This is a genomic window from Amycolatopsis sp. NPDC104863, from assembly GCF_055582965.1.
The window spans coordinates 69,602-300,287 of sequence record NZ_JBVJOW010000007.1 but is presented as its reverse complement, the minus strand read 5'-3'; the positions used below and the strand labels follow the sequence as shown (position 1 = coordinate 300,287).

The 230,686-nt window shown below is 71.6% G+C and carries 171 protein-coding genes and 6 pseudogenes (1 of these 177 only partly in view); 88 read left to right on the top strand and 89 right to left on the bottom strand.

Features of this window, described 5'->3' with window-relative positions:
* The 7 genes and pseudogenes from ACZ63J_RS34765 to ACZ63J_RS34735 all read right to left on the bottom strand — a co-directional run.
* Nucleotides 1-2,970: the start of a type I polyketide synthase gene (locus ACZ63J_RS34765; RefSeq protein WP_465398964.1), read on the bottom strand. 3,204 nt of this gene lie to the left of the window's left edge; only the first 2,970 of its 6,174 coding nucleotides appear in the window; it begins with the start codon at nt 2,968-2,970; the stop codon falls past the left edge of the window.
* Nucleotides 2,970-13,436: an SDR family NAD(P)-dependent oxidoreductase gene (locus tag ACZ63J_RS34760; protein WP_465398963.1), complete on the bottom strand. Its 10,467-nt coding sequence runs from the start codon at nt 13,434-13,436 to the stop codon at nt 2,970-2,972. The genes ACZ63J_RS34765 and ACZ63J_RS34760 overlap by 1 nt, the downstream gene beginning before the upstream one ends.
* A 9-nt stretch (nt 13,437-13,445) precedes the next feature.
* Nucleotides 13,446-18,821 carry a type I polyketide synthase gene (locus ACZ63J_RS34755; RefSeq protein ID WP_465399188.1) on the bottom strand — a complete coding sequence of 1,792 codons (5,376 nt, stop codon included), beginning with the start codon at nt 18,819-18,821 and terminating at the stop codon, nt 13,446-13,448.
* A 71-nt stretch (nt 18,822-18,892) separates the two neighbouring features.
* Nucleotides 18,893-24,361 (bottom strand): annotated as a pseudogene (locus tag ACZ63J_RS34750) (type I polyketide synthase); the annotation flags it as partial.
* Nucleotides 24,362-24,530: 169 nt separating this feature from the next.
* Complete coding sequence (locus tag ACZ63J_RS34745; RefSeq protein ID WP_465398962.1) at nt 24,531-29,195, bottom strand: type I polyketide synthase; 4,665 nt, start codon at nt 29,193-29,195, stop codon at nt 24,531-24,533.
* 3 nt (nt 29,196-29,198) lie between these two features.
* Nucleotides 29,199-35,291 (bottom strand): SDR family NAD(P)-dependent oxidoreductase, encoded by a 6,093-nt coding sequence (locus tag ACZ63J_RS34740; RefSeq protein WP_465439758.1) that lies wholly within the window; start codon nt 35,289-35,291, stop codon nt 29,199-29,201.
* Nucleotides 35,288-46,660, bottom strand: a complete 11,373-nt coding sequence (locus ACZ63J_RS34735) for an SDR family NAD(P)-dependent oxidoreductase (protein WP_465399186.1) — start codon at nt 46,658-46,660, stop codon at nt 35,288-35,290. Before ACZ63J_RS34735 ends, ACZ63J_RS34740 begins: the two co-directional genes overlap by 4 nt.
* Before the next feature lie 261 nt (nt 46,661-46,921).
* Here ACZ63J_RS34735 and ACZ63J_RS34730 point away from each other — a divergent pair, with 261 nt between their 5' ends.
* Together ACZ63J_RS34730 and ACZ63J_RS34725 are read left to right on the top strand one after the other, a co-directional pair.
* Nucleotides 46,922-48,334 carry a class I adenylate-forming enzyme family protein gene (locus tag ACZ63J_RS34730; RefSeq protein WP_465398961.1) on the top strand — a complete coding sequence of 471 codons (1,413 nt, stop codon included), beginning with the start codon at nt 46,922-46,924 and terminating at the stop codon, nt 48,332-48,334.
* On the top strand, nt 48,331-49,239 hold the full coding sequence (locus ACZ63J_RS34725; protein ID WP_465398960.1) for an ACP S-malonyltransferase: 909 nt from the start codon (nt 48,331-48,333) through the stop codon (nt 49,237-49,239). Before ACZ63J_RS34730 ends, ACZ63J_RS34725 begins: the two co-directional genes overlap by 4 nt.
* A 28-nt stretch (nt 49,240-49,267) precedes the next feature.
* Here the strand turns inward: ACZ63J_RS34725 and ACZ63J_RS34720 are convergent, their stop codons facing one another.
* A complete protein-coding gene (locus ACZ63J_RS34720) occupies nt 49,268-49,963 on the bottom strand; it encodes a response regulator (RefSeq protein WP_465311544.1) in 696 nt (231 codons plus the stop codon).
* The gene (locus ACZ63J_RS34715) at nt 49,956-51,116 is read right to left on the bottom strand and encodes a sensor histidine kinase (RefSeq protein ID WP_465398959.1); all 1,161 of its coding nucleotides are present in this window, start codon (nt 51,114-51,116) and stop codon (nt 49,956-49,958) included. Before ACZ63J_RS34715 ends, ACZ63J_RS34720 begins: the two co-directional genes overlap by 8 nt.
* 95 nt (nt 51,117-51,211) lie before the next feature.
* Between ACZ63J_RS34715 and ACZ63J_RS34710 the strand changes: the two genes are divergently transcribed.
* From ACZ63J_RS34710 to ACZ63J_RS34695, 4 genes are read left to right on the top strand one after another with little or no spacing between them, the layout of a single operon-like run.
* The gene (locus ACZ63J_RS34710) at nt 51,212-51,976 is read left to right on the top strand and encodes a carbon-nitrogen hydrolase family protein (RefSeq protein WP_465398958.1); all 765 of its coding nucleotides are present in this window, start codon (nt 51,212-51,214) and stop codon (nt 51,974-51,976) included.
* 6 nt (nt 51,977-51,982) lie between these two features.
* Nucleotides 51,983-52,927 (top strand): LLM class flavin-dependent oxidoreductase, encoded by a 945-nt coding sequence (locus tag ACZ63J_RS34705; RefSeq protein ID WP_465398957.1) that lies wholly within the window; start codon nt 51,983-51,985, stop codon nt 52,925-52,927.
* Nucleotides 52,928-52,958: 31 nt separating this feature from the next.
* A complete protein-coding gene (locus ACZ63J_RS34700) occupies nt 52,959-53,801 on the top strand; it encodes a sigma-70 family RNA polymerase sigma factor (protein WP_465398956.1) in 843 nt (280 codons plus the stop codon).
* Between the two features lie 13 nt (nt 53,802-53,814).
* Nucleotides 53,815-54,483, top strand: coding sequence for a hypothetical protein (locus ACZ63J_RS34695; protein ID WP_465398955.1), 669 nt, complete (start codon nt 53,815-53,817; stop codon nt 54,481-54,483).
* A 42-nt stretch (nt 54,484-54,525) separates the two neighbouring features.
* Here the strand turns inward: ACZ63J_RS34695 and ACZ63J_RS34690 are convergent, their stop codons facing one another.
* The 3 genes from ACZ63J_RS34690 to ACZ63J_RS34680 form a co-directional block, all read right to left on the bottom strand.
* Entirely contained in the window at nt 54,526-55,131 is a 606-nt protein-coding gene (locus ACZ63J_RS34690) for a polysaccharide deacetylase family protein (RefSeq protein WP_465439756.1), read from the bottom strand.
* A gap of 57 nt (nt 55,132-55,188) precedes the next feature.
* A complete protein-coding gene (locus tag ACZ63J_RS34685; RefSeq protein WP_465338403.1) occupies nt 55,189-55,839 on the bottom strand; it encodes a glycoside hydrolase family 11 protein in 651 nt (216 codons plus the stop codon).
* A gap of 107 nt (nt 55,840-55,946) precedes the next feature.
* The gene (locus tag ACZ63J_RS34680) at nt 55,947-56,705 is read right to left on the bottom strand and encodes a hypothetical protein (protein WP_465398953.1); all 759 of its coding nucleotides are present in this window, start codon (nt 56,703-56,705) and stop codon (nt 55,947-55,949) included.
* 138 nt (nt 56,706-56,843) lie between these two features.
* Here ACZ63J_RS34680 and ACZ63J_RS34675 point away from each other — a divergent pair, with 138 nt between their 5' ends.
* The gene (locus ACZ63J_RS34675; RefSeq protein WP_465398952.1) at nt 56,844-57,710 is read left to right on the top strand and encodes a Scr1 family TA system antitoxin-like transcriptional regulator; all 867 of its coding nucleotides are present in this window, start codon (nt 56,844-56,846) and stop codon (nt 57,708-57,710) included.
* Nucleotides 57,710-57,940, top strand: coding sequence for a DUF397 domain-containing protein (locus tag ACZ63J_RS34670; protein ID WP_465398951.1), 231 nt, complete (start codon nt 57,710-57,712; stop codon nt 57,938-57,940). The genes ACZ63J_RS34675 and ACZ63J_RS34670 overlap by 1 nt, the downstream gene beginning before the upstream one ends.
* A gap of 47 nt (nt 57,941-57,987) precedes the next feature.
* Here the strand turns inward: ACZ63J_RS34670 and ACZ63J_RS34665 are convergent, their stop codons facing one another.
* The gene (locus tag ACZ63J_RS34665; protein ID WP_465398950.1) at nt 57,988-58,530 is read right to left on the bottom strand and encodes a hypothetical protein; all 543 of its coding nucleotides are present in this window, start codon (nt 58,528-58,530) and stop codon (nt 57,988-57,990) included.
* Nucleotides 58,531-58,889: 359 nt separating this feature from the next.
* Between ACZ63J_RS34665 and ACZ63J_RS34660 the strand changes: the two genes are divergently transcribed.
* The 4 genes from ACZ63J_RS34660 to ACZ63J_RS34645 are packed head-to-tail and all read left to right on the top strand — an operon-like array spanning nt 58,890 to nt 62,405.
* Nucleotides 58,890-61,739 carry an AfsR/SARP family transcriptional regulator gene (locus ACZ63J_RS34660; RefSeq protein ID WP_465398949.1) on the top strand — a complete coding sequence of 950 codons (2,850 nt, stop codon included), beginning with the start codon at nt 58,890-58,892 and terminating at the stop codon, nt 61,737-61,739.
* Between the two features lie 33 nt (nt 61,740-61,772).
* Entirely contained in the window at nt 61,773-62,120 is a 348-nt protein-coding gene (locus ACZ63J_RS34655) for a DUF7662 domain-containing protein (protein ID WP_465398948.1), read from the top strand.
* Nucleotides 62,029-62,268 (top strand): GIY-YIG nuclease family protein, encoded by a 240-nt coding sequence (locus ACZ63J_RS34650; protein WP_465399197.1) that lies wholly within the window; start codon nt 62,029-62,031, stop codon nt 62,266-62,268. Before ACZ63J_RS34655 ends, ACZ63J_RS34650 begins: the two co-directional genes overlap by 92 nt.
* The gene (locus ACZ63J_RS34645) at nt 62,241-62,405 is read left to right on the top strand and encodes a hypothetical protein (RefSeq protein ID WP_465439754.1); all 165 of its coding nucleotides are present in this window, start codon (nt 62,241-62,243) and stop codon (nt 62,403-62,405) included. The genes ACZ63J_RS34650 and ACZ63J_RS34645 overlap by 28 nt, the downstream gene beginning before the upstream one ends.
* Nucleotides 62,406-62,493: 88 nt before the next feature.
* Here the strand turns inward: ACZ63J_RS34645 and ACZ63J_RS34640 are convergent, their stop codons facing one another.
* Nucleotides 62,494-65,028: an FtsX-like permease family protein gene (locus ACZ63J_RS34640; RefSeq protein WP_465398946.1), complete on the bottom strand. Its 2,535-nt coding sequence runs from the start codon at nt 65,026-65,028 to the stop codon at nt 62,494-62,496.
* Entirely contained in the window at nt 65,022-65,756 is a 735-nt protein-coding gene (locus ACZ63J_RS34635) for an ABC transporter ATP-binding protein (RefSeq protein WP_465338410.1), read from the bottom strand. Before ACZ63J_RS34635 ends, ACZ63J_RS34640 begins: the two co-directional genes overlap by 7 nt.
* A gap of 125 nt (nt 65,757-65,881) precedes the next feature.
* Here ACZ63J_RS34635 and ACZ63J_RS34630 point away from each other — a divergent pair, with 125 nt between their 5' ends.
* The 3 genes from ACZ63J_RS34630 to ACZ63J_RS34620 all read left to right on the top strand — a co-directional run bounded on the left by ACZ63J_RS34630 (nt 65,882) and on the right by ACZ63J_RS34620 (nt 67,988).
* The gene (locus tag ACZ63J_RS34630; protein ID WP_465398945.1) at nt 65,882-67,081 is read left to right on the top strand and encodes a sensor histidine kinase; all 1,200 of its coding nucleotides are present in this window, start codon (nt 65,882-65,884) and stop codon (nt 67,079-67,081) included.
* On the top strand, nt 67,069-67,722 hold the full coding sequence (locus tag ACZ63J_RS34625) for a response regulator (RefSeq protein WP_465398944.1): 654 nt from the start codon (nt 67,069-67,071) through the stop codon (nt 67,720-67,722). The genes ACZ63J_RS34630 and ACZ63J_RS34625 overlap by 13 nt, the downstream gene beginning before the upstream one ends.
* 71 nt (nt 67,723-67,793) lie before the next feature.
* Nucleotides 67,794-67,988: a hypothetical protein gene (locus ACZ63J_RS34620; RefSeq protein WP_465398943.1), complete on the top strand. Its 195-nt coding sequence runs from the start codon at nt 67,794-67,796 to the stop codon at nt 67,986-67,988.
* Here ACZ63J_RS34620 and ACZ63J_RS34615 read toward each other — a convergent pair.
* The 9 genes from ACZ63J_RS34615 to ACZ63J_RS34575 all read right to left on the bottom strand — a co-directional run bounded on the left by ACZ63J_RS34615 (nt 67,964) and on the right by ACZ63J_RS34575 (nt 76,756).
* Complete coding sequence (locus ACZ63J_RS34615) at nt 67,964-69,058, bottom strand: Cmx/CmrA family chloramphenicol efflux MFS transporter (RefSeq protein WP_465398942.1); 1,095 nt, start codon at nt 69,056-69,058, stop codon at nt 67,964-67,966. The genes ACZ63J_RS34620 and ACZ63J_RS34615 overlap by 25 nt on opposite strands.
* Nucleotides 69,059-69,213: 155 nt before the next feature.
* Nucleotides 69,214-70,155, bottom strand: coding sequence for a GlxA family transcriptional regulator (locus tag ACZ63J_RS34610; protein WP_465398941.1), 942 nt, complete (start codon nt 70,153-70,155; stop codon nt 69,214-69,216).
* 21 nt (nt 70,156-70,176) lie between these two features.
* Nucleotides 70,177-70,743: a TetR/AcrR family transcriptional regulator gene (locus tag ACZ63J_RS34605; RefSeq protein ID WP_465311567.1), complete on the bottom strand. Its 567-nt coding sequence runs from the start codon at nt 70,741-70,743 to the stop codon at nt 70,177-70,179.
* Between the two features lie 60 nt (nt 70,744-70,803).
* Nucleotides 70,804-72,117: an ABC transporter substrate-binding protein gene (locus ACZ63J_RS34600; protein WP_465398940.1), complete on the bottom strand. Its 1,314-nt coding sequence runs from the start codon at nt 72,115-72,117 to the stop codon at nt 70,804-70,806.
* Nucleotides 72,104-73,174: a branched-chain amino acid ABC transporter permease gene (locus tag ACZ63J_RS34595; protein ID WP_465398939.1), complete on the bottom strand. Its 1,071-nt coding sequence runs from the start codon at nt 73,172-73,174 to the stop codon at nt 72,104-72,106. The genes ACZ63J_RS34600 and ACZ63J_RS34595 overlap by 14 nt, the downstream gene beginning before the upstream one ends.
* The gene (locus tag ACZ63J_RS34590) at nt 73,171-74,022 is read right to left on the bottom strand and encodes a branched-chain amino acid ABC transporter permease (RefSeq protein ID WP_465338417.1); all 852 of its coding nucleotides are present in this window, start codon (nt 74,020-74,022) and stop codon (nt 73,171-73,173) included. Before ACZ63J_RS34590 ends, ACZ63J_RS34595 begins: the two co-directional genes overlap by 4 nt.
* 28 nt (nt 74,023-74,050) lie before the next feature.
* Nucleotides 74,051-74,758: an ABC transporter ATP-binding protein gene (locus tag ACZ63J_RS34585; RefSeq protein WP_465398938.1), complete on the bottom strand. Its 708-nt coding sequence runs from the start codon at nt 74,756-74,758 to the stop codon at nt 74,051-74,053.
* Nucleotides 74,751-75,560, bottom strand: a complete 810-nt coding sequence (locus tag ACZ63J_RS34580) for an ABC transporter ATP-binding protein (RefSeq protein WP_465311572.1) — start codon at nt 75,558-75,560, stop codon at nt 74,751-74,753. Before ACZ63J_RS34580 ends, ACZ63J_RS34585 begins: the two co-directional genes overlap by 8 nt.
* Nucleotides 75,561-75,775: 215 nt before the next feature.
* Entirely contained in the window at nt 75,776-76,756 is a 981-nt protein-coding gene (locus ACZ63J_RS34575; RefSeq protein WP_465398937.1) for an ABC transporter substrate-binding protein, read from the bottom strand.
* Between the two features lie 389 nt (nt 76,757-77,145).
* On the opposite strand from ACZ63J_RS34575, the gene ACZ63J_RS34570 reads away from it, so the two are divergent.
* Nucleotides 77,146-78,057, top strand: coding sequence for a Kelch repeat-containing protein (locus ACZ63J_RS34570; RefSeq protein ID WP_465398936.1), 912 nt, complete (start codon nt 77,146-77,148; stop codon nt 78,055-78,057).
* 34 nt (nt 78,058-78,091) lie between these two features.
* Here the strand turns inward: ACZ63J_RS34570 and ACZ63J_RS34565 are convergent, their stop codons facing one another.
* From ACZ63J_RS34565 to ACZ63J_RS34550, 4 genes are all read right to left on the bottom strand, one after another.
* Entirely contained in the window at nt 78,092-78,361 is a 270-nt protein-coding gene (locus ACZ63J_RS34565; protein WP_395934066.1) for a hypothetical protein, read from the bottom strand.
* 12 nt (nt 78,362-78,373) lie between these two features.
* Nucleotides 78,374-78,715 carry a hypothetical protein gene (locus ACZ63J_RS34560; RefSeq protein ID WP_465398935.1) on the bottom strand — a complete coding sequence of 114 codons (342 nt, stop codon included), beginning with the start codon at nt 78,713-78,715 and terminating at the stop codon, nt 78,374-78,376.
* A gap of 124 nt (nt 78,716-78,839) precedes the next feature.
* On the bottom strand, nt 78,840-80,090 hold the full coding sequence (locus ACZ63J_RS34555; protein ID WP_465398934.1) for an MFS transporter: 1,251 nt from the start codon (nt 80,088-80,090) through the stop codon (nt 78,840-78,842).
* 19 nt (nt 80,091-80,109) lie between these two features.
* Nucleotides 80,110-81,078, bottom strand: a complete 969-nt coding sequence (locus tag ACZ63J_RS34550; protein WP_465398933.1) for a methyltransferase — start codon at nt 81,076-81,078, stop codon at nt 80,110-80,112.
* A 158-nt stretch (nt 81,079-81,236) separates the two neighbouring features.
* On the opposite strand from ACZ63J_RS34550, the gene ACZ63J_RS34545 reads away from it, so the two are divergent.
* Nucleotides 81,237-81,434 (top strand): hypothetical protein, encoded by a 198-nt coding sequence (locus ACZ63J_RS34545; RefSeq protein ID WP_465311578.1) that lies wholly within the window; start codon nt 81,237-81,239, stop codon nt 81,432-81,434.
* Here ACZ63J_RS34545 and ACZ63J_RS34540 read toward each other — a convergent pair.
* The gene (locus ACZ63J_RS34540) at nt 81,368-81,997 is read right to left on the bottom strand and encodes a thioesterase II family protein (protein ID WP_465398932.1); all 630 of its coding nucleotides are present in this window, start codon (nt 81,995-81,997) and stop codon (nt 81,368-81,370) included. The two genes, ACZ63J_RS34545 and ACZ63J_RS34540, sit on opposite strands and share 67 nt — an antisense overlap.
* Before the next feature lie 86 nt (nt 81,998-82,083).
* Here ACZ63J_RS34540 and ACZ63J_RS34535 point away from each other — a divergent pair, with 86 nt between their 5' ends.
* Both ACZ63J_RS34535 and ACZ63J_RS34530 read left to right on the top strand, forming a co-directional pair.
* Nucleotides 82,084-85,164 carry an AfsR/SARP family transcriptional regulator gene (locus ACZ63J_RS34535; RefSeq protein WP_465398931.1) on the top strand — a complete coding sequence of 1,027 codons (3,081 nt, stop codon included), beginning with the start codon at nt 82,084-82,086 and terminating at the stop codon, nt 85,162-85,164.
* 654 nt (nt 85,165-85,818) lie between these two features.
* Nucleotides 85,819-86,586, top strand: a complete 768-nt coding sequence (locus ACZ63J_RS34530) for a GntR family transcriptional regulator (RefSeq protein WP_465311581.1) — start codon at nt 85,819-85,821, stop codon at nt 86,584-86,586.
* On the opposite strand, the gene ACZ63J_RS34525 is transcribed toward ACZ63J_RS34530, so the two are convergent.
* The 4 genes from ACZ63J_RS34525 to ACZ63J_RS34510 are packed head-to-tail and all read right to left on the bottom strand — an operon-like array spanning nt 86,558 to nt 90,377.
* Nucleotides 86,558-87,883: a hypothetical protein gene (locus ACZ63J_RS34525; RefSeq protein ID WP_465311582.1), complete on the bottom strand. Its 1,326-nt coding sequence runs from the start codon at nt 87,881-87,883 to the stop codon at nt 86,558-86,560. The two genes, ACZ63J_RS34530 and ACZ63J_RS34525, sit on opposite strands and share 29 nt — an antisense overlap.
* On the bottom strand, nt 87,880-88,269 hold the full coding sequence (locus ACZ63J_RS34520) for a PTS sugar transporter subunit IIA (RefSeq protein WP_465338427.1): 390 nt from the start codon (nt 88,267-88,269) through the stop codon (nt 87,880-87,882). The genes ACZ63J_RS34525 and ACZ63J_RS34520 overlap by 4 nt, the downstream gene beginning before the upstream one ends.
* Before the next feature lie 11 nt (nt 88,270-88,280).
* Entirely contained in the window at nt 88,281-89,894 is a 1,614-nt protein-coding gene (locus tag ACZ63J_RS34515) for a PTS system mannose/fructose/sorbose family transporter subunit IID (protein WP_465398930.1), read from the bottom strand.
* Between the two features lie 6 nt (nt 89,895-89,900).
* Nucleotides 89,901-90,377: a PTS sugar transporter subunit IIB gene (locus ACZ63J_RS34510; RefSeq protein ID WP_465398929.1), complete on the bottom strand. Its 477-nt coding sequence runs from the start codon at nt 90,375-90,377 to the stop codon at nt 89,901-89,903.
* A 409-nt stretch (nt 90,378-90,786) separates the two neighbouring features.
* Here ACZ63J_RS34510 and ACZ63J_RS34505 point away from each other — a divergent pair, with 409 nt between their 5' ends.
* Together ACZ63J_RS34505 and ACZ63J_RS34500 are read left to right on the top strand one after the other, a co-directional pair.
* Nucleotides 90,787-92,046, top strand: coding sequence for a ricin-type beta-trefoil lectin domain protein (locus tag ACZ63J_RS34505; RefSeq protein ID WP_465398928.1), 1,260 nt, complete (start codon nt 90,787-90,789; stop codon nt 92,044-92,046).
* 72 nt (nt 92,047-92,118) lie between these two features.
* Complete coding sequence (locus tag ACZ63J_RS34500) at nt 92,119-93,063, top strand: MBL fold metallo-hydrolase (RefSeq protein ID WP_465398927.1); 945 nt, start codon at nt 92,119-92,121, stop codon at nt 93,061-93,063.
* Here the strand turns inward: ACZ63J_RS34500 and ACZ63J_RS34495 are convergent.
* Nucleotides 93,060-93,557: a MarR family winged helix-turn-helix transcriptional regulator gene (locus ACZ63J_RS34495; RefSeq protein WP_465398926.1), complete on the bottom strand. Its 498-nt coding sequence runs from the start codon at nt 93,555-93,557 to the stop codon at nt 93,060-93,062. The genes ACZ63J_RS34500 and ACZ63J_RS34495 overlap by 4 nt on opposite strands.
* A gap of 75 nt (nt 93,558-93,632) precedes the next feature.
* Here ACZ63J_RS34495 and ACZ63J_RS34490 point away from each other — a divergent pair, with 75 nt between their 5' ends.
* From ACZ63J_RS34490 to ACZ63J_RS34475, 4 genes and pseudogenes are all read left to right on the top strand, one after another.
* Entirely contained in the window at nt 93,633-94,541 is a 909-nt protein-coding gene (locus ACZ63J_RS34490) for an EamA family transporter (RefSeq protein ID WP_465398925.1), read from the top strand.
* 37 nt (nt 94,542-94,578) lie between these two features.
* Nucleotides 94,579-95,766, top strand: coding sequence for a glycoside hydrolase family 64 protein (locus ACZ63J_RS34485; RefSeq protein WP_465398924.1), 1,188 nt, complete (start codon nt 94,579-94,581; stop codon nt 95,764-95,766).
* Between the two features lie 111 nt (nt 95,767-95,877).
* Nucleotides 95,878-96,501, top strand: coding sequence for a hypothetical protein (locus ACZ63J_RS34480; RefSeq protein ID WP_465398923.1), 624 nt, complete (start codon nt 95,878-95,880; stop codon nt 96,499-96,501).
* Between the two features lie 42 nt (nt 96,502-96,543).
* Nucleotides 96,544-97,071, top strand: a pseudogene (locus tag ACZ63J_RS34475) (transposase family protein); the annotation flags it as partial.
* Nucleotides 97,072-97,073: 2 nt separating this feature from the next.
* On the opposite strand, the gene ACZ63J_RS34470 reads toward ACZ63J_RS34475, so the two are convergent.
* Nucleotides 97,074-97,253 carry a hypothetical protein gene (locus tag ACZ63J_RS34470; RefSeq protein ID WP_465311593.1) on the bottom strand — a complete coding sequence of 60 codons (180 nt, stop codon included), beginning with the start codon at nt 97,251-97,253 and terminating at the stop codon, nt 97,074-97,076.
* Between the two features lie 206 nt (nt 97,254-97,459).
* Between ACZ63J_RS34470 and ACZ63J_RS34465 the strand changes: the two genes are divergently transcribed.
* The 3 genes from ACZ63J_RS34465 to ACZ63J_RS34455 are packed head-to-tail and all read left to right on the top strand — an operon-like array spanning nt 97,460 to nt 99,307.
* Nucleotides 97,460-98,020, top strand: coding sequence for an RNA polymerase sigma factor (locus tag ACZ63J_RS34465; RefSeq protein ID WP_465398922.1), 561 nt, complete (start codon nt 97,460-97,462; stop codon nt 98,018-98,020).
* Complete coding sequence (locus ACZ63J_RS34460; protein WP_465398921.1) at nt 98,017-98,460, top strand: hypothetical protein; 444 nt, start codon at nt 98,017-98,019, stop codon at nt 98,458-98,460. Before ACZ63J_RS34465 ends, ACZ63J_RS34460 begins: the two co-directional genes overlap by 4 nt.
* A 40-nt stretch (nt 98,461-98,500) precedes the next feature.
* Nucleotides 98,501-99,307: an esterase/lipase family protein gene (locus ACZ63J_RS34455; RefSeq protein WP_465398920.1), complete on the top strand. Its 807-nt coding sequence runs from the start codon at nt 98,501-98,503 to the stop codon at nt 99,305-99,307.
* On the opposite strand, the gene ACZ63J_RS34450 is transcribed toward ACZ63J_RS34455, so the two are convergent.
* The 3 genes from ACZ63J_RS34450 to ACZ63J_RS34440 are packed head-to-tail and all read right to left on the bottom strand — an operon-like array spanning nt 99,297 to nt 102,171.
* Entirely contained in the window at nt 99,297-100,139 is an 843-nt protein-coding gene (locus tag ACZ63J_RS34450) for an ABC transporter permease (RefSeq protein ID WP_465398919.1), read from the bottom strand. The two genes, ACZ63J_RS34455 and ACZ63J_RS34450, sit on opposite strands and share 11 nt — an antisense overlap.
* On the bottom strand, nt 100,136-101,047 hold the full coding sequence (locus ACZ63J_RS34445; RefSeq protein ID WP_465338438.1) for an ABC transporter ATP-binding protein: 912 nt from the start codon (nt 101,045-101,047) through the stop codon (nt 100,136-100,138). The genes ACZ63J_RS34450 and ACZ63J_RS34445 overlap by 4 nt, the downstream gene beginning before the upstream one ends.
* A complete protein-coding gene (locus ACZ63J_RS34440; protein ID WP_465398918.1) occupies nt 101,044-102,171 on the bottom strand; it encodes a hypothetical protein in 1,128 nt (375 codons plus the stop codon). Before ACZ63J_RS34440 ends, ACZ63J_RS34445 begins: the two co-directional genes overlap by 4 nt.
* A gap of 390 nt (nt 102,172-102,561) precedes the next feature.
* On the opposite strand from ACZ63J_RS34440, the gene ACZ63J_RS34435 reads away from it, so the two are divergent.
* A complete protein-coding gene (locus ACZ63J_RS34435) occupies nt 102,562-103,206 on the top strand; it encodes a rhomboid family intramembrane serine protease (protein ID WP_465398917.1) in 645 nt (214 codons plus the stop codon).
* Here ACZ63J_RS34435 and ACZ63J_RS34430 read toward each other — a convergent pair.
* Entirely contained in the window at nt 103,199-103,699 is a 501-nt protein-coding gene (locus ACZ63J_RS34430; RefSeq protein WP_465398916.1) for a YceI family protein, read from the bottom strand. The genes ACZ63J_RS34435 and ACZ63J_RS34430 overlap by 8 nt on opposite strands.
* Nucleotides 103,696-104,295, bottom strand: coding sequence for a hypothetical protein (locus ACZ63J_RS34425; RefSeq protein WP_465398915.1), 600 nt, complete (start codon nt 104,293-104,295; stop codon nt 103,696-103,698). The genes ACZ63J_RS34430 and ACZ63J_RS34425 overlap by 4 nt, the downstream gene beginning before the upstream one ends.
* Before the next feature lie 98 nt (nt 104,296-104,393).
* Between ACZ63J_RS34425 and ACZ63J_RS34420 the strand changes: the two genes are divergently transcribed.
* Nucleotides 104,394-107,144 carry an ATP-binding protein gene (locus ACZ63J_RS34420; protein ID WP_465398914.1) on the top strand — a complete coding sequence of 917 codons (2,751 nt, stop codon included), beginning with the start codon at nt 104,394-104,396 and terminating at the stop codon, nt 107,142-107,144.
* Here ACZ63J_RS34420 and ACZ63J_RS34415 read toward each other — a convergent pair.
* Nucleotides 107,131-107,910 carry an alpha/beta fold hydrolase gene (locus tag ACZ63J_RS34415; RefSeq protein ID WP_465398913.1) on the bottom strand — a complete coding sequence of 260 codons (780 nt, stop codon included), beginning with the start codon at nt 107,908-107,910 and terminating at the stop codon, nt 107,131-107,133. The two genes, ACZ63J_RS34420 and ACZ63J_RS34415, sit on opposite strands and share 14 nt — an antisense overlap.
* Before the next feature lie 94 nt (nt 107,911-108,004).
* Here ACZ63J_RS34415 and ACZ63J_RS34410 point away from each other — a divergent pair, with 94 nt between their 5' ends.
* On the top strand, nt 108,005-108,766 hold the full coding sequence (locus ACZ63J_RS34410; RefSeq protein ID WP_465398912.1) for a trypsin-like serine peptidase: 762 nt from the start codon (nt 108,005-108,007) through the stop codon (nt 108,764-108,766).
* 63 nt (nt 108,767-108,829) lie between these two features.
* On the opposite strand, the gene ACZ63J_RS34405 is transcribed toward ACZ63J_RS34410, so the two are convergent.
* The gene (locus ACZ63J_RS34405; RefSeq protein ID WP_465398911.1) at nt 108,830-109,654 is read right to left on the bottom strand and encodes a hypothetical protein; all 825 of its coding nucleotides are present in this window, start codon (nt 109,652-109,654) and stop codon (nt 108,830-108,832) included.
* 176 nt (nt 109,655-109,830) lie between these two features.
* Nucleotides 109,831-110,460 carry a TetR/AcrR family transcriptional regulator gene (locus tag ACZ63J_RS34400; protein ID WP_465398910.1) on the bottom strand — a complete coding sequence of 210 codons (630 nt, stop codon included), beginning with the start codon at nt 110,458-110,460 and terminating at the stop codon, nt 109,831-109,833.
* Nucleotides 110,461-110,544: 84 nt separating this feature from the next.
* On the opposite strand from ACZ63J_RS34400, the gene ACZ63J_RS34395 reads away from it, so the two are divergent.
* The 3 genes from ACZ63J_RS34395 to ACZ63J_RS34385 all read left to right on the top strand — a co-directional run bounded on the left by ACZ63J_RS34395 (nt 110,545) and on the right by ACZ63J_RS34385 (nt 115,733).
* Nucleotides 110,545-112,248 (top strand): TIGR03086 family metal-binding protein, encoded by a 1,704-nt coding sequence (locus ACZ63J_RS34395; RefSeq protein WP_465398909.1) that lies wholly within the window; start codon nt 110,545-110,547, stop codon nt 112,246-112,248.
* 1,255 nt (nt 112,249-113,503) lie between these two features.
* Nucleotides 113,504-114,697 carry a Glu/Leu/Phe/Val family dehydrogenase gene (locus ACZ63J_RS34390; RefSeq protein WP_465398908.1) on the top strand — a complete coding sequence of 398 codons (1,194 nt, stop codon included), beginning with the start codon at nt 113,504-113,506 and terminating at the stop codon, nt 114,695-114,697.
* Between the two features lie 7 nt (nt 114,698-114,704).
* Nucleotides 114,705-115,733, top strand: a complete 1,029-nt coding sequence (locus tag ACZ63J_RS34385) for an LLM class flavin-dependent oxidoreductase (RefSeq protein ID WP_465398907.1) — start codon at nt 114,705-114,707, stop codon at nt 115,731-115,733.
* Here the strand turns inward: ACZ63J_RS34385 and kstD are convergent.
* On the bottom strand, nt 115,730-117,451 hold the full coding sequence (kstD, locus tag ACZ63J_RS34380; protein ID WP_465398906.1) for a 3-oxosteroid 1-dehydrogenase: 1,722 nt from the start codon (nt 117,449-117,451) through the stop codon (nt 115,730-115,732). The two genes, ACZ63J_RS34385 and kstD, sit on opposite strands and share 4 nt — an antisense overlap.
* Nucleotides 117,452-117,630: 179 nt before the next feature.
* Here kstD and ACZ63J_RS34375 point away from each other — a divergent pair, with 179 nt between their 5' ends.
* Entirely contained in the window at nt 117,631-118,332 is a 702-nt protein-coding gene (locus ACZ63J_RS34375) for an SDR family oxidoreductase (protein ID WP_465399185.1), read from the top strand.
* 10 nt (nt 118,333-118,342) lie between these two features.
* Nucleotides 118,343-119,068 carry a nucleotidyltransferase domain-containing protein gene (locus tag ACZ63J_RS34370; protein ID WP_465398905.1) on the top strand — a complete coding sequence of 242 codons (726 nt, stop codon included), beginning with the start codon at nt 118,343-118,345 and terminating at the stop codon, nt 119,066-119,068.
* Here ACZ63J_RS34370 and ACZ63J_RS34365 read toward each other — a convergent pair.
* Both ACZ63J_RS34365 and ACZ63J_RS34360 read right to left on the bottom strand, forming a co-directional pair.
* A complete protein-coding gene (locus ACZ63J_RS34365; RefSeq protein ID WP_465398904.1) occupies nt 119,065-120,342 on the bottom strand; it encodes a 6-phospho-beta-glucosidase in 1,278 nt (425 codons plus the stop codon). The two genes, ACZ63J_RS34370 and ACZ63J_RS34365, sit on opposite strands and share 4 nt — an antisense overlap.
* Nucleotides 120,339-121,088: a DeoR/GlpR family DNA-binding transcription regulator gene (locus tag ACZ63J_RS34360; protein ID WP_465338454.1), complete on the bottom strand. Its 750-nt coding sequence runs from the start codon at nt 121,086-121,088 to the stop codon at nt 120,339-120,341. Before ACZ63J_RS34360 ends, ACZ63J_RS34365 begins: the two co-directional genes overlap by 4 nt.
* A 117-nt stretch (nt 121,089-121,205) precedes the next feature.
* On the opposite strand from ACZ63J_RS34360, the gene ACZ63J_RS34355 reads away from it, so the two are divergent.
* From ACZ63J_RS34355 to ACZ63J_RS34335, 5 genes are all read left to right on the top strand, one after another.
* On the top strand, nt 121,206-122,234 hold the full coding sequence (locus ACZ63J_RS34355) for a carbohydrate kinase family protein (protein ID WP_465398903.1): 1,029 nt from the start codon (nt 121,206-121,208) through the stop codon (nt 122,232-122,234).
* Entirely contained in the window at nt 122,234-122,944 is a 711-nt protein-coding gene (locus ACZ63J_RS34350) for a heavy metal-binding domain-containing protein (RefSeq protein ID WP_465398902.1), read from the top strand. Before ACZ63J_RS34355 ends, ACZ63J_RS34350 begins: the two co-directional genes overlap by 1 nt.
* A 601-nt stretch (nt 122,945-123,545) precedes the next feature.
* A complete protein-coding gene (locus tag ACZ63J_RS34345) occupies nt 123,546-124,343 on the top strand; it encodes a heavy metal-binding domain-containing protein (protein WP_465398901.1) in 798 nt (265 codons plus the stop codon).
* Between the two features lie 9 nt (nt 124,344-124,352).
* Nucleotides 124,353-125,171, top strand: coding sequence for a heavy metal-binding domain-containing protein (locus ACZ63J_RS34340; RefSeq protein WP_364520978.1), 819 nt, complete (start codon nt 124,353-124,355; stop codon nt 125,169-125,171).
* Complete coding sequence (locus tag ACZ63J_RS34335) at nt 125,171-125,572, top strand: hypothetical protein (protein WP_465439750.1); 402 nt, start codon at nt 125,171-125,173, stop codon at nt 125,570-125,572. The genes ACZ63J_RS34340 and ACZ63J_RS34335 overlap by 1 nt, the downstream gene beginning before the upstream one ends.
* Before the next feature lie 137 nt (nt 125,573-125,709).
* Here the strand turns inward: ACZ63J_RS34335 and ACZ63J_RS34330 are convergent.
* Together ACZ63J_RS34330 and ACZ63J_RS34325 are read right to left on the bottom strand one after the other, a co-directional pair.
* A pseudogene (locus ACZ63J_RS34330) lies at nt 125,710-127,797 on the bottom strand (PQQ-dependent sugar dehydrogenase).
* A gap of 299 nt (nt 127,798-128,096) precedes the next feature.
* Nucleotides 128,097-128,951, bottom strand: coding sequence for an alpha/beta fold hydrolase (locus tag ACZ63J_RS34325; RefSeq protein WP_465398899.1), 855 nt, complete (start codon nt 128,949-128,951; stop codon nt 128,097-128,099).
* Between the two features lie 101 nt (nt 128,952-129,052).
* Between ACZ63J_RS34325 and ACZ63J_RS34320 the strand changes: the two genes are divergently transcribed.
* Nucleotides 129,053-129,628: a CGNR zinc finger domain-containing protein gene (locus ACZ63J_RS34320; protein WP_465398898.1), complete on the top strand. Its 576-nt coding sequence runs from the start codon at nt 129,053-129,055 to the stop codon at nt 129,626-129,628.
* Nucleotides 129,629-129,853: 225 nt separating this feature from the next.
* Here ACZ63J_RS34320 and ACZ63J_RS34315 read toward each other — a convergent pair whose 3' ends face one another.
* Nucleotides 129,854-130,681, bottom strand: a complete 828-nt coding sequence (locus tag ACZ63J_RS34315; RefSeq protein ID WP_465398897.1) for an oxidoreductase — start codon at nt 130,679-130,681, stop codon at nt 129,854-129,856.
* A 120-nt stretch (nt 130,682-130,801) separates the two neighbouring features.
* On the opposite strand from ACZ63J_RS34315, the gene ACZ63J_RS34310 reads away from it, so the two are divergent.
* Both ACZ63J_RS34310 and ACZ63J_RS34305 read left to right on the top strand, forming a co-directional pair.
* A complete protein-coding gene (locus tag ACZ63J_RS34310) occupies nt 130,802-131,362 on the top strand; it encodes a TetR/AcrR family transcriptional regulator (RefSeq protein WP_465311620.1) in 561 nt (186 codons plus the stop codon).
* A gap of 71 nt (nt 131,363-131,433) precedes the next feature.
* The gene (locus ACZ63J_RS34305) at nt 131,434-131,841 is read left to right on the top strand and encodes a VOC family protein (protein WP_465398896.1); all 408 of its coding nucleotides are present in this window, start codon (nt 131,434-131,436) and stop codon (nt 131,839-131,841) included.
* On the opposite strand, the pseudogene ACZ63J_RS34300 reads toward ACZ63J_RS34305, so the two are convergent.
* From ACZ63J_RS34300 to ACZ63J_RS34290, 3 genes and pseudogenes are all read right to left on the bottom strand, one after another.
* Nucleotides 131,838-132,594: pseudogene (locus ACZ63J_RS34300) on the bottom strand (SDR family NAD(P)-dependent oxidoreductase). The gene ACZ63J_RS34305 and the pseudogene ACZ63J_RS34300 overlap by 4 nt on opposite strands.
* 289 nt (nt 132,595-132,883) lie before the next feature.
* Nucleotides 132,884-133,519: a GTP cyclohydrolase II gene (locus ACZ63J_RS34295; protein ID WP_465398895.1), complete on the bottom strand. Its 636-nt coding sequence runs from the start codon at nt 133,517-133,519 to the stop codon at nt 132,884-132,886.
* Entirely contained in the window at nt 133,519-134,988 is a 1,470-nt protein-coding gene (locus tag ACZ63J_RS34290; protein ID WP_465398894.1) for a PfkB family carbohydrate kinase, read from the bottom strand. The genes ACZ63J_RS34295 and ACZ63J_RS34290 overlap by 1 nt, the downstream gene beginning before the upstream one ends.
* A gap of 365 nt (nt 134,989-135,353) precedes the next feature.
* On the opposite strand from ACZ63J_RS34290, the gene ACZ63J_RS34285 reads away from it, so the two are divergent.
* Entirely contained in the window at nt 135,354-136,514 is a 1,161-nt protein-coding gene (locus tag ACZ63J_RS34285; RefSeq protein ID WP_465398893.1) for an OmpA family protein, read from the top strand.
* 18 nt (nt 136,515-136,532) lie between these two features.
* Nucleotides 136,533-137,357 (top strand): hypothetical protein, encoded by an 825-nt coding sequence (locus tag ACZ63J_RS34280; RefSeq protein ID WP_465311626.1) that lies wholly within the window; start codon nt 136,533-136,535, stop codon nt 137,355-137,357.
* Nucleotides 137,358-137,418: 61 nt separating this feature from the next.
* Here ACZ63J_RS34280 and ACZ63J_RS34275 read toward each other — a convergent pair whose 3' ends face one another.
* The 3 genes from ACZ63J_RS34275 to ACZ63J_RS34265 all read right to left on the bottom strand — a co-directional run bounded on the left by ACZ63J_RS34275 (nt 137,419) and on the right by ACZ63J_RS34265 (nt 140,283).
* Nucleotides 137,419-138,249, bottom strand: a complete 831-nt coding sequence (locus ACZ63J_RS34275) for an SCO6745 family protein (RefSeq protein WP_465398892.1) — start codon at nt 138,247-138,249, stop codon at nt 137,419-137,421.
* Nucleotides 138,246-139,454 carry a cytochrome P450 gene (locus ACZ63J_RS34270; RefSeq protein ID WP_465398891.1) on the bottom strand — a complete coding sequence of 403 codons (1,209 nt, stop codon included), beginning with the start codon at nt 139,452-139,454 and terminating at the stop codon, nt 138,246-138,248. The genes ACZ63J_RS34275 and ACZ63J_RS34270 overlap by 4 nt, the downstream gene beginning before the upstream one ends.
* Before the next feature lie 97 nt (nt 139,455-139,551).
* Nucleotides 139,552-140,283 carry an SDR family oxidoreductase gene (locus tag ACZ63J_RS34265; RefSeq protein ID WP_465398890.1) on the bottom strand — a complete coding sequence of 244 codons (732 nt, stop codon included), beginning with the start codon at nt 140,281-140,283 and terminating at the stop codon, nt 139,552-139,554.
* 171 nt (nt 140,284-140,454) lie between these two features.
* Here ACZ63J_RS34265 and ACZ63J_RS34260 point away from each other — a divergent pair, with 171 nt between their 5' ends.
* Nucleotides 140,455-142,032, top strand: coding sequence for a discoidin domain-containing protein (locus ACZ63J_RS34260; RefSeq protein WP_465398889.1), 1,578 nt, complete (start codon nt 140,455-140,457; stop codon nt 142,030-142,032).
* A gap of 75 nt (nt 142,033-142,107) precedes the next feature.
* Nucleotides 142,108-142,731 carry an SAM-dependent methyltransferase gene (locus ACZ63J_RS34255; protein ID WP_465398888.1) on the top strand — a complete coding sequence of 208 codons (624 nt, stop codon included), beginning with the start codon at nt 142,108-142,110 and terminating at the stop codon, nt 142,729-142,731.
* Between the two features lie 66 nt (nt 142,732-142,797).
* Here ACZ63J_RS34255 and ACZ63J_RS34250 read toward each other — a convergent pair whose 3' ends face one another.
* Nucleotides 142,798-143,814, bottom strand: coding sequence for a S1 family peptidase (locus tag ACZ63J_RS34250; protein ID WP_465398887.1), 1,017 nt, complete (start codon nt 143,812-143,814; stop codon nt 142,798-142,800).
* 162 nt (nt 143,815-143,976) lie between these two features.
* On the bottom strand, nt 143,977-144,273 hold the full coding sequence (locus tag ACZ63J_RS34245) for a GNAT family N-acetyltransferase (protein ID WP_465338475.1): 297 nt from the start codon (nt 144,271-144,273) through the stop codon (nt 143,977-143,979).
* Between the two features lie 203 nt (nt 144,274-144,476).
* On the opposite strand from ACZ63J_RS34245, the gene ACZ63J_RS34240 reads away from it, so the two are divergent.
* The 7 genes and pseudogenes from ACZ63J_RS34240 (at nt 144,477) to ACZ63J_RS34210 (ending at nt 151,548) form a co-directional block, all read left to right on the top strand.
* Nucleotides 144,477-146,645, top strand: a complete 2,169-nt coding sequence (locus ACZ63J_RS34240) for a terpene synthase family protein (RefSeq protein ID WP_465399184.1) — start codon at nt 144,477-144,479, stop codon at nt 146,643-146,645.
* 242 nt (nt 146,646-146,887) lie between these two features.
* Complete coding sequence (locus ACZ63J_RS34235) at nt 146,888-147,679, top strand: MBL fold metallo-hydrolase (RefSeq protein ID WP_465398886.1); 792 nt, start codon at nt 146,888-146,890, stop codon at nt 147,677-147,679.
* Nucleotides 147,676-148,269 (top strand): DedA family protein, encoded by a 594-nt coding sequence (locus ACZ63J_RS34230; protein ID WP_465398885.1) that lies wholly within the window; start codon nt 147,676-147,678, stop codon nt 148,267-148,269. Before ACZ63J_RS34235 ends, ACZ63J_RS34230 begins: the two co-directional genes overlap by 4 nt.
* On the top strand, nt 148,266-150,380 hold the full coding sequence (locus ACZ63J_RS34225; protein ID WP_465439749.1) for a phage holin family protein: 2,115 nt from the start codon (nt 148,266-148,268) through the stop codon (nt 150,378-150,380). The genes ACZ63J_RS34230 and ACZ63J_RS34225 overlap by 4 nt, the downstream gene beginning before the upstream one ends.
* Complete coding sequence (locus tag ACZ63J_RS34220; protein WP_465311637.1) at nt 150,377-150,607, top strand: glutaredoxin domain-containing protein; 231 nt, start codon at nt 150,377-150,379, stop codon at nt 150,605-150,607. Before ACZ63J_RS34225 ends, ACZ63J_RS34220 begins: the two co-directional genes overlap by 4 nt.
* Nucleotides 150,604-150,807 (top strand): annotated as a pseudogene (locus tag ACZ63J_RS34215) (putative acetyltransferase); the annotation flags it as partial. The gene ACZ63J_RS34220 and the pseudogene ACZ63J_RS34215, both read left to right, overlap by 4 nt.
* Nucleotides 150,781-151,548 (top strand): SAM-dependent methyltransferase, encoded by a 768-nt coding sequence (locus ACZ63J_RS34210; protein ID WP_465439768.1) that lies wholly within the window; start codon nt 150,781-150,783, stop codon nt 151,546-151,548. The pseudogene ACZ63J_RS34215 and the gene ACZ63J_RS34210, both read left to right, overlap by 27 nt.
* Here the strand turns inward: ACZ63J_RS34210 and ACZ63J_RS34205 are convergent.
* The gene (locus ACZ63J_RS34205; protein WP_465338480.1) at nt 151,526-152,314 is read right to left on the bottom strand and encodes a TetR/AcrR family transcriptional regulator C-terminal domain-containing protein; all 789 of its coding nucleotides are present in this window, start codon (nt 152,312-152,314) and stop codon (nt 151,526-151,528) included. The genes ACZ63J_RS34210 and ACZ63J_RS34205 overlap by 23 nt on opposite strands.
* Nucleotides 152,315-152,390: 76 nt before the next feature.
* Here ACZ63J_RS34205 and ACZ63J_RS34200 point away from each other — a divergent pair, with 76 nt between their 5' ends.
* The 6 genes from ACZ63J_RS34200 to ACZ63J_RS34175 all read left to right on the top strand — a co-directional run bounded on the left by ACZ63J_RS34200 (nt 152,391) and on the right by ACZ63J_RS34175 (nt 164,808).
* A complete protein-coding gene (locus ACZ63J_RS34200) occupies nt 152,391-154,664 on the top strand; it encodes an ATP-binding cassette domain-containing protein (RefSeq protein ID WP_465439747.1) in 2,274 nt (757 codons plus the stop codon).
* Nucleotides 154,661-155,458, top strand: coding sequence for a siderophore-interacting protein (locus ACZ63J_RS34195; RefSeq protein ID WP_465439745.1), 798 nt, complete (start codon nt 154,661-154,663; stop codon nt 155,456-155,458). The genes ACZ63J_RS34200 and ACZ63J_RS34195 overlap by 4 nt, the downstream gene beginning before the upstream one ends.
* Nucleotides 155,459-155,576: 118 nt before the next feature.
* Complete coding sequence (locus ACZ63J_RS34190; RefSeq protein ID WP_465439743.1) at nt 155,577-158,759, top strand: hypothetical protein; 3,183 nt, start codon at nt 155,577-155,579, stop codon at nt 158,757-158,759.
* A gap of 10 nt (nt 158,760-158,769) precedes the next feature.
* Nucleotides 158,770-162,651: a hypothetical protein gene (locus tag ACZ63J_RS34185; RefSeq protein ID WP_465439741.1), complete on the top strand. Its 3,882-nt coding sequence runs from the start codon at nt 158,770-158,772 to the stop codon at nt 162,649-162,651.
* 22 nt (nt 162,652-162,673) lie between these two features.
* Entirely contained in the window at nt 162,674-163,912 is a 1,239-nt protein-coding gene (locus ACZ63J_RS34180; protein ID WP_465398879.1) for a hypothetical protein, read from the top strand.
* Nucleotides 163,913-163,932: 20 nt separating this feature from the next.
* Nucleotides 163,933-164,808: a phosphotransferase family protein gene (locus ACZ63J_RS34175; RefSeq protein ID WP_465398878.1), complete on the top strand. Its 876-nt coding sequence runs from the start codon at nt 163,933-163,935 to the stop codon at nt 164,806-164,808.
* 4 nt (nt 164,809-164,812) lie between these two features.
* Here ACZ63J_RS34175 and ACZ63J_RS34170 read toward each other — a convergent pair whose 3' ends face one another.
* From ACZ63J_RS34170 to ACZ63J_RS34160, 3 genes are all read right to left on the bottom strand, one after another.
* Nucleotides 164,813-165,976, bottom strand: a complete 1,164-nt coding sequence (locus tag ACZ63J_RS34170) for a cytochrome P450 (RefSeq protein ID WP_465399182.1) — start codon at nt 165,974-165,976, stop codon at nt 164,813-164,815.
* Nucleotides 165,977-166,075: 99 nt separating this feature from the next.
* Nucleotides 166,076-166,639, bottom strand: a complete 564-nt coding sequence (locus ACZ63J_RS34165; RefSeq protein WP_465338592.1) for a TetR/AcrR family transcriptional regulator — start codon at nt 166,637-166,639, stop codon at nt 166,076-166,078.
* Nucleotides 166,640-166,766: 127 nt separating this feature from the next.
* A complete protein-coding gene (locus ACZ63J_RS34160; RefSeq protein ID WP_465398877.1) occupies nt 166,767-167,471 on the bottom strand; it encodes an SDR family oxidoreductase in 705 nt (234 codons plus the stop codon).
* A gap of 102 nt (nt 167,472-167,573) precedes the next feature.
* Here ACZ63J_RS34160 and ACZ63J_RS34155 point away from each other — a divergent pair, with 102 nt between their 5' ends.
* Both ACZ63J_RS34155 and ACZ63J_RS34150 read left to right on the top strand, forming a co-directional pair.
* Nucleotides 167,574-168,065, top strand: coding sequence for a winged helix-turn-helix transcriptional regulator (locus ACZ63J_RS34155; RefSeq protein ID WP_465338487.1), 492 nt, complete (start codon nt 167,574-167,576; stop codon nt 168,063-168,065).
* A 175-nt stretch (nt 168,066-168,240) separates the two neighbouring features.
* Complete coding sequence (locus ACZ63J_RS34150) at nt 168,241-168,795, top strand: snapalysin family zinc-dependent metalloprotease (RefSeq protein ID WP_465398876.1); 555 nt, start codon at nt 168,241-168,243, stop codon at nt 168,793-168,795.
* 226 nt (nt 168,796-169,021) lie between these two features.
* On the opposite strand, the gene ACZ63J_RS34145 is transcribed toward ACZ63J_RS34150, so the two are convergent.
* Genes ACZ63J_RS34145 through ACZ63J_RS34115 form a run of 7 tightly spaced genes read right to left on the bottom strand, consistent with a single transcriptional unit; the run spans nt 169,022 to nt 178,165 of the window.
* Nucleotides 169,022-169,693, bottom strand: a complete 672-nt coding sequence (locus tag ACZ63J_RS34145; RefSeq protein ID WP_465398875.1) for a GntR family transcriptional regulator — start codon at nt 169,691-169,693, stop codon at nt 169,022-169,024.
* Between the two features lie 28 nt (nt 169,694-169,721).
* Nucleotides 169,722-171,077, bottom strand: a complete 1,356-nt coding sequence (locus tag ACZ63J_RS34140) for an ABC transporter substrate-binding protein (RefSeq protein ID WP_465398874.1) — start codon at nt 171,075-171,077, stop codon at nt 169,722-169,724.
* 1 nt (nt 171,078) lies between these two features.
* Nucleotides 171,079-172,038, bottom strand: coding sequence for an acetylxylan esterase (locus ACZ63J_RS34135; protein ID WP_465398873.1), 960 nt, complete (start codon nt 172,036-172,038; stop codon nt 171,079-171,081).
* A complete protein-coding gene (locus ACZ63J_RS34130) occupies nt 172,038-174,326 on the bottom strand; it encodes a glycosyl hydrolase family 95 catalytic domain-containing protein (protein ID WP_465398872.1) in 2,289 nt (762 codons plus the stop codon). The genes ACZ63J_RS34135 and ACZ63J_RS34130 overlap by 1 nt, the downstream gene beginning before the upstream one ends.
* The gene (locus tag ACZ63J_RS34125; RefSeq protein WP_465311652.1) at nt 174,326-175,207 is read right to left on the bottom strand and encodes a carbohydrate ABC transporter permease; all 882 of its coding nucleotides are present in this window, start codon (nt 175,205-175,207) and stop codon (nt 174,326-174,328) included. Before ACZ63J_RS34125 ends, ACZ63J_RS34130 begins: the two co-directional genes overlap by 1 nt.
* 8 nt (nt 175,208-175,215) lie before the next feature.
* The gene (locus ACZ63J_RS34120) at nt 175,216-176,154 is read right to left on the bottom strand and encodes a carbohydrate ABC transporter permease (RefSeq protein ID WP_465439738.1); all 939 of its coding nucleotides are present in this window, start codon (nt 176,152-176,154) and stop codon (nt 175,216-175,218) included.
* A gap of 19 nt (nt 176,155-176,173) precedes the next feature.
* Nucleotides 176,174-178,165 carry an alpha-galactosidase D gene (locus ACZ63J_RS34115; protein ID WP_465398870.1) on the bottom strand — a complete coding sequence of 664 codons (1,992 nt, stop codon included), beginning with the start codon at nt 178,163-178,165 and terminating at the stop codon, nt 176,174-176,176.
* A 179-nt stretch (nt 178,166-178,344) separates the two neighbouring features.
* Here ACZ63J_RS34115 and ACZ63J_RS34110 point away from each other — a divergent pair, with 179 nt between their 5' ends.
* The gene (locus ACZ63J_RS34110; RefSeq protein WP_465398869.1) at nt 178,345-179,496 is read left to right on the top strand and encodes an AAA family ATPase; all 1,152 of its coding nucleotides are present in this window, start codon (nt 178,345-178,347) and stop codon (nt 179,494-179,496) included.
* Nucleotides 179,497-179,657: 161 nt separating this feature from the next.
* On the opposite strand, the gene ACZ63J_RS34105 is transcribed toward ACZ63J_RS34110, so the two are convergent.
* Nucleotides 179,658-180,659, bottom strand: a complete 1,002-nt coding sequence (locus ACZ63J_RS34105) for a LacI family DNA-binding transcriptional regulator (protein ID WP_465398868.1) — start codon at nt 180,657-180,659, stop codon at nt 179,658-179,660.
* Nucleotides 180,660-180,813: 154 nt separating this feature from the next.
* Between ACZ63J_RS34105 and ACZ63J_RS34100 the strand changes: the two genes are divergently transcribed.
* The 8 genes from ACZ63J_RS34100 to ACZ63J_RS34065 all read left to right on the top strand — a co-directional run bounded on the left by ACZ63J_RS34100 (nt 180,814) and on the right by ACZ63J_RS34065 (nt 191,557).
* Entirely contained in the window at nt 180,814-181,890 is a 1,077-nt protein-coding gene (locus tag ACZ63J_RS34100) for an ABC transporter substrate-binding protein (RefSeq protein ID WP_465398867.1), read from the top strand.
* Nucleotides 181,890-183,446, top strand: coding sequence for a sugar ABC transporter ATP-binding protein (locus tag ACZ63J_RS34095; protein WP_465398866.1), 1,557 nt, complete (start codon nt 181,890-181,892; stop codon nt 183,444-183,446). Before ACZ63J_RS34100 ends, ACZ63J_RS34095 begins: the two co-directional genes overlap by 1 nt.
* Entirely contained in the window at nt 183,439-184,401 is a 963-nt protein-coding gene (locus ACZ63J_RS34090) for an ABC transporter permease (protein WP_465398865.1), read from the top strand. The genes ACZ63J_RS34095 and ACZ63J_RS34090 overlap by 8 nt, the downstream gene beginning before the upstream one ends.
* On the top strand, nt 184,398-185,372 hold the full coding sequence (locus ACZ63J_RS34085; protein WP_465338502.1) for an ABC transporter permease: 975 nt from the start codon (nt 184,398-184,400) through the stop codon (nt 185,370-185,372). Before ACZ63J_RS34090 ends, ACZ63J_RS34085 begins: the two co-directional genes overlap by 4 nt.
* 28 nt (nt 185,373-185,400) lie before the next feature.
* Nucleotides 185,401-187,896: a LamG-like jellyroll fold domain-containing protein gene (locus tag ACZ63J_RS34080; RefSeq protein ID WP_465398864.1), complete on the top strand. Its 2,496-nt coding sequence runs from the start codon at nt 185,401-185,403 to the stop codon at nt 187,894-187,896.
* A gap of 90 nt (nt 187,897-187,986) precedes the next feature.
* Entirely contained in the window at nt 187,987-190,374 is a 2,388-nt protein-coding gene (locus tag ACZ63J_RS34075; RefSeq protein WP_465398863.1) for a DNRLRE domain-containing protein, read from the top strand.
* A 112-nt stretch (nt 190,375-190,486) separates the two neighbouring features.
* Complete coding sequence (locus ACZ63J_RS34070) at nt 190,487-190,882, top strand: carboxymuconolactone decarboxylase family protein (RefSeq protein WP_465338505.1); 396 nt, start codon at nt 190,487-190,489, stop codon at nt 190,880-190,882.
* Nucleotides 190,883-190,891: 9 nt separating this feature from the next.
* The gene (locus tag ACZ63J_RS34065) at nt 190,892-191,557 is read left to right on the top strand and encodes a Rossmann-fold NAD(P)-binding domain-containing protein (RefSeq protein WP_465398862.1); all 666 of its coding nucleotides are present in this window, start codon (nt 190,892-190,894) and stop codon (nt 191,555-191,557) included.
* Here ACZ63J_RS34065 and ACZ63J_RS34060 read toward each other — a convergent pair.
* The 3 genes from ACZ63J_RS34060 to ACZ63J_RS34050 all read right to left on the bottom strand — a co-directional run bounded on the left by ACZ63J_RS34060 (nt 191,517) and on the right by ACZ63J_RS34050 (nt 194,081).
* A complete protein-coding gene (locus ACZ63J_RS34060; RefSeq protein ID WP_465398861.1) occupies nt 191,517-192,158 on the bottom strand; it encodes a TetR/AcrR family transcriptional regulator in 642 nt (213 codons plus the stop codon). The genes ACZ63J_RS34065 and ACZ63J_RS34060 overlap by 41 nt on opposite strands.
* A 121-nt stretch (nt 192,159-192,279) precedes the next feature.
* Nucleotides 192,280-192,702, bottom strand: a complete 423-nt coding sequence (locus ACZ63J_RS34055) for a PGPGW domain-containing protein (RefSeq protein ID WP_465398860.1) — start codon at nt 192,700-192,702, stop codon at nt 192,280-192,282.
* Nucleotides 192,669-194,081, bottom strand: a complete 1,413-nt coding sequence (locus ACZ63J_RS34050; protein WP_465398859.1) for a serine hydrolase domain-containing protein — start codon at nt 194,079-194,081, stop codon at nt 192,669-192,671. The genes ACZ63J_RS34055 and ACZ63J_RS34050 overlap by 34 nt, the downstream gene beginning before the upstream one ends.
* A gap of 143 nt (nt 194,082-194,224) precedes the next feature.
* Here ACZ63J_RS34050 and ACZ63J_RS34045 point away from each other — a divergent pair, with 143 nt between their 5' ends.
* From ACZ63J_RS34045 to ACZ63J_RS34035, 3 genes are read left to right on the top strand one after another with little or no spacing between them, the layout of a single operon-like run.
* Nucleotides 194,225-194,560 carry an ArsR/SmtB family transcription factor gene (locus tag ACZ63J_RS34045; protein ID WP_465398858.1) on the top strand — a complete coding sequence of 112 codons (336 nt, stop codon included), beginning with the start codon at nt 194,225-194,227 and terminating at the stop codon, nt 194,558-194,560.
* Complete coding sequence (locus tag ACZ63J_RS34040) at nt 194,557-195,012, top strand: SRPBCC family protein (RefSeq protein ID WP_465398857.1); 456 nt, start codon at nt 194,557-194,559, stop codon at nt 195,010-195,012. The genes ACZ63J_RS34045 and ACZ63J_RS34040 overlap by 4 nt, the downstream gene beginning before the upstream one ends.
* On the top strand, nt 195,009-195,608 hold the full coding sequence (locus ACZ63J_RS34035) for a dihydrofolate reductase family protein (protein ID WP_465398856.1): 600 nt from the start codon (nt 195,009-195,011) through the stop codon (nt 195,606-195,608). Before ACZ63J_RS34040 ends, ACZ63J_RS34035 begins: the two co-directional genes overlap by 4 nt.
* On the opposite strand, the gene ACZ63J_RS34030 is transcribed toward ACZ63J_RS34035, so the two are convergent.
* Entirely contained in the window at nt 195,596-196,192 is a 597-nt protein-coding gene (locus ACZ63J_RS34030) for an FMN reductase (RefSeq protein WP_465398855.1), read from the bottom strand. The genes ACZ63J_RS34035 and ACZ63J_RS34030 overlap by 13 nt on opposite strands.
* A complete protein-coding gene (locus ACZ63J_RS34025; protein ID WP_465398854.1) occupies nt 196,189-197,277 on the bottom strand; it encodes an LLM class flavin-dependent oxidoreductase in 1,089 nt (362 codons plus the stop codon). Before ACZ63J_RS34025 ends, ACZ63J_RS34030 begins: the two co-directional genes overlap by 4 nt.
* Nucleotides 197,278-197,383: 106 nt before the next feature.
* On the opposite strand from ACZ63J_RS34025, the gene ACZ63J_RS34020 reads away from it, so the two are divergent.
* From ACZ63J_RS34020 to ACZ63J_RS33975, 10 genes are all read left to right on the top strand, one after another.
* Nucleotides 197,384-198,739, top strand: a complete 1,356-nt coding sequence (locus tag ACZ63J_RS34020; RefSeq protein ID WP_465398853.1) for a phospholipase D-like domain-containing protein — start codon at nt 197,384-197,386, stop codon at nt 198,737-198,739.
* A 133-nt stretch (nt 198,740-198,872) separates the two neighbouring features.
* Nucleotides 198,873-200,924, top strand: a complete 2,052-nt coding sequence (locus ACZ63J_RS34015) for a DNA gyrase/topoisomerase IV subunit B (protein ID WP_465398852.1) — start codon at nt 198,873-198,875, stop codon at nt 200,922-200,924.
* Nucleotides 200,925-200,952: 28 nt separating this feature from the next.
* On the top strand, nt 200,953-203,436 hold the full coding sequence (locus tag ACZ63J_RS34010; RefSeq protein ID WP_465338517.1) for a DNA gyrase/topoisomerase IV subunit A: 2,484 nt from the start codon (nt 200,953-200,955) through the stop codon (nt 203,434-203,436).
* Between the two features lie 477 nt (nt 203,437-203,913).
* The gene (locus tag ACZ63J_RS34005) at nt 203,914-208,239 is read left to right on the top strand and encodes a hypothetical protein (RefSeq protein WP_465439736.1); all 4,326 of its coding nucleotides are present in this window, start codon (nt 203,914-203,916) and stop codon (nt 208,237-208,239) included.
* Between the two features lie 96 nt (nt 208,240-208,335).
* The gene (locus ACZ63J_RS34000; RefSeq protein WP_465398850.1) at nt 208,336-209,031 is read left to right on the top strand and encodes a Crp/Fnr family transcriptional regulator; all 696 of its coding nucleotides are present in this window, start codon (nt 208,336-208,338) and stop codon (nt 209,029-209,031) included.
* 70 nt (nt 209,032-209,101) lie between these two features.
* Entirely contained in the window at nt 209,102-209,797 is a 696-nt protein-coding gene (locus ACZ63J_RS33995) for a Crp/Fnr family transcriptional regulator (protein ID WP_465398849.1), read from the top strand.
* Between the two features lie 169 nt (nt 209,798-209,966).
* Nucleotides 209,967-211,445 carry a hypothetical protein gene (locus ACZ63J_RS33990; RefSeq protein WP_465398848.1) on the top strand — a complete coding sequence of 493 codons (1,479 nt, stop codon included), beginning with the start codon at nt 209,967-209,969 and terminating at the stop codon, nt 211,443-211,445.
* 23 nt (nt 211,446-211,468) lie between these two features.
* The gene (locus ACZ63J_RS33985) at nt 211,469-213,391 is read left to right on the top strand and encodes a hypothetical protein (protein ID WP_465398847.1); all 1,923 of its coding nucleotides are present in this window, start codon (nt 211,469-211,471) and stop codon (nt 213,389-213,391) included.
* Nucleotides 213,392-213,482: 91 nt separating this feature from the next.
* Nucleotides 213,483-213,641 (top strand): hypothetical protein, encoded by a 159-nt coding sequence (locus tag ACZ63J_RS33980; RefSeq protein ID WP_465398846.1) that lies wholly within the window; start codon nt 213,483-213,485, stop codon nt 213,639-213,641.
* Nucleotides 213,638-214,885 carry a CHAT domain-containing protein gene (locus ACZ63J_RS33975; protein ID WP_465398845.1) on the top strand — a complete coding sequence of 416 codons (1,248 nt, stop codon included), beginning with the start codon at nt 213,638-213,640 and terminating at the stop codon, nt 214,883-214,885. Before ACZ63J_RS33980 ends, ACZ63J_RS33975 begins: the two co-directional genes overlap by 4 nt.
* A gap of 5 nt (nt 214,886-214,890) precedes the next feature.
* On the opposite strand, the gene ACZ63J_RS33970 is transcribed toward ACZ63J_RS33975, so the two are convergent.
* The 7 genes from ACZ63J_RS33970 to ACZ63J_RS33940 all read right to left on the bottom strand — a co-directional run bounded on the left by ACZ63J_RS33970 (nt 214,891) and on the right by ACZ63J_RS33940 (nt 221,501).
* Complete coding sequence (locus tag ACZ63J_RS33970) at nt 214,891-216,009, bottom strand: hypothetical protein (protein WP_465398844.1); 1,119 nt, start codon at nt 216,007-216,009, stop codon at nt 214,891-214,893.
* 20 nt (nt 216,010-216,029) lie between these two features.
* Nucleotides 216,030-216,722, bottom strand: a complete 693-nt coding sequence (locus ACZ63J_RS33965; RefSeq protein ID WP_465398843.1) for an SMODS-associated NUDIX domain-containing protein — start codon at nt 216,720-216,722, stop codon at nt 216,030-216,032.
* A gap of 112 nt (nt 216,723-216,834) precedes the next feature.
* Complete coding sequence (locus tag ACZ63J_RS33960; protein ID WP_465398842.1) at nt 216,835-217,671, bottom strand: SDR family oxidoreductase; 837 nt, start codon at nt 217,669-217,671, stop codon at nt 216,835-216,837.
* Nucleotides 217,671-218,501 carry a MaoC/PaaZ C-terminal domain-containing protein gene (locus ACZ63J_RS33955; RefSeq protein ID WP_465398841.1) on the bottom strand — a complete coding sequence of 277 codons (831 nt, stop codon included), beginning with the start codon at nt 218,499-218,501 and terminating at the stop codon, nt 217,671-217,673. The genes ACZ63J_RS33960 and ACZ63J_RS33955 overlap by 1 nt, the downstream gene beginning before the upstream one ends.
* Complete coding sequence (locus ACZ63J_RS33950) at nt 218,498-218,929, bottom strand: type II toxin-antitoxin system Rv0910 family toxin (protein ID WP_465311679.1); 432 nt, start codon at nt 218,927-218,929, stop codon at nt 218,498-218,500. Before ACZ63J_RS33950 ends, ACZ63J_RS33955 begins: the two co-directional genes overlap by 4 nt.
* Nucleotides 218,930-218,937: 8 nt before the next feature.
* Nucleotides 218,938-220,122, bottom strand: coding sequence for a lipid-transfer protein (locus ACZ63J_RS33945; RefSeq protein ID WP_465398840.1), 1,185 nt, complete (start codon nt 220,120-220,122; stop codon nt 218,938-218,940).
* Nucleotides 220,123-220,193: 71 nt separating this feature from the next.
* Complete coding sequence (locus ACZ63J_RS33940) at nt 220,194-221,501, bottom strand: family 1 glycosylhydrolase (protein WP_465398839.1); 1,308 nt, start codon at nt 221,499-221,501, stop codon at nt 220,194-220,196.
* Between the two features lie 131 nt (nt 221,502-221,632).
* On the opposite strand from ACZ63J_RS33940, the gene ACZ63J_RS33935 reads away from it, so the two are divergent.
* Nucleotides 221,633-222,880: a PepSY-associated TM helix domain-containing protein gene (locus tag ACZ63J_RS33935; RefSeq protein ID WP_465398838.1), complete on the top strand. Its 1,248-nt coding sequence runs from the start codon at nt 221,633-221,635 to the stop codon at nt 222,878-222,880.
* Nucleotides 222,877-223,218, top strand: coding sequence for a hypothetical protein (locus ACZ63J_RS33930; RefSeq protein ID WP_465338523.1), 342 nt, complete (start codon nt 222,877-222,879; stop codon nt 223,216-223,218). Before ACZ63J_RS33935 ends, ACZ63J_RS33930 begins: the two co-directional genes overlap by 4 nt.
* On the opposite strand, the gene ACZ63J_RS33925 is transcribed toward ACZ63J_RS33930, so the two are convergent.
* Together ACZ63J_RS33925 and ACZ63J_RS33920 are read right to left on the bottom strand one after the other, a co-directional pair.
* Entirely contained in the window at nt 223,215-224,504 is a 1,290-nt protein-coding gene (locus ACZ63J_RS33925; protein WP_465398837.1) for a ThuA domain-containing protein, read from the bottom strand. The genes ACZ63J_RS33930 and ACZ63J_RS33925 overlap by 4 nt on opposite strands.
* A 32-nt stretch (nt 224,505-224,536) precedes the next feature.
* Nucleotides 224,537-226,363, bottom strand: a complete 1,827-nt coding sequence (locus tag ACZ63J_RS33920) for a glycoside hydrolase family 3 protein (RefSeq protein ID WP_465398836.1) — start codon at nt 226,361-226,363, stop codon at nt 224,537-224,539.
* 154 nt (nt 226,364-226,517) lie between these two features.
* On the opposite strand from ACZ63J_RS33920, the gene ACZ63J_RS33915 reads away from it, so the two are divergent.
* Complete coding sequence (locus tag ACZ63J_RS33915) at nt 226,518-227,009, top strand: DinB family protein (protein ID WP_465398835.1); 492 nt, start codon at nt 226,518-226,520, stop codon at nt 227,007-227,009.
* Here ACZ63J_RS33915 and ACZ63J_RS33910 read toward each other — a convergent pair.
* The 6 genes and pseudogenes from ACZ63J_RS33910 to ACZ63J_RS33885 all read right to left on the bottom strand — a co-directional run.
* Nucleotides 227,006-227,509, bottom strand: coding sequence for a YbaB/EbfC family nucleoid-associated protein (locus tag ACZ63J_RS33910; protein WP_465398834.1), 504 nt, complete (start codon nt 227,507-227,509; stop codon nt 227,006-227,008). The genes ACZ63J_RS33915 and ACZ63J_RS33910 overlap by 4 nt on opposite strands.
* A gap of 5 nt (nt 227,510-227,514) precedes the next feature.
* Nucleotides 227,515-227,889 carry a YbaB/EbfC family DNA-binding protein gene (locus tag ACZ63J_RS33905; protein WP_465311689.1) on the bottom strand — a complete coding sequence of 125 codons (375 nt, stop codon included), beginning with the start codon at nt 227,887-227,889 and terminating at the stop codon, nt 227,515-227,517.
* Between the two features lie 9 nt (nt 227,890-227,898).
* A complete protein-coding gene (locus ACZ63J_RS33900; protein ID WP_465398833.1) occupies nt 227,899-229,029 on the bottom strand; it encodes a C40 family peptidase in 1,131 nt (376 codons plus the stop codon).
* On the bottom strand, nt 229,026-229,373 hold the full coding sequence (locus ACZ63J_RS33895; protein WP_465398832.1) for a hypothetical protein: 348 nt from the start codon (nt 229,371-229,373) through the stop codon (nt 229,026-229,028). The genes ACZ63J_RS33900 and ACZ63J_RS33895 overlap by 4 nt, the downstream gene beginning before the upstream one ends.
* Before the next feature lie 110 nt (nt 229,374-229,483).
* The gene (locus tag ACZ63J_RS33890; RefSeq protein WP_465398831.1) at nt 229,484-230,227 is read right to left on the bottom strand and encodes a DsbA family protein; all 744 of its coding nucleotides are present in this window, start codon (nt 230,225-230,227) and stop codon (nt 229,484-229,486) included.
* Nucleotides 230,228-230,299: 72 nt separating this feature from the next.
* Nucleotides 230,300-230,662 (bottom strand): annotated as a pseudogene (locus ACZ63J_RS33885) (MauE/DoxX family redox-associated membrane protein); the annotation flags it as partial.
* Nucleotides 230,663-230,686: the final 24 nt, after the last annotated feature.

The window sequence follows — 230,686 nt, the reverse complement described above, 5'->3', positions numbered from 1 at the left end:
AGAAGACAGCGGCAGCGGTGCCGCCAGAGTGAGGTCGGCCAGCGTCCCGTAGCCCCACTCGGCGCCGGCGGACACAGCCATCTCGACAAACGCCGTGCCCGGCAGGAGCACCGCGTCCATCGCCGCGTGGTCCGCGAGCCACGGGTGCGTCGCCAGGGAGACGCGGCCCGTGTACCGCACCGCGTCCGACTCCGGGAGCGGCACCGCCGCGCCCAGCAGCGGGTGGCCCGTCGCCGTGAGGCCGGCCACCGAGACGTCGCCCGACGCCGTGCGGAGCGTGTCCAGCCAGTAGCGCTGTCGCTGGAAACGGTACGTCGGGAGGTCGGTGAAGCCGCCGCCGATCACGCCCGCCCAGTCCACCACCGCGCCGTGCACGTGCGCTTCGGCAAGCGCGGCGAAGAACCGCGGCAGGCCGCCGTCGGAGCGGCGCAACGAGCCGACCACTGCCGCGTCCGTGCCTTCCAGCGTTTGGCGGGTCGGCAGCACGATCACCGGGTGCGGGCTGCACTCGACGAACACCGTGTGCCGGTCTTCGGCCAGCGCCGCGACCGCCGGTTGGTACAGCACAGGCTGGCGCAGGTTCCGGTACCAGTACTCCGCGTCGAAGCCCGCGGTGTCCTGCACCGAACCGGTCACCGTCGAGTACATCGGGATCGTCGACCGGCGGGGCTTGATCCCCGCCAGGTCGTGCAGCAGGTCGTCACGCAGGGCGTCGACCTGCGCGGAGTGGGCCGCGGTGTCCAGGCCCGGCACCCGCTTCGCCCAGACGCCGTCGGTCTCGCACGCCGCGAGGAACTCCGTCAGCGCCTCGGGCTCGCCGGAGACGCCGCAGGAGGACGCGCTGTTGACCGTCGCGACCGACAGCCGGTCGCCCCACGGCGAAAGGCGCGGCGTGAGCTGCTCCTGGCTGAGCGCCACCGTCGCCATCGCGCCGTGGCCGGACAGCCGCGCCGAGACCTTGCTGCGCGCCGCGACGATCAGCGCCGCGTCGTCGAGGTCCAGGCCGCCGGCGACGTACGCGGCGGCGACCTCGCCCTGCGAGTGCCCGACGACCGCCGCCGGCTGGACGCCGTGGGCGCGCCACAGCTCCGCCAGCGACACCATCACCGTGAACAGCACCGGCTGGATCACGTCGATGCGGTTCAGCTCGGGCGCGCCGGGTTCTTCGCGCAGCACCGCCAGCACGGACCAGTCGAGGTGCGCGTCGAACGCCTTCGCGCACTCCTCGGCCGCGTCGGCGAACGCGGGCGCCGTCTCGAGCAGCGCACGAGCCATCGCGGGCCACTGCGAACCCTGGCCCGGGAAGACGAACGCCACCTTGCCCGGCGACCGGGTCACCCCGGTGACGACCAGGTCGCTCGGCCGGTCCTCGGCCAGCGCGTCCAGGCCGGCGAGGACGTCCGAGCCGACCACGGCCGCGCGGTGGGCGAGCGCGGCGCGGCCGGAAGCGAGAGTGCGCGCGACGTCGGTCCGGTTGAACCCCGACGCGAGAGAGTCACGCAGAGCGGCGGCCTGGTCCCGCAGCGCGGAAGCCGTCTTGCCCGACAGGACCAGCGGGAACGCGCCTTCCGGCGACTCCACGACAAAAGGCTCGGCCTGCTCCAGGATGACGTGCGCGTTCGTGCCGCTGATCCCGAACGACGACACGGCCGCGCGCCGCGGGCGGCCGGTCTCCGGCCACGGCACGTTCTCCGGCACCAGCTCGACCGCGCCCGAGCTCCAGTCCACATGGGACGACGGGTTCGCGGAGTGCAGCGTCCGCGGCACCACACCGGCCCGCAGCGCCTGCACCATCTTGATGATCCCGCCGACACCGGCCGCGGCCTGGGAGTGCCCGATGTTCGACTTCAGCGAGCCGAGCAGCAGTGGCCGGTCGGCCGCGCGGTCCCGGCCGTAGGTGGCGAACAGCGCCTGCGCCTCGATCGGGTCGCCGAGCGACGTCCCGGTGCCGTGCGCCTCCACCGCGTCGACGTCCGAAGTGGACAGTCCGGCGGCGGCGAGAGCCTCCCGGATCACCCGCTGCTGCGAGGGGCCGTTCGGCGCGGTCAGCCCGTTGGACGCGCCGTCGGAGTTCACCGCCGAGCCGCGGACCACGGCGAGCACCGGGTGCCCGAGCCGCCGCGCTTCGGAAAGCCGTTCCAGCACCAGCATTCCGGCGCCTTCGGCCATGCCGAACCCGTCGGCCTCCTCGGCGAACGCGCGGCACCGGCCGTCGCGGGACAGGGCCTTCTGCTGGCTGAAGCTGATGAACGCGTCCGGCTGGGCGACGACGGTGGCGCCGCCGGCCAGCGCCAGCGAGCACTCGCCGTTGCGCAGCGCCTGCGCGGCGAGGTGCAGCGTGACCAGCGACGACGAGCACGCCGTGTCGACGCTGACCGAAGGCCCTTCGAGGCCGAAGGTGTAGGAGATGCGGCCCGACGCGATGCTGGTCGAGTTTCCGAGCGCCGCGTGGGCTTCGGTCTCCGCTGGGATCTCCGTGGCGCCGCTGGCGTAGCTGCTGTTCATCAGCCCGACGAACACCCCGACCTTGGCGCGCCGCAGCGACAGCGGGTTGATGCCGCCGTGCTCCAGCGCTTCCCACGACGTCTCGAGCAGCAGCCGCTGCTGCGGGTCCATGCCCAGCGCTTCGTGCGGCGAGATGCCGAACAGCCCCGCGTCGAACTCCGCAGCGCCGTCGAGGAAACCGCCGTGCCGCGTGTACGACGCGTCGGCGCCGTCCGGGTCGTAGAGGCTCTCGAGGTCCCAGCCGCGGTCGGCGGGGAACTCCCCCACCGCGTCGACGCCGTCGGAAACCAGCCGCCACAACGCTTCCGGCGAGTCGACGCCGCCGGGGAACCGGCAGGCCATCCCGACGATCACCACCGGGTCGGCGGCCTCCTCCTCGGCCTTGGCCAGCCGCTGCCGGGTCTGGTGCAGCTCGGTGGTCACCTGCTTGAGGAAGTGCCGGAGCTTGTCCTCGGTCGTGGTCATCAGGAGATCCCCAGTTCCTTGCCGATGAACTCGAACATTTCGTCGTCGCTGGCCGCGGAGATCCGGTCGGCGACGTCGTCACCGGGCCGCTCCTCGTCCCAGGCGCCGAGCAGCACCGCCAGCCGGTCGCGGACCTGCTCGCGCACGTCGCCCTCGACCCCGGTGAGCGTGGCCTCCAGCCGGTCGAGCTCGGCGAGCACCGGCGGCGCCGCGGGCTCGGCCGGGGCCAGCTCGCCGTCGAGGTACTCGACCAGCGCGTTCGCCGTCGGGTAGTCGAAGACGAGCGTCGCGGGCAGCCGGATGCCGGTTGCCGCGCCGAGGCGGTTGCGCAGGTCCACCGCGGTCAGCGAGTCGAAGCCGAGCTCGGTGAACGCCCGGGCCGGGTCGACCGGCGTGCCGGCCGTGAAGCCGAGCACCTTGCCGACCTCGGTGAGCACCAGGTCACGCAGGACCTGCTCACGCTCGGCGCCGGTCATCGGCGTGAGCCGCTGCCGCAGCGCGTCCGCGGAAGCCGCCGACGCCGCCGCGGCCGTCCGCAGGGACGTCGTCGCGCGGACGACCCCGCGCAGCAGCAGCGGGACCTCGGCGGACCGGGCGCGCAGCCCGGCGAGGTCGAGCTTGGCCGGCACGAGCACCGCCGCGCCGTGGGCGCGGGCCGTGTCGAACAGCGCGAGCCCTTCCGACGCGCTCAGCCCGGCGCCCAGCCGCGCCCGGTCGGCCGCGCTGAGGTCCTCGGTGAGCACACTCGTGTCCGCCCAGAGGCCCCACGCCAGCGAGCAGGCCGGCAGCCCCTGCGCGACGCGGTACTGCGCGAGCGCGTCGAGGTAGGTGTTGGCCGCCGCGTAGTTCGCCTGGCCGGGCGCGCCGAAGACCCCGCCGGCCGAGGAAAACAGGACGAACTCGGCCAGGTCGGCGTCCTTCGTCAGCTCGTGCAGGTTCCAGGCCGCGGCGGCCTTCGGGCGCAGGACACGCTCGAGCTGCTCGTGGGTCAGGTTGGTGACGACGGCGTCGTCGAGCACCCCGGCGGTGTGGATCACCGCGGTCAGCGGGTGGTCGCCGGGCACCCCGTCCAGCACCGCCGACAGCGCGTCGCGGTCGGCCGTGTCGCACGCGGCCAGCGTCACCGACGCCCCGAGCGCGGTCAGCTCGGCGCGCAGCTCCTCCGCGCCCGGCGCGGTGGCCCCGGACCGGGAGGTGAGCAGCAGGTGCCGGGCGCCCGAAGCCACCAGGTGCCGGGCGACGAGCGAGCCGAGGACGCCGGTGCCGCCGGTGACCAGCACGGTGCCGTCGGGATCGAACGTCCGCGGCGCCGCGACCGCTTCCGGCGTCCGCGTCAGGCGCGGAGCCAGCGCGGAACCCTTGCGCAGCAGCAGTTCCGGCTCGCTGCTGCGGATCGCCGCGGGCAGCGCCGCCAGCGACTCCGCGCTGCCGTCCAGGTCGACCAGCGCGAACCGGTCGCCGTGCTCGGACAGCGCGGACCGCGTCAGGCCCCAGATCCCCGCGGTTGTGAGGTCGGTGACGTCCGGGCCGGCGGCCAGGGCGGTCAGCAGCACCAGCCGCTCCTCGCGGTCGTCGGCGAGCCAGCTCTGCAGGAGGTCCAGAGCCGCGCCGACGGACTGCGGCGCGGCCAGGACGACCTCGGCGGAATCGCCGGCCGAGGGGAAGACCGTGCCGGCACCGTGGTGGTCCACCCCGAGCAGGGCGACCCCCTCGGCGGCCGCGGCGGGCAGGCCGACCGGCGTCCAGTCCAGACCGAACAGCGTGTCGTTCGCGGTGACGGCGGACGCGCCGAGCTGCCGTGTGTCCACCTCCGCGGACTCGACGGCCTCGATCGCGGCGACCGGCGCCCCGGCCGGGTCGGCGAGGTGCACCGCGACGATGTTCTTCGCCGCGGGGGAAAGCCGGGCGCGCAGCGTGGTCGCGCCGGTCGCGTGCAGGCTCACCCCGCCCCACGAGAACGGCAGCCGGATCACGTCCGGGTCCTCGCTCGGGGTGACGAACTCGCCGAGCGACATCGCGTGCAGCACGGCGTCCAGCAGGGCAGGGTGCACGCCGAAGCCCGTGGCACCTTCGCTGACCGGCTCAGGCAGCTCGACCTCGGCGTAGACGTCGTCGCCGTCGCGCCAGGCGGCCCGCAGGCCCTGGAACGCCGGGCCGTAGGTGAACCCGCTCCCGGCGAGCTCCTCGTAGAGGCCGTCGAGGTCGATCTCCTCGGCGCCCACCGGCGGCCACGCCGTGAGCGCGAAGTCCGCCGCGGGAGCCGACTCGGTGAGCAGGCCGGTGGCGTGCCGGAGCCACGGGCCCTGGCTGTCCTCGTCGGCGCCGCGGGAGTGGATGTCGAGCTCGCCACCCGCGCCGACGGTCACCTGCAGCTGGACCGCGCCCCGCGCGGGCAGCATCAGCGGGCTCTGCAGCGTCAGCTCGGCGACGTGCGGGCGGCCGGTGCGCGAACCCGCGTGCAGCGCGAGGTCGAGCAGGGCCGTGCCCGGCAGCAGCGGGTCGCCGTTGACCGCGTGGTCGGCCAGCCACGGGTGGCTGCCGAGCGACAGCTGCCCGGTGAACAGGTGGGTGCCGCTCTCGGGCAGGTCGGTGACGCCGGTCAGGATCGGGTGGCCGCTGCGGTTGAGCCCGGCGGTGTGGCCGGTGCCCTGGCCCGGCGCCGGCGTCAGCCAGTAGCGGCGACGCTGGAAGGCGTAGGTGGGCAACGGGATCTGCCGCGCGCCGCTGCGGGTGAAGAACGCCGACCAGTCGACGGAGCCGTGGTGGGCGTGCAGCTCGGCCGCCGAGGTGAGGAACCGGCGCTGACCGCCGTCGCGGTGCAGGGTGCCCAGCACCGGGACCGGACGCCCGGCGGTGGCCGCCGCGTCTTCCAGCGGGCCGCCGAGCACCGGGTGCGGGCTGACCTCCACCAGGTGCGTGAAGCCCTGGGCCAGCGCGGCGAGCACCGTGGTGTGGAACTGGACCGGGTTGAGGGTGTTCTCGAACCAGTAGTCCCCGGTCAGCAGCGCGGTGTCGATCGCCTCGCCGCGGGTCGACGAGAAGAACGGGAGGTCGGTGCCCGCCGGGCGGACCGGCCGCAGTGCCTCGGTGATCTCGGCTTCGCACTGCCCGACGCTCGGGTGGTGCGACGCGAACCCGACGTTGACCCGGCGGTAGCGGACGCCGTCCCGCTCGCAGGCCGCGCCGAAGCCGTCCAGCGCCTCGGTGTCCCCGGCGACGATGACCTGGGACGGGCCGTTGACCACGGCGACCGTCAGGCCCCACGGCTCGATCGCCGCCGCGGCCTGCTCCGGCGTCAACAGCACCGAAGCCATTCCGCCGACACCTTCCAGCGAAAGCAACGCCTTGGCACGGAGGGCGACAACCCGGGCGCCGTCCTGCAGGGACAGCGCGCCCGACACGGTGGCCGCGGCGATCTCCCCCTGCGAGTGGCCGACCACCCCGGCCGGGACCACGCCGTAGGAGCGCCACAGCTCGGCCAGGGAGACCATCACGGCCCACAGCGCCGGCTGCACGACGTCCATCCGCTCGAGCGCGGCCTCGTCGGCGAGCACGTCGAACAGCGACCAGTCGACGAACTCGCCCAGCGCCTGGTCGCACTCCCGCAGCCGGGCGGCGAAAACCGGTTCGTGCTCGGCGAGGTCGAGTCCCATGTGGACCCACTGCGCACCCTGGCCCGGGAAGACCATGAGCACCCGGTCCGACCCCGAACCGCTGCCGACGACGACGTTCTCGTCCTCGCCCGCGGCCAGCCCGGCCAGCCCGGCGAGGAGCTCGTCGCGGTCCGCGGCGACCACCGCGCCCCGATGGGTGAACGCCGTGCGGCCGGCCACCAGGGAGTGGCCGAGGTCCGCCAGGGCCAGATCCGGGTCGGCCAGGAGCTGGTCGTGCAGCCGGGAAGCCTGCCCCCGCAGGGCTTCCGGCGTCTTGCCGGAGAGCAGCACGGGCACGACCGGCGCGTCCCCGGCCGCGGTGACGGCGGCTTCCGGAGCCTGCTCCAGGACGACGTGCGCGTTGGTGCCGCTGATCCCGAACGACGACACGGCGGCCCGGCGCGGCGCGCCGGTCTCGGGCCACGACTGGGACTCCTGCAGCAGCCGCACACCACCGCCGTCCCACTCGATCTTCTCCGACGGCGTCCCGGCGTGCAGCGTCTTCGGCAGGACGCCGGTGCGCAGCGCCTGCACCATCTTGATCACACCGCCGATGCCGGCCGCGCCCTGGGCGTGGCCGATGTTCGACTTCAGCGAGCCCAGCCACAGCGGCCGGTCCTCGGCGCGGCCGGCGCCGTAGGTGGCCTGCAGTGCCTGGACCTCGATCGGGTCGCCCAGCGGGGTGCCGGTGCCGTGCGCCTCGACGGTGTCGACGTCCGAAGTGGACAGTCCGGCGTTGGCCAGCGCCTGGCGGATCACCCGCTGCTGGGAGGGCCCGTTGGGCGCGGAGAGCCCGTTCGACGCGCCGTCCTGGTTGACCGCCGAGCCGCGCAGGACCGCGAGCACCGGGTGCCCGTGCCGCCGCGCCTCGGAAAGCCGTTCGAGCACCACCACGCCGACGCCTTCCGCGGCGCCGAACCCGTCGGCGTCTTCGGAGAAGGCCTTGCAGCGGCCGTCGGCGGCGAGCGCGCGCTGCCGGCTGAAGAACACAAACGCGTCCGGGGTCGGTGTGACGTGCACCCCGGCGGCCAGCGCGAGCGAGCACTCCCCCGAGCTCAGGGCCTGAGCGGCGAGGTGCAGCGCGACCAGCGAGGACGAACACGCCGTGTCGATGCTCATCGACGGGCCTTCGAGACCGAACGTGTAGGAGACGCGCCCGGACACGACACTCCCCGCCGCGCCCGTGCTCAAGTGGCCTTCGACCTCGTCCGGGATGTCGCCGATGCCGGTGCCGTAGGTGGCGCCCATGACCCCGGCGAACACGCCCGTCTGGCTGCCGCGCAGGGACCGCGGGTTGATGCCCGCGCGCTCGATGGCCTCCCACGACGTCTCCAGCAGCAGGCGCTGCTGCGGGTCGGTGGCCAGTGCCTCACGCGGGGAGATGCCGAAGAACTCGGCGTCGAAGTCCCCGGCGTCGTACAGGAAGCCGCCGCGCGTGGTGTAGAGCTTGCCCGAGCGGTCCGGGTCCGGGTCGTAGAGGCCGTCGAGGTCCCAGCCGCGGTCGGCCGGGAAGTCGCCGATCGCGTCGGCGCCGGTGCTGACCAGGTCCCACAGCCCCTCGGGCGAGCTGACCCCGCCGGGGAACCGGCAGGCCATCGAGACGACGGCGATCGGGTCGTCGGCGGCCGCCTTCGTGCCGGTCACCGCGGTCACGGCGGCGTCGGCGCCGAGCAGCTCGGCCGCGAGGTGCGCGGCCAGGACCTTCGGGTTCGGGTAGTCGAAGATCAGCGTCGCCGGCAGCCGCAGGCCGGTCGCGGCGGCGAGCTGGTTGCGCAGCTCGACCGCGGTGAGCGAGTCGAAGCCGAGCTCGCTGAACGCGCTGTGCTCCTCGACGTCGGCGGCCGAGTCGTGGCCGAGCACGGCGGCGACCTGGCCGCGGACCAGCTCGGACAGCTCCTCGACCGAGGTGAACCCGCCGGTCGCGGCCTGGGGAACGGCCTGAGCGGCGCGACGACGCGGCGTGCGCACCAGGCCGCGCAGCAGCGGCGGCAGGTCGGGCACCGCGGCCAGCGCGGCGCGGTCCAGGCGGATCGGCACCAGCAGCGCGCGGTCGGTGGCGCAGGTCAGGTCGAACAGCCGCAGGCCCTCGGTGACACTCAGCTCGGTGACGCCGGAGCGCTGGAGCCGCTCGCGGTCGGCGTCGGTCAGCTCGGTGGTCATGCCGGCCGCGGTGTGCTCCCAGGAGCCCCAGGCCAGCGAGTGCGCGGCCTGGCCGTTCGCGCGGCGGTGCTGCGCGAGGGCGTCGAGGAAGGTGTTGGCCGCGGCGTAGTTGGCCTGGCCGGGGCTGCCGAGCACACCCGACGCCGAAGAGAACAGCACGAACTGCTCGAGGTCCGCCGTCAGCTCGTGCAGGTGCGTGGCGGCGTCGACCTTGGCGGCCAGGACCCGGTGGAGCTGCTCGGGAGTCAGGCTGTCGACGAGGCCGTCTTCGAGCACCCCGGCCGTGTGGACAACACCGGTGACGGCGAAACGGCTCAGGACGTCCGCCAAGGCGGCGCGGTCGGTGACGTCGGCGGCGACGATGTCGGCACCCAGCTCGTCCCGCAGCTCCGCCGCGCCGGGAGCGTCGAGGCCACGGCGGGACAGCAGGACGAGACGAGCGCCGGACGCGGCCACGTGCCGGGCCACGGCCGAGCCGAGCCCGCCGGTGCCGCCGGTGATCAGGACCGTGCTGTCCGGAGAGAACACCGGCGCGTCCACAGTGGACAGATGCGCGGTGGTCAGGCGCGGGGCGAGCACGCGGTCACCGCGCAGGGCCAGCTGCGGTTCGCCCGCGGCCAGCGCCGCGAACACCGGGTCCGCCGCGACGGGCCCGTCGGTGTCCAGCAGCACGAACCGGCCCGGGTGCTCCGACTGCGCGGACCGCACCAGGCCCCAGACCGGGGCATGCGCGAGGTCGGGCACGTCCTCGTCGCCGGTCGCGACCGCGCCGCGGGTGACCAGGACGAGCGTCACGGCTTCGAGCCGGGCGTCCGCCAGCCACGCCCGCACCAGGGTCAGCGCCTGCTCGGCCGCGGTGTGCGTGTCGGCCGCGAGGTCACCGGAACCGTGCTGGCACAGCGCGGCGAACACGACCTCCGGCAGCTCCTGCGCGGCGGCCACGGCCGAGACGTCGAGGTAGCGCACGGCCGCGGGCAGGCCGATCTGGTCGGCGCCGAGAACCCCGATCCGCTCCGGCTTCGGCGCCTCGGCGGGGTCGAGGACGGTCCAGTCGACCTGGTACACCGACTCCGCACGGGCCTGGGGCCGTTCCGCGGCACGCGTCCGCAGGGACTCCGCGGTCAGCACCGGCGTGCCGGCGCCGTCGAAGACCTCGACGGCCACTGTGCCGTCTCCGCGGACCAGGCGCACGCGCAGTTCGGTGGCGCCGACGGCGTGCAGGGCGACGGTCTGCCAGGCGAACGGCAGCTCCGGCGCGGCACCGTCTTCGGCGAAGAGCGCGATGCCGTGCAGGGCGGCGTCGAGCAGCGCCGGGTGCAGGCCGAAGGCCGCGGCCTCGTCGTGGTGGTCCTCGGGCAGGGTGGCCTCGGTGAAGATCTCGTCACCGCGGCGCCACGCGGCGCGCACGGTGCTGAACGCGGGCCCGTAGTCGAGCCCGGCCCCGGCGAGCCCGGTGTACAGCTCGGAGACGTCGACGGCGGTGGCGTCCTTCGGCGGCCACACCAGGGTTTCCGGCTGGGCCGGGACGCCGGTGGCGAGCAGGCCGGTGGCGTGCAGCTGCCACGGCTCGTCGTCGTCCGCGCGCTCGTCGCGGGAGTGCACGGTCAGCTCGCGGCGGCCCTGGTCGTCGGCCGGGCCGGCGAACACCTGCAGCCGCACCGCGCCGTCGGCCGGGATCACCAGCGGCGCGGCGAGGGTCAGCTCGGCGAGCTGGTCCGCGCCGACGTGGGCGCCGGTGTGCAGCGCGATGTCGACGTACGCCGTCGCCGGGAGCAGGACGCTGCCCAGCACCACGTGCTCGGCGAGCCAGGGTGACGTCGCCGTCGAGAGGCGGCCGGTGAACAGGAAGCCGTCCCCGCCCGCTAGCCCGGTGGCCGCGCCGAGCAGCGGGTGCCCGGCGGCGCCGAGCCCGGCGGTCGCGACGTTGCCGCTCGTGTCCGTCGCGTCCAGCCAGAAACGCTTGTGCTGGAAGGCATACGTCGGCAGCGCGGCCGTGTCCCGGGCCGGGAGCCAGGCACTCAGGTCGGGCTTGACCGCGGTGCGCGCGTACAAAGTGGACAGTGCGGCGAGCACACTGCGTTCCTCGGGCTTGCCGGGGTGCAGCAGCGCCGCGGCGGCGTGGTCGCCGGCGCCGAGGGTGTGCCCGGCGAGCGTCGTGAGGGTCGTGTCGGGACCGACCTCGAGGTACCCGGTGACCCCGTGCGCGGCCAGCGTCTCGACCGCGGGCCCGAACCGGACGGCCTCGCGGATGTGCCGCGCCCAGTACTCCGGGTCGGCCAGCTGCCCGGCCGTGGCGAGCTGCCCGGTGACGTCGGAGACGATCGGGACGCGCGGCTCGTGGAAGGTCAGCGTGGCCGCGTACTCGCGGAACGCGGGCAGGATCGCCTCGGTGTGCGGCGAGTGGAAGGCGTGGCTGACCTTGAGTGCCTTGGCCTTGCGCCCGCGGGCCTTCCACTCCTCGACGATCGTGGTGACGGCGTCGCGGTCTCCGGAGATCACGAGCGAGTCCGGGCTGTTGATCGCGGCGACGGAGACACCTTCGGGCAGCTGTCCGAGCTCCTCCGGCGTCGCCGCGAGCGTTGCCATCGCGCCGGTGGCGGGGAGGGTCTGCATGAGCTGGGCACGCTTGACGACCAGCCCGGCCGCGTCGGCCAGTGAGAGCACTCCGGCGACGTGCGCGGCGGTCAGCTCGCCGATCGAGTGGCCGACCAGGAAGTCCGGGCGGACGCCGAACGACTCCAGGAGCCGGTAGAGCGCGACCTCGATCGCGAACAGCGCGGGCTGGGTGTGCTCGGTCTGGTACAGCAGCTCGGCTTCCGGGGTGTCCGGCTCGGCGAACACCAGGGACTTGACCGGGATCCGGGCGTGGTCGTCCAGCGCCGCGCAGGTCTCGTCGAAGGCCTTCGTGAAGACGTCGAACGTGCCGTACAGCTCGCGGCCCATGCCCGGGCGCTGCGAACCCTGGCCGGAGAAAAGGACGGCCAGGGCGCCGTCCGTGCCGGTCCCGGTGACGACGTCCGGCGACTGGGCGCCCTCGGCGATCGCGGCCAGCGCGTCGAGCGGCAGCGAACCGGCCTCGGCCAGCACCACCGCGCGGTGTTCGAGCCGGGCGCGGCCGGTGAACAGCGTCGCGGCGGCCGCGGCCGGGTCGGTGTCCGAGCCCAGGTGGTCGGCGAGCTGACGGGCCTGGGCGCGCAGGGCGTCGGCGGTCTTGCCGGAGAGCACCCACGGCGTGTGGGGGTGTGTCTGCGCCGCACGTTCGACGGGTTCCGTGGCGGGCGGCTCCTCGATGATGACGTGCGCGTTCGTCCCGCTGATGCCGAAGGACGAGATCCCGGCGCGCCGCGGCTTCTCCCCGCGTGGCCACTCGCGCGCCTCGGTGAGCAGCTCGACGGCGCCCGCCGTCCAGTCCACTTTGGACGACGGCGCGTCGACGTGCAGGGTGGCCGGCAGGACGTCGTGACGCATCGCGAGGACCATCTTGATGATCCCGCCGACCCCGGCCGCGGCCTGGGTGTGCCCGAGGTTCGACTTGAGTGAGCCGAGGTACAGCGGCTCCTCGCGGTCCCGGCCGTAGGTGGCGAGCAGCGCCTGCGCCTCGATCGGGTCGCCGAGCGAGGTGCCGGTGCCGTGGCCCTCGACGGTGTCGACGTCCGCAGTGGACAGTCCGGCGCTGGCCAGCGCCTGCCGGATGACCCGCTGCTGCGACGGGCCGTTCGGGGCGGTGAGGCCGCTGCTCGCGCCGTCCTGGTTGACCGCGGAGCCGCGGATGACCGCGAGCACCGGGTGGCCGTTGCGCTGCGCGTCGGACAGCTTCTCCACCAGCAGCATCCCGGCGCCTTCGGACAGGCCGGTGCCGTCGGCGGCGTCCGCGAACGCCTTGCAACGGCCGTCCTTGGCGAGCGCGCGCTGGCGGCTGAACTGGATGTACGGCTCGGGGATGGCCATCATCGCGACGCCGCCGGCGAGAGCCAGCGAGCACTCGCCGTTGCGCAGGGCCTGGACGGCCAGGTGCAGCGTCACCAGCGACGACGAGCACGCCGTGTCCGCGGTCAGCGCCGGGCCCTCCAGCCCGAAGGTGTAGGAGACGCGCCCGGCGGCGACCGCGCCGGAGTTGCCGTTGCCGAGGAAGTTCTCCAGCTCCTCGGACAGCCGGCCGAGCCGCGTGTGGTAGTCGTGGTACATCATCCCGGCGAACACGCCGGTCCGGCTGCCGCGCAACGACGTCGGGTCGATCCCGGCGCGCTCGAGGGCCTCCCACGACGTCTCCAGCAGCAGCCGCTGCTGCGGGTCCATTGCCAGGGCCTCGCGCGGCGAGATGCCGAACAGCGCGGGGTCGAAGTCGGCGACGTCGTCGAGGAACCCGCCGGTCTTGAGGTAGCTCGTGCCCGGCCGGGTCATCGTCGGGTCGTGGAGCTCGGCGAGGTCCCAGCCGCGGTCGGCGGGGAACTCGCCGACCGCGTCGACGCCGTCCGCGACGATCCGCCAGAGCTGCTCGGGCGTGCGCACCCCGCCGGGGAAGCGGCAGGCCATCCCGACGATCGCGATCGGCTCGCGGCTCGCCTCCTCGACCTCGCGCAGGCGGCGCCGGGTTTCGCGCAGGTCCGCCGTGGCGCGCTTGAGGTATTCGAGGTACTTGTCTTCGTTCGCCACCGCGAGCTCCTAGCTTTCCAGCTCGTTGTCGAGCAGGTCGAAAAGTTCTTCCGCGGTCGCCGAGTCCAGCTCGCTCCCGCCGTCGCCGGAGACGCGGGCGACACATTCGGCGGCGAGCGCCCGCAGCCGGGCGGCCGCCCGCTGGGCTTCCTCGGCGTCGACCGCCGTCAGCAGGCCTTCGAGGCCGGCCAACGCGGTCCGCAGCGCTCCGCCGGCCTCGGCCTCGGCGCTGGGCAGCTCGGTGTCGAGGAACTTCGCCAGCGCGGCCGGGTTCGGGTAGTCGAAGATCAGCGTCGCCGGCAGCCGCAGCCCGGTGGCCGCGTCGAGCTGGTTGCGCAGCTCGACCGCGGTGAGCGAGTCGAAGCCGAGGTCGAGGAACCCGCGCTCGGCGCCGATGTCCGCCGGCCCGCTGTGCCCGAGCGCGAGCGCGGCCTGCGTGCGGACGAGGTCCAGCAGCGCCTTCGAACGCTCTTCGCCGGACAGCCCGGCGAGCCGCTGGGTGACCGGCTGCGGCTGGGCCACGGTGGTCTTCCGCGGCGCCCGGACCAGGCCGCGCAGCAGAGCGGGGACGCCGTCACCGGCCTTCGCCCGCAGGGTCGGCAGGTCGAGCCGCATCGGGACGAGCAGCGGGTGTGCACTGTGGACACTGGAGTCCAGCAGCGCCAGGCCGTCGTCGACCGACAGCGGGAGGACGCCGCTGCGGGTGATGCGGCCGCGGCCGTCGTCGTCGAGGGTGCCGGTCATGCCGCCACCGGTGTGCTCCCAGGAGCCCCAGGCCAGCGAGTGGGCGGGCTTGCCGGTCGCGCGGCGGTGCTGGGCCAAGGCGTCGACGTAGGCGTTGGCGGCCGCGTAGTTGGCCTGGCCGGGGCTGCCGAGGACACCGGAAGCCGAGGAGAAGAGGACAAACGCGTCGACGTCGCCGACGAGGTCGTGCAGGTTCTCGACCGCGTCGACCTTGGCCGCGAGGACCCGGTGGAGCTGCTCGGGTGACAGGTTGGTGACCAGGCCGTCGTCGAGGACGCCGGCGGTGTGCACAACGGCGGTGAACTTCGTGTTCTTGACGAGGTTCTCGACGGCGGCGCGGTCGGCGACGTCGCAGGCCACGACCTCGGCGCCGAGCTCGGTCAGCTCGGCCGCGCCCGGGGCGTCCGGACCCCGGCGTGACGCGACGACCAGGCGATCGGACTTCGCGACGAGGTGACGGACGACGAGCGAGCCGAGGCCGCCCGTGCCGCCGGTGACCAGGACCGTGCCGGTCAGACCGTCCACATCGGACGGCTCTGCGGTGGCCTTCGCGAGCCGCGGGGCCAGGAGCCGGGACGCGCGGATCGCGAGCTGCGGCTCGTCCGTGGCGAGTTCGGCGGCGGAGCCGTCGGTGTCCACCAGGACGAACCGGCCCGGGTTCTCGGACTGGGCGGCGCGGACCAGGCCCCAGACCGTCGAGTGGGCCCGGTCCGGGACGTCTTCGCCGGGGGCTGTGCTCACCGCGCCGGTGGTGACGAAGACGAGCTGCGCGTCGGCGAGCCGGGGGTCGGCGAGCCAGTTCTGGACGAGGTGGAGGGCCTGCTCGGCCGCCTGGTGCGCCGCGGCGGCGTTGGCGCCGTCGACCGGGAGAGAGGTGAAGACCATGCTGGGGGCGGGAAGGCCGTCCAGCTCGGCCTGCAGGGCGGCGAGGTCGGCGAACGAGCCGAGGTCGGCGAAGGCGCAGGCCGGGTCGTCGTCGGCGGTGGCCAGGGCGACGCGGCCGCGAGGGGCGGGCGCACTCGGGACCGGGAGCCAGTCGACGGTGAAGAGCGCGTCCTTCTCGGAGCGGGCGCCGGCGAGGAGTTCGGGCGACAGCGGCCGCGAGACGAGCGACTCGGCTTTGGCGACGGGGTTGCCGTCGCTGTCGGCGACCTCGACGGTGAGGCCGCGGGTGCCGGTGGCGCCCAGCCGGACACGGAGGGCGTCGGCGCCGGCGAGGTGCAGGCGGACGCCGGTCCAGGAGAAGGGCAGGCCCGCGTCGGCGGCGTCGGCGAGCAGCCCGGGAATGCCGACGGCGGGGTGCAGGGCGGAGTCGAGCAGGGCGGGGTGCAGGCCGAAGCGGGGGGCGTCGGCGCGGACGTGCTCGGGGAGAGCGACCTCGGCGAAGATCTCGGTGCGGTCGCCTTCGGTGCGGCGCCAGGCTTGGCGGAGGCCGCGGAAGGCGGGGCCGTAGGTGAGGCCGCTGTCGGCGATGCGGTCGTAGATCCCGTCGAGCGCGACGGGTTCGGCGCCGGGGGGCGGCCATTCGGTGAGGGCTGCGGCGGGCTCGCTCGCGGCGGTGGCGGGAAGATTGCTCGCCGCCGAGGCCGATCCGATCGCAGCGGTCCCGGAAGCGGGCTCGCTCGCGTCCAGGCCGCGCTCGGCCGACTCGCCCACCTCCGCGCCGAGGAACCCGCTGGCGTGCGCGGTCCACTCGTCCTCACCGTCAGCCGGGCGGGAGTCCAGCCTCAACGCGCGGCGGCCGTCCTCCTCCGCCGGACCCACGTGCAACCGAACCGCGACCGCGCCCTGCTCCGGGATCACCAGCGGCGCTGCCAGCGTCAACTCCGACAGCTCCGCTCCGCCACCCGTGTGCAGCGCCATGTCGATGTACGCCGTTGCCGGGAGGATCACCGTGCCCAGGACCACGTGGTCCGCCAGCCACGGGTGGCTGTGCAGCGACAGCCGTCCCGTGGCCACCGAAGCGCCGTCGGGCAGGGTCAGGGTTGCGCTCAGCAGCGGGTGCGCTCCCACGCCCTGGCCGAACGCGCTCGCGTCGCCGGCCGTCTCACCCGGCGTGAGCCAGAAGTGCTTGTGCTCGAACGGATACGTCGGCAGCTCCACCAGCCGCGCGCCGGGGAAGAACGAGTCCCAGTCCAGCCGGGTGCCGGTCACGTGCAGGCGCGCCAGCGCCGACAGCACCGCGCGCGGCTCGTCGAGGTTCTTGCGCAGCAGCGGAACCGCGCCCTCGACCAGCGACGACAGCGCGCCGTCGGGGCCCAGCTCCAGGAACGTCCGGACACCGGCCTCGCGCAGCGCAGCAACCCCGTCGGCGAACCGGACGGCTTCACGGACGTGCCGCACCCAGTACTCCGGCTCGGTGAGGTCGGCGTCGCCGCCGGTCAGGGTGGAGACGACCGGGATCGTCGGCCGGGCGAAGGCGAGCCCGGACACCACCGCGCGGAACTCGGCCAGCATCGGGTCCATGAGCGGCGAGTGGAACGCGTGCGACACCGGCAGCCGCTTGGTCTTGCGGGCCTTCTCCACGAACCGCGCGGCGATCGCCGCCACCGCGTCCTCGGCGCCGGACACCACCACGGCTTCCGGTCCGTTGACCGCGGCGATCGACACGCCGCCGGTGAGCAGTGGGACCACCTCGGCCTCGGTGGCCTGCAGCGCGATCATCGCGCCACCCTCGGGAAGCGCCTCCATCAGCCGCCCGCGGGCGGTGACCAGCCGGGCCGCGTCGGCCAGGGACAGCACCCCGGCGACGTGGGCCGCGGCGATCTCGCCGATCGAGTGCCCGGCGACGAAGTCCGGCCGGACCCCCCGCGACTCGGCCAGCCGGAACAGCGCGACCTCGATCGCGAACAACGCCGGCTGGGTGTTCCCGGTCCGGTTGAGCGCGGCGGCGTCCTCCCCCCAGACGACGTCACGCAGGCCGGGGTCGAGCTCGGCGAGGACCGCGTCGAACGCCGTCGCGAAGACCTCCGAAGACGCGTACAGCTCACGCCCCATGCCGAGCCGCTGGGCGCCCTGGCCCGAGAAGAGGAAGGCCAGCTTGCCGTCCACAGTGGACCCGGTGACGACGTTCGCGTCCGGCTCCCCGGCGGCGAGCGCGGCCAGCGCGTTCTCGGGATCGGCCAGCACCACGGCGCGGTGCTCGTGCCCGGCCCGGCTGCGCGCCAGCGTGAACCCGACGTCGCCGGGCCGTGCACTCCGCAGCGCCGAAAGCACCTGTCCGGCCTGGGCCCGCAGAGCTTCCGGGGACCGGGCGGACAGCGGCAGCGGACCCGGGACGTCGGCCGAGGTGGCCTCCGCCGCGGGCGCCTGCTCGAGGATGACGTGCGCGTTGGTGCCGCTGATGCCGAACGACGACACCGCCGCGCGCCGCGGGCGGCCGGCTTCCGGCCAGGGCCGGGCCTCGGTGAGCAGCGAGACGGCGCCGGAAGCCCACTCGACGTGCGGGGTCGGCTCGTCGGCGTGCAGGGTGGCCGGCAGCAGGTCGTTGCGCAGGGCCAGGACCATCTTGATCACCCCGGCGACCCCGGCCGCGGCCTGGGTGTGGCCGACGTTCGACTTCACCGAACCCAGGTGCAGCGGCCGGTCGGTGTCGCGGCCCCGGCCGTAGGTGGCCAGGAGCGCGTCGGCCTCGATCGGGTCGCCGAGCGACGTGCCGGTGCCGTGCGCCTCCACCGCGTCGACGTCCGAAGTGGACAGTCCGGCGGCTTCGAGGGCCTGCCGGATCACGCGCTGCTGGGACGGGCCGTTGGGGGCGGTGAGGCCGTTGGACGCGCCGTCGGAGTTGACCGCGGAGCCGCGGACGACCGCGAGCACGGGGTGGCCGAGCCGCTGGGCGTCGGAAAGCCGTTCCACCAGCAGCATCCCGGCGCCCTCGGCGATGCCGAAGCCGTCGGCGGCCGCGGAGAACGGCTTGCAGCGGCCGTCGCGGGACAGCCCGCCCTGCTTGCTGAACTCGGCGAACAGGTCGGTGGTGCAGACGACGGTCGCGCCGCCGGCCAGCGCCAGCGAGCACTCGCCGGAGCGCAGCGCCTGGGCGGCGAGGTGCAGGGTGACCAGCGAAGACGAGCACGCGGTGTCGACGGTGACGGACGGGCCTTCGAGCCCGAGTGTGTAGGAGATCCGGCCGGAGACGACGCTGGCCGCCGAGCCGGTGGACAGGTAACCCTCGCCCTCGGGAGCCTGCAGCAGCACGTTTCCGTAGTCCTGGCCGTTGGTGCCCGCGAAGACGCCGACCCGCTCACCGCGCAGGGACGCCGGGTCGATCCCGGCCCGCTCGATGGCCTCCCACGACGTCTCCAGCAGCACACGCTGCTGCGGGTCCATCGTCAGCGCTTCCTTCGGGGAGACGCCGAAGAAGTCCGCGTCGAAGTCGCCGGCCGCGTCGAGGAACGCGCCGGTGCGGACGTAGCTGGTGCCCGGGCGGCTCAGCTCCGGGTCGTAGAGGCGGTCCATGTCCCAGCCGCGGTCGGCGGGCACTTCGGCGACGGTGTCGACACCTCCGGCCAGCAGGTCCCAGAACCGCTCCGGGGTGTCCGCGCCGCCGGGGAAGCGGCAGCCGAGGCCGACGATCGCGATCGGCTCGGTCGCGCGCCGCTCGGCGTCGGCGAGCCGCGCCTGGGCGTCGTCCAGGTCGGCCACCGCGCGCTTGAGGTAGCGGCGGAGCTTGTCCTCGTTGTCCATGCGTTGCACCTCGTTCGAAGCGGGGGCGGTCAGGCCGTGCCGAAGCGGTCGCCCAGCAGGTCGAGCAGGTCGTCGTCGGTGGCCGCGGCGGTCAGCGACACCGCGGTCGCGCCGCGCGCCTGGTCCCACAGCGGGCGCAGCGCCTGCACCCGGTGGGTGATCCGGGCGAGCGCGGTCTCGTCGGGGACGAGCGCGGCCAGCGAATCGGGGGTGAGCGCGGTGAGCGCGGCCTCCAGCCGGTCCAGCTCGGCGAGCAGCGGCACGGCGGTCTCGACGGCCGGTTCCCCCAGCTCACCGGTCAGGAGCCGGGCCACGGCCAGGGGGTTCGGGTAGTCGAAGACCAGCGCCGCCGGCAGCGGCAGCCCGGTCGCGGCGGTGAGCCGGTTGCGCAGCTCCAGCGCGGTCAGCGAGTCGATGCCCAGCGCGCCGAACGCGCGTTCGGCGCCGACCTCGGCGGCCCCGGCGTGCCCGAGCACGGACGCGGCCGTCGTGCGGACCAGCTCCAGCAGCCGCTTCTCGCGGTCCTCTGTGGACAGTGCGGCCAGCTCGGCGCGGAAGCGGGACGCGTCCACGGTCCGGGGCTCGCCGTTCGCCCGTGCCGGGGCCGGCACCAGCCCGGACAGGATCGCCGGGAGCGCGCCCGCCTTGGCGTCGGCCCGCAGCCGGGCCCGGTCGAACGGCACCGGGACCAGCGCGGTCTCGCCGGACGCGCACGCGGCGTCGAACAGCGCGGCGCCGTGCTCGGCGGTCATCGGGACGAGCCCGCCGCCCTCCAGGCGCTGCAGCTGCGCGTCACCGAGCGCGCCGGCCATGCCGCTGCGCTCCTCCCACAGGCCCCACGCCAGCGCCGTCGCCGGGAGGCCGCGAGCGACCCGGTGCGCGGCGAAGGCGTCGAGGAACAGGTTGGCCGCGGCGTACGGACCCTGGCCCGCGCCGCCGAAGGTCCCGGCGAACGACGAGAACAGGACAAAACTGTCGAGGTCGAGCCCGGCGGTCAGCTCGTGGAGGTTGAGTGCCATGTCGACCTTCGGCGCGAACACCCGCTCGACCTGGCCGGGGGTGAGGTCCGGGATCAGCCCGTCGTCGAACACCCCGGCGGAGTGGACGACGGCCGTCAGCGGGTACTCGCCGGGGATGGTGGCGAGCGCCGCCGACAGCGCGTCCCGGTCGGCGCCGTCACAGGCGCAGACCTGCGCCTCGGCGCCCAGTTCGGCCAGTTCGGCCACCAGCGCGTCGGCGCCGGGGGTCTCCAGGCCACGGCGGCCGAGCAGCAGCAGCCGCCGGACGCCGTGCGTGGTGACCAGGTGCTTGGCGATCAGCGAGCCGACGCCCTTGAGGCCACCGGTGACGAGCACCGTGCCGCGGTCCCACTTCGGAGCTTCCCCCTGCTGCTGCGGCGAAAGCCGGGTCAGCCGCGGCACCGAGGCGTGGCCCTCGCGGAGCGCGAACTGGTTCTCGCCGCCCAGCAGCGTTTCGATCAGCACGGCCGTGGACTCGGGGCTGCCGTCGGTGTCCACCAGCACGAACCGCTCGGGGTTCTCGGCCTGCGCGGACCGCAGCAGCCCCCAGACCGGGACGTGCGTGAGGTCGACGTCCTCCTGCTCGCCGATCCGGACGGCGCCGGAGGTCACGACGACGAGGCGCGTGTGCCGCAGGTTCGGCTCGGCGAGCCAGTCCTGCACGGTCTTGAGCATCGTCGTGGTCGCGGTGCGCGCCTGCTCGGCCAGCAGCGCCGACGTCGCCGCGCGCTGCGGCGGCAGCGACAGGAAGACGTATTCGGGGACGGGGCCGGCGGCCAGCGCGGCGAGGTCGGCATGACGCTCGCCCTGCGCGCCCGCGGCTTCGAGGGCGGCGGTGACCTTGAGCTCGTCGTCCCCCAGCAGCGCGAACGTCCCGGACGTCGTGGGCGTGACCGCCGGGTGCTCGACCCAGTCGACCCGCAGCGGCGGCTCGACCGGCGCGGAGCCGTCCCCGACCGGGCGCATGACCAGCGAGCGCACGGCGGCGACCTCGGCGCCGGTTTCGTCGCCGACCAGCACCGACAGCGCGTCCGGTCCGGCGGCGCGGACGCGGGCGCGCAGCGTCGTCCCGGCCGGGCGGCGCAGGCGCACGCCGCTCCAGCTGAACGGGCCGCGCCCCTGCCCGGGGTCACCGAGCACGCCGAACCACGCGCCCTGCAACGCGCCGTCGAGCAACGCGGGGTGCAGCACGTACGAACCGGCCTCGCGGTGCAGGTCCGGCGGCAGGGCCAGCTCCGTGAAGACGTCGTCGCCGCGGCGCCAGGCCGCGCCGACACACTGGAAGGCCGGGCCCGCGTGGACCCCGACGTCCGCCATGGTCTCGTAGAAGTCTTCGAGGGAAAGGGTTTCCGCGTTCTGCGGCGGCCAGACCGCGAGCTCGCCGGAGTCCTCCTCGGCCCCGGCCGGGGCGAGCTGGCCGGTCGCGTGGACCACCCACTCCTCCTCGTCCTCGGTGCGGGACGCGAGGGTGAACGCGCGGGCGTCGCGCTCGTCGGGGGCGTTGACGGTGACCTGGACGACCACCGCGCCGTCACCCGGGACGACCAGCGGCGCGTGATGGGTCAGCTCGTCCACCCGCGGGCAGCCGAGGCGGCTTCCGGTGTGCACGGCCATCTCCAGCATCGCGGAGCCGGCCAGCACCACGGTGTCGCCGAGGGCGTGGTCGGCGAGCCACGGCTGGGCGGCGAGCGAAAGCCGGCCCGAGAGGTAGGTCGCGCCGGTGTCGGCGGCGTGCAGGACCGCGCCGAGCAGGCCGTGCTCGGCCGGGCGCAGGCCGACGGTGGCGACGTCCTGGCTGCCCTGGCGCGGCTCCAGCCAGTAACGCTGGTGCTGGAAGGCGTAGGTGGGCAGGGAAACCCGGCGCGCTCCGGCGAAGACCGGCGTCCAGTCGACGTGGCCGTGGTGCAGGTGCAGCTCGGCCAGTGCGGTCCGGAACCGCTTCTGCCCGGTGTCGCGGCGCAGGGTCGACAGCACCGGCCGGCCGTCGGCGGCCTCGTCGAGCGGCGCGCCCAGCACCGGGTGCGGGCTGACCTCGAGGACGTGCGTGAAGCCGTCCTTGAGCGCTTCGACGACCGTCGGGAAGAACTTGACCTGGCTGCGGAGGTTCTCCAGCCAGTAGTCCCCGGTCAGCGTCGTCGTGGTGATCTTCGCGCCGGAAACCGTGGAGTAGAAGGGGATCGTGGTGACGGTCGGCGCGACCGGCTCCAGGTCTTCGAGGATGACGTCGGCCAGCTGCCCCACCTGCGGGTGGTGCGAGGCGTACGACACGCCGATGCGGCGGTAGTGGGCACCCTCGTTCTCGCAGACGACGGCCAGTTCGTCGAGCGCGGTGACGTCGCCGGACACGATGACCTGCGCCGGGCCGTTCACCGCCGCGACGGCCAGCTTGTCGCCCCACGGCTCGATCAGCTCGGCCGCGCGTTCGGCGGACACGAGGATCGACGACATCCCGCCTAGACCCTCTAACGCCCGCAATGCCCTCGCGCGAAGGGCAACCACCCTAGCGCCATCACCAAGGGATAACGCACCTGAAACAGTCGCCGCGGCGATCTCACCCTGGGAGTGACCCACCACCCCGGCAGGCTCGACACCGTACGAACGCCACAGGGCCGCGAGCGACACCATGACCGCCCACAACAGCGGCTGGACGACGTCGACCTGACCCAGCGCGGACTCGTCGGCGAGCTTGTCGAACAACGACCAGTCGACGAACTCCGACAACGCCGCGTCACACTCCCGCAGCCGCGCGGCGAACACCGGTTCCAGGACGGCGAGCTCGAGTCCCATGTGGACCCACTGCGAGCCCTGGCCGGGGAAGACCATCAGCACCCGGCTCGGCCCACCCGAGCCCGAACCGGTCAGCGGCAGGTCCGCCAGCCCGGCCAGCAGCTCGTCACGGTCGCTCGCGACCACGGCGCCGCGGTGTGCGAACTCCGTGCGGCTGAGCAGGGAGAACCCGAGGTCGGCGAGGGCCAGCTCCGGGTGCTCCAGCACGTGCGCACGCAGCCGGGCGGCCTGGTCCCGCACCGCCTCCGGGGTGCGGCCGGACAGCGCGACCGGGACCGCGCCGGCCGGTACCCCGGCACGCTCCCCGACCTCCGCTTCCGGCGCCTGCTCCAGGATGACGTGCGCGTTGGTGCCGCTGATCCCGAACGACGAGACGCCCGCGCGGCGAGGCGCGTCCGACTCCCACGGACGGGCTTCCTGCAGCAGCTCGACCCCGCTGCCGTCCCAGGCGATCCGGGACGACGGCGTCGAGGCGTGCAGCGTCTTGGGCAGCACGCCCGCGCGCAGTGCCTGCACCATCTTGATCACACCGCCGACACCCGCGGCCGCGGCGGAGTGCCCGATGTTGGACTTCAGCGACCCCAGCCACAGCGGACGGCCGGCGGCGCGGTCCTTGCCGTACACGGCGATCAGCGCGTCGGCCTCGATCGGGTCGCCCAGCGAGGTGCCGGTGCCGTGCGCCTCGACCACGTCGACGTCGGCGGCGGACAGCCGCGCGTCCTGCAGCGCGGCGAGGATCACGCGCTGCTGCGACGGGCCGTTCGGGGCGCTCAGGCCGCTGCTCGCGCCGTCCTGGTTGGTCGCGGAGCCGCGGACGACCGCGAGCACCTCGTGGCCGTTGCGGCGGGCCTCGGAAAGCCGCTCCAGGACCACAACGCCGACCCCTTCGGACGCGCCGAAGCCGTCGGCGCCGTCGCCGAACGCCTTGCAGCGGCCGTCCGGGGCCAGCGCGCGCTGCTGGCTGATCTCGATCTGGCCCTGCGGGGTGGACATGATGGTGACGCCGCCCGCGAGCGCGAGGGTGCACTCGCCGCTGCGCAGCGCGCGGGCCGCGAGGTGCAGGGAGACGAGCGAGGACGAGCAGGCGGTGTCGACGGTGACCGCGGGCCCTTCCAGGCCGAACGTGTAGGCGACCCGGCCGGAGATGACGCTGGCCGCGCTGCCGGTGAACAGGTACCCCTCGTACTCTTCGGACACCCCGCGGGCGGCGGCGGTGTAGTCGTCGGACCAGCCGCCGATGAACACCCCGGTCCGGCTGCCGCGCAGCGAGCGCGGGTTGATGCCGGCGTGCTCGATGGCCTCCCAGGACACTTCCAGGAGCTGCCGCTGCTGCGGGTCCATGACGACGGCTTCGCGCGGCGAGATGCCGAAGAACTCGGCGTCGAACTGGTCGGCGCCACGCAGGTAACCGCCGGAGCGGACGTAGGTCTTGCCGGGCTTGGCGGGCTCGGGGTCGAAGATCGCTTCGTGGTCCCAGCCGCGGTCCTCGGGGAAGCCGCCGATGGCGTCGGCCTCGTCGGTGACGAGCCGCCAGAGCGCGTCCGGGCCGTCGACCCCGCCGGGGTAGCGGCAGCCCATGCCGACCACGGCGATCGGATCGTGGTCCTCGAGCTCACGCACGCGCTGACGGGTCTGCTGCAGATCAGCGGTGACCAGGCGGAGGTATTCGCGGAGCTTCTCGACATCAGCCATTTCAGCTTCGACCTCATTCGGCGCAGGCGGGCGGTTCGACGACCGCGAATTCCAATTTCCACGCTATGGACCGGCCCTCGCGCCGACAACCCCTACCTCTCCCCTAGACACCCCTGCGCCCCCGCCGAGCTGGGGAAGCTCGCCGGGGGCGCAGGAGGGGCGGTACGGGTCAGGCAGTCAGTCCGTTGTCGATGAACTCGAACAATTCTTCGTCGGTTCCGAAATCGAAAGAATCGCCGGAAGAACCGGATTCCCCGTCGATCCAGCCGGCCAGGAACGACTGCAGGCCGACCTTCAGCTGCGCCCGTGTGATGCCGTCGGGCGCCGTCTCGGCGAAGGCGCGGCCGAGCTTGTCCAGCTCGGCGAGCACCGAAGCCGCCGTCGTGGTGTCTTCCGGGACGAGCCGGCCGGCGAGGTACCGGGCCAGGACGGCCGGGGTCGGGTAGTCGAACGTGAGCGCCGTCGGCAGCTGGAGGCCGGTGAGCGTGTTCAGCCGGTTCCGTGTTTCGACCGCGGTGAGCGAGTCGAACCCCAGCTCGGTGAACCCGCGGCCGGGGTCGATCGCGGCGGGCGACGCGTGCCCGAGCACCGCGGCGGCCTGGGCGCGCACCAGGTCCAGCAGGACGGCCTCGCGGTCCGCCGGAGCGGTGTCGGCCAGCCGCTGCCGCAGGGCCGCTCCCGCGTCCGCCGTGGCGACGGCCGCGGCGGGCGCCGAGACCGGCACGACCGCCTCGGGCAGCTGGTCGAGCAGGGCCCGGGGCCCGTGCCGCTCGACCAGGCGCGGCCAGTCGACGTCGGCGACCCCGACGGCGACGTCCTGGTGGTCCAGGGCGAGGCCGAGGGCGGTGACCCCGGCGGCCGCGGCCATCGGCGAGACGCCCTCCTTGCCGAGGCGCTCGGCGATCGTCTCGTCCGCGGCGAGGCCGGTGCCGCCCCACGCGCCCCAGGCCACCGACGTCGCCGGGAGCCCGGCCGCGCGGCGCTGTTCGGCGAGCGCGTCCAGGTAGGCGTTGGCGGCGGCGTAGTTGGCCTGGCCCGCGTTGCCGATGACGCTGGCGAACGACGAGAACAGCACAAACGCGTCGAGGTCGTGGGTCAGTTCGTGCAGGTTCCGGGCCGCGTCGACCTTGGGCCGCAGCACGGTGGTGAAGCGGTCCGGGGTGAGCGAGTCGAGCGCGCCGTCGTCGAGGACACCGGCCGCGTGGAACACGGCGCTGAGGGGCCCGACGCCGTCCATGAGCCTGCTGAGCGCGTCCCGGTCGGCGGTGTCGCACGCCGCGACGGTGACGCCGGTGCCGCACGCCCGCAGCTCCTCCGCCAACTCGGCGGCGCCTTCAGCGGCTTCCCCGCGACGGCTGGTGAGGACGACGTGCTCGGCGCCGTTCGCGGCGAGCCAGCGGGCGACGTGCGCGCCGAGTGCCCCGGTGCCGCCGGTGACCAGCACGGTTCCGCGCGGCCGGTACGTCTCCCCGGCGGCCCCGCCGACCGGGCTGCGCACCAGGCGGCGGCCGAACAGCTCGCCGTCCCGCACCGCGACCTCGGTCTCGGTGCCGGAAAGCGCGGCGACCAGCAGGGTCTCGTCCGCGCCGGCGGGCAGGTCCACCAGGCCGCCCCAGCGCTGCGGGGCCTCGATGCCGGCCACTCGGCCGAAGCCCCAGAGCTGGGCCTGCACCGGGTCGACGGCGCCGGGCTCGCGGGTCGGCGAGACCGCGCCGCGGGTGACGCACCACAGGCGTGCCGCCGATTCGACGTCGCCCATGGCCTGGGTCAGGTGCAGGGTCCCGACGAGGTCGAGCAGCGAAAGGACCCCGGTGAACGGCTCGCCGGTGAGCAGCTCCGCGAACGCCGCGCGGTCCGTGCCGGCCTCGACACCGACGTGGACCACCTCGGCGCCACGGTCGTCGAGCCGCGGTGCTTCGACGCCGGGCGGGGTCAGGACCAGCCAGCGGCCGGTGAGCCGGGCCGCGGCGGGCCGGGACAGCGGGGTCCAGGCGACCCGGTAGCGGAGGGCGTCCTGGCTCGCCCGCTCCTCGCGGCGGCGCTGCCAGCCGGACAGCGCCGGGAGCACAGTGCCGAGCGAGTCGCTTTCGACGCCGAGGGTCTTCGCGACCTCGTCGACGTCTTCCTCGCGGACGGCGGTCCAGAACGCGGCCTCGGCGGCGTCCGTGGATCCCTTCGTTTGGGGCGCGTCGAGCCAGAACCGTTCGTGCTGAAAAGCGTAGGTGGGCAAGCAAACCTGGTGAGCGCCCTCGAACAGCGGCGTCCAGTCGACCCGGCCGTGGCGGACGTGCAGCTCGGCCAGCGCCGTCCGGAACCGCGGCTGGCCGCCGTCGCGGCGCAGGGTCGAGAGCACCGGGAGACCTTGCGCCGCTTCTTCGAGGGGCGCGCCGAGGACGGGGTGCGGGCTGACCTCCAGGACGTGCGTGAAGCCGTGCTTGAGAGCCTCGACGACGGTCGGGAAGAACTTCACCTGGCTCTTCAGGTTCTCCAGCCAGTACTCGCCGGTGAGGGTCGCCGTGTCGGCCTGCGCACCGGAAACCGTGGAGTAGAACGGAATCTCGGTGCTCACCGGCGACACCGGCGCCAGGTCGCGCAGGATCACGTCGGCGAGCTGCCCGACCTGCGGATGGTGCGAAGCGTAGGAAACGTCGATGCGCCGATAGCTCTCGCACCGCTGCGCCAGCTCGTCCAAAGCGGACACCTCACCCGAGACGACCACCTGCGCCGGACCGTTCACGGCCGCCACCGCCAGCCGCTCGTCGATCAGCTCAGCGGCCTCTTCCGCGGACACTCGCAGCGACGCCATCCCGCCTAGACCCTCTAACGCCCGCAACGCCCTCGCACGAAGAGAAACCACCCTAGCGCCATCACCAAGGGATAACGCACCTGAGACGGTCGCCGCGGCGATCTCACCCTGCGAGTGCCCGACCACCCCGGCGGGCTCAACACCGTAGTGGCGCCACAGAGCGGCGAGCGACACCATCACCGCCCACAACAGCGGCTGCACGACGTCGACCTGGCTCGTCTCTTCCGCCAGCTTGTCGAACAGGGACCAGTCCACGAACTCCGCCAACGCGGCGTCGCATTCACGCAGACGCTCGGCGAAAACCGGCTCGCGCTCAGCGAGGTCCAGGCCCATCCGGACCCACTGCGAACCCTGACCCGGGAACACCATCAGCACCCGGCTCGGCCCGCCGGACCCCGAACCGGTCAGCGAGAGGTCCGTCAGCCCGGCGAGCAGCTCGTCCCGGTCGGCGGCGACCACGGCACCGCGGTGGGCGAAGTTCGCCCGGCCCGTGGCCAGCGAAAACCCGAGGTCTCCCAAGGACAACGCCGGGTGCGCCAGCACGTGCTCACGCAGGCGCGCGGCCTGGTCCCGCAACGCGTCCGGCGTGCGGCCGGACAGCAGCACCGGCACCGCGCCCGGCACCTCGGACCGCTCGACCTCGACCGCGGGCGCCTGTTCCAGGATCACGTGGGCGTTCGTCCCGCTGATCCCGAACGACGAAACACCGGCCCGGCGAGAAGTGTCCGAGGCCCACGGACGAGCCTCCTGCAGCAGCTCGACACCACCGCCGTCCCACTCGATCTTGGACGACGGCGTCGACGCGTGCAGCGTCCGCGGCATAACACCCGCCCGCAGCGCCTGCACCATCTTGATGACCCCGCCCACCCCGGCGGCGGCCTGGGCGTGCCCGATGTTCGACTTCAGCGAACCCAGCCACAGTGGACGGTCAGCCGGCCGGTCGACGCCGTAAACCGCTTGCAGCGCCTGGACTTCGATCGGGTCGCCGAGCGCGGTGCCGGTGCCGTGCGCCTCGACGAGGTCGACGTCGGCGGCGCCGAGCCGTGCGTTCCGCAGGGCCGCCTGGATCACGCGCTGCTGCGACGGGCCGTTCGGGGCCGTCAGGCCGTTGGACGCGCCGTCCTGGTTCACCGCCGAGCCGCGGACCACGGCGAGGACCTGGTGGCCGTTGCGGACGGCGTCGGAAAGCCGTTCCAGCAGCAGGAACCCGATGCCCTCGGCCGCGCCGAAGCCGTTCGCGTCGTCCGAGAAGGCCTTGCAGCGGCCGTCCGGGGCCAACGCCCGCTGACGGCTGAGGCTCGTGAACGTCGCCGGGGTGCACATGACCGTGACGCCGCCGGCCAGCGCCAGCGAGCAGTCCTGGTTCCGCAGCGACCGCACCGCGAGGTCGATCGCGACCAGCGATGACGAGCACGCCGTGTCGACCGCCATCGTCGGCCCTTCCAGGCCGAGGGTGTAGGCGATGCGGCCGGTGGCGGTGCTGGCCATGTTGCCGTTGTCGAGGTAGCCCTCGAGGTCGGCGGGCACGGTGTCCAGCCGCGTCGAATAGTCACTCTGCAGCACCCCGGCGAAGACGCCGGTCAGGCTGCCCTTCAGGGAGTCCGGGTTGATGCCGGCGTCCTCGAGGGTCTCCCAGGCGACCTCCAGCAGCTGCCGCTGCTGCGGGTCCATGGCCAGAGCCTCACGCGGCGAGATCCCGAAGAACTCCGCGTCGAAGTCGTTCGAGTCCCGCAGGAACCCGCCGGAGCGCACGTAGGTCTTCCCGGCCGCGTCGGGGTCCGCGTCGAACAGCTTGTCCGTGTCCCAGCCGCGGTCCGCGGGGAACTCGCCGATCACGTCGGCGCCCTCGGTGACCACGCGCCACAGGTCCTCGGCCGACGTGACGCCGCCGGGGAAGCGGCAGCCCGTGCCGACGATCGCGATCGGCTCGTGCGCCGCGTCCTCGACCTCCACCAGGCGACGGCGGCTGCGCCGCAGCTCGGTGGTCATCCACTTCAGTTCCTTGAGGAGCTTCTCGTCGTTCGGCATGGGTCAGGACCTTCCGAATTCCTTGGCGATGATGTCGAGCAGTTCGTCGGCCGAGGCGTCGTCGACGTCGTCCCCGGTCTCCTCGGTGCTGCCGGCCCAGCGGTCGAGCAGCGCCCGCAGCCGCGTGGTGATCTCCTCGCGGTCCTCGTCGGCGGCGCCGCCCAGCGCGGCTTCGAGCGCGTCGAGCCGGGCCAGCACCGGCGAACCGCCCGTGGCCTGGTCCGGCGCCAGCTCGGTGTGCAGCAGCCGGGCGACGTGCCGCGGGGTCGGGTGGTCGTAGATCACCGTCGCGGGCAGCCGCACGCCGGTCCGCGTGTTCAGCCGGTTCCGCAGCTCGACCGCGGTGAGCGAGTCGAACCCCTGGGTCTTGAACGGCTGGTCGAGGTCGGCCGCGTGCTCCTCGGCGTGCCCCAGCACGTGGTTGACCTGCGCCGCCACGATCGTCTCCAGCAGGTGCAGCTGCTGCTCCGCGGTGAGCGCGGCCAGCTGCCCTTCCAGACCGGTCGTCGTCACGGCGGTGTGCGCGCTGGACCGCGCCGCCTTGGTCAGCGCGCGGAACAGCGGCTCCGGCTGTGCGCCGACGGTCAGCGCGATCGGCACGTAGTGCGGGTGTGTCGAGGTCATCGCCGCGTCCAGCAGGCCGAGCGCGTGCTCGGCCGACAGCGGGCGCATGCCGTCGGCGGCCATCCTCGATCGCTCGGCGTCGGAGAGGTGCCCGGTCATGCCGGACGCGTTGTCCCACAACCCCCAAGACAGCGACAGCCCCGGCAGGCCCTCCTCACGGCGTCGGCGCGCCAGCTCGTCGAGGAAGGTGTTGGCGGCCGCGTAGTTGGCCTGTCCGGCGTCACCCAGCACGCCGGCCGCGGAGGAGAACAGCACGAAGTGCGACAGCCCGAGGTCCCGCGTCGCCTCGTGCAGGTGGGTGCCCGCGACCACCTTGGGGCGCAGCACCTTCGTCACCTGCTCGGGCGTGAGGTTGACCGACAGGGCGTCGTCGAGGACACCCGCCGTGTGGAACACCGCGCCCAGCCGCGGGTACCGGGCGACCAGCGTGTCGACGGCGGCCCGCTCGGCGACGTCGCACGCGACGATGTCGACGGACTCGGCGCCCAGTTCCCGCAGTTCGTCTTCGAGTCCCGCGGCGGCTTCGGGGCCGCGACGCGAGGTGAGGACCAGGTGCTGCACGCCGTGCCGCGTGACGAGGTGCCGGGCCAGCAGCGCGCCGAGGGTGCCGGTGCCGCCGGTGACCAGCACCGGACGGGCCGGGTCGAGCGGCTCGGGCAGGGTCAGCGCGACCTTGCCGACGTGCCGGGCCGCCTGCACGAACCGCAGCGCCTGCCGCGCCTGCTGCATCGGCCACGTCTGCACCGGCAACGGCGTGAGCACTCCGGCGCTGAACAGCGTGTGCAGCTCGGTGAGGATCTCCCGCAGCCGGTCCGGTCCGGCCTCGATGAGGTCGAACGCCCGGTAGGACACGCCTTCGTGCTCCGCGGCGACGGTTTCCGGGTCGCGGACGTCGGTCTTGCCCATGTCGACGAAGCGGCCGCCGGACCGCAAAAGCCGCAGCGACGCGTCGGTGTGTTCGTGCGCAAGGGAGTTCAGGACGACGTCGAGGCCGCCGGCCACCTCGCGGAAGTCGGCTTCGAAGTCGAGGGCCCGCGAACTGGCGATCCGGTCGAGCGGGACGTCGAGGGCACGCAGGGTGTCCCACTTCGCAGGAGACGCCGTGGTGAACACCTCCGCGCCCCAGTGTCGGGCCAGCTGCAGCGCGGCCATGCCGACGCCGCCGGTCGCGGTGTGGATCAGCACCTGCTCCCCCGCCGTCAGCTTGGCGAGGTCGGCGAGGGCGTAGAACGCCGTGAGGAACACGACCGGCGTCGCGCCGGCCTGCTCGAACGTCCAGCCGTCGGGGACGGGGACGACCAGCCGCGCGTCGGTGACGGCGAGGGCGCCGAAGGTGGCGCACTCGGTGAACATGCCCATGACGGCGTCGCCGACGCTGACCGCCTCGACACCGGGGCCGACCTCGACCACCACACCGGCGGCCTCGCTGCCCAGCACCGCGTCCGGGTCCGGGTACATGCCCAGGCCCACCAGGACGTCCCGGAAGTTGACGCCCGCCGCGCGCACCCGGACCCGGACGTGCCCGGGCTCGAGCGGCGCGGTGCCGACGTCGTAGGGCACCGGTTCGGCGTTGTTGCCGATCCGCCAGCCGCCGTCGGGAAGAGTGAGCTCGGCGCCGACACGGCCGAGGCGGGGCACCCGCGTTGTCCCGTCGAAGACCCCGGCGACGGGCTCGTCGGCGGTGAGAACGGCTTCGTCCACTTCGGACCCGTCGGTGACCAGCAGCGAGACCCGGCCGGGGAACTCGGCGGCGACCGTGCGGACCAGGCCCGGCAGGCCCGCGTTTTCGAGCGTGTCGGCGCCTTCGACGACCAGGCGCGACTCGCCCGGCTCGGCCAGCCACTCCTGGATGCGCCGCAACGTCGTCTCGATGACCTCGCTCGCGGTCAGCCCACTGGGAACCGGCCACCGCACGATCTCGGCGGACGCCGAGGCCGGCGCGGGAGTCCAGTCCTGCCAGTCGACGCGGTACATCGTGTCGCGCAGCCGCACCGCGGGGCCGGCCGCCTGGGCGGGCCGGGAGATCAGCTCGTCGACCTGGGCGACCGGGGCGCCGGTGGGGTCGGCGGCGGTGATGGTGACGCCGTCTTCGCCGGTCGGGGCCACGCGCACCCGCAGCGCGCGGGCGCCGGTGGCGAACACCGAGAACCCGCGCCAGGAGAACGGCAGCCGGGTGGTGCCGTCGCCGTCCAGCTCGGCGACCTGGACGGCCGCGTCGAGCAGCGCCGGGTGCACGACGAACCGGTCGGCGGCCTCGCCGTCGGGCAGGACGACGTCGGCGAACAGCTCGTCGCCGCGCCGCCACGCCCGCTGCAGGCCCTGGAACACCGGCCCGTAGCGGAGCCCGGTTTCGGCCAGCGTGGGGTAGAACGCCGTCACGTCGACCGGTTGTGCGTCTCGCGGCGGCCACTCGGTGAGGCCGGTGTCGGCGGCCGCGGTGCCCTTGACCAGGGTGCCTTCCGCGTTCTGGACCCATTCGTCGTCGGTCCGGGAGTGGAGGGCGAAGGCGCAGCGGCCGGTCTCGTCCGGCTCGTGGACGGTGACCTGCACCTCCGCGGGCAGCACGAGCGGCGCGTGGTGGGTCAGCTCCTCGACGTGCGGGCAGCCCAGCTGGTCCCCGGCGTGGACCGCCATCTCCAGCATCGCCGCGCCCGGCAGGAGCACGCTGTCACCGACGACGTGGTCGGCCAGCCACGGCTGCGCGGCCGCCGAAAGCCGTCCGGTCAGGTAGACCGCGCCGGAGTCGGCGGCGTGCAGGACCGCGCCGAGCAGGCCGTGCCCGGCTGGGCGCAGGCCGACGGCCGTCACGTCCTGAGCGGCTTCGCCTTCCAGCCAGTACCGCTCGTGCTGGAACGCGTAGGTGGGCAGCGGAACCCGGGCGGCGCCGTCGAACACCCGCGCCCAGTCGACGTCACCGCCGTGGACGTGCAGCTCGGCGAGTGCGGTCCGGAAGCGCGTCTGCCCGCCCTCGCGGCGCAGGGTCGACAGCACCGGGATCCCTTGGGCCGCTTCCTCCAGCGGGCCGCCGAGCACCGGGTGCGGGCTGACCTCCAGGACGTGCGTGAAGCCCTGCTTCAGCGCCGCCACCACGGTCGGGAAGAACTTGACCTGGCTCTTCAGGTTCTCCAGCCAGTACTCGCCGGTGAGGGTCGCCGTGTCGGCCTCTTCACCGGACACCGTCGAGAAGAACGGGATCTCGGTGCTCTCCGGCGACACCGGCTTGAGATCTGCCAGGATCACCTCGGCGAGCTGCCCGACCTGCGGATGGTGCGAGGCATAAGAAACGTCGATGCGGCGGTAGCTCTCGCACCGCTGCGCCAGCTCGTCCAAAGCGGACACCTCGCCGGAGACGACCACCTGCGCCGGGCCATTCACCGCCGCCACCGCGAGCCGGTCGTCGATCAGCTCCGCGGCCTCCTCGGCAGACACTCGCAGCGACGCCATCCCGCCTAGACCCTCTAACGCCCGCAATGCCTTCGCGCGAAGAGCAACCACCCTAGCGCCATCACCAAGCGATAACGCACCTGAGACGGTCGCCGCGGCGATCTCACCCTGCGAATGGCCCACCACCCCGGCGGGCTCGACGCCATAGGACCGCCAGAGTGCGGCGAGCGACACCATGACCGCCCACAACAGCGGCTGCACCACGTCGACCTGACTGGTCTCCTCGGCCAGCTTGTCGAACACCGACCAGTCCACGAACTCCGACAACGCCGCGTCACACTCCCGCAGGCGCTCGGCAAAAACCGGCTCGCGCGACGCCAGCTCCAGTCCCATGTGGACCCACTGCGAACCCTGCCCCGGGAACACCATCAGCACCCGGCTCGGCCCGCCGGAGCCGGAGCCGGTCAGCGAGAGGTCGGCCAACCCGGACAGCAGCTCGTCGCGGTCTGCGGCGATCACCGCGCCGCGGTGGGCGAACCTGCTGCGGCCGGCCAGGGAGAACCCGAGGTCCCCCAGCGCCACCTCCGGGTGGGCCAGGACGTGCTCACGCAGCCGCGAAGCCTGGTCCCGCAACGCCTCCGGCGTCTTGGCGTGCACCAGGAACGGCAGCGGACCCGGCACCTCGGCCGAGGTGACCTCGGCCGGGGGAGCCTGCTCCAGGATCACGTGCGCGTTCGTCCCGCTGATCCCGAACGACGACACTCCGGCGCGCCGGGGACCGTCGGACTCCCACGGGCGGGCCTCCTGCAGCAGCTCGACACCACCGCCGTCCCACTCGATCTTGGACGACGGCGTCGACGCGTGCAGCGTCCGGGGCATGACCCCGGCCCGCAGCGCCTGCACCATCTTGATCACGCCACCCACGCCCGCGGCGGCCTGGGAGTGGCCGATGTTCGACTTCAGCGACCCGAGCCACAGTGGACGGTCGGCCGCACGCTCGGCACCGTAGGTCGCTTGCAGCGCCTGGACTTCAATGGGGTCACCCAGGGCGGTGCCCGTGCCGTGCGCCTCCACGAGGTCGACGTCGGCGGGCGACAGCCGCGCGTCCTCGAGCGCCGCCGTGATGACACGCTGCTGCGAAGGGCCGTTCGGGGCGGAGAGGCCGTTGGACGCGCCGTCCTGGTTCACCGCCGACCCGCGGACCACCGCGAGGATCTCCCGGCCGTTGCGGACGGCGTCGGAAAGCCGTTCCAGCAAGAGGAAACCGGCGCCTTCGGCCACCCCGAAGCCGTCGGCGGCCTCGGCGAACGCCTTGCTGCGGCCGTCGGGCGCGACCGCGCGCTGACGGCTGAAGTTCACGAACGAGCTTTCGCTCGCCATGACCGTGGCGCCGCCGGCCAGGGCGAGCGTGCAGTCGCGGTTGCGCAGGGCGCGGACGGCGAGGTTCAGCGCGACCAGCGACGACGAGCACGCCGTGTCGACCGACACCGCGGGCCCTTCGAGGCCGAGGGTGTAGGAGATCCGGCCGGACGCGACACTGCTCAGGTTCCCGTTGTCCACATAACTTTCCAGCTCACCCGGCACCGACGGCAGCCGGTCGGCGTAGGAGCTGTGGATCACACCGACGTACACGCCGGTGGGGCTGCCCTTGAGCGCGACCGGGTCGAGCCCGGCGTCCTCGAGGGTCTCCCAGGCGACCTCCAGGAGCTGCCGCTGCTGCGGGTCCATGGCCAGGGCCTCCCGCGGGGAGATCCCGAAGAACCCCGCGTCGAACCCGTTGGAGCCGTGGAGGAAACCGCCGGTCTTGACGTACGACTTCCCGGCCGCCTCGGGGTCCGGGTCGTACAGCGCGTCCGCGTCCCAGCCGCGGTCGGCGGGGAACTCGCCGATGACGTCCGCGCCGTCGGCGACCAGGCGCCAGAGGTCCGCCGCGGACCCGACGCCACCCGGGAACCGGCAGCCCATCCCGACGATCGCCACCGGCTCGTGCGCGGCGGAGCGGAGCTGCTGGTTCTGCCGGCGCAGCCGTTCGGCCTCCTTGACCGACGCCCGGAGTGCGGCGACGACCTTCTCCTGAGGTGCAGTCATGAGTTCTCGGATCCCTCCATCGCCAACGCGATGAGTGCGTCGGTGTCCATGTCGTCCACGTTCGCCGTTGTGGTGGTGAAACCGCCGTCCGGCTCCTCGGCCAAGCTGAGCAGCGCGTCGAAGAGCCCGATCTCCCGGATCCGGGACACCGGCACGGTGGCGAGGATCTCCTGCAGCCGCCGCTTGTCCTCGTCGTCGGCCGACAGCGGCTCCTGCTCCGGCGCGAGCGTCCGGTGCAGCAGCTGCGTGATGTGCCGCGGGGTCGGGTGGTCGTAGATCAGCGTCGCCGGCAGGTGCGCCCCGGTCTGGGTGGTGAGCCGGTTGCGCAGCTCGACCGCCGTCAGCGAGTCGAAGCCCTGCACGGTGAACGGCTGGTCCGGGTCGACCGGGTGCTCCTCGGCGTGCCCGAGCACGAGGTTGACCTGCGCGGCCACCAGCTTGTCCAGCAGCCGCAGCTGCTGTTCGGGGTTGAGCACCGCCAGCCGGTCGGCGAGCCCGTCGACCGCGACGGCGGTGCCCGCGCGGGCCTGGGCCCGTTTCGGCTGCACCAGCGCCCGGAAGATCGGCTCGCTCTGCGTCCCGACGCTCAGCGAGATCGGGACGTAGTGCGGGTGTGTCGACGTCATCGCGACGTCCAGGAGCCCCAGCGCGTGGTCGGCCGAAAGCGCCCGCATGCCGTTCGCGCCCATCCGGTCGTGGTGGACCCCGTTGAGGTGCCCGGTCATCCCGGACTCGTCCGCCCACAGGCCCCACGACAGCGACAGCGCCGGCAGGCCGAGCGCCCGGCGTTCCGCGGCCAGCTCGTCGAGGTAGGTGTTGGCCGCCGCGTAGTTGGCCTGCCCGGCGTCTCCGAGGACACCGGCGGCCGAGGAGAACAGCACGAAGTGCGACAACCCCATGTCCAGGGTCAGCTCGTGCAGATACGTCGCCGCCTGGACCTTCGGCGCCAGCACCCGGCGGACCTGCTCGGGCCCGAGGTTCACCGACAGGCCGTCGTCGAGCACCCCGGCCGTGTGGAACACCGCCCCGACCGGACCGGTCTGCTCGAACAGCCCGGCCAGCGACTCGCGGTCGGCGACGTCGCAGGCGACCACGGCGACCGACTCCGCGCCGGCCTCCAGAAGCTCGTCACGCAGGTTCGCGGCGCCGACCGCGCCGAGGCCCCGGCGTGAGGTGAGCACCAGCTCCCGCACGCCGTACTCGGTGACGAGGTGCCGGGCCAGCAGTCCGCCCAGGGTGCCGGTGCCGCCGGTGACCAGCACCGGGCGGTCCGGGTCGAGCTCCTCCGGCAGGGTCAGCACGACCTTGCCGATCTGGCGCGCCTCGCGCACGAACCGCAGCGCGCGCCGGGCCTGCTGCATCGGCCACGCCTTGACCGGCAGCGGCAGCAGCACCCGCGCGGTGAACAGCTCGTGCAACGCGGTGAGGATGTCGTGGATCCGGTCGGGCCCGGCCTCGATCAGGTCGAACGCCCGGTACCGGACACCCCGGTGCTCCTTCGCGACGACGTCCGGGTCGCGGACGTCGGTCTTGCCCATGTCGACGAACCGGCCGCCGCGCGGCAGCAGCCGCAGCGACGCGTCGGTCTGCTCGTTGGCCAGCGAATTCAGCACGACGTCCATGCCCGCGCCGCGGGTGGCCGCGAGGAACTCCGCCTCGAAGTCCGCGGTCCGCGAGTTGGCCATCCGCTCCCGCGGGACGCCGAGGGTCCGCAGCACCGGCCACTTGCTCGGGTGGGCGGTGGTGAACACCTCCGCGCCCCAGTACTGGGCCAGCTGCAACGCCGCCATGCCGACGCCGCCGGTCGCGGTGTGGATCAGGATCCGCTTGCCGGTCGCGAGCTTGCCGAGGTCGTGGAGCGCGTAGAACGCGGTCAGGAACACGACCGGGGCCGCGCCCGCCTGCTCGAACGACCAGCCTTCGGGCACCGGGACGACCATCCGGGCGTCGGTCACCGCGTGCGAGCCGAAGCCGGAGCACTCGGTGAACAGGCCCATCACGGCGTCGCCGGGTTCGACCGAGCGCACGTCCTCGCCGACTTCCAGCACCAGGCCGGCGGCCTCGCTGCCCATCATCGCGCCCGCGTCGGGGTACATGCCCAGGCTGATCAGCACGTCCCGGAAGTTGACCCCGGCGGCGCGCACCGCGACGCGGACCTCGTTCGGCCCGAGCTCGGCCGTGGCCGCGTCGGACGGCACCAGGCCGACACCGTCGAGCGTGCCGCGCCCGTCGGAGGCGACGGACCAGGCTTCGCCGTCCGGGATGGCCAGCTCCGAGATCGTCCGCTCGAGGCGCGGCACGCGGACGACGCCGTCACGCACGCCCACCACGTTCTCGTCGGTGGCCAGCACCGCCATCAGCGCCGAAACGTCGACCGTGCCCTTGCCCCGGACGTCCAGCAGCACCAGGCGGTCCGGGAACTCCGTGGTCATCGACCGGATCAGGCCGCCGATGCCGGCGACGGCCAGGCCGCCCCAGCACACCACGACCAGCCGGGTGCGCTCCGACTGCGGCAGCGCGAGCCACCGCTTCAGGCGCATCAGGACCGCTTCGACCAGCCGGCCCGCGGTGTCGGCGAGCGCCGGGCCGTCGTCGAGGTCGACGGGACGGCGAAGCAGCGACGCGGTGTCCCACAGCACCAGGTCCGGGGTCTCGCGCGTGACGGCGACCTCGTCCCAGCCGCGGTAGAGCACGGGCTCACACCCGGCCTCGGCGAACCAGGACCGCAGGCCGCTCGTGTCGTCGAGCACCCCGAAAGTCGGCTTGTCGACAACCGTCGTCGACCCGCTTTCGGCCGTCCACTCCGGCCAGTCGAGCTGGAACAGGCTGTCGCGGATGTTGACGAACTGCGACAGCGCCTGCGGCGGCAGGGCCCGGGAGACCAGCGCGCGGACGTCGAGCACCGGGGCGCCCGCGCCGTCGAACGCGCTGATGGTGACCGTGTCGTCCGCGCCGCCGGTGATGCGGACACGCAGCCGCCGGGCGCCGCTCGCGTGCACGGTGACGCCCTGCCAGGAGAACGGGATCGCGGTGTCGTCAGCGGGGTTCGCCAGGCTGATGACGTGCAGCGCGGCGTCGAGCAACGCCGGGTGGAGCAGGAAACCGCCCTCCTCAAGGCTTTCCGCGAGGCTGACTTCGGCGTACAGCGCGTCGCCGTCGCGCCACGCGGCTTCCAGGCCCTGGAACAGCGTCCCGTAGGCGTATCCCTGGCCGGCGAGGACGTGATACGCGTTCTCGGTCTCGATCCGCTTCGCGCCTTCCGGCGGCCAGGTGGCCGAGGCCTGCGGCCGTTCCGGCGTCTCGCGGCACAGCAGGCCGGACGCGTGCAGCTCCCATTCGCCGTCCTCCTCGGGACGCGAGTGCAGGGTCAGGCCGCAACGCCCGTCGTCGTCGGGAGCGGTCACCATCAGCTGGACGACGACGGATCCCGTGCGCGGCAACAGGAGCGGCGCGTGGTGGGTGAGCTCCTCCAGGTGCGGGCAGCCGATCTGGTCCCCGGCGTGCACGGCCATGTCGACCATCGCCGCGCCGGGCAGCAGCGGCGTGTCGCCGAGCGCGTGGTCGGCCAGCCACGGCTGGGCGGCCAGCGACAGCCGTCCGCTGAGGTAGACCGTGCCGTCGCCGGCGGCGTGCATGACCGCGCCGAGCAGCCCGTGCCCGGCCGGGCTCAGCCCGACCGTGCCGACGTCCTGGGCGCCCTGACGAGCCTCCAGCCAGTAACGCTCGTGCTGGAAGGCGTACGTCGGCAGCGGCACCCGCCGCGCGCCGGCGTCGAGGTACAGCGCGGTCCAGTCGAGACTGCCCTGGCCGACGGTGAACTCGGCCACCGACGTCAGGAACCGGCTCGGCCCGCCGTCACCACGGCGCAGCGTCGAGAGCACCGGAATGCCCTGCGCCGCTTCCTCCAGGGGCGCGCCGAGCACCGGGTGCGGGCTGATCTCCAGGACGTGCGTGAAGCCGTTCTTGAGCGCTTCGACGACGGTCGGGAAGAACCGGACCTGGCTCTTCAGGTTCTCCAGCCAGTACTCGCCGGTCAGCGCCGTGGTGTCGATCGCTTCACCGGAAACCGTGGAGTAGAAGGGGATCTCGGTCGTCGTCGGGGTCACGGGGGCGAGGTCGCCGAGGATGACGTCGGCGAGCTGCCCGACCTGCGGGTGGTGCGACGCGTACGACACGCCGATCCGGCGGTAGTGCGCGCCTTCCTTCTCACAGCGCGTCGCGAGTTCGTCGAGCGCGGTGACGTCACCGGACACGATCACCTGCGCCGGGCCGTTCACCGCGGCGACGGCGAGCTTCTCGCCCCACGGCTTGATCAGCTCGGCGGCGCGTTCGGCGGACACGAGGATCGACGACATTCCGCCGATGCCTTCCAGGGCCCGCAGTGCGCGGGCCCGAAGGGCGACCACCCGTGCGCCGTCTTGGAGAGAGAGCGCGCCCGACACCGTCGCCGCGGCGATCTCACCCTGGGAATGCCCGACCACCCCGGCAGGCTCGACACCGTAGGACCGCCAGAGCGCCGCGAGTGAAACCATCATCGCCCACAACAGCGGCTGAACGACGTCGACCTGACCCAGCGAGGACTCGTCCGCGAGCTTGTCGAACAACGACCAGTCGACGAACTCCGACAGGGCCGCGTCACATTCGCGGAGGCGTTCGGCGAACACCGGCTCGTGCTCCGCCAGCTCCAGTCCCATGTGGACCCACTGGGAACCCTGGCCCGGGAACACCATCAGCACCCGCGCGTCGGCCGAGCCGGAACCGGTCACCGCGGACTCCGCACCGGCGGCCAGGTCCGCAAGGCCGTTCAGCAGTCCCTCGCGGTCCGCGGCGACCACCGCGCCGCGGTGTGCGAACCCGGTCCGGCCGGTGGCCAGCGAGTAGCCGATGTCGGCGACGGAGAACTCCGGGTGCGCCAGGACGTGCTCCCGCAGCCGGGAAGCCTGGTCCCGCACCGCTTCCGGCGTCTTCGCGTGCACGACGACCGGCAGCGGACCTGCCACCTCGCCGTCGCGCTCGGCGACGTCGGACGCCGGTGCCTCCTCGAGGATGATGTGGGCGTTGGTCCCGCTGATCCCGAACGACGACACGCCCGCGCGACGCGGCTGGTCCGACGTCCAGGGGCGCGAGTCCTGCAGCAGCTCAACACCGCCGCCGTCCCACTCGATCTTCGACGACGGCGTTTCCGCGTGGAGGGTGCGCGGCATCGTCTTGGCCCGCAGCGCCTGCACGACCTTGATGACCCCGCCGACCCCGGCGGCGGCCTGGGCGTGCCCGAGGTTCGACTTCAGCGAGCCCAGCCACAGCGGCCGGTCCTCGGCGCGCCCGGCGCCGTAGGTCGCCTGCAGCGCCTGGACCTCGATCGGGTCGCCCAGCGCGGTGCCGGTGCCGTGCGCCTCGACGAGGTCGACGTCCGCGGCACCGAGCCCGGCGTCCGCCAGCGCGGCGGTGATGACCCGCTGCTGGGACGGGCCGTTCGGCGCGGTCATGCCGTTGGACGCGCCGTCCTGGTTCACCGCGGAACCCCGCATCACGGCGAGGATCGGGTGCCCGTTGCGCTGGGCGTCGGAAAGCCGTTCCAGCACCAGCATGCCGACACCCTCGGCCCAGCCGGTGCCGTCGGCGTCGTCCGAGAAGGCGCGGCAGCGGCCGTCCGGGGCGAGGCCGCGCTGCCGGCTGAAGTCGACGAAGACCTCGGGTGTCGAGAGCACGGTCACGCCCCCGGCGAGGGCCATCGTGCACTCCCCGCGCCGCAGCGCCTGGGCGGCGAGGTGCAGCGAGACCAGCGAAGACGAGCACGCGGTGTCGACCGACATCGCGGGCCCTTCGAGGCCGAGTGTGTAGGCGATGCGGCCGGTGAGCACACTGGCGGCGCTGCCGTTGCCGAGAAAACCTTCCAGCTCCTCGGGCACTTCGCGCAGCCGCGCCGCGTGGTCGTGGTACATGATCCCGGCGAAGACGCCGGTGCGGCTGCCCTTGAGGCTGCCCGGGTCGATGCCCGCGTTTTCGAGGGCCTCCCAGGCGACCTCCATCAGCTGGCGCTGCTGCGGGTCCATGGCGAGGGCCTCGCGCGGCGAGATGCCGAAGAACCCGGCGTCGAACTCCAGCGCGTGCGGGAGGAAGGCGCCGTTGCGCACGTACATCTTGCCGGGCGCGGCCGGGTCCGGGTCGTAGAGCGCGTCGAGGTCCCAGCCGCGGTCGTCGGGGAAGTCGCCGATCGCGTCGGCGCCGTCCGAGACGAGCCGCCACAGGCCGTCCGCGTCGGTGACCCCGCCCGGGTACCGGCAGCCGATGCCGACGATCGCGACCGGCTCGTCCACGACCTTCGCCGACACCGGCGCGGCCACCGCGCGGGTCCCTTCGGCGAGGTGGGCGGCCAGCGCGGCGGGGGTCGGGTAGTCGAAGATCAGCGTCGCGGGCAGCCGGCGGCCGAGCGCCGTGCCGAGGCGGTTGCGCAGCTCGACGGCGGTCAGCGAGTCGAACCCGAGCTCGGTGAAGGCCTGGTCGACCTCGACGGCGTCCGGCGCGGAGTGCCCCAGCACCGCGGCGACGTGCTCCCGCACCAGGCCGGAGAGGTCCGCGGCCGGCGCCGCGGCGACCGGCGCGAGCTTCGGCGCGGGCCGGACGAGCCCGCGCAGCAGCGGGACGACGTCGTCCTTCGCCCGGAGGGCCGGGTAGTCCAGGATCACCGGCGCCACCACGGGTTCCGCCGTCGCGAGGGCCGCGTCGAGCATCATCAGCGCGCGGTCCGTGGGCAGCGGGGCGATGCCCGAACGGCGCAGGCGCGCGTGGTCGGCTTCGCCGAGCTTCGCGGTCAGGCCGCTGGCTTCTTCCCAGAGGCCCCACTGCAGGGACAGCGCGGGCAGCCCGGCCGCGTGGCGGTGCTGGGCGAGCGCGTCCAGGAAGGTGTTGGCAGCAGCGTAGTTCGCCTGGCCCGCGCCGCCGAACAGGGCGGCGGAGGAGGAGAACAGCACAAACGCGTCGAGCGGCCGGTCGAGGGTCAGCTCGTGGAGGTGGACGGCGGCGTCGACCTTCGGGGTGAGCACCTTCGCCACCCGCTCGGCGGTGAGCGAACCGAGCACGCCGTCGTCGAGCACACCCGCGGCGTGGATCACGGCGGTGAGCCGCGGGATGCCGTCGAGGACGGCGGCGAGGGCGTCACGGTCGGCGGCGTCGCAGGCGACCACGGTGACGTCGGCGTCGAGGCCGGTCAGGTCAGCTTGGCCCGAGCGGGAAAGCAGGACCAGGCGCCGGACGCCGTGGCGGCGCACGAGGTGCCGGGCGACCAGGCCGCCGAGCACGCCGGTGCCGCCGGTGATGAGCACGGTGCCCTCGGGGTCGAGGGTGACCGTGTCCATTGTGGACGCCGCGCCGAGGCGGGGGACCAAGGCGACGCCGTCACGCAGGGCGAGTTCGGTCTCCCCCGCAGCCACGGCGGCCGCGACGGCGGCGGGCAACGCGGTCCGGCTCGCGGTGGTGCCGTCGGTGTCGACGAGCACGATCCGGCCGGCCTCCTCGTCCTGCGCCGACCGCACGAGACCCGGGACGGTCGCCTGCGCGAGCCCGGGCACGGCGTCCCCGCCCGCGACGGCGAGCGCGCCGGTGGTCTGCACGACCAGGCGGGCGGCCGCGGTGGTGCCTAGCCAGGTGGTGAGCAGGGTCAGGACGTCGGCGGTGGTGGCGTGGGCGGCCGCGGCGCCCGTGCCGGTCGAGGTGACCGGGGCGAGCACGAAGTCCGGGAGCTCGGACAGCAGCAGCGCGGGCAGGTCCGGGTGCGCGGGCTCGCCGAGCACCGCCCAGGTGCCGGTGGCCGCTTCGGCCGTCAACGGGACCCAGTGGGTGGTGAACAGCGAGTCGGCCACCGCGGAGGCCGGACGCAGGGTCAGCGCCTCGACGGTCGCGATCGGCGTGCCTTCGAGGTCGGCGATGGTCAGCGCGACGGTGTCGTCGCCGGTCCGGGTCAGCCGGACGCGGGCGCGGGTGGCGCCGGTCGCGTGGACGGTGACGCCGCTCCACGAGAACGGCAGCCAGGCGCGGCCGTCACCACCGAAGGCGCCTTCGAACAGCTCGAGGGCGTGCAGGGCCGCGTCCGACAGCGCCGGGTGCAGCGCGAAGCCGCCCGGAACCCCTTCGGGCAGCACAACTTCGGCGACGACGTCGTCTCCGGCGAGCCAGGCGGCGGCCAGGCCGCGGAAGGCGGGGCCGTAACCGAGCCCGGTCTCGGCGAGCCTCGGGTAGACGTCGCCGATGTCGACGGCTCCGGCTTCGGGCCGGGGGACGTTGTCCTTCGCCGTGACCGGCGCGACGGCGAGCGCGCCGGAAGCGTGGTGCGTCCAAGGGCCCTCGTGTCGCGAGTGGACGGTGAAGGGCCGGGCGCCCTGGGCGTCCGGCTCGCCGACGGTGACCTGGACGTCGACCCCGGCGTCGTCCGGCAGGACGAGGGGCGCGTGCAGGGTCAGCTCCGCCACGGTGCGGCAGCCCGCATGGGTGCCGGCCTGGACGGCCAGCTCGAGGAACGCGGTGCCGGGCAGGACGACGGCGCCGTGGACGCGGTGGTCGCCGAGCCAGGGGTGGGTGTTCAGGGCGAGCCGGCCGGTGAGCGTCACCTCGTCCTTGGCGGCGTGGGTGAGCACGGTCTCGACCAGCCCGGTGTCGCGGCGGGTGGCGTCGAGCCAGAAGCGTTCACGCTGGAAGGCGTACCCCGGCAGCCGCACGTGCCGGACGTCGCGGTCCTGGTAGAAGGCGCGCCAGTCGACGTCCGCGCCGTGGGCGGAGAGCGTGGCGAGTGCGTCGGCGGGGTCCGTGGTCCCGCCGAGTTCGAGCACGGCGCGCACGCCGTGCCGGTCCAGCCAGCCGGCTTCCGGCTGGACCGGCTCCGCGAGCCGCGTCCAGTGCCCGGCGGTGGCGAGTTCGGTCGCCTCCACCGGGTCACCGGTCACGACGTCGAGCACCGGCCTTCGCTGGGGATCGAAGGTCAGTGCTCGAACGAGCCTCCGCAGCTCGTCTTCTCCGGCGCCGCGGGCCAGGGTCCCGGCCAGCGCGCAGGCGTCCGCAAGCGAAAGCACCCCGGCGCCGTGCGCCGCGGCGACCTCGCCGATCCCGAGCCCGGCGACGAGGTCACCGGGCAGGCCCCAGGACTCGAACAGCCGGTAGCGCGCGACGTCCACGGCGAAGGCCGCGGAGGTGGCGTACTCGGGCCGCGCGAGCTCGGGCGCCGCGGACAGCAGCGCGCCGAGCAGGGGGGTGTCGAGGTGCAGGTTCAGGTGGCCGCAGGCGTCGGCGAGGGCCTCGGCGAACACGGGGTAGGTGCGGCAGAGGTCCCGGACGTCGGGCGGCAGTTCGCCCTTCAGCAGGACGGCGAGGCCACCTTCGGTGGTCTTGCCGCGGACCAGGCCGGGGGTGTCTTCGCCGCTGATGAGGGCTTCGAGCTGGGCGCGCGCTTCGGCCGAGGTGGCGGCGACGAGGACGGCGCGGTGCTTGAAGGCGGCGCGGGTGGTGCCGAGCGCCGCGCCGAGGTCGGCTAGGGGGTGGCGGTCGAGGTGGTCGAGGAGGGCTTCGGCTTGGCCGCGCAGGGCTGCGGGGGTTTTGGCGGAGATCGGAAGGAGGAAGGGCCCGGCGGGCTGGTCGGCATGCTCGCCTGGGACACCGGTCGAAGTTGCCTGCGCGGCCGACTCACCCCGCGCACCCGCGGGCTCGCCCGCCTGCGCAGCCGCCTCTCCCGCCGCGCGGTCCGCCGGCGCGGCCGAGATCGCCCCCGCCAGCTCGTCCGGCGCCGCCTCCAAGATCACATGGGCGTTCGTCCCGCTCATCCCGAACGACGACACCCCCGCCCGCCGGGGACGGCCCGTCTCCGGCCACGCGCGCTCGCCCGTCAGCAGCGAAACCCCGCCACCCGCCCAGTTCACGTGCGGCGTCGGCTCCTCGACGTGCAGCGTCCGGGGCAACGTCCCCGCCCGCATCGCCAGCACCATCTTGACCACCCCGGCCAGCCCGGCCGCCGCCTGGGTGTGGCCGATGTTGGACTTCACCGAACCCAGCCACAGCGGCCGCTCCGCCGGGCGACCTGCGCCGTAAACCGCCTGCAGGGCCTGGGCCTCGATCGGGTCGCCGAGCAGCGTCGCCGTGCCGTGGGCCTCGACCGCGTCGACCTCCGCCGCCGGCAGGCCCGCGTCGGCCAGGGCCTGCTCGATCACCTTCTGCTGGGCCGGGCCGCTGGGGGCCGTCAACCCATTGCTCGCGCCGTCCTGGTTGACCGCGGTGCCGCTCACCACCGCCAGCACGCGGTTGCCCTGCGCACGCGCCTCCGACAACGGCTGCAACACCACCGTCGCGACACCCTCGGCCCAGCCCGTGCCACCCGCGTCGGCGGCGAAGGCGCGGCACCGGCCGTCCTCCGACAGGGCTCGCTGACGGCTGAACGACAGGAACCCGCCCGGGCTCGACAGCACCGCCACCCCCGACGCCAGCGCCAGCCCGCACTCGCCCCGCCGCAGCGCCTGCACGGCGAGGTGCAGCGCCACCAGCGAAGACGAGCACGCCGTGTCCACCGTGATCGCGGGCCCTTCCAGGCCGAGCGTGTACGCGACCCGGCCGGACGCGACACTCCCCGCGGTGCCGATGTCGAGATACCCCTCGGCGCCGTCGGCGTCCTCGAGGCGGGGGCCGTAGTCCTGCGCCTCGGCGCCGACGTACACGCCGGTGCGGCTGCCGCGCAGCCGCTGGGGGTTGATGCCCGCGTCTTCGAGCGCGTGCCAGCTGGTCTCCAGCAGCAGCCGCTGCTGCGGGTCCATCGCGACGGCTTCCCGCGGGTTGATGCCGAAGAACGCCGCGTCGAAGTCGGCGGCGTCGTGCAGAAACCCGCCTCGACGCGTGTACGTCGTGCCGGGGCGGTCCGGGTCGGCGTCGTAAAGCGCGTCGAGGTCCCAGCCGCGGTCGGTCGGGAAGGAAGACGTCGCGTCGCCGCCGTCGGACAGCAGGCACCAGAACTCCTCGGGCGTGCGCACACCCCCGGGGAACCGGCAGCTCATGCCGACGATCGCGATCGGCTCGCCCTCCCACGACGGCAGCTCGGTCACCGGCGCCGGGCCCGAGCCCAGCAGCCGGTCCCGCAGGTACTCGGCGAGCCGGGCCGGCGTCGGGTGGTCGAAGGCGAGCGTCACCGGCAGGGCCAGCCCGGTCGCCTCGACGAGCCGCGCGTGCAGCGCGACCGCCGCGACCGAGTCCAGGCCGAGCTCCAGGAAGGAGCGGTGCTCGTCCGCGCCGCCGTCCGGCCAGTCCGCCAGCACCGCGGCCAGGTGCTCCCGGACGAATTCACCGAGGACACGGGAACGGTCGTAGGCGGAAAGGTCTCCGAGGTCCCGGATGGGGTTCACCATTTTTCCCTCGTTCTCCAGCGATCGTTTTCCCGACGGGAATTGGCGGGAATTCCCGCACCCTCTCGGGAGGCTACCGAGGCCGGCGGGCCGTCCCCACCCCTAAGCGCCCCTAGCTTCCGCCGGTCCGATGAGAGGCTGGACCTGCTGATGAGGCCCTCCGCCCACCCCTATCCGGGGTTAGGGGTGGCAGGCGCCGACCGGCCATTCCTATATTCGGACCATCTTGGCGCCTTCCCATTCCACCGAAAGGACGGGCCGATGCCGGCGAAACTCTTTGCCGCGGACTCGGTGCAGACCCTCGACGAGTTCGAGCTGCGCGCACTGGGCGTGGCCGACGCGCTGGGCGCGCGGGGACTGCTGCCCGGGCACCGCGTGATGCTCAAGGCCGGCAACTCCGCCGGGTACGTCACCACGCTGTTCGCGCTGATGCACCTCGGCGCGTCGATCGTGCTGGTCGACCCGCAGGAGAAACCGCAGCAGACCCAGGAGATCCTCGACCGCGCGGACGTCCGGCTGTCCATCGTGGACGACGACGCCCCGCTGCCGGACGGGCAGAATCCCGTTTACCTCTACGAGCTCCTCGCCGACGCCGTGCCGGCGCAACCCGGCGAACGGCTGTCCTTCGAGCGCTGGTGCGAGCAACCGGACAGCATCATCATGTGGTCGTCCGGCTCCACCGGCTCGCCGAAGGGCATCGTCAAGAACGGCGCCCGGTTCCTCAAGAACATGCAGCGCAACGCCGACCAGGTCGGGCACCGGCCGGACGACGTCCTGCTGCCGCTGCTGCCGTTTTCGCACCAGTACGGCATCTCGATGGTGATGATCGCGTGGCTGACACGCTGTTCGCTGGTGATCGCCCCCTACCGCCGGCTCGACCGCGCGCTGCGGATGGCGGGCCAGTGCGGCGCGACCGTCGTGGACGCCGCCCCGACCACCTACCAGAGCATGCTGAACATCGTGCGCAAGCGCCCCGAGGCCCGGGCCGCGCTGGCGAAGGTCCGGATGTTCTGCAGCGGCGCCGCGCCGCTGGACTCCCCCGTCGTCGCCGAGTACGAAGCCGAGTTCGGGATGACCCTGCTGGACAGCTACGGCAGCACCGAGCTGGGCAACCTCGCCTTCGCGACGCTGGACAACCCGGTCGGCACCGGCCAGGTGATGGCCGGCATCGGTGTCAAGGTCGTCGACGACGACGGCCGCGAGGTCGCCGCCGGGGAGATCGGCGAGGTGGTCATCGACTGCCCGGACATGCTGACGTCGCTGCTCGGCGCCGACGGGACGATCACCCCGGTCGAGCAGGGCTGGTACCCCACCGGCGACTTCGGGCACCTCGACGAGCACCGGAACCTGTTCATCGCCGGCCGCAAGGCGGCCGTGCACCGCATGGGCTACACGCTGCACCCGGAGATCATCGAGCGGAAGGTCGCCGCGCACGGCTGCAGCACCCGCATCATCTCGCTGCCCGACGAGCGCAAGGGCGCGCAGCTCGTGTTCTTCGTCGCCGACCCGGACCAGCGCGAAAGCGGTTACTGGCGCGACCGGATCGCCGAGGTGCTGCCCGCCTACGAGCAGCCGAACCGCGTGGTCGTCGTCGACCAGTTCCCGGTCAACCGCAACGGGAAGCCGGACAAGAAGCGGATGGAAGAGCTCGCCGAGGCCGGTGCGGGGGCATGAGCGGCACCGCACTCGTCTTCCCCGGCATGGCGCCGAGCAGGTTCGCGGAGCTGACCAAGTTCCTGGTGATCAACGCCGACGCCCGCCGCCGGGTCGCGGAGGCCGACGAAGTCGTCGGATACTCCATTTTGGACGCCTACGCCGAAGCGGACGACGACTACTCCCCCGCGGCACAGCTGGCGTTCCTGGTCAGCTGCGTCGCCCTCGCGGACTCGCTCGCCTTCCGGCCTGACGTCGTCACCGGTGTGAGCTTCGGGCAAAAAGCAGCCGCGGTCCACTCCGGCGCGCTGTCCTTCGCCGACGCGGTGCGCCTGACCGCGATCCAGGCGGACTGCGAGGCGGAGTATTTCGCTTCCCAGCACCAAGACGTCGTCACGCACACCGTGATGCGCGTTCCCGACGAGGGCTGGCGGACAGTGCTCGGCGAGCTGTCGTGGCACGAGGTCTCGGGAGTCGTCGACGATGGTTTCCACATGGTCTCGCTGCGCGAAGGCGAGCTCGACGAGTTCATCCGCCGGATCGGCGCGGTGGGCGGCTATTCGCTGTACACGATGCGGCCCCCGGTGCACGCGCCCGCGTTCGGCGAGCTGCGCCGCCGGGCCGCCGCGGCCGCGTTCGACGGCTGCCCGCTGCGCGACCCGGAGATCCCGCTGGTGACCGACCAGGACGGCGCCGTCGTCCGCACGGCCGCCGAGGTGCGCACGATGCTGCTGGCCACCTTCGACCGGCCGATCGACTGGCCGTCGGTCACCGCGTCGCTGCACCGGCTCGACGTCACCGAGCTGCACTTCTGCGGCACCGACAACCTCTTCAGCCGGGTGCCCCGCACCAAGGCGTTCAAGGTCGTGGCGCACAACCCGAAGCTGGCGCTGAAGCCCCGCCGGGAAGCCGTTCCCGCCGGCTGAGCACCCGGTCGCGGTGGCTCCCCCGACGTCACCGCGCCCGGGGTTCCCGCTCCAGCCCGTGCTGCACGGCGTACCGCACCGCCTCGACGCGGTTGCGGACGCCGATCTTCGCAAACGCGTTGTTGATGTGCGTTTTCACCGTCGCCTCGCCGATGAACAGCTCGGCGGCGATCTTCCCGTTGCTCAGCCCCGCGGCGATCAGGCCGAGCACCTCGGCCTCGCGCGCGGTGAGCCCGTCGGGCAGGCCTTCCTTGTGCGGCACGGCTTTCGGCGCGCCCTGGCCGCCGGAGTCGAACAGCGCGCTGACCACCTGGCGCGAGACGTCCGCGCCGAACGTCAGCTGACCCGCGACGACGGACCGCAGCGCGGACCCGATCTCCCCGCGACCGGCTTCCTTCGTCAGGTACCCGCGCGCGCCCGCGGCGAGCGCGCCGGCGATCGACTCGTCGTCCGAATAGGTCGTCAGCACCACCACGGCGACGTCCGGGTGCTCCTGGGTGATGCGCTTGGTCGCCTCGACCCCGCTCAGCACCGGCATGTTCAGGTCCATCAGCACGACGTCGAGCCGCTCGAGCCGGCCGACCAGGTCGAGCGCCTCCGCGCCGTTCGCCGCCGAGCCGACCACCTCGACGTCGTCGAGCAGGCTCATCAGCGCGACCAGGCCTTCCCGCACGACCTGCTGGTCGTCGACCACGATCACCTTGATCGTCTGCGGCTCACCCATGATCCCCTCCGTTGTGCGCGGGTTCCGGAACTTCCGCGACCACCTGCCACGCCCCCGGTTCGGCCCCGGCGCTGAGCCGGCCGCCCACCTGGGCGAGCCGTTCCCGCATCCCGGTCACGCCAAAACCCTTCCCCGCACGCGGTTCGCCGGACAGCGGGTTGCGGACGGTGAGGCGGATCGACCCCGGTTCGCACCCCAGCACGACGGTCACCGGCGCGCCGGGCGCGTGTTTCGCGGCGTTCGTCAGCGCTTCCCGGGCCGTCGCCACGAGGCAGGCTACCACCGCGAAAGCGGGCGCCCGGAGGTCGCCTTCGGTGCGAAAGGACACTTCGGCCGCGTTCATCTTGCTGTGCCGCTGCGCGAGATCCGCCAGCGCCCGGTCGAGCGGCGGGACGTCGGCACGCAGCGCGGCGACGGCGTTGCGCGCCTCGGCGAGGCCGTCCACGGCCAGCCGCCGCGAGACCAGGATCCGTTCCAGCGCCTGGCCGTCCTCGTTTTTCTCCATCAGCGCCTCGGCGAGCTCGAGCTGCACGACAAGCGCGCCAAGGGAATTCGCGAGCACGTCGTGGATCTCGCGGGCGATCCGGGTGCGCTCGTCCAGCGCCGCGGCGCGCGCCTGCTCGGCCTGCGCGCGGGTCGTCTGCTCCAGCAGCGCCTGGGTCTGGGCCAGGTGGAGCCGGTACTGCCGGCGGTTGAGCCCGAACAGCAGGATGATCACCAGGCCGAGCGGGTTGCCGAGCGTCTCGCCGGCCCCGACGTCGGCGAGCAGGCCGCCCAGCACGCACAACGCGATGTCGGCGCACCCGGTCGCGACGATCACCCGGACGCGCAGGGTGGTCAGCGCGGCGAACCGGCCGAGCATCACCACGCCGATGACCAGCGCGGAGGTGTCCGAAGCCAGGCTGATCACCGGCGCCACGACGGTGGCTCCCGCGGCGAGCAGCGCCGCGGCCGTCCGCGGCAGCCGGTCGTGGGCGAGCACGAACCCCACCCAGCACGCGGCGGCCGCGCCGTAGGCCGCCCACACGAACGACTGGGTCTCCCCGGTGGTCAGCAGCGTCGCCAGGATCACGACGGATCCCAGCAGCTGCACCACCAGCCAGCCCGGCGCCACGTTCTCGGGGAACCTGAGGCCGCGGAGCACCTTGTCCATGACCAGCAGTCTGCCGCATCACCGGCCGCCGGGCCCCCCGTGGTGGGGCAGAGTAGGGGTTGCCGGTTTTTCGGCGCCGCGCTTACCCTTGGGCGGTGAAGATCGCCTGCTGGGAGGCCGTGGCGGACGGCGTCTCACCCTCCCGGCTGCGTGCCGCCGCCGAGCGGGCCGCGGCGGCCGGTGCGGCGGTGCTCGTCACGCCCGAACTGTCGGGCACCGGGTACCTGACCGACGCGCGGCGCCTGCGTTCCCTCGCCGAACCGCTCGGCGGGCCGTACTGCGCGGCGGTCTCCGCGATCGCCGCCGAAACCGGGATCGCGATCGTGCACGGCTGGCCCGAAGCCGACGGCGACCGCGTGTACAACACCGCCCGGCTCGTGGGGCGTGCCGGTGAGACCGTGCTGAGCTACCGCAAGAGCCACCTCTACGGCCCGGTCGAGCGCGCCGCGTTCGACCCCGGTGACGACGGTGTGGTGCAGGCCGAGTTCGAGGGCCTCACGCTGGGCGTGCTGATCTGCTACGACGTCGAATTCCCCGAAGCCGTGCGCGCGCACGCGCTGGCCGGGACGCAGCTGCTGCTCGTGCCGACCGCGCTGATGGAGCCGTGCGAGTTCGTCGCGACCGGGCTCGTGCCCGCCCGCGCGTTCGAAAACCAGCTGTTCATCGCCTACGCCAACTGGACCGGCCGCGGGCAGGGCCTCACCTACTGCGGGCTCAGCCGGGTCGTCGGCCCGGACGGGCGGGTGCTCAGCGGTGACGGCGAGCTGCGCGTCGCCGAAATCGACCTCTCCGAGATCCCGAAGGCCCGCGAGCTCAGCCCCTACCTGGCCGACCGCCGGCCGGACCTGTTCGCCGGATAGTCCACTGTGGACGTCCGGCTGTCCATTCTGGACACTTCGCCGATCGTGGCCGGTTCGAGCGCCCGCGAAGCCCTCGCGAACACCGTCGACCTCGCCGTGCTGGCCGACGAGCTCGGCTACCACCGCTACTGGGTGCCGGAACACCACGGGATGCGCGGGGTGGCGAGCTGCGCGCCCGCCGTCGTCGCCGGCCGGCTCGCGGCCGCGACGCGCCGCATCCGGATCGGCGCCGGCGGCGTGCTGCTGCCGAACCACCCGCCGATCGTGGTGGCGGAGCAGTTCGGCACGCTGACGGCGTTCCACCCCGGCCGGATCGACCTCGGCCTCGGCCGGGCGCCCGGTGGTTCCCCGGCCGCGGTGGACCTCGTCCGCGGCGGCCGCGCCACCCCGGGCTTCCGCGCGCAGGTCGAGGAGCTGCTCGGGTACTTCGACCGGCCGGGCCCGGCGGTCCCGGCGGCCGGGAACGCCCCGGACGTCTGGCTGCTGGGCACGTCCGCGGCCAGCGCGCGGCTCGCCGGGCAGCTCGGGCTGGCGTACGCCTACGCCCACCACCTCAACCCGGACGACGCGGCCGAGGCGACGGAGACGTACCGCTTGGCGTTCCGGCCGGCTCGCATTCCGGCGCCGGTGACGCTGGTCAGCGTGTCCGTGATCGCGGCCGAGACCGACGCTCGCGCCGAACGGCTCGCCCGGCCGACCCGGGTGAAGGTCCTTCGGCGGCTTCGCGGTGAGCGCATCCTGTTGCCGAGTCCCGAGGAAGCCGCAGCCCACGAGCCCGCCGACCTCGCGAACCGGCTCTTCGCCGGCTCGCCGTCGACGGTGCTGGACCAGCTGCGGGCCGTCGTCGCCGAAACGGGCGCCGACGAGCTGATGGTGACCACCCCGGTGCACGGCCACCCCGACCGGCGGCGGTCGTACGAGCTCCTCGCGCGTCACATCGGGACCGCCTGATTCGTCAGGCTGGTGACGGAGAAGAGGAACCGTGGACGACTTCCTGGCCGAGAAGTTCGAGGGGCACCGGGCCCACCTGCGCGCGGTGGCCTACCGGATGCTGGGATCGGCGGCCGAGGCGGACGACGCCGTCCAGGAGACCTGGCTGCGGCTCGCCCGCACCGACACCACCGCGGTGGCGAACCTGGGCGGCTGGCTGACCACCGTGACCGGCCGGATCTGCCTGGACGTGCTGCGCTCCCGCCGGACGCGCCGCGAGGAGCCCCTCGAGACGCACGTGCCGGACCCGGACGTCACGGCCGACCCGGCGGACCTCGCCGTGCTCGCCGATTCGGTGGGCCTGGCGCTGCTCGTCGTGCTGGAGACGCTGAAGCCGGCCGAGCGGCTGGCGTTCGTCCTGCACGACATGTTCGGCGTGCCGTTCGAGGAGATCGCGGCGATCGCCGGGCGCACGCCGTCGGCCACCACCCAGCTGGCCAGCCGCGCTCGCCGCCGGGTGCGCGGGGCCGCCCGGCCGGACGGCGATCTCTCCGCGCAACGCGAGGTCGTCGACGCGTTCCTGGCCGCGTCGCAGGCCGGTGACTTCGAGGCGCTGGTCGCGGTGCTCGACCCGGACGTGGTGCTGCGCGCCGACGCGGGCACGGCGTCGAAGCTGGTCCGCGGCGCGCGGACGGTGGCCGCCCAGGCCCTGCTGTTCGCGAGCGGGAGTGGCACGCTCCCGCGGCCCGTGGTCGTCAACGGCCAGGCCGGGCTGCTCGCGGTCGCGGACGGGCGGCCGGTGGCGGTGTTCGGCCCGACGGTCCGCGGCGGCCGAATCGTGGAGATCAACATCGTGGCCGACCCGGCCCGGATCGCGGCGCTCGGCCTGACCTGAGCAGAATGACCGCGTGCTGAGCCCCGAAAGAGTGAAGACCCACTGGTGGCGCGCAGCTCTCGTGGTGGCGGCGGTGGTCGTGGCGGCGTTCTCGCCGAGCGTCGTCGGCGGCCTGTTCGGCGTGGTGCCGATCCTGGTGTGGTGCGGGCTCGCACCGTCGCGGCGGACGGGCATCGTCGCCGGGCTGGTCCTGCTCGCGCTGCTGGCGTGGTTCGTGGTGCCGCGCGCGCTGAACCTCGCCGGGCCGTGGCCGGCCGGACGCGAGATCTTCTGGCTCCACCCGATCCTGGCGGCGGTGGTCTGCGCGATCGGCGCGCGGCGCGGCGGCGCCCGGCTGGCGCTGCTGGTGGGCGCCGGGTTCTTCCTGACGGGTGCCGCCTGGGTCGTCGGCCTGGAGGCGGCGGCCGGGGACGAAGGTGTCCTGCCCGCGCCCGCGCAGCTGCGGATCCAGGAGGACTACAGCTGCGGTTCCGGCGGCTGCTGGCGGGTCCTGACGGCGACCGGCGAGCGCGCCCCGGACGTCATGCGCGAACACCTCGCGGCCGTGAACTTCACCCCGCCGGCCGACCCGGAGCGCACCGAAATCTGCCGGACGAACGGGCTCGTGGTCAGCCACGAGGTCTGCGCCCGGCTGACCACCCTGGCGCCGGACGCCGTCCGCGTGGAGTGGTACGTGAGCTGAGCCGTGGCGCGGCGGCCGGACCCCGCCGCGCCCCGGCCCCGCTCACCCCGGGGCGACCGCCCGCCCGGTCTGCGGCGAGATCATGCCCGCGCACAGCCCGCGGCTCGCCAGGACCTGCGCGATCCGCGGGATGGCCGCCCGGGTGTTGGCGGGCCACTCGTGCATCAGGATGACCTGGCCGTTGGTGAGCCGGGCGTTGGCCTGGACGATGGCGTCCACGCTCGCGCCGTTCCAGTCCTGCGAATCGATGTCCCAAATGACCTGTCGGAGGCCGTATTTTGCTTCCACGGCCTGCAGTGTCCCGTTGGTTTCCCCGTAGGGCGGGCGGAACAGCTTGGGCGTGCCACCGCCCGCGGCCGCGATCGCCTGCTGCGTCCGGGAGATCTCGGAGTCCATTTGGGACTGGCTCTGCTGGGTGAGGTGCGGGTGGGTGTAACTGTGGTTGTCGACCCACATCCCGGCGCTCACCTGCGCCCGCACCTGAGCCGGGTACGCGGCGGCGTACTGGCCCTCGTTGAACATGGTGGCCCGCAACCCGTTCTGGCGCAATGCGTTGAGCAACGCGGATGTGTTCGCAGTGGACGGTCCGTCATCGAAGGTGAGACCGACGTAGCCGTTGCAAGCCGCAGCGTGCGCTTCGGTGCCCATGACGCTCCCTGTGACGGCGAGGGCGGTGACCAGCGCCGTGATCCATGGCCGCACGGGTCAGCCCACCGTCAGGTTCGAGTTGCCGCTGCTCTGGTACCCCTCGGTCGCGAGGATCATGTAGTAGGAGAAGTTCCCCAGCCGCATGCCGTACCGCGCCCAGGCGTCGAAGTGGTTGCCGGTGGTGATGGTGCCCCCGGTCTTCTTCTGCTGCCGCACGGACCAGTACTGGTTGAAGGTCCGGGTCCCCTCGACGGACGGCGCGTTGTAGCGCGTCGTCTGGTAGACGTCGTAGGTGCCGCCGTCACTGGTGACGGTGCCCTTGTAGGTGCCGGTGGGCCGGTAGGTGCCCCAGTTGTCGACGACGTAGTACTCGACGAGCGGGTTGGACGTCCAGCCGTAGAGCGCGAGATAGCCGTTGCCGGAGGGGTTGAAGCTGCCGGAGTAGTTGACGTTCCGCCGACTCCCGTTGCTCCATCCCTTGCCGGCGACGAAGTTCCCGGTGTTGCTCCAGTTCATCCGGTAGTTGCCCCCGGAGCCGAGCGTCATGGCGGTGGAGCCACCACCATCGGTCCAGAACGAGTAGTAGTAACCGTTGTTGTTCCCGGTCTGGTTGGTGGTGACGACGGTATCGGCCCGGGCAACCCCGGGCACCAAGGCGGCGGCCAGCGCCAGGGCGGCGCACACCTTGAACCGGTTCCTGGTGAGCATGCTTCCTCCTCGTCGAGGCTGCGGAATGGCGAAAGCATGCGATCGCGGGAGTGGGGTGGGCAATAACCTTCGGAAAGTTTCGGGAGTACGGAAGGGTTTCCCGATGATCAGGCCCGGTGCCGTCGCCGGGTCCGGACCAGCGTCCGCGCGCGGCCGGCCGGTCGCGCGGCGAGCAGCCGGATCCAAGCGGGAGCGCGTCCACCCATGACCTCGGCCGGGCGATATTCGCCGGCACTGCTCCCCTCACTTTGCCGGACGACTTCTTCGAAGAACCAGGAAGAAGCGATCACGGCGAGGACCGCGTCGGTGTCCGCCAGCGCTTGCTTGAGTTCGGGTGCGTCCACCAGTCGATGCGCGTGAAGGATCGACGAACCGGTGACTCCGTGCTCGTCGTAAGTCACCTCGCCGGCGTGCAACGCCAGCCGCAGCCGGATGTGCTCCTCGGGTGGGTGCATCGCATTGTGGGCTGCCAGCTCGTCGGCGAGCGCGCCCGGGAGCAAATCGGCGAAGGGAGTCTTGGGGACGCCCGCCGGTTCGAGCACGAGCACCCCGTCGCCGAGGTCCGAATACCGGCAGGCACTCCACGGGATGCCGGAGGTGGCGAAAGCCCGTTCGAGGCCCTGATACAGACCGCGGCGGACACGGAGCTTGTTGGGCGTGGTCCGGCTGTGACGCCCGAATCCCGCCACGTCCACGACAACGATCGTGCAGTGCGCCGTGTTGAGCTCCACGCGCCCGCGCCAATCGACCTCCCCGGCGAGCCGCTGCGGCGGGATGACTCCGAACGCCCCCGGTGCAACCTCGGCCGGCGAGCGGACCCGGCCGCGGGTCCGGCCGGCCGGTCGTTCCAACTGAGGTTTTTCCATGGGCCGAAATATCCGTTCGAGTGAAACTTCCGGCTCGACAGGAGGTGACCCCACCAGGTTAGATGAACCGAGTGACCTCTACGTACGTGTACCCACACATCGTTTGGTTACCGTAACCACGTCCGGAGGCTGACCAAGATGACCGCGCCGCAGTCACCTGTGGTCGCGTCCTGGGAACTCGCACTCCGGCTCAAGAAGCAACGCGAGCGGTTGGGCATCGAGGTCAAGGCGATCACCGAGGCGCTCGGGTTCACCCGCAACTACTGGTCCGCCGTCGAGAACGAGCGCAAGATCCTCTCCCCGGAAGCACTCGCGCGGGTCGCCGAGCTCTTCGAGTTCGACGACGAAGAGAAGGCCGAGCTACTGGCCTTGCGCACCACTGCCAAGCAACGCGGTTGGTGGTCGAACTACTCGGCTTTGTTCGACGCCGACGTCCAGCGCCTGTTCGGTCTGGAACAGGGCGCCAGGGCCATCCGCGACTACGAAAGCTTGCTCATCCCGGGCCTGCTCCAGACCGCCGACTACATCCGCGCGATCATGACTCCCGCGGTCACGCTGCCGCAGGTCGAAGTCGACCAGCGCGTCGACGCCCGGCTGCGGCGGCAGGCGAGACTCGCGGACCCGGACGATCCGTTCACGCTGACCGCCATCCTCAGCGAAGCGGCTCTGCGGCAGCAGATCGGCGGCCGGGACGTGCTCCGGGGGCAGCTCGTGCACCTGGCCGAGCTGATCGAGCGCCACCCGGCGAAGCTCGACGTCCGCGTCATCCCGTTCACGGCCACCGCCTGCGGGCTCTTCGGCGCGGCGACGGTCCACCTCCTGGAGTTCGGCAACCCGCGGCTCCCCACCCTGGCGTGGCAGGAAACCGTGACCGCCTGGGGCGTCATCGACGACCCGGTGCAGGTCCGGAACATCACCACGACGTATTACGAGGACGCATTCCGGCGCGCACTTCCTCGAGATCAGAGCCTGCACATGGTCCGTGATTACATCGAGGAAACCTGATGAAACAAAGCTCGACCGAAGTGTTCCCGTCCTCGCCCGCACCCCGTCGCGACGGATGGTTCAAGAGCAGCTATTCCAACGCCGGTGGCAGCTGTGTCGAAACCCTGCTGACTTCCGGCGCCGCTCTCGTGCGCGACAGCAAGGATCGTCGCGCCGAACAGCCTGTCATCGAGTTTTCGCCCGCCGCTTGGACAACCTTCCTGCACATCGTGACGCCGGAAGATCTTTAGTGTCAGACCAGTGAGCGGCTGAGGGCGTGCACGTGCAGGGCGCGCCTTCACCCCAAAGCACACTCCTCGAGCCCCGGCTCCCCGGACTCGTCCGATCCGACGACCCGGATCCACGCGCGCGTGGTGGTTTCCTTCTCCTGAACGGACACCGGCCGATAGCGGCCGGGACGGCTCAACGGGCTGTGCCGGATGATCTCTTCGTGGAACCAGGCCGAAGCGATCACCGCGAGATCATCTTCCGAACAGGCCAGGATTTCCTTCAGCACCAACGAATTGAGCAGCCGGAAGGTGTGCACGATCGCGGAACCGGTCGTGCCGTACGTGTCATAGCTGACTTCGCCGGCGTGCAGCGCCAGCCGAAGGCGAATCCGCTCGGGCGGCCGGTGCGAGCGGTTGTGGCCGGCCAGCGATTCCGTGAGCGCACCCGGGACCAGTTCACTGAACACCGCTTTCGGGTAGGCCGCGGGAGCCAGGACGAGGATCCCGTAACCGAGGTCCACGCGATAGCAGTGGTCCCAGGCCACTCCGCTTTCGGCCAACGCCTCCTCGAAGGCGCGGTACAACCCCGCGCGCAGCACCAGCCGGTGCATGTTGGTCCGGTCGAACGCCGAGTACCTCTCCATTCCCACTGCGAGAATCGTGTGGTGCACCGGATCCGCGTGGCGCTCCGCCGGACGCCCGTCGACGGGATCGGGTGCCAGCAACTGCAGCAACCGCCACAGAAAGCCGGAACCGGCACTCGTTTCGCTCGGGTAGCGCTCCCGTTCTGTCCACGGCATCGGGCCACCTCCAGCCGGGCCGGTCCTCCGGGACGAGCGTGACCGCGGCTGGTTGACACTTCGGTTGCCGGTTGCTGGACAAATTCTTGACAGCCGCTTGACCTGCGCCGAAACCGCGCCGCCGGCGAGTTACGGTGCCAGCGGGGAGCGGGGGTGGACGAGGAAACCTGATGGAGTTCCGGATCCTGGGGCCCGTCGAGCTCCGGCTCGGTGACCGGAAGGCGACGCTCGGGCGGGCGAAGGAGCGATCGCTGCTCGGTGTCCTCATGCTCCACCACGGCAAGGTCGTCCACGTCCGCACCGTCATCGAGGCGCTCTGGGACGACAACCCGCCCGAGCACGCCCGGAAGGACCTCCAGGCCTACGTCAGCCGGCTGCGCGCGTCGCTGCGGGACTCCGGGGTTTCCGCGCGGATCGTCACCCGGCGCGCCGGGTACGAGTTCCTGCCCGAGGACGAAGAGCTCGACTACGCGCGGTTCAAGTCCCTGGTCCGCGACAGCGGCACCGCGCGGCGGGCGGGCCGGCTCGACGACGCCGCGGCCGCCCTCCGGGAAGCCATGGACCTCTGGCGCGGGCCCGCCGTCGAGGATCTCGGCACCGTTTGGATGGAGCAGAAGCGCGAGGACCTCGACCTCTACGACCGCGTCGCCGGGTACCAGGCCCTGTGCGCCGTCGAGCTCGAACGCGGCAACCACCGTGAGGTGCTGCAGATCCTCGACGTCGCCATGGTCGAGCACGAGTTCGACACCCAGTACATCGCCCAGCGGCTCGCCGCGCTCGACGGGCTCGGGCACTACGAAGAGTTCGACGCCTACTGGAAGCAGGTTTACGACCGCTCCGCCCGCTCGTTCGGCACCGGGCCCGCGCGGGAGCTGCAGGAGCTGCACCGGCGGCTGCTGCAGTCGCGGGACCTGCTCGCGCCGGCCGACGAGCACCGCACGCAGGCCGCCCTTCGCGCGTTGCCGCCCGCGCAGCTGCCCTCGACGGTCAGCGAGTTCGTCGACCGCTCCGCCGACCTCGTGCGCCTCGACGACCTGTTCCTCCGCTCCCGGGTCGGCGGCTCGCCGTCGACGCTCATCGTCGCCGTCACCGGGCCGGCCGGGGTCGGCAAGACGGAGCTGGGGCTGCACTGGGCGCACCACGTCCGGGAGCAGTTCCCCCACGGCCAGCTGCACGCGGACCTCGCCGGGTACGGCAGCGGCGCGCCCCGCGACCCCGCCGACGTGCTGGCGGAGTTCCTCGACGCGCTGGGCGTCTCCGCGACGGCGTTGCCCGCGAGCCTGAGCGCCCGGACCGCGCTGCTGCGCACCCTCCTCGACGACCGCCGGATGCTGTTCTTCCTCGACAACGCCCGGGATTCCGGGCAGGTCGTGCCGTTGCTGCCGGGCAGCGCGCAGTGCGTCGTCGTGGTCACCAGCCGGTACCGGCTCAGCGACCTCGTCACCGGCCACGGCGCGTACCGGCTGGACGTCGGCCGTTTCGGCGCGGCCGAGACCGAGCAGCTGCTCGGCGGCCTGCTCCGCGACTCCGTGGCCGAGCTCCCCGATCCGGCGACGGCCGTCGCGCTCACCGGCGGCACCCCGCAGGCCATCCGCACACTCGCCGAACTCCTTGCGGGCGGCGAAGAACTGCCCGGCCCGGCCGAGCTGCTGCTGGCCGGTGAGCTGGCGTCGGGCACGATCCTGACGTCGCTGATGTGGTCGTACCACGCGCTCCGCCCGGCGGCCGCCCGCCTGTTCCGGTCGCTGGCGCTCCACGGCTCGCCCGGCCTCACGCTGCCCGCGGTGTGCGCGCTCGACGGCACCGACGAGGAGACGACCCGCGGCGCGCTCGCCGGGCTCGGCGCGCTGTACCTGGTCGGCCGGCGCGACGGCCGGTTCGTGCTGGACGACCTCACGCGCGCGGCCGGGGCGCGGCTCGCGCTCGCCCACGATCCTCCCGACGTCCGCCGGGAGGCCGAAGAGCGGCTGCTCGACTGGTACATCGCGCGGGTGTCGGACGCCGCCGAGGTGCTGGCGCCGGCCTTGCGCCGCACCGCCGAGCTGCCCCAGGCGGGGCGGCTGCCAGATTTTGCTGCTGCCCAAGCGTTTCTGGAGGACGAGGCCTCGAGCCTGCGGGCCGCGATCCGCCGTGGGGCGTCGTCGTCCCGGGCGGTGACCTTGCTTCGGTTGATGCGGCCGCACCTCGGTCCCGAATGGCGCGAGACTGCCGAAGCCGTCTTGCTCGCGGCCCGGGCGGCCGGGGACCTCGACGCGGAAGGGCAGGCCTGGACGGCGTTGGCGCGGATCCACGACGACCCCGTCAAGATCGAGGAGGCGCTGCGGCTGGCGGACACGATCTTCGGCAACACCGGCAACCATCGCGACCGGTCGGAAGTGCTCCTGCTGCTCGCCCGGCACGCGGAAGACCCGGCCCACGCCGAGTCGTGCCTGCGCGAGGCGCTGGCGATCCAGGCCAGCTTGAACGAGCCGTCACAGTCCGCGGCGGCGCACGGGGCGCTCGGCACGCACCTGCGTCTGCGCGGCCGCCGTCGTCTGGAGGAGGCTGCGGAACACCTGGGCCAGGCGAAGATGCTTTACGAGGAGCTGGGCGACCACCGGCGGCACGCGGCCATGGCGCTGGAGCTCGGTCTGCTGAGCCGCCAGTCGGGCCGGACGGGCGAGGCGATCGGGTTCCTCACCGAAGCCGTCACCCTGCACGACCGGCACCCGGCCGACCACCACCAGACGCTGACGGCGCTGGTCGAGCTGAGCGAGGCCGGGTGTGACGCCGGTGAGCACACGGAGGTCCTGCTGAACGCGCGCAAGGCGCTGGGGATCTCCCGGTCGCCGACCGACCACAGGTGGGTGGTCCGCGCTTTGGTGGCATTGGTGCGTTCCCTGGCGGCGACGGGACGGCAGGCGGAGGCGTGGAACGAGTCCCGCCAGACGATCGCCCTGGTCACGGAGCCTGACGACCCGGTCCACGACCACGTCCGCGAGCAGTTCACCCGGCTCGGCCTGTGGCCGGCGGTCAGGTGAAACAGCGGGATCCGCGCTGGCGACTACCGGTCCGTGGGCAAGTACGAGCCTTTGCGGCACCACCTGGCGGCGACGAGCGGGACGGTGGTGGAGCTGACGTTCGCCGAGATTGCCACGCTGGTAGGCGGCCTCCCACCCTCGGCGTACGAATGGCCCGCCTGGTGGAGCAACGGCGGCCATGTCCAAGCCGAAGCCTGGACGAAGGCGGATTGGCGCGTCGACCGCGTGAGCCTGGATCGACAGCGAGTGCGCTTCACCCGCGGGGAAGCTCGACAGCACCGGAGGGCTCGTGTTCCCGCTGCTGCCACACACGCCCGGCGTCTACCGGATCACCCTGTCCGGCTCGCCGGACCAGGAGCAGCCGATGGTCTACGTCGGTGAGTCCGAGAACCTGGGCCGCCGCACCGGGCACTACCGGCGGCCCGGCCCGGCACAGCCGACGAACCAGCGGATCCACGACCTGCTGAAGAAACACACCTGCACGACGGCGGAACCGCCACCATGGCCGTCGCGACGGTGGCCACGATAGTCGCCGATGGGGCGTCGCGAGAGCTGTCGTTCCGCCGCAAGACCGCCCGGGTCTTGGCCGAGCACGCCGCCCTGGCTCTGGTGTACCTCGACGGTGACGCGCTTGCCCTCAACCGTGACAAGAACATCGAGCCCTGAGCCCGGTTTCATCGGGATTTCATCACCCCCGCCTACCGTCCCCCTGGGGAGATCCGGGCGCCGGCCGAGGGGGACGGCGCCCGGTTCCTCACTCCCTCAGGCCGATCGCCTCCACCGGCCGGGCCCGCAACGCCACCGACGTCGACAGCCCGATCGCCGCCATCCCCAGCAGCACCGCTCCACCGATGATTCCCCCGTAGACGGACCACGGCCCCGACGGCAACGGGCTCCCCCGCAGCCCCACGTTCAGCAAACCCAGCGGCACCAACGCCACCAGCGTCCCCGCGACCACCGCGATCCCCACCGTCGCCACCGCCTCCAGGCGCATCATGCGGGTCACCTGGCGGCGGGTTGTGCCCACCAGCCGCAGCAGCGCGAACTCGCGGCTCCGCTGCGCCGTCGTCAGGACCAGCGTGTTGGCCACCGAAATCGCCAGGTACCCGACGATCACGCCCACCGCCACCAGGTTCAGATAGAACTGGGCCTCACTGCCGTCCGACGCCGTCGCCACCACCGCGGGCGCGAGCGTCAACCCCGGGTACAGCACCGAACGCACGGCCGTGGAAACCGTCGCCGGGTCCGCGTCCAAAGCTCGGCGGACCAGCACCGAGTCGTCCGGGCGGCCGCCGATGTGCTGGCGCGCCAGGGAAACCGGCAGCACGAAGTCGCCGAATGCCATGTCGTGCGTGTACGTCGCCACCAGGCGCAGCTTCGCCGGGACGCCGTCGCCGAAGTAGAAGTCGACCTCGTCGCCGATCTTCTTGTCCAGCCAGTCCGCTTCCGAACGGCTCAGCGCCACCGTCTCGCCGGTCAGGTCCGTCAGCCGGCCCGCGTCGACGCCCAGGTCGAGCGTGCCCCGGACCTGGTCGCCCGCCAGGCCCTGCGCCGGCTTCCGCTGGACGTCGAGGTCGTCGCCCATCGGGGTCGCCGTGATCACCGACGTCCGCACCACCGGCGTCGCCGCCGCCACGCCCGGCACGCGGGCCACCAGCGACGCCACCTCCGGGGAGACGCCGGCCGGGCCGCCGATCACGTAGTCGGCCGTCGTCGACCGCGCCGACTGCTCCGCCGCGGCCGCCGTGCTGGACGTCTGGCTGTAGAACGTCGCCAGTGCGAACGCCACCGCCAGCATCAGCGGGGTCACCGCCGCCGCGACGCGCCGCGTGTTCGCCTGCGTGTTCGCGCCCGCCAGGTAGCCGCTGATCCGCCAGACCCGCGCGAGCACCGGCGCCAGCACCCGCACCACCAGCCCGGTCACCTGCGGCCCCACCACCGCGAGCCCGATCACGACCACCAGCGTCGCCATCGTCGAGATCGCGGTCGCCACCTGGCCGTGCACGAACAGCGGCACCAGCGCGCCACCGAACCCGGCCAGCACCAGGCCCCAGCCGGTGGCCAGCCGGACACTGCCGAGCGCACGCCGTTCCACCGACGCCTCCCCGAGCGCTTCCACCGGCCGGATCGACGACGGCCGCCGCGAGGCCGCCCACGCGGCCAGCCGGGCCGCGCCCAGACCGAGCAGCAGCGCCGCGACCAGCGGCAGCGGGCTGATCGCCAGCCCGAAGTCCGCCGGGATGACGCCGATCGCGGCGAACGCGTCGCGCAGCCCGGACGCCACCGCCAGCCCCAGCGCGCTGCCGAGCACCCCGGCGGCCAGCGCCACCAACGTCGTCTCGATGCCGATGAGCTTGCGGATCTGCTTCGGCGTCGCCGCGACCGCGCGCAGCAGCGCGAACTCCCGCCGCCGCTGGTTGATCGTCAGCGCCAGCGTGCTCGCGACCACAAAAACCGCCACCAGCAAGGCAAAACCGCCGAACGAGCCGGCGATCGCCAGCAGCATCGTCCGCGTCTGGCCGACGTCGAGGAACTCGACGCTGCTGCGCTCGACCCCGGTGCCGACCTCGACGTGGTCCACGGCCGCGCGCACCCGCTCGGCCAGCGCGTCCGGCGCCACCCCGGGGTCGGCCAGCACGCCGATCGCGTGCGCCTGGCCCGGCCGCCCGGCCAGGTCCGCGGCGCGCTCCGGGGTGAAGAACAGCGCCGACTGCCGCGAAAGGCTGTCGACCACGCCGCTCACCTGGAACACCACCGGCGCCGACCGGGTCGTGATCCGCACCTGCCCGTCGACACCGACCCCGGCCTGGCTCGCCACCGCGGCGTCCAGCACGACTTCGTCCGGCGTCGCGGGCGCCCGGCCCGCGCTCAGCCGGAACGGCGCCAGCACGGCCGCGTCCCAGTTGTGGCCCAGCGACAACGGCCGGCCGAGCACCTGCCCGTCGGCGGTGACGACGTGCGCGGGAAAGCTCTGCTCCGCCACCGCGGCGCGGACGCCGGGAACTGAGGCGATCCGGCCGGCCAGCGCCGCCGGGACCGGCGGTTCTTCCGCCACCTGCTCGGCGGACAGCGCGTCGGCGCCGGGTGGCTGCACGCTCCGCTCACCGCCGACGACGACCGCCGCGCCGGCGTACCGCTCGGTGGGGACGCCGGCGCGCAGGCCGGACTCCATGAGGATCCCGCAGGCGGCCACCAGCGCGGTGCCGCACAGGATCGCGATGAACGCGCCGGCGAAACCGCCGAGCCGGGTCCGGATCGTCTGCCAGGCGAGGGTCAGCACGGTCACCACTCCCCGAGGTGCGTCATGCGCTCCGCCACCCGCTCGGGCGTGGGGTGCGCGAGGTGCCCGGCCAGCCGGCCGTCGGCCAGGAACAGCACCCCGTGCGCCGCCGAGGCCGCGACCGGGTCGTGGGTCACCATCAGCACGGTCTGCCCCATTCCCTCGACGACGTCGCGGAGCAGGTCCAGCACCTGCCGCGCGGTGCGGGTGTCGAGGGCGCCGGTCGGCTCGTCGGCGAGCACGACGTCGGGGCGGGTGACGAGCGCCCGCGCGATCGCGACGCGCTGCTGCTGCCCGCCGGACAGCTCCGCCGGGCGGTGTTCGAGCCGCTTCGCGATCCCGACGCCCTCGACGATCTCCCGCAGCCACCGCGGGTCCGGCTTGGTGCCGGCCAGCCGCATCGGCAGGGTGATGTTCTGCAGCACGTTCAGCGACGGCAGCAGGTTGTAGGCCTGGAAGACGAACCCGATCCGGGTGCGCCGCAGCCGCGTCAGCTCGCCTTCCTTCAGCCGGCCGATTTCGGTGCCGCCGAGCAGCACCCGCCCCGACGTCGGCCGGTCCAGGCCGGCCGCGCAGTGCAGGAAGGTGCTCTTGCCGGAGCCGGAAGGCCCCATCACGGCGGTGAACGTCCCCCGCGCGACACCCGCCGACACGCCGTCGAGCGCGGTCACGGCGCCGTCGCCGGAGCCGTACACCTTCCGCACCTCGGCCAGCTCCAGCGCATACGCTGTGGTCATCTTGGTCCCCTTCGTTGTGCCTGAAGGGAAAACTAGGTTCGCGGCGGCCGCCGATCGATCCCGTGGGGAGGTGGATCGGGGGTAGCGCCAGCACCACCACGGTGGTGGGGTGGGACACTCCCGTCGTGACGACCCGGCTGCGCGAGTGCTGGTCGGCGGCCCGGTTCCTCCTGGCCGGCGCCGGCACCTCGCTGCTGTCGGTCTTCGCCCTCGCCGGGCTGTTCGCGGTGCTGCTGCTGTGCCCGTTCGGCGTCGGGATCCCGTCGCTGGCCCCGGCGATCCGGCTGGCGCGCCGGCCCGTCGGGATCGACCGCCGCCGCGCCGCGCGCCGGCTCGGCGAGCCCGTTCCCGAGCCCTACCGGGACGGCTCCCCGCTGAAGGACCCGGCGACCCGTCGCGACGCCGCGTGGCTCGCGATCCACGCGGCGACCGGGATGTTGCTCGGCGCCTTGGCGATCGGGCTGCCGCTGGGTGCGGTTCAGCAGGTCGTCACGGCGTTCGTGTGGCCGGCGGTGCCGGGCGGGATCGAGGGGTCGGTCGGGATCGTCGTGAACTCCTGGCCGCGGGCCGGGCTGACGCTGCTGATCGGCGCCGCCTACGCCGCGTTGACGTTGCTGCTGCCGCGGCTCGCGCGCTGGCAGGCCCGCACCGCGCGGCGGCTGCTCGCTCCCGCGCCCGGAGTCGTCCTGGCCGACCGCGTCGCCGAACTGACGGCGACGCGCGCGGCCGCGCTGGAGGCGCACGGCGCCGAGCTGCGCCGCATCGAGCGTGACCTGCACGACGGCACCCAGGCGCGGATCGCGGCGGTCGTGCTGCAGCTGGGCATCGCGGGGCAGCTCTACGACCGCGACCCGGCGACGGTGCGCGACCTGCTGGTCAAGGCGCAGGACACCGCGACCGACGCGCTCGCCGAGCTGCGCACGGTCGTCCGCAGCATCCACCCGCCGCTGCTGACCGAGCGTGGCCTGGCCGGCGCGGTCCGCGCGCTCGGTGAACGCTCTCCGGTGCCGGTCGTGGTGGACGTCGAGTACGAAGCCGGCCGCCCGGCCGCGGTCGAGGCCGCCGCGTACTTCGTCGTGGCCGAGACGCTGGCCAACGTCACCAAGCACGCCGACGCGTCCCGGGTGGACATCACGCTCGGCGGCACCGCCGGTGTCCTGCGGCTGGTGGTCCGCGACGACGGCCGCGGCGGCGCCGACGAGTCCCGCGGCAGCGGCCTGGCCGGGATCCGGCGGCGCGCCGAGGCCTTCGACGGAACCCTCACCCTGACCAGCCCACCCGGTGGGCCGACCGTGCTGGAAGTGGAGCTGCCATGCGGGTCGTGATCGCCGAAGACGACGCTTTGCTGCGCGAAGGCCTGTCGCTGCTGCTGAAGACGGCGGGCATCGAGGTGCCCGCGGCGTTCGACAACGCGGAGGACTTCCTCGCCTACCTCGAAACCGACCGCCCGGACGCCGTCGTGATGGACGTCCGCATGCCGCCGACGCACACGGACGAGGGCCTGCGCGCGGCCGTGCGGGCCCGCGAGATCCACCCGGCGCTGCCGGTGCTGGTGCTCTCCGCCCACGTCGAGACGAGCTACGCGGTCGAGCTCCTCGCGGACGGCGTCGGCGGGGTCGGGTACCTGCTGAAGGAGCGGGTCGGCAAGGTCGAGCGGTTCCTCGACGCCCTCGAGCGGGTCGCGAAGGGCGGCACGGCGATGGACCCCGAGGTGATCGGCCGGCTGATGGCCCGCCGCCGCGCGGCCGACCCGCTGGCGGCGTTGACCACGCGCGAGCGCGAAGTGCTGGCGCTGATGGCCGAGGGCTACAACAACGGCACGATCGCCGAGCTGCTCGTGGTGAGTGACGGCGCGGTGCTCAAGCACATCCGGAACATCTTCGCGAAGCTCGGACTGCCGTCCGACGAGGGCGGGCACCGCCGGGTGCTGGCGGTGCTCGCCTACCTCGGCCGCGACGCGGGGTAGCGCTGGCACCACCCCCGATCCGGGTGCGCGCGGCATCGTTTCGCCCGCGGCGCGCTCCTAACGTTTCCGCCATGACCAACACCAACGCCCCCGCCCGGACCGCGACGCCCGTCCTCCTCTGGCTGGTTCTCCTTGTCAGCGCCGCCGTCAACGCCGGCGGCCCCCTCGTCGGCCTCGACTTCACGATCCGGATGATCGCCGGCGGCGTGGTGCTCGCCGCCGGCGCCGGACTGGTCACCTACTACGTCCGGCGCCGGAAGGCCTGAACCGCCAACGCCGGCACCACCAGCGCGGCCGCGGTCCAGATCGGCGCGGCGCGGCCCGCACCGAGGACCGCGCCCGCCAGCAGCGGCCCCGCCGTAGCACCGATGTTCAACGCCGCGGTCGCGTAGGACCCGCCCATCGTCGGGGCGCCGGTGGCCAGGTGCAGGATCCGGGTGATCACCGTGCCGCCGACCAGGAACGACAACGCTCCCTGCGTGAGCGCGAGGCCGACCAGTGCCGCGGGCACCTCCGCGGTGAGGGCCAAGACGACCCACCCCGCGAGAAGCAGCCCACCGCCGAGCGTGATGACCCGCGAAGGCCACCGGTCGGCGAGCCGGCCCGCCGCCGTGACACCGGCGAAGCACCCGACGCCGAACGCGGCCAGCACCACCGGCACCGGCGCGACCCCGGCGGCCACCGGCGCCAGGTAGGTGAAAACGCCGAACGTCGCCGCGTTGACCAGCGCGCCCAGCAGGAGCACCCCGGCCAGCGGACGGAGTTCGGCGAGCTCGGCACGCAGGTCCACCGGCACGGTGGCCGCCGGCGTGTCAGCGATCCGCCAGACACCGGCGAAGGCCGGCAGGCACAGCGCGGCGACCACCCAGAACGCCGCCCGCCAGCCGAGCAGCGCGCCGCCGGGGACCCCGGCCACACACGCCACCGTGGTGCCGCCGAGCAGGACGGCGAGCGCGCGGCCCTGCCGGTCCGGCGGCACGAGCCCGGCCGCGGCGGTCAGCGCGACGGCGAGGAAGCCCGCGTTGGCGACGGCGGCGACCAGCCGCGTCACGAGCAGGACGCCGAACGACGACGTCACCCCGCCGACGACGTGCATCACGACGAAGACGGCCAAGAAGCCGAGCAGGGCGGTCCGCCGCGGCCACGCCCGCGCGAGCGCGGCCATCAGCGGCGCGCCGGCGACCATGCCGACGGCGAAGGCGGACGTCAGGTAGCCCGCCTGCGCGAGCGAGACGCCGAGGCTGTCGGCGATGCCGGGCACCAGCCCGGCGAGCATGAATTCGGACGTGCCCGTGGCGAACACGGCGAGGGCGAGGAAGTACACGGAAAAAGGCACAGCGAGACTCCAGGGAACACGAGATCGGCAGCCGACTTCGTGGTCACCCGGGAAGCCCGGGAAAGCGGGAGTTACCGGGCCGCCGGAGTGACCGGCAGCCCCGCCCTGGACGCTTCGGGGCTCGACATGGTCCCGAGCCTACGGCACCGGACTTCTCACAGGCCGCGGAAGCTCGCCCGGTAGGCCTGCGGGCTGGTGCCGACCACCCGCTTGAACCGCTCCCGGAACGCCGTCGGCGAGCCGAACCCGACGTCGCCCGCGATGCGGTCCACCGGGTCGCCCGTCGCCTCCAGCAGGTGCTGCGCGCGCCGGACCCGGGCCCGCAGCAGCCATTGCAGTGGCGTTGTCCCGGTCTGCTCCCGGAAGCGGCGGTTCAGCGTGCGGGCGCTCATCCCCGCGTGCCCCGCGATGCCGGACAGCGTCAGCTCGGCCGCGCAGTTCTCCTCGAGCCACCGCAGCACCGGCTCCAGCTCGGAGCCGCGCGGGGTCGGCGGGGGATCGTGGACGATGAACTGGGCCTGGCCGCCCTCGCGCTCCAACGGCATCACCGACAGCCGGGCCGCCGCGGCCGCCACCGCGGAGCCGTGGTCACGGCGGATCAGGTGCAGGCACAGGTCCAGGCCGGCGGCCGCGCCCGCCGAGCTCAGGAACTGGCCTTCGTCGACGTAGAGCACGTCCGGGTCGACCGTCACCGCCGGGTGGCGGCGGGCCAGCTCGGCCGCCGCGGCCCAGTGGGTGGTCGCGCGGCGGCCGTCGAGCAGGCCGGTCTCGGCCAGGACGAACGCGCCCGAGCAGATCGACGCGATGCGGGTGCCCCGGGCCGCGGCCGCCCGCAACGCGGCCAGGACGTCCGGGGGCACCGGCGGCGGGTCCTCGGCGCGGCCGGGCAGGATGATCGTGTCGGCGTCCTCGAGCCCGCCGAGGTCCCACGGCGGGCGCAGCGTGAACGCGCCCGCGTCGAGCTCACGCCCGGTGCCGCAGATCCGGACCTCGTAGGCCGGCGAGCCGCCCAGGAGCGTCCGCGAGAAGACTTCGATGGGCGTCGCCAGGTCGAACGGGACGACCGTGTCCAGCGCGAGGACGGCCACGATGTGCATGCCCCCACGATAGATCGTCCACTATGGACGGAGACTGCGCAGCATCAGGTTCGCGAAGTGCTCACCCACCTGCTCTCCCGACAGCTCCCCCTCGGCGTGGTACCACATGCCGAGCCGGTGGATCGCGCCGTAGTGGTAGTTGATCACCAGGTCGGCCGGGACGTCGGCGCGGAAGACGCCGGTCCGCTGCCCTTCCTCCACCAGGCCGCGCACGCGCTCGTGGTAGGTGCGCCGCTCCGCCCGCACCTGGACCTGCTTGGACTTCTCCAGCAGCGGGAACGAGAGGAAGAACACGGTCGCCGCGTCGAGGTCGGCGATGCTCGTCACGACGACGTCGGCGATGATCGCGTGCAGCCGTTCCGGCAGCGGCAGGTCCGACTCGGCGATCGTCGTCATCCGGCGCGTCTGCATCCGCAGCATCGCCGTGTAGATCTCGAAGAGCAGGTCGTCCTTCGACTCGAAGTAGTGGTAGAGCCCGCCCTTGGTGACACCGGCCTCTTCGACGATCTCACGGACCGTGGTCGCCTCGAACCCCTTCTCCGCGAACAGGCGCACCGCCGCCCGCACGACCTTGTCCCGCACGTTCATGAGACCACCCTAGGTGAGCGGACGGGCCGGTCCGCACGGCGCCACGGACCGGCCCGCATATCACTTACCCAGCAGATTCACCTGGTCCGGGGTGGCGCGTTCACCGGTGTACGGCGTGATGGCCCCGGTGCCCCGGTCGGTGACCGACGGTGGCTGGATCACCGTCGTCGTGGTGTCCGGGTTGATCTTGAACACGTACGCGCCGGTGTAGCCGGAGTGCGAGTCCTTCGAGAACCCGAACGGCGTCAGGCCCGGCCCCTTGAGGGCGCCCGAGCTCATGGCGTCGACGATCTTCTGGCGGGTCGGGTCCGGCCCGGCGGCCTTCAGCGCCTGGCCGAACGTGTACGCCTGCACCATCCCGTAGAACAGTGTGTTGGTGAGCGGCTCCTTCGGGATGTACTTGTCGTGGATGCCCTTGAAGTAGGCGACCCACGGGTCGGACGTCTGCGCGACGTCGGGCAGGTAGCCGGTGCCGATCAGGCCGTTGAGCAGCTGCGCGCTCGACACGCTGGCCCCGCCGCGCTTGGCGAAGTCCTGCAGCAGCCCGGACAGCGTCGCCGGGTCCGCGCCGATGCTGCTGACCACGAACTGCGGTTTGTACCCGATCTTCGCCGCGGCCAGGATCGACAGCGCGGTGAAAGCCGGGATGCACTCGCACACCACGACCTCGGCGCCCGCGGCCTTGAGCGCGGACAGCTGCGGCGTCACGTCGGTGTTCGCGCTGTCGTAGCCCTGCCGCGCGACGGTCTGGTCCTTGACGAACTGGTCGAGCCCGGCCTGGGTGTCGCGGCCGACGTCGTCGTTCTGCGTGAAGTAGCCGATCTTCTTGCCCGCGAAGTTGTCCTTGATGTACTTGCCCTGGATCTTGCCTTCACGCGTGTAGTCCACCTGGTACCCGAAGGTCATCGGCGCCTTCTGCGGGTTGTCCCACGCGAGCGCGCCCGAAGACACCAGCAGGTCCGGCACGCCTTCGGTGTTCAGGTAGTCGACGACCTTCGAGTGCGTCGGCGTGCCCAGGCCGCCGACGATCGCGAACACCTTGTCCTGCAGGACGAGCTTCTTGACGACCTCGACGGTCTTGGTCGGGTTGTAGCCGTCGTCCTCGACCTTGTAGTCGATCTTGCGGCCGTTGATCCCGCCGGCGTCGTTGATCGACTGGTACACCGCGCGGGCGCCGACGGAGATCTTGCTGTACCCGGGCGCGGCCGGGCCGGTGAGCGGCTGGTGGGTGCCGATGACGACGGAGTCCTTCGTGACACCGACGGCCGAGTCGGCGGCCTGCTGGCCACCGCCGTCGCTCTCCCCCGCACCGCCGCACGCGCTGAGCGCGAGCGCCAGCACCGCGATTCCCGCGACGGTTCTAGTGGTTCTCATGGTTCTCCTTCTTTTCGGCGGGTCGACGGAGAAGTCCGCGCAGCCGGTGGAAACCGCCCTGGATGCCGCGGGGGAAGGCGAGCACGACGACGATGAGGATCACGCCGTAGACCGCGAGCGGGAGGTTGTTGGCCACGTCGGTGTTCAGGTGCAGGGCGTCGGCGAGGTCCTCGGACCAGGCCTGGAAGTACACGAGCGCGACCGCGCCCCACAGCGCGCCCCACAGGGACCCGAGCCCGCCCAGCACCACGGCCGCCAGCAGGCTCAGCGACAACGCGGGTGTGAACGAGCCGGGGGCGGCCGTGCCGAGCAGGAACGCCTGCAGGCCACCGGCCAGGCCACCGCAGACCGCGCTGATGAGGAACGCGAGGATCTTCGTGCGGCCGACGGCGATCCCGCCCAGCGACGCGGCGACCTCGTCGTCCCGCACGGCGCGGAAGTCGCGGCCGAGCCGCCCGCGGACGATGTTCAGCACCAGCACCAGCGCGATGAGCACGCTGAGCCAGACGACCCAGGTCTGCCAGCGCAGCTCGGGAACGGCCACCCCGGACGGTCTGCTGTGGACGGTGAAGCTCAGTCCGTTGCTGCCGCCCAGGAAGTCCTGGAACCGGCGGGTCAGCGCGGGCAGCCCGACGGCCAGCGCGAGCGTCGCCCCGGCGAGGTACGGCCCGCGCAGCCGGGCCGCGGCGGCCCCGGCCAGCAGCCCGGCGAGCCCGCCGGCCGCCGAGGCCAGCAGCAGGTCGGCCCACAGCGGGAACGACGGCACCCGCCGCACCAGCAGCGCGACCGTGTAGGCGCCGATGAACATGAAAGCGCCGTGGCCGAGGGAAACCTGGCCGGTGAGACCGGTGAGCAGCGTCAGCCCGGCCACCGCGATCAGGTAGTAGCCGATCGTCGCGATCCGGAGGTTGGTGAACTCGTCGGTGACCAGGGTCAGCACCACGACGACGGCGAACGCGGCCAGCGCGTACAGGACGTGGACGACGAACGGCGGCAGCGCCCGCTTCTTCGTCACCGTCTTCACCGGGGTTTCCGGAAGACTCGTGCGCACCGTCATACCCGCCTCACCTTCGCGCGGCCGAACAACCCGCTCGGCCGCACGATCAGCACGACGACGAGGATCGCCAGCGCGGCGATCGTCACCATCTCCGGTCCCAGGTAGCCGGACACGTAGGACAGTCCGATCCCGAGCACGAACCCGCCGACGATGGTGCCCAGCGGGTTGTCGAGCCCGCCGAGCACGGCCGCGGTGAGGGCGTAGACGAACACGCCGTCCAGCACGTTCGGGAAGAGGAACGGCGGGGTGGCCAGCAGCCCGGCCAGCGACCCGACGGCCGCGGCCAGCCCCCAGCCGACGGTGAGCATCAGCCCGACGCGCACCCCGAGCGTGCGCGCCACGTCCGGGGCGAACGCGGCGGCGCGCATCCGCAGGCCCAGCGGCGTGTACTTGAACACCACCAGCACGAGCGCGGCGATGGCGAGCACGATCAGCACGACGAACAGGTCGTTGGCGGAGAACCGGCCGACGAAGTCGAACGCGTACGGGAAGGCCAGCGGCTCGTTCGACCAGATCATGCCCGCGATCGCTTGCAGGACAAGGAGCAGCCCCAGGGTGACGATGATCGAGCTCAGCTCCGAGCGGTGCCGCAGCGGCCGGATCAGCAGCCGTTCGGTGGCGACGCCCAGCAGCGTCCCGGCGACGATCGCGACGGCGAAGCCGAGCCAGTAGCTGCCGGTCGCCTTCGTCACCGAGTACGCGAGGTACGTCGAGATCAGGGCGAGGGCGGGCTGCGCGAAGTTCACCACCCTCGTGGCCCGGTAGATGATGACCAGCGCGAGCCCCAGCGCCGCGTACACCGCGCCGGCGGAGATCCCGCCGAGGGTCAGGTCGAAGAAGTCCTGCATACCGGGCCCGTCACCTCCAAGTAGACGTTCAGAAACCGAGGTAGGCGTGGCGGAGGCCGTCGTCGGCCAGCAGCTCCGCCGCGGTGTCGACGGCCACGACGCTGCCGAGCGCGAGGACGTACCCGTTGTCCGCGATGGACAGCGCACTGTGCGCGTTCTGCTCGACGAGCACCACGGTGAGCCCGGTCGAGGTCCGCAGGTCCCGCAGGATCGCCATGATCCGGGCGGTGATCAGCGGTGCGAGGCCGAGCGACGGCTCGTCGAGCAGCAGCAGCTCGGGCCGGCTCATCAGGGCGCGGCCGATGGCCAGCATCTGCCGCTCACCGCCGGACAGCGTCGACGCGGGTTTCGCCGAACGTTCTTCCAGGGGCGGGAAAAGCTCGTACACCTCGCGTTTGGCGGCCGCGCGGTCGGCGCGGTCACGCCGCCACAGCGCACCCAGCCGGAGGTTCTCCTCGACGGTCAGCTCGGTGATCACCCCGCCGCCCTCGGGCACGTGCGCGACCCCGCCGCGGGCGATGCGGTCCGGCGCGCGGCCGGTCAGTTCCGTGCCGTCCCAGGTGATCCGGCCGCCGCGGGCCGGCTGCAGGCCGCTGATCGTGCGCAGCAGCGTCGTCTTGCCCGCGCCGTTCGCACCGAGCACCGCGGTGATCCCGCCGCGCTCGACCTTCAGCTCGACGCCGTCGAGCGCGCGGACGGCGCCGTAGGCCACGGAAAGCTCGCTGATCTCAAGCACCGGGCGCCTCCTCGGCGGGGTCACCGAGGTAGGCCTCGGCCACGCGGGGGTCGGCCTGGATCTCGGCCGGCGTGCCCTCGGCGATCACCTCGCCGAAGTTGAGCACCACCACGCGGTCGCAGACCTGCATGACCAGGTCCATGTGGTGTTCGACGAGCACGACCGCCATGTGCCGGCGCAGCGAGAGGATCAGCGTCGCGAGCTCGACGAGCTCCGCGGCCGAGAGCCCGCTCGCGGGTTCGTCGAGCAGCAGCAGGTCGGGCTCGGCCACCAGCGCGCGGGCGAGGGCGACGCGTTTGCGCACCCCGTAAGGCAGAACCCCGGGCAGCCGGTCGGCGAGGTCGGCGATCCCCAGCTCACCGAGCGTCTCCCGGGCGCGGGCCGCCAGGTCGCCTTCGTCGCGCGCCGAGCGGCCCGCGCCGACGAGCGCCGGGAGCAGGCCGGTCCGGGCGTGCCGGCCCGCGCCGGCCATCACGTTCTCGAGCACGGTCAGCCCGGCGAAGAGGCCGAGCCCTTGCAGCGTCCGGACGATGCCGAGCCCGGCGAGGTGCTCGGGACGGTGCCGGACCAGCGGCTCCCCGCGCCACAGCACCCGGCCGGACTGCGGCCGGACGAAGCCGCAGACGACGTTGAACAGCGTGGTCTTGCCGGCGCCGTTGGGCCCGATGACCCCGACGACCGTGCCGGCGTCGACGCTCAGCCGGACGTCGTGCAGCGCGGTGAGGCCGCCGAAGCGCACGGTGAGGCCGTCGACCACGAGCAGGTCCTCGCCGGGCAGTGCCTCGCCAAGCCGTGTCGTCATCGACGCTCCTGTCTCACCAGGTGGACCAGCCCGTACCGCGCGGTCGGTATGAAGAGGGTGGGGCGCGACGCCGGTCGTGTCAAGGTGCGACGGGATCTTGGCGGGCGGTCCGAAAATTTCGGGAAGCGAGCCCGCCGGGGGAAGTCCTTACGCCACAAACGGCGAAGGGCGGGTGCGCCGGTTCGCGCACCCGCCCTTCGCCGTCCGGCTCCCGGTCAGCCCGTGCCGGCCTGCGGCGCGAGCATCGAGGAGGCGTCGAGCTTCGTCTGGACGACACCCAGCTGCTGCAACAGGTCCGGCACCCGCTGGATGCGGCGGGCGTCCAGGGTGGACCCGAAGGCCGGCATCACCATCAGGCTCGCGATGTCCTGGTCCACCTTGGCGTTGCGGACGACGAGCGGCTCGATCCGGGCCCGGTCCACCGCGGCGCGCGTGGCGTTGAGCATCGCGCGCTGGAACGCGCGCATCGTCTTCGGGTTGTCCTGGACCCACTTGGCCGTGGCGCCGAAGCCGGTGAGCGGGAAGCCCTCCGTGCTGCCGCTGGCGGCGTCGATGACCGGGAAGGCGCCGGCCGTCTTGGCGGACTGCGTGAGGAACGGTTCCGGCTGGTAGGCGGCGTCGACCCGGCCCTGCGCCAGCGCGGACCCCATCTCCGGCAGCGGCATCGGGACCCACTGCACCTTGGTGGTGTCGACCCCGTGGTCGCGCATCACGGACCGGGTCAGCACGTCGGAGGCCGCGTTCTTGGAGCTGATGGCGATCCGCTTGCCGCCCAGGTCGTTCACGGTCTTCACCGGCGAGTTCGGCACGGTGACGATCTCGTTGCTACGCGGGCTGGCCGACGTCGCGTCGGCGATCAGCCGGAGGTCCGCGGTGCCGCTGCTCTTGGCCAGGAAGAACAGGGTGTAGGTGGACAGCGCGAGGTCGTCCTGGCCGCCGGCCATCCGGTTCAGCGCGTCCTGGCCGCTGGCGCCCAGGTCGGTCTGGACGTCGAGCCCCTCGGCCTTGAAGTAGCCCCCTTCCTGGGCCAGCCACAGGCTGGCGAGGTCCACCGAGGCGAAGATGGCGACCTTGATCGACGGCTTTTCGACGGCGCCGCCGCTGCCCGATCCGCTTCGCTGGCTGCACCCGGCGGCCAGCAGGGTGAGCACGAGTGCGAGCACGGCGAGCCGTCGTGTCGTGGCGCGTGGGGGCATGCCACTCCTTGCAAAAGAATCTTGAGAGCACGGAATCCGGCTCGACGAGCCATGATTCGCCGGACTGTAGATGACGATTTCCGGGTCCGCAATTACGTTGCCGAGAAATGCGCAAGCCCTCGTTCGGGGGAAAGAGTGACGGACGGAAAGCAGGTAAGCACACACAGGACCGTGCTCACCAAGGGAAAGAAACCCACGAGAAACCGGCACACAGCGTGATCGTCAGCCGCCATCCGGCCGAACCCACTACGGCGGATGAGCGCAGCGGCGTGCCACCGGTACCAAGCGATCACAAAACCGATCGCTCGCACCGCGGCGAATTGTGAAAAGTGGATCAGCCGTAACGAACGCGGGCGGACCGGAGACTCTGGCGCAAAAAGGGTGGGAAGATGACCGAATCCTGGAAGTACCGGCCGCCGATGCTCGCGCGGCGGTCCGGCCACGAAGCCGCGACCGCCGGGGGCGGCATCTTCGTCTTCGGCGGCGCCGAGGGGGCCGGGGACTTCGGCTCGGTGGAGACCCGCCGGGTGGCGGGCGACGGGGAATGGCGCTTCGTGAGTCCGATGCCGACGGCGCGGGCGGGCCTCGCGGTGGGTGTCGCCGGCGGACTGGTCCACACCGCGGGCGGCCGCACCGCCGACGACCGGGCCACGGACGTCGTGGAGGTCTACGACCCGGCGGGCGACCAGTGGGCCGCGGGCCCGCCGCTGCCCGGCCCGCTGGATTCGGCCGCGGGCGCCGGGTTCGCCGGGAAGGTCTACGTGGCAGGCGGTTTTGCCGAAGACGCCACAGACGCGGTCCTCGTGCTCGACCCGCAAGATCCGCGCCCGCACTGGGTTCCGGTGGCCCCGATGCGCACACCGCGGGCCGCCTTCCGGCTGGTCGCCGCCGGAGAACACCTCTACGCGCTCGGCGGCCTGCCCGGCCGGCGGCAGGACGCGCTCGACTCCGTGGAGCGGTACGACCCGGCGTCGGACACGTGGGAAACCGTGCCGCCGATGCACAAACGGCGCGGTCTCCCGGGCGCGGCCGTGCTGACCGGGGACGGCCGGACCCGGATCGTGGTGGCCGGCGGTGGTCCCGTGCCGGGCCGGGACGCGGCCACCGGGGACCGGACGACGGAGGTCTACGACCTGGCCACACAGGAGTGGCGGCTGCTGAGCGGGCTCCTGCCGCAGGGCCGGCCTTCGCTCGTCTGCGCGCCGCGGTCGGCGAACCGGGTGCTCGCGATCGGCGGCGGCGCGGGGCTCTTCGGCCGGCTGATCACCGTGCCCGACGTGCTTTCGCTGAAGATCCCGTGAGGGGCCGCCGCCCGGCGGCGACGGCCCCCGCCGGTCAGCAGAACCAGCCGGCCTGGATCCAGCCGCGCTGGTTCACGTGCCCCATCGCGTACCCCTCGGCCCAGTCGCCGCTGGGCGAGTACCGCGACAGCTCGAAGTGGTCACCGCGGTAGAGGGTGCCGATGATGACGCCGGCGGGCTGCGTCCGGACGTAGAGGTCCTGGGCGCAGATTTCGTGCACGGTGCCCGCCGAAGCGGCCGGGGCGAAAGTGATCGCTGCGGCGGCCGCGAGGGCCGCGGCCGCCGTGATGCGTGCGGTGGTCATGGGAGCTCCTGGTCAGTTGAGGGAGAAGCAGCTGCGGAGCAGGAAGCCCCACTTGCTCGTGCCGTGCCAGAAGACGTCGGCCGAGTTCTGGTCCGAGGTGATGTAGCGGACGCCGATGTAGTTGCCCTGCACGAGCGTCGCGATCGGGTCGGAGTGGCCCTGGCCGGGGGTGTAGTTGCCGAAGAGCGTGGCGCTGGCGCAGGTGATGTGCGCGGCGCGCGTCGGCACCCACGGGTCGTTGACGGTGCCACTTCCACTTTGGACGGTCGCTTCGGCGGGCGCGACCGCGAGGCCGCCCGCCGCGACGGCCAGCAGGGCCACCGCGCACGCGCGTTTCACCGTGGTGAACAACATTTTGGTCCTTTCCGGACGGCTGTTGTGCCGTACGGAAAAGAACTACCGAGTCCGCCGTTCGGGCGGAAGCCCACAGGATGACCGGGCGTGCACACTTCGGGTCTGCCCGTGCACCCGCCCCCGCTCAGGTGATCTTCCCCGCGGCTTCGGACGGCGTGACGAACCGGCGCAGCCCCGGCGTTCCCGCGCCGACCAGCACCACCGCCACCACGCACAGCAGACCCCCGCTGACGAGCGCGAACCCGCCCGACGTCACCCCCGCCACCAGCCCGCCCCGCAGGTTGCCGACGTCCGGGCCCGCCTGGCCCACGATCTGCTCCGCCGCCGCAACCCGCCCCAGCAGCGCGTCCGGGGTGTTGAGCTGCACCAGCGCGCCGCGCGAAACGACCGACACGGTGTCTGCCGCTCCCGCCAGCACCAGGCACGCCAGACCCAGCCACGGATCCGGCGCCAAGCCGAACCCCGTCAGCGAAACGCCCCACAGGATCGACCCGGCCAGCATCACCCAGCCGGGCCGCGGCAGCCGCGTGAACGTCCCCGAGAACACCGACGCCGCCACCCCGCCGACCGCGATCGCCGACAGGAACAGGCCCAGCGTGCGCGGGTCACCCGCGAAGCGTTCCTGGTTGACCAGCGGGAACAGGCTGATCGGCATCGACAGCACCGTCGCGGCGAGGTCCGTCAGCAGCGCGCCGCGGACGACCGGGGTCCGGACCAGGAACGCCAACCCGTCGAGCACCCCGCGCACGCCGGGCCGCGACGGCTCGCCGTCGGGGCGCATCGGCGGGAGGCCCAGGACGCCGTAGAACGCCATGCCGAACGTCAGCGCGTCCACGAGGTAACACCCGCCGACACCGAACCGGCCGAGCACCAGGCCACCGAGGGCCGGCCCGAGCAGCATCGCGCCCTGGAACGCGATCCGGTTCAGCGCCAGCCCGGCGGGCAGCTGCGCCGGCGGCAGCAGCCGCGGGACGAACGTGCGCGCGACCGGGCCGCCACCCGCGACAAAACACGACTGCGCGGCCACCAGCCCCAGCACGGCCAGCACCGGGACGTCGCCCAGAAACCCCTGCACCACCAGGAAAACCGCGCAGACCGCCTGGCCCGTCGTGGTGACGAGGGCGAACTTCCGCCGGTCGACGCGGTCCACCAGCGACCCGGCGAACAGCCCGAACACCACCACCGGCGCCGCCTGCGCGAGCCCGACCGCGCCGGTCCAGACCGGGCTGCGGGTCTGCTCCCAGACCTGGAACATCACCGCGACCAGCGTCATCTGGGCGCCGAAGCCGGAGAAGACCCGGCCCAGCCAGAGCCGCCGGAACGCCGGCGACGTCCGCAACGGTGTCAGGTCGACAAGAGCGCGGGTCAGGGCCACGGCAAAACTATAACAGCGCTTATATAATTCTGAATTCCAGCAGGCAGCGGTCGGCTGCCAGATCCACGACCGCGTCGAGCGCCAGCCCGTGCGCCGCGGCCAGCGCGCGGAACTCCTCGACCCCGCGCTCGCGGCCGCCGAAGATCACCAGCATCGCCAGGTCCGACCCGGTGTCCGCCCGCCGGCCCCCGACCGGCTCGACGACCAGGACCCGCCCGCCCGGCGCCGCGGCTTCGACGCAGCGGGCCAGGATCCGGTGGGCGTGCTCGTCGTCCCAGTCGTGCAGGATGTCGCTCAGCAGGTAGGCGTCCGCCCCCGGCGGCAGCGGGTCGAAGAAGCTGCCCGCGACGACCTCGGCCCGGTCGCCGAACGCTTCGAGGGTGCGCGCGGCCCCGGCCGCGGCCGGTCCGAGGTCGACCAGCGTGCCCCGCGTCCCCGGGCAGGCGGTGAGAATCGCGGCCAGCAGCTCCCCGGTGCCGCCGCCGACGTCGACGAGCGTGGGGAACCGCGCCCAGTCGTGCCCGGCGACGATGCCCGGCACCTGGTCGCGGAACCGCAGCTCCATCTGCCGGTCGAACGACTCGCGCAGCGGCGGGTGCGCGGCGAGGTCGGCCCAGAAGTCCTGCCCGTACCGGCGCGCGTAACCGCCTTCGCCGGTGGTGACGCTGTGCAGGAGCTCGACGAACGCCAGCTCGGCGCGCCCGCCCGCGGTGTCCAGGCGCAGGAGGAGGTTCGTGAAGCCGTCACCGCAGAGCTCGGCGCCGTACTCGGTGGTGCGGTAACCGCCGGAGGTGTGCTCGAAGAAGCCCAGGGTCGTGAGGTGCCCCAGCAGCAGCCCGAGCGGAACCGGCGCGGCACCGAGCTCGGCCGCGAGGTCGTCGGCGGTGGCGCTCGTGCCGCGCAGCCGATCCGGCAGGCCCAGCGTCACCGCCACCCGGATCGCCATGGGTGTCGCCAGTGAGGCCAGCCGAAGGATGTCGTTCCCCATGGGCCGATCATGGCAGCGGCGCGGACCCGTTGTCCCGCGAGAAAAGCCGGGCTCCACAAGGGACAGTGCGTGACCACGCGGGCACCAGCAGCAAGGGGAAGCACTTTGGAAGCCGGTTCGGGCAAAGTCGGTGGTAACCGAACGCAAGAGGAGAGCTCATGAGAGCCGGTGCAATCCAGGCCGTCATCGGCACGGCCCTGCTGGGGATCGTCGTCTTCGCCCCCGCCGCGGCGGCGGCCGGGGGTCCGCCCACCGACCCCTCGCCGGTGGGCGGAGTCGGGAGCGGCCCCTACATCGGCGACGTGCCCAAGCCGGCCCCGCCCGGCGCCGGCACGGCGAGCGCCGAGATCAGGTAGGCCGCGCGCAGGACCGCGTCGCGCAACAGGGCGGCGCTGTCCTGCGCCCGGGCCGGGGTGAGCACGAACCCCGCGCTGGTGTGCTCACCCCAGCCGGCCATCACGTGCGGCTCGCCGAACCCGCGGATCGGGCACGGCAGCGGCGGCGCCACCGGCAGGTGCGCGTCGCTCGCCTGCAGGCTGACGTCGGCGCGCTCCGCCCGGGCCGGCACCGCCCGTGCCGCCCGGGCCGGTGGCGCCTGGTGCGCCACGACGAGTGCCCGCGAGACCCCCAGCCCCGCGGAAACCCGTCGTTGCGCCAGCCGGTAGGCGACCAGCGCGCCGAGCCCGGCGCCGAACAGCACGTGCGGCCGGGCGAGCACCCCCGCCAGCTCCCCCACCAGTGACTCGACCAGCAGCCACATGTCCCGGTACGGGTGCTCGTCCCGCCGTTCCCCCCGGCCGGGCAGCTCGACGACGTGCACCGCGATCCGCGGATCGCGCCACGCGCGATAGCGGCCGGCCGCCTCGCCGACGTCCGGGAAGCAGACGAACAGCGTGCGATCCGGGTCAGCGGTCTCCACCGGCGGCCTCCAATTCCTCCCAGCCCGGCATTAGGGTCGACCATGGCACTTCCGTTCCGCTTCGGTCCGCCTTCTGGGGGCAACACGTGCGCTACCGCCTGCTCGGGCCGGTCACGGTCCTCGACGACGCGGGCGAGGTCCGGCCGGGCGGCCAGAAACAGACATCCGTGCTGGCCGCGCTGCTGCTGAACCCGAACCGCGTGGTCGCCGAAGACCGCCTGATCGACCTCACCTGGGGCGAAAACGCGCCGCCGAGCGTGCGCGGCCGGCTCCAGGTGCACATCTCGGAACTGCGGAAGCTGCTCGGCCGCGACGTCATCCTCCGGCGCGCGCCGGGTTATGTGATCGAGGTCGCGCCCGGTGAGCGGGACCTCGACGTGTTCGACGACGAGGTCGCCAAGGCCCGGGCGACGTCCGGCCCGGAAGCCGTCACGCACCTGCGGGCCGCGCTCGCGCTGTGGGACGGCACCCCGCTCGGCGGGGTGAGCGAGGCGCTGGCCGACCAGCAGGGCCCGGCGCTGGCCGAGCGCCGGCTCGTCGTGCTGGAAGAGCTGTACGAACAGGAGCTCGTCTCGGGACGGCACAGCGAGGTCGTCGGGGAGCTGCGCCAGCTCGTCGAGGAACACCCGTTCCGCGAACGGCTGCGGGCCGCGTTGATGCTCGCGCTGCACCGCTGCGGCCGCACCCCGGAAGCCCTCGAGACGTACGCGCGGGCACACGAACTGCTGGTCGACGAGCTGGGCATCGAGCCCGGCCAGGCGCTGAAGGACCTGCAGCTGCGGCTCCTGCGGGGTGAGGGCGAGCCGGCGCCGGCCGCGGTCCCGGTCGCGCCGCGGCCCGCCGAGCTGCCGCTGGACGTCCGCGGGTTCGCCGGCCGGGCGCCGGAGCTGGCCGCGCTCGACGAACCGGGCGACGTCTGGGTGATCACCGGGACCGCGGGTGTCGGCAAGACCGCGCTGGCCGTGCACTGGGCGCACACCGCGCGGGCCCGCTACCCGGACGGCCAGCTGTACGTGAACCTGCGCGGCTTCGACGCCGACGACGAGCCGCTCACGCCCGCCGCGGCGCTCGCGCAGCTGCTGCGCACCCTCGGCGTCGACCTGCGGGACGTGCCGCCGGGGCTCGACGACCAGAGCAAGCTCTACCGGTCGCTGCTGGCGGACCGGCAGGCGCTGGTGGTGCTGGACAACGCGCGGGACGCCGCGCAGGTGCTGCCGCTGCTGCCGTCGTCGGGGCGGGTGCTGGTGACCAGCCGCCACCGGCTCGACGAGCTCGTCGCCCGCACCGGCGCGCGGTCGCTGGGCCTGGCCCAGCTGCGGGAAGCCGACTCACGGGCGTTGCTGAGCGCGCTGCTCGGCGAGCGGGCCGTCGCCGAGCCGGAAGCCGCGGCCGAGCTGGCCCGGCTCTGCGGCCACCACCCGCTCGCGCTGCGGATCGCCGCGGCGAACACCGGCGGCGCCAGCATCGGCGAGCTGGTCGAGGAGCTGCGCGGCGACCCGCTGGCCCGGCTCGGCTTCGACGGCGCCGAGGAAAGCGCCGTCGCCAAGGCGTTTTCCCTGTCCTACCAGGCACTTCCGGCCGGGCTGCGGCAGGCGTTCCGGCTCCTGGCGCTGGTGCCGGGTGCCGACTTCACGGCGGTCGCGGCGGCGGCCCTGCTGGACGTGCCGGCCGGGGAAGCGAGCCGCCGGCTGCGCGGGCTGGCCGCGGCGAACCTGCTCGAGGCGCACGCGCCCCGCCGGTTCCGCTTCCACGACTTGGCCCGGCGGTACGCCGAGCAGTGCATTCGCGCCGACGAAGACGAGCCGTCGCGCGAGCAGGCGTGGGAGCGGCTGTTCACCGGTTACTGCGCGGCCGCGGACGCCGCCGTCGCACTGCTCGGCGCGCGGATCGTGTCGCTGCCCCGCGAAGACGCGCCGGCCGCGCCGAGCCCGATCGCCTTCGCCGACGCCGCCGAAGCCGTGGCGTGGCTCGACGTCGAGGTCCCGAACCTGTCGGCGGCCCTGCGGCAGGCGGCGACCCGCGGGCCGTACCCCGGCGCGTGGTACCTCGCGGACGCGTTGCGGCGGTTCTTCCACGACCACGGCCGCCGGGCGGAGTGGCTGGAGCTGGCGCCGATCGTGCTGCGGGCGGCGCAGGACCACGGCGCCCAGCCGGCCGAGGCGCTCGTGCACCTGTCGATCGGCGGCGCGTACTTCCGCGAAGGGCATCACGAGGCGGGCATCCGGCACTCGGAGAAGGCGGTGCTGGCCAGCCGGGCGTGCGGCTGGCGCGAGTGCGAGGCGACGGCGGTCGCGAACCTGGGCTCGATGCTGGAGTGGACCGGCCGGCTGTCGGAGGCGGTCGAGCACAGCCGTCGTGCGATCCAGCTGTTCCGCGAGCTGGGCAAGCGGTCGGGTGAGGCGTTGGCGCTGAATTCGCTGAGCTGCCACTACCGGCAGCTGGGCCGGCTGGAGCAGGCCGAAGACTGCCTGGTCGAGGCGGTCGCACTGGCCCGCAAGGAGGACCTGGCGTTCTGGGCGGCGGCGAACCTCGCCGACCTCGGCTGGGTCCTGCTGGCGACGGGCCGCCCGGCAGAGGCGGACGAGGTCCTGGAGGAAGCGCTGCGAGCGTTCCGCGAGGTCGGCTCGAGCTTCGGCGAGGCAACGGCGCTCACGGCAATCAGCGCGCTGCAGCTGTCCCGCGGCGACGCCGAAACGGCGGCTCGGACGGCAACGGCGGCCCTGGAGTGCGTCCGCCGCGACGGAGACCGCCAGGTGGAGACGGCAGCGTTGATCGCCCTCGGCCGAGCAACAGAGGGCGGCGACCTGACGACGGCGGAGCGCGTCCTGCGCGAGGCGAGCGAGCTGACGGCGGAGTCGGGTCTGCGGGGGCAGCAGGCCGAGGCGTCGGCGACTTTGGCGCGGGTGCTGGCGGCGGGCGGCCGGGTGAGTGAGGCGGGCGAGCACGCACGAGCGGCGTTGGACGCGGCTCGGGCGGGCGGGTTCCGCGTGGTGGAGGCGGACGCGCTGCTCGGATTGGCCGCGGTGGAGGCGGCGGCCGGACGTTCGATGCTGGCGGATGGGACGGCTCGGGAGGCTCGGGCGTTGTATCGGGCGGTCGGGCATGTGACGGGCGAGGCGCTGGCGGATGGGTTCTTGCGTGAGTTGGGTGGCCGGGCGACAGGCTGAGCGTTCCTGCGCGAGCTGGGTGGCCGGGCCACCGGCTGAGCATTCCCGCGCGAGCCGGGCGACCAAGCCACCAGCTGAACATTCCCGCGCGAGCTGGGCGACCGGCCACTGGCCGAGCATCCCCACGCGAGCCGAGCGACCAAGCCACCAGCCGAGCAACCCCACGCGAGCCGAGCGACCAAGCCACCAGCCGAGCAACCCCACGCGAGCCGAGCAACCCCACGCGAGCCGAGCGACCAAGCCACCAGCCGAGCAACCCCACGCGAGCCGAGCGACCAAGCCACCAGCCGAGCAACCCCGCGCAAGCCGGGCCGCCAAGCCACCAGCCGAGCATCCCTGGGCCGCCGGACCACCGGCCGAGCGGCCTCAGCGGACCCACCCGAGCGCCCGCGAGCCGGGCCGCCGAGGCACCGGCTGAACAGCTTCCCCAGAGCCGCCCGCTTCCGCCTACCCCACGGGCCGTACCCCACCCCGCGCACCAAAGCTGAGCCGCGCACCCCCGGCTGCGAGCCGCAGCCCCCGCCGAGCAGCGGGAAGCGCTGGAACTCACCAACCGCTCTTCGGGGGAGTCGAAGCCCCGACCGGGTGCCCGGCAGGCGGCCCAGCGCGCTCGCCCGCCGCGCCCGCGCCGGGCCCGCACGGGATAATGACCACATGCCCCGTCCCAAACACGTCCCCGCGAGCGATCTCCGGCTCCCGGACGCGCTGCAGCCGGGGCGGCCGAAGGGTGACCAGCTCCGCGAAATCCTCGAAAGCGTCGCCACCGAGGCCGGGCCCGGGCGGCTGATGCCGTCCGAACGGTTCCTCGCCGAGCACTTCCAGGTCGCCCGGGGCACCGTGCGGCAGGAGATCAACCGCCTGGTCGCCGACGGTGTCCTCTACCGCCAGCACGGCACCGCCACCTTCACCGCGCAACGGCAGGCCGCGCACATCGACATGCTGACCTCCTTCACCGAAGACATGAAGGCCCGCGGCGTCGTCCCCAAGACCAAGGTCCTGCACGCCGAGGTCGAAAGCGCCGGCCCCCGGATCGCCGGGCGGCTGAACGTTCCGCCCGGCGCGAAGGTCTTCCGGCTGGAGCGGCTTCGCTACGTCGAAGACGAGCCGTTCGCGGTCGAGCGCACCAACCTGTCCGTCGACCGGTTCCCGGACATCGAGCTCTTCGACTGGGAGACGCAGTCGCTGCACCGCACCCTCGAGGAACGCTGGGGCGTGCACGCCGAATGGAACGACACGGCCATCTCCGCGGTCCTCCCCAACACCCACGACGCCGCCCTGCTCGGCATCGAAGCCAGCCAGCCGTGCCTCATCATCGAAGGCACGCTGCACGACCAGAGCGGCGGTGTCATCGAGGCGGGCCGGTCGCTGTACCGGGCCGACCGCTACACCGTCTTCACGCAGGCTCGGCGGAGCACCAGCTGAGGTGGTGCGCCCGGAGCAGCTTCAGGCAGTGCTCCACCAGCACCTCGGCGGCGTCCGGGCCGAACAGCGTCACGTACGACTCGTAGATCCCGTCGCGGTGCCCCTCCGCGTCGGGCAGGTACCCCAGATACCCGTCGGTGTAGCCGATCACGCGGGTGTGGTGGAACGGGCTGCCCCGCCGGATGCGCAGCCCCAGCGACGCGAACAGCTCGAACGGCGTGTGCAGCCAGGCGATCTCCCCCAGCGACACCACGCTGACCGGGACCTCCGCGCAGCCGGTGGGCCGGTCGCTCGCCGCCATCGCGGCGAGCATCGCGCAGCCCTCGTACCGCGTCTGCGCGATCCGCACGGCCGGGTGGTCCTCGCCGTGGCCGGCGAGCTCGCGCTGCCACTCCCGTTCGGCCGCCTCCCGCAGCTCCAGGCTGTCCTCGATGGACGGCACGTCACGGTAGGGCAGGAACAGCGACGACCGCGACAGCCGGACCGGGCCGGTGGCCGCGGGCGCCGGGACCGCCGCGGCGAGCGTCCGGGAGATCGACGTCGCGAGGTGGCCGCCGAGCGTACGGACCTCGTCGTGGCCACGGCCGCGCCGCACGAAGCGTGAGCTCGCGTCGCCCGCCGCGCCCTGCAGGAACGCCGCGACCGGCCGCCCGATCAGCGCGGCCAGCTCGCGGCGGGTCGCGCCCGGCCAGTCCGCCGACCAGCTGAGGTTGTCGGGGCCGAGCACCGTCGGGTGGCTCGCGTAGTCGAAGAGCAGCGCGGCCGGCGTGTCGTCCTCGCGGCGCAGTTCGAGCACGCCGAACGACGTGTCGTGCGGCCCGTCCGGCCGGTAGCGATTGCCGCCGACGGCTTCGGTCTCGCCCGCGTGCCAGCACGCCCGCACCCGGCCGCGCCCGGCGCGCAGCCGCAGCGCGGCCCCGGTGACCTGCTCCGCCATCCGGCCGACCAGCCCGGCGTCCCGCCGTCCGGGCAGCCCCGGGTGCAACGGGCCGGTCCAGCCTTCGGGCCCGGAGTGGGTGTGCGACGCGCAGACGAGCACCCGCGCCGGGTCGATGCCCACCGCGGCCGCGACGGCGTCGGCGAGGGTGCGGGTGAGGCCGGCGTCGGCCGCGAGCGCGTCCAGGGCCAGCCACAGCACACCCGGGTCGTCCTCGGTCGAGAGCCAGATCAGCGACGCCTCGAGCTCGTCGTGCGTGCCCGTCGCGACGCCGTCCCTGGCCAGGTACCCGCCGAGCGGGTGCCCGGGTCCCGGGGTGATCCGGACGTCCTGCGCGGACAGCAGCAGCGCGCCGGTCACCAGGTCGATTCCAGGACGTCGACCACGCCGTCGCGGCCGGCGGCGCGGGCCACCCCGGCGAGCTCGGTGACGTCGCCGGTGGTGTGCAGCAGGACTTCCAGCAGCATCGGCAGGTTGAGCCCGGACACGAGCTCGAAGCCGGGCCGCGTGGCGGCGAGCGCGCGGACGGCGTTGAACGGCGAGCCGCCGTGCAGGTCGGCGAGCACGAGCACGGCGGGCGCGTCGCCGGCCAGCTCGTGCACGCGGACGCCGAACTCCTCCGGGCTGTCGTGCGGGCGCAGCTCGCAGACCTTCAGCCGCGACTGCGGGCCGAGGATCATTTCGGCGGCCTCGCCGACTCCGGAAGGCAGGCTTCCGTGCCCGGCGAGGATGATCGGGACGGTCATGACGGTCTCCCTCAACTCTTCGCCGGGGCCGGCGCGAACCAGCCGAGCCACCCCAGAACCACCCCGGCGACGACAACGATGGCGATGACCCAGACCGGCCGCAGCCGGGCCTTCGCGGTGAGCAGGTACACCCCGGCGGTGACCAGCACCGGCAGCAGGAACGGGACCAGCTCGTCGAGCCGGTCCTGGATCGCCACGGCCTGGGTCACCGGCTGCCCCTGGACCGTGGTGGTCTGCCGGTAGGTCAGCGTGGTGACGACCTTGACGATCGACGGGACGAACCCGCCGAGCACGACGAACCCGAGCACGGTCGCCCCCTGCGCGACCCGCGCGAGCGCGCCCGCGGCGAGGTGCCCGGCCAGCCGTTTCCCCTCGCGGTAGGCGAACCCGAACTGCCAGCGCCGCACCAGCGCGTAGGGCACGAGCACCATCACGGCGGCGAACGCCGGGCCGAGCCAGTTGCCCTGCAGCGCCCACGACGCGCCCATGGTGAAGACGATGCTGTTGTACAGCGCGAAGACGACGGTGTCGCCGATGCCGGCCATCGGCCCCATCAGCGCGACCTTCGTGCTGGCGGCCGACTTCGGCGTGCCCGCCTCCTCCAGCGCGACGGTCGAGCCGAGGATCAGCGGGCCGCCGACCAGCACGGAGGTGTTGAAGAACTGCATGTGCCGCTGCAGACCGGCGACGTAGTCGGCCTTCTCCGGGTAGAGCCGGCGCAGCGCCGGTTCCATCGCGTACGCGAACCCGAGCGCCTGCATCCGTTCGTAGTTCCAGGAGATCTGGCTCGCCCAGAAGTACCGGCGGTACACCCGTTTCAGGTCCTGCCTGGTCAGCCGGGGGTCCATGCTGGACTCTTCGGCGGAGTCGGGGACGGTGATGGCCGGCTCGTCACGCTTGAGCGTCACGAACAGCATCGCGACGGCGACGCCGATCAGCGCGATCCCCAGCACCGGCAGGTGCAGGTAGGCGAACCCGACGAACCCGATCAGCAGCAGGTACCAGTAGCGCGAGAGCTCCATCATGCCGAGCAGCAGCGCGAAGCCGACGGCCGGGAGCAGCGACCCGGCGAGCGTCATGCCCTGCACGAACCCGGCGGGGATGCTCGCGGTGATGTCCTTCACCAGCCCGCCGGACGCGGCGAGCGCGGCCAGGAACGTCGGGATCGCGCGCACCGCGGCCCACGGCACGAGGCTGACCCAGTGGATCATCGCCAGGCCGCGCGCGTTGCCGTCGGCGGCGTAGGAGTCGGCCCGGTGCACCAGCGCGGTGGTGACCATCTTGCCGACCGGGTCGAGCGCGGAGAGCAGGATCGCGGCCGGCAGCCCGACCCCGATGCCCACCGCGACCTGCGCGGACACGTCCCCGGCGGCGCCCGCGGCCAGCGCGGTGCCGACGATCGCCCCGGTCTGGTAGTCCGGGATCGTCGCGCCGCCGTAGGTGTAGACGCCGAGCGCGGCCAGCTCCAGCGTCGCGCCGATCAGCAGGCCGAGCAGCGGGTGCCCGGTGATCAGCCCGGCCACCGAGCCGGCGATGAGCGGGCGCTGGGCGTAGATGAGGAACGGGCCGAGCCCGTCGTAGGTGCAGTAGATCGCCCAGATGGTCAGGGCCAGCGCGACGAGCATGCGGGGCTAGAGCCCTTTCCGGTCGAGCAGCGGGACGAACTCGGCCGGCTTGTCCTGCGGCATCAGCTGCGTGACCAGCGGGACGCCGGTCGCGGCCAGCTTGCGGTAGGCGTCGGCTTCGTCGGCGGTGACGGCGATCGAGCGGGTGACCATCGTGTAGGCGGAACCCGGCCGCGGCGCGACGTTGCCGACGTTGACGACCTCGGGCCGCAGCCCGCCCTCGACGAGGCGGAAGGCGTCTCCGGGGTCCTTCACGATGATCATGACACCGGTCTCGGCGGGCGCGGTGAGCGTGTCGGCGACGGTGAAGACGTCGGTGGGCAGCCCGCGCGCGGCCTGCGGGAGCAGCATCCGCTGCAGGTCGTCGGCGGCGACGTCGTCGTTGCAGACGACCAGCCGCCGGATGCCGAGCCGCCGGGTCCACGCGACGGTGACCTGCCCGTGGATCAGCCGGTTGTCGATCCGGACGTGTGCCCCCGCCATGTTTCTCCTCCCGGACGGCAGGAGACATCCTTGGTCAGCCCCAGTAGCCGTGTCAACACTGGCTGTGACCGGTCTCTCGCCGACGGCTTCGCGCGGCCGACGGAAGGACCCCTCAGACCTTCCGTCGGCCCGCGAGCGCGAAGCCCCCCTCTGGTACCCCGGACCCTCCCATAAAGGTATATACCAGTATGGACCGTCGTGATCGACTGTCAAGACCTGTACCGCTCAGCGGGCCGGAAAGATCACCGGCCGGTCGGCCGACCGAAATACGGCGAACGCCCTCCGTGAGCGATTCACTCCAGGCTGTCCGTTCTTGTCAGTGACAGCCGCCAAACCCGCTCCTATCATTCCCAGTGGTCTAGACCGCACTTCTCGCCCCCTGCCGTACCGGGAAAGGCGGAACTCCCCCATGACCACCGGATCCTGGCGCCTCGCCGCGCTCAGCACCGCCCTCGTGTTCGCCACCGCGCTGGTCCCGTCGGCCGCCGCCGCGGGTGACGGCACCGAGCAGCTCCCCGACCACCTCCGGACGCGGACCGCGGCCGCCGCCCCGCTGTCCACCGTCTGCGACGGCGACGGCACCAGCGGAAAGCGCGTCCAGGCGCTGTACGTCCGCGGAACCGGCCAGGCCGACCGCTACGGCCAGTTCGTCGCCCAGTTCCAGACGTTCGCGAGCCAGATCGACGACGCGTTCGTCGAAGCCGCGAGCCGGCTCGGCGGCGGTGTGCGGCACGTCCGGTACGTCACCGACGCCGGCTGCCGCGCGACGGTGAACAACGTGACCATCGCCCAGGGCGACATGGCGACCGTCGACACGATCACCAACGCCATCAAGGCGCAAGGCTACAACCGCGCCGACCGCAAGTACGTCGTCTGGTACGACAAGGACGGCTGCGGGCTCGCTTTCGGCAACGGCGGCAACGACAGCCCCGGTTCGGGCAACCCGTACAACGCCGGCCCGCACTACGCGACCGTCGGCACCGGCTGCTGGTCGTGGCAGGCGACCGGGCACGAGCTGCTGCACACCCTCGGCGCCGTCCAGGGCAGCGCCCCGCACTCGAGCGCCTTCGGCCACTGCTGGGACGACGAAGACATCATGTGCTACGACGACGGCGGCCTGCCGAACCCGCCGGGCGGCCTGGTGAAGGTCTGCCCCGGCGCGCCCGAGAACCAGCTTGACTGCCTCGGCGACGACTACTTCAACACCAACCCCACGCCGGGCAGCTACCTCGCGACCCACTGGAACGTCGCGACGAGCGCGTACCTGATCGCGAGCGGCACGCCCTACCCGGCCGGCCCGATCACCGGGCTCGGCGGCAAGTGTGTCGACGTCAGCGCGTCGAACACCGGCAACGGCACCGCGATCCAGCTGTGGACCTGCAACAGCACCGGCGCGCAGCGGTGGACGAAGCAGAACGGGACGCTGCGGGCGCTCGGCAAGTGCCTGGACGTCTCGAACAGCGGCACCGCCGACGGCACCCTCGTCCAGCTGTGGGACTGCAACACCACGGGCGCGCAGACATGGCAGGCACGGGCCGACGGCACGCTGCTGAACCCGCAGTCGGGCAAGTGCCTCGACGCGACCGGAAACGCCTCGGCCGACGGCACCCGCCTGCAGATCTGGACCTGCGCGGCCACCGCGAACCAGCGGTGGGCGACGCCCGCCTGACCAATTCGGAAATTCCCCGCAACCTGGCCGGGTCACCGTCGTTAACGCATCGTCGCATGAGGGAGGGAAGGCATGTCGGCCGTCACAGCGAACATCGTCCCGCTCCGGCACGCCCGGCCGGGCGTGGTGGCGTACGTGAAGAGCCCGGCCGACTGGTTCGTCGCGAACAGCGGCTGGGTCCAGGGCAGCGACGGCGTCGTGCTCGTCGACACCTGCGGGACCGAGCAGGCGACGCTGGAGCTGCTGCGCGACGTCCGCAAGTACGCGGGTGAGCAGGAGCTCACGGTCGTCATCACGCACGCGCACGGCGAGCGCCACAACGGGCTCGGCGTCGCGCTGCGCGAAGGCGGGACGGCGCTGGCCGCGCCGGGCAGCGTCGAGGCCGTGAAGGCCGGACCGCAGACGTACGGCAACGTCTTCACCTACACGCGGTGGGGCGTGCTCGAGCCGCCGGAGCCGGACGCGGTCCGCCCGGTGCCCGGCTGGCGGCGCCTCGACCTCGGCGGCGCGGCGGCGGATGTGGTGGCGGTACCCGGCGTCGCGCACACGGCGGGTGACCTGGTGGTGCACGAGCCGCGGTCGGGCACGCTGTTCACCGGCGACCTGGTGTTCGTCGGCAGCACGCCGATGGCGGTGCACGGCTCGGTCCCGGGCTGGCTCGAAGCGCTCGACTGGCTCCAGGACACGTTCCGCCCCCGCACGGTGGTCCCCGGCCACGGCCCGGTGGCGACGCCGGGTCACACGGCGGTGCACGGCATGCGCGTCTACCTCGAGTGGCTCCTGGAGGTGACGGGCCGCCAGTCCGACTTCACGAAGCTGGCGCAGCAGGCGGCCCTGCGCTGGCCGACGTGGCGCAACCCGGAGCGTCACATCGGCAACCTGATGCGCGCGTACGCCGACCAGCACCACCGCAAGCTGGACGTCGACCTGGCGATCGACGCGGTCCTGGCCGCGGCGGGCGGCCGGATCGACCTCGACTACCTGCTGGACGGCGAACCGGTGCGGCGGATTTCCTAGGAACCCGCGCCACCCACGCTTTCCAGCAGCTTCCGCAGAGTCCCGGCCAGCTCCTCGCGCTCCTCGGCACCGAGCGTCGCCAGGATCCGGTGCTCGGTCTCGACGTGGTCCGGCAGGGCCCGGTCGATCAGCTCGCCGCCCGCCTCCGTCAGCCGGACGCGGACCCCGCGGCCGTCCGTTTCGTTCGGCGTGCGCTCGACCAGGCCGCGGGCCTCCATCTTGTCGAGGCGCTGGGTGATCGCCCCCGACGTCACCATCGCCGAACGCATCAGCTCCGTCGGGGTCAGGCGGTACGGCGGGCCGCTGCGGCGCAGGGTCGCGAGGACGTCGAAGGTCGCGCGGTCCAGGCCGTGGCGGGCGAACGTCCGGCGCAGCTCGGTGTCGACCAGCGCGGCCAGGCGGGACAGCCGGCCGATCACCGCCATCGGGGAGACGTCGAGGTCGGGGCGCTCGGCCTGCCACTGCTCCAGGACGCGGTCCACGTGGTCGGGCATCGGCCCAGCGTAACCGAAACCTTAGCGGTAAGTGAGCAGTGGCCATTTACCTTAGCGCTGAGGTAATCTGTCTTAGTGCTCAACAAACTGCTCACCGCCCTCGCCCCGGCGATCTGGGGCACCACCTACCTCGTCACGACCGAGCTCCTGCCGCCCGACCGCCCGCTGCTCGCCGCGGTCGTCCGCGCCCTGCCCGCCGGGCTGCTGCTCGTCGCACTCACCCGGCGCCTGCCGAAGGGCGACTGGTGGTGGCGTTCGCTCGTGCTCGGCACGCTGAACATCGGCGCCTTCCTCGCGCTGCTGTTCGTCGCCGCGTACCGGCTGCCCGGCGGTGTCGCCGCCACGCTCGGCGCGTTGCAGCCGCTGCTCGTCGCGGGCCTGTCCACCGGCCTGCTCGGCGAACGCCTGACGCGGCGCGTCGTCCTCGCCGGCGTCGCGGGGGTGGCCGGGGTCAGCCTCCTGGTCCTGCAGGCGGACGCGCGGCTAGACGCGCTCGGGGTCGCCGCCGCGGCCGGCGGCGCGGTCGTGATGGCCACCGGTGTGGTGCTCAGCAAGCGCTGGACGTCGCCCGCGCCGCTGCTGGCGACCACCGGCTGGCAGCTCGTCGCGGGCGGGTTGGTGCTCGTGCCGGTCGCGCTGGCCGTCGAAGGGCCGCCGCCCGCCGTCCTCACCGGCGCGAACCTGGCGGGCTACGGCTACCTCGCGCTGATCGGCGCCGCGCTCTCGTACACGTTGTGGTTCCGCGGGATTCGCACGCTGTCCGCGACGCAGGTGACGTTCCTCGGGCTGCTGAGCCCGGTCGTCGCGACGCTGCTCGGCAGGCTCGTGCTCGGCCAGCGGCTGACGGCGTGGCAGCTGCTGGGCGCCGCGGTCGTGCTCACCGCCGTCGTCTTCGGGCAGCGCCGGGCGTTGGGCCGGACGGGGGCTGATAAGTATCAGCCTTTGACAACCGCTCACCGGGGCACCGACTCTGAAATGGTCTGAACAACTTGCGATCATCGGCCTCGACGAGGAGGCGCCCGTGCGCACGAGAACTCCCTTCCGGCGGCGGCTGGGGGTGCTGGCCGCGGCGGTCGCCGTCACCGCCGGCCTCACGACCGCCGTCGCCGACGCGGTCCCTGCCACGATCCCCTTGAAGATCACCAACAACTCCGGCCGCGGCGACCAGGTCTACCTCTACGACCTCGGCACCAACCTGGCCACGGGCCGGCAGGGCTGGGCCGACGCCAACGGCACGTTCCACGCGTGGCCCGGTGGCTCGGTGCCGCCGGTCCCCGCACCGGACGCGTCGATCCCCGGCCCGGCCAACGGCCAGTCGATCACCATCCGGATCCCCAAGTTCTCCGGCCGGATCTACTTCTCCTACGGGCAGAAGCTCGTGTTCAAGCTCGCCACCGGCGGCCTGGTGCAGCCGGCGGTCCAGAACCCGTCCGACCCGAACGTGAACATCCTCTTCAACTGGTCGGAGTACACGCTCAACGACGGCGGCCTCTGGCTCAACAGCACGCAGGTCGACATGTTCTCGGCGCCGTACGCGGTCGGCGTGCAGCCGGTGGGCGGCACGACGAAGTCCACCGGGCACCTGAAAGCGGGCGGGTACAACGGTTTCCTGAACTCCCTGCGCGGCCAGCCGGGCGGCTGGGCCAACCTGATCCGCACCCGGTCCGACGGCACGGTCCTGCGCGCGCTCGCCCCGAGCCACGGCATCGAAGCCGGCGCGCTGCCCTCGAACGTGTTGCAGGACTACATAAACCGCGTCTGGACTAAGTACAGCTCGTCGACGCTGACGGTGACACCGGTGGCCGACCAGCCGAGCGTGAAGTACTTCGGGCGGGTCTCGGGCAACGTCATGAACTTCACGAACACCTCCGGCGGCTTTGTGACGGCGTTCCAGAAACCCGACTCCGACAGCGTTTTCGGCTGTTACAAGAACCTCGACGCCCCGAACGACGTCCGCGGCCAGATCTCACGCACGCTCTGCGCGGGTTTCAACCGCTCGACGCTGCTGACGAACGCCAACCAGCCCGACAGCAGTTCGGCGGGGTTCTACCTGGACAGCGTCACGAACCAGTACGCGCGCAAGATCCACGCGCAGATGGCGGACGGCAAGGCGTACGCGTTCGCCTTCGACGACGTGGGTCACTACGAATCGCTGGTCAACGACGGGAACCCGGGGACGGCTTATCTGACGTTGGATCCGTTCAACTAGGGAGCCGGGAAGCGAACCGGCCCCGGGACCGCACGCCGGTCCCGGGGCCGGTTGCTTTGGTGGAGCGGGATATCCTGCCCTCCTTCGCCCCTGCGAGCCCGGAGCTTTTCTGTGGAGTGGTTAAAAGTCGTCCTCGACTTCATCGCCTCGCTCGCGTGGCCGGTCACGCTCGTCGTTTTCCTGCTCGTGTTCCGCCCGTCGATCCGCGCTCTGCTGGCGCGTCTCACCCGGGCCGAGGTCGCGGGCCAGAAGTTCGACTTCGGCGCTGAGCTCAAGGCTGCCGAAAGCAGCGCGGAAGCCGCGATCGACGCCACTCGCAACGGCAAGACGCCGAGCCCGCCCGCCGACGAGCGCGAAGAAGAACCGGCGGACGAAGAAGAATCCGAGCCGAAGGCGCACGTTGCCGGCTCGCTGCTCGTCGGGGCGCAGCCCACCGGGCTGGTCATGCAGTCCTGGATCAGGATCGAAGCGGCGCTCGACGGCCTGTACCGGAAGGTGTTCGGCGCCGACCGCGCGGCCAAACCGGCGACCGTCCAGCGCAAGGTGACCGAGCTGGCCGACCACCTGCCGGCCGACGCGGTCGACAGCATCCAGCGCATGCGCCGGATGCGCAACGAGGTCGCGCACGGAAACGCCCAGGTCGACCTGGGCGGCGCCATCGCCTACGCCGAAAACGCCACCGCCGTCGTGGATCTGATCGACTACGTCACCCGCTCGACGCCGGCCTGGATGTGATGTCCGGGGACGTTGTCCCGAGGTGAGGTGACCCGGAACCACATCACCCGCCGGAGGCCTTCGTGTCCCACCCTCACCCCACGCACCCGACTGCGACTCGCTCGCCTGATCGTCGAACAGGGCTGGACCTGCACCCAAGCGCCGAAGATGTTCACGGTCGCCACCAAAACCGCCCGCAAATGGGCCGATCAACCGGCTCACCCGCATCGACCAGGCGACCGGCGAACCGCTGCGCCGCTACGAACACGACCATCCCGGCTCGCTGATCCACGTCGATGTCACCAAGTACGGCAACATTCCCGACGGCGGCGGGCACCGCTTCGTCGGCCGGCAGCAAGGCGAGCAACAAACGCGCCACCGCGGGCCTGCCCCGCGGCGCCGACCGCAAGCCCCGCACCGACACCGCGTTCGTCCACACCGTCATCGACGACCATTCCCGCGTTGCCTACGCCGAAATCCACACCGACGAAACCGCCGCCACCTCGGTACTCCGCCAGGCGGTGGCCTGGTTCGCCACCCGCGAAACGCACCCGGCCCTACCGGCCACAAGCCAACGGCAAGATCGAACGCACCTAGAGCTTCACTCTGTCCGGCACCACCGGGGTGTCCCCCAGCCACGCGCACCCCGGTTCCCCGGCGTACACCGGCACCGGCACCGCCGTGCCGGTCTTCACGATGACCGCCGGTTGGCCGCAGGCGGCCACCTCCCACACCAGCAACGGCACGACGAGCGCAGTAATCCGCATCCGCATGATCGGCTCACCCCGTTTTTGAGTTCTCCACACTCCCAACCGGGCACACGGCAACCGTCGCGAGCCGGTTCAGGGCGAACGGGTGTATTTCCCGGCCGTCTCGGGGATCGGTGAAAAGGGGGGAAAAACGGCGAAGGAGTCCCCCGATGGCGTACAGGTCCGAAGGGCCGCTCTTGGTTAGGCTGAGCGGGTCAAGCGGAGGTGAAGTGGACACCACGACGCTGTTCGAAAAGGCCGCCGGCGGGGATCAGGCGGCTTGGGACGCCCTTGTCGACCAGTACGCGAGCCTGCTCTGGTCGATCGCCCGCGGCCACCGGCTTTCCGACGCCGACGCCGCCGACGTCGTCCAGACGACCTGGCTGAAGCTGGTCGAGAACTTCGGCCGGATCAAGGAGCCCGACCGGCTGGCCGGGTGGCTGGCCACCACCGCCCGGCACGAGTGCCTCCGCCAGATCCGCCGGGCCGACCGGGAACGCCCGGTCGACGACGAAACCTGGCAGTCCGAGCCCGCGCCGGGCCCGGGTGTCGACGCCGCGCTGCTGCTCGACGAGCGCGACGCGACGCTCTGGCGAGCGCTGGCGACGTTGTCCGAGCAGTGCCGTCGGCTGCTGCGGGTGCTCATGGCCACTCCCCCGCCTTCGTACGCGGAGGTGTCCGCCGCCCTGGACATGCCCGTCGGGAGCATCGGCCCGACGCGGCAGCGTTGCCTGGGCCGGCTGCGGGAGCGGGCCGGCCACGCCGGGCTCGGGACGGAGGCCGGCGCGTGAACGACGACGAGCTGCTCGACCGGCTGCGCACGGCCGCCGCCCAGGCCGACCCGGTGCCGGACCTCGTGCTGCGCCAGGCCCGCGCGGCGCTCGGCACCCGCGACCTCGACGCCGAGCTCGCCGGCCTCGCGTTCGACTCCGACCTGGCCGAGGCGGGCGCGGTCCGGGCGGACGGCGACGACGTCCGGCTGCTGTCGTTCGAGTCACCGCGGGTGTCGCTGGAGCTGCAGGTGGAGTACGCCGACGGCCGGGTGGTGCTGCGCGGGCTGGTGACCGGCGCGGTCGGCGCCGCGGTGATCGAGGCGCCGGGCGAACGGCACGAGCAGCCGATCGACGAGGACGGCTGGTTCACCGCGACCGGCCTGCCCCGCGGCGCGACGCGGGTCCGGGTCACCGCGCCGGACGGCACCACGGTGACCACGGGCTGGGCCGGGCTCTGAGCACACGGCGGCCGAGCGCCGCCGCCGTCATCATGGAGCTGTGCGGATCACGGCCTGGTGGCGCGGTATCAGTCCACGGCGGCGCCTCCTGATGGGCGGGGTCGCCGTCGCGGCCGTGGTCGTGGTGGCCGCGACCGCCGTCGCGACCTCCAGCGGCAGCGCGGCGCCCCGCAGCGGCACCCCGGACCAGGGCCGGCCGGGCCCGGTGCTGCTCGTCCCCGGGTACGGCGGCGGGCAGGGCGCGCTCAACGCCCTCGCCGAGCGGATCCGGCAGTCCACCGGCCGCACCGCCGAGGTGCTCACCCTGGCCGGCGACGGCACCGGTGACCTGGTCGAACAGGCCGCCGTCCTCGCCGACGCCGTCGAGCGGGCGTACGCGGGCGGAGCGCCGTCGGTCGACGTCGTCGGCTACTCCGCGGGTGGCGTCGTGGCGCGGCTGTGGGTCAGCCGGGACGGCGGTGACCACCAGGCCCGCCGGGTCGTCACGCTCGGCGCGCCGCTGCACGGCACCGGCCTGGCCGCCGCGGGCGGCGCGCTCGTCCCCGGCGCGTGCCCGACCGCCTGCGTCCAGCTGGCCCCGGGCAGCGCGCTGCTGCGGGAGCTCGACCGCGAGCCGATCCCGTCGACGCTGCCGTGGCTGTCGGTCTGGACCGAGCAGGACGAGACGGTCACCCCGCCGGAGTCGGCGCGGCTCGACGGCGCCGTCAACGTCTCGCTGCAGCAGATCTGCCCCGGCAACCAGGCCGCGCACGGCGACCTGCCGACCGATCCCGCCGTCACCGAGCTCGTGCTGCAGGCCCTCGGCACCAGCCCGCTCGAAGCTCCGTCGGACTGCGTCAGCTCGTGACGTCCTTCGTCGCGAAGTTCGCCCACGCCGCCCCGAAGAACACCACGATGTAACCGGCCTGCAGCAGCAGCCCGTGGTCGATGTTGCGCCACAGCACGGGATCCCGGAAGAAGTCGATCCACGAGAGCCAGTAGTGCGTCGGCAGGTAGGGCTTCACGGACGCGGCCGCGTCCAGCGTCTCCAGCACCGAGCTCGTGATCAGCACGGCCAGCCCGCCCAGCGCGGCACCGAGTGCCGAGTCGGACACCGTGGACAGGAACACCGTGATCGCCGCGAACCCGAGCATCGACACCACGATGTAGGTCACCGCGCCGAGCAGCCGCAGGCCGAGCGCGGACGAGTTGAGCGACTGGCCCGACAGCGACGTCACCCCGGTCGGCTGGCCGCCCGGCCCGGCGACCCCCGGGGTCCCGCCGGTGCCGAACAGGATCACGCCGAGCACCAGCGACGTCAGCACGACGATCACGATCGCCGCGGTCACGTACACCGCCAGCGCCACCATCTTCGCGCCCAGCAACCGGGTCCGGCCGACCGGCCGCACCAGCAGGTAGCGCAGGGTCCCGGTGGACGCCTCGCCGGCGATCGAGTCGCCCGCCGCCACGGCGACCGCGATCGGCAGGAACAGCGGCAGCACCAGCGCGAGCGCCGCGGCCGGGTACAGCGCGCCGTCGTTCACCACCGCCGAGAGGAACGCCCCGCCCTGCCCCGGCGGCGGCGCGAAGTCGGCCGTCGCCAGGAAGACCCCGACGATCGCCGGCAGCAGGCACAGCAGCAGCACGCTGAACCACACCCGCGGCCGCAGCACCAGCTTCCGCAGCTCGACGCCGATCACCCGGCCGCTCCGAACCGGTCCGAGCCCGGACCTGTCACGTCGAGGACGACCTGTTCGAGCGTCCGCTGTTCGGCGTGGATCGACGTCACGCGCACCCCCGCTTCGACGAGTAGCGCGTTGAGCGCCGCCGGGTCGCCGTGCCGGATCACCAGGCGGTCGCCGTCGCGGGACTCGAGCTGCCCGTCGAGGACCGCCGCGGCCGCCGCCGGGTCCGGCGTGCCGACCAGCACCCGGCCGGTGGCCGCCCGCAGCGTCGCGAGGTCCTCCTCCAGCACGAGCCGGCCGCGGTCGACCACGCCGACGCGGGTGCACAGCTGCTCCACCTCGGCCAGCAGGTGGCTGGAGAGGAACACGGTCGTGCCGCCCGCGTTCAGCTCGACGAGCAGCTCCCGGATCTCCTTGATGCCCTGCGGGTCGAGGCCGTTGGTCGGCTCGTCCAGGATCAGCAGCCGCGGCCGCCGCAGCAGCGCGCCGGCGAGCCCGAGCCGCTGCCGCATGCCGAGCGAGTACGCCTTCACCGGCCGCTGGTCGACCCCGCCGAGGCCGACCTGCTCCAGCACCCCTTCGATCCGCTGCCGCCGGGTCCGCCGGGCGCCGCCGCGCCCGGCGGCGTCGAGCAGCGTCAGGTTGCGCCGCCCGGACAGGTGCGGGTACGCGGCCGGGCCCTCGACGAGCGCGCCGACCTGCGGCAGCACCTCGGCGACCCGCTTCGGCACCGGTTTCCCGAGCACCTCGATCTCGCCGCTGGTGGCGTAGACGAGCCCGAGCAGCATCCGGACCAGCGTCGTCTTGCCGGAGCCGTTGGGGCCGAGGAAGCCGTAGCGGTCGCCTTCGCGGACCTCCAGGTCGACCGCGTCGACGGCGACGGTCGCGCCGTACCGCTTGGTCAAGCCGCGCGTGACGATCATCGGCCGCTCCGGCGCAGCCGGGACAGCTCGTCCGCGGCCGACCGCAGCACGTCCGCCGTCACCGACCCGGCCAGCAGGTACGACCGGCGCGAAACAGTCGAGCGGACGATCGCGAGCGACAGCGGGGTGATCGACAGCTGCACCACGGTCCCGCCGGGCAGCCTGACCTGCGTGCCACCGGCCTTCCCGGCGGCGTCGGCCGCCGCGATCGCCACGTTGCGCGGCACGGCGACCACCACGAAGGACGCCAGCCCGGCGCCGTAGAGCGCGGCGCCGACGATCCCGCCGAAGTCCGACGACGCGACGGACCGGCCGAGCAGCGTCCCGGGCAGGGGAACCTGGCTGAACGCGCCGAGCGTGTCCGAGATGTCCGGGGCGCTCGCCACGGTGAACCCGGAGCCGAGCACGGGCCGCGGCGCCTCGACGACCGGTGTTGTCTGCTCGAGCTGCTGGAACTCGCTGACCAGGATCGGCGCGTGCTGCCCGCGGGCGGTCACCTCGACCCGCACCGGCAGCCCGGTCACCGGGTCGGCCCAGACGTCCACCTGCCCGATCGTCGTGTCCGGGTCGGCGGGGGTGAGCCGCAGCCCGGACGCGGCGACGCCGGCGACGTTCCGCCCGGGCAGTGTGCTCACCGGGTCGTCCTTCGCCGCCTGGAAGATCCGCAGCGCGAGCGCGGGCGGCAGCAGGTCGGCGGCCCGCGGGAGCCGGACGGTCGGGTCGCCGATCAGCCTGGTCAGGGTGTTGTCCCCGTAGTCCCAGGTGTACTCGCCGTCGGGCAGCCGGTAGACGTCGTGCTCCCCGGCGGTGCCGAGGATGTCGACGCGGTAGCGGTCCGGGCCGGCGTACCAGGCGCGCATCGGCGTCCGGCCGGAGAACAGCGCGGTGACCGGGGCGAGGTTCGGCAGCTCCGGCAGGGCCAGCGACCCGGCGCTTTCGGCGTAACCCTGGTAAGGCTGCCCGCCAGAGGTCAGCACGAGAGCCCGCAGCCGCCCCGGGTCGACGGCGCCCCCGGCAGGGGAAAGCGCGGCAACGACGGACGGCACGGAAACCAGCACGGCGGCCACCACGGCGACGACCGCCCACCGGCGCCGCTTTTCGTGCCGCACCACCGAGGGCGTCATCCGGCATCACCTCTGCGTCCTTTGTACGCCATGGCACCGGCCCCGGCGCTACGGTCGAAGGGTGACGGCGCCCGTTCACGCTGTGGTCCGGAGCTGGTCCCGCTCCGGTCACCCCGCTTAGCCCGGCGGGTTCTTCGGCGCGGCGGCTCCGGCGAATCCCGGCGCCACCACCGGACGACTACGCCCGCTACCGGGCGGACCGCGCCCGGATCCACCCGCACCACGCTGACCCCCGCGCGAGGGAAACCTGACCCGGCTGGGGTTCGCCGCGCGCACCCCGCTCGATCAGCCCGGCCGGGCCGATCGCCAGGTCACGGCTCGGTCCGGAACGCCACGGACCATGCCAACCCCCGGTTATCCTCACCGCAGCCGAAGAGGGAGAGGCGTGCGGTGACCGAAGAGCCCCGTAACCAAGCCGAGGAAATGATCGCCGAGGCCAAGAAAGCCCTCTGGGTGATGGTGGGCCTGCTGGCGGTGCTGTGGGCGGTCCAGATCGTCAACGCCCTCGACGGGTACGACCTCAGCGGCCAGTTCGGCATCGAGGCGCGCGACCCGGCGTCGCTGCCGGAGATCTTCAGCGCGCCCTTCCTGCACCTCGGCTGGGACCACCTCGAAGCCAACTCCGGCCCGCTGTTCGTCTTCGGCTTCCTCGCGGCCTACCGCGGCGTGAAGAAGTGGCTGGGCGTGAGCCTGCTGATCGTCGTCGCGAGCGGGCTGGGCGTCTGGTTCGTCTCACCGTCGACCTCGGTCACCGTCGGGGCGAGCGGTCTGGTGTTCGGCTACTTCGGCTACATCATCGTGCGCGGGCTGTTCGACCGGCACCCGATCGACATCGTGATCGGGCTGGTGATGGCGTTGTGCTTCGCCTACCAGTTCTCGTCGCTGCTGCCGGGCGACGAGCGGGTCAGCTGGCAGGGCCACATGTTCGGCTTCGTGGGCGGCATCGTCGGCGGCTGGGTCTTCCGCGACCGGCGGCCGAAGGCGGTCGCCGCCCCCGACGCGGCGACCACCCTGCTGCCCAAGGACCTCACCTAGGCGGTTCGAGCTCCGCGTCGACGACCACGCGGACGTAACGGCCGATGACCAGACGCGGCACGCGCATGCCGAGCGGCGCGCGGTCCAGCGTCCCCGTGGCGCGGAAGCCGTCGCCGGCCGGTTCGACGGTCAGCGTCAGCGGGCAGGACGTCCCGCGCAGCGTCAGCTCGCCGTCGACCGCCCAGCCGGTGTCCGTGCGCCGGACACCGGTGGACGCGAACGTCATCGCCGGACGCGCACCGCTGTCGAGGAGGTTCGGCTTCCGCAGGTCGGCGTCGCGACGCGGGTTGCCGGTGTCGAGCGCGCCGAGGTCGAGCTCGGCCTGGACCGCGGTCACTTGGCCGCCGGTCACCTCGACGGTCCCGGTGCGGACCGGGATGGCGCCGCCCACGCGGTTGAAGCCGAAGTTGCGGACCTCGAACGCCGCCGTCGTCCGTCCATTTCGGACGGTCCAGGTCCCGGCGCGGAGCGCGGCCGCGGTGTGCGGGCTCATCGCGCACCCGCCGGGGCCGGCAGGGCCGCGTGCAGCACACGGTGCAGGTCGACGCGGTCCGGGCCCGGCAGCAGCGCGGGGTCCTCACCCGGCAGCAGCTCGGTGGTCGAGATCGCCCGCTGCGTCGCCTCGATCGCTTCGATCGACGCCGCGAAGCCGACGACGACCAGCGCCCGGTCCTCGCCGATCAGGACGTAGGTCGCCCCGACCCCGTCGAGATCGCGGACGGCGGGCCAGATCCGCTCGCGGCCGGCGCGCAGCTCGGCGGCCGACTGGTCGGCGCTGCGCGGGCCGCCGAACCAGGTGATCTGGGCGACCGCGGCCGCGTCGGACACCGTGTGGACGTCGGCGACCCGGTAGACGCCGGTGTCGAGCCAGGTGGTCCCGGCGGGCCGCCGGGCCGCGGCTTCGGCGGCCGCGGCGGCATCGGGCCAGAAGGCCACGACGGCGCCGGACAGCCCGCCGACCTGGGTGAGGGTGCAGGCGCCGAGCGCGCCCTGGGCGAGGTCCGCGCCCGGATCGGTGCCCAGGGGCCCGAGCGGGACCCGGAACTGGTGGACGGTGGCGTGCATGACGTGCCCCTTTCCGCTGGTCATCGTGTGTGAGGACCACCTTCGGCGGCAACGGCGCCACCGGCATCAGTGCCAGTACGGAGAACGGCACTGAAACCAGACCCGCAAGGGATACTGCTCGAATGACGCGCAGCGAGCCGTTCGTCGGGCGGGCCGGTGCCGCGGCCGACCTGCGCGCGTGGCTCGCGGCGGCGGCCGGGGGCGCCGGTGCCCTCGTGCTCGTCGGCGGCCCGGCCGGGATCGGCAAGACCCGCCTGGTCGAGACGGTCACCGGCGCCACCGCCGTCTGGGGCCGCTGCGTCGACGACCCCGGCGCGCCGCCGCTGTGGCCGTGGCGGCGGGTGCTGCGGGCGCTGCCGGAAGCCGGCGCCGAGGTCTCCCGCGCCCTCGCCGAGCTGGACGAGCACCGCGGCGCCGACCTGGTCGCGGCCCGGTTCCGGTTCGTCGCGCTGGCCGCCGACGCCCTGGTCGCCGCGGCCGAGCCGGCCGGCCTGGTCGTCGTCCTCGAAGACGTCCACTGGGCCGACGACGCTTCCCTGCGGCTGCTGCGGCACCTCGCGGGCGAGATCCGCCGGTCGCGGCTCGCCGTCGTCGCGACCCACCGGGACACCGAGTCTGCCGGCGCGCTCTTCGAAGCGCTGCCGGACCTGCTGGGCCGGCCGGGCACGGAAACCCTGCGCCTGGGCCCGCTCACCGAACCCGACGTCCGCGCATACCTCGCCGAGGTCGGCCGGACCGGCGTCGACGTCCAAGACGCGCTGCGACGCTCCGGCGGCAACCCGCTCTACCTCAAGGCGGTCGCGCGGTCGTCGGCGACCGGCGGCGGGGAAGCCGAGCTGCGGCACCTCGTCCGCACCACGGTCTCCGGGCTCGACACGAACGCGCGTGAGCTGCTCGCCATCGCCTCGGTCGTCGGTGAGGAGGTCGACGCGCACGTCGTCGCCGAGGTCGCCGCGCAGCCGGTGGCCGACGTCGTCACCGCACTCGACCGCGCCGTGCGCGCCGGGGTGCTGCTGCCCGCCGTCGCCGGGTCACGGCGGTTCGCCCACGCCGTCGTGCGCGACGGCATCTACGCCGACCTCGACCAGGGGGTCCGCGAAGACCTGCACGCCCGGACGGCGACGGCGCTGGAGCAGCGCCCCGATCCGGCGCTCGCCGGGGTGGTGGCGGGGCACTGGCTGCGGTCCGCGCCGACCCGGGACACACTCACCCGCGCGGCGGACCGGGCCGAAGCCGCGGCGCGGGACGCCACCCGGTCGCTGGCCTTCACCGAAGCCGCCCGGTTCCTCGCGCTCGCCCTCGACTGCCGACGCCGGCTCGGCGGTGACCCGGCCGCCCTGCTCGTCGAGCTCGCGACCGCGGAGTACCGGGCGGGCCGGTTCGCGCGGAGCCTCGAGCACGCGCGCGAAGCCGCCGAACTGACGTCGGACCCGGCGCTGGTCGTCGCGGCGGCGCTGGTCGTGCGGGACACCGCCGCGCCCGACCTGCTGGCCGGAATGGCCGAGCTGACGGCGGCCGCGCTGACCGCGGCCGGCCCGGACGCGGACCCGGCGGTGCGGGCGAAGCTGCTCGCCCAGGCCGCCGCGGTCGCCGCCGACCACGGCAAGACCGGCGAGGCGGTCAAGACCGCCGACGAAGCACTGGCCCTCGCCGAGCTGTCCGGGGACGAGGAGGCGCGGATCGACGCGGTCCGCGCCCGGCTGAAGATCCGTCCGATGGAGCTGCCGCTGGCCGACCGGCTGCGGCTCGGCGCGCTCGCCGTGTCCCTCGGCGGCACCGGGCGGCCGCTGGTGGCGTTGTGGGGCCACAAGTGGCGCGTGGACGCGGCGTTCGAGGTCGGCACGATCCCGGTCGTGGACGACGAGCTCCGCGCGATCTCCGCGCTCGCGGCGTCAACACGGCTGCCGCTCGTCCGCTGGCACGAGCTACGCCTTCGCGCGTCGGTCGGCGCCTACCGCGGCGAGTTCGCCGACGCGCGCGAGCTGAACCGGCTCGCCGGGGCGCTCGCGGCGGCGGAGCTGGCCGAAGACCGCTCCACTATGGGAATGTCCTTCGCCTTCGCGCTCCAGCTGGCGCTGCTCGTCGGTGACCCGGCCGAGCTGCCCGAGGGGTACGAAGAGCTGCTGGCGATCGCGCCGCCGTTGCCGATCACGATCGTTTCGCGCCCGCTCTGCGCGCTGGTCGCCGGCCGGCGCGACGAGGCTCGGGCGGGGTACGACACCCTGCGGCCGCGGCTGCGCGACCCCGACTTCATCGGGCACTCACCGGGAATCGGGCCGAACCTGCTGCCACTGTTGGAGGAGTTCCGGGACCTCGAGACGGCCGAGTGGCTCGCGAAGCAGCTGGCCGGCGAACCGCCGTTCGGCTCGGGCGGCGCGGGCACCTTCTGCGGCGACTGCTCCAGCAGCTCGGCCGCCCGGCTCGCCGCGCTCCTCGGCCGGCACGACGAGGCCGTGACGCTGTTCGAGGAGGCGATCGTGCTGGACGCGCGCCTCGGCGCCCGCCCGTACGTCGTCCACAACCGCGTCCGGCTGGCGGCGTCGCTGACGGCGCTGGGTGAGCCGGCGCGCGCGGAAACCCTGGCCCGGCAGGCCGCCGACGAGGCCCGGCGGCTCGGCATGCCCGGCTGGCTGCGCGACGCGACGGCGTTGCACGAGGGCGCCCGGAACGCGGCCGACCCGCTGACCGGGCGGGAGCGCGAGGTCGCGGTGCTGGTGGCCGCCGCGCTGAGCAACCGGCAGATCGCCCGCCGGCTGGTGCTTTCCGAGCGGACGGTCGAAAGCCACGTCCGCAGTGTGCTGGCCAAGCTGGGGCTGGCGAACCGGACGGAGGTCGCGGCCTGGGCGCACCGCCGCGGCCTCACGCCGGACTGAAGTCCAGCACGGCCCGCACGAACTGGTCCGGGTCGGAGTCCATCGCCTGGTGCGCCTGGCCGTGCAGCGGCACGACGCCGGCGCCGGGGATGCGCTCGGCCACCGCTTCGGCGGCGAGCCGCAGGTACTCCGGGCTTTCCGTGCCGGCGAGCAGCCGGACCGGGATCGTGATCCCGGCCAGCCGGTCGTCGAACACCATCGCCTCGACCACGGCCAGCTCACGCGGGATCGTCGGCGCCGCGGCGACCCGGGACGGCCAGACCGGGGTCGCCCGCATCGCCTCGACGTCCGCCGCGGAGAGCCGCAGCGCCTCCCGCAGGAAGATCTCCAGGATCTCTTCGGGACCGGCGGCCGCCGCCATGCGCTCACGCGCGTCCGGCCCGACCACGAACTCCCCCGGCTTCGGCCGCGGCGGCTCGTAGGCCAGCAGCCGGCCGACCGCACCGGTGAGCTGGACGGCTTCCAGCGCGCAGAGGGCGCCGTAGGAGTGCGCGAGCAGGTAGACGTCTCCCCCGGCGGCCTCGGCGACGGCGGCGATGTCCTGCCCCTCGCGCCGGATGTCGTAGGCGCCGGCCTCGTCACGGCTGAGGCCCCGGCCGCGGCGGTCGACGAGGTGCAGCCGGAACCGCCGGGCCAGCTGCTCGCGGACCGCCGTCCAGCGGTGGTGGTCGGCGCCGGTGCCGTGGACGAGCACCATCGGCGGGCCGGATCCCGCCGTCTCGAACCCGACAACCGTCCCGTCCGGCGACCTGACCGTGCTCGACATGCGTCGAACCTAGCGCCCGCACAGCCGCTGTGAGGTCTCTGTGGATCCGGCTCCACACGCTGCCGGGACGCCGCTGTTGTGGTGCTCTGGAGGGGTGGCGATCAAGTACTGGCGGCCCGCGCTCGCGGCCGCGACGGGCGTGCTGGTGGTGACGGCCGGCCTCGTCCTGGGCACGAACACCACGGCCGACGACGCCTACGCCGCCGGCGCCCCCGCTCCGGCCACTCCGGCCACTCCGGTCACTTCGCCTGCGCCGGCCACGGTTGCGAAAACCGCCACCCCGGTCGGCGCGTTGTTCGCGAACGGGAGCCATTTCTGCACGGCGAGCGTCGTCCATTCCGGAACCGGTGATCTGGTGTTGACCGCGGCCCACTGCGTCAAGGACGGGATGGCTTTCGCGCCCGGATATCACGACGGCGTCGCGCCTTATGGAATGTGGACGGTCACCGACGTCGCCGTCGCTCCCGGATGGACGGCTTCGGCCGATCCCGACCTGGATTTTGCGTTCCTCACCGTTCAGCAGCCCGGAAACCCGGCTTCGGTGGAAAGCCTCACCGGCGCGAACGTGCTCGGCACCGGCCGCGGGTTCACGCACCGCATCACCCTGACGGGCTACCCCGACACCACCGACAAACCGGTGGTCTGCCAAGGGGACACCACGCAGTCCGACACGTTCCAGCAACGCGTCGCCTGCCCCGGGTTCCCCGACGGCACCAGCGGCGGCCCGTGGGTGACCGACGGCGCGGTCGTCGGGGTCATCGGCGGTTACGAACTCGGCGGCGACACCCCGGACGTCTCCTACAGCGCCTACTTCGACGACGACATCGCGAAGCTGTACACGTCCGTCAACGGCTGAAAACGCGAACCGGGCCCGCGTCCCTGGCGGAGGACACGAGCCCGGTTCACCTCTCGCGAACCCTCAGCAGGACACGATGAGCCCGGTGAACGCCGAGCACTTCTTCGAAGCGCTGTCGTTGGCACTGGTGGGATCCGCCGGCGTGCTGGCCGTCCGCTGCACCGAAGTGACGTACGAGCCCATGGCGAGCAGGCCGCCGTTGAGGGAGAACTTGGCCGTGGCCGAAGCCCCGCTCGCCAGCGAAGCGACGTCGCAGTTCAGCGTCCGGGTGCTGCCCACGCGGGTGCAGCCGGTCGCGCTGCCGAACGACAGACCCGACGGATACGTTGCCACGACACGGATCCCGCCGGCCGCGGACGGGCCGTTGTTCGTCACGGTGAGCGTGTAGTCGAACCGCGCGTTCAGCCCGCCGTGCCCGACGGCGCCGAGGGCGACCTTGACGTCGGCGGCCGTGGTCGACTGGCCGATGGTGATCACCGGGCCGTCGGTGCTCGTGAAGGCGTAGTTGTCACCGACGAACTGGTGGCGCAGCGTGAACTGGCCCGGCGCCGCGGTTTCCTTGACCCGCAAGGTGAACGTGGCCGTCCTGGTCCCGCCCGGCTCGACGTTGCCGACCGGCGCGCGGTAGCTGCCGTCGTAGGTGTAGCAGTCCGCCGTCGTGTCGACGCACTCCACCAGGTCGGCGAGGTCGGTGAGCGGGGTCGGTCTCGCGGAGATCGCCGCTTTCCCGCCTTCGACCGCGTAATCGAGTTCGTTGTAAAGGGTTTCGGTGACCGTGAAGGTCTGGCCGGGCAGCACCGTGGTGGCGCTGACCTCGACCGAACTGGGAGGCGGGGCCGCCTCCGCGGCGGGCGCCACCGCGAGGAAAGCCGTGGCCATCGCGGCCACCGAGGACAGGATCGTGGTCCGTCGCCAGCTTCGTTGCATAGTCGTGATCTCGCTGTTCCGTCCGGGGAATGGCGCTCTGACAGATGTTCCGTTTGTCTCGTTGCACAGCCGACGTTGATCAGTCGTCGCGCTCCCGGAATTCGTTACCGCCATCCGGCGGTGCCGCGGAACCGCCGTCAGGACGGACGCCAGCGGCCGTTCATCTCACCCGGGCGCGGCGGCGGACCCGGCAGTTCTTCACCTTTTCCCGCGGCCAGGCCTTCGAGGAGCAGGGCGAGGTAGCGGCGCCGCAGCTGCGCGGTGCGCTCCGGGTCGTCGACGCGGATCGCCGCGCAGCACTCGAGGATCATGCCGAGGTCTTCGGTGACGGCGTCCGCGCGCAGCCGGCCGGATTCCCGCGCCCGCTCGAAGAGGCGCGCGGACAGCTCGCCGGCGTGGCGGGCGTCGTCGCCCATCTCGGCCGTCGGGGTGAACGTGCCGGCGAGGTGGACGGTCAGGGAGTGCACGTCGGCGTCGACGACCCGGCGGAGGAAACCGGTCAGCGCCGTCCAGCCGTCCGGCTCCTCGGCGGCGCCCTCGGCTTCGGCGATGTACTTGCGGAGCCCGTCGTGGCAGAGCCGGCAGAGCAGGAACTCCTTGCTCGGGTACCGGCGGTAGAGCGCGCTGATCCCGACGCCCGCGCGCTCGGCGACGTGCGAGATCGGGGCCTTCGGGTCGACGAGGAAGACCTCGCGGGCGGCGTCGAGGATGACGACGTCGTTGCGGGCGGCCTGGCCGCGGCGGCCGGGCAGGGCTGTCTCGGGCATGGTCGGAGATTACCACTGGAACGGATCGTTCCGCTCTGCTACAGTTCGGAACGAAGCATTCCGTTCCAGCCTGAGGAGCTCATCATGACGGTCCCCGCCCTCCGCCCGTTCCGCGCCGAGGTCCCCCAGGCCGCTCTCGACGACCTGCGCGGCCGCCTCGAGCGCGCCCTCTGGCCGGACGACCTGCCCGCCGCGTACGGCGTGACGAACGAGCGGGTCCGCGCGCTGGCCGAGTACTGGCTGGAGAAGTTCGACTGGCGGGCCTTCGAGGCGCGGCTGAACGCGTACCCGCAGTTCGTCACGGAGATCGACGGCGAGACCATCCACTTCCTGCACGTCCGCTCGTCGCGGCCGGACGCGACGCCGCTGGTGCTGACGCACGGCTGGCCGGGGTCGGTGGCGGAGTACCTCGACGTGATCGGCCCGCTGACCGAGCCGGAGTCGGCCGAGGCGCCGGCGTTCCACCTGGTCGTCCCGTCGCTGCCGGGCTTCGGGTTCTCGGGCCCGACGAAGTCGGCGGGCTGGGACAAGTACCGCACGGCGGCGGCGTGGGCCGAGCTGATGAGCCGGCTGGGGTACGAGTCGTACGGCGCGGTCGGCAACGACGCGGGGTCGATGATCTCGCCCGAGCTCGGCCGGATCGCGCCGGAGAAGGTCGTCGGGGTGCACGTCACGCAGCTGTTCTCGTTCCCGTCGGGCGACCCGGCCGAGATGGCGGACCTGAGCGAGGCCGACCAGGCGGCGCTCGCGCACCTGCAGTGGTTCTACGAGAACATGTTCTCGTTCAACCAGCTGCACAGCCAGCAGCCGCACACGCTGGCGTTCGCACTGGCCGACTCGCCGCTGGGCCTGCTGGCCTGGAACGCGCAGCTGTTCGGCGAGCACCTGGACGCGGACTTCGTCCTGGCGAACGTGGCGCTGTACTGGCTGACGGGCACGGCAGGCTCGTCGATCCGCTTCTACTACGAGGACGCGCACACGGCGACCCACCCGGCGGAGCCGACCACGGTCCCGACGGCCCTGGCGATGTTCAAGGGCGACTTCCAGTCGATCCGCCGGTTCGCCGACCGCGACCACACGAACATCGTCAGCTGGAACGCGTACGAAGCCGGAGCGGGCTCGGCCGGCCCCCGCGACGCGGCGGGCCACTACGCGGCGCACGAGGCCCCGGAGATCCTGGTGGCGGACATCCGAGGGTTCTTCGCAAGCCTGAGCGCGCCGGCGTGGCCGCTGCTGGCGTCGGCCCACGCGGCCCTGCGCACGGCGGTGGCGGGAGTCCAGGACTGGACGGTGCCAACCCCGTGCGACGCGTGGAACGTGACCCAGGTCCTCCAGCACGCGGCAGGCGACCAGCTGGGCTACGCGGCATTCATCACGGGCTCGGGCGGCCCCGACTTCGACCCGTTCTCCCCGTCGGGCGCCCTCGAGGTCTCGGCATCGGCGTTCCTGGAGCCGACTTTGACGGCGTCGGCAGCGGCCTTCGCAACGGTGTCACGGTCGGCAACGGAGGTCCCGACCCCGCTGCCCCAGGGAGCCCTCCCGGCCGAGGTGGCGGTAGGAGCGGCGGCGTTGGACGCGGCGGTCCACGCCTGGGACATCGCGGTGGCGACGGGCCAGGTTTCCCCGCTGACGGAGGAGATGGCGGCGGAGCTGTTGCCGGTGGCAAGGGAGCTGGCCGAGCCACTGCGCGGCTTCGCCTACGCGGCGGCGTTGGAGGGCCCGGCTGAGGACAGCGCGGTCTCGACGCTGCTGCGGTACTTGGGCCGCAACCCCCTTTGGACGGCTTGAGGTCTGGTGTTTCGCTGGGGTCTTCCCCGTGGGTTCGTACCACCGGGCCCCCCGGGGGTTTCCCGCTGGGGTTCTCTCCCGTGGGTTCGTACCACCGGGCCCCGGGGTTCCCCGCGGGGGTTCTCTCCCGTGGGTTCGTACCACCGGGCCCCGGGGTTCCCCGCGGGGGTTCTTCCCCGTGGGTTCGTACCACCGGGCCCGCTCCCACCGGGTTCCTCGCCGGGGTTTCTCTCCGGGGCTCGCTCCGCCAGGCTGCTCTACCGGGCAAGCCCACGCGGGGCTCCCCGCCCGGGCGCGCCCTCCGGGTTACGGCACCAGGCCTGCCCCGGCGGGGAGGCCCGGTGGAGCAAGCCCCCGCGGGCTCTCTTTGCCAGGTTCTCCGCCGGGCTTGCTTCACCCGGATCTCGCCCCCGGGATTTCTCCACTGGGACTTCTCCTCCGGATTCGTTCTACTGGGCCCGCCGACTCCGGGCCTGCACCATCCGGGTTGCCCACCGGGCCCTCCCCCGTCGGGCTTGCCCCACCGGGACCTCCCACCTCGGAGTTGCCCCGCCGGGCTCGCCCCACCGGATCGCCCCACCGAGACCTCCCGCCCCGGAGTTGCCCCGCCGGGCTCGCCCCACCGGGACCTCCCACCCCGGGCTTGCCCACCGGGGCTGCCCAGCCCGGGCCACCCCGTCGGGATCTCTCCGCCGAGGTTCCTCCCGTCGACCCCTCCACCGGGGGTTCTCTCCGCCGGGCTTGCTCCACCGGGCCTCACCGCCGGCCCGGGACCTCTCCGGCGAAGTTCCTCCGCCAGGGTTCCTCCCCGGGGTTGTCCGCCGATAGTGCTTCACCGGCCCTCTTCCCCCTCGGGCTTCTCCGCAGCGGTCTCTCCGCCCAAGTCTTTCCACCGGGCCCTCCCGCCGCTGGGGATGCCCACCGGGGGGTTGCCCGCCCGGGTCTGCCCATCGGGGATCCCCACCGGGGGTTGCCTCACCCACGCTTGCCCATCGGGATCTCTCCGCCGGATCTCACCGCCCGATCCCTCCGCCATAGCACCGACACTCGACCCACCGGCCCTGCGCAAGTCCACACTCACCGCGGCAACACTCCACCGCCCTCGCGCAACCTCCGCCAGGCCCCCCGCCCCGCATAATCCACTGTGGACAACCCAGCCCCGAGCACAACCCCTACCCCAGACCGACGACCTAGGTACGGTGTCCCGCATGACACGAAAGGCGGCCCCTCACCAACCAACCGCCCAGGAGCAGCGATGACCGAACCAGCCTTCCTCGAGATCGCCTGGACCGACCCGGTCACCGCCTGCCGCGGTTACCTCGTGATCGACCGCCTGGTCCGCGGGGTCGCCAGCGGCGGCCTCCGGATGCGCCGCGGCTGCACGCTCTTCGAAGTCCGCGGCCTCGCCCGCGGCATGACCCTCAAAGAAGCCCTCAACTACGACCCCCACGGCCGCTACATCCCCCTCGGCGGCGCCAAGGGCGGCATCGACTTCGACCCCTACGACGACCGCGCCCGGGATGTGGTCGCGCGGTTCCTTCATGCCATGCGGCCGCTGATCGAGCGGTACTGGACCATGGGCGAAGACCTCGGCCTGCGCCAGGACGTCATCGACGGCATCATCACCGAAATCGGCCTGCTCAGCTCCGTCCAGGCCGTCTACCCGCTGCTCGAAGACCGCGAAGAAGCGACCGGACGGCTCGCCGACGCCTTCCGGATCGAGGTCGGCGGCCTGGGGCTCGACGAGCTGGTCGGCGGCCTCGGCGTCGCGCAAGCCACCCTCACCGGCCTCGAACAACTCGGCCTGAGCAACGAGAACCGGGTTGTCGTCCAGGGCTTCGGCTCGATGGGCGGGGCCACCGCCCGGTTCCTCGCCGAGGCCGGGCTGAAGGTCGTCGGGGTCTCGGACGTCCGCGGTGTCGTCACCAACCCCGCCGGCCTGGACGTCGAGAACCTGCTCCGGCACCGCGACCGCTTCGGCGGCATCGACCGCGACAACCTCAAGCCCGGTGACGAGCTGCTCCCGCCGGAAGCCTGGCTCGACGTCGAGGCCGAGGTGCTCGTGCCGGCCGCCATCTCCTACTGCGTCGACGCCGACAACCAGGCCAAGATCGGCGCGAAGCTCATCGTCGAGGCCGCGAACCTGCCCGTCACCGCGGAGGCCGAGGAGCTGCTCGACGCCCGGGGCATCCGGGTGGTGCCGGACTTCGTCGCCAACTCGGCGACCAACTCCTGGTGGTGGTGGACGCTCTTCGGGGACGTCGGGGCGGACGCCGACGAGGCCTTCACCAAGGTCCGGACCCGGATGAAAGACCTGGTCAGCGGCATGTTCGACCACGCCACCCGCGACAACGTCAGCCTCCGGACCGCTGCCCTGAGGCTCTCGGAGCAGAACCTCGAAGCCATCCAGGACCGGTACGGGGAACGAACCGGCGACCGAGATAGTTGAACGCTCTATGAAACTCGGCATCTACAGCTTCGGCGACCGCGCTCCGGACCCGCGCACCGGCGAGCAACCCAGCGTCGCCACGACCCTGTCCAACACCCTCGAACGCATCAAGCTCGCCGACGAGCTCGGCCTGTCCTTCTACGGCCTCGGCGAGCACCACCTCGACCAGTACGCGATCTCCAACCCGGGCACGGTGCTGGCCGCCGCCGCGAGCCTGACCAGCCAGATCACGCTCAGCTCCGCCGTCACCGTGCTGAGCACCGAGGACCCCGTCCGCGTCTACCAGCAGTTCACCACGCTCGACCAGCTCAGCCACGGCCGCGCCGAGCTGCTCGCCGGGCGCGGCTCGTTCACCGAGTCGTTCCCGCTCTTCGGCAACGACCTCGGCGACTACGACGAGCTGTTCGAAGAGAAGCTCGCCCTGCTGCTGCGCATCGACCGCGAAGACCCGCTGACCTGGTCCGGCAAGTTCCGGCCGCCGCTGGAGAACGCGCGGATCCTGCCCCGGCCCTACCACCGCCGGCTGCGCATCTCGATCGGCACCGGCGGCAACCCCGAGTCGTCGATCCGCGCCGGGCTGCTGGGCCTGCCGGTGGTGTACGCCGTGATCGGCGGACGTCCCGAGCGCTTCGCCCCGCTGGTCGACCTCTACCGCCAGGCGGGCGAAGCCGGCGAGCACACCAAGGAAGACCTCCACGTCACCATGGGCGCTATCGGGTTCCTCGCCGACAACTCCCAGGACGCGAAGGAGAAGTTCTACCCGTACTGGCTCGAAACGATGAAGTACGGCGCGAAGGCCCGCGGCTGGGCCGTCCCGACCCGCGCGGAGTACGACCAGTACACCCACGGCGCGCAGGCGCTGTTCGTCGGCAGCCCGCAGGAGATCGCCGACCGGCTGATCACCGTCGGCAAGCTCACCGGCGCCGACCGGTACGCGCTGCAGATGGACTGGTCCGGCGTGCCGCACAAGGACGTCATGCGGGCCATCGAGCTGCTCGGCACCGAGGTGCTGCCACTGGTGGAAAAGGAGTTCTAGACGTCGTTCGCGGCGATGTAGCCGAACGTCATCGCCGGCCCGATGGTCGAGCCGGCGCCGGCGTAGCTGTGGCCCATCACCGCCGCGCTCGCGTTGCCGGCCGCGTACAGGCCGGGGATCACCGAACCGTCCGGGCGCAGCACGCGCGCCCGGGCGTCCGTGCGCATGCCGCCCTTCGTGCCGAGGTCGCCGGGGACGATCTTGAACGCGTAGAACGGCGGTGCCCACAGCGGCGCCAGGCAGGAGTTGGGCAGCACCAACGGGTCCGTGTAGTAGTGGTCGTACGCACTCGCGCCGCGCAGGTAGTCGCGGTCGGTTCCGGTCCAGGCGAAGCCGTTGAACCGGTCCACAGTGGACTTCAGCGCGGCCGCCGGCACGCCGATCTTCGTGCCCAGTTCCTGGATGCTCGACGCCTTGAAGACGGCGCCGGCCGCGTACCAGGCGTCCGGGAACGGCAGCAGCGGCAGGATGTCGCGGAACAGGTACTTGTTCCGGTAGTTCTGGTCGACGACCAGCCACGCCGGGATGTCGTTCCTGTCGTACATCGTGTGCACGACGTCGCTGTAGGGCGCGGCTTCGTTGACGAACCGCTGCCCGGCCTGGTTCACGATCAGGCCGCCGGGCAGAGTGCGCTCGGCGAGGCAGAAGTACGGGTCACCCGGGGTCGGGATCGCCGGGCCCCACCAGGCGTCGTCCATCAGGTCGAGCGCCGCGCCCGCACGCTGGCCGGCCCGGTGGCCGTCACCGGTGTTCTCCTTGGCCCCGACCGTCCAGTCGGTGCCGATCGGCTGCCGCTGGTACTGCGCGCGCATCGCGACGTTGTGCTCGAAACCGCCCGAGCCGACGATCACCCCGCGCCGGGCGCGCACGAGCCCCTGCGGCACCAGAACCCCGATCACCGCGCCGTTTTCGACGTTCAGGTCGAGCAACGGCGTGCTCAGCCACACCGGCACGTTCGACCGTTGCAGCCCGGCCCGCAGCCCCGCGGCCAGCGCCTGGCCCATGGTGAGCGGCTTCTGCCCGGCGAGCGCCGCAGCCGTGCCGCGCGCGAGACAGGTGGCGGCGACCGCGGCGCCCTTGGCGTTCACCGCGGCCAGGTTCAGCCACTTGTAGTCGGCGCTGAAGACGACGAGCCCGGGCGGCGTCGCGAGGTAGGCCGGGTTGAGGTTCGCCAGCTCGGCGCCGAGCAGGTTCCCGTCGAACTGGTCGGGCTCGATGGACCGCCCGTTCGGCAGGCCGCCCGGCAGCTCCGGGTAGTAGTCGCTGTAGCCCTCCATCCAGCGGAAGCGCAGCGGGCTGTTCGCCATCACGGACGCGATCATCGCGGGACCGTTGCGCAGGAAGGCTTCCTGGCGCGCGGCGGGGACGTCCGGGCCGACGACGGCGGCGAGGTACTGCGCGGCCTTCGCCGGGGTGTCCGGCACCCCGGCGGCGAGCAGCACCGGGTTGTTCGGGATCCAGATGCCGGCGCCGGAGCGGGCCGCGGAGCCGCCGAAGGTGGGCGCCTTCTCGACCACGACGACGCTCAGCCCACGGGTGGCCGCCGTCAGCGCCGCGGTCATCCCGGCCGCGCCCGAGCCGACGACCACGACGTCGTACTCGCCCAGCAGCGGCGCGGCGCCCGCGGACGGCGCCGTCGCGAGCCCGGACGTCACGGCGATGCCCACGCCCGCCGCGGTGCCGCGCAGGACCTGGCGGCGGGTCAGATCGGTTCCCATGGCGGACATCGTGTCGGCACCCCGGCAAAACTGGAACCTGTTCTACCCGCTTGGAGCAGCTCGGTAGGCCACTGGTCCGAACCCGTGACGCCGTTCGCCACGCAAGTTGACGGTTCCCTCATCTGCTGGATAACTTGAGCTCAGTCTCAAGTTCTCTCGAGGAGGTTCTCTTGTCCCCTGTGATCGCCGTCCTGGGCGTCGGGCCCGGGCTGGGCCTGTCGATCGCCCGCCGGTTCGGCCGCGAAGGCTTCACGGTGGCGCTGGTGTCGCGGTCCGGCTCGCGGCACCCGGCGTACCGCGAGTCGCTGTCCGGGATCACCACGCACACGTACGCGGCCGACGTCACCGACAAAACCCAGCTGGACGCGGTCCTCGACCGCATCAGGACGGACGCGGGCGAGCTCGACACCGTCTACTTCGGACCGGCCGACATGGCGGTCGGCGCGGCCATGGCGCCCCTGCCCGAAGCCGGCGTCGAGAACCTGCGGGTGCCGTTCGAGTCGATCGTGCTGCCCGCGGCGCAGCTCACCCAGGCCGTGCTGCCCCGGATGCTGGCACGCGGCGGCGGGTCGCTCCTGTTCGCCGGCGGCCTCAGCGGCAAGTACCCGATGCCGCTGCTCGGCAGCTTCGCCCCGGCCTCGGCGGCGCTGCGCATGTATGTCCTGACGCTCAACGAGGCCCTGCGCGAGACCGGCGTCTACGCGGGCGCGCTGACCATCGGCGGGCTCATCGAAGGCGGGGACATCCACCGGATGTTCCTCGAGCAGGACCAGGGTTTTGTCCCCGGCACCCTCGACCCCGACACGATCGCCGAGCGGGCCTGGACCCTCCACGTCGAACGCGACGAAGCCGAGGCCGAATTCGTCGGGGTCACCGCCTAACCTGGGGATCATGTTCACCCCGGGGGATCGTCACCTGCTCCGCGAAGCCCTCGTCGAGGCGGCCCGGTCCGACGAGCGGGTCACCGGCGCCGCGCTCACCGGCTCGGCCGCGCTCGACGCCGAGGACGAGTGGTCCGACATCGACCTCGCGTTCGCGGTCACCGGCGAGCCCGAGCCGGTGCTCGCGGACTTCACCACGCGGATGTACCGCGAACACGAGGCCGTGCACCACATGGACGTCGTGTTCGAGCGGACGGTGTTCCGCGTTTTCCTGCTGGCGAACACGATGCAGGTCGACCTGGCGTTCTGGCCGGAAGCGGACTTCGGCGCGACCACGCCGAAGTTCCGGCTGCTGTTCGGCACGGCGCGGGACCGCCCGCAGTCGCCACCGGCGGACCCGCGGCGGCTGGTCGACCTGGCCTGGCTGCACGCGTTGCACGCGCGGTCGAGCATCGAACGCGGCCGTGGCTGGCAGGCCGAGTACATGATCGGCCGGGTCCGGGAGCACACGCTGGCGCTGGCGTGCGTCCGCCACGGCCTGCCCGCGGTCGAGGGCCGCGGCCTCGACCGGCTCCCGGCCGAGGTCACCCGGCCGTTCGAGGCGACCCTCGTCCGCGGGCTCGACGATCTCCGCGGTCCCTTCCGGGCGGTCACGGAGCTCTTCATCGGCGAGATCGAACTGCTCGACGCCGACCTGGCTCGTCGCTTGGCGCCGCTGCTACGCGAACTTTCCTAAGCCAGGTAAGCGAGTTCCGGGTGCGCGGCGGCGTAGGCGGCCAGCAGCCGCCGCGCCACCGGAACCGAGCCGACCAGCGGATGCAGGGCGAACGCCCGCAGCGCCGCGTCGCGCGAACCCGTGGTCGCCGCTTCGATCGTCGCCCGCTCGACGGCCTTGACCGCGGTCACCAGGCCCAGCGCATGGTCGGACAGGGGCGCGGCGGCGAGCGGCCGGGCGCCGTTCGAGCCGACGACGCACGGGACCTCGACCACGGCGTCCGATGGCAGGCCCGGGAGTGCGGATCCGTTGCGGACGTTGAGGATCAGCGTGGTGCGTTCGCCGCGCGCGAGGGCGCGCATCAGCGCCAGCGCGACCTTTTCGTAGCCGCCGCCCTCGAGATCGTCTCGCTCTCCTTCGCGTGTCTCGGCCATGTACGTCGCTTCGCGCTCCAAGCGCGTGCGCTCCCACGACGTCAACGAAGGTTCGGCGTAGAACCCGCGTTGCTGCTCCAGCAACTGGGCGCCGCGCGACTCCGCGCCGCCTTCGCGGGCGAAGTAGTAATAGTGCAGGTATTCGTTGGGGAAGGCGCCGAGCACACGCAGCCAGTCCGCGCCGAAGAGCTTGCCCTCCTCGAACGACTCGCACGCGGCCGCGTCGGCGAGCAGCCGGGGCAGGACGTCCTCCCCGGCGAGCCGGACCGCGCGCAGCCAGCCCAGGTGGTTGAGGCCCGCGTAGTCGAACTCCGCGGTCGCCGGGTCGACGCCGAGGGCGCGGGCGACCCGGCGGCACAGCCCGACCGGCGAGTCGCAGATGCCGATCACGCGGCCGCCGAGCTCCGCGGCCATCGCTTCGGTGACCATCCCGGCGGGGTTGGTGAAGTTGATGACCCACGCGCGGGGCGCGAGCTCCCGGATCGTCCGCGCGAGGGCGAGCGCGACCGGGACCGTCCGCAGCCCGTAGGCGATGCCGCCAGCGCCGACGGTTTCCTGGCCCAGCACGCCTTCCGCGTGCGCGATCCGCTCGTCCAGCCGCCGGCCGTGCAGCCCGCCGACCCGGACGGCCGAGAAGACGAAGTCCACATCGGACAGTGCTTCCGCGAGGTCGGTGGTCGTGCGCACGCGCGGCGCGTTCGCCGCTCCGGCCGCCTGCTCGGCGAGCACCCGCTCGATCGCGGCGAGCCGTCCGGCGTCGACGTCGTGCAGGACCAGCTCGGTGACGTCACCCCCGGCCAGCAGCGCGCCGTGCACCAGCGGCACGCGGAACCCGCCGCCGCCGAGGATCGTGAGCCTCACCGCAGCACCTCGACGCCGGCCTCGCCCAGCGCCGCGCACGTCGGCCCGTCGGCTCCGGCGCTGGTGACGACCACGTCGAGCGCGTCCGGCCCGCAGACCTTGGCCAGGCCGGTGCCGGGGAACTTGCCCGCGTCGGCGAGCAGCACGACCCGGTCGGCGGCGGCGACCATCGCGCGTTTCACCGGCACTTCGACCACCGTCGAGTCCATCACCTGTCCGTCGTTGCGGACACCGCTGGCGCCGAGGAAAACCGTGTCGGCGTGCACCTGGCGCAGCGCGTCCTCGGTCAGGAATCCCACCATCGAGTGATAACTGCGCCGCACGACACCGCCGAGCAGGACGAGCTGGACGTCGTCGGCGTCCTTCAGCTCTTCGTAGACGGCGAGGCTGCTGGTGATCACGGTGAGCGCGCGGTCGCGCAGGTGCCGCGCCAGCCGGTGCGCGGTGGTGCCGATGTCGAGGAGCACGGTCTCGCCGTCCCCGACCAGGCTCGCCGCGCGCCGGGCGACGGCGTCCTTCTCCTCGGCGCGCTCGGCGGCCACGCGGGCGAACGGCTCGTCGTCCTCGGCCGCCGCCATCGCCCCGCCGTAGACGCGGGTCAGGCGGCCTTCGCGGTCGAGCTGCACCAGGTCGCGCCGCACGGTGGCCGGGCTGACCCCGAGCCGCTCCGCGAGCGCGCCGACGGGCACCGGCCCGTCCGCGCGGAGGGCCCGCAGGATCAGCTCGTGGCGACGCTGGGGCAGCATCCGGCGACCATAGCAGTCAAACTCGCTCACCTCACGGGCAACTTTGAGCGGGTCTTGCGCATTTTGCGCATCTGAAGCACGCTCGTGCGCACCCATGCGCGATTCGTGGAGGCGCCCGTGACCGCTGAGCCCGCACCCGAGATCGACGTCTTCCTGTCCGGTCTGCTGTTCTTCGACCTGGTGTTCACCGGGCTCGAACAACCGCCGGCGCCGGGCACGGAGGTGTGGACGGGCGGCATGGGCTCGGGGCCGGGCGGCATCGCGAACTTCGCGGTGGCGCTGAGCCGGCTCGGCCTGCGGACGTCACTGGCGGCCGCGTTCGGCACCGACGTCTACGGGCGTTATTGCTGGGACGTGCTGGCCCGGCAGGAGCGCATCGACCTTTCGCGGTCGCGGCAGTTCCCGGAGTGGCACTCCCCCGTGACGGTGTCGCTCGCCTACGCCGGCGACCGCGCGATGGTCACCCACGGCCACCCGCCGCCCGTGCCCGTCGCGGAGCTGGCCGGGTCCCCGCCGACGAGCCGGGCGACGGTCGCGCACATCGGGCTCGACACCGCCGAGTGGGTCCACGCGGCGCACCAGAACGGCAGCCTGGTGTTCGCCGACGTCGGCTGGGACCCGTCGGAGGCCTGGTCACCGGCGCTGCTGGAGCAGCTGGCGTGCTGCCACGCGTTCCTGCCGAACGACGTCGAGGCGATGCGCTACACCCGCACCGACACGCCCGAAGCGGCGTTGGCGGCCCTGGCCGACCTGGTCCCGATCGCGGTGATCACCCGCGGCGGCGACGGCGTCCTGGCGGTGGACGGCATCACCGGCGAGACGGCGGCCGTTCCGGCCCTCCCGGTGGAGGTCCTCGACGCGACGGGCGCGGGCGACGTCTTCGGCGCGGGGTTCGTCGCGGCCACCCTGACGGGCTGGCCCCTGGCCGAGCGCCTGCGGTTCGCATGCCTCACGGCCAGCCTGTCGGTCCAGCACTTCGGCGGCGCGCTGGCCGCACCCGGCTGGCACGAGATAGCGGAGTGGCACGCACGCAACCGCCGTCCGGACTACGAGTTCCTCGACGACGTCCTCCCAGCGGAGACCATCGCGGCGATCACCCGCCGAGGCCCGGTGACGCTGGGTTTCGGCGAGGACAACTGGCACTGATGCGAGCCCACCGCTACACGGCATCCGGCCTCCGCACCTCCCTGCTGACGGTCCCCGGCGCGGTGGGCGCGGAAGCGGTCGGGCTCCGGCCGATCGGCGAGGTGATGGGCTGCGTCGTAACCCGCTCGGAGGACCTGACGTCAAGCATGCGCACCGGCTACGCGACGGCGTTGGACCGTCTTCGCGCGGAGGCCCGGTCCCTCGGCGCGGACGGCGTCCTGGCGATCAGCTGCACGGCAACCCACCCACGCCAGACGATCCAGGAGTTCGTGGCCCTCGGCACCGCGGTCCGTGCCAGCCGTGGAATGCGTCCGGAAGAGCCGTTCACGACGGGGTTGTCGGGTCCGGAGGTGGCGAAGCTCCTGCTGTCGGGCTGGGTCCCGGTGAGGTTGGCGATAGGCATCCACGGCGGCGAGGTGTACGACATCGCGATGACGGACCGCCCGGGTCGGGAGGCAGCGGCCCCGACGGAGCTGGTGACGAGGGTGAGAGCGGCGGCCCGCGAGGAGTTCGCGGCGGCGGTTCGGGTGTCTGGCGCGGATGGCGGGTTGGTGTCGTCGACAACGTTGCGAGCATGGGCTCTGGGCCGGACGGGAGCGGCGGCAGTGGCGGGTGTGTTCGGCACGGCGATCGCCCGGTGCGGCGATGGTCGGGCGGGGGTTTGGGCGGTGGTGCCGGTGGATGGCGGGCTGCCGGGCGGACGGGGTTGACGGGGAGCGCTGCTGGGCCACGCGATCGCCCCGCCGCCTGCTGACCTTGGCTGCCGCCGCCGCTCAGCCGGGCGGCCGCCTGGCCACTGGGTGCTCGCAGCCGCTGGCATTCGCCGCCGGTCGGGGCGATCGCCTGGTCGCGGCGTCCGGATACCGCTCGGCCGGTCGCTGCCGGTGAGATGGTCGCCCGGGCCCCGCCGCCGGGTGCCTGTTGCCCCTCGGCCGCCGATCAGCCGGGGCAGCCGTCGGACCATCACCAGATGCTCGCTCCTGCGTGGCCGCTTGCTGCCCAGCCAGCGCGATCGCTGGCCGCGTGGCGCCGAAAGTTCACCGCCGCACCGCCGCACCGCCGCACCGCCGCACCGCCGCACCGCCGCACCGCCGCACCGCCGCACCGCCGCACCGCCGCACCGCCGCACCGCCGCACCGAACGCTAGCTGCCGCCGACCGTCCGGCCGGCGAGCCGGTCGGCGAGCCGGTCGGTCGACACTCCTCACCGAGGGGACCTTCCGGACATACCCCGTCGATCACCCCTCACCCACCTCTTCCCCGCGCGGATCCGTGCCACGATGGGAGGTGAGCCCGGCGAAGGAGGTCCGAAGTGCCCGACTGGGACGGTCGTGGCCTGCCGCCCGTGGCGCGGGCGCGGGTCGAACGCTTTGCCTCCTCCGGGCTGAAGACCTCGCTGCTCACCGTGCCCGGCGCCGTCGGGGCCGAGGTTGCCGGCTTCACCGCCGTCGGCGAGGTCATGGGCTGTGTTGTGCAGCAGATCGGCTGGGCCGGCCCGGGCGTCTGGGCCGCCGAACAGGTCAAGCTGCTCTCGGGCATGCTGCGCCAGGGCTACAAGACCGCGCTCGACCGGCTCGTCCAGGAGGCGACCGCGCTCGGCGCCGACGGTGTGCTCGGGATCGGGTTCACCATCACCTCGCTCGACGACGTCATGCAGGAGTTCGTCGCCCTCGGCACCGCCGTCCGCGCCGAAACGAAACAACGGCCGCGGCGGGTGTTCACCACCGGTCTGGCGGGCCAGGACGTCGGCAAGCTGATGCAGGCGGGCTGGGTCCCGGTGAGCGTCGCGATCGGGGTCGCCGGCCGCGCGACGGTCGACTACAACATGCCGAACCAGACCGTCGCGTGGGCCGGGAACATCGAGGTCGACGCGCCCACGAAGGTCGTCACCGAAGCGCGTGCCGCCGCGCGTGCCGAGTTCGGCCGCGCGATCCGCGACTGCGGCGCCGACGGCGGCATCGTCTCCACCATGACCCTGCAGTCCTGGCCGGTCCAGCAGGTCGCCGTCGCCGGCGTCGCCACCGTGACCGGCACCGCGATCGCCCAGTTCCACACCGGCGCCGCCGCGCCGACCGCCGCGCTCAAGATCCTGCCGTTGAACCGTTCCTGAGGAGGCTTCGTGACCACCGCGGATCCCGCCGCGCAACACATCCCCGAGGATGCGATGCGCCGGCTCGCCGAGATGCGACCTGGTCAGAAGACCAGCCTGTTCACCTCGGACCTGAGCGTCAACGAGTTCCTCCTCGTGCGCGAAGCCGGGTTCCGGCCGCTGGGGCTCGTGCTCGGCTCGAGCATCTACCACGTCGGGTTCCAGATGGGACGGTGGAGCAAGAACCAGGAGCTCGACCGGCTTTCCCAGGCCATGTACCACGCCCGCGAGCTCGCGATGTCGCGGATGGAGGCGGAGGCGGACGTCCTCGGCGCGGACGGCATCGTCGCGGTCCGGCTCGAGATCGAGTTCAAGGAGTTCGGCAGCGACCTCGCCGAGTTCATCGCGGTCGGCACGGCGGTCAAGGCCGACGAACCGGGCGAATGGCGCAACAACACGGGGAAGCCGTTCACCTCCGACCTGTCCGGCCAGGACTTCTGGACGCTCGTGCAGGCGGGCTACGCGCCGCTCGGCATGGTGATGGGGACGTGCGTCTACCACATCGCGCACCAGCGGTTCCGGCAGATGATGGGGAACATCGGCCAGAACGTCGAGATCCCGCAGTACACCGAGGCGTTGTACGACGCGCGCGAGCTGGCGATGTCGCGCATGCAGACCGAGGCCGAGCAGCTCGAGGCGGAGGGCATCGTCGGGGTGCAGCTGCTGTCCCTGCCCCACCGGTGGGGCGGCCACACGACGGAGTTCTTCGCGATCGGCACCGCGGTGAAGCCGTTGCGCGCCGACCACCACATCGCCAAACCGCAGCTCGTCCTGCCCCTCACCGACTGATGGGCGCCGAGCTGGAGTTCCACCTGCTGGTGGCGGCGCTGCGTTCGGACCGCGCGGACGTCGAGTCGTACCACCGCGTCCTGTCCGAGACCCTGGGCGACGCGCTCCCGCCGGGAATGGTCGAGGTTTCCCGCCGCCGCACGTTCGCCGACCGCGTCGCGGGCCGCGCCGGGCAGGCGGTTTCGGTGCAGGTCACCACGCCGGACCGGGTGCTGGTGCTGAGCGCGGGCAAGCACGGCGGGGTCGACGCGGAGATCCGCCAGGTCGTGCGGGGCGTGGTGATCAGCCGCAAGGAAGCCGCGATCGACGACTGGCTCGAGGCGCTGGCCCAGGAACTGACGACGCTGGCGTCGAAGGACGCGAAAGCACGGGATGCGCTGTCGCGGCTGCTGGGTGACTGAGAAACCGTTGGCACTCAAGGGAAGTACATCGGGGGCCTGAACGCGCGCCCCCGATGTACAGCCTAGCTTGAGGGTACGACAAAACGGTGGTGCCGGAGCCGGCCGGGACGCGTGGCCGGCCGGCTCCTCGGTGGGACTTACCCGACCGACACCCGCAGGATCTTGTTGTGGCTGTTGTGCGGGGTGCTGTCCTTGTCACCGTCCACACTGGTCGCCAGCCACATCTGGCCGTCCGGGGCCGGCTCCACCGTGCGGAGCCTGCCGTACGTTCCGTTGAAGAACGTCTGGAAGTTCGTCAGCGAGCTGCCGCTGATCACCGCGCGGTAGAGCCGTGTGCCGCGCTGGCAGGCGACGTACAGCGCGTCGCGGATGATCGTGATGCCGCTGCACGAACCTTGCGCCACCGGGTAGGTCTTCTTCGGCGCGATGAACCCGGCGGTGCCGCACGACCCCGAAGTCCCTTCGCACGACGGCCAGCCGTAGTTGCCGCCCTTCGTGATCAGGTTCGTCTCGTCCATGACGCTGTTGCCGAACTCCTGCTCCCACAACCGGCCCTGGGAGTCGAACGCCAGCCCCTGCACGTTGCGGTGCCCGTAGCTCCACACCGCGTTGTGGAACGGGTTGTCCGCCGGGATCGTGCCGTCCGGGTTGGTCCGCAGCACCTTTCCGTTGAGACTGCTGGTGTTCGACGCGTTGTCGCCGTTCTGCGCGTCACCCGTGCCGGCGAACAGGTACCGGCCGTCCGGGCTGAAGCGCAGCCGCCCGCCGTTGTGGAACTTGTTGCGCGCGATGCCCGTCACGAGGATCTGCTCGGTGCTCGTGGACAGCGAATCGGCGGCGGGGTCGTATTTGATCCGGACGATCCGGTTGTCGTTCGGCGAGGTGTGCATGATGTAGAGCCAGTGGTCGGAGGCGAACGACGCCGGGTTGATCTCCAGGCCGGTCAGGCCGCCTTCGCCGTCGGTGCTCTGGACGTTCGGCACGGTCCCGATCGTCTTCTTCGCGCCGGTCTTCGGGTTCAGGTGGACGATCGAGTGCGCGTCACGCTGGTTGTAGAGGATCGTGCCGTCCGGCAGGGTGACCAGACCCCACACGACGTCGTCATCGGTCCCGACCTGCGTCGCGCCGCACACACCCTGCGACGGCGAACAGGTCGACCCGGGTGTTGTGGTGACGTCCAGGACCGGCGTGCTGGGCTCGCTCAGGTTGCCGTTCCCGTCGAAGGCCCGCACCTGCAGGTGGTAGGCGATGTTCGGGGTCAGCCCGCCGAGCGTGGTGCTCGCCGTGTCGGAGGTGCCGATCTAAGTGGCGGCCCCGCCGACGACGTTGAAGATCCGGTAGCCGGTGACCCCGACCTCGTCGGTCGAAGCGGTCCACGCGAGCCCGATCGACGTGCTGTTGACCGCGGTCGTGTGCACGTTCCCCGGCACGGACGGCGGTGTGTGGTCATCCGACGGCGGTGTCTTCACGGCGAGCGTGCCGCTGGCTTGCGACACGTTCCCGGCCGCGTCACGCGCGTTGACGTAGAAGCCGTAGTTGCCGTTCGGGCTGAGGTTGCCGCAGGACGCGGTGAGCGCGCCGGTGGTGCTGGCGCAGAGCTGCCCGTCCCGATAGACGTCGTAGCCCGCAACACCGTCGTTGTCGGTCGCCGCGGTCCACGTGATGGTCGCGCTGGTGGGCGTGACCCCGACGAGCGTCGGCGTGCCGGGCGGTGACGGCGGCTCGACGTCGCCGGTCGAACCGTAAACGCCGAACTCCTGTAGCGAGTAGCCCTTCGACGCGTCGGTGCGGCAGCGTTTTGTGCCGTACACCCGCACGTAGCGGCCGGTGCCGTCGAGCGAGGTCAGGTCCTCGACGCCCCCCTTTCCGGTGGTGGTCGCGTAGATCCGCGTCCACGTGACGTGGTCGGCGGACGTGTCGATTTCGTAGGCGGTTGCGCAGGAGGCGTCCCACTGCAGCCGGACCCGGCTGACGTGCGCGGTCACGCCGAGGTCGACGTAGATCCACTGCGGATCCACACCGGCCGCGCTTGCCCAGCGGGTCGCCGAGTCGCCGTCGACGGCGTCCGGCGCCGGACAGCACCCGCCCGCCGACGACGCCGTCACCGGCTTTCCCTGCGACAGCAAGGGATCCGCGGCTTGCGCCGGCCCCGCCACACTGATCGTCCCGACGACGAGCGCGGCCACCGCGGCCACGATCGTCCCCACCCGAATCCGTCCGGTCATCCCGTCCTCCACACAGCCGGCGCGGAGGATCGACCAGTGCGAGGCCTCCGCGGAACACAGTCGTGCCGCCACGGCCCCGGTCTGCTGCTCGCGCGCCCGGGCCCGTCGGCGAACGACCCGTCGGCGCAGGCAGAGGCGGATGCCTGACGACGACGGCGGGGTTCTCCGGGACCGGGACCGACCTGGGCAGGGCGATCTCGTCAGAACCCTACGAGCGGAACGTCCGGCCGGTCAACCGGCGCCGGACCGGCGTCCCGCTCATCGGGTAGCGCCGTGAAACCGTTGAGGGAGAACGAATTTCAGTTCGGCACCACCCGCCCCAGGAAGCCCCGGATGTACCCGGCGATGGTGTCCAGGTGCGTCTCCAGCGCGAAGTGGCCCGCGTCGAGCAGGTGGATCTCGGCGTCGGGCAGATCACGGGCGTACGCGCGGGCGCCGTCGGCGATGAAGATCTCGTCGTTGCCGCCCCAGACCGCCAGCAGCGGGACCTGGCTGGTCCGGAAGTACTCGTGGAACTTCGGGTAGAGGCCGATGTTGTGGTGATAGTCGGCGAGCAGCGCCATCTGGATCTCCGCGCCGCCGGGCCGGTCGAGCAGGGCCTGGTCGTGGATCCAGACGTCCGGGCTGACCAGCTCCGGGTCGGGCGAGCCGTCCAGGTACTGCGCCTTCGTCGCCTCGAGGGTGACCATGGCGCGCAGGTCCTCCTCGGTGAGCGTGCCGGCCGCGAGCCGTTGCGGGAGCCCGGCGCCCAGGCCCTCGACGTAGGCGTTGCCGTTCTGCGTGACGATCGCGGTGACCCGGTCCGGGTTCCCGGCCGCGACGCGCAGCCCGACCGGGGAGCCGAAGTCCTGGATGTAGAGCGCGAAGCGGTCGAGGCCGAGCTGGTCGAGCAGGCCCGTCGTGAGCTCGGCGAGCGCGTCGAAGGTGTAGGTGAACTCGTCGGCCGACGGCGCGTCGGACGCACCCGAGCCCAGGTAGTCGGGCGCGACGACGTGGTAGCGGTCGGCCAGCGCCGGGATGAGGTGCCGGTACATGTGCGAGCTGGTCGGGAAGCCGTGGAGCAGCACGATCGTGGGCGCGCCGGCGGGCCCGGCCTCCCGGTAGAACAGCCGGTGCCCGGCGACGGTGGCGTAGCGGTGATGCACGGTGACCATCGGTTTCTCCTCGCGTCTCATGGATACTTTTTATTTATCCATGAGACGAGGTAGGCTGTCAACGGGTCAGGGAAACTGGACACTGGACTCGGGAGGCGAACGTGGTCACTGCAGCACCCGGCGAGGAGCGCTCGCCGGCCCTGGCGCTGGTCAACACCCGGCGGCTCAACGCCGGCGAGGAGGTCGACGACCTCGCCGAGCCCCGCGAGGCCACCGCGTGGTTGCGCCGGCACGAACTCCCGGCGGCTTCCGTCGGCGCCGACGACCTGAGGCGCTTGACCGGCCTCCGCGCCGCGGTCCGCGAACTGCTGGCGGCCCTGGCCGAGGACCGCTCACCGGACGCCGGCGCCCTCGAGACGGTGAATGCGGCAGCCCGCGCCGACCGGGCCGCACCCCAGCTCGCCTGGCCGGCCGGTCCCAGCCTCGAGTGGCACAGCGCCCACCCCGGCAGCGCCGACGAGGCCCTGGCCGCCCTCGCCCGCGACGCGATCAACGTGGTCAGCGGTGACCTCGGCCGGCTGGCGCGCCCATGCGAAGCCCACGGCTGCGTGCGGTTCTTCTTCCGCGAGCACGCCCGCCGCCGCTGGTGCTCGACGACCTGCGGCGACCGGGTCCGCGCGGCCCGACACCAGCGGTTGGTGGTCGAGCAGCGGGAGTCCTCCCCGGAGCGCTCCTGACCCGGCCGCGCTCGCTACGCCGAAGCTGCCAACGCAGCTCCTTCAACGACAGCGCGAGGACAGTTCTCTGCGCCCAGGCCGCTCACACGGCTCGCTTCGACAACACCACGAGGCAATTCACTAAACCCGGGCCGCCCGCACGACTTCCTTCGACAACACCACGAGCCCAGTTCCATTCCGCCCAGGCCACCCACACGGATCCTTCGGCAACACCGCGAGCGCAGATCACTCCGTTGTGAACACCGCCGAGCGGCTCACCTCCGCCCATTCGGCCACTTCGGCGCCGCGAGCACGTTCCGACCGTTGCACGGCTTCGACCGCGTCCGCGCCGAGCAGCAGCCTCAGCGGAGGTTTGTCGAGGCGGACCAGGTCGGTGAGGATGTGGGCCGCCTTGGCTGGGTCGCCGGCCTGCTTGCCGTCGCTCGCGTCGCGCAGGCGGTGCATCTCCCCCACCGATGCGTCGTACTCCGGGCGGACCGTCGCGCGTTCCATCGAGGCGCCCTGCCAGTCCGTGCGGAACGCTCCAGGCTCGACGATCGTGACCTTGACGCCGAACGGTTTCACCTCCGCGTTGAGCACCTCGGAGAAGCCCTCCACGGCGAACTTGGCGGCCTGATAAGCGCCCAGCCCGGGTGATCCGCCGACCCGGCCGCCGACCGACGAGAACTGCAGGAAGTGCCCCGAGCCCTGCTCGCGGAACACCGGCAGGGCCGCCCGGGTGACGTTGACAACGCCGAAGAAGTTCGCCTCGACCTGCGCCCGGAAGTCGTCTTCCGCCATGTCTTCGATCGGCGCGCTGTTCGCGTACCCGGCGTTGTTGACCACCACGTCGAGCCCGCCGAACTCCCGCACCGCGAACGCGACCGCCTCGCGCGCGGCCGCGGGGTCCGTGACGTCCAGTGCGAATGCGCGGACCGCCTCCCCGTACTCGGCCACGAGATCCTTCAGCTGCTCCGGGCGGCGCGCGGTCGCGACCACGCGGTCACCGGTCTCCAGCGCGACCCTGGCCAGCTCGCGCCCGAACCCGCGAGAGCTGCCTGTGATCAGCCACATCCTGCCCATGATGCCCCTCTCCTCACTCTCCGGCCGGCCACAACCAACCGGTTGGTTAGCTCCAGGAAACACCGCACGGCCACGTTTGTCAACTAACCAGTCAGTTGATACGGTGGTGACATGAGAGACGCGGCCGAGACCAAGAGGCGATTGCTGGCCGCCGCCACCGAGGAGTTCGCGGAACGGGGCATCGCGGGCGCCCGCGTAGACCGGATCGCGGCCGCCGCGGAGTGCAACAAGGCGATGATCTACACCTACTTCGGCAGCAAGGACAAGCTGTTCGACGCGGTGTTCGGCGAGTCGGTCGCGCGGTTCGTCATCGACGTCCCGCTCGACGCCGGCGACCTGCCGGAGTACGCCGGCAAGCTCTTCGACCGGTACGAAGAGCGCCCGGACGCGCTGCGGCTGGCGGTGTGGCACCGGCTGGAGCGGCCCGAAGGCAAGTGGGTCACGGAAATCGTGCTGGCCAACGAGATCCGGCTGGACGACCTGAAACGAGCACAGGACGACGGGAGGTTGACCAAGCACTACACACCCATGGAGCTGCTGGTGCTGATCCAGTCGGTCTCGACGGCGTGGACAACGACCAATTCGGAGCTCGGCGTCCGCACGGCGATCCCCCGCGACCAGCGGCGGGCGCTGGTGGTGGACGCAGTCAGGAGGCTGATCGCGGAGCAGTGACGAGCGGTGCACGAAGGCTGCGAGCACGGGTAGCGTGTGATCCGCCAAGCAGGCCGGCGGAAGGACACCCGATGGACTGGACGCTCGAAGTGGTCGTGGTGCCGGTGTCCGATGTGGACCGCGCGAAGGCCTTCTACGCCGACCGCCTCGGGTTCGCCGTCGACCACGACACGAAGATCGACGAGAGCACGCGGCTCGTGCAGCTGACCCCACCGGGGTCGGGCTGCTCGGTGGTGATCGGCAAGGGAGCCGTGCCGGACATGCCGCCGGGTTCGCTCAAGGGACTCCAGCTGGTGGTCAACAACCTGCCGAAGGCCCACGCGACGCTCACCGAGCGCGGCGTCGAGGTCAGCGGAATCCAGGTCTACGGCATGGGCGCCTGGGACGGCGAAGCAGACCTGAACAACGTGGGTTTTGTGCACTTCGCCGACCCCGACGGCAACGCGTGGACGATCCAGCAGATCACGGCCCGCGTCTAGTCGACGAGAGCCCCGCAGCTGACGTTGACGGTCGACGCCGTCATCGAGCGCGCCCGATCCGAGGCGACGAAGGCGGCAACCGCGCCGACGTCGGCCCAGCGTCGCCGCGCGGCTCAGCATCGTCTGGCCGGTGATGCTGTCCTCGACCACCTGACGACCCTCGAAGTCCGCGGGCAGGGTTTCGGGAATGCCGCCGGTCCGCAGCGTCACGGTCCGCACTCCCCGCGGCCCCAGCTCGGCGGCGATCTGCCGGCGCATCGCCTCGAGCGCGTGGAAGGCGATCTGCAGCCCGCCGACGGAGAACTCGCGCACGGGGTCACCCGCGCCGCCGAAGAACAGGACCACGCCCGACTTCTGCTTCACCATGTGCCTCGCGGCGGCGCGGGCGGTCAGGAAGTTCGTCCGCACCGCGGTGACCACAGGCTGCTCGTAGTCGGCGAGCGTCATGTCGAGCAACGGCGTGCCCTGCACGTCCCCGTGGGTGATGAGGTTGAAGGAGACATCGATGCCCCCTCGGCCGGCAACGGCGTCGGCGTGCTCGTCGACGGCCCGTTCGTCCAGCGCGTCGACCTCGGCGGTCTCGGCCCGCCCGCCGGCCGCCCTGATCCGCTCGGCGACCTCGTCGAGCCGGCCGAGCGTCCGCCCGGCGAGGAAGACGGTCGCGCCTTCCTCGGCGAAAGCGCAGGCCACGGCGCTGCCGATCCGCCCTCCGCCGCCGTAGACGATCGCGTTCTTGCCCGCGAGCAAGGTCATGAGTACCTCCGATGTCCGGGTGCGTTCGTCCCTGCGTCGAACGGGCGACGCCGAAATCGACACGGCGGGGTCGTCTCGTCCGACCACGGATCAGGGGCACACCCACGCCTTTGTGGCCCAGGCGCAGCAGAGGCTGCGGTTGAAAGAGTTGATTCCGCCGGGGAAGGAATCCCGCCCGTCCGCGATGACGAGGACGTGGTGGTGTCCAGCCGGAAGTCGAACCCGCGCCGCGAGCAGCACCAGCGGTTCCTCGGAGCCGGCCCGAGGTTGTCGGGCCGGCAACGATCGGCTAAGCGCTCACGCGGCCCGCTGGCCGAACCCCGTTGTGTTCCGGCGCAACCAGCGGTGGCGCCGCGATCGCCCAGCCCGCCCGCTCCTTGGCCGAGATGTAGTCCCGTGCCTTCTCCCCGGGGTCGGGCATCGTCAGCAGCTGCTGGTCGACCTTGATGTCCGCGGCCAGCAGGGCGGCCACCTTGGCCGGGTTGTTCGTCAGCAGCTTGACTTCTCGCAGTCCCAGCTGGCTCAGCAACGCGGCTGCGTCGTCGTAGTGCCGGCTGTCCGGCTTCAACCCCAGCGCCTTATAACTCGCGAAGGTGTCGAGGTGCTTCTCCTGGGAAATCCGGTGCCCCCTGGCTTTGGCCAGCAGGCCGGCGCCGCGGCCCTCCTGGTCCAGGTAGACGAGCACGCCGGAGCCGTGGTTCCGGATGATGCGGCGTGATTCCCGCAGCTGCCAAAGACAGTCGCAGTTCGTCGATTCGAAGATCTCGCCGTAAACGCAACGGGAATGGACCCGGACCGGGCAGCCGTCGACCGGATCGCCGTACACCGCCGCGCACGGCGGATTCATGCGGTCCACCCCGTCATCGAGGACGACGGCCCTGAACGCCCCGTCGGCGCCCACCAGTTCGTGTTCCACTGCTGCCATCACGGGTTCTCCAGCTTTTGGTCGGTCTCGAGAGTGCGCTCGACCTCGTCGAGACCCGGCATGGACTCGACGATCTCGTCCAGTGACGGATTGGTCGCCATCGCCGCGATCGCCCAGCGCAGGGCTTCTTCGCGGCTTCGGCCGGCACCCTCTTGAATGAGTTTTTGGACGAGCGCCGCGGAAAAAGCTTCACGGACGCCCGGTGCGTCGTCGAGCGGGACCGGCGGGCCCTCGATGTCTTGGGAGATCGCGCTCGAGCGGATCCTACAACCGAAACTTTCGACAACACAGACCGCGCCCACCCCGAGGGAAAGCAGGGACCGGGCCAGGTCGTCGACGGTGCGCGGACTGTCCGGATCGGACAGCAGCCTGCGCAGCTCGCCTTCGCGGCCGACGAGGTAGTCCACCCCGCGCAGGAGCCGGTAGAGCTGCTGCGGCGCCTCACGGGGTGGCGAGGCCTGCAGCAGCACCAAGGGCTTCTTCGGTTGCGCGGTAGCGGCCGAGAGCGCCCACTTGATCGTTTCCATCGGCGGCTCGAGGGTCACCAGCACGGCGTCCGCCTCGGCCATCGCTTCCCGCACGCGAGGCGTGCGAAGGTCCTCTCTGGACAGCGAGACCTCGAGCTCGTTCATCCAGCCGAGGTACCGCGTCTCGCCGGTCGGGCCGACGAGCACCAGGGCCCGCGGGCTTGCCGCTCCCGGCGTCCCTTTCACCAGATCGGTCGACAAGGACTCCTTGCGCATGAACTGCAGGAGGTCGCCGGCCTGGGAGTCACCGCCGATGGCGGCCACCAGCCGCGCGTCCAGCCCGAGACGACGCCCCGCGACGGCCAGGTTCAGCCCCTTGCCCCCCGGGTGCACGTCGAAGGACTGGGCCTGGATCGCTTCGCTGACGTCGGGCCATTGGTCGGCGACGACGACGTGGTCGGTCGACGCGCCGCCCACCACCACCACGGTCCCCACCGTCTCCCCGGCGGGTTCGGCCTCGACGGGTTCCGCGTCCCGCACGCAGCGTTCGGCCAGCACGCCCAGCGCCCGGGTTTCGATCGAGCCGCGCAGGCTCCGGACCGTCGGCGCCGGGTAGTCGCTCGTGACGCCGAGCAGCGCGTGCAAGGCGTCCCAGCCCTCGGCCAGCGCGCGGCGGCGCTCCCCCAGGTCCTCCGCGTACAGCCGGCCGACCTCCGCGCCCGGGCTCACGCGTGCGCGGAGAACGCCGAGGGCCAGTGCGGCGTCCGCGATCAGCAGGTCGTTCGGGTCGAGGCCGGCGACGACCGTGGTCACGACGTCCACGATCGCTTCGCCTTCGGACACCCCGGTGTCGCCGATGTGGCGCCGGACAGCGGGCAGCTCGGCGAGCAGGCGGACGTCGACCTCGGTGGTCTCGAGGCGCTCCACGGTCAGCCCGCTGCGCGTCCTCAGCTTGAGGAAGACGTTCCGGACACCTTCGACGTTGGCGTCGTACCTCGCCATCGCCTCAGCCTACCTCTCTCCGTCACTTGCCCTTCTTCGCCTGCCACTTGCTCCGAAGATTCCTCCCGCCTACCGGCAAGTTACTCCGTTCGGCCCGTTTGACCCCGGCATTCGGGGAGGCCGTGTCGGACGATGGGCCGTGCGCATGCCTTGAACAGGGAGAACCGTGCAGGTGACATCGTTCTGTCAATTGACATCGTTACTGGGCAAATGTCACGCTGAAGGTGCTCATGGACCCCTGGGAGGTCGTCATGCAGCCTCGGAACACCAGGTCGGCACGGGGAGTCCGACCTTCGAAGCCCCAGCTGGGCTTGAACAACTCGACGTCCGGCAGCCGGCGTGCCACTCGGGTGTCATTTGCCGGGATGATCATTTTCAGTGCCGTCGTCAGCGGGTGCGCGCTGCCGGCGCGGGCCGTGACCCCCAGCGGGGGCGACCGGGTCGTCGTGGTCGTCAGCGGGACGGCGAACGAGCCTCGGCCGGCCGTCACCGATGCCGTCCTCACCGTGCTCCGCGACGCCGCGAACAGCGGGAACGTCTCCCAGCAGGGCTCGGGCAAGAGCAGCGTCGTGCTGGTGTCGGCCGCGGACGGCGGGGACCGGCGGTCGGTCGTGCTCACGCCGCGGCGGGCCGACGGCTCGCTGGAACACGGGCTCTCCCGGCCGTCGTTGATCGAGCGGAACGTCGCCAGTGCCGTCGACGCCATCGGCGCCACCTCCGCCGGCAAGAGCGGGCTCGACCTGCTCGCCGGCGTCACCGACGCCGTCCGCGGGCTGCCCGCCGGGACGCTCGTGGTCGACAGCAGCGGGCTCAGCACCGGGGGCGCGTTCGACCTGCGCCAGGTCGGCTGGACGGCCGACCCCGCCGCCGTCGCCGCGCAGCTGGCCGCCGCCGGGCAGGTGCCGCGGCTGACCGGCTGGCGGGTGCTCTTCGCCGGGCTCGGTTCGGTGGCCGGCGTGCAGCCGCCGCTGCCCGCGCCGGCTCGCGACCGGCTGGCCGCGTACTGGCAGGCGATCTGCCGGGCGGCCGGGGCCGCGTCGTGCGACGTCGACCACAGCCGGGTCCCGGCCGAGCCGTCGCGGGCGACCGTGGCGACGCCGGTCGTGCCGGTGCCCGGGGTGACGTCGGTGACCGGCCCGCGGGGCGAGGTCACCACCACGGTTTCGGACGCCGCGCTCGGCTTCGCCGGGGACTCCGCGGTGCTGTCCGAATCGGCCCGCGACCTCCTCCGGTCGCTCGCGGGCAGCATCACGGCCGGTCGCGGCAACGCGCCGGTCACCGTCCGCGGCTTCGCGGCCGATCCACCGGGGTCGACCGACGCGGGGCGGCGGGAACTGGCGGAACAGCGAGCGCGTGCCGTCGCCGGCGCGCTCACCGGGGCCGGGGTGACCCAGCGGGTCGACGCCACCGGCACCGGGACGCAGCCCGGGGTCACCGCGATGACCGGCGGGCGGTTCGACGAAGCGGCGGCGGCCCGGATGAGGCGGGTGGAGATCACGTACCAGGGCCCCGGCCCGAGCTCGTAGCCAGACCAGGAGGCAGTCATGACCAGCATCGACGAAACACGAAACCTCCCCCTGCCGCAGCCGCGGCGCCGCGCGGAGACCCCGGCGGGCGACCTGCTGCAGGCCCGGATCCAGGAGCTGACCTACCGCGCCGCCCGCGCGATGGACGGCCACGTCGTCGGCCCGCACGGCCAGAACCTGACCGTCGGCGAGGCGGAGGCCCGCGCCGACCTGATCGACCGGCTCATCGGGCTCGAGCAGATGCGCGGGAGCCTGCGCCACCGGCGCGTCGGCCGGGTGACCCGGGTGCTGACGCTGCTCACGGTGACCGTCGTCGACCTGCCGATCATGCTGTGGCTGGCCAGTTCGGTGTTCAACGTCGACTGGAGCGACCCGCTCGGGCTGCCGCTGGCGATCAGCATCGTCATCTCGGTGCTGGCGACGGGTGGCGCGGCGACGGCGTTGCACCACCTCGGCCACAACCAGCGCCAGCACAAGAACGCCAAGCGGCAGCTGGACTGGCCGAAGCTGTCGGTCGGCTCGAAGCTGAGCCTGGTCACGGTCGGGCTCCTGGTCGGGCTGATGGGCGTGGTGATGTTCGTGCGCGTCTACACCGAGGGTGTGCTGTCGGGGATGAACGACCTGGCCGTGCTGATGGCGGTGCTGGTCGCGCTGGTCATGGTCGTTTCGGCGACGCTGGTGTTCTGGACGGCGTTCCGCGACGGCTCGCTCGAGCAGGACGACCTGCGCCACTACAGCGACTGCGTACGGCCCTTCCTCGCGGCGAGACGCGAGTACGAGGACCAGGCGCACGAGCTGAGCTGCCAGTACGACCTGCTGCGCCGACGCGGCGGGGACGAGTGACCTCGGGGGAACCCGGGGACCCGGGCCGGCGGGCTGGGGCTGCCCGCCGGCCCGGGTGACGTCACGGGCGCGGGACGCCCATCGGGTTCGGCACCGGGACCAAACCCGAGTCGATCACCGTCCGGCTCAGCGGGACCGCCAGCTCCAGCGTCCGCGCCAAATCTTCACCCAGCTCCTCGACCGGCGCCGCCGCCAGCCGGTCCGTGTCCTCCTCTACGCGGTGGCGCAACGCCGTTCCCGACGAAGTCAGAAGTCCCTCGGTGTCCAAAAGTCCACGGCCGTGCAACCCCGAGACCGCCGCATCCCACGCAGCATCCGACCAACCCCGGTGCGGCTGGACGTCCGCTCGGGTGATCACTCCGTCGCCGATGTGGGTGAGCGTTGTCTCCAGGCCCGTCAGGCCCGCGTGGACCGCCGAGAGGACATGGCCGTCGCCGCGGTGCTCGCGCAGGATCGTTGCCGCCAGCCAGATGCGGCCCAGGGCGCTTGACGGCTTCGGGACCGACGCCCACGCTGCCGCCAGCGGGCGGCCGTCGAAGCTGCAGGCCGAAACCGCTCGCTCGAGCAGGCCGGCCAGCTCCTCGTGGTCCGGTCCCACGGCCCGGCTCAGCGCGGCTTCCACCGCGTCGAGCCGGGACCGGAGAACCTGCTCCGGCGCGGCGAACGACCACGCGTCCGGCAGGGCGCGGGCCACCATCGCCGGGGCGAAGCCGAACAGCACTGACGTCGCCGGCGCCGGGCCGATCGGGCCCAGCGGGGCCAGACGGCCCGCGAAGTACCCCATCCAGTACCCGCGCAGGCCCGCTTCCTTCGCCGCTGCCGCCGTTTCGGGTGCGAAGTAGACCGCCGCGTGCAGCGGCTCCACCGCCGCCCAGAGCTCTCGCGCTGTCACGAACCCCAGGCTACCGGCAGCTCTCGCACCCCGTAGACCAGCGTGTTGTGCTTGTACGCCAACGACTCCCGCGGCACCGCCAGCCGCAGGTCCGGCACCCGGCGGAACAGCCGTGTCAACGCCTCCTGCAGCTCGACGCGGGCCAGCTGCTGGCCGATGCACTGGTGCGCGCCGAACCCGAACGCCACGTGCGTGCGCGGCGATTCGCGGTGGAAGTCGAGCTTGTCCGCTCCCGGGAACAGCTCCTCGTCCCGGTTCGCCGAGCTGAGCGCCGCGACCAGCCACTCCCCCGCCTTGACCGAGCGCGAACCCACCTGGACGTCGGAAGTCGCGTAGCGCAGCACGCCGAACTGGACCACCGACAGGTACCGCAGCAGCTCCTCGACCGCCCGCTCCGGCGCCGCCAGCACGACGTCGCGCTGCGACGGGTGTTCCAGCAGCACCAGCGTGCTCAACGCGATCATGTTGGCCGTCGTCTCGTGGCCGGCCACCAGGAGGCTGAGGCCGAGCACCACCAGCTCCTCCATCGTGAGCGGGTCGCCGGACGCCTCACCGCGTGAGATCAGCCGGCTGAACAGGTCGTCCTGCGGGTTCCGCTGCTTCTCGGTGAACAGCTCCGCCAGGAAGCCGGAAAGCTCGTCGTAGGCCTGTTTCCCCTCCTCGGGCGTGGCGTCGGTGCTGACGAGGAACCCGCTCTGCCGCTGGAACCGCGAGCGGTCCGCGTACGGGACGCCGAGCAGCTCGCAGATCACCAGCGACGGGATCGGCAACGCGAAGTCCCGCACGAGATCGGCTTCGCCCGGCCGGGCGAGCATCGTGTCCAGGTGGCTCTCCACCAGCTCCTGGACGTACTCGCGCATCGCCTCCACGCGCCGCACGGTGAACTCCGCGATCACCATCTTGCGGATGCGCGAGTGCTCCTTGCCGTCGAGCTGGATGATCGAGCCCGGGCTGACCTCCTCGTCGAGGTCGGCGTTCGGGTTCACGTGCACCGAAGACGCGCCGCGCGAGCTCATCGTGCGGTCGGCGAGCACCGCGCGGACGTCGCTGTAGCGCGTCACCAGCCAGGCGTCCATGCCGGCCGGGCAGCGCACCTGCGACGTCGGCGCGGCTTCCCGCAGCGCGGCGTAGTTCTCGGGCGGGTCGAACGGGCATCCGGCCGGTCGCGTCGTCGGGAGGGCCGGGGTTTCGGATGTCGCCGTCACGGCGGATCACACCTCTCTGCCGGTGGTCTGGACACTTCCACCATGGAGAGAACCGGGGCCGTCGTGGGACGTTCGACCCACTTCCGACCCGGATGGCCTAGCGGGCGCCGTACGCTCCGCCGTTCACGTGCACGACCTGACCGGTGATGTGCCCGGCGCCCGGCGATGCCAGGAACTGCACGGTTTCCGCGACTTCTTCCGGTTGCCCGGCGCGCTTGTCGAACGCGACGGCGACCCGCGCGTCGACCCACTCCTGGGTGACCGTGCCGTGGAAGAACTCCGTGTCGAGGGTGACGCCGGGCGCCACGACGTTGGCGCTGCCCCCGGCCGGGCCGAGCTGCCGCGCGAGGTCGGTGTTCCACGCCTCGATCGCCGCTTTTGCCGCGCCGTAAGAGCCTGAGCCCTGCTTCGCCGCGATGGAACCGAGAGTCACAACCCGCACGTTGTCCGCGAAACGCGGCTTCAGGGCAGTAGTCACGAGAACGGCGGAGACGACGTTGGCTTCGAAGTTCGCGCGCCACGCGTCCGCCAGCCCGGCGAGGTCGCCCGGCGCCGGGGCTTCCCGGACCCGGTCGGTGTTGCCGCCGGCGTTGTTGACCAGCACGTCCACCCGCGCGGGCAGCTCCGCCAGCGCCGCCCGCACCGCCGCCGGGTCGCTCGCGTCGAAGGCCACCGCCCGCGCGCCGATCTTCTCCGCCGCGGCTTCGAGCACGTCCTTGCGCCGCCCGGTGACGGTCACCCGCTCGCCCGCCGCCGCGAACCGGGCGGCGATCGCCAGCCCGATGCCGGTGCCGCCCCCGGTGACCACGATTTCCCGCTGTTCGCTCATGACGCCATCTTCGCCGAGGAAAGCGCTCCCCCGCACGGGTTTCCCGGCGACCGGAACACCAGCCGGGTTAGTTAGGAAACTTTACGAACAAGTCTTGACGGCGAGCCCCCGCGCGGCGAACCTGGACGCACGCCGCGTCCACCGTCCGCCCCACCCCCTCCCGGAGGCAGCATGACCCGGCGCGCGCTCGTGCTCGTCGTGACCCTGTTCCTCGCCTTGGCCACCGCCGGTGCGCCCGCGGCGAACGCGGCCACCACGCAGCCGACCTTCCTCACCTTCTACGGCTGGTGGGACAACACTCCGCCCGGCGGGGACATCGCCTACCCGCAGATCCACGACACCGCGGGCGGCAAGGGCAGCTACGCCGACCCGATCACCTTCGCCACCAGCAGTGACGAGCTCAAGCCGGGCACCAAGGTCTGGGTGCCGCGGGTGAAGAAGTACTTCATCATGGAGGACGGCTGCGACGAGTGTTCCGACGACTGGAACAGCCAGGGCCCCAACGGCGGTCCCGGCCTGCGCCACATCGACCTCTGGCTCGGTGGCAAGGGCGGCAGCGCCTTCGACGCGATCGACTGCGAAGACGCGCTCACGCACTACAACGCGGACAACACGCCGGTCATGGAGCCGGTGGTCGTCGACCCGCCGTCGAACGAACCGTACGACGCGACGCCGATCTTCAACACCAGCACCGGTGAATGCTGGGGCGGCGCGCAGCCGAACACGACCGTCGGCCAGTACAAGAACAACTCCACCGGCAGCTGCCTCGAAGCCCCGAGCAGCGGGACGACGCTGAAAGTGGCCGCGTGCGCCGAAAGCGACGCCCAGCGGTTCACCTTCCACGGCGCGTTCCTCGTGATCAACAACAAGTGCGCGGGCATCTCCGGCAGCTCGATCGTGCTGCAGACCTGCACCGGCGGGCCCGCCCAGCAGTGGTCGATCAACCCCGACGGCACCATTTCGGACATCCAGACGAGCAAGAAGTGCTTCCGCGCCTCGGGCACCACGCTCACGGCGGGCAGCTGCTCCGGAACCCAGGCGCGCTGGACATTCACCGCGGCCGGCGCCCCGAGCAGTCTCAGCGTGACGCCGTCGGCGGTTTCGGTCGCGCCGGGTGGGTCGGCGACAGCCACCGTCACCAGCTCGGACGCCGTCTCGCTGTCCGCGAGCGGCGCTCCCGCGGGTGTCACCGTGTCCTTCTCGCCGACGTCGGTGCCGGCCGGCGGCACCTCGACCGTCACGGTCGCCGCCGCCGCGACCGCGAGCCCGGGATCGGCGACGATCACCGTCACCGGCGGGACGAAGACCGCTTCGCTCGGCGTCACGGTCACCGGCGGGGGCGGCGGCCAGGAAACCCTGCTCTCTCAGGGCAAAACGGCGACAGCGTCGTCGACCGAGTCGTCGTCCTACCCGGCGAGCGCGGCCTTCGACGGCAACCTGACGAGCACCCGCTGGGCGTCGAAGGAAGGCTCCGCGAGCGAGTGGCTGCGCGTCGACCTCGGCGCCACGAAGACGGTTTCGCACGTCAAGCTGTCCTGGGAAGCCGCGTACGGCAAGGGTTACACCATCCAGACGTCGGCCGACGGCACGAACTGGACGACGATCTACACCACCACGACGGGCAACGGCGCCACCGACGACCTCACCGGCCTGGCCGGCAGCGGCCGCTACGTGCGGATGAACGGCGTCACGCGCGGGACGTCGTACGGCTACTCGCTGTACGAGATGCAGGTGTACGGCCCGGCCTGAGTTGCCGGATCGGCAACACGATTTGCCTCCTCGGTGACGTTCTCCGCATGCTGGGGACGTCACCGAGGAGGAGCCATGTCCCACACCCACGACCAGCCGATGCTCGTCGAGAACATGCTCAAGCAGGAGTTCTGGGAGGAGATGTACCAGCGCGACGAGCACCGGATCTGGAGCGGGAACGTCAACGCGAACCTGCGCGCCGAGGTCGAGGGACTGACCCCCGGGCACGCCCTCGACCTGGGCAGCGGCGAGGGCGGCGACGCGATCTGGCTCGCGAAGCACGGCTGGACGGTCGACGGCGCCGACATCTCGACCATCGCGCTCGCCCGCGCCGAAGAGGCGGGCAAGGAAGCGGGCGTGACCGTCCGCTGGCTGCACCGCGACATCCTGAAGTGGCAGCCGGAAGAGCAGTACGACCTGATCTCCGCGCAGTACATGCACCTGCCGCCGGACCTGCGCCGCGACGTCTTCACCGCGGCCGCGGCGGCGATCCGGCCGGGCGGATCGCTGCTGGTCGTCGGGCACTCGCCGAAGGCCATGCGCGAGTTCGACGGCCAGACGCCGCCGATCGAGCTGTTCTTCGAGCCGGAGGAGATCACGAGCTACCTCGGCGACGCGTGGGAGTGGCTCGTCGAGACCTGCGAGACGCGCGGAGAGGGTCACCACACCGACGCCGTCTACCGCGCGAAGCGGCTCTGAACGGAAGCAGGGGCCCCTTCACGCGCCCTCGACGCGTGTGAAGAGGCCCCTGCGGGTCGTGAACTATCAGGCGAGCTCGAGGCCGTAAGCCTGCAGCTCCAGGGTGAGCGGGTAGAAGTAGCTGGTCACGGTGTCGCCGCCGGACAGCGTGCCGAGGCCCTTCGAACCGTCGTAGGCCGGGCCGCCCGAGTCACCGTGGTCGGTGTGCGCGGTGGTGCCGAACTCGTGGTTCAGGACGCCGACGTCGAAGTTGACCGACTCGTCGACCGAGGTGACCTCGCCGCTGCCGCCACCGGTGGTCGAGCCCTGCTTCTGGATCTGCTCACCGACGGTCGGCTCCGCGGCGCTGGTGATCGCCTGGCCGGTGTTGATCTCGCCGGGGCCGGAGCCGTTCGGGCGGGTCAGCAGGCCGGAGTCCGCGCCCGGGCAGTCGCTCTCGACGACCTGCGCGCCGGAGACGTCGCCGCCGGCCCAGGTGCCGCCGAGGTTGGTGCAGTGGCCCGCGGTGAGCAGGAACGGCGAACCGCCGCGCGTCACGTTGAAGCCGAGCGAGCAGCGGCCCTGGTCGTTCTGGATCGCGTCGCCGTCCTGGATGTGCAGCTCGAGCTTGCCGGTGCGGTGCTCGACGCGGACGCTGTCGCCGTACTTCGCGGCGGCCGCGTTCACCTTGTCCGCGGTCTCCTTGCTGGCCGCGTCGTAGACCTTCACCACGACCTGGTTGGTCTTGGTGTCGATGCCCCACGCGGTCTGCGGGACGTTCTTGACCGCGTCCAGCTGGTTCTTGACGCCGGTGAGCGCGGCGAAGGTGTGCTTGACCTTCTTCGCGGTCAGGCCGGCGGCCTGCACCTTCTGCACGGACGCGTCGTCGGTCACGTTGACGACGGCCTTGCCGTTCTCCAGGTAGATGCCGCCGGACGTGGCGCCGAGGGTGCTCGCCACCTGCGTGGCGTTGCTGACGGCGTTGGCCTGGACCTCGGAGAAGGCCAGTGGGGACGCAGTGGCGGCCGAAGCGCACACGCCGCCGGCGAGGGCGGCGGCCGACAAGACGGCGAAGGTCTTGAGGGCGGTCTTCCGGGGAGTCATCAACTTCCTCCAGTTTGCCGGTTCGAAGCCTGCGCCGGTCACTTTCGTTGCCGGGCAACCAACGCACCACCGACTAAGGTTGGTTAATAACCAGCAGATCCGGACATACCTCTCAAGCCAGACCCGAACGGCCTCGTGACGCTGCCCCTTTCGGCGTAACACTCACCCCTTCGGCCAGCGAACGTGGTCCTCGTAGCCCGGGTTCTTCTTCAGATATCCGGCGATGAAGGGGCAGACCGGCACGATCGTCCGGCCCCGCGCGACGACGTCGTCCAGCGCGGCGGCGGCCAGGACCTTGCCGAGCCCCTGCCCGCCGAACGCGTCGTCGATCTCCGTGTGGGTGAACACCGTGAGATCCCCACGGAGGTCGTAGTAGGCGGAGCCCGCCAGCTTCTCGCCCACCCAGAGGTCGTAGCGGCTCTCGTCGGGGTTGTCGGCCACTCGGGTCCGGTCGGTCATCGGGTTCTCCTCGGTCGGGGTCGTCCCCCATCGTGCGACGGCGGACGGCCGGGTGCTGACCGGCCCGTGCACCCCGCTGGGCCGGCCGGGGGACGCCGTCGGCCCGTTCGTGTGCATCGCCGCTGTTCCTCTTGGCGGACACCAGCGCGGTTTGGTTGCCTCACGGGGTGCCTCAGCAGCCGTTCGTCCTCCCCGAGTTCTACATGCCGTACCCCGCCCGGCTGAACCCGCATCTCGAAGGCGCCCGCGCGCACAGCAAGGCGTGGGCGCGCGAGTTCGACATGATCGACGTCCCGCAGCACGGCAAGGTGATCTGGACCGAGCACGACCTCAACTCCCACGACTACGCGCTGCTCTGCGCCTACACACACCCCGACGCCGGCGCCGGCGAGCTCGACCTGATCACCGACTGGTACGTCTGGGTCTTCTACTTCGACGACCACTTCCTCGAGCTGTACAAGCGCACCGGCGACATCGAGAGCGCGCGCACGTACCTCGACCGGATCGACCTGTTCATGCCTGCCGAAGGCGAGATCACCGCGACACCGGAGAACCCGGTCGAGCGCGGCCTGACCGACCTGTGGAACCGCACGATCCCGCACCGCACCGACGGCTGGCGGCGGCGGTTCGTCGAGAGCACGAAGGCGCTGCTCGAAGAATCGCTGTGGGAGCTCGCCAACATCAACGAAGGCCGGCTGGCCAACCCGATCGAGTACGTCGAGATGCGGCGGAAGGTCGGCGGCGCGCCGTGGTCGGCGAACCTCGTCGAGCACTCGGTGCACGCCGAGGTGCCGGACGAGATCGCCGCGTCGAGGCCGATGGAGGTCCTGCGCGACTGCTTCGCCGACAGCGTCCACCTGCGCAACGACCTGTTCTCCTACCAGCGGGAGGTGCAGGACGAGGGTGAGCTGTCCAACGGCGTGCTCGTGTTCGAGAAGTTCCTCGGGCTGGCCACGCAGGAGGCGGCGGACGCCGTCAACAGCCTGATCACCTCGCGGCTGCACCAGTTCGAGCACACCGCGCTCACCGAGATGCCCGGGCTGTTCGACGAGCACGGCGTCGACCCGGCGGCGCGCGCGGCGACGTTCGCCTACGTCAAGGGCCTGCAGGACTGGCAGTCCGGCGGGCACGAGTGGCACCTGCGCTCGAGCCGCTACATGAACGAGGGGGCACTGGCCGGCCGCGGCGGCCCGGAGCCGGGTGGCGCGTCCGGCATCGGGACGTCCGCGGCGCGCATCTTCACCTCGGTGCTCGCCACCGCGCCGCAACGGCTGCGCGCGTACGGGCACACGCCGTTCCGGGCGGTTTCGCCGCCGCGGCCGTCGTTAGAGGCGCCGTTCCCGCTGCGGCTGAACCCGCACCTGGACGCCTGCCGGGTCCGCAACGTCGACTGGGCGCGGCGGACCGGGCTGCTCGACGGAGTCGTGTGGGACGAGCGGAAGCTGCGCGCGGCGGACCTGCCGCTGTGCGCGGCCGGCATCCACCCGGACGCGACGGCCGACGAGCTCGACGTCACCAGCGACTGGCTGACCTGGGGCACCTACGCCGACGACTACTACCCGCTGATGTTCGGCGCGACCCGCGACCTGGCGGCGGCGAAGGCGTGCAACCTGCGGCTGTCGGCGATCATGGCGGGCACGGCCACGCCGTCGACCCAGCTGGAAGCCGGGCTGGCCGACATCTGGGCGCGGACGACGGCGGAGCTGGATCCGGCGGCCCGGTCGGCGCTGCGGCGGTCGGTCGACACGATGACGTCGAGCTGGCTGTGGGAGCTGAAGAACCAGGCGGAGAACCGGATCCCCGACCCGATCGACTACGTCGAGATGCGGCGCCGGACGTTCGGCTCGGACCTCACGATGAGCCTGTCCCGGTTGTCCCACGGCCGCACGGTCCCGCCCGAGCTGTACCGGACGCGGCCGGTCCAGGCGATCGAGCACTCGGCGACGGACTACGCGTGCCTGCTCAACGACGTGTTCTCGTACCAGAAGGAGATCCAGTTCGAGGGCGAGCTCAACAACGGCGTCCTGGTGGTCCGGAACTTCCTGGACTGTTCGGAGGAGCGCGCGTTCGAGGTGGTGACGGACCTGATGGCGGCCCGCCTGGCGGAGTTCCGCCACGCGGCGTCGATCGAGCTGCCGGCCCTGTTCCGCGATTACGACGTGGCGCCGGAGGTGCAGGAGACGCTGCTGGCGTACGTCGAGGAGTTCCGCAGCTGGATGTCGGGGATCCTGCACTGGCACGAGAACGTGGGCCGCTACACGGAGACGGAGCTGAGGTACCACCCGGTGGGCGGGGCTGGGTTCGGCGGGCCGACGGGAATCGGGACGTCCTCACTGCGGATCTCGTCCCTACTCCCGGCGGCGCCCGTGTGATCGAAGGGTCAACACGCGTGTTTGAAGGGTCAACTCGCGTGATTGAAGGGTCGACACGGCTTGCGGCAGGCAGCGGAGCCGTGTCGACCTCCCAATCACGCGAGTTGACCTCCTAATCACGCGTGTCGACTCCCTGATCACGTGTGTCGGCTCTCTGATCACGCGGGCCGTGGGTCACTGGGCAGCGTTGCTCGTGCCACTCCGCCGGGCATTGGGGCGGGCAGGAGGCGATACTCGACAGCGTGAGCGGCTTCAACCTGCGTTTCCTCGGCCATTCGACCGTCCGGCTCGAGCTCGGTGGCCGGGTTGTGCTGACCGATCCCGTGCTCACCGCGCGCGTCGGCGGGCTGAGCCGGGTTGTTCCCGTCCCGGCGGCGGAGAGTTATGCCGGGGTTGACCTCGTCCTGCTCTCCCACCTGCACGGTGACCACCTGCACCTGCCGTCGCTGCGGCTGCTGGGCACGGACACCCGGATCGTCGTCCCGCGCGGGGCCGGGAGCTGGCTCACCAAGAAAGGCTTCGGCAACGTCGAGGAGATCGCGCCCGGGGAGACCCTCAGCGAAGGCGCGGTGGACATCACCGCCACCGAGGCCGTCCACTCCGGGCACCGGTGGGGGCCACGGCTCACCCATGGTCCGCAGAGCCCCGCGATCGGGCACCTCATCCAGACCGAGGGCACCAAGATCTACAACGCCGGCGACACCGACCTCTTCGACGGGATGGCCGAGCTCGGGCCGGTCGACGTCGCGCTGTTGCCCGTCTGGGGCTGGGGGCCGAACCTGGGGCCCGGGCACCTGGACCCCGCCCGGGCCGCTCGGGCCGCCGCCGTGCTTCAGGCTCGGGCCGCCGTTCCCGTGCACTGGGGCACGCTCGCCGTGCCCGGGTTGCGGCGGAGCGCCAAGATGCGGCGGCTGCTCGCCGATCCGCCGCGCGTGTTCGCCGCCGAAGTGCAAGCTGCCGGAGGAGCCACCGAAGTGCTGTTCACCGAGCCCGGCGCCGACGTCGTCCTCCCCGCTCCGACGGACCGCCCGTGAACTGGACCGACCCGGCCGCCATCGGGTATCCGGCCCTGTTCGGCGGGGTGCTGCTCGGCTCGATCATCCCGATCGTGCCCACCGGTGCGGTCGTCGGCGCCGCGGCCGCCGTCGCCACCACCACGGACCACCTCTCCCTGCCGCTGGTGATCGTCCTCGCCACGCTCGGCGCGTACGTCGGCGACGTCGTGACGTTCGGGATCCCGCGCCTGGGCAGCGAAGCCGCCTTCCGCTGGATCAGCCGGCGTCAGCCCGCCGAACGGCTCGAGAAGGCCCGCGACCAGTTCACCCGGCGCGGCTGGCAGATCGTCGTGGTCGGCCGGCTCGTCCCGGCCGGCCGCATCCCGGTGCTGCTCGCCGCCGCCGCGCTGAGCTACCCGTGGCGGCGCCTGCTGCCCACCTCGCTCGTCGCGTGTGTGCTCTGGGCGGTCGCCTACTCCTTGCTCGGCATCGTCAGCGGGGGCATCTTCGACTCACCGGTCATCGCGACGGTGCTGGCGACGGTCCTGGTCCTGCTCGTCACCGTCCTGCTGAACCTGATCGCGCGGTGGCGGCGCAAGGCCAAGGAGAAGACGGGAGAGCGAGTGTGACGACGTCCGCCCCGAAGGGCCGGCTGCTGCGGGGCGGCCGGGTCGTCGCCCGCGTCCTGCTGGTGTGGGCCGCCGTGACCGGCGCGCTGCGCCTGCTCGACGTGCTGCTCTCCGGCTTCCGGATGACCCACTGGTGGCAGCCGACCGTCTGCGCGCTGCTGCTCGGCCTGCTCGCCGGGGTCGTCTGGCCGCTGGTCATGCGGATCGCCTACCCGCTGGCGTTCTTCACCTTCGGCCTCTTCGGGTTCCTGCTGCTGGGCGCCGGGACGCTCGCGGTGTTCCGGACCGTGCCGGGGGTCGAGATCGCGGACATCCGGACCGCGGTGATCGTCACCGTGGCGATGGCCGGGGTCGGCGCGCTGATCTCCAGCCTGCTCGCGATCGACGAGGACGAGATCTTCTTCCGCCGCGCGAACCGAAGGCGCCGCCGGCACGCCGCCGCGCCCGGTGAGGCCGACCAGCCGCCCGGGGTGCTGTTCCTGCAGATCGACGGCCTCGGGTACGACACCGTCCGCCGCGCGATCCGCGACGGCGACATGCCGACCTTCGCCGCCTGGCTCGCCGAAGACAGCCACACGCTCTCGCGCTGGCACACCGACTGGAGCTCCCAGACCGGCGCGAGCGTCTGCGGCATCCTGCACGGCTCCAACCACGACATCCTCGGCTTCCGCTGGTACGAAAAGGACCGCGACCACGTGATGGCGTGCGCCCACCCGGCCGACGCGGCCGAGATCGAACGGCGGCACTCCGACGGCCGCGGCCTGCTCGCCGGCGACGGCGCGAGCCGCGGCAACCTCTTCTCCGGCGACGCCGACCACGTCAGCCTCACCATGAGCTCGATCCCGGTGCTGGTGCCGAAAGGCCTGCGCCACCGTCAGCGCGACCGGCTCGGCGCGGGCTACTACGCCTACTTCGCGAACCCGATCAACGCGCTGCGGACGTTTGTCGTCGCGCTCGCCGACGTCTTCCGCGAAATCAGCGCGTCGGTCCGCCAGCGCCGGGCCGGTGTTGTGCCGCGGATCCCGCGCGGCGGCTGGTACCCGCTGGCCCGGCCGGGCACCACGGTGATCGCGCGGGACGTCGTCGTGTCGGCGATCCTCGGCGACATGCTGGCCGGGCGGCCGGTCGTGTACGCGGACTTCCTCGGCTACGACGAGGTCGCGCACCACTCCGGCATCGAACGCTTCGACACGCTCGCCGTGCTGCGCTCGATCGACCAGCAGATCGCGCGGCTGCACCGGGCGAGCCGGCTCGCGCCCCGGCGCTACCACGTCGTGGCGCTGTCGGACCACGGCCAGACACAGGGGCAGGCGTTTTCGGAGCGGTTCGGCGAGACGATCGAGGCGTACGTCGGACGGCTGTGCGGCGGCGAGCCGTCCCCGTCCGCCGGGAAGCGGCGGCAGGCCGAGAGCTGGCAGATCAACGCCGCGCTGGCGGAGGCGACCAAGGGCGGCGGCCTGATCGCGCGCCGGCTGCGGGCCCGGGTGGAGGACGCGGAGTGCGCCGAAGACCGGCCGCGCACGACGTCCGGCTCGCCGGGCGCGGTCACCCGGGTGGCGCCGGGTGTGGTGGTCGTTGTGTCCGGCCACACCGCGATGATCTCGTTCACCGAGCACGAAGGCCGCGTCGAGCTCGAGACGATCGAGCGGGAGCACCCCGACCTGCTGCCGTCGCTGGTGGACCACCCCGGTGTCGGGTTCCTGCTGGTGCGCAGCCGCGAGTTCGGGCCGGTGGTGCTGGGCCGCGACGGGCTGCACCGGCTCGCGACCGGCGTGGTCATCGGCGAAGACCCGCTGCCGCCGTACGGCCCGCACGCCGCGGACCTCGTCCGGCGGGTCGACACCTACCCGCACTGCGCGGACGTCATGATCAACAGCCGGTACGACCCGGACTCGGACCAGGCGTCGCCGTTCGAGACGCACGTCGGCTCGCACGGCGGTCTCGGCGGCCCGCAGCAGCACGGTTTTGTCGTGCACCCGCGCGGGCTCGCCCTGCCCGGTGACGTCGTCGGCGCGGAGGCGCTGCATCGTGTGTTCCGCGGCTGGCTGACCTACCTGGGCCAGCCCGAGCCCACCCCCGTGGAAACCCCGATCTCGGAGGTCGTTTCGTGAAGCTGACGGTCTACGGCGCGAGCTGGTGCCCGGACGTGAAGCGCAGCCGCGCGCTGCTCGACCGGGAAGGCGTCGAATACTCCTATGTGGACGTCGAGGCGGACGCGGCCGCCGAGCGCCGGGTGCGGGAGCTGCAGGACGGCGCGCGCAAGATCCCGACGATCGTCTGGGAGGACGGCAGCTTCCTGGTCGAGCCGTCCGACGCGGAGCTGAGCGAGCGGCTGTGAAACTGCTGCGAGAGCTGCCGCTCGGCACGCGGGTCGTGGTGCGCCACCGGATCGAGGGCGGGTTCACCGACGCGCTCGGCGACCTGGTGGCCCGCGACGAAACGACGTGCACCGTGGAGACCCGGCGTGGCCCGGTGGTGGTGGCGTTCGACGCCGTCACCCTGGCCAAGCCGGTGCCACCGCCACCCCGGCGGAAGTCGAAGTTCGACGAGCTGGTGGCCGAGGCCGACGCGGTGTCCGTCGACGGCTGGGACTTCTCCTGGCTCGACGGCCGCGCGACCGAAGCCCGGCCTTCCTGGGGTTACCAGCGCCTGCTCGGCGAACGCCTCGGGCGGGTCCACGCGGCGCTCGACCTGGAGACCGGTGGCGGCGAGGTGCTCGACGGCTGCCCGTCCCTGCCGCCGCTGATGGCGGCCACGGAGTCGTGGCCGCCGAACGTCGCCAAGGCGTCGGCCCGGCTGCGGCCGCGCGGGGTCGTCGTCGTGGCCACCGACGGCATTCCCTTCGGCGACAACGTTTTCGACCTGGTGTCCAGCCGCCACCCCGTCACCACGAACTGGACCGGGATAGCGCGGGTCCTGCGGTCCGGCGGGAGCTACTTCTCCCAGCAGGTCGGCCCGGCGAGCGTGTTCGAGCTGGTCGAGTTCTTCCTCGGCCCGCAGCCGCCGGAGGTCCGCAACGGCCGTCATCCCGACGACGCGGTGAAGAACGCCGAAGAAGCCGGCCTCGAGGTGGCCGACCTGCGGTCGGAGTCGCTGCGCGCCGAGTTCTCCGACATCGGCGCGGTGGTCTACTTCCTGCGCAAGGTGATCTGGATGGTGCCGGGGTTCACCGTGGCGCAGTACCTCGACCGGCTGCGGGAGCTGCACGAGAAGATCGAGCGTGACGGCCCGTTCGTCGCGCACACGGCGCGGTTCCTCATCGAGGCCCGGAAGCTTTGACGATCGCCGTCTCGACGCCGTCCAGCAGCAGCTCCAGGCCCGCTTCGAACGACAGCCGGGCCTCCCGCTCCAGGTAGGGCTCGTCCGAAGCCTCGACCGGCGCGCTCATCCGCGCCACCGTCGGGAAGCGGGCCGTCAGGTCCGGGACGAGCTCGCCGAGCAGCGCCGAGCGCGCGGACCACCAGTCCTCTTCGGACTGTCCGGTCTCCCGCGCGGCCTGCCGGGACTCCGCCGCCGTCTGGACCGAGCCGCGGACGACGTTGAACAGCGCCGACACCACCCAGCGGACGCGGGACAGGGGCAACCCGGTCGCCGCCAGGACCGACAGCAGCGTCTCCTGCACGTGGAACTCCCCCGGCCCGAGCACCGGGCGCGCCGGGGAGACCTGCAGCAGCCAGGGGTGGCGCAGGTGCAGGTCCCACAGCTCGTCCGCGAGCGCCAGCGCGGCGACGCGCCACCCCGAGGTCACCGGGTACGACGTCGGCAGCTCCCCCAGCGTCCGGTCGTACATGAGGTCGACCAGCTCGGTCTTGCCCGGCACGTACGTGTAGAGCGCCATCGCCGTGCGGCCGAGCCGCTCGCCGACCGTGCGCATCGACAGCGCCGGCATGCCCTCGGCGTCGGCGATGTCGATCGCCGCCGCGACGATCGCCTCGACGGACAGGCCCGGTTTGGGCCCCGGGCCGGTGCGCGGCGCGACCACGCGCGGCCCCCACAGCAGCTCCATGGACCGACGGGCGTCGCCCTGACCCGCGAAGACGACCACCTTGCCGACTCCTTACACCCTAAAGTATTGTACGATCGAGAATCACTTTACAGCCTAAAGTATCAAGAAGGACAGCATGACCTCACCCAGGCGGGCCGCCGACACCCACGACGTGATCGAGGTCCGGGGGGCCCGGGAGAACAACCTGACCGGCGTCGACCTGGACATCCCGAAACGCCGGCTCACGGTGTTCACCGGCGTGTCCGGCTCCGGCAAGTCGTCCCTGGTCTTCGGCACCATCGCGGCCGAGTCCCAGCGGCTGATCAACGAGACCTACAGCGCGTTCCTCCAGTCGTTCATGCCCAGCCTGTCGCGCCCGGACGTCGACCTGCTGGAGAACCTCAGCGCGGCCATCGTCGTCGACCAGGAACGGATGGGCGCCAACTCGCGCTCCACGGTCGGCACCGCGACCGACGCCTACGCGATGCTGCGGATCGCCTTCTCGCGGCTCGGCGAACCGCACGTCGGCACGTCCGGCGCGTTCAGCTTCAACCTGCCCGAGGGCATGTGCCCGGCGTGCGAGGGCCTTGGCCGGGTGTCGGACCTCGACGTCCACGCCCTGCTCGACTTCGACCGCTCGCTGCACGACGGCGCGATCCAGGTCCCCGGCTTCACCCCGGACAACTGGTACGTGCAGACCTACCTCTCGTGCGGCTTCTTCGACCCGGACACCCCGATCCGCGACTTCACGCCGCAGCAGCTGGACGACCTGCTGCACAAGGGCCCGTGCAAGGTGAAGGTCGGCAAGACGAACATCACCTACGAGGGCCTCGCGGTGAAGGTCCGGCGGCTCTACCTGCAGAAGGACACCGAGTCGCTGCAGCCGCGGCTGCGCGCGTTCATCGAGAAGGCGGCGACCTTCAAGACGTGTGGCGAGTGCGGTGGCGCCCGGCTGAACCGGGCCGCGCTGTCGGCCAAGATCGACGGCAAGAACATCGCCGACTGCGCCGCCCTGCAGATCAGCGACCTCGCCGAGTTCGTCCGGAGCCTCGACGCGCCGTCGATCCGGCCGCTGCTGGGCAACCTGCGTGACACGCTCGACTCGCTGGTCGAGATCGGCCTCGGCTACCTCTCCCTCGACCGCGAGTCCGCGACGCTCTCGGGTGGCGAGGCGCAGCGCGTGAAGATGGTGCGGCACCTGGGATCCAGCCTCACCGACGTCACGTACGTCTTCGACGAGCCGACCGTCGGGCTGCACCCGCACGACATCGAGCGGATGAACAACCTGCTCCTTTGCCTGCGGGACAAGGGGAACACGATCCTGGTCGTCGAGCACAAGCCGGAGACCATCCGGATCGCCGACCACGTCGTCGACCTCGGCCCCGGCGCGGGCACCGACGGCGGGCGGCTCTGCTACACCGGAAGCGTCGACGGCCTGCGCGCGTCCGGCACGCTCACCGGCCGCCACTTCGACCACCGCGTCACGCTGCGATCCCGAGTACGCACACCCACCGGACAGGTGAAGATCACCGGTGCCAAGCTGCACAACCTGCGTGACGTCAGCGTGGACGTCCCGCTCGGCGTGCTGACCGTGGTCACCGGGGTGGCGGGCTCCGGGAAGTCGTCGCTGATCCACGGCTCGCTGGCGGGCCGGGACGACGTCGTCGTGGTCGACCAGTCGGCGATCCGCGGCTCCCGGCGGTCCAACCCGGCGACCTACACCGGCCTGCTCGACCCGATCCGGACGGCGTTCGCCAAGGCCAACGGCGTCAAGGCGAGCCTGTTCAGCGCCAACTCCGAGGGTGCCTGCCCGCACTGCAAGGGCCTCGGCGTGATCTACACCGACCTGGCGATGATGGCCGGGGTCGCGTCGGTCTGCGAAGAGTGCGAGGGCAAGCGGTTCACGCCCAAGGTGCTGCTGTTCCAGTTGCGGGGCAAGAACATCAGCGAGGTGCTGGCGATGTCCGTGGCCGAGGCGCGCGAGTTCTTCCCGTCGGGCTCGGCGCGCACGGTGCTCGACCGGCTCGGTGACGTCGGCCTCGGCTACCTGACGCTCGGGCAGCCGCTCACCACGCTGTCCGGTGGCGAGCGGCAGCGGCTCAAGCTGGCGATCCGGATGGCCGAGAAGGGCTCGACCTACATCCTCGACGAGCCGACGACCGGGCTGCACCTCGCCGACGTCGACCAGCTGCTGGCGCTGCTCGACCGGATCGTCGACGCGGGCAACACGGTGATCGTCATCGAGCACCACCAGGCCGTGATGGCCCACGCCGACTGGCTGATCGACCTCGGCCCCGGCGCCGGCCACGACGGCGGCCGCGTGGTGTTCGAAGGGACACCGGCCGCGCTCGTCGAGAACGCCTCCACGCTCACCGCCCGCCACCTGCGTGAATACCTGGGGAAGCCGTGAACCCGACCGGCCTGCTCGAAGTGGTGGCGGTGCGGCGGCCGACCCCACGGACCGTGCGGGTCACCTTCTCCGGTGCCGAGGACTGGGAGTCGTGGCCGGACCAGCAGCTCAAGCTCCTGGTCCCGCCGCCGGGCCGCCCGGTGCGGCTGCCGTCCGCCGCCGACAACGACGTCATGCGCTGGTACCAGGCGTTCCTCGCGATCCCGGAGGACGAGCGCCCGGTGATGCGCAGCTACACCGTGCGCAGCCGGGACGGCGGGACGATCGACGTCGACTTCGTCCTGCACTCCGGCGGCGCCGACGGCCCGGCGACGGCGTGGGCCCGCACGGCCGCGCCCGGCGACGTCCTCGGCCGGTACGGCCCGGACGCGGCCTACCGCCGTCCGGTGCCGTCCGGGGACACGGTGCTGCTGGCCGGCGACGAGACCGCGCTGCCCGCGATTGCCACCTTGCTGTCCGAAGTGGACAACGCGCTGGTGTTCGTGGAGGTGGCGGACGCGGCCGAGGAGCAGCCGCTGCCCGTCCACTGGCTGCACCGGGACGGCGCGCCCCACGGGGCCAAGCTGCTCGACGCCGTCCGCGGCGCCCCGCTCGGTCCCGGCTCAGCCGCGTGGCTCGCCGGGGAGGCCGGGATGGTCCGGGCGCTGCGGCGGCATCTCGTGGGCGAGCGGGGCCTGGCCAAGGACGTCGTCGAGTTCACCGGGTACTGGCGGCGCAAGCTGACCCAGGACGACGCGCCGACCCCCGACGACCTGGCCGACGCGGCCGAAATGCTGGGCCGGGCGGGCGGCTGACGGGCCGGTGGGGCGGACAACACTGCCCCAAGGGGAGGTATCAGGCTGGGCCGCTTGCCGGGGCCGGACCCCGGGGCGACGGTGATCGGGCTCAGTTCGCTCCGGGGAGGTCCCCAGCATGCCCGAACCCGCTTCGCACCCCATCGACGACACCACGCCGAGACCGCTCTGGCGGCGCGGTGTCGACCGGCGCACGGTCCTGGTCGCCGGCGGCGCCGCGCTGCTGCTGGCGAACCTGCCGGGCGACACGCCGCTGCCGGCCGTGCTCGCCGCCGACGCGACGCCGGACCTCACGCTCGGCCTGCTGCGCCGCGAAGACATGCTCAAGCTGCACTTCGAGTTCTTCAACCTGCGGCGGTCGACGGCCGCGGGCCCGCCGAAGCTGGTGCCGATCGACCCGGGCGCGCAGGCGCTGGTCGTCGTCGGGTTCGACAGCCAGCACCTGATGGAGGAGACGACGGCCGTCACCGACCCGGGCGGCGCCCCGCCGGCGAGCCTGCCCGCGCCGGGCGACCTCGCGACCCGGGCGGTCGCGCCGAGCCGGATCGCGTTCCTCGTGCCGTCGACGGTGAAGGAGCTGCCCTACACCGAGGAGGGCCTGCTCGCGTGGTCGAACTGGGTCATGCGGGTGGTGCCGAGGAGCGCGCCGGCCGCCCCGGACGCGCTGACCACCGACCTGCTGCTGGTCGACTGGCTGCACCTGACCCCCGAGCAGTACGCGTCGTGGGCGCACGTCACGCACCCGGTGACGTCGGCCGGGCGCACCGAGCTGTGGCACACCCGGCTCGCACCGCGCGACGACTTCGGCCGCCCGGACCCGCTGCGGGGCCCGGCCGAGATTCGCGCGGCGGCCGCCGACACCCCGGACGACCTGCGGTTCAACGACCTGCTCAGCCGGCCCCAGACGCTCACCGAGATCGTCACGCAGTCGAACACGCGCGGCGCGGTCCGCGGTGACCTGGTCCTGCTCTCGGCCCTGGGCTCGTCGCTCGAGCTGGACGGCAGGTGGGCCGACGGCACGCTGGCGGCGTGGCAGCACCGCTCGGCACTGGGCCGCGACAACTACGTCCGCATCGAGGAGCGAGGGTTCCTCTTTCCCTACGGCCACAAGGCGACCCTGATCACCGAGACCGAACGCGCCATCGCGGGTGGCGCTGCGCGGCTGCTGCGGCGGCAGTTCGTCCGGATCCAGGAGCCCGTCAAGCTCTTCGAAGACAACGGGCTGCCGTTCCGGTCGGTCGAGATCACCATGACCACCACCCCGAACCTCGCCGCGGACACCCGGCGCGAACACGTCGGGACCACCGACGCCTTCTGGGTGCAGTACCAGCTCGGGGCGGACGTCGTCGACATCCCGTTCCCGATCGTCGCCGCCGACTGGGCGGGGAACCGGATCGAATCCGTCGCGCACTTCGCGTTCGTCTACGAAGACGACGCCGTCAAGAAGCCGGTGCTGGACGCGCTGCAGGCGCAGGCCGACCCGGACGACTTCACCGACATCCACCCGCGGCGCACCCACGACCTGCGCGGGCAGAAGGTCGCCTTCGCGCCGGTGCCCGGCACGAACGGCGTGGCCGCGGCGGCGGACGACACCCCGCGCAGCACCGCGTTCCCGGCGCTGCGCATGCACCTCAACGTGAAGCTGCGCGTGCAGGCCGGCGAGGCCGGCTTCGCCCCGCAGATGCTCGCCGCCGAGATCCGGCTGCCCGCCGTCGAAGCACTGGCCGGTGGCCGGGAGCTCGCCACCGCCATCGGGTACGACCCCGGCTACGTCACGGGCTCCTTCGAGAACATCAAAGGCGAGCTGTTCGCCCGGGTCAGCTCGTCCGTGTCGGACGTCGGGGCCTTGACCAAGGCCCTCGTCGCCGGCGCACCGCTGCCTGACGTCAGCGCGGTGAACGCCGCGTTCGGCCGGAACGTCGCCCAGCTCGGCGGGATCGCCGCGCCCGACATGAACATCCGGGGCCTGTCCCGCTCCCTCGGGCCGCTGTCCGGGCCGGTCGAGACGATCAGCCGGATCGCCGCGGACGGCGAGTTCAACCCCGGGAAGTTCCTCGACAAGTTCTCCGCCAAGCTGCTCGGCGGCCTCGACCTCGGTCAGATCCTGGGGTTCGACCCGAAGCTGCCGGACGCCCTGACGCTGCCGATCGAGAACGCGCCGAAGATCGTCACCACCCCGGAGTACGGCAACGGCAAGGAAGCGCCGCCGACCGCCGTCACGACGGTCCTGGACTGGCGGCCGAAGCTGCCGGACGGCCTCACCGCCGGCGTGTTCCTCCCGCAGGTGCCGGACCATCCGCACGCGACGCTCACGCTGCACGGCGAGAACCGGACGACGTTCGGCACGAGCGGCGTGACCACGACGTCGACGATCAAGGGCGACCTGCGCGACTTCGCGATCGAGCTGGTGAAGGGCAACGACGACAAGCTGTCGTTCATCAAGCTCACCTTCCGCCGGTTCGCCTTCGAACAGCACGACGGCGCCAAGCCGGTGATCCACGTCGAGCTGGACAAGATCGAGTTCGAGGGCCCGCTGAAGTTCGTCAACACCCTGCAGCAGTTCCTGGTCAGCACCGGCAAGGGCCTCGGCATCGACGTCCAGCCCTCGGGCATCACCGCGGGCTACACGCTGGCGATCCCGGACGTCGGGGTCGGGGTGTTCGCGCTGCAGCACCTGGCCTTCAGCGCGGCGCTGTCGATCCCCTTCGACGGCACCCCGGCCCGCGCGCGGTTCGCGTTCTGCAGCCGGGAGCACCCGTTCACGCTCAGCGTCTCGCTGTTCGGCGGCGGCGGGTTCTTCGCGCTGGCCGTGGGCACCGACGGCTTCGAGCTGATGGAGGCGTCGATCGAGTTCGGCGGCGCGGTGGCGTTCAACCTCGGCGTCGCCAGCGGGTCCGTCTCGGTGCTGGCCGGGATCTACTTCAAGCTCGAACACCTGCCGGACCCCGACGGCGGGGGGCACGACGAAATCACCCTCACCGGGTACGTCCGCGCGAACGGCTCGCTCAACGTCCTCGGCCTGATCACCATCTCGGCCGAGTTCTACCTGGCGCTGAGCTACACCAGCGGCGGCGGGAAGAACCTCGTCGAGGGTGAGGCGTCGCTGACCGTCGAGATCGACATCCTGTTCTTCTCGAAGTCGGTCACGCTCACCGTGCACAAGTCCTTCGCCGGTCCCGGTTCCTCGTCGCTGGCCCAGCGGACCGGCGCGGCGGCCTTGCCGACCGGCGGTTCGCCGTCGTTCGGCGACCAGCTGAGCCAGGACGACTGGAACACCTACTGCGACGCGTTCGCGGCCTGAGGAGACAGTGATGGCCACCCAGACGATCCTGAGCACCGCGCTGCCCAACGGCGTCCGCACCGACGCCGGCCGGGCCTTCCTGCATCTGTCGGTGTTCCTCTCCCCGCGGCTGAGCGGGGCGGACACCCTGGCCGCGTTCCCGGACTGGCTCGACTGGCCCGCCGCGAAGGTCGAGTTCGACGTCTCGCTCGGCGGCGCCGTCACCCGCGCCGAGAAGCTGCCGCAGGACCTGCGCTCGGACCTGTGGAAGAAGCTGTTCGGCGCGGGGGCGGTGCTGGGCGCGGCGACCGCGCCGCCGATGCCGCCGGCGCAGACGTTCGTGCGCTCCTACCCCGTGCGCAACGTGCGGAACTTCGTCCGCGACCAGTACGCGCTGATGGCGGCGCGGAACCCGACCACGCACCCGACGATCATCGACTACGTCGGCATTCCCGGCGGGTTCGCGCCGGCCCGCACGAGCGGCAACCGCTGCGGCACCACCGGCTACCGGCTGCACGACACCTGGATCTCCCCCTTGACGAAGGCCGCGGTGACCCAGGACCTCGCCCGGTACTTCTTCACCGCCAACTTCTTCGACCGCGACGACCCGGCGCTCGCCCGCATCCGCGACGACCACTACCTGAGCGACCAGCAGCTCGACTTCCTGCTCTCCGAGCACTTCCACGGCCGCAGCGCGGCGGCCCGCCCCGACCCGGGCGGCTCCCGCGTCGCGAACCCCTTCCGGGCCGCCGTCGTGCCGGAGCCGCCGAACTTCCACTCGGTGGTCGGCTCGCTCGGCCAGTACCCCGCGCTGCTGCGGAAGTTCGGCCTGGTCCGCGACCTGCGTGTGCCCCTGCCGGACCCGCTGCCCGCCGGGCCGACCTGGGTGAGCGTGACCCCGGTGCTGGCCGGGACGACGGTGACCGCGCCGCGGACCGACTGCACGGTCACCGCCACGGCGTTCACCGCGAACGCCCGCACGTCGCTGCTCGCCGGCGGGCTGCTGCAGCTGGGCGGCCCGGACTTCGACGTCACCGAGGTCGACCCCGACTCGGCCGCGGTGAAGCTGCTCGGCTTCGGCGAGAGCATCGCGCGGCTCGACCCGCACGGCGAGGTCGGGCACCCGCCGTCCGACGCGCCGGACACCGCCGCGCCGCCCGCGTTGCAGAGCAACGGCTTCTCGATCACCGAGACCGGGCGCGCCAGGCGGATCTGGGACGCCGTCGGCCAGGCGGACGCGCTCGCGAAGGGCGCTTCCGCGAGTGCCGAGGACCTGACCCGCGGGGTCCGGATCGACGTCTGGGACGACGTTTCGCAGGGCTGGCACAGCCTCTGCCGGCGGCAGGGGACCTACACCGTGGCCGGGACCACGATCTCGGCCGGCGACGAAGGGGTGGTCACCACCGGGCACACGGCGCAGCCCGACGACCCGACGCAGACGTTGTTCCTCCACGAGTCCCTGGCCCGCTGGAGCGGTTACAGCCTGGTCGCGCCGCGGCCGGGCAAGGCCGTCGACGACGACGGCGGGCTCGTCGCGGGTGACGGGACCGAGCCGGACCCGGCGTTCCCGCTCGGGGTGAAGTTCAAGGCCAAGCCGGGCAGCCTGCCGCGGCTGCGGTTCGGGCGCTCGTACCGGTTCCGCGCGCGGACGGCCGACCTCGCGGGCAACGGCCCCGGCCTCGGTGACGTCACCGGCGACGCCGGGGCGACGGCGCCGGTCAAGTACACGCGCTTCGAACCGGTCGTGTCGCCGCACCTGCTGTTCCGCAAGCCGCGCACCGAAGGCGAATCGGTGGAGCGCATGGTGATCCGCAGCAACTTCGACACCGCAGCGACCGCGGACTGCCAGCGCCACCTCGCGCCGGTCCGGATCGCGGAGCTGCTGGCCGAGCAGCACGGCCTGTTCGACCTGCCGGCAACCCTGCTGACCCCGCCGATGCTGGACAAGCTCGCCTACGGCCGGATCAAGCAGAAGGACACCGGCTCGTTCGACCAGGGCGGCACCCCCGACCCCGGCGCCTACGGCATCCCGTACTTCGACGTCGACCAGCTGACCCTCCCCTACCTGCCGGACGTGCTCAGCCGCGGCGCCGCCTTCGCCGGACTGCCCGGCACGGCCGAGGGCGAGGTCGTCACCGGCGACTTCGACCCGGTGCCCCTGCTCGGGAACTGGCCGGACTACCGGCCGTTCCGGCTGCGGATGGTCGAGGGCACCGGCAAGCCGAAGTTCGATCCGCTGTTCCGCGTGCTGACCGTGCAGGTCCCGAAGGGCCGGACGTTCGACGTCGACTACAGCAGCGTTTTGGCCGACGCCGACGTCGACCTGCTCGGGCCGTGGAAGTGGCTGACCGACGCCGTCGCCGCGGGCACCGTGCGGCTGCCGGCGGGCACGACGCTAGCGTCGCTGCGCGCGCTGGCCCGCCAAGGCCGGCTGTGGCAGCTCACGCCGTTCCGCACGCTCACGCTGGTGCACGCGATCAAACAGCCGCTGACCCCGCCCGCGCTGGTCAAGCCGGTCGCGGTGCGGCGCCCGGGTGAGACGTTCGCGCGGATCGTCGACCGGCTCGCCTTCGACCGGCCGAGCACCAGCCGCGTCGACCTCCAGGCCGCGTGGACCGAGCAGGTCGACACCCCGTCGCTGCCCGCGCCGGTGCCGGCGCCGAGCGCGGCGGCGGCGTTCGGCGTGGTCGCGCAGCCGGCCGACCCGCTGGGCCAGGTGCTGCCGGTCGACCAGCGACACGAGTTCCACGACACGAAGTACCGGCGCGTGACGTACACCCCGATCGGCACCTCGCGGTTCGCGGAGTACTTCCTGCAGCGCGCGACGGTGAAGCCGGGCGCGTCGGCGGTCGTCGTGGACAAGGGCGGCATCGTGCCCGCGTCCGACGTCGTGCGGGCGGGGTCGACGACCTACGTGCGCGGCGCCGACTACGACGTCGACTACGTGCGGGGCACGCTCACCTGGCGGGCTTCGCCGGCGCCCGCGTCGGTGGAGGTCGCCTACGTGCCGCCGCCGATCACGCGGGCGGGTACGGCCCTGACGGTCGACGTGCCGAGCTCGGCGCGGCCGGCCGCGCCGGACATCGCCTACGTCGTGCCGACGTTCGGCTGGACCGCGGAGACCACGGCGTCGCAGGTGACGAGCACCCGGCGGGGCAACGGCCTGCGGGTCTTCCTCAACCGGCCGTGGTACTCCTCCGGCGACGGGGAACAGCTCGGGGTGCTGCTGGCCGACGGGCCGACGGTGCCGGCCGACCTGACCCGGTACGTCACCGACTGGGCGCAGGACCCGGTGTGGAAGTCGGCGGCGTTCACCCGGCCGCCGCAGACCGGGGACTTCCCGCTGGCGGTGCACCCGCGGGCGGACCTGAAGCTGGTCGAGGGCGCCACCTCGACGGTCGCCGTCGCTCCGCACGACGTCGTTTACGACGCCGAGCGCAAGCTTTGGTTCTGCGACATCACCTTCGCCGCTCCGCAGCCTTCGCCGTACACGCCGTTCGTGCGGCTGGCGCTGGCCCGCTACCAGCCGGTGTCGGTGCCCGACGTCGAGCTGTCCGCGGTGGTGCAGGCGCAGTTCGCGCAGCTGTCCCCCGACCGGATCGCGACGGCGGTGTTCACCTCGCCGACGTCGGTGCGGCTGACCGTGACCGGCCCGACGTACGCGCCGGTGACGGGGTCCGCGGCCGAGCTCAGCGCGCGGCTGCAGGTGGCCGACCCGGCGCTGAGCGGGAACGTCGCCTGGCAGAACAGCGGCTCCGCGGTCGTCCTGACGGCCACGAGCACCGGCTGGACCGGCACGGTGACCTTGCCCGCGGCGCGCGGCAGCCGCCCGTTCCGCCTGGTGCTGACCGAGTCCGAGCTGCCGAACCAGGGCGGCGCGCGGCTCGTCTACGCCGACGCCCTCACCTTCTGAACCGTCCATTGTGGAGGATCTGATGAACCGCACCAGACTGCTGTGGGCGGCCGGCGCCGCGTCGGCCCTGCTGCTGGCCGGCGCGCTCCCGGCGGCCGCGGCGCCCCCGCCGGGCAAGCCGGGCATCCGCGCGGCGGCCGCGGCGGCGGCCACCTTCGGCAACGGCGTCTTCCGCGTCTCCGTCCAGCAGGCGCAAGGCCTCGGGGTCGGCTCGTTCACCGTGCAGACCGGGCCGGACCACCCGGCGGGCGCGGGCCGGGACGTGCTGTTCGGCGGCGGTGTGCCCGGCACGTCGTTCATGACCGTGCGCGACCTGACCTCCGGGGTCGACTACGTGCAGGGCCAGTACCTGACCACGGCGACCGAGGTCGCGCTCGACGGCGTGCTGTACCTGACGCAGACGCCGCTCGACACGACCGGGATGCACACCCACTGGTCGCACTACACCGAGGACGACCCCGGTGACGGCAAGTCCTTCCAGGTCGACCAGGACGTCGTGGTGCACGGGAGCACCGTCGCCGACTCGAGCGTCGAGGTGACCACCACGGTCACCGGCGAGACCGCGGACACCTTCCAGGTCCAGTACCTGTGGGACACCGCGGCGGGCGCCGACGACGGCCCGGTGCTGCAGACCGGCGCGTACAACCCGTTCACCGCTTCGGAAACGCGTGAGCTCACGCTGTCCGGTGTGGACAGTGTGGCGCTGGCCGACAACACCGCGGGGCCGAGCCTGTCCTACGGCCTGACCGGCACCGGCCCGGCCCGGATCACCCCGCCGCCGACCCCGCCCCAGTCGATCCAGTTCGTCTGCTGGCCGCGCGCGGTCGGCGCGGCGCCGGGACGCTACCGGACGGACCCGACGATCGACGTCGCGACGACCGGAGCCGGCTGCCCGGCGCCGGCCGGCCCCGACTCGGCGGTGCAGTACCTGTTCGCCCCGGCGACGATCGGGACCACCGGGCTCCGCGCGTCGGCGTCGGTGTTCTCGACAGCCCCGGACCCGACGTCGATCGTGGTGGCGCCGACCCGGCTGGGCTTCCCGGCGGTGAGCGCGACCCTGACGGACACGCGGTACGGCCGTCCGGTGCCCGGCCGCACGCTGACGTTCACGGCCGGCGGCCGCACCCTGTGCTCGGCGGCGACGAACACCAACGGCGTCGCGTCGTGCGGCGGGCTGTCGGAAGGCCTGGCGGCGCTGCTCGGCTACTCGGCGGCCTACACGGGCGACGGGATCTGGGCGGGCTCGACCGGCAAACGCTGAGCGCGTGCCAGACTCGGCCGGTGCACGAAGACCTGGCGGCGTCGGGCGTCGACCCGGCCTCGGTGGTGTCCGCCGAGCGGATCGGCGGCGGCACTTACAACACGGCCGTCCGCCTGCAGCTGGCGGACGGCCGGCGGCTGGTGCTCAAGATCGCGCCGTCGTCGCCCGGGCTGGCGTACGAACACGACCTGCTGGCGACCGAGGCGGAGTACTACCGCCGGGTCCCGGGGCCGCTGCCGTCGGTGGTCGGGGCCGGGCCGGGGTTCCTGCTGATGACCGAGCTGCCGGGAAAACCCTGGCACGGCACGGAAGTCGCCGACCACGCGCGGGTGCGCCGCCAGCTCGGCGGGATCGTGGCCGGGCTGCACGGCGTCACCGGCGAGGGGTTCGGCTACCCGCAGGACGAGCTGCGGCCGACGTGGCCGGCGGCGTTCACCGCGATGGTCGACGCGGTGCTGGCGGACGCCGCGCGGTACGGCGTCGACCTCCCGCGCCCGGCGGCGGAGATCGCGCACCTGGTCCGCCGGCACGAGCCGCTCCTGGCGCCGGTGACCACCCCGGTGCTGGTGCACTTCGACCTGTGGGACGGCAACATCCTCGTCGACGACACGGGTGTTTCCGGCATCATCGACGCCGAGCGCGCGTTCTGGGGCGACCCGGTGGCGGAGTTCGTGTCCCTGACGTTGTTCCGCACCCTGGACGCCCCGCTGCTGGAGGGCTACGGCCGAGGGCTGCTCACCCCGCCCGCCCACCGGCGGCTGGCGCTGTACCGCGTCTACCTGGACCTGATCATGCTGGTGGAGATGACACCCCGGCAGGATGCGGACGCCGGCCGGAAGCGGTTCGTCACCACGAAGTTGAGCGAGGACCTCGACGCGGTGCACCGTCAGCTGTGAGCCGTCACCACGTCACCGGCAGGCAGTGCACGCCGTAGACGAGCATGTCGTCCTTGAAGGCCAGCTCCTCCAGCGGCACCGCGAGCCGCAGGCCGGGGATGCGGCGGTAAAGCGTGCCGTACACGACCTGCAGCTCCACCCGGGCCAGCGTCTGGCCGAGGCACTGGTGCACGCCGTAGCCGAACGCGACGTGGTGGCGGGCCTCGCGCGTCACGTCGAGGCGGTCCGGGTCGGCGAACGCCGTCTCGTCGCGGTTCGCGACGTCGCCGGCCGCGATGACACCCTCGCCCGCGCGGATGACCTCGCCGCCGATCTCGATGTCCTCGACCGCGACACGACGACGCCCGGTGTGCGTGATGTTCAGGTACCGCAACAACTCCTCGACCGCACGGCGCAGCTGGTCGGCGTCGCCGTCCCGCACCAGCGCGAGCTGGTCCGGGTGCTCCAGCAGGGCCACGGTGCCGAGGGCGATCATGTTCGCCGTCGTCTCGTGGCCGGCCACCAGGAGCAGCTGCCCCATCGAGGCGACGTCCTCGGCGGTCATCTTCCCGGTCGCGTACTGCGCCGTCGCCAGCTTGCTCAGGACGTCGTCACCCGGCGCCGCCGCCTTCCGCTCGACCAGGCCGGAGAGGTACCCGAGCAGGTCGTCGGTGGCCTTGACCGCCTCCTCGGGCGTGGCCGTCCGCGACACCATCACCTTGGTGATGTCCTGGAAGAACACCCGGTCGTCGTAGGGCACCCCGAGCAGCTCGCAGATCACCAGCGACGGCACCGGCAACGCGAACGCCGTCACGAGGTCGACCGGCTTCGGGCCGGCCAGCAGCCCGTCGACGAGGTCGTCGACGATGCGCTGGATCGCCGGGCGCAGCGCTTCCATCTTCTTCACGAGGAAGTCGCCGGTGAGCAGGCGGCGCTGGGCCGCGTGCTCGGCGCCGTCCATGGTGATGAACGACTTGGCGCGCTTGCGCCGCGCGGCCGAAGCGGCACTCTGGTGCGGATACCCGGGCCGGTCCGAGTCGGCACTGATCCGCGAGTCGCGCAGCAGCGCGCGCACGTCGTCGTAGCGCCGGACCAGCCACGGTGTGCTGCCGTTCCAGAGCCGCACGCGGGACACCGGCGGCAGCTCGCCCAGCTCGGCCGGCGGGTCGAACGGACACCGCCGGGTCATCGGAAACGCGGGAACGCCGTCCACCGGGTACCTCCCGAAGTCGCCGGAAATTTACATAGCTATGCTAAGCATCTTCCGGCGATCCCGCCACAGGTCCGATCAGGCGAACACCAACGTCACCAGTTCGTCGACAAACGGCTCGACCAGCTCGGCGCCGGTCCGGTTGAGCACGCTGTGGAACAGCGCGACCCGCCCGTGCGCCCCGACGAAGACCATCGCGGCCGCCCGGCCCGGCGTCACGCGCAGCGGGTGTCCCGCCTCGACGCAGCGTTCGAAACCCGCGGTCAGCGAGTCGATCACGTCGAGCAGCGGGCCTTCCGCACGGGCCCCGGGCGCGGGCCGGGTCGCGCCGTTCGCGAGCATCAGGCGGTAATGCCCCGGATTCTCCATGGCGAACGCGCAGTAGGCGTGAATCTGCGCCCGGACGCGTCCGACGACGTCGGTTTCGCCGAGCGTCTCCTCGGCCGCACGCATCGATTCCCGCAACCGGGCGTATTCGTGGTCGAGCAGTCCGCGCACCAATTCCGCACGATCGGAGAAATGCTGGTAGATGCTGGCCGGGGCGATGCCGACCGCGCGCGCCACCCCGCGGATCGTCAGCCCGTCCTCGCCGCCGAGCTCGGCGAGGAGACGAGCGGCGGCCGCCAGGATTTCCCCGCGCAGCCGCTCGCCTTCACCCCAGCGGTTCCTCCTGCGGCCGATTCCGGCTTCGAGTTTCTCCGCCACCCGCCCATTCATACGCCCGCGGCGCGCACCCCGGTGTTCCGGGGTGGGAAAGGCGCAAAAACACTCAAGAAAGCAACACCGGGTACAGCCCGGCGACCTCTCCGGACAGTCCGGCCCGCACGTTTCGGCTGACGTCGTCGGCGAGCACCTCGAACCGGCCCTGCTCGACGCCGTCGAGCGCGAGCCCGGCCACCACCGCCGGGTCGATCTTCGGCTCGTCGACGTGCTTGGCCATGTCGGTGTCCATGTACCCGACGTGCAGCGCGGTCACCTGGGTCTTCTGCGGCGCCAGCTCGAGGCGCAGCGCGTTGGTCAGCGACCAGGCCGCCGACTTCGCCGCCGAATACGCGGCGACCTGCGGCGCGGTGAACCAGGAAAGCACCGAAAGGACGTTGAGCACCGCGCCCCCGCCGTTGCGCTCGAGGATCGGCGCGAACTCGCGGGTCACCGCGAGGGTGCCGAAGTAGTGCGTGTCCATCTCGAGCTTGATGTCCTCGATGGACCCGCCGAGCAGCGACGCCCCGGTGGACGACCCGGCGTTGTTCACCAGCAGCGTGACGTCGCCGGCTTGCGCGGCGGCTTCCCGGATCGACGCCGGGTCGGTGACGTCCAGCTTCAGCGGCACCACTCCCGGCAGGTCGACCGACTCGGGGTTGCGTGCGGCGGCGTACACCTTGGCCGCGCCGCGCTCCAGGAGAGCGGCGGCGAACTGCCGGCCGAGCCCCCGGTTGGCTCCGGTGACCAGCGCCACCGCACCCGTGATCTCCATGACGAGCTCCTCTCGCACCTGGCTTGCTCGTTGCAAGCTAGCTGCGGCCGACTGTACGGCGTAGACTTGCTCGGAGCAAGTCAGCTCGAAGGGATCACAGTCATGAGCCGTCGCATCACCTGGGAGGACGCCTCCTGCCCGATCGCCCGCGCCGCCGACGTCCTGGCCGAGCCGTGGACGCTGCTGATCCTGCGCAACGCGACCGCCGGCACCACCCGGTTCGAGGACTTCCGCACCGAGCTCGGCATCGCCGACAACGTGCTCACGACCCGGCTGGCGAAGCTCGTCGAACGCGGGCTGCTGACGAAGCTCCCCTACCGCGACGGCGGCCGGACCCGGCACGAGTACCGGCTGACGCAGGCCGGTTCGGACACCCTGCCGGTCATCCACGCGCTCGGCACGTGGGGCAACGCGCACACCGACTCGGCGACGTCGTCCGGCCCGATGAAGCTCGCCCACACCGCGTGCGGGCAGCTCACCCGGCCCGGCGAGACGTGTGATGCCTGCGGAAAACCACTGGTCAGGGACGACCTGGCGTGGCGTGGCTCGTGGCTGTCGGAAGGGGAGATCCCTCTGGCGGACCCCGTCGCCTGAGCCGGGCGGCGCATCCTTGTATGCGTGGCTGCGCATGTCAACCGGACGAAATGGTTGGTAAATCACCGTTCGCAGCGCAGTACGAAAGTCGGGTCACAAACGCGTGGACGTTCCGTAAGTTCGACACCCAGCGCGCGCAAACCCGGCAAATTCCCCACGGCAAGGAGTCGTCCCGATGTCCAGGAAGTACCTGCTGCCCGGCGCCGCCGTCGCGCTGGCGATGATCGCCACCCCGCTCACCGCCGGCCCGGCTTTCGCGGCCCCGGAAGCGGCCACGGTCGTCTACTACGACACCTCGGACGCCCCCACCTTCCGCGACGTGATCAACGCGGGCGCGGCGAACTGGAACGCGGCGGTGTCGAACGTCAAGCTCCAGGAAAGCTCCTCGGGCGCGTCGCTGCACTACACGGAGGGCAACGACCCGCGCGGCTCGTACGCCCAGACCGACGGCCACGGCAGCGGCACGATCTTCATCGACTACACCCAGGCGGAGCAGTACAACCAGACCCGCATCGCGGCCCACGAGACCGGCCACGCGCTGGGTCTGCCGGACCACTACGAAGGCCCCTGCTCCGAGCTGATGTCCGGCGGTGGCCCCGGCCCGTCGTGCACCAACGCGAACCCCAACGCGGAGGAGTCGTCGCAGGTGGAATCCCTGTGGGCCAACGGCTTCGCCGGCGCGCGCAAGGCGCCGACCCGCGTTTACGAAGTGACCATGCCGGTCAAGTGACGTTCGTCTGACGTCGTCGGGGGAGGCCGCACCGGGAGTTCCCGGTGCGGCCTTCGCACGTGCGGGAAGGGTCGACACGCGTGATTGAGCAGTCAACTCGCGTGATTGAGGGGTCGACACGACTCCACCGCCGTGTCGACCCTTCAATCACGCGTGTCGACCTTCTGATCACGCGTGTCGACCTTTCAATCACGCGTGTTGACCCTTGGATCACGCGGGGCGGGGGTCAGAGGCGGGACAGGAGGCGGTCGCGGGCCACCTCGAGGTGGTCCGTCATCGCCTTGCCGGCCGCGGCCGCGTTGCCCGCCACCAGGGCGTCCACGATCACGCGGTGCTCCGAGATCGTCTGCTCCCCGAACGGCTGGTTGTAGTTCAGCCGGAAGAAGTGCAGGTGGCAGTGGGTGCGCGCGAACGCCTGCTCCACCGCCACGTTGCCCGCCATGCGCAGGATCAGCTCGTGCAGCCGGGCGTCATGTGCCGTCAACGCCTTGTAGTCGCTGTACGCGTCCTCGATCGGCGCCGTCGGGCACGTCGCCAGCTCCGCTTCCAACGCCGCCACGTGAGCGTCCGACATCGCCGCCGCCGCCAGGGCCGCCGACGGGGGCTCCAGCAGGAGCCGCAGCGCGTACATGTCGTCGACTTCCTTGCGGTCCAGCAGTTCCGTCACGCGGTAGCCGCGCAACGGGAGCCTGCTGACCAGCTCCTCGGACTCCAGCCGCGCCAGTGCTTCGCGCACCGGGGTGCCCGAGACGCCGAGCTCGCGCGCGATCTCGTCGATGTTGACCCGCGCGCCGGGCTCGATGCCGTCGTTCATGATCAGCGCCCGGATCTGCTCGTAGACGCCGTCGGCCAGCACCTGCCGGTTCGGCAGGGCTTCGAGGCGCCGACCCTCCACCATGACTCCCCTCACGTGTTGTGACTACAGGCTACTGCTTGCCCAGCACGTCGCGGCTCTTCGACGCCATCTCCGCGAACACGTCGTCGTCGCGCTGGTGGGCGAAGTACGCCTCGAACAGCGGCCGCTCCGCGTCCTGCAGGGCCGCGCCGTTGCCGTAGACCACCGCCGGGACGAGCGAGCCGTCCTTCAGCATCGTGGTGAACACCGACAGGTCGACCCCCTGGCCCTTCATTGCCGACGCCGCCGCGTCCATCGACGCCGGGATCGACGGGAAGAACGTGCCGCTCGCGCCGGCCGCCGACTGGCACTCCGGCGAACCCATGTACGACACCCACTTCCAGGTCAGGTCGGGGTTCTTCGTGCCTGCCCAGACGTTGTTGCCGTTCGAGTTGGACAGCAGCGCCCGCTTCCCCGTCGGCCCGAGCACGGTCGGCGCGATCCCGACCTTCACCCCGGGCAGCTTCGCGAACGTGCTCGCCGACCACGAGCCGGCCGTCTCCATCGCGACCTTGCCCGAGCCGATCAGGTCGACGTCGCTGATCGTGGCCTGGCCGCCGGTGGTGAACGTGCCGATCTTCGGCGCGAACCCGCGGTCGGCCAGCGACCGCACCCAGCGCATCGTCTTCGCGAACACCGGGTCGTCGTAGCTGAACTTCGTCGGCCAGGACTGCTTGTCCGCCAGGCGCCAGCCGGTCGTCATCGCGAACGAGCTCCACGTCGACTCGCCGATGAAGTCGCGTGACGCGAGCTGCCCGGTGCCGTAGGTCGCGACGTGGTCCTTGTCGAACCCGGGCTGGTCGCCGCGCACGCCGTTCTTGTCGACGCTCAGGTGCGCCGCGACCTTCTCGAACGTCCCGCCGTCGTCGGGGTTCCACGTCAGCTTCGCGAGGTCCGCGGGTGTGTACCCGGCCTTCGTGATCGCGTCGACGCTGTAGTAGAGCCCGGTCGCCGACCAGTCCAGCGGCAGCGCGTACTGCTTGCCGTCGGTGAACTTCCACGCGTCGACGCCGACGGAGAACTTCTTCAGGTCGAACTTGTCCCGCGCGATCAGGTCGTCCAGCGGCAGCAGCTGGTGCTGGGACGCATAGGCCTGGAAGTACTGGACGCTGTTCTGGAACGCGTCCGGCGCGGTGCCGCCGACGAACCCGGCGGTCAGCTTGGTGAAATAGTCGTCCACATTGTACTGCGTGATCTTCACCGTGGTGCCCGGGTTGGCCTTCTCGAACGCCGACGCGCAGCTCTGGTACGCCGCCGCCTGCTTGTCGTCCCAGGTCCACCAGTTGACGGTGGTCCCACTGCCGCTCGCCGAGCCGCCACCACAGGCGGCCACCAGCGCTCCCAGCGTCGCCGCCAGGCCGGCGGCCGCCACTACGCGAAACTTCATGTCAACTCCATTGTGGACGCAGGATGGACCGGAATCCTTCGAGTACCGCCTGAACGTCGTCGGGGCCGCCGGCTTCGTGGCCGTTGTACGCCCAGACGGCGAGCTTTTTCTGTCCCTTGTAGACGTGGTAGGCGCCGAACACCGTGGACGGCGGCACGATGCCGTCCATCAGCCCGGCGCTGAACCAGGCCGGGGCCGTCGCGCGCGAGGCGAACCCGACACCGTCGAAATAGGACAGCACGTCGAACACCCGCGAGACGGCGTCACGGTGGTCGGCCAGGTACCGGGACAGTTCGAGGTAGGGCCGTTCACCGCCGACGAGGCTCGCTCGCCGGAAGTCGCAGAGGAACGGCGCTTGCGCGTGCAGGGCCGCCACGTCCGGGACGAGCCCGGCCGTGGCGAGCGCGATGCCGCCGCCCTGGCTGTTGCCGAGCACCGCCACCCGCGCCGGGTCAACAGCCGGAAGCGTGCGCACGGCATCCACCGCACGGGCCGCGTCGGTGAAGATCCGCCGGTAGAGGTAGGTCTCGCGGCTCTCGATGCCGCGGGTCAGGTGACCCGGGTACGCCGGTCCGCTGCCGACCGGATCGGCGGTGACCCCGCCCTGGCCGCGCACGTCGACCTGCAGGTGCGCGTACCCGGCGGACGCCCAGGTCAGCTCCTGCAGCGCGCTGCCCCGGCTGCCGCCGTACCCGTGGAACTGGACGATCGCCGGCAACGGCGCCTCGACACCCCGGGGCAGCCGCAGCCACGCCCGGATCGGGTGGCCGCCGAAGCCGGCGAACGTCACGTCGAAGACGTCGAGCGTCCGCAGCGGCGTCTCGACCGGCCGCAGGTCCAAGGCCAGGTCGTACGTCCGCGCGGAGTCCAAAGTAGACGTCCAGAACTCGTCGAAGTCCGGTGGTGACACGTAGTCGCTGCGGTACTCCCACAGCGCGTCGAGACCGAGGTCGGTGAGCATCACAGTCCTTTCAGGACGGTCGATTCGCCGGACCGCAGCCGCAGCTCGGTCTCCCGGCCGTGGTAACGCACGCGCACCGGCGCGGCCGGGTCCCCGGACAACCGCCGGACGACCGCGTAGCGCAGCTCGCCGTCACGCCATTCGACGTCGACCGCGAGCCCGCCGCGGCCGCGCAGCCCCCGCGCTTCCCCGGACGGCCAGTCCGCCGGCAGGGCGGGGAGCAGGGAAAGCACGCCGTTCTGGCTCTGCAGCACCAGTTCCGCGAGGCCCGCCGGGAAGCCGTAGTTGCCGTCGATCTGGAACGGCGGGTGGGTGCTGAAGAGGTTGGGCAGCAGCCCGCCCCACTCGGAGCCGTCGACCGGCGCGTCGCGGTGGCGGTCGCCGGTGAACGGCTGGGACGCCTCGCTCAGCAGCTTCCGCGCCGTCTCGCCGTCCCCGAGCCGGGCGCGCAGCGCGATCTTCCAGGCCCACGACCAGCCCATCGCGCCCGGTCCGCGCCGCTCGAGGACCCGGCGGGCCGCCTCCGCGAGCCCGGGCGTCTCGACGGCGTCGATCCGGCCCAGCGGGTACAGCGCGATCATGTGCGACATGTGCCGGTGGGCCGGGTCCTCCTCGGGGAGGTCGCTCGCCCACTCCCCCAGCCGGCCGTCCGGCAGCACCGGCAGCGGGCGCAGCCGCGGCAACGCGGTGGTGATCCGGGCGCACAGCGGGTCGTGCGCGCCCAGCGCCTCGGCCGCGGCCAGGCTGCGCTCGAACACGGCGCGGATCAGGACGACGTCCATCGTCACCGAGGAGGTCAGCGACTCCTTCGTCCCGGCCTCGGAGAGGAAGAGGTTCTCCGGGGACGTCGACGGGCACGTCTCCAGGAAGCCGTCCGGGCCGTCGACCAGCCAGTCCAGGCAGAACTCGGCGCAGCCGCGCAGCAGCGGCCACGCCGTCCGCTCGAGGAAGGCGCGGTCGCGGGTGAAGTCGTAGTGGTCCCAGGCGTGCTGGACCAGCCACGCGCCGCCCATCGCCCAGATGGCCCACGACGGGTTGCCGTGCCCCATCCCGGCCGGCAGCGCCCAGCCCCACGGGTCGGTGTTGTGGTGGGTGACCCAGCCGCGGGCGCCGTACAGCTCCCGCGCGACGTCGGCGCCGGTGACCGCGAGCTTGCCGAGCAGGTCGAACAGCGGGAGGTGGCATTCGCCGAGCCCGGTCGTCTCGGCGGCCCAGTAGTTCATCTGGGTGTTGATGTTGACCGTGTAGTTCGACGACCAGGCCGGGCGGAGGTCGTCGTTCCAGATGCCCTGCAGGTTCGCGGGCGGCGCGCCCGGCCGGGACGCGCTCGCCAGGAGGTACCGGCCGTACTGGAAGAGCACGGTCGCCGTGAGCTGGTCGTCCTTTCCGGACAGCAACCCGGCGACGTCGTGGGTGCCGCCCCGGCGCTCGCCGATCCTGAGCGACGACGCGCCGAGCAGCGGCCGCAGGTCGGCCTCGTGCGCCCGTCGCAGCTCCGCGGCTCCCGTTTTGACGGCCTGCTCGGCGAGCACAGCCGCGCGGCGCCGGTGCTCGTCGCGGGTGTGCTGGCGATCGCCGATCCAGGCGTCGTACGCGCTGGTGGAACTGGCCAGGACGATCAGGACGCCGGTTTCCGTCCGCGCGACCCGGACCGAAACCGAGGCGAACGGGTCGTACCCCTCGGCCGTCCCGTACCGCAGTGGCTCTTCCACCTGCGGTTCGTGCCGCGGCGCGCCGTCGACGGGGATCTCGATGCCGAGGTCGAGGCCGTCACGCGACACCTCGCGCAGCGGTGTCGACAGGTCGACGCCGACCTCGACCGGTCCGGACAGCGCGACACACAGGACCTGCGCGGGCCGGCTCACCCAGGTCGTCCGCTCGACGTCATGGCCGTTGATGGTGAGCCGCTCGGTGGTGACGCCGTTGTCGAGATTGAGCGTCCGGCCGTGTGACGTCCCTTCCGGGAGCGTCAGCCAGAGGTCCACATAGGGCAGGAACTCCTGGCTGTACGGCCCCTCGAAGGCCATCAGGAGTTCTTCGGCCCGCCGGTAGTCCTGGGCCAGCACGGCTTCGCGTACTTCCGCGAGCCGCTCCGGGCCGGCATCGATGTCCTTCAAGGCGGACGCCGGCCCCAGCGGGGTACCGGACCAGACGGTGGCGTCGTTGACCTGGATCCGCGTGCGCCCGGCGCCGCCGAAGACCATCGCGCCGAGCCGGCCGTTGCCGACCGGCATCGCTTCGGTCCATTCCGCGGCCGGGGCCGGCCAGGAGAGCAGGAGGTCGTCCATCACTTGAGTCCCGTGAAGCCGATGGAATTGACGAGCCGGCGGCCGAACACCACGAAGAGCAGCAGCATCGGGAGCGCCGAGACGAGCGTGGCGGCCATCAGGCCGGACCAGTCCAGCGCCGCCTGCGGCGAGGACTGCTTGAACACCGCGAGCGCCAGGGTCAGCGGGCGGACGGTGTCGTCGTTGGTGACCAGCAGCGGCCAGAGGTAGTCGTTCCAGGTGTTGATGAACGTCAGCAGCGCGAGCGTCGCGATCGGCGCGGCGCTCATCGGGAGCACGATCCGGAAGCAGACGCGCAGCGGGCCCGCGCCGTCGATGATCGCGGCCTCCTCGATCTCGGTGCTCAGCCCGAGCATGAACTGGCGCAGGAAGAAGATGTTGAACGCGGAGAAGAACGCCGTCGGCAGGATCATCCCGCCGAAGCTGTTGAGCAGCCCGAGGTCCTTGACCAGCACGAAGTTCGGCAGCAGCGTCAGCACCTGCGGCACCATCAGCGCGGTCAGGAGCACCGCGAACACGGCGTTGCGGCCCGCCCACCGCAGCCGCGCGAAGGCGAACGCGGCCAGCGCGGAGAAGAACACCGTGCAGACGGTCAGCAGCGCCGCGTAGACCACCGAGTTCCGCAGGGCCAGCAGCAGGTCGAGCGACGCGCCCGAGCCGCCCTGCGCCGCGGCCTCCGCCGGGGTCGCCAGGCCGAGCGCGCGTTTGAACGCGCCGATCGTGAGGTCCACCGGCACCAGCGAAGACGGGTCGGTGGCCATCGCGTAGTTGTTCGACAGCGCGGTCCGCACGATCCAGTAGAACGGGAAGATCGTGACGACCAGGACGAGCACCAGGTACGCCCAGGCGATCACCCGGCCCGGGGAGAAACGCGTGCGCACGATCCCTCCTAGTTGGTGTCGGACTCGCCGGCGCGAGCCATCCGGAGCTGGGCGAAGGTGACGGCCGCGAGCAGCACGAACAACGCCAGCGACATGGTGGCGGCGTACCCGAAGTCGAACTGGCCGAACGCCTTGTCGTAGATGTACATCTGCAGCACCTTCGACGCGTTCGCCGGCCCGCCCTTGGTGGTCACCTGCACGATGTCGAAGATCTGGAACGAGCTGATCACGGTCAGCACCACGACCATCACCAGGATCGGCCGCAGCAGCGGCACGGTGAGCCGGCGGAACATCTGCAGCTCGCTCGCGCCGTCGATCCGGCCCGCTTCGTACACAGTGGACGGAATGGTCTGCAGCCCGGCGAAGATCAGCACCGCGTTGTAGCCCATGGACTTCCAGACGTTGAGCCCGGCCAGCGTCGGCACCGCCCAGCCCTGCGAGCCGAAGAACAGCACCGGGTCACCGCCGAGCTTCGTGATCAGGACGTTGACGATGCCGAGCTGCGGGTCGAGCATCCACGACCAGACCAGCGCGGTGACCACGCCGGAGATGAGGAACGGCAGGATCATCAGCCCGCGGACGGTGGCCGACACCGCGAGCCGGTGCAGGATCACCGCCGTCACCAGGGAGACCAGCACGCCCAGGATCACCGAGAGCACGACGAAGTAGATCGTGACGAGCAGCGAGTGCCAGAACTCGGCGTCGCCGACGAGCTCCTGGAAGTTGCCCAGGCCGATCCAGCGCGGCGCGGTGAGGACGTGGAACTCGGTGAAGCTGAGGTAGAGCCCGCGCAGGGTCGGGTAGGCGAAGAACACCGCGAACCCGGCGAGCGCGGGCGCGATGAGCAGCCACGCGATGGGCGCGTCGTTCCGGTGGGCTGCGGAGCGGCGGTTCTTCGTCGGCGGCGCCGTGGTGGCGGCCCGCAGGGTCGGTCGTTGCGTGGTCACCACCACGGCAGCCTCCTTCTCAGACGGTGATCTTGTCGACGTCGTAGACGTAGCCGGCCTGGTTGCCGATCTGGACCGTGTTGGCCCCGGCCTGCAGGTACACCGGGACGGTGGTCGCCTGCGGGGTGTTCCAGTCGTTGTCGTTGCTCCCGGCGACCGGCAGCGGGAACGACGTCCCGTTGACCGTGACGATGCCGGTGCGGCTGGAGTCGCCGTCCACATAGGACAGCTGCAGCAGGTAGGTGCCCGCCTTCGGGACGGTGACCGTCGGCAGCACGACGTACCCGCTGCCGCCGAGGTAGCCGACCTTCTTGCCGTTGCTGCAGGCGCAGTCGTAGACCGTGGCCCCACCCTGCGGGGTGCCGTTCTCCGCCTCGTACGCCTTCGGGCCGTCGGCCGCGGTCGTCGTCACGCTGATCTTCTTGCTGGGCGCGGACGGCCGGCCGTAACGCTGGTTCGCGACGACCATGAACTCGTTGTTCGTCGACGGCTTGAGGCCGGTGACCGTGGCGGTGGTGCCGGTGGTCGTGGCGACCTTCTTGTTGCCGGCGAAGACGTCGTAGTTCTGCGCGCCCTTCGAGGCGTCCCAGGCGAGCGAGACGCTGGTGCCGGTGGCCGCGGTGCCGTGCACGACTGCCGGGGCGGCGAGGGCGTTGCGGTCGCGTGGGGTGACCTTGAACAGGCGGGAGCCGTGCACCGGCAGGTCGGCCGAGGTGGTGCCGGCCTCCTTGTGCGCCCAGAGGTCCCGGACCTCGACCGGGCCGGTGATGCCGAGCTGCGCGAGGTCCGCGGTGACGCGGGCGGGCGTCGCGGCGAGGTTGAACAGCGCGACCGTGTAGCTGCCGTCGGCGTTGCGGTTGTACCAGACCTGCTGGTCGGTCGTCTGGCTCACCGGCTTGGCCGGGATCCCGGCCTGGTTGACCGCGATGACCTCGTCGTTGGTGAGGAGCTTGACGCCGTAGTCGTCGAGCTGCGTGAGGTCGTCACCGATGTAGAGCGGCGCGGCTTCGATCGCCCAGAGCGTCATGTAGCTCTGGCGCTCGGCCTGGGTGATGCCGTCCATCTTGCCGCTGCCGACGTCGAGGGAGTCGAGGTTGTTCCAGTGGCCGGGACCGGCGTCCGGGATCCACTGCACGACGTCGTTCCACCGCTGCTTGACCGAGTTGTTCCAGGTCACGAGCGTGTCGCAGTAACACTCGACGTCGGTGTCGACGCGCCAGCCGTTGGTGTTCGCCTTCCAGACGTCCGCCTGGCGGTGGCTGAGCGCCCAGGAGACGACGAACTCCATCGGGCGGCCGGTCTTGGCGATCGCCCGGTGCCAGGCCTCGACGTCGGTGGTGTTGGTGTAGTTCTCGCCGCCCTTGAAGGAGCCGGGGCCGACGCCGTCGAGCTTGAGGAAGTCGACACCCCAGCCGGCCAGCAGCTGCGCCACCGAGTCCACGTAGGACTGGGCGCACGGGTTCGTGAAGTCGATCTTGTAGGCGGAGTCCCAGCCGTTGGTCTTGCGCAGGTCGGGGTAGACGAGGTCGCGCGTGTGGCAGTTCGTGGTGCCCGCGATCGGCGAGTTGCCGCCGTTGTAGGCGTTGAGGTCGAGGCCGACGGCCAGGTAGGAGCCGAGCTTCAGGCCCTTCTTGTGGACGTAGTCGGCGACGTACTTCATGCCGTCGGGGAAGGTCGTGGGGTTGACGACCGGGCGGGCGTTCTGGTCGTAGCCGTTCGACCAGCCCGCGTCGATGTTGACGTAGGTGTAGCCGTGCTGCTTGAACTTCGCGGCGAGGACGTCGGCCTGCTGGAGCACGTGCTTTTCGGTGAGCCAGCTGGCCGGGCCGGTCGGGTTGACGCCGGGGTAGTTCGTCGACTCGAGGCTCCAGCTGCTCCAGCCCATGTAGGGCGTTTGGGCGACCGGTTTCGGCGCCTCCGGCTGGGCTTCGGCCGCGGGGGCCGTGAGCAGGCCTCCGACCACCATCAGGCCGGCGAGGACCCCCGGGGCCCATCTGCCGCGTGCTGCCATGACCACTCCTTCGAGGTCGGTGGGGACTCCGTCAGACATCCGAGGTCCATGGCGTCCATCGCGGAAACCGTGGATCCTATAGGATCGACGACTGGAGATTCTGGCTGGCGGGATCGCCCGATGTCAACGGCCGGGGCGGACAGAGATCGGACGAATCCGGGACTGTCTAGGTTCGGGGCATGCTGACCACGCTGGCCGTCGGGAACTACCGCTCACTGCGCGACCTGGTGCTGCCGCTGTCCGCGCTGACCGTCGTCACCGGGCCGAACGGCAGCGGCAAGTCGAGCCTGTACCGGGCCCTGCGGCTGCTGGCGGACGCGTCCCGCAACGGCGCGGTGGCGGCCCTGGCGCGCGAAGGCGGCCTGCCGTCAACGCTGTGGGCGGGCCCGGAGAACGGCGCCCGCCCGGGCGCGCGGGTCCAGGGCACGGTGCGCACGAAGGCGGTCGGGCTCCGGCTCGGCTTCGCGGGTGACGAGTTCGGCTACGCCCTCGACCTGGGGCTCCCGGTGCCGGGCGAGACGATGTTCAACCTCGACCCGGAGTTCAAGCGCGAGGCGGTGTGGGCGGGCCCGGTCCTCCGGCCGGCGTCGCTGCTGGCGGACCGGGCGGGCCCTTCGGTCCGCACGCGCGTGGCGTCGGGCGGCTGGGGCGCCGAGACGTTCCCCATCCGGCTGACGGACAGCATGCTGAGCGAGTTTTCCGACCCGCGGGCGTGCCCGGAGCTGCTGGTGCTGCGGGAGCGGATCCGGTCGTGGCGCTTCTACGACCACTTCCGCACGGATGCGCTGGCCCCGGCCCGCCGGTCGGTGGTGGGAACCCGCACGGTCGTCCTGTCCCAGGACGGCGCCGATTTGGCGGCGGCGTTGCAGACGATCATGGAGATCGGCCGGGCTTCGGATCTGGCTTCGCTGGTGGACGCGGCTTTTCCGAGGTCGCGGGTGGAGGTCGTCTCTTCGGATGGTCTGTTGTCGCTCCGTTTTCATCAGCACGGGTTGCTGCGTCCGCTTTCCGCGGCGGAGCTGTCGGACGGGACGTTGCGGTTTCTGCTGTGGGTGGCAGCTTTGCTGACTCCGCGGCCGCCGGAGCTGCTGGTGTTGAACGAGCCGGAGACGTCGTTGCACCCGGATCTGCTGCCGGCGTTGGCGGTTTTGATCGCTACCGCGGCGAAGGAGACCCAGGTGGTGGTGGTTTCCCACGCTTCGCTGCTGACGCGGGCTCTCGCTGAAGTCGCGGAGGTCGGGGAGTTGGAGCTGGAGAAGGAGGCCGGGGAGACAAAGCTGGTCGGCCAGGGACGCCTGGACCGCCCTTCCTGGCACTGGCCCTCCCGCTGACCGGTACCCAGCCGGACGACACGCGTACCCCACTGGACGACACGCGTACCTGCCCGGACGACACGGCGGACGACCGCAGCCAGCTCGAGTCGTCCATCCAGGTACGCGAGTCGTCCGGCTGAGTGCGTGTGTCGTCCGGCTGGGGACGGCTGTGGGAGGGCTTAGCGGCCCTTGGTGCTCTCCCGGATCTCCAGCGCGAACGGAGTCTGGATGTCCTGCGCCGGCAGGGTCTTGTCCCCCGTGATCCGCCGGTGGACCAGGTCGATCGCCGCCTCGGCCAACGCTGTTTTGTCCGGGGCGATCGTGGTCAACGCCGGGAGGGAGAACGCGCTCTCTTCGTTGTTGTCGAAGCCCACGATCGCCACGTCCTCCGGGACCCGCAGGCCCAGCTCCGCCACCGCTCGTAGGGCGCCGATCGCCAGGAGGTCGTTGAAGCAGAACACCGCGTCCGGTGGCGAGTCCAAAGCGAGCAGCGACCGCATCGCCGCCGCGCCCACCGAGCGGTGCCACTTCTCCGCCGGCGCCACCAGCTCGTCCGAATAGGACAGTCCCGCCTCGGACAACGCCGACCGGTACCCCGCCAGACGCTGGGAAGACGTCCCGCGGGCCGGGTTGCGGCCGATCGCCGCTATCCGGCGGCGGCCCAGCGACGTCAGATGGGACACCGCCGTGTGTGCCGCCAGGACGTTGTCGATCGCCACGTGGTCGATCGGGACGTCGACCGCGTGCTCGCCCAGCATCACCAGCGGGATCTCGCCCGGGGACGGGAAGTCCGCCGCCTCCAGGGCTTCCGGGTGCACCAATGCCCCGTCGACCAGGTGCGGGCCGAGTGACGACAGTGTCGCCCGCTCGCGCTGGCGCGTGCCCTGCGTCTGTTCGATCAGGACGCTCCAGCCGCGCTGCTGCGCCGCCGTGATGACCAGCCCCGCCAGCTCGCCGAAGTACGGGATCGACAGCTCCGGCACCATCAGCGCCAGGAACCCGGTGCGGCCGCGGCGCAGGTTGCGCGCGCCGACGTTGGGCCGGTACCCGGTCGCCGCCAGGGCTTCCTCGACGCGCCGCCGGTTTTCCGGCTTCACGAAGGCGTAGCCGTTGACCACGTTCGACACCGTCTTCACCGACACTCCGGCGAGCGTGGCGACGTCTTTGAGCGTCACGGTCACGGGCGGCTCCTTCTCCGGTGGTGAGCACGAAGCATAGCGACATTTTGCCGGTTTACAACGTTGTTCCAACGATGTAAAAAGTACCTCAAGGCTCCCGCGGTGACTCCGATCACCCCGGTGAGCGGGCCCCACCGTCGCTGCCCGAGGAGTCACCGTGCCGCTGTCCACCCGTCCCCGCCTGGTCCTGGTCACCGCGGCCGCCGCCGCGCTCACCCTCACCTCCTGCACCTCCCGTGAGGAGACGCCCGCCGCCCCCTCGAACGGGAGCGGGCCGGCCGCGTCCGCGCAGTCCGTCGCCCCCAGCGCCGACGGCTGCACGCTCGACAAGACCGGTTACGCCAAGGTCGACCTGAAAACCGCGGTGGTCGGTTTCTCCCAGTCCGAAAAGGAAGCCAACCCCTTCCGGATCGCCGAGACGCAGTCCATTCGCGACGAAGCCGCCAAGCTCGGCATCGCGAGTGACAAGCTGCTCGTCACCAACGCCCAGAGCGACCTGAACAAGCAGATCAGCGACATCAAGTCGATGCTCGACCGGGGCGCCCAACTGCTCGTCGTCGCGCCGCTGAACTCCGACGGCCTCCAGCCCGCGCTCGACGCGGCGAAGGCCAAGAAGGTCCCGGTCGTCACCATCGACCGCAAGGTGACGTCGCAGGCCTGCACCGACTACCTGACCTTCATCGGCTCGAACTTCGTCGAGCAGGGCAAGCGCGCCGCGCAGGCCATGGCGAAGGCCACGGGCGGCAACGGCAAGGTCGCCATCCTGCTCGGCTCCTCGGGCAACAACGTGACCACCGACCGCACCCAGGGCTTCAAGGACGAGCTCGCGAAGACGCCCGGCCTGTCCGTGGTCGTCGAGCAGACCGGCGAGTTCGACCGGTCCAAGGGCCAGTCCGTGATGGAGCAGCTCATCCAGAGCCACCCGGACATCACCGCCGTCTACGCCGAAAACGACGAAATGGGCGTCGGCGCGGTGAACGCGCTCAAGACCGCCGGCAAGGCGCCGGGCAAGGACGTCAAGATCGTCTCGGTCGACGGCACCCGCAACGCCGTGCAGCTCATCGCCGACGGCAGCTACAACGCCGTGATCGAGTCCAACCCGCGCTTCGGCCCGCTGGCCTTCCAGACGCTGCAGAAGTTCGAGAGCGGCGAAGCCATTCCGGCCAGCATCGTGATCACCGACGACCAGTACGACGAGACCAACGCCGCGCAGAAGGTCGGGAACGCGTACTGATGACGGCAGCCACCGAAGAGGACGTCGCCATGACGACCGCACCGGTGCTCGAGGTGGCCGGGGTGACCAAGCGGTTCCCCGGCACCCTCGCGCTCGACGACGTCAGCTTCGCGCTGCGGCCCGGCGAGGTCCACGCGCTGGTCGGCGAGAACGGCGCCGGGAAGTCCACGCTGATCAAGGTGCTCACCGGCGTCTACCAGCCGGACGAGGGCGAGGTGCGCCACCTCGGCGCGCCCGTCACGTTCAAGCAGCCGATCGACGCGCAGCGGGCCGGGATCTCCACGATCTACCAGGAGGTCAACCTCGTCCCCCTGATGAGCATCGCCGGCAACGTCTTCCTCGGCCGCGAGCCGCGGACCAGGGCGGGGCTGGTCGACTGGTCGAAGATGCACGCCGACGCCCGCGAGCTGCTCAAGGGCTACGGCATCCACGACGACGTCAAGCGCCCGCTGCACACGCTGGCGGTCGGCGCCCAGCAGATGGTCGCGCTCGCCCGCGCGGTCTCGACCGACGCCAAGGTCGTCATCATGGACGAACCGACGTCGTCGCTCGAGCCGCGTGAGGTCGAGACGCTCTTCGAGGTGCTGAACCGCCTGCACGGCGAGGGCATCGCGATCATCTACGTCAGCCACCGGATGGACGAGCTGTACCGGGTCTGCCAGAGCGTCACCGTGCTGCGCGACGGCCGGGTCGTCCACAGTGGACCGTTGAAGGACCTGCCGCGCATCGAGCTGGTGTCCAAGATGCTCGGCCGGGAGATCAAGCAGATCCGCGAGGAAGGTGTCACGGCGTTCGGCGAGGAACACGACGTCGAACGCGAGCCGCTGCTCCGGGCGGAGCACCTGAGCGGCATGCGGCGGCTGCACGACGTCTCGGTGAGCATCCGGCCCGGCGAGGTCGTCGGCCTCGCCGGCCTGCTCGGCTCGGGCCGCAGCGAAACGGCGCGGGCCATCGTCGGCGCCTTCCCGCTGGACGGCGGAAGCGTGCTGCTCGCGGGGAAACCGCTGAAGAAAGGCAAGATCGCCGCGGCCATGCGGGCCGGGATCGCGCTGCTGGCCGAGGACCGCAAGACCGACGGGATCATCCCGAACCTGTCGGTCCGCGAGAACATCGTGCTCGCCGCGCTGCCGACACTCTCGCCGTTCGGCCTGGTCAGCAAGGCCAAGCAGGACAAGGTGGTCAAGATCTTCATGGACCGCCTGCGGATCAAGGCGTCGAGCCCGGAGCAGAAGGTGTCCGAGCTGTCCGGCGGTAACCAGCAGAAGGTGCTGCTCGCCCGCTGGCTCGCCACCGGCCCGAAAATCCTGCTGCTCGACGAGCCCACGCGCGGCATCGACGTCGGCGCCAAGGCCGAAGTGCAGGCGCTGATCGACGAGCTCGCGCAGGAAGGCCTCGGCGTGCTGCTCATCTCGTCCGAGCTGGAGGAGCTGATCGACGGCTCCGACCGCGTGGTCGTGCTGCGTGACGGCTCGGTCGTCGGGGAGCTGACCGGCGAGGGCATCACCGAGGAGAACGTCCTGACCGCTATCGCAGCTGAGGGTGACAACGATGTCTAGCGCCACCCTGACCCGAACCCCCGACCGCGCGAAAGTCACCGCGTGGCTGCAGAACTACGGCGTCTACCTGGCCGTCGTCGTGCTGCTGCTGTTCAACGTCCTGTTCACCGAGAACTTCCTGTCCGCGGCCAACTTCCGCACCCAGCTGGTGCAGGCCGCGCCGGTCTGCATCGTCGCGCTCGGCATGGCGCTGGTGATCGGCACCGAGGGCATCGACCTGTCGGTCGGCTCGGTGATGTCGATCGCCGCCGCGCTCATCCCGCTCTACCTCGGCGCCGGGCCGCTGATGGCCGTCATCGTCGCGGTGATCGCGGGCATCGTGTCCGGCCTCTTCAGCGGCTACCTGGTGGCCTACCTCGGGATCCAGCCGATCATCGCGACGCTGGCGCTGCTGGTGGGCGGGCGCGGGCTCGCGCTCGTGATCGCCCACGGCCAGCTCGTCCAGCTGCACAACCAGGACTTCCTGGAGCTGGGCACCGGGGACTTCCTCGGCGTGCCGATCATGGTCATCGTCGCGGGTGTGCTCGCGGTGCTGGCCGGGCTGGTCGTGCAGCGCACGACGTTCGGCCGGCACCTGGTCGCGGTCGGCGGCAACCGCGCCGCCAGCAGCCTGGCCGGCCTGCCGGTGAAACGGGTGCTCATCAGCGTCTACGTCATCTCCGGGGCACTGGCCGCGGTGGCCGGCGTGCTGGCGACGTCGCGGCTGGCCGCCAGCGACCCGAGCGACGTCGGCCTGCTCATGGAGCTGTCCGCGATCACCGCGGTCGTCGTCGGCGGCACCCCGCTGACCGGCGGCCGGGTCCGCGTGCTCGGCACCGTCTTCGGCGCGCTGCTCATGCAGCTCGTCCAGGCCACCCTGATCAAGCACAACCTGCCGGACTCCACCGCGCAGATGGTCCAGGCGGCCATCATCGTCGTGGCGGTCTACGTCGCACGCGAGCGGAGCAGCAAATGACGGCGACCCAGACCCAGGCCCGCAACGCGGCCTTCGCCGGGGTGCTGCAGCGCCAGGGCGCGGCCGTCGTCCTCGTGCTCGGCATCTTCGCGTCGTGGTTCGCGTTCCCGCACTTCGGCTCCCCGGACAACCTGCGCAACCTCGTGCTGCAGGGCTCGTTCCTCGCGGTGATCGCGCTCGGCATGACGTTCGTGATCATCTCCGGCGGCATCGACCTCTCGGTCGGCTCGAACTACGCGCTCGGCGGGGTCCTCGCCGCGTACGGCGCGCAGTACGGGTTCGTCGTCGCGATCCTGCTGCCGCTGGCGGTGTGCTCGGCGATCGGGCTGGTCAACGGCCTGCTCATCGCCCGCACCGGGATGGCGCCGTTCATCGTGACGCTGGCGACGCTGCTGTTCGCCAGGGGGCTCCTGCTCGCCCTGACGTCGGAAGGCTCGACGACGTACAAGGTCGAGCCCGGCTCGGCGTTCCTCTGGCTCGGCCAGGGCACGATCTTCGGCATCGGCGTCCCGGTCTACATCACCCTGATCCTGTTCGCCCTCGGCGGCCTTCTCCTGCGCCGCACCCGGTTCGGCCAGTCGGTGTTCGCGATCGGCGGCGCGGAGAACTCCGCGATGCTGATGGGCCTTCCGGTGGCCCGCACCAAGATCAGCCTCTACACGCTCAGCGGCGCGCTCGCCGGGTTCGCCGGCATCCTCACCGCCGCGTACCTGCAGTCCGGCGTCACCGTGATCGGCGTCGGCACCGAGCTGGACGCGATCTCGGTCGTCGTCATCGGCGGCACGCTGCTCACCGGCGGCGCCGGCACGATCATCGGCACGCTCGTCGGCGTGCTGCTGCGCACGCTCATCCAGAACGTCATCAACCAGATCGGCACCCTCGACTCCAACTACCAGACGGTGGTGAGCGGGGCCTTCCTGCTCGTCGTCGTGGTGATCCAGCGCCTCTTGGCGCGCTCCCGAACCCGCTGACCCCTGTCCCCTACCAGGAGGTTCAACGATGTTCCGCCCTGCCCGAAAAACCCGGAGATGGCTGACCGCGGCCGCGGCGTTCGCCGTCGCGGTGGCCGGCCTCGGCACCGTGCCCGCCGCGAGTGCCGCCGACGCGCCCCAGTGGCAGCGGCTCACCCCACCGCTGTCGACGCCTTGGACCAAGGACGTCTCCCCCACGAACGCCCTCCCCGACTACCCGCGGCCGCAGCTGACCCGCGACAACTGGCAGAACCTCAACGGCGTCTGGGAGTTCGCCAAGGCGACGCCGGGTGAGGCCGCGCCGGTCGGGAAGACGCTCGGCGAGCGGATCCTCGTGCCCTACCCGGTCGAGTCCGCGCTGTCCGGGATCATGCGGCACGAGACGAACATGTGGTACCGCCGCACGTTCGAGGTGCCGAAGAACTGGCAGATCGGCAAGGGACAGCGGCTGCAGCTGCACTTCCAGGCCGTCGACTACGACGCCACCGTCATCGTCAACGGCAAGACCGTCGGCCGCCACACCGGCGGGTACGACGCGTGGTCCGTCGACGTCACCGACGCGCTGACGACCAAGAAGGCGCAGGAGATCGTCGTCGGCGTCGCCGACCCGAACGACCAGGGCGGGCAGCCGATCGGCAAGCAGCGCCAGCCCGGTGACGGCATCTTCTACACCCCGTCGTCCGGCATCTGGCAGACCGTCTGGATGGAGCCGGTGGCGTCCGCGCACATCGACCGCCTCGACGTGACGCCGGACGTCGCGAGGGGCTCGGTCACGGTGAACGCCGTGGTCGGCGGCCCGGTCAAGCAGCGCGTCGAAGCGATCGCCTACGACCACGGCCGCCCGGTCGGGCGCGTGTCCGGCGACGCGAACAAGCCGTTGAAGCTCAAGGTGGACCGGCCGCACCTGTGGTCGCCGGACGACCCGTTCCTGTACGACCTGCGCGTGCGCCTGGCAGGAGGGGACGAGGTCGGCTCGTACTTCGGCCTCCGGTCGATCAGCGTCGGCAAGACCGCCGACGGCAAGCAGCGGATGCTGCTCAACGGCAAGTTTGTCATGCAGGTCGGCCCGCTCGACCAGGGCTTCTGGCCGGACGGCATCTACACCGCGCCGACCGACGCCGCCCTGAAGTTCGACCTGCAGCAGGAGAAGGCGCTCGGCTTCAACATGGTGCGCAAGCACATCAAGGTCGAGCCGGACCGCTGGTACTACTACGCCGACAAGCTGGGCCTGATGGTCTGGCAGGACATGCCGGCGATGAAGGACGACGTCGAGCCGACGCCCGCGTCGCGCGTCAACTACGAGTCCGAGATGCACCGGATGATCGACCAGCACCGCAGCTTCCCGTCGATCGTCACGTGGGTGCCGTTCAACGAGGGCTGGGGTGACTACGAGGTCGGCCGGATCGCCGACGAGGTCAAGTCGTGGGATCCCTCGCGGCTGGTCAACGCCGAGTCCGGCGTCAACTGCTGCCGGTCCGAACCGGACAGCGGCAAAGGTGACATCTACGACGACCACACCTACACCGGGCCGGGAACGCCGGTGCAGACCGGAACCCGCGCGGCCGTCGACGGCGAGTACGGCGGCCTCGGCCTGAAGGTCGCCGGGCACGAGTTCGACCCGGCGGGCAGCTTCGCCTACGAGATGGAGCCCGACAGCGCGACGCTGACCCGGCGCTACGGCGAGCTCCAGCAGCGCCTGCTGCTGGTCGCCCAGCGGTGCGGTGTCTCGGCGGGCGTCTACACGCAGACCACCGACGTCGAGAAGGAGGTCAACGGCTTCTTCACCTACGACCGGCAGGTGAAGAAGATGGACTTCGCGGCGGTCCGCGCGGCCAACGAGGCGGTCATCAAGGGCGCCACCGGAAAGCCGGTGGCCGGGCCTTCGGTGCCCGCGGGAACGCCGGGGATCGACGGCATCGCGGCGTACGGGTTCGACGAGAACACCGGCACGACGGCCGCGGACTCCGTCGGCGACCACGACGCGACACTCGTCGGCGGCGCGTCCTGGACCGAGGGCAAGAGCGGTTCGGCCTTGGCGGTCAACGGTTCCGGCCAGTTCGCCGACACGAACGCGACCCTGGTGAACACCGAAGGCAGCTACAGCGCGGCGGCGTGGGTCAAGTTCACCGCCGTCGGTGACGGCTTCCAGACGATCGTCAGCCAGGACGGCGACAGCAACAGCGCGTTCTTCCTGCAGTACTCGGGCGCGGACCACCGGCTCGCGATGAGCTTCGTGGGCACGCGGGCGCTGGCGCCCACGGCTCCGGAAGCGAACCGCTGGTACCACGTGGTTGGCGTCCGCGACGCGGCCGCGGGCACGCTCAAGCTCTATGTGGACGGCCAATTGGCCGCCACGAAGAGCGTCTGCCTCGGTGACCCGTCCACCGGCCACACGGTGATCGGCCGTGGCAAGTACGGCGGCGGCCCGGTCGACTACCTCAACGGCGCGGTCGACCAGGTCCACGTCTACGACCGGGCGTTGTCCGACGCGGACGTGACCGCGTTGTACTCCAGCGGGAAGTAAAGGCAACCGGTAACACCCCCTGTGCGTGTGCGATAGCGGTATGGCCGTAGTCCGCGGCCACCGGGTGCACACGCACAGGGGGTGAGCCTTTTGGGCTCTCGAAGATCGTTCCGGCCCGCCAGAGCGGGCGTCCTCACACTCGTCACGGCGCTGGTCGCGGCCGGCGCCGCGGTACTCACCGCGAGCCCGGCCTCGGCGCAGACGGTCACCGAGACCGCGGCCTCGTCGTGGGCCTACGTCGATTCGGCCGCGCCGAAGGCGAGTTTCGTCAACCCGCGCGGGAACGCGCCGGTCGGCGCGCACGTCTACGCCGGCGGCACGAACCACGTGTCCAAGTCCTACTTCACCTTCGACATCTCCGCGTTGAAGGGCAACCCGCTCGAGCGCGCGTACGTGAGCATCGGCGAAACCGCCGTCACCGACTGCTCCCACCCGCGGTCGACCGAGGTCTGGCTGACCGACCCGGCGAAGAAGCCGACCTGGAACAACCAGCCGGCGGAGCTCGTCAAGGCCACCGGCCCGTACATCGACTCCTCGTGCCCGTCGCCGAAGGTGACGTGGACGGTCACCGCGGCGATCCAGGCCGCGCTCGACGCCGGCCGCACCACGGCGACGTTCGTCGTGCGGCTGCCTGACAACCAGCAGAACGACCTGGCGCTCGGCCGGGAGTACGACCCGAAGGCGGTGCTCGGGCTCACCTTCGACAAGGTGCCGGGCAAGCCGTCCGGGCTCACCGTCAACTACCAGGCGTGCACGGCGAAACCGCTCGTGGTCTCGCGCCAGGCGCACCTGAGCGCCACCGTGCCCGACGGCGACGACTCGATCATCAACGGGGAGTTCGCGTTCTGGCCCGCCGACGCGCCGGACCAGCGCAAGACGGTCGGCAACATGGGCGCCGGCTTCAACGGCGAGATCTGGACCGACGCGGACTCGTTCCTCACCGAAGGCGTCACCTACGTCTGGCAGGCGCGGGGCAAGGACTACCAGGGTGTCTGGGGACCGTGGAGCGGGACCTGCAAGTTCACCACGGACTTCACCCCGCCCGCGGCGGCCCCGGTGATCACCTCGCCCGACTACGTCTACGAGTACCCGGGCACCGGCGGCACCGGCGTGCCGGGCACGTTCGTGTTCGACGCCAAGGGGGACAAGGACGTCGTCGGCTTCCAGTGGGACGGCGGGTACGTCGCCGCCGACCGCAAGGGCGGCAAGGCGACCGTCCGGTACGCGCCCCGCAGCAGCGGGCCGGTGAGCATCGGCGCGGTGTCGGTCGACGCGGCGGGCAACCAGTCGCCCTCGGCCGGCTACCGGTTCTGGGTGGCTTCCAACCAGCCCGGGGTCACTTGCGCGCCGTTCGACGACTTCGTCGGGGTGGCGCGGACGTGCACGTTCACGCCCGTCGGCAGCACCCCGGTCACGGCGTACGTCTACCACCTGGGCGACCAGGCGGAGGACACCGTGGCCGCCGGCCCCGACGGGACGGCGACCGTGCAGGTCACCCCGACCGATCCGCAGCTCACCTACGTCCAGTTGTCCGTGCAGGCCAAGCTCGCCACCGGCTACCTGACGTCGGAGAGCACCGAAGCGGTCTTCGCCGAGCCGGGCGAGCCGGAGGTCGAGTCGCTGACCGCGAACCCGACCCAGGGCCTGCCCGCGCAGTTCCGGGCCCACGCCGTGCTGCCCGGGTCCGTTTCGTTCACCTACCACTGGAACGACGGCGAGTGGGTCACCGTGCCGCTCGGCGCGGACGGCACCGCGACCGTCACGATCACGCCGACGACGTCGTTCTCGGGCTCGCTCTACGGCTACACCACCACCGCTTCGGGCCAGAACTCCGGCTGGGGTGGCGTGAGCGTTTCGGTCGCTTCGAACAAGCCGAAGGTGACGAGCGCGGAGTACCCGGAGGGCGGCGACATGACCGGCGCGGTCGGCAGCCCGGGCACGTTCGTGTTCTCCTCGCCCGTGCCGGGCGCGGTCAGCTACACGTACGCCTTCGACGACGGTCCCTCGGGGACAGTGGCCGCGGGGCCGGACGGCACCGCGAGCGTCGTCTTCGCGCCGACGGTGCCCTACATCAACGGTGTCCGGGTGACCACGAAGTTCGCCGACGGCTCGGTGTCCGAGCAGGGTGGCTACACGTTCTACGTCAACTACTCGGCGCCGCGGTTCGAGTGTGACGCCACCGGCTGGTCCGTGGCGCCCGGGCAGCACATCCAGTGCACCCTGACGCCTGTGCAGGCGAACCTCGCGTCCTACGGGTACGCGGTCGGCTCGGGTCCGGAGACGACGGTGGCCCCGGGTCCGGACGGCACGGCGGCGATCGGCTTCGACGTGCCGGCCGACCAGCCGAGCGGTTCGTACCTGCGGCTTCGGCTGTGGAGCACGAACACGGCGGGCACCCGCACGGAGGAGACCGGAACCAGCTTCTCCGTCTACGTGAACACCGGGTCGTCGGCCCGGGGAACCTCGCTGGCGATCTGACACCGGGCGCCGTGACGGCCACCGGACGTGGTGGCCGTCACGGTTGTCCTGGAGCGCACTCCAGCCCCTAGCGTCGGTTCCGGCCACGACGAACTGGGGAAAGGAACCCGAAATGACCGACGAGCGCTTCGAACTCGGCCTCAAGACCCTGACCGAAATCGACGGCGACAGCGGGCAGCGTGTGCTCGACAACCTCGCCGACGTCTCCCCCGCGCTGGCCGAGGCCGTCGTCTCGTGGGGCTTCGGCGAGATCTACGCCCGGCCCGGGCTGGCGCCCCGCGACCGGCAGCTGGTCACCCTCGGCATGCTCACCGCGCTCGGCGGGTGCGAGCCGCAGCTGGAGGTGCACGTCAACGCGTCGCTCAACGTCGGGCTCACCCCGGCGGAGATCGTCGAAGCGCTCCTGCACTCGGCCGTCTACTGTGGATTCCCGAAGGCGCTGAACGCGACCTTCACGGCCAAGAAGGTCTTCGGCGAGCGGGGACTGCTGCCGGTGACCGCGGACTGAGGTGGGCTCGTGCGGGTGATCCTGTTCGGCGCGACCGGCATGGTCGGGCAAGGCGTGCTCCGGGAATGCCTGCTCGACCAGCGGGTCGAAGCGGTGCTCGCGGTCGGCCGGACGCCGCTCGGGGTCACCGACCCGAAGCTCACCGAGGTCGTCGAGAAGGACCTCTTCGCGCTCGAGCCGATCACCGGGTACGACGTGTGCTTCTTCTGCCTCGGGGTGTCTTCGGTGGGCATGAAACCGGAGGAGTACGAGCGGATCACCTACCAGCTCACCCTTTCGGTGGCCGGGAAGCTGCCGGCGGGCACCACGTTCGGGTACGTCTCGGGCCAGGGCACCGACAGCAGCGAACGCGGCCGCGTCCGCTGGGCGCGGGTCAAGGGCGCCACGGAGAACGCGCTGGCGAAGCTGCCGCTCAGGACGTTCTCCTTCCGGCCCGGCTACATCCAGCCGATGCACGGGATCACGTCGAAGACCACGCTGTACCGCACGCTCTACCGCGTCGCGATGCCGCTGTACCCGGTGCTGCGGCGGCTGTTCCCCGGCTTCGTCACGACCAACCAGGAGATCGGCCTGGCGATGCTGGAGGTCGCCGAGAACGGGTACGAGAAGGCCGTTCTCGAGAACACCGACATCGTCACCGCCGCCGCGCGACGAGCCCGGCCAGCAGGTTCGTGAGGCCTTCGGTCAGCCCGTCCGCGAACGACGGCACGCCGCCCAGCTCGGCTGCGGCCGCCGCCACCACGTCCGTGGGGTTGGCCAGCGGCCAGGCCCCGGACACCAGCACAACGACCGCGAGCGCGAAGTGCGCGGCGGCGTCGTCCGACAGCTCCGGCACCTGCTTGCGGACCAGCGTGGCGAGCCGTCCGGTGTTCGCCGCCGCACGGCGCTTGAAGTCGCGGGCGAACCCCAGCGAGATGTTGCGCTCCAGCACCGGGGCCATCGAGCTGACCAGTTCGCACAGCAGCCTTCGCCCGGCGAGCGTCCCGGCGATGGTGGCCGCGACCCGCTCGTGGTCCACCGGCTCGCCGAAAGCGCCGTCGAGGTGGTCGAGCCAGTCCGTCCACTCGCCGTCGAGGACCTCGAGGAAGACCGCCTCGCGGCTGTCGAAGTAGCGGAGCACGTTGGACTTCGCGAGCCCGACGTGGCACGCCAGCTCACGCAGGCTGATCTCGGCGACCGGCCGCTCCGCGAGCAGCTCCCGCGCGGCGGCGAGGATCGCGGTGCGCCGCGCTTCGACCTGCTCGGGACGGCGGGCGCGCTGGAATCCGGCGCTCATGGCGCCGAGATTACCAATCCGGCCCAAAGCAGGCCGCCCCTCGAGCGGCAGGCAACCGTTGCCACGAGGGCCATTCGGCCGTGCCTGTGGTCGGATTGGTAATGACCAGCACAGTTACCGTTCAGTTCTGGGGAGCGGCGGGCTCCGCCCGGCGCGACTTGACCCGGCGATAGCTCCAGATCAGCAGCGCGAAGAGGATCACCGACGACAGGATCAGGCTCGACCCGGTGCTCCAGCCTGCGAACGGCAGGGACTTCACCGTGCCCCAGACGATCCCCGCGGCCAGCAGCGCCAGCCCGGCCAGCACCGAGCCCGCGATCCGCAGCGGGGACGAGACGCTGTCCTCGGCCGCCTTCATCGCCCGGTCGCGCACCGGGTCGACGTACTTCTCGAGCGCCGGGAACTCCGACGCGAGCAGCAGCAGCCCGGCGAGCACCAGCAGCAGCCCGGGGCCGGGCAGCACGAGCAGCGCCACCCCGACCAGCAGCAGGACCGCGCCCGCCACGGTGATCAGGATCCGCTTCGCCTGTTTGCCGATGCCCACTGGGCGTCTCCCCTCGTTTCGCCCGATTCTTCCTGGTTACGGCGCCGCGTGCCACTCGCGAGCACCCGGACCCGCGCCGCCGCGACGGTCAGGCCCGCCAGCGCGACCACGCCGAGCGCGGCCACGAGCCCCGGCCAGACGTAGAGCACCTGGCTGTAGGTACCCCGCCGGCCGGCGAACACCACCCCGAGCAGCTGCGGCAGGAACACGAGCGGGACGAGCGGCAGCAACGGCGGCACGATCCGCCACCAGCGAGGCTTCCGACCGGCCCGCCGGACGCCGAGGACGGCGAGTCCCACCGCGAGCAGCGCGAGCGCGGCGAGCACCCGGTCCGCGATCACCCCGGCGGGCAGCGCGGGCTCCGGCGCACCGCCCTCGACCAGGTCGGCGAGGCCCCGGGCCAGCACCTCGGCCTCGTTGTCGAGCGCCATCCCCATGGTCGTCGTCACCGCGATGCCGTACCCGTCCGGAAGCAGGATCTGCGCGGCGGTGTGGCTGAACCACTCGCCCGTGTGCGACGCGCGGCCGTCGCGGACGCTCCAGCCCAGCGCGTAGTCGCGCCCGGGCGCCGCGGTGTGCGCCGCCCGGACCGACGCCGGGGACAGCACACCGCCGCCGTCACGCTGCGCGAGCAGCCACCGGGCCAGGTCACCGGCGGTGCTCAGGACGCCGTGGCTGCCGCCGGTGAACCAGTCCGGTTCGGACACCGGGACCTCGAACCCGAACGCCCGGACGTACCCGGTGGTCCCGGCCGGCGGGGTGTCCACGGTGGTGCTCGACGTCATCCCGAGCGGCGCGAACAGCCGGGTCCTCAGGTAGCCGGCGAACGGCTGCCCGGCGACGACCTCGACGATCCGGGCGGCGACCTCGTAGTTCGGGTTGTGGTAGTGGAATTCTGCGCCGGGCTCGCTCGCCAGCGGCGCGTCACGCAGGCGCTCGACCGCTTCCGCGAGGGTGTGCGGCTGGGCGAGCCGGAGGTCGGGGAACGCCGAGTCGGCCATCCCGGACGTCTGGTCGAGGAGCATCCGGACGGTGATCCGGGCGGCGCGCGGATCGGCGAGCCGGAACTCCGGCAGGTAACGCGTGACGGGGTCGTCCAGCCCGACACGACCGGCCTCGACGAGCTGGAGCACCGCGAACGCCGTCATGGACTTGCTCAGCGACGCGATCGGCAGCGGTGTCGACGCGCTGACCGCGCCGTATCCCGCGACGCGGACGACGTCGGCGCCGTGGGTGATCGCGACAGCGGCGCCGGGCAGGCCGGTGTGGTCGAGGTAGGCGCGGACGTATCCGTCGACGTCGGGTGCCGGGGCCGCGGCGGCGGCGGGCGTCGCGGTGCCCAGCAGCAGGGCCGCGAGCACGAGGAAGAGCCTGGTCATGCGGGTAAAAGTAAGGATCTCCGGGGGTCGGCCGCCGCTGCCGGACGACGTCGGGCACCCCCTACTTTCGGCAGGTTGTTGACGGCGGCGGGCCGCACTGCCATAGTCAACACATCAGTTGATAAAGAGATTGGTTGATAAAGATGACGGTTGACGAGGCGGCGATGGACCGGGCGTTCACCGCGCTCGGCGACCCGGTCCGCCGGGCGATCGTCGCGCGGCTGTCCCGCGGGGAAGCGACGGTCAATGAGCTGGCCGAGCCCTTCGCCATCACCAAGCAGGCGATCTCCCGGCACATCCAGGTCCTGGAGCAGGCCGGGCTGATCACGCGCAGCCGCGACGGCCAGCGCCGGCCGTGCCACCTCGTGCCGGCCGCGCTGGAAGCCCTCACCGGCTGGATCGACACCTACCGGCTGGCCACCGAACGCAGCTACCGACGGCTCGACGCCGTCCTGGAAGCCCTGGAGGAACCCGAATGAGCACCACGATCACCGCCCGGCCCGGCACCCCGTTCATCGAGGTGACGCGCGAGTTCGCCGCGTCGCCGGCCGCCGTGTTCCGCGCCCACACCGACCCGGAGCTGGTCGTCCGCTGGCTGGGCCCGCACGGCATGGAGATGGAGATCCTGGAGTTCGACGCCCGCTCGGGCGGCGGCTACCACTACGTCCACCGCGACGACCGCGGCGAGTACCGCTTCCGCGGCGTCTTCCACACGGTGAGCGCGGACCGGATCATCCAGACCTTCGAGTTCGAGGGCGCGCCCGGCGAGGTCACGCTCGAGTCGATGACCCTGGTCGACCTCGGTGGCCGCACGCGGATCGAGGGCCGCTCGGTCTTCCCGTCCGTCGAAGCCCGCGACGCGGCCGTCGAAAGCGGCATGAGCAAAGGCATCACGGAGTCCCACGAGCGCCTCGACGCGGTGCTGGCATGACGGTCGTCGCCAGTTTCTGCATGTCCCTGGACGGGTTCGTCGCGCGACCCGACAACAGCGTCGGGCCGCTGTTCGACTGGTACGAAGGCGGCGACGTCGAGGTGCCGATGGTCGGCTACCCGATCACCTTCCACGTCGCCCCCGCCAGCGCGGGCTACCTGAAGCGGCACCTGGACCAAGCCGCGCACAGCGCGTTCGTCTGCGGCCGCACCGTCTTCGACTACACCCACGGCTGGGGCGGCAACCCGCCCGGCGGCGGCCGGGCGTTCGTCGTCACCCATCGCCCACCGCCGAACGACTGGCCGAAGGCGAACCTGGCGCCCTTCACGTTCGTCTCGGACGTCCGCAGCGCGATCGAACAGGCGAAGGCGGCCGGGGACGGCAACGTCGGCGTCTCCGGCCCGTCGATCGCCCGGCAGTGCCTCGAGCTCGGCCTGCTCGACGAGCTGAAGATCGACCTCGTGCCCGTGTTCCTCCGAGAGGGCGTCCGCTACTTCGAAGACTTCGACCCCGGCCGCGCCGTGCTGGAGCGGGTCGAGGTCGTCGCCGGTGACGGCGTCACGCACCTGAGCTACCGGGTGCACTACCGGTCCTGAGTGGACACTTCCGCCAGGAGCCGGTCGAAGGGCACGAAGTCCGGCTCGGCGGGCAGGGCCGGCCGTCCGGCGGCGAGCGAAGCCAGCTCGGCGCCGGCCTTCTCGATCCGCCGCTGCAACGCGCCTTCTCCGCTGCCCCAGTCCGACGAAGCCGCGTACACGCCCGTCGCGACCGGGTCCGCCTTCAGGTACCCGAACAGCGGCCGCAGCTGGTAGTCGAGCACCAGCGAGTGGCGTTCGGTGCCACCGGTCGCGCCGAGCAGCACCGGCTTGCCGGCCAGCGAGTCCGCGTCGAGCACGTCGAAGAAGGACTTGAACAGGCCGCTGTACCCGGCGGTGAACACCGGCGTCACGACGATCAGCGCGTCCGCGCCGGTCACCGTCTCGATGGCGGCCCGCAGCTCCGGGCTCGGGAAGCCGGTCAGCAGGTTCTTCGTGACGTCGAGCGCGATGTCCCGCAGCTCCACGACGTCGACGGAGACCGGCGACCCGGCCGCGGCGACGGTCGCCGCGGCCAGCCGGTCGGCCAGCAGCCGGGTCGAGGACGGCACGGACAGCCCGGCCGTCACCACTGCGAGCTTCATGCCTCACTCCCGACGAGCGTCGCGGCCTTCAGGGATTCGTGGGTCGGCGCGTCCGGCACGTGCGCCGGGCGCAGCGCGTTGAGCTCCTTGCGCAGCACCGGGACGACCTCTTCGCCGAGCAGGTCGAGCTGCTCCAGCACGGTCTTCAGCGGCAGGCCGGCGTGGTCCATCAGGAACAGCTGGCGCTGGTAGTCGCCGAAGTGCTCGCGGAAGGTCAGCGTCTTGTCGATGACCTCCTGCGGGCTGCCGACGGTCAGCGGCGTCTGGTCGGTGAACTCCTCCAGCGTCGGGCCGTGCCCGTACACCGGCGCGTTGTCGAAGTACGGCCGGAACTCGTTCCACGCGTCCTGCGACTTCGGCCGGATGAACGCCTGCCCGCCGAGGCCGACGATGGCCTGGTCGGCCTGGCCGTGCCCGTAGTGCTCGAAGCGCTCGCGGTAGAAGGCGATCAGCTGCTGGAAGTGCTCCTTCGGCCAGAAGATGTGGTTGGCGAAGAAGCCGTCGCCGTAGAACGCGGCCTGCTCGGCGATCTCCGGGCTGCGGATCGACCCGTGCCAGACGAACGGCGGCACGTCGTCGAGCGGGCGCGGCGTGGACGTGAAGCCCTGCAGCGGCGTGCGGAACTTGCCCTGCCAGTCGACGACGTCCTCGCGCCAGAGCCGGCGCAGCAGCGCGTACTTCTCGATGGCCAGCGGGATGCCCTGGCGGATGTCCTCGCCGAACCACGGGTAGACCGGGCCGGTGTTGCCGCGGCCCATCATGAGGTCGACGCGGCCGTCGGCGAGGTGCTGCAGCATCGCGAAGTCCTCGGCGATCTTCACCGGGTCGTTCGTGGTGATCAGCGTCGTCGACGTCGAGAGGATGAGCTTGGACGTCCGCGCGGCGATGTGGCCGAGCATCGTCGTCGGGGACGACGGCACGAACGGCGGGTTGTGGTGCTCACCGGTCGCGAAGACGTCGAGACCGACCTCTTCGGCCTTGAGCGCGATGCGGACCATCGCCTTGATCCGCTCGTGTTCCGTCGGCGTGGTGCCGTTCGTGGGATCGGTCGTGACGTCGCCCACCGTGAAGATTCCGAACTGCATGACCTGCTCCCTTCGCACCGCCATCTTACATGCGCGTTCAACTACTTCCAAGCAAGAGATATTCCGGCCGTCAATGCCGTAGGGGGTACCCAGTAAGGTCAGGGGCATGGACGCGGAGCTCGGTCGGCTGGGTCTGGCAGAACGTTCGGTACGACTTCTCACGGGCCGCGACATCTGGGGCTCGATCACCCCACTGCTCGCGCCTCGCCGGAACCTGGTGGCCGCCTTCGGTCACGTCGGTCCCGGCGCGGCCGCGCTGTTGCCGTTGCAGCCCGGCGACACGGTGATCACGGACGCGAGCCTGGACACGGTGCTGTCCGGCGCGACGAGCCCGCACGCCTTGTTGCACTGGGTGAAGGCGGGCGTGCTCGTGCACTCGCTGCGCGGGCTGAACGCGAAGCTGGTGATCGCCGAGGACGACCCGGCGTTCGTCGTGGTCGGCTCGGCCGACGTCACCGCGGCGGGCCCGCGTCAGCTGTTCGAGGCGGTCACCGTCTCGCACGAGAAGCACACGGTCGAAGAAGCCCAGGAAGCCTGGCTCGAATGGTGCGACCTCGCCGGGCCCGCGCTGACCGCGGGTGACCTGGAGCCGCTCCTGGAGCAGTACGGCGCCGGCAAGCCGGTCACCGCGCCGCGCCCGGCGGCCACCCGGTCCGCCCCGCCCGCGCGGCCGGTCGTCACGAGCCGCCCGGCGACCCCGGTCCGCCCGGCGGCCGCTCCGGCCCCGCCGCCGTCCCCGGTCCGCCCGGCCGCCCCCGCGCCGTCGCCGGTCCGGCCCGCTCCCCCGGCCGCGTCGCCGGTCCGCCCGGCCGAGCCGGAGCCGGCCGAACCCGAGACGCCCGTCTCCGCGCCGGCCGCGGCCGCCGACACGCCCGGCCCGGCCGAGGAAGTCCCGGCGCCCGCCGCCGCGGAACCGGTTGCGGCACCGGCCGAAACCGAAGCGGCCGAAGCCACCGACGTCCCCCGGCCGAACTGGCCGCGCCCGGCCGAGCTGTACCTCGTCAGCCTCGTCGAGGGCGGCGAGCCGTCGGCCGAGGCCGAGTACCGGCTCGAAGAGCTGACCCGCGAATACACCCACCCGGGCGAGAACGGCGAGTCACCGTTCCGGGTCGAGCTGTTCTGGGCCGACGACGGCCAGGGCCAGGACCCGCCGCGCACGCTCCGCCCGGGCGTGCACGTGATCCGTGTGTACAGCCAGAAACAGGGCCGCGCCCTGGTCGGGTCGCGGACCGAGCCGCCGGGTCTGGTGCTGCAGGCGTACGTCGACGAGTTCGCCTACCCGCGTCGCACGTACTGCTACCTCCTGACCCGGGAGACGGCCGCGAGGCCGGCGTTCGGCGAGCTCCGCAAGGGCCTCGCCACGATCGGGGAGAAGCCGAACTTCCGGAACAGCTTCCAGGTCCCGCGGAAGATCGAAGCCCTGCTGGGCCTGTGGCCCGACCTCGGTTTCGACCCCCGCTAGGGAGCGCTCCACGCCACACCGGGGGACGGACGCGCGGAAGTTGTCGGGGTGGGCGGATATCCTGCAGTACGGTGCAGGCCGAGTCCGCACCTCACCACACCTTTCGCGAGCCACGATCCGGGAGAACGACCCTGTGACTGCCGAGACCTTGTACGGGGCCGACGACCTCACCCACCTCGAGGGTCTCGAAGCCGTCCGCAAACGCCCCGGGATGTACATCGGCTCCACCGACAGCCGGGGCATCAACCACCTCTTCTCCGAGGTGGTCGACAACTCGACCGACGAGGGTGTCGCCGGTCACGCCACGAAGATCGTCGTCACCCTGCACGCCGACGGCAGCGTCCAGGTCGACGACGACGGCCGCGGCATCCCGACCGGCACCCACGCGAAGTCCGGTTTGTCCGGCGTCGAGCTGGTGCTGACCCGGCTGCACGCCGGCGGCAAGTTCGGCGGCTCCGGCTACAAGACCTCCGGCGGCCTGCACGGCGTCGGCGCTTCGGCGGTCAACGCGCTGTCGCACCGCTTCGACGTCACGGTGAAGCAAGAAGGCAAAATCCACCAGATGTCGTTCAAGCACGGCATCCCCGGCAACTTCGACGCGCCGGGCCCGAAGGCGAAGTTCACCCGCCACTCCGGGCTGAACCTCGTCGGCAAGATGAAGCGCGGCGAGCGCAGCGGCACGTCGATCCGCTACTGGTACGACTCGCGCTACTTCGAGTCCGGCGCGGCGCTCGACGTCGAAGGCGTGCGCGCGAAGCTGCGCAACACGGCGTTCCTCGTCCCGGGTGTCACGTACGTGCTGCGCACGGCCATCGAAGACACCATCAACGAAGAGACCTTCCACTTCCCGCACGGCCTGGTCGACATGGTCGACTTCCTGACGCCGTCGGGCGAAAAGCCGGTCTGCGGCACGCTGCTGATCACCGGCGAGGGCACGTACAAGGAGAACGCGGCGGACGCGGCCGGCGTCATGCAGTCCAATGTGGAGCGTCACGCCGAGATCGAGGTGGCGCTGCGCTGGGGCACCGGCTACGAGCGCACGGTCGAGTGCTTCACGAACACGATCCGCAACGTCCACGGCGGCACGCACCGCCGCGGCTTCGACCGCGCGATGGCGAAGGCGTTGCAGGACGCGATCTCCAAGACCCGCGGGCTGCTCAAGCCCAAGGAGGACATGCCGACGATCGAGGACGTCCTCGAGGGCATGACGGCCGTGGTGCACGTGCGGCTGCCGGAGCCGCAGTTCACGTCGCAGACCAAGGACGAGCTGTCCACCGCCGGCATCACCCGGGTCATCCAGGGCATCGTCGACAAGCACGTGAAGGCCTGGACCGAGGACCGCAAGACGAAGTCCGAGGCCAAGGTCGTGCTGCAGAAGGTGGTCGACGCCTCCCGCGTCCGGCTCACCCAGAAGCAGCAGAAGGACGCGGCCCGGCGCAAGACCGCGCTCGAGGGCGCGGCGATGCCGCCGAAGCTGGTCGACTGCCGCACCACCGGCGTCTCCCGCAGCGAATTGTTCCTGGTCGAGGGTGACAGCGCGCTGGGGTCGGCCCGCATGGCGCGCGTGTCCGAGTACCAGGCGCTGCTGCCGCTGCGGGGCAAGATCCTGAACGTGCAGAAGGCGTCGCTGGGCGACACGCTGAAGAACGCCGAGATCGCATCGATCGTGCAGGTCCTGGGCGCGGGCACCGGCCGAACGTTCGACCTGACGACCATGCGCTACGGCCGCGTCATCCTGATGGCGGACGCGGACGTCGACGGCTCGCACATCCGCACGCTGCTGATCACGCTGTTCGCGAAGTACATGCGCCCGGTGATCGAGGACGGCCGGCTGTACGCGGCGATGCCGCCGTTGCACAAGCTCGTCACCAAGGGCCGCAACCCGGAAACGCACTTCACGTACACACAGCAGGAGATGGAAACCAAGTACGCGGAGCTGGAGCGGGCGGGCAAGAGCATCGTCACGCCGGTGCCGCGGTTCAAGGGTCTCGGCGAGATGGACGCCGACGAACTGTGGGACACCACGATGAACCCGGCCAGCCGCTCGGTCCGCCGGATCACCATGGACGACGCCGAGGCCGCCGAGGGCGCGCTGGAGCTGCTGATGGGCGAGAAGGTCGAGCCCCGGCGGAACTGGCTGGTCGCCTCTTCGGACCGCATCGACCGCGACGCCATCGACGCTTAAGTTTTCGTAGCTACCAAGGAGTTCTGCCGTGGCACGCCGCAAGGGCACCACCACCAAGGTCGATCCCAGCGCGTTCGACTCCGCCGGTGCGAACGTCTTCGACAACTCGCTGAAGACCGAGATCGAGGACTCGTACCTGGAGTACGCGTATTCGGTCATCCACTCGCGCGCCCTCCCGGACGCGCGGGACGGGCTGAAGCCGGTGCACCGCCGGATCCTGTACTCGATGAACGAGAACGGCTACCGCCCGACGCACGCGTACGTGAAGTCGTCGCGCGTGGTCGGCGACGTCATGGGCAAGTACCACCCGCACGGCGACGTCGCGATCTACGACGCGATGGTCCGGCTGGCGCAGGACTTCTCGCTGAACGTGCCCTTGATCGACGGGCACGGCAACTTCGGCTCGCCCGACGACGGCCCGGCCGCCTCGCGGTACACCGAAGCGCGGATGTCGCCCGAGGCGATGCAGCTGGTCGGCGAGCTCGGCGAGGACACCGTCGACTTCCGGCCGAACTACGACGGTTCGCTGGAAGAGCCGTCCGTGCTGCCCGCGGCGTTCCCGAACCTGCTGGTCAACGGCACGTCCGGGATCGCGGTCGGGATGGCGACCAACATGATCCCGCACAACCTCGGCGAGGTCGTCGCGGCGGCGCGGTGGCTGATCACGCACCCGTCGGCGACGCTCGACAAGCTGATGGAGTTCGTCCCCGGCCCCGACCTCCCGACCGGCGGCAGCCTGCTGGGCCTCGACGAGGTGCGCCGCGCCTACGAGACCGGCCGCGGCGTGGTCCGGATGCGCGCGAACTGCGAGACCGGGCCCCTCGAAGGCAGCCGCGGGCGGCAGGCGATCACCGTCACCGAGCTGCCCTACGGCGTCGGCCCGGAGAAGGTGATCGAGAAGATCACCGACGAGGTCAACAAGTCCAAGCGGCTCACCGGCATCGCCGACGTCAAGGACCTCACCGACCGCGAAAACGGCACGCGGCTGGTCATCGAGTGCAAGGTCGGCGTCAACCCGCAGGCCCTGCTCGCGGACCTGTACCGGCTCACGCCGTTGGAGCAGTCGTTCGGCATCAACAACCTGGTGCTCGTCGACGGCCAGCCGCAGACGCTGGGTCTGAAGGAGCTGCTGGAGGTCTTCCTCCGCCACCGCTACGAGGTCGTCACGCGGCGCACGAAGTACCGGCGCCGCAAGCGTGAAGAGCGGCTGCACCTCGTCGACGGCCTGCTGGTCGCGCTGCTGAACATCGACAAGGTCATCAAGCTCATCCGCGAAAGCGAAAACGCGCAGGCCGCGAAGGACGGCTTGATGACGCGCTTCAAGCTGTCGGAGATCCAGGCGACGTACATCCTGGACACGCCGCTGCGCCGGCTGACCAAGTACGACCGCCTGGAGCTGGAGTCGGAGCAGGACCGGCTGCGCGAGGAGATCGCGGAGCTGTCGAAGATCCTCGACGACGAGTCGGTGCTGAAGAAGCTGGTCTCGTCGGAGCTGGCGAAGATCGCGAAGGACTTCCCGACCGAGCGCCGCACGGCCCTGATCGACGGCGACCTGAAGGAGGTCCTGGCCGCGTCGAAGCCGTCCGGACCGCTGGAGGTCACCGACGACCCGTGCCAGGTGATCCTGTCGGCGACGGGCCTGGTGGCGCGCACGGCGGCGGAGTCGGAGGAGTCGACGGAGACGCGCCGGCGCAACGGCCGCGTGAAGCACGACGCGGTGGCGGCGGTGGTTCACACAACGGCGCGCGGCCAGATCCTGCTGGTGACGAGCAGAGGGCGAGCGTTCAAGACGGACGTCCTGCCGTTGCCGGTCCTCCCGGAGCAGGCAGGCACGGTCTCATTGCGCGGCGGTATGGCGGCTCGCGAGCTGGTGCCGCTGGAGAAGGGCGAAACGGTCATCGGCATCGCGCCCCTGGGCGACCAGGCGGCGGGCTCCCCGGGCCTGGCCCTGGGAACCCGCGCCGGCGTGGTCAAGGTGTGCTCGCCGGAGTGGCCGGTCCGTTCGGACGAGTTCGAGGTGATCTCGTTGAAGGACGGCGACGAAGTCGTCGGTGCCACGTGGCTTCGCGACGGCTCGGAAACGCTGGCGTTCGTGACGTCGGAAGCGTCGCTGCTGAAGTACGCGGCATCCCTGGTCCGCCCCCAGGGTTTGAAGGGCGGCGGCATGGCAGGCATCAACGTAGGAGCAGGTTCAGCGGTCTTCTTCGGCGCAATCCGCACTGACGACGACGAGCACGGCGAGCCGTTGGTGATCACGTCAACGGGCGCGAGTGTGAAGGTGACGCCGTTCAGCGAGTACCCGGCTAAGGGCCGGGCCACGGGCGGTGTCCGTGCGCAGCGGTTCTTGAAGGGCGAGACGGCGCTGCGGGTGGCATGGATCGGCCCGCGCCCGGCGGGTGCGGCGCGCAACGGGGATCCGGTGGAGCTCCCGGAGATCGACGTCCGCCGAGATGGGTCGGGTCACGCCCACCCGGGTCCGGACGTGGTGGGCCACCTCATCGAGCGAGACTGACGGGTTCCGGGAGGCCACCACCGCGCCGCTTCAGCGAGTGGTGGCCTCCCGCATGGGCGCGTCGAACAGAAGGCAGGTCGGTGGCTCGTCCACGGACGCAGACACCTCCCTATCGCAGCGTCCTCGGGGACACCGGTGCAGGGTTTCCTCGCCAAATGCCGCGAGCGCCGCTTCTCCAGGCTCCCCGTGCCGGATCGTCTGGTTCTGCTCCGCTGCCCAGAGCCTGGTGAGTTCCGCCTCGAACCTCCGCCAGCCCGGTAACGTGCCCCTTCCCGCCCTGGTCTCTGCTACGAGCAGGTCGAACTCAGGACGCAGGGAGAACCAGTTCGCATCGCCGGCGATCCGCCGCAACCGCCGGCACAGGTCCGCCCATTCCGCACTGACTTTCTCGGGCACGGCAAGCTCCGCCCTTTCCGCCGAGCATCGGCGTCGGTAAGGTGGCAACGTACGCATGGACACCTCGCCGGGGAGGTTCAGGTGGCCCACGTCGAAATTATCACCACCGACGGTGAATTGCCGCCCGAACGAAACGCCCTGGTCAGGTACGCACTGCAGCGGATCGGCGACTCCGAGAACGGCTGGCACGGCCGGGTCGAAAACATCGAGGTCATCCGGGTCCTCGAAGGCGGCCGTAGCGACTCAGTCGTCGTCGAAGTCGCCCTGCGGGCGGGTGCCGAATACCGGAAACGGGTCGTCAAGGTTGGCTCCGCAACGGAGCTGGCCACCGAGTATGCGAATTTTCAAGAGTTGCTGGGAAAGTACCCGACTGCTGCCTGCGCGCCCATTCTGGAAACGACGCCCGGTGTGATCAATCCTGCCGAGCGCACGGGAGAGGTCGAAGCGGTCGCCTATATGCACGTTGCCGACTACGCGGGCGTGCGACGTACGCCTTCTCCCACCCTGGAAGACCTGGTCTGCGCCGCACTCGACGGCGAGGTACCCGTCGAAGAGGTGAGGCTGACCATCGTCCGCTTGTTCACCAAGCTCGCGACCCCGTTCCACGACCGGCAGATCGTCCGAGCAGCTCGAAGCCTGCGAGATCTCAATCCGCTGCTCGGACCCGATGTTGTACTCGGTGCGGCGCCAGTGCAGGCAGACACGACCTATCCGGAAGACGTCCTCGACGCCTCCCTCGGCCCCACTGCGTTCGAAATCGGCCAGGAGCTTCGCATCGCGAGTACCAGCAACGCGGAAATCCGGGTCGAAGTCGCCGGCGAGCCCTCCGGCACCGTGTTCGCCGGGCGCGTGCTGCTGAGCCGGTTCACCGACCACCGCGCGAAGCTCGACGGCGACTTCTCGAACGTCAAGCGGTCCAACGGCGAGGTCGTCGCCGACGGCGTGCGGACGGCCGACCCCGCCGACGGCCTTCGAACCGTGCTGACCGATCCGCGCTTCGGCCGGGTGCGGAGCGTTGTCCACGGGGACCTGAACGCACGCAACGTCATGTGTGTCGAACATCAGCCGATCGTGATCGACTTCGCTCGGACCGCCGAAGACCGGCCGCTGCTGTCGGACGCCGCATGGCTTGAGATCAGCCTGCTTCGCGACGTTTTCGCGACGATTCCCTATGCGGACCTGGTTCGAGTGCAACGGTTCCTCGCCGTGGCAACCAGGACAAGACCTCTGGCCGACGACACCGCCGAGCTTGACGAGGTCTTCTCTGGTTTCTTCGACGGCGCCGCTCTCACGGCGTTCGACGTGCTCCGCGAGATACGGGTCCAGTCCCAGCTCAGCCACCCCGGCGACGACGCTTGGTTCGACTACCTCGCCCAGTTGCACTTTTCCGCCTATCGCACGGTCAAGTGGGCGACACATCCTCCCCACGCACTGCGCGCGGTGCACGCCGCCGCAGCTGTGGCGACCGAATGGCTCGCCACGGAGAACCCTTTCGCGCACTGGACCGAGCTGCCGGAACTGCTGTGCCAGCTTTCGCCGCTCGTGAACTTGAACCAGCCCGACGCGGTCGCGGTGGTCACGGCGCTGACGGCTGCTTTGGACCGGCAGTCGGTCACCTCGGTGCCTGGGCTCGACCAGCTGCGGGACCGTTTCGCCCGCACCCATCACGTCGAGCAAGCGCGTGAGCTGGTGGTAACGCTGTCCCGCGAACACGGGACGTACGTGGAGTCGCACGCCGCCGAGCACGAGTGGTCGGGAGTCGTGACCGGCGGCTCGGGTGCTGGAAAGTCACGCCTGCTGCGGGAGCTCGCCTATCGGGACGCACTCGACATCGCCGAGCCCGGCACACCTGCCGGACCGCTGCAGATGCCGTTCCTCGTGAACGCTACCGAGCTGGTGGCCGACCCGGCTGAGATCCCGCTGCCGGCGTCGCGCGAGGCACTTGTGCTCGGCGCCGCCCACATCCTGGTCGACGGTCTGGACGACCTGCCCATGGGCGATCGCACGAAAGTCGCCACGTGGACGAAAGGGCTCCTCGATCGATTTCCCAGGATCCGGCTCACAGTTGCGGTCCGCGATGACGGCTGGGCCGCCGGAGCTTTCGCACTTCCGGAACACCGGCTGCGTCCCTGGAGTGATCGCGATGTTCACCGGTTCTTGAGCGTCCTCCCGCTACCGCGATCGGTGAAAGCGCGGTTGATCAAGGAGGTTGCCGGGATACACCAAACAGACGAGGGAGTATTACCGGGCTTCGTCGCGGCAGTTGCCCAGGCCGCGTTGGAGACGGATGCCGTTCTGTCGCCCCGCGATGCCTACGAGAAGTACTTCACCAGCGACCTCACCACGGACGCCGTGTCGGCGCTCGCCTCGCTCGCCGCGGCGGACGTCGGCACGAGCGCACCCGTCCAGCCTGGCTTCGACGTCAGCGTCCTCCTCGAGCGCGGTACCTTGGTGGCCGACGGCGAGGGCGTACGGTTCGCCTTTCTGGCCGCCCGCGACTTCTTCGCAGCCAAGGCTTTGAGCGCCCCTGACGAATTCATCCAGGAGCGCGTTCGACGGTTCGCTTGGCGCGACATCTGCCTGCTCGCGGCGAGCCTGCCCAGCACCTCCGACCAGGTGATCACGATCATGGCCAAGGCGGTCGGCGTGGCGGACCCGCTGTTCGCGGCCCGCCTGCTGTCGTTTCGGCCGGCGCTGGCAGCCGATCATCTGAGCACCTGGGCCGCACTTTTGCTCGACCCCGCCGCCGGGGACCACACGCACCGGGCAGTGGCAACAGCCCTGCTGGCCAGCAATACTCGAGCAGGCCGGGCGGCGCTCGGGCGAGCGCTGGTGGACCAAGCCTCTCAGGAGCCCACGCAAAGACAGATCCTGAAGGCACTGGACGATCACCTGTCGGAAGACGCTCAGCGCCGAAGCGAGCCGTGGGTCCGCGAACTCCTCGGTTCCGTGCTGCTGGAGTCTCAACCGGCCGGCGTGCAGATCGAAGCCATGGGGCTGATCCGCGACAAGGGCATCCGCGGACTCGAGGTGACTTTGGCCGATCTGCTGCGCGGCGGCGACCCCTGGGCCGCCGCCGCTGCCGCTGACGCACTGCACCAGCTCCGCGTCCTGGTGCCGCCTCGTGTGGCCGAGCTCAGCACGACGTTGGCTTCGAAGCGACTCGAACAAGTGGAAACACGGCTGGCGGAGCTCAGCGCCTCCGTGGCCGTCCGAGAGGCCAACGAACTGCGGGTACGCCTGCTTCGGCAGCTCGACTCCGGACCTGAACTGTTACGCCGGAGGTTCGATTACGGGATCGCGGGCTCCGTTCGGGACCTCCTCACAGACGACCACCTCCCCGTGGGCTCGGATGAGCCAGATATCACGGCGGTGGCACATCGGATCCTCTCTCAGGCCTCGACCGCGGAGGAGCGAGACGCCTTGGTCCTCTCGGCGCGGAAGGAGTCGCCGTTGCCAGTACTGCTCATCGCCGCCGCGGCAGCGTCTTCGCCGGCCGCGGTCGACCACACGGTGGACCTGATCGCCGACCTCGCACCGGTGGTGCTGGCCGACCGGATCGAAGGTCTCGCAGCGCTGGGGCACGCTGTCGTGCGTCACGATCGCCAACGCGGCTTCGCCGTCACCCGGCGTGCCGCGAGGGTCCTCCGAGACCGGAGCACCGACGCCCGCCACCACTGGTCGTGGGTGACGATGCTCGCCCACACGAGTCCCAGTCCCGCAGAACTGGACACTCTCCTGGCCGACCGCGTCGAGGTCGCGGTCGAAGAGTTGACGCGGTACGCGCTCCCGCTGGACGGCCGCGGTCCTGAGGAGCTCCGGTTGTCCGCGACCGCACGCGATTTCGTGCTCGCAGAAAACGGGTGTGACATCGGTGACCGAGCTCTGGCCATCGCGGCCGCCGGACTTACCGAAGAACTCCCCCTTGTCCTCCGAATCGTGCGGAACCACGAATTCGCGACAGCGGTCGAGACAGTTTCAAGCGGCCGTTACGGAATCGTTGAAATCGCTCCTTTGGCCCGCGTGCTCGTCGCTTTGGCCAGCCTCGCCGCGAGATGCGGCGCCCCTGGTGACGCTCACCACCTGCTGACCACACTCGACACGACCACCCTGCATCCCAGCGTCGAGACCGGACGGCTGGTGGGCCTCGCTCGCCTCGGCGACTGGGAACCGCTGCTGCTCGCCGCGCCGGGCGACGACGGGCCGCTGGACACCGCGTCCCGCGAAGCGGTCACATCTTGGCTCCCGGGACCGTGCACACCCGCCGGCCTCCGAGAGCCGGCGGCCGTCGCGGTCCGGCTGCTTGCCCTGCTCAACGAGCCCGGAGTAGCGCCCGGCCGCCGGTCATTGCTGCAAGAATTGATCACCCAAGCGGAGATCAGGAACGGCGCAATATTGCCACGGTAACGGCAATTGGGCCGAATGGGTTGTAACAAGGACGCATTTCCGAACGAGCTTGAGGGGTGATAAGAGCACTCGGGACCGGAAGAGGTGAGAGCGTCGGTGACTGCCGTCCCAGTTCAGCTGCCGCGTGCCAGGGGAATCTTCGCCGAGTTGTCACCTTCCAGCACGTCCGCCCTGGTACAGCTCGGCGCCGCACGCGTCTTCCAACGGGGTGATGTGCTCGTGCGCGAAGGTGAATCGACAACCTTCGTCGTCCTGTTGCTGGCCGGCTGCGCCAAGGTGACCGCCACCACCGCCGAGGGTGGGCGTGCGCTCCTCGCCGTCCGCGGCGCCGGTGAGCTCGTGGGAGAGCTCGCTGGGCTGGACGGCCGCCCGCGTTCGGCCACCGTCACGGCGGTGGGCGAGTTGCACACGCGTGTGATGAGCCGGGCTGAATTCCGCCGCTTCCTCCTCGACCACCCGGAAGCGGGAATGGCGGTCAACCAGATGGTCGCGGCCAAGCTGCGGTGGTCCACCGAGCGACGCATCGACTTCAGCGGGTACGACGTGCCCGTTCGTCTGGCTCGCATCTTGGTCGCCCTCGTGACGTCCTTCGGGGCGCTTACCGCGGGTGGTTGGGAGATCGGCTTCCCCCTCACCCAGCCCGAACTCGCCGAGTTGATCGGCGCCGCCGAGCCCACCGTGCACAAATCCTTGACCGAGCTGCGCCGCAAGCGAGTGCTCGACACCGGCTACCGACGCATGACGATCATCGACCTGCCCGCACTGCGCGTCGCCGCCGGCTTCCGCCCCTGAGCGCGCCCGGAACGCGGAATCCCGTGGCAGCACGGGGTTCCTCCGGACGGGGGCAGGCACAGTTCGGGCCGTGACGGTCGACGAATGGCCACAACACTCCCTGCTCGCCAGGCTCAGCAGCCGATCCCGGCAAGCGCTGCTTCGCCTCGGCGCGCCCGCGTCCTACGACGCCCATCAGCGCATCATCCGGCAAGGGGACTCGGCATGGCACACCGTGCTCGTTCTCAAGGGCCTGGTGAAGATCGTCGTCGACACCGAACGGGGCCGCGATGTTGTCATCGCGGTCCGCGGGCCGGGCGATCTGCTCGGCGAAATGGCCACGCTCGAGCGGCGTCCACGGTCGGCTCACGTCATCGCGTGCGTTCCGGTCCGGAGCAGGGTCATCCACGGTCCGGACCTGAACGACTTCCTGGAACGCAACCCTGAAGCCGCACTGGCCGTGGCCAGAGTCCTGAGCGAACGGCTCCGCGGCTCCGACCGTAGGGGCATCGACTTCATGGTGTGCCCAGCACCGGTTCGAGTCGCCCGTACGCTGCTGGAGGTCACCCAGCGCTGGGGCGGCACCGACACGACCAGCCGGGTCGATATCCCGTTGTCCCAGAAGGACATCGCCTCGCTCGCCGGGACGGGACTGAGCTCCGTGGAGAAGGCGTTCAAGCTCCTCGAAGAGGCGGGCGCACTCGATCGTAGCTACCGGCGAGTTTCCGTCACGGACCAAAGCAGTCTTCGCCGGTTCGGCGAATTTCCTGACGAGATCCCGTACTAGTACGGGGTCGGAGATCGCTTTCTGTCACAGAGTGGGTGCCGTCATCCTCCCACCACCGCCGTTCGAAGGACATCCGCGCATTCGGGCGCCCTCCGTCCTGGCGAAGCCGTTACGCGCGGATCGCGCGGAAGGGACCTCAATGCCGACCTCCCGTGACAGGTTCCAGTCGGTGCGCGACGCGGTCAGCGGGCTCGGCCAGCGTCGCGCGAGCTCGACGCCGACCGACGACATCTTCGCCCGGGCCTTCCCGGAGAAAGTGAAGGTGACCGAGCGCTACCACTACGAGCAGGAGATCTCCCGCAACGCATCCATTCTTCCCAGCAGAGACCCCGACGGGGAGATCGAGATCGTTGTCCCTTTCGACGGCGCCGACCACTTCACCCGTCAGGCCTGCGACGACGTCACAACGGCATTGCGCGGCCGGGGACCGGCTGAGTCCTCAGGCGCACTGATCGGACACGTACTATTCGACGAACACCAAAAGACCGACCTGGGCCGGCGACTCAGCCTGGACGACACATATGGCGCGCTGCCGGTTCGGGTGCCGGTCTCGGGTGAAGGCAGCCCAGGCGACCCCGCCGAGCTCAGCAGCGATCGCTACGCCTGCGTGATCAACCACGAGTACGCACCCAGCCCGGACACCCTCGAGCTGATGCCCATCGAAGTCCTCGTGGACCTCCTGGACCCCGACACGATAGAGGAGCTCGGGCCGATGCCTGAGACCACGGTGGCCGGGATGGACCTCTCGAAACTGAGCTTGCAGCCGAACTTTCAATCGTACCTCCTCTTGACCATCCAAGTGCGGGTGGTGCTGCCGTGGAAACACAAGAAGGACCGTACGCGACCGCACCCCGTGATCGATCGGATCTCGATCGACTGGCCGACGATCACCTCGCTGCATGCGCTCACTCTCGCCCTCCCGCAGGAGGACGACGTGCCCATCACCTACAACCCGGTGGAACGAAGCATCGAGTGGCGGTCCATCCCGCTTCAGCGCATGGGGGACAAACAAAACCTGGTTTTCGAGAGTGCGCGGATGGCACTCCTGATCCAGCAGCCCGGTGAGCTCTACCAGCAGGAGAAGCTGAACGGCAGGGTCGAGGTGAAGATTCCCTCGCATCTGCTGTCGGGCGCACGCACGAGGTTGTTCGATGGGAGCGGGCGCAAGACCGACAGGGTCAAGCACGAAGAAGTCAGCTGGGTGGGATCGGATTTTCACCTCATCCTCGACGACGCGTTCGCGAAGCGCTTGCTGACACCGCACCAGCACTTGTTCTTCGACGAGGTGATCCCCCAGGACGCCCGCATCGGCGACATCTTCAACGAGCTGCGCGCCAAGGGCTTTGACGTGCAGACCAAGGAAAAGATCTTGGACACGGAGGAGCGGAGCCAGTGGGTGCTGATTGCGACCCGCTCGGAGGGGCCGGAAAAAATGGTTCTGACGCTGTTCGTCGAAGGCACTCGGCACGAAACCGAGCGGCAGGTCCGACGCGGTGGGCAGACGAACAAGACCACATTCAGGAGCGGTGAGCTCAGGCTCTTCATGTACGGCACGCTCCCGCGGACAAGCGAGGCCGTCACCCGCGAGATGAACGCCCTGCACGCCGCCATCCGGCATCGCTTCGCGCAGACCCGCGCCTCCCACTGACCGGCCACGAGAGGACACCCGAGATGTCGATCAAGATCCGGACTCGCGCGCCGCAGGCTCGTTGCCACCACTGCGGCTCGGCGGAAATCGTGGCGCTTTGCCATCACTGCGGCCGTCCGTTGTGCCGGGAACACCTAGCGACGACCAGGGTCACCAGCGAGTTCGACGGCATGGAGCTCCAGAGCGCAACACCTAGGCACTGCAAGAGCCATGACCACCTGGTGAAACCTTCGATCATCAAGTTCGTCATCGCCGCCGGGGCGGTCGCAGCCCTCGGTGTGTTCGTCGCGTTCGCCTCCGTGATCACCGGGTTGATCCTGATTCTCCTCGGCGCCGCGGCGGGAACCGCTGGTTGGTTCGAAGAACAGCGCAGGTTGAAGCTGGCGTTCGACAACCGGCCCAAGGTTCCCGTCGTGCCGAGCATCGACGCGGTCGAGGTCCGCGAGGTGGTGCAAGGACGGCTCACCCTCGATGACCAGGGGACCTACCGGAGTTCGGTGTCTCCGGTAGCCGGCAGCATCGAAATGGCCATGACGTTCAGCCGGTCGGACCAGGACCGGGTTCGTGACTACCGTGCGAAGTTCAAGCTCGGTCCCGAGCAAGACGTCCCGTTCTCGGCTGGATACGCCGTCTTGCTCGGCCGGGCCGGGCTCGAGTTCACCGACCGGGTCAGCACGTCTCCGGTGCTGCCGTTGGAAGGGATCGTCCGTCACCATCCCTTCCTGGCCATGCCGGAAAGCAGGGCTGGGGCGAAGTGGCAGCACAACCTGGAGTACCGGCTCACTACCGGCGAAGACGTCGACGCGATCCCCCTGTGGTTGACGCCGTCTCTTGTGCCCGAGTCCGATCAGCGGGCGCTCCAACTGGATCTCCAGTGGCGAGGCAACTGGCCTTCGGAAGAGTCCAGTGTCAGGGCCCGCATGGTCGAACGGCTACGCCTGTATGTTCCGGCCTCATGGGGCAACGTCGAGTCCGTTTCGGAGAGGCCGATGGTCGGCGCTCAGGCGGATCCCGTCACCGGCGGCCGCCTGATCGAGTGGAAGCAGCTGTCGCTCGGCAAAACCAAGAATCACCGACTCATCCTCGCGGTGCGGTTCGAGGAAAAGATTCAGCTGACCGATACGATCACCGGCTCACTGACCGTGTCGTTCGACGACGCACTTTCCGGTCTGAAGAACGTGTGGTTCCACCATCCTCTGGGTGAGCCGCGGGAGGATGAGCAGCAGAAGAACGTGGTGGTGAAGACCGAGGTGACCGCCGATCTCTCGCTGAGCTTGAGCGGCTTGCGCTACCAGGACGTTCGAGTTGTTCCGGATCTGAAGAAGGACAGTCCCGACGAGTGCCCGGAGAGCCGTGAATTCCCCGAGGTGATCCCGGATCACGACACGCTCATCGCGTTGACGAACGCCATGAGCAAGAGCGGGTACTACGTCAAATGGATCATTGGGCACCCACCCAGCGGCGACCACGACGCCACGTTCAACCGCGCGTGGGACATCGGCGGACGCCTCTACGAAGGTGTCTTCCCAGTCGACTTCTACGTCGGGCTGACGGGCGAAGAGGTGCATGGTGTGGACCACCACGCCATAGCCGGCAACAGCAAGGTCCGGCTGTCGGTCAAGGGGGCCTTCACGAGCACCGGAATGGAAGAACGTATCAAGGCGGTTTGGTACGGGCTGAACGAGATCGTCGTCGACACGCTCAAAGAACGGGCACGGCCCAGCCTGAACGGCCGGACGGGAACACACCGACGACGTTCCGCTCCCCCGGAACCGACCAGAGGCCCAACGGCGTTCGAAGACTTACAGCGCCGTCGGAACGAAAATCGGGCCGCTGTCAGGTCGGGAGCGATCTCCGAGCAGCTGTACCGGGAGTTCGAAGCCGAGCTCGACCGGGAGGCCGCCGAACTCGACCGGCTGAACGATCCGTGGAACGAGGAGGACTGAAATGACTTGGGGTTGCAGTGACTGCACCGCTCGTGAAGAGGAGAAGGGAGAGGTGATCATAACCGCCGTCTGTCATCACTGTGGTAAACCGTTGTGCCAGAACCACCAGGTGGTCGTCAGCCAGGACGAGGCGTTCGCGCTGGGCGAGCCCGGCGATCTGATGGCACACGACCGGTCCGCGGTGCACTGCGACGGCTGCAAACGCGCACACCACTCGCGAGCGGCTCTGCTCGAGGGGCTGCGCCCGTGATCAAGGCAGAACTCGTCTCGGGCGAATTGCATGTCGGCAGGCCCGGCGACCTCACTGTCCGCCTGACGAACGACGGCAGTACGCCCTGCACGAACATCGTTTTCACACTGCGGCTGCCGCCCCAGATCCCGTCGATCCAGGGCGGAAAGGTGCTGGAGGTGGACCGGCTGGCTGCCGGTCAGAGCAGAAGTTCGGTCATCCGGGTCCGGCCGTTGCAAGCCGGCGACTGGAAGGCGACCAGCACGAATTTCTCCTTCCGCGACTACCGTGGTGCGTCGTTTCGCGTCTCGGACTTCAGCGCGAACTTGAAGGTCGGCGCGGCAGTGAAGGAGGCCGAGGAGCCGCTGCCGACGTTCGATATCACCTTGTCCACTCCCGTGCTCGCGCACGATGAATGGCAGACGATGCGCGGGTACGTGACGAACACCGGGCGCACGCCCATCAGGTCGGGCCGGCTGAGCTTGCAAGGGCCGTTCACCGTGGACCCCCATCGTCTCGTCGCCGACGTAGCCAACCTGCGACCGGGTGAGAAGCAGGAGTTCGCGTTCCACGTGCACACCCGGGAATCGGGCCGTGAGGTTCCCGTCCACATCACCGCAGTGTGCATTAACGGGCTCGGACGGCCAACGGAGACCAAAGAGACGTACACGGTGCAGGTCGGCCGGACGACGAAGCCGGATCGGGTCCAGGTTCTTTACCTGTCGGCGAACCCGACCACCGAACAGCGGATCGGGCTGGCGCAGGAACTACGGGACATCAAGGACGCCTTGCGAAAGGGCAGGGAACGCGACCGTTTTGTGCTGGAGGACCAAGGGGCGCTGCGTGCCAGGGACCTGACTCAGGCCCTCCTCGACTTCACTCCGCGCATTGTGCACCTGTCCGGACATGGAGCCGAAGACGGCCGGTTCATCGCCGAAGACGATAGTGGCGGACAGCGAGTGCTGTCCAAAGCCGGCGTGGCCGCCCTCTTCGCAAGAGTCTCCGACACGGTCGAGTGCGTCATCGTGAACGCGTGCTACAGCGAGGCGCTGGCGCGGGCGTTGGCCGAGCACATCAACTACGTGATCGGGATGCGCAGCTGGATCGGTGATCAGTCGGCCATGGACTTCAGCGTCGTGTTCTACCAGGCGCTGGCCGCCGGATGGGATATCGAGGGCGCTTTCGAATTCGCCCGGGCCGGAATGATGGCGGGCGAGAGCAACGGGCGCGGCGGAGACGTACCGGTCCTGATGCGCAAGGTATGACGCGTTCAGGCGGGCGGCACGTACACCCAAGCTCGCTCGGCGAAGTTCTTCTCCGGCAGACGGGCCTCGACTGCTGCGAAGTGGGCGGGCTCGAGCGTCCCGTAACCATCCGCGATGACGTCGGTGAAGACGACGTCGGACACGATCAGCGCGAAGTCCGCGTCGCGACGTCGCCGGAGTGCGGCGCGGACCGGTGAACTGTCCAGGAGCCGGTGCACGGCGATCGTCGCCGCGCCGATCCATCCGTTCACCCCGGCGGCGACGTGCCCACGGTGCAACGCCACCCGAAGTCGCAGCCTGGCATGCGCGTTGAGATCCGCGTTGGTCGACGCCAGGGCAGTCCGGATGCCCGCGACGAGACGCGGGATAACGATGGACTCGTCGACTCCCGCCGGCAGGATGGAGAACTGCCCGTCGCCGGACTGCTGGAGATCGACGTCGGCTTCGTTCAGACCGGCCTGCTTCCGTGCCTGTTCGAGCACCTCGACGAGTCGCTGCTGGGACCGGGCCGCTTCGATCGAACTGAATCTGCTGTAGGCCTCGGTGTCGACTGCGAGGCACAACCGCACGGCAGGCGGCCGAGTGCTCACCGGCCGTACCGCGTCGGCCGTCGGCTCGGTGGCGGCTGACCAACCGTCCGGTGGCGGTACCTCGAACAGTCTCGGCAGACAGCCACCGTGCACTCGGCGGGACCGAGCGCGCCCCGTCAACACAGTCACGTCCAGCCGCGCAAATCCGTGGAGTGTTGCCAGATCCACCGGGGCGCACAGCACCACTCGTGCTTCGGCGGTCAACGGAACAGGCGTGTGTCCGAGCGGATCGCCGAGCAGCCAGCCACAGCCGTCCGGCAGTTCGCTGATCGTCATCGGCTCGGTTGGCGTGGTGGCTTCTCCGGATACCTCGAACGCCTTGACCTCGTCATTGGCGAAGCCCATGACGAGATGCGCGGCCACGAACGAAGAGCTCGGCCCCGATAGCACGAGAACGAACCGCTGGCGCAGCTCGAGGAACGCATGCCCGCGAGGTGGCACGGCGGTGAAGCCCTCCGGAACGGACGTGATGTGCGGTGGGACGAAACGGACTCCGCCCACCAGCCGGCCACGGCCTCGGTCGCGGAGATCCACCTCGACGGCTTCACTCCCTTTCACCGGACGGGCGGGAGGTCTGCTGCGAGCCTGGCCGAGCCGGCGAGGAAGGCACTGTGGGGTGCGATGAGCGCCCGGTCCAAGCGACCGTGGGCGATATCGTCGAAATTGGCGCAGATCACTCCGGTACGTTCGGTGTCGTAACCAGCCTTGATGAGCTCCCGCCGCAACCGGATCGCATCGAAAGTCACCATCGTGACGTCGTGGATGTCGAATCTCCGCAGCTGGACGAAGTCCTTCCCCGGTACCTCCGCAGGCCCCTCGAGAACTGTGCCCACAGGGGTGAAGTTCAGCCAACGCGCAAGCGGTCGTAGCTCGCTGAGGCCAACTTCGACCAGTTCTTCCCCGAGCTCACGGCGAAGGCATTCTTCCGCCGTCTCCCGGTATGCGCCGGTCGAAAACCAAGCTTGAAAGCGCCGCAACGCGCGAGCCGGGAGCATTCCACGGAGATCGCCCCTCATCTTCTCGGCCCCGGCTGTCGCCCGGTCCGGACGGAATCCCCAAGACTCGAGCAGCCGGACAGCCGGCGAGTGGATCTTGATGACCCCGCCCGGCGGTCCGTAGGCGCCTGGTCGCTTCGGCGAGTCGAAAAGCACGTATCGATCGTCGTCAGTCACCCGAAGCAGAACACTGAACGAGATCCGCACCAGGTTTTGCCGCTTCCCGGTCCTGATCCCCGTCGAGAAGTCCACGGCCGACCCTCCTCACCGTTACCACAACGATGACACAGCCGTGCGGCGACGCAAAGCCGTTACCCGCGATCACTCTGGATCAGCGATCGGACCAGGCTCACAACGAACCGGATCACGGCAGCCTCGCCGCGATGTCGTTGATCTCCCACGGACCCTCGGTCTCGATCACCTTCACGTCGTGCCAGCCGCCGAGTTCCGAGATCGCTCCGCCCTGGACCGCGAACACCTTGCCCGTCAGGGAACACTTCGACGAAGCCAGGTAAGCCACCAACGGCGAGATGTTCGCCGGCGAGAACGCATCGAACTCGCCCGGCTCGACCGGCGCCGCGAAGATCGCGCCCATCCCAGGAGTCGCCAGCGTCAGCCGGGTCCGGGCGATCGGGGCGATCGCGTTCACCCGCACCCCGTAGCGCTCCAGCTCGGCCGCCGCCACCAGGGTCATCGCCGCGATGCCCGCCTTGGCCGCGCCGTAGTTGAGCTGGCCCGGGTTCGGCACCGTCGTCCCCGATGCCGATGCCGTGTTGATCACCGACGCCGCGACCGGTGTACCCGCCTTCGAAACCGACTTCCAGTACGCCGCCGCGTGGTGCAGGACCGCCGCGTGGCCCTTGAGGTGGACCGCGATCACCTCGTCCCATTGCTGCTCGGTGAGGCCCGCGACAAAACCGTCCCGCAGGATGCCCGCGTTGTTCACCACCACGTCCAGCCGGCCGAACTCGGACACCGCCTGGTCGACCAGCTCCGCCGCGCCCGCCCACGACGCCACGTCCGACGTGTTCGCCACCGCCGAACCGCCGGACGAGCGGATCTCCGAGACCACCGCGGGGTCCGGCTCGATGTCGTTGACGACCACCGAAGCGCCCTCCCGCGCGAACAGCAGCGCGTGCTCGCGGCCGATCCCCCGGCCCGCGCCGGTGATCAGCGCGACGCGCCCGTCGAGTGCACCCATCACAGCTCCGCAAGTCCGTCTTTGATCACGAGTGTGTCTCCTACCGTGGTTTCGAAGGCGTAGCGCCCCTCGCCGGCGGACCAGATCGACGTCGAGAGGTCCTGCCCCGGCAGCACCGGTGACGCGAACCGCACGGCCAGCCGCCGCAACCGCTCGACCGACGACGCGCCGACCTCCGTCAGCACCGCCCACGACGTGAACGCCATCGTGCACAGCCCATGCGCGATGATCCCCGGCAGTCCCGCGGCGCGCGCGACCTCGTCGTCGAGGTGGATCGGCATCGGGTCGCCGGCGGCCGGGCCGTAGCGGTACGTCTGGTCGTCGTCGACGTGCTGGCTGACCTTCGCCACCGGCGCCGACGACCGCAGAGCCTCGTCGAACCGGTGCGAAGGCCCCAGCGAACCCTCCTTCGAGCCGGTGTCGAAGCCGCGCACGAAGAAGGTCACGTACTGCTCGTTGACCAACTCGCCCGAAGCAGTACGGCATTCCAGGTAGACCGTCGCCCGGGTGCCCTTCGGCAGCCCTTCGAAGCCTGTCATCTTCGCCCGCGACACCAGCGAATCACCGGGCCGGATCGGGCGGTGGAACCGGAAGTCCTGCTCACCGTGCAGCACCCGCCCGAACAACGACGTCGGCACGACTTCCAGCGCCGGTTCGAGCAGCGACTGGAACACCGGCACGATCGCGAACACCGGGCTCGCGACGTCCCCCGCGCGGTGCGCCGGGATCGGGTCGTTGGTCGCCGCCGCGTACTCGGCCAGCGCTGCGCGGGTGACGTCGAACGAGACCGGCGACGTCCACTTGTCCAGGCCGGCGGGGTCGAACTTCATGCGACCAGGGCCTTGAACTTCTCGAGGGACTCGTCGAGGTTCTTCTTCCCGTCCTTCTCGACGGCCTTGCCGAGCGCCCCGACGATCATCTGGCCGGTGAACTCGGCGTCGATCGAAGCCGTCGAGCCCGCGCCGGCCGCCGCCACCGACAGCGAGAAGCTGATCTTCACCCCGGCCATCCCGGTGCCCGAAATGACCAGCTGCGAAGGCGCGTCATAGGTGTCGACGGTCCACGTGATCGTGTTCGCCATCCCGAGCATCGTGACAACCTCGGACACCTGCGAACCCTGCGAGAACTCCGCCGGGACGTCACCCTTCCACTTGGTGTGGATGGTCAGCCACTTCTCGAAGTTGTTGGGGTTGGAGAACTCCGCCCACACCTTGTCCGGCGCGGCGGGCAGCTCGACGGACGCGCTGATCTGACCCACGTTCTCTCCTAAGCTCGCTGGTAGGCGGTGACGACGGCGGCGCCACCGAGTCCGATGTTGTGCTGCAACGCGGCCTGAACTCCCGAAACCTGGCGCGCGTCCGCGTCCCCGCGCAGCTGCCAGGTCAGCTCGGCGCACTGGGCGAGCCCGGTCGCGCCGAGCGGGTGGCCCTTGGAAATGAGCCCGCCGGACGGGTTCACGACCCACCGGCCGCCGTAGGTCGTGTCCCCGGCGTCGACGAGCGAGCCACCTTCGCCTTCGCGACAGAGCCCGAGCGCCTCGTACGTCAGGAGTTCGTTGGCGGAGAAGCAGTCGTGCAGCTCGACGACCTGGAAGTCTTCCGGGCCGAGTCCGGCCTGCTCGTAGACCTGCGTGGCCGCTTGACGCGTCATGTCGTACCCGACGATGTTCTTCGCGCTGCCGTCGAAGGTGCTGCGGAAGTCCGTGGTCATCGCCTGTCCGACGATCTCGACGGCCCGACCGGCCAGGCCGTTGACGTCCACAAAGGACTCACCGGCCAAAATGGCCGCGCCGGAACCATCCGACGTCGGCGAGCACTGCAGCTTGGTCAGCGGGTCGTAGATCATCCGCGACGCCAGGATGCCGTCGAGCGAGTAGACGTCCTGGAACTGCGCATACGGGTTGTTCACCGAGTGCCGGTGGTTCTTCTCGCCGATCTTCGCGAAGTGCTCGGCGGTCGTGCCGTACTGCTTCATGTGCTCGCGGCCGGCGGCGCCGAACATCCACGGCGCGGGCGGGAACAGCACTTCCGAGATCTCGGCGAGCGCCTGCATGTGGTTGCCCATCGGCTGCTCACGGTCGTCGAACGTCGAACCGAGCGAACCGGGCTTCATCTTCTCGAAGCCCAACGCCAGCACGCAGTCCGCGCGCCCGCCGCGGATCGCCTCCGCGGCCAGGTACAACGCCGTCGAGCCCGTGGAGCAGTTGTTGTTGACGTTCACCACCGGGATCCCGGTCATCCCGAGCTCGTAGACGGCACGCTGCCCGGACGTCGACTCGCCGTAGACGTACCCGACGTACGCCTGCTGGACGGCGTCGTACCCGAGCCCGGCGTCGTCGAGCGCCTTGGTCCCGGACTCGCGCGCCATCTGCGGGTAGTCCCAGTTCTCGCGCCGCCCGGGCTTCTCGAACTTCGTCATCCCGACGCCGACGACGTACACCCTGTTCGTCATGCAACAAACATACAGACCGGCATGTATTTATCAAGAGCGGACCGCGGAACTGCAGGTCAGCGGCACAAAATTCAGCCCAGCGGAGCCAACGGACCCGGGTAGCGGGCCGGGTCGAGGCAGCTGCCGAGGCCGTCGACGACCGAGCAGAAGCCCGGCGGCCGCACCGGCGTGTACCCGCCCGGGACGCCGTGACCCGCGATCAGCTGCCGGTACGCCGCGACGGCGTCGGTCGGCCGCCGGGTCAGCGACGGATCGGTGGCGGCGTCCACTGTGTACAGTCCGAACCGCGGCTGGTAACTGCCCCACTCGTAGTTGTCGGTGAGGCTCCAGTAGTTGTAGCCGATGACGTTCATGCCGTCGGCCTTCGCGCGCTGCACCCAGTAGATGTGGTCACGCAGGTGGTCCGAGCGCGTGTAGCCGTCCGGACGCGCGTTGCCGTTATCCGTCGGCATCCCGTTTTCGACGACATACAGCGGCAATCCCGGGAACTTCCGCGCGTAGTACCGCAGCGCGTAGTAGATCCCGTCCGGCTGCGGTGTCACCTTCCAGAACTCGCCGCTCGCCGCGTGGATCGCGCTGAGGTTGTCGAGGCTCGCGCCGTAGTAGTAGTCCAGCCCGGCGAAGTCGAGCTTGTCACGCACCTGGTCGAGGAACGACGCGTCGAGCACACCCTGCACGGCCGGGACATACGCGGTGTTGCTGGACACGAGCGCGCCCGGATCCAGCTGGTGAATGAGGTCGTACGCGGCACGGTGGACGCGTACCAGCCGGGCCTGCGCCCACGGCAGCTTCCACCCGGCGAGCCCGCCGTTGGCCGTCTCGTTCTGCAGGTAGACGGTCGGCTCGTTGATCGTGATCCACAGCGCGCCCAGACCGCGATAGCGCTCGACGACACGACGGGCGTTGACGAGCCACGCGTCAACCGTGCGGTCACTGTCCCAGCCGCCCTGGTCGGCGACCCAGCCCGGGTAGACCCAGTGGTCGAGGGTGATCATCGGCCGCATGCCGGCGTCGACGACGTGCCGGACGACGTCGTCGTAGTACGCCAGCTCGGCCTGGTCGATCTGGCCCGGACGCGGCTCGATGCGAGCCCATTCGACGCTGAAGCGGAAGACGTTCACCCCGAGCTGCTTCGCGCGGTCGATGTCCGCCACGTAGTTGTGCCGGAAGTCCACGGCCTCGCGGTAGGGCTCCTTGATCGACGACGTCTTCGCCTGCTCGTAGCGGCGCCAGTTGCTGTCGGGCGCCGAGCCCTCGGCTTGGTAACCCGACGTCGCGACACCCCAGAAGAACGGCTGGGTGACGGCCACCGCCGGCGACGTCCCCGCGAGGAGACCCGCGAGCACCGTCAGGACCACGAGGACTGAGCTGCGCCGCATCGCTCCCCCATTCATGAAGGAACTTCATGTTAGTGCCGCGGTGACTCGCCGCACATCCTCCGAAGGACGGAAGACAACAAAGGTTAAGCAAGGCTAACCTCACTCCGATCTTCACGAAGCTGGGGGACGTCATGACCGCCGAGGCACCCACCCTGACCAGGGCCGTTCCACCGAAACGCGCCGTCCGGCGCTGGTACCGGCGCAAGCCCGTACGCCGCGCGCTGGTCGTCACGCACCGGTGGACGTCGCTCGTGCTCGGGCTGCTGCTGGTCCTCGAGACCACGGCCGGCGTGATCCTGCTGTACCGCGCCGAGTACTTCCGCGCGACGCACGCGGACTTCTACGCCCACACCGAGAGCGCCCACCCGATCGGCCTGCAGCAGGCGCGGGACCTCGTCAAGCAGGCCCATCCGGAGTTCTCCGCGGCCTGGGTCAGCAACGACGGCGGGATCATCGCGGTCGGCGACCCGAACTACACCGAGGCGTACGCGGTCGACCCCGGCAGCGGGCGGATCACCGGGCCGCAGAAGCTCACCGACGGTGTCATGGGCTGGCTGACCAACCTCCACGACTGCGCGTTCACCTGCCCGGACGACCCGGGATACGTGTCTTGGCTCGCCGCGCCGACGCCGATCCCGGAGACGAACTGGGGTGAGCTGGTCCTCGTGGTGCTCGGGCTGCTGATGATCCTGCTGGCGATCACCGGGATCGTCGTCTGGTGGCCGGGCTTCAAGAAGTTCTCGCACGGCTTCCGCGTCCGGCTCGGCAAGGGCCGGTTCGCCCGCGACTACGACCTGCACAACGTGATCGGGCTCGTGTCGGTCCCGTTCGTGCTGATGTGGGGTGTCACCGGCGCCGCGTTCTACCTGCCCCCGGTGGAGAACGCCTGGCTCGCGATCACCGGCGGCTCGACGCCGGACGAAGCGAAGTACAGCTTCACGGCGAACCCGGCCGCGCCCGGCACCCCCGTGATCGGCATCGACCAGGCGTCGTCGGCCGCGCTGGCGGCGTCTCCCGGCACGATCCGCTACCTCGTCCCGCCGGCCGAAGGCACGGACTACTACTCGGTGTCGATCGCGGACGACGGCTACCAGCCCTACGGCGCCCGCGCGTTCTTCGGCGGCGACCGCACGGTGTACGTCGACAGCCACGACGCGACTCACGTGTCCTCTGTGGACGCCAAGGCCGAGCCGGCGGCGAACCGCTTCTACAGCAAGGTCTTCGAGGCCGCGCACTTCGGCTGGCTGGTCGACGGCTGGTGGCGGCTCGTCTGGGTCGTCCTCGGCCTGGCTCCGCTGGCGCTGATGCTCACCGGCGTCTCGACCTGGCTCTACCGGATGGGCACCAAACGCCGTCGCCGCAAAGCGCGCCGGGCGTGATCGAGCCCCTGGCCTTCGCGACGACGGTCGTCTGCCTGCTGTCCGGCCTCACCGCCCTGGTCGTGACGGCAGCCGGGCGTTACCGCTGGCCGAACTGGCGCCCGCTCGCCGTCCTGATCGAACTCGCACTGCTGGCGCAGGCGATCGCGAGCGCGGTCGGCGACCACCCGGCGGAACCCGGAACGCACCTGGCGTACCTGGCGACGTCGCTGGTCGTGCTGCCGGCCGGGACGGCGTGGGGCGCCCGCGAAAACACACGTTCCGCGGGCGCCCTGTTCGCCCTGCTGCTCCTGACGCTCGCCGTCCTGGTCGTGCGGATCAGGACGACGGCGCGCTAGCCGACCTTGAACGACTGAGCGGCGCTGCCGTTGCAGGTCGACTGGACCAGCTGGACACTGTCCGCAGTGGACGATCCCGGCACGGTCAGGCACTTGCCGGTGTGGCGGACGGCGAAGTGGTAGTAGCCACTGCCTTCCGACACCGGCTGCCACTGCTGGTTGTTCCCGCCGCTGTAGGCCCACAGCTGCAGGCCGGCGTTGTCGGTCGTGGCCACGTTCGCGACGTCGATGACCTGCGCGGGGTTGGTCCGGTTGTTGATCCGGTCGTACCCGCCGCTGGTCGGGGCGAACTGGTACTGCTGCGCCGTGGTGCCGTTGCAGGTGTACTGCTGGATCACGGTGCCGTTGGCGCTGGCCGCGGCCTTTGCGTCAATGCACTTGCCGGACGCCTTGTTCGTGACGGCGTACCAGGCGCTCGGGTCGATCGTGCCGTCCGGCGGCGGGGTGGTCGTGCCGCCGCCACCCAGCCACTTGAGGCCGTCGAGCAGGAACCGGTTCTGGCCGGCACTCTCGAACGTCGAGGACAGCGCGGTGTTCGTGTCGTAGTTCATCGCGTTGTGGCCGAAGTTCGAGTAGATCATCTTGTAGTTCTTGTTCGTCCACGAAATCGGGTAGTACCCGCTGTACCAGGTCTGGTTCGGGTCGGTGCCGATCGGGAAAGTGGACTGGTCCATCGCCGCCAGGATGGTGATGTTGCTGTTCTGGCGCAGGTCGTTCTGCCAGGCGTACCACTCGGACGTCGAGGACTTGATCGTCGCCGGCAGGTTCACCGTCGACGGGTGCGTGCGGTTCTCGATCTTCAACGTCTCCGGCGTCGGGCCCCACGTGTTGGACGTGAAGCGCCCGGTGCCGAGGAAGTCGTTGTGGAACCAGTTCGCGTACGACGGCGTCGAGCTGTCGTTGTAGGCCGTGACGTGGAAGCCGTAGAACGCGCCGCCGGCCTGCATGTACCGCTGGAAGCCCTGGAACTGCGCCTGCGACTGCGGCTGGTCGTCGAGGAACATGACGACCTGGTACTGGCTCGGGGTGATGCTGGTGAGCTGGTTCCAGTTGTTCGTCGCGGTGTAGGTGAAGCCGTTGGCCGCCGCCTGCTGCGGGAACCAGACGTTGGCCTCCTTCTCGAAGCTGATGTGCGCGGCGTCGTAGGTGCCGCTGTAGAAGGCGAGGACCTTGAACGGCGTCGCGGCCTGCGCGACCGGGGCCGCCGGGCTGCCGAGGCTGAGCCCCAGCAGCGCGGCGAAGAAGGCCAATATCCGGACCAACGGGCGGCGGGTTCTGGACGGCATGCGTGTTCCTTCCGGTGGGGGCGGGGAAAGGGTCACCAGTGGCGCGAGTAGTGCAGGCCGTAGCCGAAGGGGAACAGCGCGGGCTTGCCGTCACCGACGTTGATCGGCTGCTCGTCGGCGCTGCGCATCCAGGTCACCGGCAGCTTGCCGGACGGGTTGTAGGCGCCGAAGAGGACGTCGGCGACACCCTGGCCTTCACTGCCCGGCAGCCACGACTCGACCAGCCCGGCCCAGTCCGGCAGCTGCGCCGAGATGTCGAGCGGCCGCCCGGACACCAGGACGACGACCGTCGGCACCCCGGAGTCCTTCAGCTTCTGCAGCGTCGCGAGGTCGGTCGCGTCGAGACCCATCCCTTGTGGACGGTCGCCCTTGCCTTCGGCGTACGGCGTCTCCCCCACCACCGCGACGGCGACGTCGTAGCTCTTGTCGATCCCTTCGCCGTCCTTGGCGTAGGTCACCTTCGACGAGCTGCTCTTGATGCCCTGCAGGATCGTGGTGCCCGGGATGACCGGGCCGCTGGTGCCCTGCCAGCCGACGGTCCAGCCGCCGGACTGGTTGCCGATGTCGTCCGCGCTCTTGCCGGCCACGAAGATCTTGTCCCGCTTCGAAAGCGGCAGCACGTGGTTGTCGTTCTTCAGCAGCACCTGGGACTCGCGGACGGCCTGGCGCGCCAGGTCGCGGTGCTGCTTGCTGCCGATGGTGCTCAGGAACCGCCGGTCGGTGAGCGGGTGCTCGAAAAGGCCGAGCTCGAACTTCTTCGTGAGGATGCGCTTGTTGGCGTCGTCGATCCGCGACATCGGCACGCGGCCTTCTTGCACCAGCGTGCGCAGCGTGTTGATGAACTTCTGCCACTCGAAGGGCACCATCACCATGTCGATGCCGGCGTTGATGGAGGCCTCGACCTCTTCCGGGGTGAACCCGGTCTTGCCGTCGATCTTGTCGACGCCGTTGTAGTCCGAGACGACGATGCCCTTGAAGCCGAGTTCCTTCTTGAGGACGTCGTTGATCAGGTACGAGCCGGCGTGCATCTTGACGCTGTTCCAGCTGCTGTAGGAGATCATCACCGAGCCGACCCCGCGCTGGACGGCGGCCTTGAACGGCGGCAGGTGGATCTGGCGCAGCTCTTTCTCGCTGATTTCGGTGTTGCCCTCGTTGACCCCGCCGGTGGTGCCGCCGTCGCCGACGTAGTGCTTGGCGGTGGCCAGGACCGAGCCGGGCTGGTCGAGACTCCGGCCCTGCAGGCCGGTGATGATCGACGTCATCTCGGTGGCCAGCTGCGGGACCTCGCCGAAGGACTCGTAGGTGCGGCCCCAGCGGTCGTTGCGGGCGACGCACAGGCAGGGCGCGAAGTCCCAGTCGATGCCGGTGCCGGAGACCTCTTCCGCGGTGGCGCGGCCGATGCGTTGCACGAGGTTCGGATCCCGCGTCGCGCCGAGGCCGATGTTGTGCGGGAAGACGGTGGCGCCGTAGAGGCCGTTGTGGCCGTGGACGGCGTCGACACCGTAGATGAGCGGGATGCCGAGCGGCGTCGCGAGCGCGGCCTTCTGGAAGCCGTCGTACATGTCGGCCCAGGTGACGGGCGTGTTCGGCGTCGGCTGCGAGCTGCCGCCGGAGAGCAGCGAGCCGAGCCGTCCGGTGGTGACGTCCTCCGGGCTCGTGACCCCGAGGCGTTCGGCCTGCATCATCTGGCCGAGCTTGTCGTCGAGGCTCATCCGGGACATCAGGTCGGCGACCCGGACCTTCACCGGACGCCAGGAATCCTTGTAGGCCGGGCCGTTCCCGGCGAGGGCGGGGGTCTCCGACGCCACCAGCAACCCCAGTGCCAGTGCGCCGATACCCAGTCTGCGTCCGAGACCCATCCGGGTCCTCCTCGTCGAGAGACCGAAATTCACGCCTTGAATTAAGACACAGGCTTTCGGCGTTGGTCCAGACCTCTGACCGAACTCGGTTTCCGCTCAGCGGGATTGGCGGCTGCGGTCAGTACCTGACCTAATTCGGCTCTACAGTCGTCCCATGACCCGCGAACACGAAGACCTGCTGGACATGCTGACCGAGGTCCGGAAGCGCCTGCTGATCCCGGCCCGGGACATTTCGGACGCGGACGCGTCCCGCCGGACGACGGTGAGCGAGCTGACGCTGGGTGGCTTGATCCGCCACTTGGCGACGGGCGAGCGCATGTGGCTACAGGTCCTGAAGTCCGCCGACGGTTCCCTTCCGGACGGCATGCTGGACACGGCGCAGTACTCGATGAGCGAGACGCTGTCGTACTGGCTTTCGGAGTACTCGGCCGCGGCCGCTTCGACGGACGAGTACGTGCGGTCGCTGCCTTCGCTGGACGTTTCGGTGCAGCTGCCGACGACACCGTGGTCCCCACCGGAGCCCCAGTTCTGGTCGGCCAGGAGGATAGTGCTGCACCTGATCCACGAGACGGCGCAGCACGCGGGGCACGCGGACATCATCCGGGAGTCGCTGGACGGGGCGAACTCCACCGCCCAGCTGGCCTAACGGTCCGAGCGCAACGACGCCGGGTCGAAGGAATCCCAATACGCGTCTTCATCTTCGACACTCGAAGCCGACGCCGAGGCAGCCGGCGTTTCCCCAGCACCACCCAACCGTTCTTCCCGCTGCCGCTGGAACTCCTCGACCGTCATCCCCGGGTCGTCGTCCTCCGCCCTGGCCGGCGCCGGCATGCCCGTCATCTGCTCGATCATGAACGTCATGTCCTCGCCCAGCAGCAGGGCGACCTTGTTGTACCCGTCCTGGGTCGCCTCGCGCATGGCCGCCTGGGCGATCTCCACCACCAGCGGGCCGAGTTGCTCGCCGAGGTTCACCGCCGACGGTGCCAGCCACAGGCGCAGGAGCTTGCCGCGGGCGTCGACCGTCACCTCCACCTGGCCGTCGAGGTCGTGGGCCGTGCCCGAGGCCGAGGCGAGCAGCTCCTCCACTCGGGACATCGCCTCTTCGCGGGCGCGGGCTTCGGCGATCAGCTGGCGGGTCGTGATCACCACGGTCACCTTCCGTACGAGTAGGTGTCGGCGTCCGGGTCGTCGTCCGGGATCGGCTCGTAGCCCAGGACTTCCAGCTGCGACGCGTCCACGACCGGGGCCAGCGCGTGGTACATCTTGTCGCCCGCGCGGCGCGTCGCACGCTGGGCCAGCTCGAAGATCTGGTCGGCGAGCACCGCCGAGGTGTTCCGCAGCGCGGACCGGTGGATCGTCAGCCCGGTCAGCAGCCCGCCCGGCGCCACCTGGACCTCGATGGCGTCCGTCGACGCCTTGCCCACCACCGGGCCCGAACGAGCGAAACGCGCCTCGGCATCCGAACCGGCCCGTTCCGCCTGCTCGGCGACCCGGGCGACCGCCAGATCCACGTCGAATTCAGCCACGATGTGAAGCTACCCCGTCGGCCGGTAGAAGCCGATGAACTGCTGTCCCGCGTTCGTGGTGCGGATCTTGCTGATCTGCACCGGGTCGCCGGCTTCGACCATCTGGCCGTCGCCGATCACCATCGCCACGTGGCCGGACCACACCACGAGGTCGCCGGGCAGCAGCTGGTCGATCGACGGCACCTCGGCGCCGACCGTCTGCTGCTTCGCCGTGCGCGGCAGCTGCAGGCCGGCGTCCTGGTACGACGTCATGGTCAGCCCGCTGCAGTCGAGGCCCTGGCCGCGCGCGGTGCCACCCCACACGTACGGCACGCCGAGCTGCGAAAGCGCCGCGCGCACGGCCTTGGCCGCGGTCTCGTTCGGCGCCATGACCTGCTTGCCGCCGGGCAGGTTGATGCCCACACCCGTGCCGGGCTGCGGCGGGATCGCGACCGGCAGCCGCGGCTTCGAGACGGAGCCACCGCCCCCGCCACCGCCGCCTCCCCCACCACCGCCGCCGCCTCCGGAGTCCCCACCGCCGGAGTAGCCGCTGTTGGAGTTGAAGGAGGACGCCACCTTCGTCGGCGCCGCGCTGCTCGAGGACGTCGTCTGCTCGCCGCCGCCCAGCCGGGTGCCGATGTCGGTGAGCTGGTTGATCGTCTGCTCGCTGAAGGTCGCGGCCTGGCCGGTGAGCTGGCTGATCTTGGTCTGCAGCTTCATCAGGATGTCGCGCGACGCGGCCGCGCGGCTCTCCGGCGGCTGGATCGACTTCACCGCCGCCAGCGCCTTCATCGACGCCGAGATCTCTTTGATGATCTGGTCGCGGACCTGGTCGTTCTTGATCTCGCCCAGGTTCAGCGTCTCGGCGGCCTCGGCGACCGCCTTCTCGATCTCGGCGCTCTCGTCGAGCAGGTCCTGGACCTCCTGCTCCAGGCTCTTCGACGTCGCGGTCGCGCGGTCGGTCGTCGAGCCCGAAGTCGCCGAAGCGAGGTTGACACGCTGGTCGGAGGCGACGTCGCGGGTCCTGCCCACCGACGTCTGCAGCGCGACGTGCGCGTCCCGCGCGCCGCCGATCGCAGCCGGGTCGTGGCGCAGCTTCTGCGCGAACTGGTTCGGCACGTCCAGGCCGTGCCGGACGAGCTGGTCGGCGTGCTCGGTCACGCGAGGTCCCCGAGGTCCCCGCCGAGCCGCCGGACGACGTCGCCGTGCTCGGCCTCGACGGCCGAGTAGTTGCGGTCGGTCTGCCGGGCGGCTTCGCCGACCTGCCGCCAGCCGCCGCCGACGCGGTGCATCTTCTCCTGCAGCCCGCGCATCCGGCCGCTGTAGGCGCCGGAGAAGCCGGACTCGCCGCCCATCTCCGAGAAGCCGTGGCCGCCGAGCGTCACGTGCGGGCCGACGTGCTTGTCTGCCGCGCCTTTGACGTCTTCACTGAGCGGGTCGACCTCCCGCGCGTACCGCGAGTACGCGCCGTCGTCGACGTGAAACCCCTGATGCGAACCGTCCACTGGCCCTCCCTGTCACCGAGGGTGCGACGTGCGCCTGCCACCCCCGGTTCCCCTGCTGCGGGAACCAGCCTAGACCACGGTCCGTGCCCGGGTGGGCGAATTGCCCGGACTCAGCCGGTGACCTTCTGGAGCCACCCGGGGTCCTGCCACGACACGATCGAGCCGTTCGAAGTGACCGTCGGCGTGCCGAAACCGCGCTGCCCGTTGCCGAAGTCCTGCGCCAGCTTCGGGTCGTTCCCGATCTGCTGGAAGGCGTCGTCGATCTGCTGGTCGTAGGTGCCCGCGTTGACGGTCTGGGCGAACCTCGGGTCGGTGATGCCGACGTCCTGGCCGAGCTTGATCAGCTGCGCCTTGTCGTAGCCGCGCTTGCCCTCTTCGGGCTGGTTCGCGAACAGCGCGTCGTGGAACTGCAGGAACTTGCCGGCGTCGGCCGCGGCGAGCGCCGCGTTCGCCGAGTCGAGCGAGTAGCCCGCCGGGTTCGAGCGGTCGTTGAGCAGCGGCACCATGTGGTAGCGCACCTGCAGCTTGCCGTCGTTGACGGCCTGCTCGATCTGGGTCTTGTAGGTCTTCTCGAACTGGCCGCAGATCGGGCAGAGGAAGTCGGCGTAGACGTCGATCGAGGCCTTCGCGCCCGCCTTGCCGACGGTGACGACGACGCCGTCGCGCTTCTGCGTGACGTCCCCGGCCAGCGAGCTCGTGGTCTCGCCGGGGTTGATGACCTGGCCCTCGGTCTTGTTCCGGTCCGAGATCGTCCAGATCACGCCGCCGATCACGAGCGCCGCGACGACGACCACGGCGGAGATCCCGATGATCCACTTCCGCTTGTCGCCGGTGGTGCCCCTGGCCTGGGCCACCGCCTTCGCTCCGCCCGCCTGCGCGGCCTGCCGACGCTTCCGAGCGGTCCGCTCAGCTCCACCCACTGTGTATCAGTTCCCTTCCGCGATACCCGAGTAGTCGTTCCCGGGCTCGGTGGAGTTCCCGCGACCTCGCGCGAGCCAGCCGTCGAGCGACAGCCAGGTGCGCGGCCGCGCCAGCAGCCACACGGCCAGCAGCGCGAAGCCGGAGTCGCGGAGGATCTCCTGCGGGTACTCGGTCTGCCCCGCCGCCACCTGGCCGCCGCCGCCGAAGCACCCGCAGTCGATGCTCAGCCCGCGCGCCCACGACTGGGCGATCCCGGCGATGAGCACCACGAGCAGCACCAGCGCGGCGCCGGGGGACCAAAAGGGCGCCAGGCCAGCGAGCAAGAAAAAACCCAACCCGAACCCGACAAGCAGCCACCCAATGGCCACCCACCTTGCGGGTGTGTCCCTTCA

Coding starts and splice junctions, on each gene's coding strand:
- ACZ63J_RS34115 (WP_465398870.1), bottom strand. CDS start 178,165: ATGGCAGCACGCGGCAGATGGGCCCCGGGGGTCCTCGCCGGCCTGATG.
- ACZ63J_RS34740 (WP_465439758.1), bottom strand. CDS start 35,291: ATGACTGCACCTCAGGAGAAGGTCGTCGCCGCACTCCGGGCGTCGGTC.
- ACZ63J_RS34505 (WP_465398928.1), top strand. CDS start 90,787: ATGACCACCGGATCCTGGCGCCTCGCCGCGCTCAGCACCGCCCTCGTG.
- ACZ63J_RS34050 (WP_465398859.1), bottom strand. CDS start 194,081: ATGACCAGGCTCTTCCTCGTGCTCGCGGCCCTGCTGCTGGGCACCGCG.
- ACZ63J_RS34730 (WP_465398961.1), top strand. CDS start 46,922: ATGCCGGCGAAACTCTTTGCCGCGGACTCGGTGCAGACCCTCGACGAG.
- ACZ63J_RS34095 (WP_465398866.1), top strand. CDS start 181,890: ATGACGGCAGCCACCGAAGAGGACGTCGCCATGACGACCGCACCGGTG.
- kstD (WP_465398906.1), bottom strand. CDS start 117,451: ATGGGAACCGATCTGACCCGCCGCCAGGTCCTGCGCGGCACCGCGGCG.
- ACZ63J_RS34500 (WP_465398927.1), top strand. CDS start 92,119: ATGTCGGCCGTCACAGCGAACATCGTCCCGCTCCGGCACGCCCGGCCG.
- ACZ63J_RS34130 (WP_465398872.1), bottom strand. CDS start 174,326: ATGGACGACCTCCTGCTCTCCTGGCCGGCCCCGGCCGCGGAATGGACC.
- ACZ63J_RS33920 (WP_465398836.1), bottom strand. CDS start 226,363: ATGGGTCTCGGACGCAGACTGGGTATCGGCGCACTGGCACTGGGGTTG.
- ACZ63J_RS34350 (WP_465398902.1), top strand. CDS start 122,234: ATGCGAGCCCACCGCTACACGGCATCCGGCCTCCGCACCTCCCTGCTG.
- ACZ63J_RS34575 (WP_465398937.1), bottom strand. CDS start 76,756: ATGCCCCCACGCGCCACGACACGACGGCTCGCCGTGCTCGCACTCGTG.
- ACZ63J_RS34620 (WP_465398943.1), top strand. CDS start 67,794: ATGACCAACACCAACGCCCCCGCCCGGACCGCGACGCCCGTCCTCCTC.
- ACZ63J_RS34610 (WP_465398941.1), bottom strand. CDS start 70,155: ATGCACATCGTGGCCGTCCTCGCGCTGGACACGGTCGTCCCGTTCGAC.
- ACZ63J_RS34390 (WP_465398908.1), top strand. CDS start 113,504: ATGACCGAACCAGCCTTCCTCGAGATCGCCTGGACCGACCCGGTCACC.
- ACZ63J_RS33960 (WP_465398842.1), bottom strand. CDS start 217,671: ATGGGTGCACTCGACGGGCGCGTCGCGCTGATCACCGGCGCGGGCCGG.
- ACZ63J_RS34200 (WP_465439747.1), top strand. CDS start 152,391: ATGACCTCACCCAGGCGGGCCGCCGACACCCACGACGTGATCGAGGTC.
- ACZ63J_RS34400 (WP_465398910.1), bottom strand. CDS start 110,460: ATGCCCGAGACAGCCCTGCCCGGCCGCCGCGGCCAGGCCGCCCGCAAC.
- ACZ63J_RS34310 (WP_465311620.1), top strand. CDS start 130,802: ATGAGAGACGCGGCCGAGACCAAGAGGCGATTGCTGGCCGCCGCCACC.
- ACZ63J_RS34185 (WP_465439741.1), top strand. CDS start 158,770: ATGGCCACCCAGACGATCCTGAGCACCGCGCTGCCCAACGGCGTCCGC.
- ACZ63J_RS34495 (WP_465398926.1), bottom strand. CDS start 93,557: ATGCCCGACCACGTGGACCGCGTCCTGGAGCAGTGGCAGGCCGAGCGC.
- ACZ63J_RS34180 (WP_465398879.1), top strand. CDS start 162,674: ATGAACCGCACCAGACTGCTGTGGGCGGCCGGCGCCGCGTCGGCCCTG.
- ACZ63J_RS34595 (WP_465398939.1), bottom strand. CDS start 73,174: ATGACGGTGCGCACGAGTCTTCCGGAAACCCCGGTGAAGACGGTGACG.
- ACZ63J_RS34160 (WP_465398877.1), bottom strand. CDS start 167,471: ATGGAGATCACGGGTGCGGTGGCGCTGGTCACCGGAGCCAACCGGGGG.
- ACZ63J_RS34145 (WP_465398875.1), bottom strand. CDS start 169,693: ATGGTGGAGGGTCGGCGCCTCGAAGCCCTGCCGAACCGGCAGGTGCTG.
- ACZ63J_RS34515 (WP_465398930.1), bottom strand. CDS start 89,894: ATGCTCGTCGCGCTGGCCCTGACCATCTGGGCGATCTACTGCACCTAC.
- ACZ63J_RS34415 (WP_465398913.1), bottom strand. CDS start 107,910: ATGTCGAGCACGGTCAGGTCGCCGGACGGGACGGTTGTCGGGTTCGAG.
- ACZ63J_RS34665 (WP_465398950.1), bottom strand. CDS start 58,530: ATGCACCGGCTGGTGCTGCGCGCGGGGTTGTACCGCGCCTTCGAGGAG.
- ACZ63J_RS34335 (WP_465439750.1), top strand. CDS start 125,171: ATGGGCGCCGAGCTGGAGTTCCACCTGCTGGTGGCGGCGCTGCGTTCG.
- ACZ63J_RS33915 (WP_465398835.1), top strand. CDS start 226,518: ATGACCCGCGAACACGAAGACCTGCTGGACATGCTGACCGAGGTCCGG.
- ACZ63J_RS34035 (WP_465398856.1), top strand. CDS start 195,009: ATGACGGTCGTCGCCAGTTTCTGCATGTCCCTGGACGGGTTCGTCGCG.
- ACZ63J_RS34370 (WP_465398905.1), top strand. CDS start 118,343: ATGTTCACCCCGGGGGATCGTCACCTGCTCCGCGAAGCCCTCGTCGAG.
- ACZ63J_RS34295 (WP_465398895.1), bottom strand. CDS start 133,519: ATGGCAGCAGTGGAACACGAACTGGTGGGCGCCGACGGGGCGTTCAGG.
- ACZ63J_RS34020 (WP_465398853.1), top strand. CDS start 197,384: ATGGACGCGGAGCTCGGTCGGCTGGGTCTGGCAGAACGTTCGGTACGA.
- ACZ63J_RS34430 (WP_465398916.1), bottom strand. CDS start 103,699: ATGAGCCCGCACACCGCGGCCGCGCTCCGCGCCGGGACCTGGACCGTC.
- ACZ63J_RS34110 (WP_465398869.1), top strand. CDS start 178,345: ATGCTGACCACGCTGGCCGTCGGGAACTACCGCTCACTGCGCGACCTG.
- ACZ63J_RS34040 (WP_465398857.1), top strand. CDS start 194,557: ATGAGCACCACGATCACCGCCCGGCCCGGCACCCCGTTCATCGAGGTG.
- ACZ63J_RS34440 (WP_465398918.1), bottom strand. CDS start 102,171: ATGACGCCCTCGGTGGTGCGGCACGAAAAGCGGCGCCGGTGGGCGGTC.
- ACZ63J_RS34590 (WP_465338417.1), bottom strand. CDS start 74,022: ATGCAGGACTTCTTCGACCTGACCCTCGGCGGGATCTCCGCCGGCGCG.
- ACZ63J_RS34315 (WP_465398897.1), bottom strand. CDS start 130,681: ATGTGGCTGATCACAGGCAGCTCTCGCGGGTTCGGGCGCGAGCTGGCC.
- ACZ63J_RS34250 (WP_465398887.1), bottom strand. CDS start 143,814: ATGACTCCCCGGAAGACCGCCCTCAAGACCTTCGCCGTCTTGTCGGCC.
- ACZ63J_RS34470 (WP_465311593.1), bottom strand. CDS start 97,253: ATGCGGATGCGGATTACTGCGCTCGTCGTGCCGTTGCTGGTGTGGGAG.
- ACZ63J_RS34685 (WP_465338403.1), bottom strand. CDS start 55,839: ATGCTCACCAGGAACCGGTTCAAGGTGTGCGCCGCCCTGGCGCTGGCC.
- ACZ63J_RS34660 (WP_465398949.1), top strand. CDS start 58,890: ATGGAGTTCCGGATCCTGGGGCCCGTCGAGCTCCGGCTCGGTGACCGG.
- ACZ63J_RS34675 (WP_465398952.1), top strand. CDS start 56,844: ATGACCGCGCCGCAGTCACCTGTGGTCGCGTCCTGGGAACTCGCACTC.
- ACZ63J_RS34670 (WP_465398951.1), top strand. CDS start 57,710: ATGAAACAAAGCTCGACCGAAGTGTTCCCGTCCTCGCCCGCACCCCGT.
- ACZ63J_RS34680 (WP_465398953.1), bottom strand. CDS start 56,705: ATGGAAAAACCTCAGTTGGAACGACCGGCCGGCCGGACCCGCGGCCGG.
- ACZ63J_RS34045 (WP_465398858.1), top strand. CDS start 194,225: ATGACGGTTGACGAGGCGGCGATGGACCGGGCGTTCACCGCGCTCGGC.
- ACZ63J_RS33935 (WP_465398838.1), top strand. CDS start 221,633: ATGACCGCCGAGGCACCCACCCTGACCAGGGCCGTTCCACCGAAACGC.
- ACZ63J_RS34550 (WP_465398933.1), bottom strand. CDS start 81,078: ATGGGGAACGACATCCTTCGGCTGGCCTCACTGGCGACACCCATGGCG.
- ACZ63J_RS34425 (WP_465398915.1), bottom strand. CDS start 104,295: ATGACCAGCGGAAAGGGGCACGTCATGCACGCCACCGTCCACCAGTTC.
- ACZ63J_RS34720 (WP_465311544.1), bottom strand. CDS start 49,963: ATGGGTGAGCCGCAGACGATCAAGGTGATCGTGGTCGACGACCAGCAG.
- ACZ63J_RS34325 (WP_465398899.1), bottom strand. CDS start 128,951: ATGGTCACCGTGCATCACCGCTACGCCACCGTCGCCGGGCACCGGCTG.
- ACZ63J_RS34245 (WP_465338475.1), bottom strand. CDS start 144,273: ATGACCGACCGGACCCGAGTGGCCGACAACCCCGACGAGAGCCGCTAC.
- ACZ63J_RS34170 (WP_465399182.1), bottom strand. CDS start 165,976: ATGACCCGGCGGTGTCCGTTCGACCCGCCGGCCGAGCTGGGCGAGCTG.
- ACZ63J_RS34745 (WP_465398962.1), bottom strand. CDS start 29,195: ATGCCGAACGACGAGAAGCTCCTCAAGGAACTGAAGTGGATGACCACC.
- ACZ63J_RS34395 (WP_465398909.1), top strand. CDS start 110,545: ATGACGGTCCCCGCCCTCCGCCCGTTCCGCGCCGAGGTCCCCCAGGCC.
- ACZ63J_RS34305 (WP_465398896.1), top strand. CDS start 131,434: ATGGACTGGACGCTCGAAGTGGTCGTGGTGCCGGTGTCCGATGTGGAC.
- ACZ63J_RS34690 (WP_465439756.1), bottom strand. CDS start 55,131: ATGGGCACCGAAGCGCACGCTGCGGCTTGCAACGGCTACGTCGGTCTC.
- ACZ63J_RS34715 (WP_465398959.1), bottom strand. CDS start 51,116: ATGGACAAGGTGCTCCGCGGCCTCAGGTTCCCCGAGAACGTGGCGCCG.
- ACZ63J_RS34565 (WP_395934066.1), bottom strand. CDS start 78,361: ATGACCACCGCACGCATCACGGCGGCCGCGGCCCTCGCGGCCGCCGCA.
- ACZ63J_RS34190 (WP_465439743.1), top strand. CDS start 155,577: ATGCCCGAACCCGCTTCGCACCCCATCGACGACACCACGCCGAGACCG.
- ACZ63J_RS33955 (WP_465398841.1), bottom strand. CDS start 218,501: ATGAAGTTCGACCCCGCCGGCCTGGACAAGTGGACGTCGCCGGTCTCG.
- ACZ63J_RS33925 (WP_465398837.1), bottom strand. CDS start 224,504: ATGCCGTCCAGAACCCGCCGCCCGTTGGTCCGGATATTGGCCTTCTTC.
- ACZ63J_RS34155 (WP_465338487.1), top strand. CDS start 167,574: ATGAGCCGTCGCATCACCTGGGAGGACGCCTCCTGCCCGATCGCCCGC.
- ACZ63J_RS34290 (WP_465398894.1), bottom strand. CDS start 134,988: ATGGCGAGGTACGACGCCAACGTCGAAGGTGTCCGGAACGTCTTCCTC.
- ACZ63J_RS34420 (WP_465398914.1), top strand. CDS start 104,394: ATGACGCGCAGCGAGCCGTTCGTCGGGCGGGCCGGTGCCGCGGCCGAC.
- ACZ63J_RS34255 (WP_465398888.1), top strand. CDS start 142,108: ATGTCCCACACCCACGACCAGCCGATGCTCGTCGAGAACATGCTCAAG.
- ACZ63J_RS34150 (WP_465398876.1), top strand. CDS start 168,241: ATGTCCAGGAAGTACCTGCTGCCCGGCGCCGCCGTCGCGCTGGCGATG.
- ACZ63J_RS34360 (WP_465338454.1), bottom strand. CDS start 121,088: ATGCTGCCCCAGCGTCGCCACGAGCTGATCCTGCGGGCCCTCCGCGCG.
- ACZ63J_RS33940 (WP_465398839.1), bottom strand. CDS start 221,501: ATGCGGCGCAGCTCAGTCCTCGTGGTCCTGACGGTGCTCGCGGGTCTC.
- ACZ63J_RS34520 (WP_465338427.1), bottom strand. CDS start 88,269: ATGACCGTCCCGATCATCCTCGCCGGGCACGGAAGCCTGCCTTCCGGA.
- ACZ63J_RS33985 (WP_465398847.1), top strand. CDS start 211,469: ATGTCGATCAAGATCCGGACTCGCGCGCCGCAGGCTCGTTGCCACCAC.
- ACZ63J_RS34260 (WP_465398889.1), top strand. CDS start 140,455: ATGACCCGGCGCGCGCTCGTGCTCGTCGTGACCCTGTTCCTCGCCTTG.
- ACZ63J_RS34280 (WP_465311626.1), top strand. CDS start 136,533: ATGACCAGCATCGACGAAACACGAAACCTCCCCCTGCCGCAGCCGCGG.
- ACZ63J_RS34600 (WP_465398940.1), bottom strand. CDS start 72,117: ATGAGAACCACTAGAACCGTCGCGGGAATCGCGGTGCTGGCGCTCGCG.
- ACZ63J_RS34580 (WP_465311572.1), bottom strand. CDS start 75,560: ATGACGACACGGCTTGGCGAGGCACTGCCCGGCGAGGACCTGCTCGTG.
- ACZ63J_RS34725 (WP_465398960.1), top strand. CDS start 48,331: ATGAGCGGCACCGCACTCGTCTTCCCCGGCATGGCGCCGAGCAGGTTC.
- ACZ63J_RS34265 (WP_465398890.1), bottom strand. CDS start 140,283: ATGAGCGAACAGCGGGAAATCGTGGTCACCGGGGGCGGCACCGGCATC.
- ACZ63J_RS34625 (WP_465398944.1), top strand. CDS start 67,069: ATGCGGGTCGTGATCGCCGAAGACGACGCTTTGCTGCGCGAAGGCCTG.
- ACZ63J_RS34080 (WP_465398864.1), top strand. CDS start 185,401: ATGTTCCGCCCTGCCCGAAAAACCCGGAGATGGCTGACCGCGGCCGCG.
- ACZ63J_RS34530 (WP_465311581.1), top strand. CDS start 85,819: ATGCCCCGTCCCAAACACGTCCCCGCGAGCGATCTCCGGCTCCCGGAC.
- ACZ63J_RS34570 (WP_465398936.1), top strand. CDS start 77,146: ATGACCGAATCCTGGAAGTACCGGCCGCCGATGCTCGCGCGGCGGTCC.
- ACZ63J_RS34030 (WP_465398855.1), bottom strand. CDS start 196,192: ATGAAGCTCGCAGTGGTGACGGCCGGGCTGTCCGTGCCGTCCTCGACC.
- ACZ63J_RS34025 (WP_465398854.1), bottom strand. CDS start 197,277: ATGCAGTTCGGAATCTTCACGGTGGGCGACGTCACGACCGATCCCACG.
- ACZ63J_RS34645 (WP_465439754.1), top strand. CDS start 62,241: ATGGCCGTCGCGACGGTGGCCACGATAGTCGCCGATGGGGCGTCGCGA.
- ACZ63J_RS34085 (WP_465338502.1), top strand. CDS start 184,398: ATGACGGCGACCCAGACCCAGGCCCGCAACGCGGCCTTCGCCGGGGTG.
- ACZ63J_RS34560 (WP_465398935.1), bottom strand. CDS start 78,715: ATGTTGTTCACCACGGTGAAACGCGCGTGCGCGGTGGCCCTGCTGGCC.
- ACZ63J_RS34635 (WP_465338410.1), bottom strand. CDS start 65,756: ATGACCACAGCGTATGCGCTGGAGCTGGCCGAGGTGCGGAAGGTGTAC.
- ACZ63J_RS34135 (WP_465398873.1), bottom strand. CDS start 172,038: ATGCTCACCGACCTCGGTCTCGACGCGCTGTGGGAGTACCGCAGCGAC.
- ACZ63J_RS33945 (WP_465398840.1), bottom strand. CDS start 220,122: ATGACGAACAGGGTGTACGTCGTCGGCGTCGGGATGACGAAGTTCGAG.
- ACZ63J_RS34240 (WP_465399184.1), top strand. CDS start 144,477: ATGCCGTACCCCGCCCGGCTGAACCCGCATCTCGAAGGCGCCCGCGCG.
- ACZ63J_RS34385 (WP_465398907.1), top strand. CDS start 114,705: ATGAAACTCGGCATCTACAGCTTCGGCGACCGCGCTCCGGACCCGCGC.
- ACZ63J_RS34545 (WP_465311578.1), top strand. CDS start 81,237: ATGAGAGCCGGTGCAATCCAGGCCGTCATCGGCACGGCCCTGCTGGGG.
- ACZ63J_RS34285 (WP_465398893.1), top strand. CDS start 135,354: ATGATCATTTTCAGTGCCGTCGTCAGCGGGTGCGCGCTGCCGGCGCGG.
- ACZ63J_RS34605 (WP_465311567.1), bottom strand. CDS start 70,743: ATGAACGTGCGGGACAAGGTCGTGCGGGCGGCGGTGCGCCTGTTCGCG.
- ACZ63J_RS34445 (WP_465338438.1), bottom strand. CDS start 101,047: ATGATCGTCACGCGCGGCTTGACCAAGCGGTACGGCGCGACCGTCGCC.
- ACZ63J_RS34140 (WP_465398874.1), bottom strand. CDS start 171,077: ATGAAGTTTCGCGTAGTGGCGGCCGCCGGCCTGGCGGCGACGCTGGGA.
- ACZ63J_RS34090 (WP_465398865.1), top strand. CDS start 183,439: ATGTCTAGCGCCACCCTGACCCGAACCCCCGACCGCGCGAAAGTCACC.
- ACZ63J_RS34060 (WP_465398861.1), bottom strand. CDS start 192,158: ATGAGCGCCGGATTCCAGCGCGCCCGCCGTCCCGAGCAGGTCGAAGCG.
- ACZ63J_RS34070 (WP_465338505.1), top strand. CDS start 190,487: ATGACCGACGAGCGCTTCGAACTCGGCCTCAAGACCCTGACCGAAATC.
- ACZ63J_RS34510 (WP_465398929.1), bottom strand. CDS start 90,377: ATGGCGGGGGCACACGTCCGGATCGACAACCGGCTGATCCACGGGCAG.